General features: G+C 61.4%; 193 protein-coding genes and 1 riboswitch (2 of these 194 only partly in view). Of the genes, 109 read left to right on the forward strand and 84 right to left on the reverse strand.

What is annotated here, in order from left to right:
• A protein-coding gene (locus E8L22_RS09395) for an MFS transporter (RefSeq protein ID WP_136524947.1) crosses the window boundary here: on the forward strand, nucleotides 1-174 show its 3' end. It extends 1,068 nt beyond the left edge of the window; only the last 174 of its 1,242 coding nucleotides appear in the window; its start codon lies beyond the left edge, outside the window; its stop codon occupies nucleotides 172-174.
• A gap of 69 nt (nucleotides 175-243) precedes the next feature.
• Here the strand turns inward: E8L22_RS09395 and E8L22_RS09400 are convergent, their stop codons facing one another.
• Nucleotides 244-2,532 (reverse strand): hypothetical protein, encoded by a 2,289-nt coding sequence (locus E8L22_RS09400; RefSeq protein ID WP_136524948.1) that lies wholly within the window; start codon nucleotides 2,530-2,532, stop codon nucleotides 244-246.
• Between the two features lie 1,155 nt (nucleotides 2,533-3,687).
• On the opposite strand from E8L22_RS09400, the gene E8L22_RS09405 reads away from it, so the two are divergent.
• From E8L22_RS09405 to E8L22_RS09420, 4 genes are all read left to right on the forward strand, one after another.
• Nucleotides 3,688-4,407 (forward strand): hypothetical protein, encoded by a 720-nt coding sequence (locus tag E8L22_RS09405; RefSeq protein ID WP_136524949.1) that lies wholly within the window; start codon nucleotides 3,688-3,690, stop codon nucleotides 4,405-4,407.
• A gap of 144 nt (nucleotides 4,408-4,551) precedes the next feature.
• Nucleotides 4,552-5,325 carry a hypothetical protein gene (locus E8L22_RS09410; protein WP_136524950.1) on the forward strand — a complete coding sequence of 258 codons (774 nt, stop codon included), beginning with the start codon at nucleotides 4,552-4,554 and terminating at the stop codon, nucleotides 5,323-5,325.
• Nucleotides 5,326-5,452: 127 nt separating this feature from the next.
• On the forward strand, nucleotides 5,453-5,935 hold the full coding sequence (locus E8L22_RS09415; RefSeq protein WP_136524951.1) for a hypothetical protein: 483 nt from the start codon (nucleotides 5,453-5,455) through the stop codon (nucleotides 5,933-5,935).
• A gap of 237 nt (nucleotides 5,936-6,172) precedes the next feature.
• Nucleotides 6,173-7,003 (forward strand): HEPN domain-containing protein, encoded by an 831-nt coding sequence (locus tag E8L22_RS09420; protein WP_136524952.1) that lies wholly within the window; start codon nucleotides 6,173-6,175, stop codon nucleotides 7,001-7,003.
• A 258-nt stretch (nucleotides 7,004-7,261) separates the two neighbouring features.
• On the opposite strand, the gene E8L22_RS09425 is transcribed toward E8L22_RS09420, so the two are convergent.
• Together E8L22_RS09425 and E8L22_RS09430 are read right to left on the reverse strand one after the other, a co-directional pair.
• A complete protein-coding gene (locus E8L22_RS09425) occupies nucleotides 7,262-11,707 on the reverse strand; it encodes a translocation/assembly module TamB domain-containing protein (RefSeq protein WP_198420142.1) in 4,446 nt (1,481 codons plus the stop codon).
• Nucleotides 11,704-13,470 carry an autotransporter assembly complex protein TamA gene (locus E8L22_RS09430; protein ID WP_246044601.1) on the reverse strand — a complete coding sequence of 589 codons (1,767 nt, stop codon included), beginning with the start codon at nucleotides 13,468-13,470 and terminating at the stop codon, nucleotides 11,704-11,706. Before E8L22_RS09430 ends, E8L22_RS09425 begins: the two co-directional genes overlap by 4 nt.
• A 425-nt stretch (nucleotides 13,471-13,895) precedes the next feature.
• Here E8L22_RS09430 and E8L22_RS09435 point away from each other — a divergent pair, with 425 nt between their 5' ends.
• Complete coding sequence (locus E8L22_RS09435) at nucleotides 13,896-14,408, forward strand: GNAT family N-acetyltransferase (RefSeq protein WP_136524954.1); 513 nt, start codon at nucleotides 13,896-13,898, stop codon at nucleotides 14,406-14,408.
• Nucleotides 14,405-15,622, forward strand: a complete 1,218-nt coding sequence (locus E8L22_RS09440) for a M20 family metallopeptidase (RefSeq protein WP_136524955.1) — start codon at nucleotides 14,405-14,407, stop codon at nucleotides 15,620-15,622. Before E8L22_RS09435 ends, E8L22_RS09440 begins: the two co-directional genes overlap by 4 nt.
• Here E8L22_RS09440 and E8L22_RS09445 read toward each other — a convergent pair.
• From E8L22_RS09445 to E8L22_RS09455, 3 genes are read right to left on the reverse strand one after another with little or no spacing between them, the layout of a single operon-like run.
• Complete coding sequence (locus tag E8L22_RS09445) at nucleotides 15,616-16,443, reverse strand: c(7)-type cytochrome triheme domain-containing protein (RefSeq protein WP_136524956.1); 828 nt, start codon at nucleotides 16,441-16,443, stop codon at nucleotides 15,616-15,618. The two genes, E8L22_RS09440 and E8L22_RS09445, sit on opposite strands and share 7 nt — an antisense overlap.
• A gap of 22 nt (nucleotides 16,444-16,465) precedes the next feature.
• Complete coding sequence (locus tag E8L22_RS09450; RefSeq protein WP_136524957.1) at nucleotides 16,466-16,762, reverse strand: hypothetical protein; 297 nt, start codon at nucleotides 16,760-16,762, stop codon at nucleotides 16,466-16,468.
• Between the two features lie 3 nt (nucleotides 16,763-16,765).
• Nucleotides 16,766-17,566, reverse strand: a complete 801-nt coding sequence (locus E8L22_RS09455) for a c(7)-type cytochrome triheme domain-containing protein (protein WP_136524958.1) — start codon at nucleotides 17,564-17,566, stop codon at nucleotides 16,766-16,768.
• A gap of 353 nt (nucleotides 17,567-17,919) precedes the next feature.
• Here E8L22_RS09455 and E8L22_RS09460 point away from each other — a divergent pair, with 353 nt between their 5' ends.
• The 3 genes from E8L22_RS09460 to murB all read left to right on the forward strand — a co-directional run bounded on the left by E8L22_RS09460 (nucleotide 17,920) and on the right by murB (nucleotide 22,234).
• Entirely contained in the window at nucleotides 17,920-19,137 is a 1,218-nt protein-coding gene (locus E8L22_RS09460) for an exo-beta-N-acetylmuramidase NamZ family protein (protein WP_246044602.1), read from the forward strand.
• Nucleotides 19,138-19,518: 381 nt separating this feature from the next.
• A complete protein-coding gene (locus tag E8L22_RS09465) occupies nucleotides 19,519-21,213 on the forward strand; it encodes a methyl-accepting chemotaxis protein (RefSeq protein ID WP_136524960.1) in 1,695 nt (564 codons plus the stop codon).
• 55 nt (nucleotides 21,214-21,268) lie between these two features.
• Entirely contained in the window at nucleotides 21,269-22,234 is a 966-nt protein-coding gene (gene murB / locus E8L22_RS09470) for a UDP-N-acetylmuramate dehydrogenase (RefSeq protein WP_136524961.1), read from the forward strand.
• Here murB and E8L22_RS09475 read toward each other — a convergent pair.
• The 11 genes from E8L22_RS09475 to E8L22_RS09520 form a co-directional block, all read right to left on the reverse strand.
• Nucleotides 22,224-24,710, reverse strand: coding sequence for an ATP-binding protein (locus E8L22_RS09475; RefSeq protein WP_136524962.1), 2,487 nt, complete (start codon nucleotides 24,708-24,710; stop codon nucleotides 22,224-22,226). The two genes, murB and E8L22_RS09475, sit on opposite strands and share 11 nt — an antisense overlap.
• Before the next feature lie 277 nt (nucleotides 24,711-24,987).
• Complete coding sequence (locus tag E8L22_RS21885) at nucleotides 24,988-25,116, reverse strand: hypothetical protein (protein WP_281282943.1); 129 nt, start codon at nucleotides 25,114-25,116, stop codon at nucleotides 24,988-24,990.
• Nucleotides 25,117-25,296: 180 nt separating this feature from the next.
• Complete coding sequence (locus E8L22_RS09480) at nucleotides 25,297-25,497, reverse strand: cold-shock protein (RefSeq protein ID WP_129126792.1); 201 nt, start codon at nucleotides 25,495-25,497, stop codon at nucleotides 25,297-25,299.
• Between the two features lie 123 nt (nucleotides 25,498-25,620).
• The gene (locus tag E8L22_RS09485) at nucleotides 25,621-26,385 is read right to left on the reverse strand and encodes a hypothetical protein (protein ID WP_246044603.1); all 765 of its coding nucleotides are present in this window, start codon (nucleotides 26,383-26,385) and stop codon (nucleotides 25,621-25,623) included.
• A 68-nt stretch (nucleotides 26,386-26,453) separates the two neighbouring features.
• Entirely contained in the window at nucleotides 26,454-28,952 is a 2,499-nt protein-coding gene (locus E8L22_RS09490) for a response regulator (RefSeq protein ID WP_136524963.1), read from the reverse strand.
• A 119-nt stretch (nucleotides 28,953-29,071) separates the two neighbouring features.
• On the reverse strand, nucleotides 29,072-29,830 hold the full coding sequence (locus tag E8L22_RS09495) for an NADH-quinone oxidoreductase subunit B family protein (RefSeq protein WP_135870681.1): 759 nt from the start codon (nucleotides 29,828-29,830) through the stop codon (nucleotides 29,072-29,074).
• A gap of 21 nt (nucleotides 29,831-29,851) precedes the next feature.
• Complete coding sequence (locus E8L22_RS09500; RefSeq protein WP_136524964.1) at nucleotides 29,852-31,363, reverse strand: hydrogenase large subunit; 1,512 nt, start codon at nucleotides 31,361-31,363, stop codon at nucleotides 29,852-29,854.
• On the reverse strand, nucleotides 31,360-32,793 hold the full coding sequence (locus E8L22_RS09505) for a proton-conducting transporter transmembrane domain-containing protein (RefSeq protein ID WP_136524965.1): 1,434 nt from the start codon (nucleotides 32,791-32,793) through the stop codon (nucleotides 31,360-31,362). Before E8L22_RS09505 ends, E8L22_RS09500 begins: the two co-directional genes overlap by 4 nt.
• A 4-nt stretch (nucleotides 32,794-32,797) precedes the next feature.
• Entirely contained in the window at nucleotides 32,798-33,439 is a 642-nt protein-coding gene (locus tag E8L22_RS09510; RefSeq protein ID WP_136524966.1) for a hydrogenase, read from the reverse strand.
• 4 nt (nucleotides 33,440-33,443) lie between these two features.
• Nucleotides 33,444-34,352: a respiratory chain complex I subunit 1 family protein gene (locus tag E8L22_RS09515; RefSeq protein ID WP_136524967.1), complete on the reverse strand. Its 909-nt coding sequence runs from the start codon at nucleotides 34,350-34,352 to the stop codon at nucleotides 33,444-33,446.
• A 34-nt stretch (nucleotides 34,353-34,386) separates the two neighbouring features.
• Nucleotides 34,387-36,363, reverse strand: coding sequence for a proton-conducting transporter transmembrane domain-containing protein (locus E8L22_RS09520; RefSeq protein WP_246044604.1), 1,977 nt, complete (start codon nucleotides 36,361-36,363; stop codon nucleotides 34,387-34,389).
• Between the two features lie 688 nt (nucleotides 36,364-37,051).
• Between E8L22_RS09520 and E8L22_RS09525 the strand changes: the two genes are divergently transcribed.
• From E8L22_RS09525 to nrfD, 3 genes are read left to right on the forward strand one after another with little or no spacing between them, the layout of a single operon-like run.
• A complete protein-coding gene (locus E8L22_RS09525; protein WP_136524968.1) occupies nucleotides 37,052-37,528 on the forward strand; it encodes a multiheme c-type cytochrome in 477 nt (158 codons plus the stop codon).
• The gene (locus E8L22_RS09530) at nucleotides 37,525-38,307 is read left to right on the forward strand and encodes a 4Fe-4S dicluster domain-containing protein (RefSeq protein WP_162604815.1); all 783 of its coding nucleotides are present in this window, start codon (nucleotides 37,525-37,527) and stop codon (nucleotides 38,305-38,307) included. Before E8L22_RS09525 ends, E8L22_RS09530 begins: the two co-directional genes overlap by 4 nt.
• A gap of 2 nt (nucleotides 38,308-38,309) precedes the next feature.
• On the forward strand, nucleotides 38,310-39,554 hold the full coding sequence (gene nrfD / locus E8L22_RS09535) for an NrfD/PsrC family molybdoenzyme membrane anchor subunit (protein ID WP_136524969.1): 1,245 nt from the start codon (nucleotides 38,310-38,312) through the stop codon (nucleotides 39,552-39,554).
• Between the two features lie 167 nt (nucleotides 39,555-39,721).
• Here the strand turns inward: nrfD and E8L22_RS09540 are convergent, their stop codons facing one another.
• The 6 genes from E8L22_RS09540 to rnc all read right to left on the reverse strand — a co-directional run bounded on the left by E8L22_RS09540 (nucleotide 39,722) and on the right by rnc (nucleotide 47,180).
• Nucleotides 39,722-41,716, reverse strand: a complete 1,995-nt coding sequence (locus E8L22_RS09540) for a proton-conducting transporter transmembrane domain-containing protein (protein ID WP_136524970.1) — start codon at nucleotides 41,714-41,716, stop codon at nucleotides 39,722-39,724.
• A gap of 2 nt (nucleotides 41,717-41,718) precedes the next feature.
• Nucleotides 41,719-42,396 (reverse strand): PTS sugar transporter subunit IIA, encoded by a 678-nt coding sequence (locus E8L22_RS09545; protein WP_129126781.1) that lies wholly within the window; start codon nucleotides 42,394-42,396, stop codon nucleotides 41,719-41,721.
• A gap of 212 nt (nucleotides 42,397-42,608) precedes the next feature.
• A complete protein-coding gene (locus E8L22_RS09550) occupies nucleotides 42,609-44,132 on the reverse strand; it encodes a NapC/NirT family cytochrome c (protein WP_136524971.1) in 1,524 nt (507 codons plus the stop codon).
• A gap of 267 nt (nucleotides 44,133-44,399) precedes the next feature.
• Nucleotides 44,400-45,296, reverse strand: coding sequence for a GTPase Era (gene era, locus E8L22_RS09555; protein WP_136524972.1), 897 nt, complete (start codon nucleotides 45,294-45,296; stop codon nucleotides 44,400-44,402).
• Nucleotides 45,297-45,432: 136 nt separating this feature from the next.
• Nucleotides 45,433-46,485, reverse strand: a complete 1,053-nt coding sequence (locus tag E8L22_RS09560; RefSeq protein ID WP_136524973.1) for an elongator complex protein 3 — start codon at nucleotides 46,483-46,485, stop codon at nucleotides 45,433-45,435.
• Nucleotides 46,482-47,180, reverse strand: coding sequence for a ribonuclease III (gene rnc / locus E8L22_RS09565; RefSeq protein ID WP_136526075.1), 699 nt, complete (start codon nucleotides 47,178-47,180; stop codon nucleotides 46,482-46,484). Before rnc ends, E8L22_RS09560 begins: the two co-directional genes overlap by 4 nt.
• 246 nt (nucleotides 47,181-47,426) lie before the next feature.
• Between rnc and tmk the strand changes: the two genes are divergently transcribed.
• The 4 genes from tmk (at nucleotide 47,427) to metG (ending at nucleotide 51,593) form a co-directional block, all read left to right on the forward strand.
• Nucleotides 47,427-48,089 carry a dTMP kinase gene (tmk, locus tag E8L22_RS09570; RefSeq protein WP_136524974.1) on the forward strand — a complete coding sequence of 221 codons (663 nt, stop codon included), beginning with the start codon at nucleotides 47,427-47,429 and terminating at the stop codon, nucleotides 48,087-48,089.
• A 3-nt stretch (nucleotides 48,090-48,092) separates the two neighbouring features.
• A complete protein-coding gene (gene holB, locus E8L22_RS09575; RefSeq protein WP_136524975.1) occupies nucleotides 48,093-49,055 on the forward strand; it encodes a DNA polymerase III subunit delta' in 963 nt (320 codons plus the stop codon).
• Between the two features lie 73 nt (nucleotides 49,056-49,128).
• The gene (locus tag E8L22_RS09580; RefSeq protein WP_136524976.1) at nucleotides 49,129-50,067 is read left to right on the forward strand and encodes a PSP1 domain-containing protein; all 939 of its coding nucleotides are present in this window, start codon (nucleotides 49,129-49,131) and stop codon (nucleotides 50,065-50,067) included.
• Nucleotides 50,064-51,593, forward strand: coding sequence for a methionine--tRNA ligase (gene metG, locus E8L22_RS09585; RefSeq protein ID WP_136524977.1), 1,530 nt, complete (start codon nucleotides 50,064-50,066; stop codon nucleotides 51,591-51,593). Before E8L22_RS09580 ends, metG begins: the two co-directional genes overlap by 4 nt.
• A gap of 182 nt (nucleotides 51,594-51,775) precedes the next feature.
• Here metG and E8L22_RS09590 read toward each other — a convergent pair whose 3' ends face one another.
• Entirely contained in the window at nucleotides 51,776-52,366 is a 591-nt protein-coding gene (locus E8L22_RS09590) for a YdcF family protein (protein WP_136524978.1), read from the reverse strand.
• A gap of 104 nt (nucleotides 52,367-52,470) precedes the next feature.
• On the opposite strand from E8L22_RS09590, the gene rpmB reads away from it, so the two are divergent.
• On the forward strand, nucleotides 52,471-52,662 hold the full coding sequence (gene rpmB / locus E8L22_RS09595) for a 50S ribosomal protein L28 (protein ID WP_012531640.1): 192 nt from the start codon (nucleotides 52,471-52,473) through the stop codon (nucleotides 52,660-52,662).
• 71 nt (nucleotides 52,663-52,733) lie between these two features.
• On the opposite strand, the gene E8L22_RS09600 is transcribed toward rpmB, so the two are convergent.
• The 12 genes from E8L22_RS09600 to E8L22_RS09655 all read right to left on the reverse strand — a co-directional run bounded on the left by E8L22_RS09600 (nucleotide 52,734) and on the right by E8L22_RS09655 (nucleotide 66,124).
• Complete coding sequence (locus E8L22_RS09600; protein ID WP_136524979.1) at nucleotides 52,734-53,114, reverse strand: RidA family protein; 381 nt, start codon at nucleotides 53,112-53,114, stop codon at nucleotides 52,734-52,736.
• A 29-nt stretch (nucleotides 53,115-53,143) separates the two neighbouring features.
• Nucleotides 53,144-55,294, reverse strand: coding sequence for a RelA/SpoT family protein (locus E8L22_RS09605; protein WP_136524980.1), 2,151 nt, complete (start codon nucleotides 55,292-55,294; stop codon nucleotides 53,144-53,146).
• 120 nt (nucleotides 55,295-55,414) lie between these two features.
• Nucleotides 55,415-55,621 carry a DNA-directed RNA polymerase subunit omega gene (gene rpoZ / locus E8L22_RS09610; protein WP_085813544.1) on the reverse strand — a complete coding sequence of 69 codons (207 nt, stop codon included), beginning with the start codon at nucleotides 55,619-55,621 and terminating at the stop codon, nucleotides 55,415-55,417.
• A 33-nt stretch (nucleotides 55,622-55,654) separates the two neighbouring features.
• The gene (gmk, locus tag E8L22_RS09615) at nucleotides 55,655-56,263 is read right to left on the reverse strand and encodes a guanylate kinase (protein WP_136524981.1); all 609 of its coding nucleotides are present in this window, start codon (nucleotides 56,261-56,263) and stop codon (nucleotides 55,655-55,657) included.
• A 73-nt stretch (nucleotides 56,264-56,336) separates the two neighbouring features.
• Complete coding sequence (locus E8L22_RS09620) at nucleotides 56,337-57,215, reverse strand: YicC/YloC family endoribonuclease (protein ID WP_136524982.1); 879 nt, start codon at nucleotides 57,213-57,215, stop codon at nucleotides 56,337-56,339.
• Nucleotides 57,216-57,240: 25 nt separating this feature from the next.
• Nucleotides 57,241-58,230, reverse strand: coding sequence for a UDP-glucose 4-epimerase GalE (gene galE, locus E8L22_RS09625; protein ID WP_136524983.1), 990 nt, complete (start codon nucleotides 58,228-58,230; stop codon nucleotides 57,241-57,243).
• Nucleotides 58,231-58,457: 227 nt separating this feature from the next.
• A complete protein-coding gene (gene pyk, locus E8L22_RS09630; protein WP_136524984.1) occupies nucleotides 58,458-59,906 on the reverse strand; it encodes a pyruvate kinase in 1,449 nt (482 codons plus the stop codon).
• Between the two features lie 186 nt (nucleotides 59,907-60,092).
• Nucleotides 60,093-60,680: a DNA-3-methyladenine glycosylase I gene (locus E8L22_RS09635; RefSeq protein WP_136524985.1), complete on the reverse strand. Its 588-nt coding sequence runs from the start codon at nucleotides 60,678-60,680 to the stop codon at nucleotides 60,093-60,095.
• Nucleotides 60,661-61,338: a hypothetical protein gene (locus tag E8L22_RS09640; protein ID WP_136524986.1), complete on the reverse strand. Its 678-nt coding sequence runs from the start codon at nucleotides 61,336-61,338 to the stop codon at nucleotides 60,661-60,663. The genes E8L22_RS09635 and E8L22_RS09640 overlap by 20 nt, the downstream gene beginning before the upstream one ends.
• A gap of 26 nt (nucleotides 61,339-61,364) precedes the next feature.
• Complete coding sequence (locus E8L22_RS09645; RefSeq protein WP_136524987.1) at nucleotides 61,365-63,140, reverse strand: putative bifunctional diguanylate cyclase/phosphodiesterase; 1,776 nt, start codon at nucleotides 63,138-63,140, stop codon at nucleotides 61,365-61,367.
• Between the two features lie 163 nt (nucleotides 63,141-63,303).
• Nucleotides 63,304-63,380, reverse strand: a riboswitch (cyclic di-GMP riboswitch).
• A gap of 180 nt (nucleotides 63,381-63,560) precedes the next feature.
• Nucleotides 63,561-65,567 carry a PAS domain-containing protein gene (locus E8L22_RS09650; protein WP_136524988.1) on the reverse strand — a complete coding sequence of 669 codons (2,007 nt, stop codon included), beginning with the start codon at nucleotides 65,565-65,567 and terminating at the stop codon, nucleotides 63,561-63,563.
• Between the two features lie 44 nt (nucleotides 65,568-65,611).
• On the reverse strand, nucleotides 65,612-66,124 hold the full coding sequence (locus E8L22_RS09655; RefSeq protein WP_136524989.1) for a tetratricopeptide repeat protein: 513 nt from the start codon (nucleotides 66,122-66,124) through the stop codon (nucleotides 65,612-65,614).
• Between the two features lie 672 nt (nucleotides 66,125-66,796).
• Between E8L22_RS09655 and E8L22_RS09660 the strand changes: the two genes are divergently transcribed.
• Complete coding sequence (locus E8L22_RS09660) at nucleotides 66,797-68,326, forward strand: sigma-54-dependent transcriptional regulator (RefSeq protein WP_136524990.1); 1,530 nt, start codon at nucleotides 66,797-66,799, stop codon at nucleotides 68,324-68,326.
• Nucleotides 68,327-68,352: 26 nt separating this feature from the next.
• Here the strand turns inward: E8L22_RS09660 and E8L22_RS09665 are convergent, their stop codons facing one another.
• Nucleotides 68,353-68,646, reverse strand: coding sequence for a hypothetical protein (locus E8L22_RS09665; protein WP_136524991.1), 294 nt, complete (start codon nucleotides 68,644-68,646; stop codon nucleotides 68,353-68,355).
• A 334-nt stretch (nucleotides 68,647-68,980) separates the two neighbouring features.
• The gene (locus E8L22_RS09670) at nucleotides 68,981-69,331 is read right to left on the reverse strand and encodes a hypothetical protein (protein WP_136524992.1); all 351 of its coding nucleotides are present in this window, start codon (nucleotides 69,329-69,331) and stop codon (nucleotides 68,981-68,983) included.
• 177 nt (nucleotides 69,332-69,508) lie between these two features.
• Here E8L22_RS09670 and E8L22_RS21520 point away from each other — a divergent pair, with 177 nt between their 5' ends.
• Together E8L22_RS21520 and E8L22_RS09675 are read left to right on the forward strand one after the other, a co-directional pair.
• A complete protein-coding gene (locus tag E8L22_RS21520) occupies nucleotides 69,509-69,673 on the forward strand; it encodes a hypothetical protein (protein ID WP_198419436.1) in 165 nt (54 codons plus the stop codon).
• Nucleotides 69,674-69,797: 124 nt separating this feature from the next.
• Nucleotides 69,798-70,730 carry a CHAD domain-containing protein gene (locus E8L22_RS09675; RefSeq protein ID WP_136524993.1) on the forward strand — a complete coding sequence of 311 codons (933 nt, stop codon included), beginning with the start codon at nucleotides 69,798-69,800 and terminating at the stop codon, nucleotides 70,728-70,730.
• Here the strand turns inward: E8L22_RS09675 and E8L22_RS09680 are convergent.
• The 11 genes from E8L22_RS09680 to rsmD all read right to left on the reverse strand — a co-directional run bounded on the left by E8L22_RS09680 (nucleotide 70,699) and on the right by rsmD (nucleotide 83,342).
• The gene (locus E8L22_RS09680) at nucleotides 70,699-71,622 is read right to left on the reverse strand and encodes a M28 family peptidase (protein WP_136524994.1); all 924 of its coding nucleotides are present in this window, start codon (nucleotides 71,620-71,622) and stop codon (nucleotides 70,699-70,701) included. The genes E8L22_RS09675 and E8L22_RS09680 overlap by 32 nt on opposite strands.
• Nucleotides 71,619-72,206: a DUF4124 domain-containing protein gene (locus E8L22_RS09685; RefSeq protein WP_136524995.1), complete on the reverse strand. Its 588-nt coding sequence runs from the start codon at nucleotides 72,204-72,206 to the stop codon at nucleotides 71,619-71,621. Before E8L22_RS09685 ends, E8L22_RS09680 begins: the two co-directional genes overlap by 4 nt.
• 217 nt (nucleotides 72,207-72,423) lie before the next feature.
• Nucleotides 72,424-75,996 carry a pyruvate:ferredoxin (flavodoxin) oxidoreductase gene (gene nifJ / locus E8L22_RS09690; protein ID WP_136524996.1) on the reverse strand — a complete coding sequence of 1,191 codons (3,573 nt, stop codon included), beginning with the start codon at nucleotides 75,994-75,996 and terminating at the stop codon, nucleotides 72,424-72,426.
• Between the two features lie 43 nt (nucleotides 75,997-76,039).
• Entirely contained in the window at nucleotides 76,040-76,201 is a 162-nt protein-coding gene (locus E8L22_RS09695) for a DUF6290 family protein (RefSeq protein WP_129126753.1), read from the reverse strand.
• Nucleotides 76,202-76,237: 36 nt separating this feature from the next.
• On the reverse strand, nucleotides 76,238-77,110 hold the full coding sequence (gene sucD / locus E8L22_RS09700; RefSeq protein WP_136524997.1) for a succinate--CoA ligase subunit alpha: 873 nt from the start codon (nucleotides 77,108-77,110) through the stop codon (nucleotides 76,238-76,240).
• A gap of 10 nt (nucleotides 77,111-77,120) precedes the next feature.
• On the reverse strand, nucleotides 77,121-78,290 hold the full coding sequence (gene sucC / locus E8L22_RS09705) for an ADP-forming succinate--CoA ligase subunit beta (protein ID WP_136524998.1): 1,170 nt from the start codon (nucleotides 78,288-78,290) through the stop codon (nucleotides 77,121-77,123).
• A 492-nt stretch (nucleotides 78,291-78,782) separates the two neighbouring features.
• Entirely contained in the window at nucleotides 78,783-81,032 is a 2,250-nt protein-coding gene (locus E8L22_RS09710; RefSeq protein WP_136524999.1) for an NADP-dependent malic enzyme, read from the reverse strand.
• Between the two features lie 70 nt (nucleotides 81,033-81,102).
• Nucleotides 81,103-81,666, reverse strand: a complete 564-nt coding sequence (locus E8L22_RS09715; RefSeq protein WP_129125840.1) for a helix-turn-helix domain-containing protein — start codon at nucleotides 81,664-81,666, stop codon at nucleotides 81,103-81,105.
• 315 nt (nucleotides 81,667-81,981) lie between these two features.
• Nucleotides 81,982-82,173, reverse strand: coding sequence for a DUF1858 domain-containing protein (locus tag E8L22_RS09720; protein WP_136525000.1), 192 nt, complete (start codon nucleotides 82,171-82,173; stop codon nucleotides 81,982-81,984).
• Nucleotides 82,174-82,278: 105 nt separating this feature from the next.
• Nucleotides 82,279-82,770: a pantetheine-phosphate adenylyltransferase gene (gene coaD, locus E8L22_RS09725; RefSeq protein WP_136525001.1), complete on the reverse strand. Its 492-nt coding sequence runs from the start codon at nucleotides 82,768-82,770 to the stop codon at nucleotides 82,279-82,281.
• Nucleotides 82,761-83,342 carry a 16S rRNA (guanine(966)-N(2))-methyltransferase RsmD gene (rsmD, locus tag E8L22_RS09730; RefSeq protein ID WP_136525002.1) on the reverse strand — a complete coding sequence of 194 codons (582 nt, stop codon included), beginning with the start codon at nucleotides 83,340-83,342 and terminating at the stop codon, nucleotides 82,761-82,763. The genes coaD and rsmD overlap by 10 nt, the downstream gene beginning before the upstream one ends.
• Before the next feature lie 218 nt (nucleotides 83,343-83,560).
• On the opposite strand from rsmD, the gene E8L22_RS09735 reads away from it, so the two are divergent.
• From E8L22_RS09735 to E8L22_RS09745, 3 genes are all read left to right on the forward strand, one after another.
• Nucleotides 83,561-84,709: a deoxyguanosinetriphosphate triphosphohydrolase gene (locus E8L22_RS09735; protein ID WP_136525003.1), complete on the forward strand. Its 1,149-nt coding sequence runs from the start codon at nucleotides 83,561-83,563 to the stop codon at nucleotides 84,707-84,709.
• Between the two features lie 217 nt (nucleotides 84,710-84,926).
• On the forward strand, nucleotides 84,927-87,740 hold the full coding sequence (locus E8L22_RS09740) for a PAS domain S-box protein (RefSeq protein ID WP_136525004.1): 2,814 nt from the start codon (nucleotides 84,927-84,929) through the stop codon (nucleotides 87,738-87,740).
• 120 nt (nucleotides 87,741-87,860) lie between these two features.
• Nucleotides 87,861-88,268 carry a bacteriohemerythrin gene (locus E8L22_RS09745; RefSeq protein WP_162604816.1) on the forward strand — a complete coding sequence of 136 codons (408 nt, stop codon included), beginning with the start codon at nucleotides 87,861-87,863 and terminating at the stop codon, nucleotides 88,266-88,268.
• 74 nt (nucleotides 88,269-88,342) lie between these two features.
• On the opposite strand, the gene yhbY is transcribed toward E8L22_RS09745, so the two are convergent.
• Nucleotides 88,343-88,639 (reverse strand): ribosome assembly RNA-binding protein YhbY, encoded by a 297-nt coding sequence (gene yhbY, locus E8L22_RS09750; protein WP_136525006.1) that lies wholly within the window; start codon nucleotides 88,637-88,639, stop codon nucleotides 88,343-88,345.
• A 506-nt stretch (nucleotides 88,640-89,145) separates the two neighbouring features.
• Here yhbY and pyrR point away from each other — a divergent pair.
• The 11 genes from pyrR (at nucleotide 89,146) to E8L22_RS09805 (ending at nucleotide 102,763) form a co-directional block, all read left to right on the forward strand.
• Nucleotides 89,146-89,679 (forward strand): bifunctional pyr operon transcriptional regulator/uracil phosphoribosyltransferase PyrR, encoded by a 534-nt coding sequence (gene pyrR / locus E8L22_RS09755; protein ID WP_136525007.1) that lies wholly within the window; start codon nucleotides 89,146-89,148, stop codon nucleotides 89,677-89,679.
• 104 nt (nucleotides 89,680-89,783) lie between these two features.
• The gene (locus E8L22_RS09760) at nucleotides 89,784-90,716 is read left to right on the forward strand and encodes an aspartate carbamoyltransferase catalytic subunit (RefSeq protein WP_136525008.1); all 933 of its coding nucleotides are present in this window, start codon (nucleotides 89,784-89,786) and stop codon (nucleotides 90,714-90,716) included.
• 170 nt (nucleotides 90,717-90,886) lie between these two features.
• Nucleotides 90,887-92,161, forward strand: coding sequence for a dihydroorotase (locus tag E8L22_RS09765; RefSeq protein ID WP_136525009.1), 1,275 nt, complete (start codon nucleotides 90,887-90,889; stop codon nucleotides 92,159-92,161).
• Nucleotides 92,162-92,362: 201 nt separating this feature from the next.
• Nucleotides 92,363-93,487: a glutamine-hydrolyzing carbamoyl-phosphate synthase small subunit gene (carA, locus tag E8L22_RS09770; RefSeq protein ID WP_136525010.1), complete on the forward strand. Its 1,125-nt coding sequence runs from the start codon at nucleotides 92,363-92,365 to the stop codon at nucleotides 93,485-93,487.
• A gap of 20 nt (nucleotides 93,488-93,507) precedes the next feature.
• The gene (locus E8L22_RS09775; RefSeq protein WP_136525011.1) at nucleotides 93,508-94,419 is read left to right on the forward strand and encodes a radical SAM protein; all 912 of its coding nucleotides are present in this window, start codon (nucleotides 93,508-93,510) and stop codon (nucleotides 94,417-94,419) included.
• 153 nt (nucleotides 94,420-94,572) lie between these two features.
• Nucleotides 94,573-97,821, forward strand: coding sequence for a carbamoyl-phosphate synthase large subunit (carB, locus tag E8L22_RS09780; protein WP_136525012.1), 3,249 nt, complete (start codon nucleotides 94,573-94,575; stop codon nucleotides 97,819-97,821).
• Between the two features lie 102 nt (nucleotides 97,822-97,923).
• On the forward strand, nucleotides 97,924-98,400 hold the full coding sequence (gene greA / locus E8L22_RS09785; RefSeq protein WP_136525013.1) for a transcription elongation factor GreA: 477 nt from the start codon (nucleotides 97,924-97,926) through the stop codon (nucleotides 98,398-98,400).
• A gap of 122 nt (nucleotides 98,401-98,522) precedes the next feature.
• Entirely contained in the window at nucleotides 98,523-98,720 is a 198-nt protein-coding gene (locus E8L22_RS09790) for a DUF1858 domain-containing protein (protein WP_135870286.1), read from the forward strand.
• Between the two features lie 51 nt (nucleotides 98,721-98,771).
• Nucleotides 98,772-101,111 carry an ATP-dependent DNA helicase RecG gene (recG, locus tag E8L22_RS09795; RefSeq protein WP_136526076.1) on the forward strand — a complete coding sequence of 780 codons (2,340 nt, stop codon included), beginning with the start codon at nucleotides 98,772-98,774 and terminating at the stop codon, nucleotides 101,109-101,111.
• A 161-nt stretch (nucleotides 101,112-101,272) separates the two neighbouring features.
• Entirely contained in the window at nucleotides 101,273-101,965 is a 693-nt protein-coding gene (locus E8L22_RS09800) for an ABC transporter ATP-binding protein (protein ID WP_246044605.1), read from the forward strand.
• Nucleotides 101,966-102,763, forward strand: coding sequence for an ABC transporter permease (locus E8L22_RS09805; RefSeq protein ID WP_136525015.1), 798 nt, complete (start codon nucleotides 101,966-101,968; stop codon nucleotides 102,761-102,763).
• Between the two features lie 455 nt (nucleotides 102,764-103,218).
• Here E8L22_RS09805 and E8L22_RS09810 read toward each other — a convergent pair whose 3' ends face one another.
• Nucleotides 103,219-104,274 (reverse strand): threonine aldolase family protein, encoded by a 1,056-nt coding sequence (locus E8L22_RS09810; protein WP_136525016.1) that lies wholly within the window; start codon nucleotides 104,272-104,274, stop codon nucleotides 103,219-103,221.
• Between the two features lie 105 nt (nucleotides 104,275-104,379).
• Entirely contained in the window at nucleotides 104,380-105,318 is a 939-nt protein-coding gene (locus E8L22_RS09815; protein WP_281282944.1) for a DMT family transporter, read from the reverse strand.
• Nucleotides 105,319-105,472: 154 nt separating this feature from the next.
• Here E8L22_RS09815 and E8L22_RS09820 point away from each other — a divergent pair, with 154 nt between their 5' ends.
• From E8L22_RS09820 to E8L22_RS09940, 25 genes are all read left to right on the forward strand, one after another.
• Nucleotides 105,473-106,219 (forward strand): basic amino acid ABC transporter substrate-binding protein, encoded by a 747-nt coding sequence (locus E8L22_RS09820; RefSeq protein ID WP_136525019.1) that lies wholly within the window; start codon nucleotides 105,473-105,475, stop codon nucleotides 106,217-106,219.
• 142 nt (nucleotides 106,220-106,361) lie between these two features.
• The gene (locus E8L22_RS09825) at nucleotides 106,362-107,147 is read left to right on the forward strand and encodes an amino acid ABC transporter permease (RefSeq protein ID WP_136525020.1); all 786 of its coding nucleotides are present in this window, start codon (nucleotides 106,362-106,364) and stop codon (nucleotides 107,145-107,147) included.
• The gene (locus E8L22_RS09830; protein WP_162604817.1) at nucleotides 107,134-107,880 is read left to right on the forward strand and encodes an amino acid ABC transporter ATP-binding protein; all 747 of its coding nucleotides are present in this window, start codon (nucleotides 107,134-107,136) and stop codon (nucleotides 107,878-107,880) included. The genes E8L22_RS09825 and E8L22_RS09830 overlap by 14 nt, the downstream gene beginning before the upstream one ends.
• Before the next feature lie 153 nt (nucleotides 107,881-108,033).
• Nucleotides 108,034-109,329 carry an alginate export family protein gene (locus tag E8L22_RS09835; protein ID WP_136525022.1) on the forward strand — a complete coding sequence of 432 codons (1,296 nt, stop codon included), beginning with the start codon at nucleotides 108,034-108,036 and terminating at the stop codon, nucleotides 109,327-109,329.
• A 144-nt stretch (nucleotides 109,330-109,473) separates the two neighbouring features.
• Nucleotides 109,474-110,661 (forward strand): ABC transporter substrate-binding protein, encoded by a 1,188-nt coding sequence (locus E8L22_RS09840; protein ID WP_136525023.1) that lies wholly within the window; start codon nucleotides 109,474-109,476, stop codon nucleotides 110,659-110,661.
• A gap of 447 nt (nucleotides 110,662-111,108) precedes the next feature.
• Nucleotides 111,109-111,969 carry a zinc metalloprotease HtpX gene (htpX, locus tag E8L22_RS09845; protein ID WP_136525024.1) on the forward strand — a complete coding sequence of 287 codons (861 nt, stop codon included), beginning with the start codon at nucleotides 111,109-111,111 and terminating at the stop codon, nucleotides 111,967-111,969.
• A gap of 135 nt (nucleotides 111,970-112,104) precedes the next feature.
• Entirely contained in the window at nucleotides 112,105-112,857 is a 753-nt protein-coding gene (locus E8L22_RS09850; RefSeq protein ID WP_136525025.1) for a TerC family protein, read from the forward strand.
• 53 nt (nucleotides 112,858-112,910) lie between these two features.
• The gene (locus tag E8L22_RS09855) at nucleotides 112,911-113,195 is read left to right on the forward strand and encodes a TFIIB-type zinc ribbon-containing protein (protein ID WP_136525026.1); all 285 of its coding nucleotides are present in this window, start codon (nucleotides 112,911-112,913) and stop codon (nucleotides 113,193-113,195) included.
• Nucleotides 113,196-113,286: 91 nt separating this feature from the next.
• Nucleotides 113,287-113,640, forward strand: a complete 354-nt coding sequence (locus tag E8L22_RS09860; protein WP_136525027.1) for a hypothetical protein — start codon at nucleotides 113,287-113,289, stop codon at nucleotides 113,638-113,640.
• Nucleotides 113,641-113,753: 113 nt separating this feature from the next.
• Nucleotides 113,754-115,049, forward strand: a complete 1,296-nt coding sequence (locus tag E8L22_RS09865; protein ID WP_136525028.1) for a TolC family protein — start codon at nucleotides 113,754-113,756, stop codon at nucleotides 115,047-115,049.
• Nucleotides 115,046-116,287 (forward strand): efflux RND transporter periplasmic adaptor subunit, encoded by a 1,242-nt coding sequence (locus E8L22_RS09870; RefSeq protein ID WP_136525029.1) that lies wholly within the window; start codon nucleotides 115,046-115,048, stop codon nucleotides 116,285-116,287. The genes E8L22_RS09865 and E8L22_RS09870 overlap by 4 nt, the downstream gene beginning before the upstream one ends.
• A gap of 14 nt (nucleotides 116,288-116,301) precedes the next feature.
• A complete protein-coding gene (locus E8L22_RS09875; protein ID WP_136525030.1) occupies nucleotides 116,302-119,400 on the forward strand; it encodes an efflux RND transporter permease subunit in 3,099 nt (1,032 codons plus the stop codon).
• A gap of 618 nt (nucleotides 119,401-120,018) precedes the next feature.
• Entirely contained in the window at nucleotides 120,019-120,894 is an 876-nt protein-coding gene (locus E8L22_RS09880; protein ID WP_136525031.1) for a branched-chain amino acid ABC transporter permease, read from the forward strand.
• Between the two features lie 5 nt (nucleotides 120,895-120,899).
• Nucleotides 120,900-121,802, forward strand: a complete 903-nt coding sequence (locus E8L22_RS09885) for a branched-chain amino acid ABC transporter permease (RefSeq protein ID WP_136525032.1) — start codon at nucleotides 120,900-120,902, stop codon at nucleotides 121,800-121,802.
• A gap of 39 nt (nucleotides 121,803-121,841) precedes the next feature.
• The gene (locus E8L22_RS09890) at nucleotides 121,842-122,615 is read left to right on the forward strand and encodes an ABC transporter ATP-binding protein (RefSeq protein WP_136525033.1); all 774 of its coding nucleotides are present in this window, start codon (nucleotides 121,842-121,844) and stop codon (nucleotides 122,613-122,615) included.
• Entirely contained in the window at nucleotides 122,608-123,309 is a 702-nt protein-coding gene (locus tag E8L22_RS09895) for an ABC transporter ATP-binding protein (RefSeq protein WP_136525034.1), read from the forward strand. Before E8L22_RS09890 ends, E8L22_RS09895 begins: the two co-directional genes overlap by 8 nt.
• Before the next feature lies 1 nt (nucleotide 123,310).
• Nucleotides 123,311-124,228, forward strand: coding sequence for a DMT family transporter (locus E8L22_RS09900; RefSeq protein WP_136525035.1), 918 nt, complete (start codon nucleotides 123,311-123,313; stop codon nucleotides 124,226-124,228).
• A gap of 178 nt (nucleotides 124,229-124,406) precedes the next feature.
• A complete protein-coding gene (locus tag E8L22_RS09905) occupies nucleotides 124,407-124,889 on the forward strand; it encodes a YbaK/EbsC family protein (protein WP_135870265.1) in 483 nt (160 codons plus the stop codon).
• A 110-nt stretch (nucleotides 124,890-124,999) separates the two neighbouring features.
• Nucleotides 125,000-126,367 (forward strand): sodium-dependent transporter, encoded by a 1,368-nt coding sequence (locus E8L22_RS09910; RefSeq protein WP_136525036.1) that lies wholly within the window; start codon nucleotides 125,000-125,002, stop codon nucleotides 126,365-126,367.
• 113 nt (nucleotides 126,368-126,480) lie between these two features.
• A complete protein-coding gene (gene rarD / locus E8L22_RS09915) occupies nucleotides 126,481-127,392 on the forward strand; it encodes an EamA family transporter RarD (RefSeq protein ID WP_136525037.1) in 912 nt (303 codons plus the stop codon).
• Between the two features lie 83 nt (nucleotides 127,393-127,475).
• On the forward strand, nucleotides 127,476-128,921 hold the full coding sequence (locus E8L22_RS09920) for a sigma-54 interaction domain-containing protein (RefSeq protein WP_136525038.1): 1,446 nt from the start codon (nucleotides 127,476-127,478) through the stop codon (nucleotides 128,919-128,921).
• A 329-nt stretch (nucleotides 128,922-129,250) separates the two neighbouring features.
• Nucleotides 129,251-132,265, forward strand: coding sequence for an L-glutamate gamma-semialdehyde dehydrogenase (pruA, locus tag E8L22_RS09925; RefSeq protein ID WP_136525039.1), 3,015 nt, complete (start codon nucleotides 129,251-129,253; stop codon nucleotides 132,263-132,265).
• 243 nt (nucleotides 132,266-132,508) lie between these two features.
• Nucleotides 132,509-133,486, forward strand: coding sequence for a class 1 fructose-bisphosphatase (locus E8L22_RS09930; RefSeq protein ID WP_136525040.1), 978 nt, complete (start codon nucleotides 132,509-132,511; stop codon nucleotides 133,484-133,486).
• Between the two features lie 100 nt (nucleotides 133,487-133,586).
• Complete coding sequence (locus E8L22_RS09935; protein WP_129125798.1) at nucleotides 133,587-133,832, forward strand: hypothetical protein; 246 nt, start codon at nucleotides 133,587-133,589, stop codon at nucleotides 133,830-133,832.
• Between the two features lie 151 nt (nucleotides 133,833-133,983).
• Complete coding sequence (locus E8L22_RS09940) at nucleotides 133,984-135,438, forward strand: sigma-54-dependent transcriptional regulator (RefSeq protein WP_136525041.1); 1,455 nt, start codon at nucleotides 133,984-133,986, stop codon at nucleotides 135,436-135,438.
• 184 nt (nucleotides 135,439-135,622) lie between these two features.
• Here the strand turns inward: E8L22_RS09940 and E8L22_RS09945 are convergent, their stop codons facing one another.
• Together E8L22_RS09945 and E8L22_RS09950 are read right to left on the reverse strand one after the other, a co-directional pair.
• Entirely contained in the window at nucleotides 135,623-136,666 is a 1,044-nt protein-coding gene (locus E8L22_RS09945; protein ID WP_136525042.1) for a response regulator, read from the reverse strand.
• On the reverse strand, nucleotides 136,663-138,987 hold the full coding sequence (locus E8L22_RS09950) for a PAS domain S-box protein (protein WP_136525043.1): 2,325 nt from the start codon (nucleotides 138,985-138,987) through the stop codon (nucleotides 136,663-136,665). The genes E8L22_RS09945 and E8L22_RS09950 overlap by 4 nt, the downstream gene beginning before the upstream one ends.
• Before the next feature lie 201 nt (nucleotides 138,988-139,188).
• On the opposite strand from E8L22_RS09950, the gene E8L22_RS09955 reads away from it, so the two are divergent.
• The 4 genes from E8L22_RS09955 to E8L22_RS09970 are packed head-to-tail and all read left to right on the forward strand — an operon-like array spanning nucleotide 139,189 to nucleotide 144,644.
• Complete coding sequence (locus tag E8L22_RS09955; protein WP_246044606.1) at nucleotides 139,189-140,307, forward strand: efflux RND transporter periplasmic adaptor subunit; 1,119 nt, start codon at nucleotides 139,189-139,191, stop codon at nucleotides 140,305-140,307.
• Entirely contained in the window at nucleotides 140,304-143,405 is a 3,102-nt protein-coding gene (locus E8L22_RS09960) for an efflux RND transporter permease subunit (RefSeq protein ID WP_136525045.1), read from the forward strand. The genes E8L22_RS09955 and E8L22_RS09960 overlap by 4 nt, the downstream gene beginning before the upstream one ends.
• 17 nt (nucleotides 143,406-143,422) lie before the next feature.
• The gene (fliK, locus tag E8L22_RS09965) at nucleotides 143,423-144,355 is read left to right on the forward strand and encodes a flagellar hook-length control protein FliK (protein ID WP_136525046.1); all 933 of its coding nucleotides are present in this window, start codon (nucleotides 143,423-143,425) and stop codon (nucleotides 144,353-144,355) included.
• Complete coding sequence (locus tag E8L22_RS09970; RefSeq protein WP_136525047.1) at nucleotides 144,348-144,644, forward strand: EscU/YscU/HrcU family type III secretion system export apparatus switch protein; 297 nt, start codon at nucleotides 144,348-144,350, stop codon at nucleotides 144,642-144,644. Before fliK ends, E8L22_RS09970 begins: the two co-directional genes overlap by 8 nt.
• Nucleotides 144,645-144,669: 25 nt before the next feature.
• Here E8L22_RS09970 and E8L22_RS09975 read toward each other — a convergent pair whose 3' ends face one another.
• From E8L22_RS09975 to purM, 3 genes are all read right to left on the reverse strand, one after another.
• The gene (locus tag E8L22_RS09975; RefSeq protein WP_136525048.1) at nucleotides 144,670-145,536 is read right to left on the reverse strand and encodes a ChaN family lipoprotein; all 867 of its coding nucleotides are present in this window, start codon (nucleotides 145,534-145,536) and stop codon (nucleotides 144,670-144,672) included.
• Nucleotides 145,537-145,615: 79 nt separating this feature from the next.
• Entirely contained in the window at nucleotides 145,616-146,230 is a 615-nt protein-coding gene (gene purN / locus E8L22_RS09980) for a phosphoribosylglycinamide formyltransferase (protein WP_136525049.1), read from the reverse strand.
• A gap of 16 nt (nucleotides 146,231-146,246) precedes the next feature.
• Nucleotides 146,247-147,293 (reverse strand): phosphoribosylformylglycinamidine cyclo-ligase, encoded by a 1,047-nt coding sequence (gene purM / locus E8L22_RS09985; protein ID WP_136525050.1) that lies wholly within the window; start codon nucleotides 147,291-147,293, stop codon nucleotides 146,247-146,249.
• A gap of 143 nt (nucleotides 147,294-147,436) precedes the next feature.
• Here purM and rimI point away from each other — a divergent pair, with 143 nt between their 5' ends.
• From rimI to E8L22_RS10015, 7 genes are all read left to right on the forward strand, one after another.
• On the forward strand, nucleotides 147,437-147,883 hold the full coding sequence (gene rimI / locus E8L22_RS09990) for a ribosomal protein S18-alanine N-acetyltransferase (protein ID WP_162604570.1): 447 nt from the start codon (nucleotides 147,437-147,439) through the stop codon (nucleotides 147,881-147,883).
• A complete protein-coding gene (locus tag E8L22_RS09995) occupies nucleotides 147,873-148,682 on the forward strand; it encodes a dihydroorotate dehydrogenase electron transfer subunit (RefSeq protein ID WP_136525051.1) in 810 nt (269 codons plus the stop codon). The genes rimI and E8L22_RS09995 overlap by 11 nt, the downstream gene beginning before the upstream one ends.
• Before the next feature lie 2 nt (nucleotides 148,683-148,684).
• Complete coding sequence (locus tag E8L22_RS10000; protein ID WP_136525052.1) at nucleotides 148,685-149,602, forward strand: dihydroorotate dehydrogenase; 918 nt, start codon at nucleotides 148,685-148,687, stop codon at nucleotides 149,600-149,602.
• A complete protein-coding gene (locus E8L22_RS10005; protein WP_136525053.1) occupies nucleotides 149,602-150,633 on the forward strand; it encodes a KamA family radical SAM protein in 1,032 nt (343 codons plus the stop codon). Before E8L22_RS10000 ends, E8L22_RS10005 begins: the two co-directional genes overlap by 1 nt.
• A 167-nt stretch (nucleotides 150,634-150,800) precedes the next feature.
• The gene (locus E8L22_RS10010) at nucleotides 150,801-151,709 is read left to right on the forward strand and encodes a LysR family transcriptional regulator (protein WP_136525054.1); all 909 of its coding nucleotides are present in this window, start codon (nucleotides 150,801-150,803) and stop codon (nucleotides 151,707-151,709) included.
• Nucleotides 151,710-152,229: 520 nt separating this feature from the next.
• On the forward strand, nucleotides 152,230-152,385 hold the full coding sequence (locus E8L22_RS21525) for a hypothetical protein (RefSeq protein WP_198420143.1): 156 nt from the start codon (nucleotides 152,230-152,232) through the stop codon (nucleotides 152,383-152,385).
• A gap of 62 nt (nucleotides 152,386-152,447) precedes the next feature.
• The gene (locus tag E8L22_RS10015; RefSeq protein WP_136525055.1) at nucleotides 152,448-152,840 is read left to right on the forward strand and encodes a TraR/DksA family transcriptional regulator; all 393 of its coding nucleotides are present in this window, start codon (nucleotides 152,448-152,450) and stop codon (nucleotides 152,838-152,840) included.
• Between the two features lie 71 nt (nucleotides 152,841-152,911).
• On the opposite strand, the gene E8L22_RS10020 is transcribed toward E8L22_RS10015, so the two are convergent.
• The 3 genes from E8L22_RS10020 to E8L22_RS10030 all read right to left on the reverse strand — a co-directional run bounded on the left by E8L22_RS10020 (nucleotide 152,912) and on the right by E8L22_RS10030 (nucleotide 156,708).
• Nucleotides 152,912-154,000 (reverse strand): AAA family ATPase, encoded by a 1,089-nt coding sequence (locus E8L22_RS10020; RefSeq protein ID WP_136525056.1) that lies wholly within the window; start codon nucleotides 153,998-154,000, stop codon nucleotides 152,912-152,914.
• Between the two features lie 82 nt (nucleotides 154,001-154,082).
• Nucleotides 154,083-155,996, reverse strand: coding sequence for a SpoIIE family protein phosphatase (locus E8L22_RS10025; RefSeq protein WP_136525057.1), 1,914 nt, complete (start codon nucleotides 155,994-155,996; stop codon nucleotides 154,083-154,085).
• A 130-nt stretch (nucleotides 155,997-156,126) separates the two neighbouring features.
• Nucleotides 156,127-156,708 (reverse strand): HD domain-containing protein, encoded by a 582-nt coding sequence (locus E8L22_RS10030; RefSeq protein WP_136525058.1) that lies wholly within the window; start codon nucleotides 156,706-156,708, stop codon nucleotides 156,127-156,129.
• Between the two features lie 187 nt (nucleotides 156,709-156,895).
• Here E8L22_RS10030 and E8L22_RS10035 point away from each other — a divergent pair, with 187 nt between their 5' ends.
• A complete protein-coding gene (locus tag E8L22_RS10035; protein ID WP_246044607.1) occupies nucleotides 156,896-158,299 on the forward strand; it encodes a sigma-54-dependent transcriptional regulator in 1,404 nt (467 codons plus the stop codon).
• Here E8L22_RS10035 and gptM read toward each other — a convergent pair.
• Nucleotides 158,268-159,632, reverse strand: coding sequence for a geopeptide radical SAM maturase (gene gptM, locus E8L22_RS10040; RefSeq protein ID WP_136525059.1), 1,365 nt, complete (start codon nucleotides 159,630-159,632; stop codon nucleotides 158,268-158,270). The two genes, E8L22_RS10035 and gptM, sit on opposite strands and share 32 nt — an antisense overlap.
• 346 nt (nucleotides 159,633-159,978) lie before the next feature.
• On the opposite strand from gptM, the gene E8L22_RS10045 reads away from it, so the two are divergent.
• From E8L22_RS10045 to E8L22_RS10055, 3 genes are read left to right on the forward strand one after another with little or no spacing between them, the layout of a single operon-like run.
• On the forward strand, nucleotides 159,979-161,817 hold the full coding sequence (locus E8L22_RS10045) for a TonB-dependent receptor plug domain-containing protein (protein WP_136525060.1): 1,839 nt from the start codon (nucleotides 159,979-159,981) through the stop codon (nucleotides 161,815-161,817).
• Nucleotides 161,805-162,650 carry an ABC transporter substrate-binding protein gene (locus E8L22_RS10050; protein ID WP_136525061.1) on the forward strand — a complete coding sequence of 282 codons (846 nt, stop codon included), beginning with the start codon at nucleotides 161,805-161,807 and terminating at the stop codon, nucleotides 162,648-162,650. Before E8L22_RS10045 ends, E8L22_RS10050 begins: the two co-directional genes overlap by 13 nt.
• Nucleotide 162,651: 1 nt before the next feature.
• On the forward strand, nucleotides 162,652-164,223 hold the full coding sequence (locus tag E8L22_RS10055) for a sensor histidine kinase (RefSeq protein ID WP_136525062.1): 1,572 nt from the start codon (nucleotides 162,652-162,654) through the stop codon (nucleotides 164,221-164,223).
• Here the strand turns inward: E8L22_RS10055 and E8L22_RS10060 are convergent.
• The 7 genes from E8L22_RS10060 to E8L22_RS10090 all read right to left on the reverse strand — a co-directional run bounded on the left by E8L22_RS10060 (nucleotide 164,220) and on the right by E8L22_RS10090 (nucleotide 172,617).
• Complete coding sequence (locus E8L22_RS10060; protein ID WP_136512989.1) at nucleotides 164,220-164,519, reverse strand: hypothetical protein; 300 nt, start codon at nucleotides 164,517-164,519, stop codon at nucleotides 164,220-164,222. The genes E8L22_RS10055 and E8L22_RS10060 overlap by 4 nt on opposite strands.
• Before the next feature lie 283 nt (nucleotides 164,520-164,802).
• Nucleotides 164,803-165,180, reverse strand: coding sequence for a response regulator (locus tag E8L22_RS10065; RefSeq protein WP_136525063.1), 378 nt, complete (start codon nucleotides 165,178-165,180; stop codon nucleotides 164,803-164,805).
• A gap of 15 nt (nucleotides 165,181-165,195) precedes the next feature.
• Nucleotides 165,196-166,266: a chemotaxis-specific protein-glutamate methyltransferase CheB gene (gene cheB, locus E8L22_RS10070; protein ID WP_136525064.1), complete on the reverse strand. Its 1,071-nt coding sequence runs from the start codon at nucleotides 166,264-166,266 to the stop codon at nucleotides 165,196-165,198.
• A gap of 40 nt (nucleotides 166,267-166,306) precedes the next feature.
• Complete coding sequence (locus E8L22_RS10075) at nucleotides 166,307-168,352, reverse strand: hybrid sensor histidine kinase/response regulator (RefSeq protein WP_136525065.1); 2,046 nt, start codon at nucleotides 168,350-168,352, stop codon at nucleotides 166,307-166,309.
• Nucleotides 168,353-170,089 carry a methyl-accepting chemotaxis protein gene (locus tag E8L22_RS10080; protein WP_136525066.1) on the reverse strand — a complete coding sequence of 579 codons (1,737 nt, stop codon included), beginning with the start codon at nucleotides 170,087-170,089 and terminating at the stop codon, nucleotides 168,353-168,355.
• Between the two features lie 52 nt (nucleotides 170,090-170,141).
• On the reverse strand, nucleotides 170,142-170,687 hold the full coding sequence (locus E8L22_RS10085; RefSeq protein ID WP_136525067.1) for a chemotaxis protein CheW: 546 nt from the start codon (nucleotides 170,685-170,687) through the stop codon (nucleotides 170,142-170,144).
• A gap of 31 nt (nucleotides 170,688-170,718) precedes the next feature.
• Nucleotides 170,719-172,617, reverse strand: coding sequence for a CheR family methyltransferase (locus E8L22_RS10090; protein WP_136525068.1), 1,899 nt, complete (start codon nucleotides 172,615-172,617; stop codon nucleotides 170,719-170,721).
• Nucleotides 172,618-173,010: 393 nt separating this feature from the next.
• Here E8L22_RS10090 and E8L22_RS10095 point away from each other — a divergent pair, with 393 nt between their 5' ends.
• The 3 genes from E8L22_RS10095 to E8L22_RS10105 all read left to right on the forward strand — a co-directional run bounded on the left by E8L22_RS10095 (nucleotide 173,011) and on the right by E8L22_RS10105 (nucleotide 175,468).
• Nucleotides 173,011-173,187 carry an FmdB family zinc ribbon protein gene (locus E8L22_RS10095; RefSeq protein ID WP_136525069.1) on the forward strand — a complete coding sequence of 59 codons (177 nt, stop codon included), beginning with the start codon at nucleotides 173,011-173,013 and terminating at the stop codon, nucleotides 173,185-173,187.
• A 273-nt stretch (nucleotides 173,188-173,460) separates the two neighbouring features.
• Complete coding sequence (locus tag E8L22_RS10100; RefSeq protein ID WP_136525070.1) at nucleotides 173,461-173,691, forward strand: RND transporter; 231 nt, start codon at nucleotides 173,461-173,463, stop codon at nucleotides 173,689-173,691.
• A gap of 103 nt (nucleotides 173,692-173,794) precedes the next feature.
• Complete coding sequence (locus E8L22_RS10105; protein ID WP_136525071.1) at nucleotides 173,795-175,468, forward strand: FAD-dependent oxidoreductase; 1,674 nt, start codon at nucleotides 173,795-173,797, stop codon at nucleotides 175,466-175,468.
• Between the two features lie 105 nt (nucleotides 175,469-175,573).
• On the opposite strand, the gene E8L22_RS10110 is transcribed toward E8L22_RS10105, so the two are convergent.
• The 3 genes from E8L22_RS10110 to E8L22_RS10120 all read right to left on the reverse strand — a co-directional run bounded on the left by E8L22_RS10110 (nucleotide 175,574) and on the right by E8L22_RS10120 (nucleotide 176,915).
• A complete protein-coding gene (locus tag E8L22_RS10110) occupies nucleotides 175,574-175,933 on the reverse strand; it encodes a hypothetical protein (protein ID WP_136525072.1) in 360 nt (119 codons plus the stop codon).
• 24 nt (nucleotides 175,934-175,957) lie between these two features.
• Nucleotides 175,958-176,182: a type IV pilin protein gene (locus E8L22_RS10115; protein ID WP_136525073.1), complete on the reverse strand. Its 225-nt coding sequence runs from the start codon at nucleotides 176,180-176,182 to the stop codon at nucleotides 175,958-175,960.
• 211 nt (nucleotides 176,183-176,393) lie between these two features.
• On the reverse strand, nucleotides 176,394-176,915 hold the full coding sequence (locus E8L22_RS10120; RefSeq protein WP_136525074.1) for a nitroreductase family protein: 522 nt from the start codon (nucleotides 176,913-176,915) through the stop codon (nucleotides 176,394-176,396).
• 217 nt (nucleotides 176,916-177,132) lie between these two features.
• Between E8L22_RS10120 and E8L22_RS10125 the strand changes: the two genes are divergently transcribed.
• From E8L22_RS10125 to E8L22_RS10185, 14 genes are all read left to right on the forward strand, one after another.
• Entirely contained in the window at nucleotides 177,133-177,735 is a 603-nt protein-coding gene (locus E8L22_RS10125) for a TetR/AcrR family transcriptional regulator (protein ID WP_136525075.1), read from the forward strand.
• Nucleotides 177,736-177,913: 178 nt separating this feature from the next.
• On the forward strand, nucleotides 177,914-179,185 hold the full coding sequence (locus E8L22_RS10130; RefSeq protein ID WP_136525076.1) for an efflux RND transporter periplasmic adaptor subunit: 1,272 nt from the start codon (nucleotides 177,914-177,916) through the stop codon (nucleotides 179,183-179,185).
• An 86-nt stretch (nucleotides 179,186-179,271) separates the two neighbouring features.
• Nucleotides 179,272-182,430, forward strand: a complete 3,159-nt coding sequence (locus E8L22_RS10135; protein ID WP_136525077.1) for an efflux RND transporter permease subunit — start codon at nucleotides 179,272-179,274, stop codon at nucleotides 182,428-182,430.
• Between the two features lie 2 nt (nucleotides 182,431-182,432).
• Nucleotides 182,433-183,854 (forward strand): AdeC/AdeK/OprM family multidrug efflux complex outer membrane factor, encoded by a 1,422-nt coding sequence (adeC, locus tag E8L22_RS10140; protein ID WP_281282949.1) that lies wholly within the window; start codon nucleotides 182,433-182,435, stop codon nucleotides 183,852-183,854.
• Between the two features lie 96 nt (nucleotides 183,855-183,950).
• Nucleotides 183,951-184,082: a hypothetical protein gene (locus E8L22_RS21890; RefSeq protein WP_281282950.1), complete on the forward strand. Its 132-nt coding sequence runs from the start codon at nucleotides 183,951-183,953 to the stop codon at nucleotides 184,080-184,082.
• Between the two features lie 111 nt (nucleotides 184,083-184,193).
• Nucleotides 184,194-185,753 carry an efflux transporter outer membrane subunit gene (locus E8L22_RS10145; RefSeq protein ID WP_198420144.1) on the forward strand — a complete coding sequence of 520 codons (1,560 nt, stop codon included), beginning with the start codon at nucleotides 184,194-184,196 and terminating at the stop codon, nucleotides 185,751-185,753.
• A complete protein-coding gene (locus E8L22_RS10150; RefSeq protein ID WP_136525078.1) occupies nucleotides 185,750-186,817 on the forward strand; it encodes an HlyD family secretion protein in 1,068 nt (355 codons plus the stop codon). The genes E8L22_RS10145 and E8L22_RS10150 overlap by 4 nt, the downstream gene beginning before the upstream one ends.
• On the forward strand, nucleotides 186,814-189,594 hold the full coding sequence (rbbA, locus tag E8L22_RS10155) for a ribosome-associated ATPase/putative transporter RbbA (RefSeq protein ID WP_136525079.1): 2,781 nt from the start codon (nucleotides 186,814-186,816) through the stop codon (nucleotides 189,592-189,594). The genes E8L22_RS10150 and rbbA overlap by 4 nt, the downstream gene beginning before the upstream one ends.
• A gap of 2 nt (nucleotides 189,595-189,596) precedes the next feature.
• Nucleotides 189,597-190,718 carry an ABC transporter permease gene (locus tag E8L22_RS10160; RefSeq protein WP_136525080.1) on the forward strand — a complete coding sequence of 374 codons (1,122 nt, stop codon included), beginning with the start codon at nucleotides 189,597-189,599 and terminating at the stop codon, nucleotides 190,716-190,718.
• Between the two features lie 72 nt (nucleotides 190,719-190,790).
• Nucleotides 190,791-191,783: a TAXI family TRAP transporter solute-binding subunit gene (locus E8L22_RS10165; RefSeq protein ID WP_136525081.1), complete on the forward strand. Its 993-nt coding sequence runs from the start codon at nucleotides 190,791-190,793 to the stop codon at nucleotides 191,781-191,783.
• A gap of 21 nt (nucleotides 191,784-191,804) precedes the next feature.
• Nucleotides 191,805-193,091 (forward strand): alpha/beta hydrolase, encoded by a 1,287-nt coding sequence (locus E8L22_RS10170; protein WP_136525082.1) that lies wholly within the window; start codon nucleotides 191,805-191,807, stop codon nucleotides 193,089-193,091.
• A gap of 2 nt (nucleotides 193,092-193,093) precedes the next feature.
• Nucleotides 193,094-193,918 (forward strand): MlaA family lipoprotein, encoded by an 825-nt coding sequence (locus E8L22_RS10175; RefSeq protein WP_246044608.1) that lies wholly within the window; start codon nucleotides 193,094-193,096, stop codon nucleotides 193,916-193,918.
• Between the two features lie 20 nt (nucleotides 193,919-193,938).
• Nucleotides 193,939-194,907, forward strand: coding sequence for a hypothetical protein (locus tag E8L22_RS10180; RefSeq protein ID WP_136525083.1), 969 nt, complete (start codon nucleotides 193,939-193,941; stop codon nucleotides 194,905-194,907).
• Nucleotides 194,908-195,079: 172 nt separating this feature from the next.
• The gene (locus E8L22_RS10185) at nucleotides 195,080-195,391 is read left to right on the forward strand and encodes a hypothetical protein (protein ID WP_136525084.1); all 312 of its coding nucleotides are present in this window, start codon (nucleotides 195,080-195,082) and stop codon (nucleotides 195,389-195,391) included.
• A gap of 122 nt (nucleotides 195,392-195,513) precedes the next feature.
• Here the strand turns inward: E8L22_RS10185 and E8L22_RS10190 are convergent, their stop codons facing one another.
• On the reverse strand, nucleotides 195,514-196,437 hold the full coding sequence (locus E8L22_RS10190) for a hypothetical protein (RefSeq protein WP_136525085.1): 924 nt from the start codon (nucleotides 196,435-196,437) through the stop codon (nucleotides 195,514-195,516).
• Between the two features lie 251 nt (nucleotides 196,438-196,688).
• Nucleotides 196,689-198,560 carry a cytochrome c3 family protein gene (locus E8L22_RS10195; protein ID WP_136525086.1) on the reverse strand — a complete coding sequence of 624 codons (1,872 nt, stop codon included), beginning with the start codon at nucleotides 198,558-198,560 and terminating at the stop codon, nucleotides 196,689-196,691.
• A 228-nt stretch (nucleotides 198,561-198,788) separates the two neighbouring features.
• Here E8L22_RS10195 and E8L22_RS10200 point away from each other — a divergent pair, with 228 nt between their 5' ends.
• From E8L22_RS10200 to cysN, 8 genes are all read left to right on the forward strand, one after another.
• Nucleotides 198,789-200,216: an efflux transporter outer membrane subunit gene (locus E8L22_RS10200; RefSeq protein WP_136525087.1), complete on the forward strand. Its 1,428-nt coding sequence runs from the start codon at nucleotides 198,789-198,791 to the stop codon at nucleotides 200,214-200,216.
• A gap of 20 nt (nucleotides 200,217-200,236) precedes the next feature.
• Nucleotides 200,237-201,514, forward strand: coding sequence for an efflux RND transporter periplasmic adaptor subunit (locus tag E8L22_RS10205; RefSeq protein WP_246044609.1), 1,278 nt, complete (start codon nucleotides 200,237-200,239; stop codon nucleotides 201,512-201,514).
• Complete coding sequence (locus E8L22_RS10210; protein WP_136525089.1) at nucleotides 201,511-202,215, forward strand: ABC transporter ATP-binding protein; 705 nt, start codon at nucleotides 201,511-201,513, stop codon at nucleotides 202,213-202,215. Before E8L22_RS10205 ends, E8L22_RS10210 begins: the two co-directional genes overlap by 4 nt.
• Nucleotides 202,215-203,417: an ABC transporter permease gene (locus tag E8L22_RS10215; RefSeq protein ID WP_136525090.1), complete on the forward strand. Its 1,203-nt coding sequence runs from the start codon at nucleotides 202,215-202,217 to the stop codon at nucleotides 203,415-203,417. Before E8L22_RS10210 ends, E8L22_RS10215 begins: the two co-directional genes overlap by 1 nt.
• Before the next feature lie 42 nt (nucleotides 203,418-203,459).
• Complete coding sequence (locus tag E8L22_RS10220) at nucleotides 203,460-204,794, forward strand: MATE family efflux transporter (protein WP_136526082.1); 1,335 nt, start codon at nucleotides 203,460-203,462, stop codon at nucleotides 204,792-204,794.
• 393 nt (nucleotides 204,795-205,187) lie between these two features.
• Entirely contained in the window at nucleotides 205,188-205,898 is a 711-nt protein-coding gene (locus tag E8L22_RS10225; protein WP_281282985.1) for a phosphoadenylyl-sulfate reductase, read from the forward strand.
• Nucleotides 205,899-205,954: 56 nt separating this feature from the next.
• Nucleotides 205,955-206,860: a sulfate adenylyltransferase subunit CysD gene (cysD, locus tag E8L22_RS10230; protein ID WP_136525092.1), complete on the forward strand. Its 906-nt coding sequence runs from the start codon at nucleotides 205,955-205,957 to the stop codon at nucleotides 206,858-206,860.
• Nucleotides 206,860-208,509: a sulfate adenylyltransferase subunit CysN gene (cysN, locus tag E8L22_RS10235; RefSeq protein ID WP_136525093.1), complete on the forward strand. Its 1,650-nt coding sequence runs from the start codon at nucleotides 206,860-206,862 to the stop codon at nucleotides 208,507-208,509. Before cysD ends, cysN begins: the two co-directional genes overlap by 1 nt.
• A 63-nt stretch (nucleotides 208,510-208,572) precedes the next feature.
• Here the strand turns inward: cysN and E8L22_RS10240 are convergent, their stop codons facing one another.
• On the reverse strand, nucleotides 208,573-209,475 hold the full coding sequence (locus E8L22_RS10240; RefSeq protein WP_246044610.1) for a YeiH family protein: 903 nt from the start codon (nucleotides 209,473-209,475) through the stop codon (nucleotides 208,573-208,575).
• Nucleotides 209,476-209,621: 146 nt separating this feature from the next.
• On the opposite strand from E8L22_RS10240, the gene E8L22_RS10245 reads away from it, so the two are divergent.
• The 3 genes from E8L22_RS10245 to E8L22_RS10255 all read left to right on the forward strand — a co-directional run bounded on the left by E8L22_RS10245 (nucleotide 209,622) and on the right by E8L22_RS10255 (nucleotide 213,070).
• Complete coding sequence (locus E8L22_RS10245) at nucleotides 209,622-210,548, forward strand: LysR family transcriptional regulator (RefSeq protein WP_136525095.1); 927 nt, start codon at nucleotides 209,622-209,624, stop codon at nucleotides 210,546-210,548.
• A 1,088-nt stretch (nucleotides 210,549-211,636) separates the two neighbouring features.
• Nucleotides 211,637-211,882 carry a hypothetical protein gene (locus E8L22_RS10250; protein ID WP_162604818.1) on the forward strand — a complete coding sequence of 82 codons (246 nt, stop codon included), beginning with the start codon at nucleotides 211,637-211,639 and terminating at the stop codon, nucleotides 211,880-211,882.
• A gap of 492 nt (nucleotides 211,883-212,374) precedes the next feature.
• Complete coding sequence (locus E8L22_RS10255; protein ID WP_136525097.1) at nucleotides 212,375-213,070, forward strand: response regulator; 696 nt, start codon at nucleotides 212,375-212,377, stop codon at nucleotides 213,068-213,070.
• A gap of 55 nt (nucleotides 213,071-213,125) precedes the next feature.
• Here the strand turns inward: E8L22_RS10255 and E8L22_RS10260 are convergent, their stop codons facing one another.
• A complete protein-coding gene (locus tag E8L22_RS10260; protein ID WP_136525098.1) occupies nucleotides 213,126-213,437 on the reverse strand; it encodes a hypothetical protein in 312 nt (103 codons plus the stop codon).
• A 198-nt stretch (nucleotides 213,438-213,635) separates the two neighbouring features.
• Here E8L22_RS10260 and E8L22_RS10265 point away from each other — a divergent pair, with 198 nt between their 5' ends.
• Nucleotides 213,636-214,208 (forward strand): YcbK family protein, encoded by a 573-nt coding sequence (locus E8L22_RS10265; RefSeq protein WP_136525099.1) that lies wholly within the window; start codon nucleotides 213,636-213,638, stop codon nucleotides 214,206-214,208.
• A 35-nt stretch (nucleotides 214,209-214,243) separates the two neighbouring features.
• Here E8L22_RS10265 and nhaD read toward each other — a convergent pair whose 3' ends face one another.
• From nhaD to E8L22_RS10295, 6 genes are all read right to left on the reverse strand, one after another.
• Complete coding sequence (gene nhaD, locus E8L22_RS10270) at nucleotides 214,244-215,527, reverse strand: sodium:proton antiporter NhaD (protein ID WP_136525100.1); 1,284 nt, start codon at nucleotides 215,525-215,527, stop codon at nucleotides 214,244-214,246.
• A gap of 130 nt (nucleotides 215,528-215,657) precedes the next feature.
• Nucleotides 215,658-217,037, reverse strand: a complete 1,380-nt coding sequence (locus tag E8L22_RS10275) for a TRAP transporter large permease (RefSeq protein WP_136525101.1) — start codon at nucleotides 217,035-217,037, stop codon at nucleotides 215,658-215,660.
• The gene (locus E8L22_RS10280) at nucleotides 217,034-217,705 is read right to left on the reverse strand and encodes a TRAP transporter small permease (protein WP_198420145.1); all 672 of its coding nucleotides are present in this window, start codon (nucleotides 217,703-217,705) and stop codon (nucleotides 217,034-217,036) included. Before E8L22_RS10280 ends, E8L22_RS10275 begins: the two co-directional genes overlap by 4 nt.
• Before the next feature lie 72 nt (nucleotides 217,706-217,777).
• On the reverse strand, nucleotides 217,778-218,782 hold the full coding sequence (locus E8L22_RS10285; RefSeq protein WP_136525102.1) for a TRAP transporter substrate-binding protein: 1,005 nt from the start codon (nucleotides 218,780-218,782) through the stop codon (nucleotides 217,778-217,780).
• A 398-nt stretch (nucleotides 218,783-219,180) separates the two neighbouring features.
• Nucleotides 219,181-220,560 carry a sigma-54-dependent transcriptional regulator gene (locus tag E8L22_RS10290; protein WP_136525103.1) on the reverse strand — a complete coding sequence of 460 codons (1,380 nt, stop codon included), beginning with the start codon at nucleotides 220,558-220,560 and terminating at the stop codon, nucleotides 219,181-219,183.
• Nucleotides 220,561-220,689: 129 nt separating this feature from the next.
• Nucleotides 220,690-223,200: a PAS domain-containing sensor histidine kinase gene (locus E8L22_RS10295; RefSeq protein WP_136525104.1), complete on the reverse strand. Its 2,511-nt coding sequence runs from the start codon at nucleotides 223,198-223,200 to the stop codon at nucleotides 220,690-220,692.
• 267 nt (nucleotides 223,201-223,467) lie between these two features.
• On the opposite strand from E8L22_RS10295, the gene E8L22_RS10300 reads away from it, so the two are divergent.
• The 5 genes from E8L22_RS10300 (at nucleotide 223,468) to lgt (ending at nucleotide 228,014) form a co-directional block, all read left to right on the forward strand.
• Nucleotides 223,468-225,309, forward strand: coding sequence for a UbiD family decarboxylase (locus tag E8L22_RS10300; protein ID WP_136525105.1), 1,842 nt, complete (start codon nucleotides 223,468-223,470; stop codon nucleotides 225,307-225,309).
• A 164-nt stretch (nucleotides 225,310-225,473) separates the two neighbouring features.
• Nucleotides 225,474-226,241, forward strand: a complete 768-nt coding sequence (locus tag E8L22_RS10305) for a TlyA family RNA methyltransferase (RefSeq protein ID WP_136525106.1) — start codon at nucleotides 225,474-225,476, stop codon at nucleotides 226,239-226,241.
• A 27-nt stretch (nucleotides 226,242-226,268) separates the two neighbouring features.
• A complete protein-coding gene (locus E8L22_RS10310; RefSeq protein ID WP_136525107.1) occupies nucleotides 226,269-226,613 on the forward strand; it encodes a histidine triad nucleotide-binding protein in 345 nt (114 codons plus the stop codon).
• Nucleotides 226,614-226,661: 48 nt separating this feature from the next.
• The gene (locus E8L22_RS10315; RefSeq protein ID WP_136525108.1) at nucleotides 226,662-227,159 is read left to right on the forward strand and encodes a DUF4124 domain-containing protein; all 498 of its coding nucleotides are present in this window, start codon (nucleotides 226,662-226,664) and stop codon (nucleotides 227,157-227,159) included.
• 81 nt (nucleotides 227,160-227,240) lie between these two features.
• Nucleotides 227,241-228,014: a prolipoprotein diacylglyceryl transferase gene (gene lgt, locus E8L22_RS10320; RefSeq protein ID WP_136525109.1), complete on the forward strand. Its 774-nt coding sequence runs from the start codon at nucleotides 227,241-227,243 to the stop codon at nucleotides 228,012-228,014.
• A 3-nt stretch (nucleotides 228,015-228,017) separates the two neighbouring features.
• On the opposite strand, the gene E8L22_RS10325 is transcribed toward lgt, so the two are convergent.
• The 3 genes from E8L22_RS10325 to E8L22_RS10335 all read right to left on the reverse strand — a co-directional run.
• Nucleotides 228,018-228,443 carry an ATP-binding protein gene (locus tag E8L22_RS10325; RefSeq protein ID WP_129125725.1) on the reverse strand — a complete coding sequence of 142 codons (426 nt, stop codon included), beginning with the start codon at nucleotides 228,441-228,443 and terminating at the stop codon, nucleotides 228,018-228,020.
• Between the two features lie 32 nt (nucleotides 228,444-228,475).
• Nucleotides 228,476-228,817, reverse strand: a complete 342-nt coding sequence (locus tag E8L22_RS10330) for an STAS domain-containing protein (RefSeq protein WP_129125724.1) — start codon at nucleotides 228,815-228,817, stop codon at nucleotides 228,476-228,478.
• A gap of 93 nt (nucleotides 228,818-228,910) precedes the next feature.
• On the reverse strand, nucleotides 228,911-230,686 hold the 3' portion of the coding sequence (locus E8L22_RS10335) for a SpoIIE family protein phosphatase (protein WP_136525110.1). Its footprint extends 1,458 nt past the window's final position; the window shows 1,776 of its 3,234 coding nt (coding positions 1,459-3,234); its start codon lies beyond the right edge, outside the window; the stop codon is at nucleotides 228,911-228,913.

The following is a 230,686-nucleotide window of genomic DNA, read 5'->3' on the forward strand; positions in this document are numbered from 1 at the left end:
GTCTACCTAGGCATGATGCTCAGTTCTGCAACCATGGGGATAGTGATCAAGAGAACCAGCTTTTCCCTAGGCTTCATGGTGACCGGCGCCGCGACCTTCGTGATGGCGCTCCTCTTCTTCTGCCTGTACCGCACCGTCGTCTCCGCTCCGGAAAAAACGGGGGCGGCCCGATAATCTCCCGGACCGCCCCTTCTTGCCACACCGTTACGTGACGTACTCCCCTTCTCTTTCCGCCACGCAGCTCTATTTCCCGAGCACCGCCTTACCCTGGGCGAGCTTGTCGGCTTCGGCCGCGCTGATCACCTTCGCGCAGAAGATGTCCGCCTCCTTGAAGGAGCCGGCAGCCTTGGCGGGGTAGTCGTCGACCTGGGCCGGGTTGATGCTGAGATAGATCCACATCTCCTTGACGGTAGCGAGCTTGACCAGGTAGGTATCCCACTCCTTCACCCGGACCACCGACTGGATAGAGGGGATCGCCTTAAAAACGGCCTCTCCCTTGCCTGACGAAGCCGATGGCTGCTGCGCATTTGCCAGCGCCGTCACCAGGCCGACCGCTTCGAGCTCCGGGCTCTTTTCCCACGCAAGTCGCAGCGCCTGTTTCTTCCCTTTCCCCGCGCCACTCTCCTTGTCCTGCAACGGTACTGCCGACACGCCTACCACAGCAGGCTTGGCAGGCTGGACCGGTTGGGACTCCGCAGCCGGCTTACCCGTTTGCGGCACGCTCTCCGCCGCGGGCGCCGGCGGGCCGCCGGGCGTCATCGCCCCTTTCTGCAACGCTCCGCCGACTGGGAAGGGAAGCCCGGTTACCACCGGGGTCGCGGCCGACGGCGCCGCCCCGTTCACCTTCATCTTTGCCAGAATGTCCGCCTGGGTCGCCAGGGTGATGCCGCCGCTGATCATGCCGTACCCTCCCAGGAAGGGGTGGGGCTTCGATTGGAGCAGGGAGAGGCACTCGGTCCGACGCCCCAGCTTCTCCTTGTCCAGAAACGGGAGGGAACCCGCGCCCTGAAGCCGCTCGACGTCCCGGCTCCACTGCTCGAAGTCGATGTCCCGGCGCACCGGAAGGTCAAGGAGGAAGTCGAGCTGATGCAGGCCGCTCACCTTGAGCATCAGGATGACGCAGCTCCACTTCTGGATCTGGTTCAGCCTGTGATAAGCGGGCTCGTAGTCGGCAAAGGCGTCGTAATGCCGGTCCCACCACCCGAGGAATTCCTTGCTCTGGTAGTTAGGGGCGGTCTCCTCCTTGCCCGGCGTCAGCATGTTGGAAGAGGCGGCGTAGACCCTGGTCGCCGTCGGCTGGAACAGGGTCTTGTTCCCGTACACCTCGAAGGCGTCCTGCTTGAGGCCGAACCAGAGCCTCGTGTTGGCCGCCCGGCCGTACCCCTGCCAGTACAGTTTCGGAATCAGGATCTCAGTCATGGGGCGGAACCCCTTGATGGCTACCTTCGGCGACCCCCCCTCGTAGTCCATGGCCCACATCTTGGCGAGGAGGTCGGTGTAGAAAAGCATCATGCCCGCCTGCGTCCCCTGCAGGTTCCCGTCGTAGCGCGCCTTCTGGTAGGTGTGGTACTGCTGGATGCTGTAAATGGCCGAGAAGACGCGCATGTCCGCGTCGCTGCCCGATGCCGAAAGGGCGCGCAAGAGCGCCACCAGAGGGGCATCGCTCCTCGTCATCCTGACGCGCTGCGCGACGGTGCCGAGGTCCGAGGCGGAGGCACCGACAAAGCCCGGGTTCCGTATGAGCGGCGAGGTTCGCACGAACTCCTCCAAATCAGAGGCGAACGCGCCGTAGTCCATGTCGAGGTCGAGGGAGAAGCCGATTTTGGCGGGGCTCCCCGGTGCGATGTAGGCCTGGTAGAGCGCAGCGATCTCTTCCACCGTCACCGCGCGGCGCGCGTCGTGCCCGTAGGAGCGCGCGCCTATGAGCAGGGCGCCCGGGCTCCACTGCACCATGACGACGTCATCGGCGTTCTTGAGAAACTTCCTGAGCTCGGGAAGGTTGGAAACGGAGGCGGTGCTGTAACCGTACTCGGCGGTAAAGACGGCGGCGGTATCGAAGCTTTTCTCGAACGAGATGTCAAGGCTCGATGCCCCTTCGGGGAGCGCGTAGGTGAAGACGGAGATCTTCTCGGGGAGGGAGTTGCTCTTCGCGTAGCTCTTGTCGATGAGGGAGCCGATGAGCGGCTTATCGCCGCGCTTCTCCCTGGGTATGAGTACGGCCCACTCCTTGTCGGAGACCGCGAACACCCTTCCCTTCGACACCTCCCCCGGAGCGGTTTCCTTGAGCGACGGGTGGCGGATGGGGATCTCTTCCCCCGTCGATACACCGAGCTCGTTTTTCAGGCCGTACGCGGCCCAGTCGCGCACCTGCTCGTCCTTTTCGTCCGTGCTCAGTGTGCCGAGGAAGGAAACAAGGCTCGATATGTCGACGGAGACGTTTGCCGGGTGGGCGGCAACGGCCTGGGTGTTGAGGTCTGAGACCAACAGGAAGGCGACGAGGGTCATGCAGGTGAGAAAGGCTCTGAGGAGCAACGGACATCCGGTCGTGCGGGGCGGGAAACGGTGCATAGCATCTCCTGACAATAACAATTCATGTGCCGCCGATTTCTATCGCACTATATAGATATCCCCCTTTCATGTCAAAGCCACTTTTCCCGTGCGGCGGTCCATCGGGGCGGCGCGCACTGCCACCCGCGTCTTTTGCAGCTCCCAGAGTTCCTCGCGCAGAATGAACTCAAATTTCCTACCTCCGCACCATTCCATCCCCCAAGCGTGCACGTTTCCAATTTGCACGTAGGCGTTCCTGATTGACCTGTCCGCGTTTAAAACTGACACGGGCAGGGGTCAGGCTTGTACGCGCGCGTTTAAAATCCCCATGTCCGCGTTGTAAGTTAGTACGTCCATGTTGCAAGTTTCCATGAGCATGTTTCAAGTTAGTATGTCCACGTTGAACGTTTCCATGGAATCGTTTTAAGTTGATACATCCGCGCTGCAGTTTTCCACCACCGCATTTCAAGTTGGTACGTTCGCATTGCAAGTTTCCGCAACCGCATTTCAAGTTAGTACGTTCGCATTGCAAGTTTCCACAACCGCGTGGAGACTTGGTTTGTCCGCGTTGCAAACTACAACGGGCGCGTTTCAGGTTAGCACGCGGACGTTGCAATTTTGTACCGACGCGCGTGAGGCGGGGCCCGCCCCCTCACGCCCAACCGCCCTGCTTCCACTACCAACCCACGACGAGTTCACCGCCAGAGAATCGCCGCGCAGGTAGTAGCCCTCCCAGGAGAAGTATCCTCCGGCGTGCCCGGCGCTCATACCTTGTGAGATGGACATCATGGCTTTTGACCTGCAAACGGGATAGGGCCTGACTGGGTCGTGCCTTACCCCCCAGGACCTTTCAGAGGATGTTACAACCACCTAGTCTTTCAACATAAATAATGAAAATTCACATTGATTACGACTAACCGTGCATGTTAATCTGCTGCACGCCATTTGGTGCTCGATGCCGGAGGCACTCAGGACTATAAGGGGCCTGCTGTATTAGAGACGAAGGCGGCCTTCTCCAACATGGAAGTTGCTTATATAGGTAGCCGAGGGATGTTACCTGTATAAGGAACAAGTTACTTATATAGGTAACTAGCACCCTATATAGGCAACCTTTCTAACCGGACGAGTTGGCGAGGAATAATGGAAGTGATGAAGCCCGAAATGGATGCAACAGAAAAAACAGCATTAGACCATCTCCGGTACCGAGGCTTCGAAAATGTGATGTACGAGCCAAATGGTAAGAGTACTGTGCCCGATTTCGTAATCGTGGACAGAATTGCGGTGGAGGTCAGACGATTAAATCAAAACGAAATTGGGTCTTCGATACCCAAAGGGTTAGAGCACGCCGAATTTAGACTAATACAAAAATTCAACAAGATCCTAAAATCCCTCGAACAAAGTTCTGGATGGTGGGTACTTTTAAGGTTTAAGCGCCCAGTACCAAAAGGGAAACAAATAGAGGCAGCAGTACGTTCATTTATTTCATCATTACCAGAGACACCGGAGAAGGAACGACTCCACCTGAGTATTGGGCGCAACCTAAACCTAGAGTTTTGGAAGAAAGGGAATGGCCTGGACAAAACGATTGAGCTTGGATCTGTTTGCGATTTAGATGAGGGCGGGTTTGTGATACCTGAAATGGAGCGTAACCTGAGATTATGCATAGATGAGAAAACTAAAAAAATTTCAAACATTAAATCACAATACGAAAAATATTGGCTCATTCTAGTTGATCACCTTGCATATGGTATGTCCGAGTATAGCCGAAAACTGTTCAGGGAAAATGTGTGTATCGAACATCAATGGGACAAAATAACAATTCTCAACCCTCTTGATCCGACAGATTTTTTTGACCTTTAGATAAGAAAGCCAGAGACAGTAAAGTCGAGTTACCGTAAGTGGGTCCCTCGAAACAGCGCTGCAGACAGACGCCAACCCGCGCCACGACCGGACTATCGCCGGTCAGGTTTGTGGACGTTGTGTGACAAAAGAAAGAAAAAGAAAATGAGATTACCCATCACATTAGTTTTCCTCGCTTTGATCTTCGTCGCCTCTGTCGCTTCGGCAGCGCAGTGGAGAACCGTGGAGAAGTTTAGTTTCGACTGGCGAGGAGACAAAATACCGTATCACTTTGTGCTTAGGGCACCAGTTGATTATGATGCCGGAGGTGACTACACGCAGTTGCAGATAATGCTTAAGGGGAAAGTCGTTCTTGAAGTCAATGATAACGACGGTCTAGCAAAGCTTGCTGATGCCTTAACGCTTGATAGCCAGAAACTCAAGAAAAAGAATATTCTGAAGTCAAAACACATTCTGATGATTACCTCACTAAAAGGAAGATCGAAACATCCTCTTCTTCTGTTGTTTGGTTGGGCCTATGGCAGTTCCCCCGGAAGCTTACACATTATCGCATTAGGTGATGACGAAACACCAAAACAGATTCTGAATCTTGAAAACTTTGAAATTCGGTCATTTGCAGACATTGATAAAGACAAAATCCCAGAGTTGATCGGTTATCCGTGCTTCACCCAGTCATGGGGACCTGAGTATTCTTTCCTGACTTACGATCCCTTTCATGTCTACCGTTTTGGTGCAACCGCCATATCGGAAATGACGATGGACCTCCAATTGACCGAGTCCTACAACAGGAAGAATTACTATGGTTGGGCGGGGCCGGAGTGTTCGGAGGACACTGCGGTGGTCCTTCACCCGCCTGGAGGTGGGAAACCTGTGGTAATGGATGTAGAAAAGGCAAAAGCTGTCTTCGAGAAACACTGACACACAACAAAGCGTGGCAGCGGGCTCCGCTTCGCTTCGCCGCTGCACTCTCCCACGTTGAATAAGAAGCGTTCACCGAAACCTCTCGTTGTGTAAGTACCGCGTGGAGCTTCAAGAGGATACAGACATGGAATGCATGGATGACTATGTTGGTTCTGTTGGTCAAAATGTCCTCGATGAGTTTTTTGATCTTGTTGCTGCGGCAGTACAAGAAGGTCTTGCCCGTATCGAGCCACTCGCGCAGAGCCAGTCGTACATAGGCACTTACTATAACTGGCCAAGCGTTACGTACAAAGATGGTGCAATGCCGAGCATTTACGAGACGTTTGCGTCGGGACCAGTAGATTACACTAGAGCGTTTCGTGGTTCTTTTGGAATAAGTAATGGGCCGCAGATACCTACAGATAATCTGCAATCATTCAAGGACCTAATAGCATTTGTGAAAAGCAATAGTGACATCATAAGCAGGCTACTACCGAGAAGAATGATAGAAGGTTTAGATACTAATCAGCAAACGCCCGAGAGGTATATTGACTTTTTAACTTTTAGTATCACTAGCATTCCAGAAGTTCTGCTATGTAGATACATCCATACCTACAATACTTTCTAATTCAAAAGAGATGACTTTAAAGACATAGCTGAACCATATTTTCGCAGCATATTTAACGACAGGCTATATGTTGATATTTGCATTCCAATTCTATTTATTAATTTTGACTTTGATAAGATTGAACTCTGCCAGAATAATCAAATTGAACGCATAGACCATAAGTTTCATCTAGCCCGAGCATCGGTATCTTCGTATGGCTCTGGTGTCCACAAATCAGTTCTGTCAGCCGCTACACATATGTTAGTACTTAAAAACTGGTACATAACTAATGAAAACCTTTGGCACCTATCAGAACTGGTTGCAGACTCGTCGGCTTACCCAATTGATTATATTAATCGTTTTTTTGCTGCCTTACGAATTAAAACAGGGTGCGCTACGGGATACGCACAGTTACTTATGCGTCCAGTGGATTGGGCTCATTCTTATAAGGCTGACCTGCCAGCTATAGAAGGTACTTCCATCAAATCGTATCCAAATCAATTTGATAACTATTATTGGAACAGAGAGGATCTGCCTAAGATAGATGCCGAAGAAGCAAAAGAAATTGGTTCAATGTTCGCCAAATTAATAGCAGTGACAGAAAATAATATACAAATTGCTGTCAGACGTTTAAACCTTTGCTTCTTAAGAGATGATGATGAAGATTCAATATTGGATGCTACAATAGGCATTGAAGCTTTATTGTCTGACGACGATCATCAAGAAATGACACATAAACTTGCAATGCGAGTCGCAGCTCTCAGCATAGTAGCAAAAAATTTTGAGACACCACCTGCGCAAGTGTTGAAACGTATTAAGGACATATACAGCTTTAGATCAGCTGTCGTTCATGGCAGCACAAAAGCCAGTAAAAAAAGAGAGATCGTACTAAAAGATAACAGCGTCATACCAACAAGTTCCCTAGCACTGCAATACCTCCGGTTAGTTCTTGAAGCGTTAGTGAACAATCCTAAATACAGAAAGCCAGCAAAGATTGATGAGTTCCTGTTGTCGGGCTGCACTGGGTATGAGGACGGTGTTACGTGCCGTGTTAAGCACGCGCAAGATTTCGAAGACCTGGTTAGGTAACCATATAAATTCCACGCCTAGACCGGCCACGCCGGTCAGGCTTGCGTTGGAATAGAGATTGAAAACATGAAAAGTGAGGGACAGAGGGGGGACAGAGGGGACAGTGGTAAGTTGTGTAAGTAGTTTACGATGACGAGTTGCCAACCAAGCGGGTGGACCAGGTCCCCGCAAGGTGATCCTGAAGTTGGAAAAGCGGTATTTTGTCGTCAAAAAAATATAGAAAATATTTCCACACGTCAAGCAGTCGAAATAAACCGGCTAATTGAACTCCATTTTGTAGTAGAGGTCCGCGCCGGACTCGGAGCCGCTCTGGGTCTCGATCTGCAGACGCTTGAAGATGTCGTAGCGCAGCCGGAAGAGGTTTTGGCCGGTGATGAGGGAGCGGCCGTAACTCAGGTAGAGCTTGGGGGTGAGGTACTTGCCGACGGTGAAGAGGGACTCGCCGACGGTGGGCTGCTTCACGCCGCCGGGGGTGGTGGGGAGCTCCTTGTAACCCATGCGCCCGGTGGTCGAGGTGTCGACCCGCTCGAGACCGAGCGTGCTCAGCCCGAGGCGGTCCTTGATCTGCTCCTGCAGCGACTCGGATTTACCCATGGAGAAGAGCGAAGCGGCGGCGGTGGCGAGCATCCCCCCCTGCTCTCCACTCTCGCCCATCGGATGGCCGAGCACCATGTACGCCAGGATGTCCACCTCGGGCATGGTCGGCTCGGAGTAGAGCTTGACCACCGGGGTCTTCAGGCTCCCGCCGACGGTGACGCCGGCCTTGACGTCGCCCACCGTGCGCAAGGCGAGAACGTCGAGGGTCGGACGGGTCACCGGGTCGTTCACGTAGTAGAGCCTGCCGCGCACGATCTGCAGGTCCATGCCGTAGGCGCGGTAACGCCCCTCCACCACCTTGATCTCGCCGGAACTCTGGATGTCGTCGATCCCGTTCAAGACGAGATCCATGCTCCCGCCGAGCCGGGCATCGATCCCGGAGGCCTCCACCCGCACCTTGTCCCCAAGCGTCACCTTCACGCGCCCCTCGAGGTGCAACGGGAAGGCGGCCTGCTTCGCCTGGGGCAGCGCCCCCTCGAAGACGACGTCCTCGCTCGGGGTTACCATCTTCTGCACCGGTGGGCCGCTCACGAGCATCTCCGGAATGCCGATCTCACCGGCCAGGGTGGCACGGGTCCCGGTCCCCTCGAAGGTGAGCTGCGGCGAGGTGTACATGGTGAGTTCCGGAAGGTAGACGGTCTGGAAGCGCTGGCCGCTCAGAGCCCCCTGGAAGTCCCGCACCTCCCATCCGGCAAGCCGCGCCTTGAGGTTGCCGACCAGCTCGCCGCCGCCGGAGACGGCGCGCAGCCGCTCGATGAGGAACAGGTCCTTTTCCAGGCGCGCGGAGAGTTCGACCCCGGTCAGGGTGATCCCGGCACTCGGGAGGTAGGCACCGGCATCGGAGAGGTGCAGGGTCCCCTGCACGGTCGGATCGCCCCAGACTCCCCCCACCTTCAGATCGGCGTCGATGAGGCCGCGGCTCTCCTGCACCAGACCGGGGAAGAGGGCCGTGAGGAAGCCGTGCTCGCGCAGCTTTCCGGCGAAGCTCCCGCTCACCGCTCCGTTTTGATCGGGGGTGACCGGGATTCGGGCGGGCACCGGAAGCCGGAACTCCCCTTTTCCCTGGCCGTATTCGGCAAGCGCGAGGTCGAGGGCGCCGGTCAGGGCGTTGCCGCGCCAGTCGAAGGTGAACCGGGCGGTACGGATGCCGGCGCTCGCCGCACCGTTTGTCCCTTGCCATGTGGCGCTCCCCTGGGTGAACACGGCCTCGCCCGCCGCCTCCAGGCGCCTTCCCGGTAGCAGCTTCCCTTTCGCGTTCCCCTCCAGTTCGCCCTGCAGTTCGAGCGCTCCCGGAAGCCACGGGCGCAAAAGGGCAGGCTTGATGCCGCTCCACTGAACGGTGACGTCGCCGGTCTCCGGGAGCGCGGTGCCGGCGGGGGTCGTCGAGGAGAGCGCCGCGGTGAGACTCCCCCCGGTGTCGAGCCAGAGCTGCGCCTCCCCCTTCGTTCCGCTGTTGTCCGCATCGACGGCGAGGGTGAACTGGCTGCCGATCAGCTTCTCTCCCTGCGAACGGTACTCACCAGTCGCCTCGGCCCGGCCGTGCAGAACGAGCTCACCTCCCCGTTTCCCTGCGGCGGCTGCGTTCAGCCAGCGGAAGGAGAGGCCGGCCCGATCGATCGAGGCGTCGAACTGGTCCCCCTTGTCGCGCCACTTAAAGGCCCCACCGGTGAGCGCGGTGTTTCCCTCGACGTCCACCTTCCCGCCCGGCAGCAGCCGCCCGTGCGCCTCGGCGTTCAGACGGCCGTCAAGGGTAGTTTCCGTCGCCAGGAAGGGACGCAAAAGCGCCAGGTCCAGGTTCGTCAGCAAAAGCGAGACCTCGCCCCGGTCGGGAAGCGCGAGCCGTGCGGGACGGTCGGAATGGAAACCGAGACGAGCGGCGCCGCCCCCCTTTTCCAGCGCGAGATCGACGGCGGCGTCGATGCCACCTCTCCCGCCGTCCAGCGTCGCTTGGAGCCGGTCGAAGGCTACCCTTTTCCCTTCCCTTGCGAAGGAGCCCGCGGCCTCGGCCCTCGCGGTGACGGTGAGTCCCCCCGCCGGAGCAAGGGCGAGCTCCAGGTTCCCGGAGCTCTCCCCGGTCACCTCCCCCCCGGCGAGCCACGCGTTGGCGCGGGCGAGGTTCAGGCGCTCCCATACGCCGACGAGCTTGCTGGAATGGTCCCGGCTCATGCTTCCGGAGAGTTCGACGCGCTCGCCCGGGGCGCCGTTTAGGACAAGCGGCGTGGTGCTGAAGCGCCCGTTCCCGACGACGAGGTGCGCCGGTGCGGCGAGGGAGAAGGGGCCGACACCGTCGTTTCCGGTAAGGCGTGCGAGCTCGCCGCGCCACGTACCTTCGGCGTAGCCGCCGGAGGCCAGGAAATCGACGGTGGCGGCGCGGGAGGCAAGGCGCGCCTCCAGGGTGTGTCGCGCCGCGGTCCCTGCGAGGGCGAAGCTTGCCGTGTCGACGCGCACCCCCCCGGCGGAGAGCGCCGAAGCCGTCCCGGATAGCTTCATCGGATGGTCCTTCCCCTCGCCCAGGGTGGCGGAGAGCTGCACCGCCCCGGCACTGCCCCCCCCTGCGGCGAGGTTATGCCCGGTCCCCTCCGCTGCACCTGAGAGCATCCCGTCGCGCCAGCGCAGCCAGCCGTCGGTCTTGAGCGCCCCGGCGCTTCCCGGCAACAGCGAGGAGAGGTCACTCACGTCGGCGGCAAAATCGAAGCGCCGGTCGACCTCGCCGTGGCCCGAGAACCGGAAGCCCCGGCCGGTGAGGAGGAGGCGTTTGACGGCGAGGCGCGCCCCCTGAAAGCCCCCTTCCAGTTCGCCGGAGAGCTCGCGCCCCTTGAGCCTGCTTTGTAAGAGGTGCGCCTGGAGCGCCCCGGAGACGGGACCGTTGCCCGCCTGACCGATCGAACCGGTTATGTCGAGATTGACCTTACCGTCCCATTCCGCGGCGAGGCGCGAGGGGTCGAGCCCGCGCCCGGAAAGGTTTCCCGCCACCTTCCACCCGCGGCTCCAGTCCACGTCGAGCGCGCCGCGCACGCTCCCCTGCAGCCAGTTGCCGGAAAGAGGTGCAAGACGCACGCTGCTCTTGCCGCCGCGGTAGTGCGCCGCAAGTCCCATGTTCTCCCAGCCGGTCCCCTTGTTGGAGAGCGCGAAGGTGCCGGCATAGGCGGAGGGGGTCCCGGAAAAAGTGACCGTGCCGTTTAAAACGGAGGGACGGTCGAGTTCCTTCGAGAGGTCGAGATGGTCGGCGGCAAGCGCCAGGGCGAAGAGGGGTTCCGAAACGGTGAGGGTCATGCTCCCGTTGCCGGTGAGGGTCCCGGGGCGCCCGGGACGGACGAGGCGCAGCGATCTGAAGTTGAAGCCGGTGCGGGTGACGCCCAGCTCTGCATTCACCTCCAGGCGGCGCGCCCCTCCCCTTTTCCCCTCGAGCGCCACCGGTCCGGCAAGCTGCTCCGGCGCGCGACCGGGAACGAGGCGCGCCTTGACCGAGACGGCGTCGAGGTCGGCGACCGGAGTCGCCGGGGCGAGCTGCAGGTCGAGCCTCAGCGACGGCTGCCACAGCCCCGCCTCGACAAGGCCGGTCGCCTTGCCGTTCTCCAGGGAGAGGCTCCCGCCCGAGAGGGTCAAAAGGCCGTCTTTCAAGGTCATCCCGGCGGCAAGCTCTTTGAGCACGAATGGCTCCCCCTGCAGGTGGCGGTAGTTCACCCCCTTTACCGAGATGCGCTCCACGCTGGCGTCCAGGCGGCGCAAAAGAACGCTCGGCTGCGGCCAAGCGAGATTGGGGGCCTTGGCGGAAAGCGGTGTGTCATCCTGAATGCGCACCGAGGCGACGCCAATCTCGTGCACCAAAAGCTCGCCCCGGAAGAGCCGCTCAGGCTCCCAGGAAAGCTCGATGCGCTCCACCTCGACGACCAGGTTCCGACGGGAAAGGCGCAGCCCTTTGACGAGGAGCCGGTCGCGAAGGCGCCCCTCCACCTGTTGCACGCTCGCCTTTCCCCCCATCCCGGCGAGGGTGACCAGGGCGAAACGCGCCCCGGAACTCGTGTAGACGAGCCAGGCCGCCCCGCCGGCCAAGAGCAGGGAAAGGCCGACCGCAGGGGCCGCTATGTAGAGTACGACGCGTTTCAAAATTCGAACCCCACGGTGAAATGGATGCGGAAGAGACGGGAGTCGTCCAGGGGCTTCGCGAAATAGAGGTTCAGTCCCCCCACCGGCGTGTAGTAGTGCGCCCCTATCCCCGCCCCCTGGTGCAGGTCCATGCGCGCGTAGTCGTTGAAGGCGTTGCCTATGTCATGGAAAAGCGAGACGCCCCAGTTCTTGTAAAGCGCACGCTCCACCTCCATGCTTCCGACCAGTAGGTGCTTCCCCCCCACCACCTTGCCCGATGAGTCCTTGGGGCCGAGGCTCTGGTAGGCGTAGCCGCGCACACTCTGGTCGCCGCCGGCGAAGAAACGGATCGACGGGGGAAGCTCGGCGAAGGGGTCGGTGAGGATGCTGTAGCCTACGTTGCCCCGGGCATGGAAGGTGAGACGCCAGGGGAGCGGGACCAGGACGCTCCCGTTGCCGATGAACTGGGCAAGGCCAACGTCCGAGCCGAAATAGGGGTGCGCCCCGCGCACATCGAAGGAGAGGCGGTAGCCTATGGTCGGGCGGATCATGTCGTTGAAGCGCTCCTTCGAGAAGCGAAAGCCCGGGAGCACCAGGCGGGAGCGCGAGTCCGCCGTGCCGATGGTATAAAACTCCTCCTGGAACTTCACGTAGACCGTTCCGAGTTCGCCGCGCCCGAGGCCGAAGGTGCGGTCGAGTTCCAACGCGGCGAGGCGGCTTTGGTAGGTGGAGACCTCCTCCTGCTGCAGGTTTAGCTGTATGGCACTCGAGCTGCGGTGGTCGGTCTCGTCAGGCATGGTGTAGCGGCCGGCGAAGCCCTGCAGCCTCTCGGCGACGTAGATGCTGAGGTCGAGGTCGTTTCCTTCGTGGGCAAGGTTCAGGTCGCGGTAGCGCACCGAGAAGCGACCGCCGGTATCGGTGCCGTAGCCGACGCCGGGGCGCAGGGTGCGGCGCGGCGCCGCGGTGAGCCGGATGAGTACCGGCACCTTCTGATCCTTCGCCTCCTCGCGCTGTGGCGTCACCACCACCTGGCGGAAACGCTCCGAGTTGGCGAAGTTCAACTGGGTCTCCCCGAGTTTCGAGTAGGAGAAGGGATCTCCTTCCTTGAAGGCGACGAAGCGCTTTAAAAAGACCTGCGGATAGTCGGGGGCTCCCTCGATGCGCACGCCGTCGAAGCGGTAGCGCGCGCCGGTTTCCATGGTGAGCAGGACGCGCGCCGTGGCGAGGTCGGGTGAGATGCGGATCTCGTGGCGGGAAAAGGAGGCGTCGAGGTAACCGAGCGTCTGCGCCTGCGACTGCAGGGCTCCCTTCCCCCGCTCGTAGGAGGGCTGGGACAGCACCTCGCCCCGGCGCACCGGAAAGGAGGTGACCAAATGGGCGAGCTCCTTTTCCTTGCTCCCGCTCCCCTCAAGCCTCACCTCGACCTCGGCCACGCGTACCGGCTCGCCGGGCTCCACCGTCACCGCCAGAACGCTTTTCCCCTTCCTGTCCCCCTGCACCGCTGCGGTCACCCGGGCGCGGTAGTAGCCGTAGGGCTGCAGCGCCACCCGCGCCTTTTCCGGCGCCTGGCGCGCGAAACGCTCGAGCCAGAGCCGGTCCACCTTCCCGTCGCGCACGAGCCCGTGCGGCAGGGCAAGCGCCTGGCGCACGTTTTCCAGCGCATCCCCCTCGACGCCGGAGATCTCCACCTCGACGGGCTCGGCGGCGCGTGCGGGCGCGGCCTGGACGAGGCTCCAGGAGAAAGCGAGGGCAAGCGCGAGGTATGTGGGAAGGGGTCTCGGCATGTGACACCACGTCATAGGTCTGCGCCGGCGGCTACTGGGGCGACGGGGCGCTGACACAGATGGGAGGCGGCTAACCTTAGGATTTTGGACCCATGAAGTTTACCATGTAAATCTGCGCTGTTGTCCTTGAAGACGTTTTTCCGGAGGCGCGGCAGCGGCATGGGGTGAAATGAAGTGACAGCGACGGCAAACGCTGTGACTGCCCACCGGTCTTCCTGACGAGATAAACACCATCACAACAGGACTTAGCCCCAACCACGGCGAAGAGACGATGCTCCGGACTCACGGAGCACGTGGCGCTGAGAGCGTCTCCCGCCGCGCACCCGCCGCGCAGTGAGATCGGCGAAAAAAGCTCTCCCAGTCCGGCGCCGCGTAACTCTGATATAATGTCAGCAGCAGGTATCAGAGCCGTCACGAGGTAGCTCATGCCGCAAGAAGTCCAGCACGAAGAAGACGCCCCCCGTATCCGCGAGATGATCATCGACGACCTCGCCGAGGTGTTCCACATCGGAGAGGAGGTCTTCACCGCCGAGTACTCCCAGAGCCTCTACCGCACCTGGGACGAGTACGAAATCACCACCCTATTCAACTCCGACAACGAGCTCTGTATCGTCGCCGAGCACGAGGAACGCATCGTCGGCTTCGCCCTCGGAACCACGGTGAAAAAGCACAACTCCCCCTGGAAGTACGGCTACCTGGTGTGGCTCGGCGTGCGCCGCGAACTCCAGAAGCTGCGCGTCGGGGAGCGCCTTTTCAAGGAACTGAAGAGGCGCTTCAAGGAGCAGGGGGTGCGCATGATCATCATCGACACCTCCGCCGACAACGAGGCCGCCATCCGCTTCTTCAAAAAGCACGGCTTCGACAACGTGCAGGAGCACGTCTACATGACCCTCAACCTCTCCAAACGTCACAAGAAAAGATCGGTGAAGAAGCAATGAGCGGGCGCTTAGCGGAGGTGATGGCCGCCATCGACCCGGTCCGCCTCAAAGGGACCCTCACCGACATGCTCGACATCTACTCCCCTTCCGGGAAGGAGGAGGACGTGCAGCTCTACCTGGAGGACCTCCTCTCCCGCGCCGGCTTCACCGTAGAGCGCCAGGAGGTCGAGGAGGAGCGCTACAACCTGCGTGTGACCATGGGGGAGGAGGAGCCGGAACTCTACCTGGTGGGACATGTCGACACGGTCCCGGCCTGGGACCTGGAGGAGTTCGGCGCGCGCGAAGAAGGGGACATCGTGCGCGGCCTGGGGAGCGCCGACATGAAGGGTGGGTGTGCGGCGATGCTGGAGACCTGGTTCGCCATGGCACAGGCGCTGAAACCCGCCCGCCGTCCGAGCGTCGGGCTTTTGCTTGTGGTCGGCGAGGAGGAAAACGGCGACGGCAGCGCCGCCTTCCTGAAGCGTTGCCGCCCCTCCTGGGCGGTGATCGGGGAGCCCACGAGCCTCTCCGCTTGCTTCGCCCACTTCGGCTACCTCGAGGCAGGGTTCGTGACCCGTGGGGTCAGGAGCCATTCATCGCTTCCCGAGCTTGGGCACAACGCGGTGGAGAGCATGCTGCGGGTGCTCCTGCACCTCGGCAAGGACCCGCTTTTCAAGCGCGGGGCGTCTGAGATCGTCTACTCGGTCCGCGAGATGCACTCCTCACAGAAGGGGTTCGTGGTGCCGGACCGCTGCGAGACCTGGATCGACCTGCACCTGCCGCCGGAGCGCGATCCTGCCTCGGTGGAACAGGGGATCCGGCGCGCCGTAGCCGGGGCGGGCCAGTTCATCCCCGGACTCGACCTCTCCGTCAGCTTCGACTTCGCCTCGGCCGGGTACAACCTCGGCACCGACAACGCCCCCGCACGCATCCTCGAAGAGATCTACCGCACCCTCGGCCTCACCTTACGCTTCGACGCCTTCCGCTCCCATTCGGACGGGAACCTTTTCCACGCCGCCGGGTGCAGTCCGCTCATCCTGGGACCGGGCGCGCTGGAACTCGCGCACACCCCGGAGGAGCAGGTCCCCTTCCCCGAGGTGCTGGCGGCAGCGCGCATATACGCGGCGCTATGCCTCGGCATGGACAGGTACGCCGCGCTTAGGGTCGAGGATAGGGGAACCATCGTCGGCTTCGACAGGCAGGCCTGCTGGGCCGGGTGCAGAAGGGATCAGTAGGAGTTGCTCATTCCCTTGTGGCAGCGCCGGCAGTCGTTCATGGGGAAAGCGACCAGCATGTGGCAGACGCCGCAGAAGTTGCCGTAGATGTTAGTTTCCATGGTGAAGGCGGTGGTGGATTTCAGCTTGATGTTGAAGACGTCGGGATGGCAGGAGGAGCAGTCGAGCTCGGCGTAGTGGTCCTGGTGCGAGAAGCTCACGTCGCTGCGCGGCGAGGCGGTGCCGAGTTTGAGGGGTTTTTTCAGTTTCTCCGGAAAGGGGAGCGTCACCTGGCCGGCAAGCGAGTTGACCGGGCGGATGTTCCCCTCGTTGTAGGCGGTGGCCCAGTCGATGCCGTTTCCGAAACTTGCCAGCGGCATCCCTTCTGCGAACTCCGCGAAGCGCTTGTTGAGCTCCTTGGTGTTCGCCATGTGGCACCTGTTGCACTGCTGGTTCGGCCCCGCCTGCACGGTGAAGGCGGTGGTACCGTCATGACAGGCGCCGCAGAACTTGCCGCTCGTGTACAGGGCCCTAGTGATACCGCTGTCGCCGCGCCGCATGCCGAAGTTGAGTTCCATATGGCAGACACGGCAGGTGTAGCGCGCCCGGTGCACCCAGTGGGGAAATACCACAGGCGCCATCCCGGCCGCCTTAGCCCTGCTGCGCATGGTGACGTTGCCGTACCGCTCGAAGGGGCCGTTCGGGGGGATGGTCTTCAGGACCTTGGCGAGTTCGGCACGGTCCATGGCCTGGGCACCCGTGCGGAGTGCGAGCGCCAGGGCAAGCGCCACCGCCGCCGTAAGCATCACCCGCGTCACTATCCGCATCCCCCCCGGTTTCATCTTCCCCCCTGTCCGATGCACGCTACTTGGCGTCGCTTTGCTTGTACTCCAGCATGTAGGCGTAAAGGTTGCGGCAAAGTGCGAGCCGCTTCAGGTACACCTTCCTCACCGAATCCTCCTGCACCTCGATCACCTTTTGCAGCGCCTCGCACTTCGCCAATAGGTCGCGCAGCTCCTGGACCGACATGGTCATCGCCTGGTCCGTTTTCGAGCAGGTCGCCTCGAATTCGGCGCGCCAGGATTCGCCCGCCGCTGCCGGCTGCGCCAGGGCAAGGGCGAGGATGAGGGCTGCGGTCGCTTTCTTCCAGTTAGCGGTCATGGCTCACCCCGCAACCGGCTTCGCATGGCAGCGCTTGCAGTCGCTCTGCGGGAAGGCGACCTTGTCGTGGCATACGCCGCAGTACTTGCCGTCGAACAGATCGATCATGGAGTACTTGGTCGCCCCTTTCCTGATGCCGACGAAGATGTCGGGGTGGCAGACCTCGCAGCCGTTCCAGACCGTGTGCTTCGCGTGGGAGAAGATGATGTCGGGCATCCCCTCGACTTTTCCCTTGAGGGTGAAATCCTTCTGTACCTTCATGGTCCCCTTCTTCAGGGAGACCCCTTCCAGAGAGTCCACCAATTTGATCCGGCCCATCTCCTCGGCCTTTTCCCAGTTGATGCCGTTACCGAAGGTCTCGCGCGGCATTCCCTCCTGGAAACGGTAGAACGCCTCCTCCCGGGCCGGGTCCTTCTCCAGGGCATGGCACTTCACGCAGCGCTTGTACTCCTCGCGGTTATAGGTGGTGGCGCAGGAGGCGAAGATCTTGGTCTTGTTGAAGGTTGAGGAGCCGTTGTGGCAGACACCGCAGAAAAACCCTTTGCCGTTGTCGGCGGCGTGGATCTGGGTGGAATTGGCGGTCATGCCGAAGCCGATGTCGACATGGCAGAGGCGGCAGGTGTAGTTCTTGCGGTGCACCCAGTGGTCGAACACCACCGGCGGCATCCCGGCCTGCTGCGAATAGTTGTTGATGGTGACGCTCCCGAAGTCCTGAGGCAGCGGCTTTTTCTTCTTCATCCCCGCGCCCCAAAGAACGCCGGCGCAGCATAAAAGGATCAGACAGGCAAGAAACAGTCTTCGCATGGCACTCCCCCCAGATCATCCCAGACAGCAGGAAGACATCATTATCATCAGCAAATGTGATCAATCTATTCCAAACATTCAAATATGACAAGACTTATTTTAATGTCTTTTTGATGAAAGGCAACACAGGATCAAGCGGATGCTTATGCCTGTCCGCCCCCCGCTCTGTCCCAGGGCCGCCCCCCCATCTCTCTCTCACTCTCTCTTGTCGACCGTAGCCTTGGCGAAGGTCGATGTCAGCCGTAGCCTTGGCGAAGGTTGACGGGCTTGCTCTTTAGGTCCGGTTTACGGTAAGCTCTCGTATCATCAAAACTTCAAGGCGGTAGAACGTGTATCGAGCAGTACCTTCCGTTGTGGCAGTGATCCTAGTACTGATCCTTTCCCTTCCCATACCTTCCCTGGCCGGCACGGTGAAGACCGGAGCCGAGGTACTGAGCGAGCAGAATTTTCTCCCTCTGCATGGGAAGCGTTTCGCCCTGGTCACCAACCAATCGGCGGTGGTAGGCGGCACCCACATCATCGAGTTGATGCGGCAAAAAGGCGTGCATCCGGCACTCATCTTCACCCCCGAACACGGTCTCAAGGGGAACGCCGAGGACGGCGTGAAGCTCGCCGACGACGACAGCGCGACGATCCCGGTGAAAAGCCTGTACGGCGTAACAAAGAAGCCGCGTCCCGAGGACCTGAAGGGGATCGATCTCATCGTCTTCGACATCCAGGACGCGGGGGTGCGCTTTTATACCTACATTTCCACCATGGGGCTCGCCATGGAGGCGGCGGCGCAGGCGGGCATCCCCTTCATGGTGCTCGACCGTCCGAACCCGCTTGGGGGAGAGTACGTGGCGGGCTTCGTGCGCGACAAGATCCCCGGGAGCTTCACCTCGCTCTATCCCATTCCTCTCGCCCACGGCATGACGGTAGGAGAGCTCGCGGGGATGATCAAGGGGGAAGCGATGCTGCCGGGGCTTGCCCGGCTCGAGCTCTCCGTGGTGCGCATGCAGGGGTGGGAGCGCGGCATGCGCTGGCCCGACACCACCCTCACCTGGGTGGCAACGAGCCCCAACCTTGCGGCACTCGACTCGGTGCTGCTCTACCCGGGGACGGGACTCCTGGAGGGGACTGGCGCCTCGGAAGGACGCGGCAGCAGCACGCCTTTCAGGCTCGCGGGGTGGCCCGGCATCGACGCGAGCGCCCTCGCACAGCGCCTGAACGAACAGCAGCTCCCGGGGGTGCGCTTCTCCCCGGTGCTGTTCACGCCGGTCCGGCTCCCGGGTATCTCCAGCGCGCCCAAGTACCGTGACCGCGAGGTGGCCGGGGTGAGCATAAGCATCACGGATTACCGGAAGCTTCTCCCGGTCGAGACGGGTGTCTCCGTCTTGAAGGCACTCCAGGAGGCGCTTCCGGAGAAGGCCCGCACCGCGTTCTTTCGGGGTGGTTTTGACGACATGGCGGGATCTACCGTGCTGCGCAAGGCGCTCGTGGCAGGGCTGTCAGCGCAACAGGTCGAGCTACTGTGGACCCCCGGGGTGGAGGCCTTCCTGGAGCAGCGCCGCCCCTACCTGCTTTACTGAGATAGGTAAAAAAATGGGGGTACCCGCTAGGGTACCCCCGGTGCAACGTGGGTATCGGCCGCACTGCGCACATTCCTTCAGGGAAGTCTGCCGGGCCGCCTTCTGGCGCCTTCTCCCCGGCGCAATGCCGGGCCTGGCGCACTTCTGTGCCCCGGCATCCATATGCGTCAACACCTGTGGCTTATCGCCGATCCCTTCCGCTACTTGAGCACTATTTTCCTTTAGCCTTCCCTACCACTCTCAATCAAAACTTCCCGTTCTGACTCAAGCATCAGTTTTTGCGCACTTTTAACGGTAAAAAACCCTAAATTACCGACGTCAGCTGCCGATATGATTGGTCGAGACTGCGACAACGACGTCCACCAAAATAAGGAAAAACTCATGGAACGGAAATACAGACTGTCATTTCGAATCAAACTGCTTCTGCTGGTGCTGGTTAGTTGCGGCGTCCTCGGGGCCCCCACCGGTCTCACAGTGATGAAGCAGTTTTATGACTCTAACAACCGTTTCAACGCTGCCTACCGCGACGCCCTCTACTCCTCTTCCGACGCGCTCCTGAAGTCCGAGGTGCAGACCGCGGTGAGCCTGCTGCAGGCCGTCAGCGACCGGGTCTCCAAAGGCGAGATCACCCTCGATGATGCGAAGAAGCAGGGGGCCGATCTTTTGCGCGGCCTCAAGTTCGGCAAGGACGGCTACTTCTGGGCCGATACCTCCGACGGCACCAACGTCGTTCTCCTGGGCAAACCCGCAGAAGGGAAGAACAGGATGAACGCGCAGGATGCGAAGGGGAAATACCTGATCCGCGAGATCATCAAGAACGGCATGCAGCCCGAGGGGGGCTTCACCGATTACCATTTCCCCCGGCCGGGCAGCGATACCCCCATCGCCAAACGCGGCTACTCGCTCTACTTCAAGCCTTTCGACTGGGTGATCGGCACCGGCAGCTACGTCGACGACCTGGACGCCCGGGTCGCCAAGGAGGCCCAGACCAACAAGGAAGTGATCCTCAAGGACGTCTACCTCGTGATCGTTCTCACCGTGGTGCTTCTGGCGGGGATCTGCATCGTCGCGATACTCGTGGTGCGCCAGCTCCTAAGCCACATCGGCACCGAACCCGAAGAGCTCGCCTCGATCGCCGAACAGGTGGCCGCGGGAGACCTTACCGTCCGCCTCGAGCCTGGCAAAAGCGGTATCTATGAGGCGATGCGCCGCATGGTGGAGGGGCTTAGGGACGTGATGACCAAGGTGAACCGCAGCGCGCTGGACGTCTCGGCCGCCGCCGGGGAGCTCAACGAAAACGCCCGCCGCACCGCCGACGGCGCGAGCGAGGTGGTGCACCAGGCCGAGACCGTGGCCGTGGCGAGCGAAGAGATGTCCTGCACCAGCAACGAGATCGCCAAGAACTGCCAGCTCGCCGCCGGGAGCTCCGGACGCGCCAGCAGCTCGGCGCAAAGCGGCGCCGCCATCGTGAAGGAGACGGTCCAGGGTATGAACCGGATCGCGGAGCATGTGCGCCAGTCCGCGGGGGTCGTGGAACAGCTCGGCACCCGCAGCGACCAGATCGGCGAGATCGTCGCCACCATAGAGGACATCGCCGACCAGACCAACCTGCTCGCCCTGAACGCGGCCATAGAGGCGGCGCGCGCCGGTGAACAGGGACGCGGGTTCGCGGTGGTCGCCGACGAGGTGCGGGCGCTCGCGGAGCGTACCACCAAGGCGACCCGCGAGATCGGCAACATGATCAAGTCGATCCAGCAGGAAACAAGGCAGGCGGTGCAGGCCATGGAAGAGGGGGTGCAGGAGGTTGAGCGCGGCACCGGCGAGGCGGCCCGTTCCGGCGAGGCGCTCGAGGAGATCCTCTCCCAGATCGAAGAGGTCGCGGGACAGATCAGTCAGATCGTCACCGCGGCGGAAGAGCAGACCGCGACGACGCACGAGATCACGGACAACATCCACCGGATCTCCGAAACCGTTCAGGAGAGCGCCCGCGGCTCCGAGGAGATTTCGGCCGCCTCGAACCAGCTCTCGCGGCTCTCGGTGGAGATGCAGGAGATGGTGCAGCGCTTCAGGATCTAGCACCGTCCACATCCTATGCTTTGGTATCCGGGGCGATTCGTGTATCCTATTGCCTATGCCCAGCCAGAAACCGAACCGCCAAGACGGCGTCATCATCGAGGAGGAGATCCTCCTCGCCCCCTTCACCACCTTCCAAATCGGCGGGCCGGCGCGCTATTTCGCCCGTGCCCGCACCGTTCAACAGGTGCGCCAGGCCCTGCGTTTCGCCCAGGACCAGGCGCTTCCCTTTTGTTTCCTCGGCGGTGGCAGCAACCTCCTCGTGAGCGATGACGGCTTCGAAGGCCTCGTGATACGGCTTGCCATGGATGCGGTTTCGGTCGACGGCGCAACCGTTTCGGTCGAGGCTGGGTACGACCTGAACCGCCTCGTGCTCGATTCGGCGCAGTGGGGGCTCTCGGGACTCGAGTCCCTGGCGGGGATACCAGGCACGGTGGGTGGGGCGGTACGCGGCAACGCCGGTGCCTACGGCGGCGCCATCGGCGACGTGGCGACCTCGGTCTCGGTCCTAGACACGGCGACCCTGGACGTGATCGCCATGCCGCGCGAAGAGTGCTCCTTCTCCTACCGGGACAGCCTTTTCAAGCGCGACCCGTGGCTTGCCGTGATGGGGACGGTCCTCACCCTATCCCCGGCAGACCCGGCAGAGATCAAGGGGAGCATCGAGCAGACCCTCGCCAAGCGGGAGGCGAAACAGCTCTCCTGCGACCGGAGCGCCGGCTCCTTCTTCATGAACCCCGTGGTGCAGGACGCCGAACTGATCAGTAGCTTTGAGGCGGAACAGGGGGTGCGTTGCCGGGAGTGCCGCATACCCGCCGGCTGGCTTATCGACCGGGCCGGGATGCGCAGCCTGCGGGTCGGGGGGGCGGCGGTGAGCCACAGACACGCCAACTACCTGGTCAACACCGGAGGCGCAACCGCGGCCCAGATGGTGGAACTGGCTCAACAGATCAAGGCGGGGGTACGGGAAAGGCTCGGGGTGCTGCTCCAGGAGGAGGTCAGCACCCTCGGGTTCACGCGGTAGCGGCGCAGGCCACGGCCCTGAACTCGGCGAAGGAGGCCTCGAGTTCGGACAGCAGCACGGGAAGGGTCGGCTGCTCTTCGGGCTTTTGGGCCGCATGTTCCATCTGCAGCGCCACGGCGCGCATCACCTCGGCTCCGATGCTCGCTGCAGCCCCCTTGATCGAATGGGCCTGCAGCCGCACCTCCGGGTAGTCCCCACCGTCCACCGCCTCACGCAGCAAAAGGATCAGTTTTTCGCTGGTCGCGCAGTACTTCTCCACGAAGATCTCCACGAATTCAGCCCCACCCATCCTCTGCACCAAACCGTTGCGATCAAAAACGGGCGTGGCTTCCTCCACGCCGGAAGACGCCGAAGCCGCATCTTCCAGGCCGGCACCGGAGCCGCCTGACGATGCCTCGGCGGCCGCACTGGATGCCTCGACGGGAGTCGAAACCGACCCTTCGCCGGAGATCGCCCCACGCTCGGGAATCCAGCGCCGCAAGACGTCGCGCAACTGGCCGCAGTCGTAAGGCTTGCTGAGGTAATCGTCCATCCCGGCGGCAAGGCAGAGTTCCCGGTCTCCGGCCACAGCGTTCGCGGTTAGTGCCACGATGGGGAGGTGCCCGCCGCTCTCCTTCTCCTGGGCGCGGATCGCCCTTGTCGCGGCGAAGCCGTCCATCTGCGGCATTTGACAGTCCATGAACAGCAGGTGATATCTCCCCTGCGCCGCCGCGGTAACGGCAAGCGCCCCGTTCTCCACGATCACCACCCGGCACCCCAGAAGCCCAAGCATGTGGCGCACTACGTCCTGGTTCACCGGGTTGTCCTCCGCGACGAGGATCAAGGCGTCGAAGCGCTCCGACGGCTCACCTGCCGGCAGGCAGAGCTGGTGCGCGAGGCTTTCGGGGACGCCGTCTATGACCTTCATGCTGACGCTGAACCAGAAGGTGGAGCCGACCCCGTACTCGCTGGAAAGCCCGAGCTCCCCTCCCATCAGCTCGGCGAGCTGCCTGGAAATGGCAAGCCCCAGGCCGGTGCCGCCGAAAGTGCGGGTGGTCGAGTAATCGGCCTGGGAGAAGCTCTCGAAGATGTGCGCCTGCGCCTCGGGGCGGATACCGATGCCGGTGTCGGCCACCTCGAAACGCACCTCCCCCTCCCCTTCTCCGGCGACCGGTGCCGCGGACAGACGCACCTCGCCGCGGCTGGTGAACTTGACGGCGTTCCCCACCAGGTTCACGAGGATCTGGCGCAGCCGCACCGCGTCCCCCTCGACGTAACGAGGCAGTTCCGGGTCGATCGTGAGCGAGATCCCCACCCCCTTGCGCTGCGCACCGGCGGCGAAGATCTCCAGCACCCCGCCCAGGAGGTCGTGCAGGTCGAACGGGGCGGGCTCGAGCTCCATGCGCCCGGCCTCTATCTTCGAGAAATCGAGGATGTCGTTGATGATGGAGAGGAGCGATTCGCCGGAATTGCGCACCGCGTCGGCGAAACGGCGCTGCTCGCCGGAGAGCCCGCTTTCCAGAAGGACGCTCACCATGCCGAGCACCCCGTTCATCGGGGTACGGATCTCGTGGCTCATGTTGGCTAGAAACTGCGACTTGGCGAGGCTCGCGGCCTCGGCCGCCTCCTTGGAGACGCGCAGTTCCGCCACCGTCTGGTTCAGCTCCCGGTTCGTCGCCGAGAGCTCGGAGGTCCTGCGCTGCACTTCGGCCTCGAGCTCCTGACGATGCGCCTCTAGTTTCTCGTCTCGCTGCTGGATCTGCACCAGCATCCCGTTGAACCCCTCGATGAGGGTGCCGAGCTCATCGTTTCCCTGCTTTTTCGCGCGCACCGAATAGTTCTTGTCGATCGACACCGCCCTGATGACCTGCGCCAGGTGGGTGATGGGGGCCGAGATGAAACGCTGCAGACGCGAGGCGAGGAAATAGGCGAGCAGGAGCGCGCTCAGCATGACCGCAGCCACGAGGAAGAAGTAGCGTGCCAGGCGGTCGGTGAACTCGCTGGCATCGGACTGCAACACCACGGTGCCGATCTTTTGCTGGTCCAGGACGATGGGGTAGACGCCGTAGATGGCGTCGCTGATGGCAAGGGGGGAACGTGAGTGCTCTAGGGTCTCGCGCAGCCGCTTTTCGTCGATGCGCAACCGGCCGCCGAACCCGGTCATGAACCGGGGTTTGGTGCCTCCCGGCGCCTGGTAACTGGCAAGCACCGTGTTGTCCTGCAGCATGATGAAAGCAAGGCGGATGTAAGGCTTGGCGCGGAGCGCGGCGACGGTCTCTCCAGCGGCGGCCCGATCGCTGAAGGCGACCGCGGCGGAGCTGTTGTTGCCTATGATCTCGGCGAGGGCGGAAAGCTCGGTTTGCATCTCCCTGCGGAAGCGGTTGGCCTCGTTCACCACGAAGGCGACCGAAACGAGCGCGAGTACGACCGCGTTGGTGAGCAGCAGCATGCCGATGAGTTTGCGTCTGATGGAGAGGTCGCGGAACCGGTTGATCATGAACTCTTTTCTCGTGCGGAAGCGCCGTGAGCGTTAGAAACCATAGCAGCCTTGTCGGCAAAGCCCGCGATTTCTTTAGCCCAAAATCCCGCCGGTCCCGGTGCCTCCGGTCATCTGCCGAGCCGGCACGCCTTTCTTCCGAAAGCAGACCCGCAGCCCCCGACCACCGCCGCGCCGGTTGCCCCCTCCCCACGGAGGGGGGAGGCTGCCAGAGGGGACAGGGCCTTAACGGGACAGGCACCTGCGGAACCAGTCCCCTGGCAGCGCTCCCCCCGGTTCACCTGCTCACCGCGGTCTTGTGCTCCGCGATGAGGCCGCGGTCTGCAACTACGGCGTGTCCTACGACGGCGATTCCGGCCATAATGACGGCGATGCAGCAGTACCGCGTCTTCCTGTTGATTTTCATACGGCACCCCCGGAAGATTAAATTAGACCAATAGTGGATAGCACAGGGGGAAGGGTTGTCAACAAAAGTGGACGAGGCGGGGGGGATGCAACCGATGTTGCGGCGCGGAATTCCGGCGGAAGGCAAAAAAAAAGTCCCGGATCGCTCCGGGACTTTTTTGTGCGGCTGATGACTGATTCGCTATACGCGGGTCACGTTAGCTGCCTGCAGACCTTTCGGCCCCTTGGCAACTTCGAAGGTGACGCTATCGCCTTCAGCAAGGGATTTGAACCCGTCGCCGGTGATGGCGGAGAAGTGCACGAATACGTCGTCGCCATTCTCCTGCTCAATGAAACCAAACCCCTTGCTGTCGTTAAACCATTTTACAGTTCCGTTAACCATTTACTTTTACCTTCTCCATGTCTTTCTGCTGATATTCGTCCGGCTCATCCGGACCTTCGACACATTAACAGCTTGGTTCCGACAAAGCAAGCAATTAAATTTTCGCCTTTTTTCCCCGCCTTGCTACTGCGCCAGATTCACCACGACGTCGAGCCCGTCGATGGTGAGCGTCGTCACCGCGCCGGCGCCCACCACGGTGGAGAGGTTGCGCACGAAGATCCGTCTTCCGTTCAGGAACGGGAAGGTCCTGGTATCGTTGAAGAAGTTGCTGGGGATCTCGTCGGTCTCGCTTACGCCGTAGATCGCCTTGCCGGAGTTCAGCGAGTCCTTGATGCTAACCACGTGCGTCCCCAAAACGCCGTCGACGCTGGTGATCACCGCCATCGCCTGCCGGTAGGGGGAGGGCTGCAGCACCGTGAGCGTGAAAGAAGGTTTCTCAATATACCTGGTGGTGCTGATGAACTGGGCGCTTTCACTCCCGATGGAGAGCGTGGTCGTGGTCGTGGTCCCCAGGGTGCTCGCAGCGGTGTGGGTCACGGTGACCTTGTCGCCGTTTTGCACCGCCCCGTCGCTGTTCGTCGGGGTGCCGCCGTTCACCGAGTACTTGCTGTCCCCTCCCACCGAACCGGTGACGCTGATCGGGCTGGAGGAGCCGGTGAGTCCTGAGACGGTGATCGGGGCGGAGGTCACCTGGGCGTCGGGCTCGGTTCCGGGCACGGCGGCGAAGGAGAAGGAGTCGGGGGTGGTCGGGAGCCGCTGGTACTCCGGGAGCCACTCCACCTTGCCGCAGCCGGCGACGGTGAAGATGAGCAGCAACAGGAAGGTCTTGAAAAGGGCGCTGCGGCGCATGCATGGCGCGCGGTCCGGACCTGCGTTCAGGGGTTCCATGGCATATCCTCGTGTGCTGGAAGGTGCAAAAGCAGGATATTACTCAAAGAAGGGGACGTTGACAAGGGCTACTCTTTGCAGAGCCCCTTGAACGCCTCGCGCAGCGCGGAAAGCTTGTACGGTTTCTGGATGAAACCTGCGATCCCTTTGCCCAGGAACTTGTGGGTCACCTCGTGTTCGGTGAAGCCGCTGGAGATGATCACCTTTACCCCTGGATCGATGCGGCGCAGTTCCCGGAAGCACTGCTCCCCGTCCATCTGCGGCATGGTCAGGTCGAGCAGCACGAAGCTGATGTCGTCGCGGCTTTTGAAAAGCTCCACCCCCTGCAACCCGTCCGCCGCGGCCAACACATGGAACCCAAGCTCATGCAACATCTCGCTTGCCAGGGAGCGGATGGTCTCCTCGTCGTCGATGAGGAGCACGGTCCCGCTCCCCTTCCACGGCACGGAGTCACCATCCCGATGGTTGCTGGTGGCGGCCGGTCTGTCTCCGGCAGGAAACATCACCTTGAAGGTGCTCCCCTCCCCCGGCTCGCTGTAGACCCGGATCGCCCCGCTATGCCCGCGCACGATGCCGAGGACCGCGGCCATGCCGAGTCCCCGTCCGGTGAACTTGGTGGTGAAAAAGGGCTCGAAGATCTTGCCGATGGTATCCCGGTCCATGCCGCAGCCGGTGTCGGCGACCTCCAGGTAGACATAGCGCCCGGGCGGAACCGGGTCGGAAAGCCACCCCCCCTTCAGGTATTCCGGGGTCACCTCGATGCAGCCGGTCGACAACGAGATCACCCCGTTTCGATCGCCGATCGCCTCGGAGGAGTTGATCACGAGGTTCATCACCACCTGACGGATCTGGGTCGCATCGACGGTCACCGCGGGAAGCGGGTGTTGCAGGTGGTAGCGCAGCGCCGCCTTCTTCGAGATGGAGACGCTCAACATGTGCCCCATCTCCTCCACCAGCCGGTTCAGGTCGAGTTCCTCGGTGACGAAGCGCCCCTTGCCGGAATAGGCGAGCATCTGGCGCGCCAGATCGGCGGCCCGCGACGCCGCGGTCTCTATGCTGCGCAGATTTTCCACCGCCGGTGACTCGGGGGAGAGACGCATCAGGGCGAGATCGGCATTACCGACGATGGCGGTGAGGATGTTGTTGAAATCGTGGGCGATCCCACCGGCCAGCACCCCCAGGCTCTCCAGCTTCTGGGTGTGCAGCATCTGCTTTTCGAGTTTAAGACGCTCTTCCTCGGAGTTTTTGCGCTCCGTGATGTCGTGCGCGGACCAGACCACCCGCTCCCGTGCCATGGGGGCGACGCTCCCGGCGAACCAGACCTCTTTCCCGTCTATGTTGAGCTGGTATTCGACCAGTACGGTGCGCCCCGTCTCCTGTGCCTCGTGAATCGCAGACAGGAAGAAGTCGGCCTGCTCCTTCGGGAAGACCTCGTGCAGGCGCTTGCCCAGCAGTTCCGCGGGGGGGAGGTAAAGCGTGTTCGTCCCGGTGGGAGCGATCTCGAGGTAGCGTCCTTCTGCGTCCAGGACCAGGATGACATCGGTCAGGGAGGCGAAGATGGAACGAAATTTCTCCTGCGAGGACTTGAGGGCCTCCTCGGCGTGCTTGCGCTCCGCCACCTCGACCTGAAGCAGCGCGTTGGACTCCGAGAGCTCCCGGGTCTTCTCTTCCACCATCTGCTGCAAAAGGATGGGTTGGCGCAGGAACCACCAGGCGAGGAGCGCGCTGAGGGAGCTGAGGAACAGGATCAGGAGCAGCTCGAGGGCGACGAAACCGGCCAGGTGCCACCCCTGCACCGGCTCGACCGAGACGGTCCAGGCGCCGTTGGGGACGACGACCTCCTGGCTTACCGGGTCGCGCAGAGGGCTACCCACCGACCAGAAGACCTCCTTCTTCCCCGTCTCCGGGTTAATGCGTGAGATCTGGTAGTTGTACTCCTTACCCAGCACGGTCAGGTTCGAGCTGTGCAGGAAATCCTGCAGGCGCAGCATGGCGACGGTAAAGCCCCAGAAACGCTCCCCCCCCTCTTCCTTAAGAAAAACGGGAAGCCTGCCTACGACGGCCTTGCCTCCTCCCTGGATCAGGTCGAAGGGGCCTGCGAGGGTGAGCTTCTTGGTGCGCAAGGCAAGAAGCGCCTCCTTGTTACGCCGGTTGTCGGCAAGCAGGTTGTGACCGATGGCTTTTTCGTTGCCGGTGAGGGGGACGACCTGGCTGATGATCCCACGGGGGGCAAGCTGGAGGGCGCTGGTACCTGGATAGAGCTCGAGCATTTCCCGAGCTATTTGGGGGAAATTGGAGATTTCGCCGTCACCCTGCCGGATGAGCGCGGCGAGGGCGTAGGTCGAGGAAAGGGCGCGGTTCAGGTTGTCCCGGATGCCGTGCGCCACCTGGGCGGTGAGGTCGCCGGCCGCCTGGCGCCGACTCTGCACGCGGTTCTCCTCGTAGAGCCAGACGATGGTGCCGCTAACGGCCGCGCCGAACACGAAGGCGGCAATAACGGTTAGCACCAGTCTGGCGCTGCAGGCGCGGCTCTTATGCACTTTTTGCTGCTGAATGTTTTCTTGCATGGGCTCCACTTTTGCCGGTCTGTGCCTGCGCCGACGGCAGCCTCAAAGCCTCATTTCCTCCCACTGAATACATTAAACGGAAAGGATACGCCAGCAAAAAAGTAAAGAACCCGTATACCTCACTCTAACCGGTCCAGAAGGCGCAGCAGGCCGTCCAGAATGGTGAGCGGGTGCGGCGGGCACCCAGGGATGTAGAGGTCCACCGGGATGAGACCGTCCACGCCGTCGTGGACCTCGGAAGAGCCGATGAAGGGGCCGCCGTTGATGGCGCAGGCGCCGCAGGCGATGACGAGCTTCGGGGCCGGGATCGCCTGGTAGGTGAGCAGGAGCGCCTCGCGCATGTTTTCGGTGACCGGCCCGGTGACCCAGAGGGCGTCGGCATGGCGCGGGCTCGCCACGAACTGCAGGCCAAAGCGGCCGAGGTCCCAGCCGATGGTGGAGAGGACGTTACTGTCCGCCTCGCAGGCGCCGCACCCGCCGGCTACGACGGAGCGGAACTTGAGCGATCTGCCGAAGATGGAGAGCATCTTCTTGTCGAGCGCGCGGGCCAGGCGCCGCTCCTCCCCCTCCCGGATGACGAGGTCCTCACGCCGGTTCGCCGCAAGGCTGTGGTCGCCCGAATAGGAGATGGCGCCGTGCGGGCAGGCGGCGGAGCACTCGGCGCAGAAAAGGCACTTGCCGAGGTCGACGCTTAACCCCTTGTCGCATCCTATCGCCCCGACCGGGCAGGCGTCGGCGCAGAGGCGGCAGTCGGCGGGACAGAGCGAGCCCTTGAGCTCCGGGTACCCACGAAAGCGTTCGGGAAGCGGCAGCGGCTTTTTCGGGTACGCCATGGTGCGGTGCCCCTGCTTGATGCGGGCGAGTACGGCCTTGATCATGATACGACTCCTGTCGATCCCCTACAGGTCGACCCCGCAGTAGGAGAGGTTGAAGCTCTTGTTGCAAAGCGGGAAGTCCGAGATCTGCCCGCCTCTCAGCGCCATGGCGAGCCCGCTCCAGTTGTGGAAGGAGGGGTCGGTCACCTTGTAGCGGGAAAATGCCCCGCGCGCGTCGGTCAGCGCCACGTGACACACCTCGCCGCGCCACCCCTCGGTGAGGGCGACGGCGAGACATTCCGCGGAAACCTCCCCCACCGCGCGCCGCGTCGCCCCACCGGGCAGCTGGGCGAGCTGTTCCTCGATGAAATCGAGCGACTTCTCCATCTCCAGCCAGCGCACCATGGTGCGGGCGTAGACGTCGCCGGTCTTGCCGGTCTCCACCGGTATCTGGCTCATGCTGTAGATGCCGAAGGGGTGGTCGCGCCGGATGTCGCGGTTCAACCCGCTCGCGCGGGCCGCGGGCCCCACGAGTCCGAGCTCCAGGGCGGTCTGTTCGCTAACGACACCGGTCCCCTCGAGCCTTGCCAGCACGGACGGGGTATCCCAGAGGAGATCGATGGCGTTGGTCACCTCGTCCCGGGCGGTCCTGATCCGGTCCGCAAGCTGGCTCGCCCCATCGGCGGAGAGATCGAAGGCGACGCCGCCGGGCACCACCAGGTCACGCCCGAAGCGGCTGCCGCAGATGCCTGCGGTCATGTTGAGGAAGTCGCCACGGATCCTGCCGCAAAAAGAGGCGGTGGGGAGATAGCCGACGTCGCCGGAGATTGCGCCCAGGTCCCCGGTGTGGTTCGCCAGGCGCTCCAGTTCAAGGGCGATGCCGCGCACGGCCTGGGCGCGGGCGGGAGGCGCCGTCGAGGTGAGCGCCTCGACGATCATGGCGTAGGCGGTGCCGTGGCCGATGGTGGTGTCCCCGGCCATGGTCTCGGCGAGCTTTCTCATCCGCTCGCCCGGGCGCCCCTGCATCATACGCTCGACGCCGCGGTGCTGGTAGCCTAGCGAGACCTCCAGGTGCATCACCTCCTCGCCGAAGCACTGGAAGCGGAAGTGCCCCGGCTCGATGATGCCGGCATGCACCGGACCGACCGCCACCTCGTGCACCTCGTCCCCCTCGACGCGGTAGAAGTCCATGATGCCGATGGTAGGCGGGCGGTGCGGCGTAACCCCGGGGAGCGAGCCTAGCGCCGGTGCGAAACGGACCGGTTTAGGCCAGGGATGCCCCTCGAGGCTCAGCGAGAACTGCTCCGCTATCTCACGCTCGAAGAGATGGAGCTGCGGCGCCTCGTCGGTCAGGGAGTAGAAAGACTTACCCGTGACCAGTGTGCTCATGACACCTATGGTCGCGTGGCTCTTGAAGGAGAGGAGGCAGTAAAGCCTCACCCCGTCGTCGGCCTGCACCCCGAAGTAGGAGACCACGCGCCAGCCGCCGGAAAGAGCCGAGAACAGCGCCTGGGCGAAACGATCCGGGGCGTGCTGCGGGATCTCGCGCAGGGAAAGGGTGCCGCCGTTTTGCGTGAAGACCATGGAAGGGGTCATGCCTCACCTCCCAAAAGTGCGGCGGCGTCATGCAAGAGCACCCGCAGCGGCTCGGGTATCCATACCCCCAGAACCAGCACGATTCCCATCAGGATAAGCGGCGGGAACACGGTCGGGAATGCGTCGCGATAACGGGTGCGCTCCAGGTCTTTGGGGACCTCGCCAAGGACCACCGGGAGCACGGTCGAGGCCATGCCGATGAAGATGAGGGCCAGGAACAGCAGGAAGAGCCCGCCGGTCACGTGGTTTCCCTGCCCGAAGGCGGAGGAGACGATGAGGAACTCGCTCACGAAGGGGGCGAAGGGTGGTGAGCCGGTGATGGCAAGAAAGGCCGCCATGAAGAGCGCACCGGACCAGGGGGTGCGCCGGATGGCGCCGCGCACGAACTGGGTGCTCTTCGAGTTGTAGGCGCGGTGGATGTTGCCGCAGGAAAGAAAGAGCACCCCCTTGGTGAGGGAGTTGTTGATCATGTGCAAAAGCCCGGCGAAGAGCGCCCCCTTGCCGAGGCCGAGCGCCACGGTGATGATGCCGACGTGCTCCACGCTCGAATAAGCAAGCATCCTCTTGAAGTCGCTCTGGCGCGCCATGAAGACGGCGGCGAAGGCCATGGAGATAAGCCCCATGACGAGGAGCACCTCCTGGAAGAGCGCCCCTTCCGTGGAGGCAACCGCGATCTGGTACACCCGCAAGAGGGCGAGGAGCGCGCAGTTCACGAGCCCCCCCGCGAGGAGAGCCCCCACGAGACCCGGCGCCTCGCCGTAGGCGTCCGGCTTCCAGGTGTGCAAGGGCGCCAGTCCCATCTTTGAGCCGAAGCCGACCAGGAGGAAGATGAAGGCGGCGTGGCGCCACCCAGGGTGGAGCGCGGCGGCGTTGGCGATCAGGGTCGGCAGCAGCAGGGAGACCTCCTGCTTTGCGACGATGGTGGAGTAGGCAAGGAAGAAGAGCCCCAAAAGGGCGATGGCGATCCCCACCGAGCAGATGAGGAGGTATTTCCAGGTCGCCTCGATGGAGCGGGCGTTGTGGTTGAAGTATATGAGGGGGGCCATGGTGAGGGTGGTCGCCTCGAGGGCGATCCAGAGGAGCCCCAGGTGATGCGAAATGGCGACGAGTGACATGGCCGAGAGGCAGACGAGAAGCGAGGCGCACAGGACCCGGTTCGGGCGCTTCAGGCGGTAGGCGAGGTAGCCGACGGCGTAGAGCGAGCAGACCGTGAAGAGGACTGAGTTGCCCGCGAGCACCAGCTTGCCGAGCGCGTCGAGCAGGATCCACCCCCCGGGGGACGCCGCGGGAGCCTCGGCGATGAGCGCCACGGTGATGGCCAGGTGTACTAGCGAAACCACCGGGAGCACCCAGGCGCGCCGGCGGTTGTCCGGGACGAGCCAGGTAAGCGCGGCACCAAAAAGCGGGAGAAGAACCAGGGCCCACAGCATGCAGTTATTCCTCCCTCAGCGCTGATAGTCTCGAGGTGTCGATGCTCGAGAACTCGCGGCTGATGTGATTGATGACGATCCCCATGACGAAGATGCCGACCAGGAGGTCGAGTAGCGCCCCCGCCTCCACCATGACCGGCATGGCGTCGGCGAGGAGCAGGCCGAACAGGAAGATCCCGTTCTCCATGAGGAGGTACCCCAGCACCTGGGAGATCGCCTTGCGCCGTCCCATGAGTACCAGGAAGCCGCTCATGAGGGTCGCCGCGGCGGCGGGTACCACGAGGAGCCCCTCGTGCTCGGGGGCGAGCGGAAGCTTCGCCGCGAAGATGAAGGCGAGCGAGGTGAAGAGCGCTCCCAGGACCAGGGACGGGATGTAGCCGATGAAGGGGGAGAATTCCCGCTCGATCTCCGCCTTCTTGATGGCCCGGATGATGAGGGTCGGGATCAGAGCCCCCTTGACGAGGATGATGCTCACCACGATGAAGGCCAGGTGCCAGGAGAAGGGGTGCACGAGCGCCGGTAGGACGCCGAGAAGCACCCCCTGCACGGCGACGCTTCGCACCGAAAAGGCGAGGCGACTCGTGCCGAGGACGGCGAAGTTGATGAGGAGGCAAAGTACGAGAAGCTGGTCGGCCAGGGAATTCATATCGTCACCTCACTACCAGGACCAGGGAGAACGCGGTCAGGATCAGGGCTGCCACCAGAAGCTGAGGCACGCGGATCAGCCTCAGGCGCGCCATCACCGACTCGACCACGCCGATGGCGACGGCAAGGCCCAGCATGCCGCAGGCGAAGATGCCCCAGTCTAGATAGCCGTTACCCGAGGAAAAGGGGAGCGCGATGTTCACGAAGAGCGCGCCGAGGAGGTAGAGCTTCAGGGCCGCGCCGTAGAGGATGCAGCAGAAATACGGGCCGCTGTGGTCGAGCACCATCACCTCGTGGATCATGGTGAGCTCCAAGTGGGTGTTAGGGTCGTCGAAGGGGATGCGGCAGTTTTCGGCCAGGACCACCACGAAGAGCCCGGCCAAAAGCAGGATGAGTGCGGCGCCGGTGGCGAGCCAGACCGGGAATGTCACGTGCTGCAGCATGGGCGTGAGGCTCATGGTCCCCGAGAGCCGCGTCAGCGTGATGAGGGCGAAGAAGAGGGTCGGCTCGGCGAGGCATGAGAAGGTGACCTCGCGGGCCGCCCCCATCCCCTCGAAGCTTGAGGCGGTGTCGAGCGCGGCGGTCGTGGTGAAGAAGCGCCCCAGGGCGAAGAGATAGGCGAAGAGGATCATGTCCCCCTCGAAGGAGATCGGTGCGGCATGTCGCCCGAGAGGTACCAGAAGCGAGGCGAAGAGGGTCGCGGCCAGCGTCACCACCGGCCCTGCGCGGAAGACCCAGGTCGTGCTATCCGAGAGGACGATCCCCTTTTGCATCAGCCGCCCCATGTCGTAGTAGGGCTGCAGGAAAGGGGCGCCGACCCGGCCCGCGAAGGCCGCCTTGGTCTTGCCGATCACCCCGAGAAGCAGCGGGGGCATGGCGAGCACCAGCGCCATGTGGAAGATTGTGTCGATCATGTCCGACTCCTGTTCGCAATCATGCTCGCATAATTCAATGCACCCACAAAAGAAGCAGCATAAGCGTCGCGAAGATGTAGAGGATGTAGATCTGCACCTCGCCGTGCTGCAACCTTCTCAGGAAGGCGCAGGCGACCCCCGCGATGTTCAGGAACGGGAGCACCACCCGATGCAGCAGGGTCTCCTCCGGCGCGTAACTGAGCCTTGCCGCCGCCGGGGCAAGTCCCCTCACCGGGTCGACGTGGAGTCGGGTCCGGATCAGGGCGCCGGAGAGGGACGAGAAGAAGGCGCCGAAGGAGCTGCCGGTGTACTGGATGCGCGGCGAGGGACGCAAGTAGCCGCATCCCCAGGTGGGACCCGATGCCGAGCGTCCCTGCACCCTCCCCTGCAGGAAGAGGTACAGGACGGCCGCCAGGATGATCACGCTTCCGCCCGCGACGGCAAACCAGACCGGGGGGACCGGGAGCGCCGAGACGAGCCCGGTGTCGGGAGCGAGCGACCTGAGCGCCGGCTGCACCAGCGCCATGAAGACCGGCGGGAAAAGCCCTCCCAGAAGGGCAAGGGCCGCGAGGAGGCCGATCGGGGCGAGCATGGTGACCGGCGCCTCGTGTCCGTGCGCTGCGGCTTCGGTGCGGGGCTCGCCCAGGAAGGCGATGCCATACAGTTTCACGAAGGCGATCACCGCAACGCCCCCCACCATGGCGAGGAGCGGCGCCCCGAGCGCGATAAAGGGGGCGGCGGAGCGGGCCTCCCCGAAGAAGCCGAGGTAAAGGAGCATCTCGGAGGCGAAGCCGTTGAAGGGAGGGAGACCGCAGATGGCGATGGAACCGCACAGGGCGAAGAAAGCGGTGAAGGGGAGAGGGCGCGCGAGTCCCCCCATCCGATCGAGGTCGCGGGTCCCGGCGGCGTGCATGACGCTCCCGGCGCAGAAAAAGAGCAGCGGCTTGAAGATGGCGTGGTTCAGGACATGGAACAGCGCTGCGGCAAGTCCCAGGAAGGCGAGGCGCGGGTTGCCGCTCCCCTCCCCCAAGAGGAAGAGGCCGATGCCGGTGGTGATGATCCCGAGGTTTTCGATGCTGCTGTAGGCTAGCAGACGCTTGATGTCCTTTTGCGCAGAGGCGACGCAGATCCCGGCAAGGGCCGAGGTGAGCCCCACGGCGGTGAGGAGTGCGCCCCACCATAGCGGGCGCTCCGGCACGAAGGACATGACACGCAGTAACCCGTAGATCCCGACCTTGAGCATCACCCCGGAGAGGAGCGCGGAAACGTGGCTCGGCGCATTGGCATGCGCCGACGGGAGCCACAGGTGCAGCGGCATCATCCCCGCCTTGGAGCCGAAACCGGCCAGGGCAAGGAGGAAAAGGGTGCTGGTGACGCCGCCGGCGACGGCCAGGGACTGCGGCGCCGGAAAGGAGAAGCTCCCGGTGATCCAGAAGAGCGATGCGAAAAGGGCCGTCAGCGCCGCCCCCCCCAAGTGGCTCGCCACCAGGTACACGATCCCGGCGGTTCTCACCTCTTTCTCGCCATGCTCGGCCACGAGCAGGAAGTAGCCGGAAAGCGCCATCACCTCCCACGCCATCATGAAGAAAAATCCGTTTCTCGCCACGACCACCAGGGCCATGGCACAGGCGAGGAGACCATAGAAAAAGGTGACGCTTTTTTCGGAATTATGGGAGGTTGCGGGCCAGTAACCGAGGGCGTAAAGAGAGCCTGCTGGGAAGATGAGGAAGATGGGGATCAGAAAGAATAGAGAGAGAGGGTCGAGGGCGACTTCGCAGGGGCCGAAGGGGAAGTTCCAGTTCAGGATGAAGCTTGCTTCTCCACCGCCGATGAGCAGGTAGAGAATGGAAGGCAGCGCGAGAAGTGAGCTTGTCAGGGCCGCTGCCGAGGCCAGCCGCTGTCCCAGTGTTCCGTGTCTCAGAAAGAGACCGGGCAGCCCGGAACAGCCGGCTAAAACTATTGCGCAAAGGACCAGAAATGCCGGGTCCCGCATCATGTCAAAAAACAACATAACCCACCCTTTCGAACCAGGAACGGATCGCGAATCTGACCATCGAGTTTCAACCTCCCGCGGCGTTCACCACGAAGCGGAAGGGGAGCAAAGCTGCCGGTGCCGCCGCGCCCTGTGCGGCGCGGCACCATGTGTCGCTGCTGTTTACAGGGGTGACAGGGACCTCAACATACTCCCTGAATATCGATTTGTCAAAAAAAGATTATTAATCTTTGAGCTGCGCCGATAAAACAACTGCACGGCTCAAGTTCCTTGTTTTCCTGCCGACTGGGGTTATCATTAAGGCCACACGTCCATCCATTCCGAACGATGTTATACAAAATACCAGATTCATAGTTTTTTTCATCCACTGTCGGGACAGATTACGAAGAAAAAGGGGTGCATCGCGGGGTCCTGGAGTGCCGCTTCCGGGGATGGCCGAAAAGTCTGCCCCCGAAGCGCTGCAGGTGAACCCACGTCCTCCCCTTTGCGAAGGGGAGACAGAGGGGATTTGTCTTGTTAGATCACAGAACCACTAGCTGAGGGGGGCTCGGAGAATAACCAAATCCCCCTGCCCCCCTTCGCAAAGGGGGAGCCTGCCCCCCGTAGCCTTGGCGAAGGGGGGAACGTGGTGCCAGCGGTTACTGCTCCCAGGGAACCCACGTGATTCCCCGGAATTTCCTGAACAACCAAGTAAAAGGAGGGTGACGTGAAGAGTCACGTTTGGCGACCGCTTTTCGTCGCGCTGTTGGTGATCGCCCTGGTGCTGGTGGCGCGCAAGCTCCTGGTGCCGGCCGACTTCGGCGTCGGCGCACGGGGGTACATGTACGGCTGGCACCGCGCCGGGAACGAGCAGCAGTGGAAAGAGGTGGCGGTGAAGTACAAGACCGCGCAGCACTGCATGCAGTGCCACCGAGACAAGTACGACGAGATGAAGGAGTCCCCGCACCGCAACATCAACTGCGAGAACTGTCACGGGCCAGCCCTGAACCACCCGGACGATCCCCACACCCTGACCATAGACCGCAGCCGCGAACTCTGCGCGCGCTGTCACACCCGCCTCCCCTACCCCGGCAGCAGCCGCGGCGTCATGAAGGGGATCGATCCGAAGACGCACAACGTCGGGCTTGACTGCGTGACCTGCCACTGGCCGCACGACCCCAGGAAGGAGGGACACAAGAGATGATCACCAGACGATCCTTCTGTAAAAAGTCGCTGCTCATCGCCGGCGGCCTCGCCGTTCCCCTCGCCGCGCTGGAACTCTTCGACCCGCGCAAACTTCTCGCGGAGAAGGACCAGAAGGGGCCCCGCTGGGTCTTCCTGGTGGACACCCGCAAGTGCGTCGGCTGCGGCTTCTGCGTCAAGGGGTGCAAGGTGGAGAACGAGGTCCCTTACGACGCCAACGTGACCCGCACCTGGGTCGAGCGCTACGTGGTCACCAAGGACGGCAAGACCCACATCGACTCCCCGAAGGGAGCGCGCGATGGCTTCCCGGAAAAGGGGATCGACATCGGCCACGGCAAGTTGGAAGAGATCAGGGACGAGGAGATCGAGAAGGCGTTCTTCGTGCCGAAGCTGTGCAACCAGTGCGACAACCCGCCCTGCGTGCAGGTCTGCCCGGTGGGGGCCACCTACCAGACTGCGGACGGCGTGGTGCTCGTCGACCGCAAGTGGTGCATCGGCTGCGGCTACTGCATCATGGGGTGCCCGTACGGGGTGCGCTTTTTCCACCCGGTCTACCACGTGGCCGAGAAGTGCAACTTCTGCTACCACCGCATCACCAAGGGGATGCAGACCGCTTGCGTCGACAGCTGCGCCTTCGGCGCCCGGCGCGTGGGGAACCTGAGGGACCCGGAAGACCCCGTGACCAAGGTGATCATGACCGAGCGGGTGAACGTGCTTAAGGAAGAATACGGAACCAAGCCGCAGGTGTTCTACCTGGGGCTCTCCAAGGAGGTGAAATAGCCATGGTGCACGGAGAAGCCTGGACCATAAAGGAGTTTTTCACCTACCCCAACGAGTACATCTACTGGACCATCCAGATCGTCATGTACCCCTTCATGACCGGCCTCGTGGCGGGCGCCTTCGTGCTCTCCTCGCTGTACCACGTCTTCGGGGTGAAGCAGTTGAAGGACATCGCACGCTTCTCGCTGGTCTTTTCGTTCGCGCTGTTGCCCGTCGCCATGCTGCCGCTTTTGATGCACCTGCAGCAGCCGCTCAGGGGGATCGAGGTGATGATGACGCCGCACTTCACCTCGGCCATCGCCGCCTTCGGCATCGTCTTCAGCACCTACGGCATGATCGTCGCCTCGGAGCTCTGGTTCGTGTACCGCAAGCACTTCGTCGAGACGGCGCTTTCGCTCAAGGCGCTGCCGCAGCCGGACGCGGCGGACAAGCTGCGCTGCCTCCTCTTCTCGGTCCTCACCCTCGGTGCGTGGGACGTCTCGCACGAGGCGCTGGAGGCTGACGAGCGGGCGGTGAAAAAGCTCGCCGCGGCGGGCATCCCGGTCGCCTGCTTCCTGCACGGCTACGCCGGTTTCATCTTCGGCTCGGTGAAGGCCAACGCGCTCTGGATGACGCCGCTCATGCCGGTCATCTTCATATGTTCCGCGGTCGTCTCCGGTATCGCCCTTTGCATCCTCACCTACATCCTCACCATGGAAATCAGGAAGCAGCTCTCGCTCAGGCGCCGCCTCGCCCATCCCGAGATCCCCTCCATGGAGGAGCTGAAGAGCGCCGAGGCGCACGTAGTCGCCATGACCTCGCGCTACCTCCTCATGTTCATGGTGGCGGCGATCACTCTGGAGCTTCTCGACCTGATCTTCAGGGGGTACACGGCGGTCAAATCGTGGGACATCCTGCGGAGCGTCATCTACGAGCGGGACTTCGTGAACATCTTCGTGATCCAGTACGGGCTGGGGAACCTGGTCCCCTTCTTCCTCTTCCTGATTCCGGGGCTCACCATAAGGCGCGCCACGGTCGGCACGGTGCTCGTGCTTTTAGGGGTCTTCATGATGCGCTGGAACGTCGTCATCGGCGGGCAGGCTTTCTCATCGTCCTTCTCCGGGTTCATGCACTACGTCCTGCCGATTTGGCCGACCAGCATGGAGACCCTGAAGGAAGGGCTCTTCGGCGCCCTCATCGTCGCCATCGTCCCCTTCTGCATCTTCTACGTGCTGAACAAGGTTATGCCGGTGTTTAAAAAGGCGTAAGGCAGTGAGGCGTTCTACGTTCCAGGTTCAACAGCCCGTCCGCACTCCTCCCCCTGGAGGGGGGAGGTCGGGAGGGGGGAAGCTTGACGGCAAAAGCCCCCTCCCCTGCCCTCCCCCTCCGGGCCTACGCCCACCGAAGGGCTATCGACCAGGCGGGGGCGGGTTTATCAAGTCAGCGCAAGCAGCAACACCAGCGTGAGGAAGGTATAGAAGATGTAGATGTTCAACCTGCCGTGCTGAAGCCTGCGCACCGGCGCGGCCTTCTCGAAGAGATACTCCAGGAAGGGAAGGTAGATCTTCTCAAGCGTGGTCTCGGGGACGTGGGTCGCTCGACTGGAAGCCCCCGGGAAAAGCCCCTGCACCTCTTCCCGATGCTCCTCTGGACGGAGCATCACGGAAAACCAGCGCACCACCGTGGAGCCGAACGATGAGGCTGTGTATTGTATTCTCGGCGATGGCCTCAGATAACCGCCCCCCCAGGTGGGGCCGACCTGCACCGGCAACTTGGCGGCGCTCCTGGCAAAGAAGACCCAGAGCAGGACGAGCAATAGAATCAGCCCCAGTCCGAGCAAAGAAATCCAGTTGAAGGGGACCAGATTCCAGATCCCCTGCGAGGCGAGCGCACCCCTGTACTCAACGAGCGCCTCATTCAGAAGATGCCCGAAAAGCCCGGGGAAGAGCCCGATCAGCGCGCAGCACAAGGCAAGCACCCACATCGGCGCCAGCATCCCCCCCGCCGCTTCTTCCCCACCGTCATGCGCACTCGAGCGCGGCGCCCCCAAGAAAACCACCCCGAAGACCTTCACGAAGCAGGCAACCGCCAGCCCCCCTACCAGCGCAAGTACCGGCGCGGCGAGCGCCGGAAGCAACCCGGCGACGCTGCCGGCGGTCCCGACGGCGCTGAAGGAGCCTAAATAGACCATCAGCTCGCTCACGAAACCGTTCAGAGGCGGGAGCCCGCAGATCGCCACCGCCCCGACCAGGAAAAAGAGCGCCGTGTAGGGAAGCCGCCGCGAGACGCCACCCAAGAGGTCGATCTCGCGGGTGTGCACGGCATGGATCACCGATCCCGCGGAAAGGAAGAGCAGCGCCTTGAAAAGCGCGTGGTTCATCACGTGCAGGAGCGCCCCGCCCGCTCCGAGCGCCACCAGCGCAGGTCGCCCCTGGCTGTCACCGATAAGGGCGATCCCGAGCCCCATCATGATGATGCCGATATTCTCGATGCTGTGGTAGGCGAGGAGCCGTTTCAGGTCATGCTGTCCGATGGCGTAGACGACCCCGGCAACGGCCGAGACGCAGCCGAGGAGAAGGACCAGCCCCCCCCACCAGACCGGCGGTGCCGCGAAACCTGAGAAGATGCGCATCATCCCGTAGATGCCGGTCTTCAGCACCAGCCCGGAAAGGATCGCGGAGATGTGGCTCGGCGCGTTGGCGTGGGCTGAGGGGAGCCAGATGTGCAGCGGCATGACGCCCGCCTTCATCCCGAAACCGACGAGGGCGGTGAGGAAGATGCCGGTGGCGACGCCCCCCGCGGCGGGGAGTGTCCCTGCGGCCGGGAAAAGGTATGCGCCGGTCGCGGCGTTGATCAGCGAGAAGGTGGCGAAAAGCGCCAGCGCACCGAGATGCGCCGTGATCAGGTAGAGCGTTCCCGCCTCGCGCACCTGCTCCTTCTCGTCTTCGGCGGTGAGGGCGAAGTAGGCCGCGAAGGCCATCACCTCCCAGGCCATGAGAAAGAGCATCATGCTCTTCGCGATGAAAAGCATGGTGAGCGACGCCCCGAGCAGCCCCAAGAAAAAGGCGAGCTTTCCGCCGTGCGCCGGATGGCGGTCGACGGGCCAGTAGGCGGCGCCGTAAACCGCGCTGCAGCCGATCACGGTATAGACGGGAAGCAGGAAGAAGGCGGAAAGGGGATCGACGCCGATCTCAAGGTCGCCGAAGGGAAGTCCTGAGGGGAGCAAAAAGCTGCCGGTAACGGGGTGAACGAGGGCGAAGAGGGCACCGGCAAGGCCTAGCAGGGAAGCGGCCACCATGAAGGCGACGCCGAACTTCTGGGCGGGACGCGACTCCTTCTGCAGAAGAAGCGGCACACCGGAGACGAGCTGGCAGCCACCGGCGAGCAACAACAGTACAAGGGACGTCGCAGGCTCGCCGGAGAGGAACATGGTCAGCTCCTTTTGCCGCGCTCGCAGCGCCTTGCCGCCTCCATGATGGCCGCGGGATCACAGGCAAGGTTCAGGGAGGCCCGGAATTCCTTGTCGTGCAGGGCGTAAGCGAGTCGTGAAAGCAGGTGCAGATGCACCTTAACCGTGGGACTGGTGATAAGGAAGAGGATGCGCACCGGGAGGCCGTCGAGGGCGCCGAAGTCGATGGGCTTTTCCAGGAAACAAAGGGTGACGGCGGGCAGCGGCTTGTTCTGCAGGAGAATAGGGTTGCGGACGTGAGGGATGGCGATGCCGTCGCCGATGGCGGTGGTGCCGAGGGCCTCGCGGGCCAGAAGCACCTGGAGCAGAAACTCCGGGTCCATCTGCGGGGGAAGCGGCAGGAGGTTCACCATGTTGCGCAGCACGGAGAGCTTGTCGTCGCCGGCTACGCCGCAGTGCACCCCACCCGCCTCGAGCGCCTGGCTGAGCGTGGGGAGCTCGACATCGGCCTGCGCCGCCTCGAACAGCTCCGGCGGCACCTTGATACCGTGCTCGGTCGCCCACTCAAGCAGGTCCACCCGGTTGATCTGGTACGTGCCCCGCACCAGGGTGGCCGGCAGTTTATCCCTCTTGATCCACTTCATGACCGTGCTCTCGTCCTGATGCAGCAGCGCGGCCACTTCCGAAGACTTCATCAACATCGGTTGCTCCCCCAAAGGTCCTGAAAACAGGGTAAGGTATAGCACCGTTAAGACAAAGATACAAGATCGTTAATCTTGAAAAACTTGAATCGAACCGCGCACCTCCACTTTTCCTCTCCCTCCGGGCGAGGGGCAGGGTGAGGGCTTCGGCTGTTGGTAAAAAGAAAGCCCCCGGATCACTCCGGGGGCTTTCTGGTGCGGCCTTTTAACTCTTATTTCTTGGCGTGTTGCTCGCCGCCCGGGACGTCCTGCCCGCCTGCGCTGTGGCAGTCGCTGCAGTTCGCCTTGAAGAGCTCGTCGCCGATGTCGACCGGGTGCACGAACTCACTGTGCTTGCTTCCCTCCAGGATATTCTCCTGCTTCTGGCTAAGGACGGTGTGGCACATGTTGCAGTCCTTGGAGATCACCTTGCCGGTTGCCGTCTTGTGCTTGCCATCGTGGCAGCGGAAGCAACCCGGAGTGTAGAAGTGGCCGATGTGGTTCGGGTAGGTGTTCCAGCTGACCTTCATCGCCGGGAAGAAGTTCCTGTTGTAGATGTCCTGCACCACGGTCACCGCGTGGGCGATCTCCTTGGCCTTGGCCTTGGAAACGTTCGGGTAGTTCTTCGCGTAGTATTCCGGCAGTTCCTTGGCGATGGTCGCCTTGGCCTCTTCCTTGTTCTTGTACGGCCTGGTGAGGATCTCGACCGCGGTCTTCTTCAGGTACGGCAGGGCGATGTCGATGCGCTTGGCGGCCAAGGCCTCGTCCATCTCCACACCCGGGGAGCGGTAGATGTGCGCCGGACGGTTGTGGCAATCGAGGCAGTCCATGACACGCTTTTCAGCCTTGGCGACATCCGCCTTGGAGAGCGGCTTATCAATGTCGAAATACTCGGTGATCGAGCCGTCCTTCTCCTTGACAGCGATGTACGGGATGTTCAGGCGCTGACGGTCGGTCGCGATGTAGCGGACCTCCTGACCGATGTGCCAGTGGATCCCCTTGTTGTGCTGGCTCTTCGGTGTCCCGCCGATGTTGATCAGCATGTTGATCTCGCGGGGAGTGTTCTCCTCGTTCGGCGCATAGTGGTAGAACACCTTCTGGCGCCCGGCGTAGAACTTCTCCGGCCAGTGGCAGTGCTCGCAGGTGTCGCGCGCCGGACGGAGGTTGTCGATCGGAGTCTGGATGGTCTCAGGATAAGTGTGGAAGGCGACCGCGTAGAGCTGCCTCATGCCGGAGATCTTCGCCTTGACGTACCAGGCGGCACCGGGGCCGACGTGGCACTCGACGCATTTAACCTTGGCGTGCGGAGAGTTGGCCCAGGCCACGTGCTCCGGCTCCATTACCTTGTGACAGAGCTCGCCGCAGAAGGTGGTCGACTCGGTGAACTCGTACCCCTTCAGCGAAGCGACCGAGACGATGAGGACGAAACCGATGCTGGCGACGACGAAGAAAATGAACAGATGGCGCTTGTGCGCGTCGTTGAAGTCCACCTTCGGGAAGGGTTCGATCTTCTCTTCGGGGTGCCTGCGCCTTTTCTCCCGCACGATGTAGGCGCCGAGCGGGACCAAAAGCAGACCCACGATGAGCATGCCCGGGAAAAGGAAATAGGTCATCAGACCGAGGTAAGGCTTCTCGACGCCCGTGATCCCCTCGTACGAGAGGAAGCCGATGATCAGGCTGGTCGCGGTGACGGCGAGGATCATGCCGACCAGACTGATCAGGTTCCAGGCGTAGCCGGCATACTTTCTAAGTGCCATAGTGTCGTCTCCTTGCGTGTTTTCGTATGGTTAGCGAAAATAGGGCAGAACCTTACTATCCGACATGACTTATGTCAAAAAAAACTATGTTAATGTATACGCGAAATTTTAAAACAGCTATCTACAAAAAAGTCGCAGAAATCATGCGGGAAATACCACCAGCACTGGAGTTGCCTTTACCATTTTCAAAAACGTCGTTATACTATCAGGAGATCTAATGGTATGCAAGCTTTTACTCATGAGGAGCCGAAGCCGACTCCGGCATGCCTACGACTCGTAGCCGAACTCCTTCAACATGCGGCTGTTGTCGCTCCACTCGCCGCTCACCCGCACGAACAGCTCCAGAAAGACCTTGGCATCGAGCAGGCGTTCGATCTCCTGGCGCGACTGGGTGCCGATCTTCTTGAGCATGTCCCCCCTGCGGCCGATGATGATCCCCTTCTGCGAGTCGCGTTCCACGTTGATGGTCGCCTGGATGGCGACGACGCCGTTTTCGCGCTCCTTGAAGCTGTCCACCACGACGGCGACCGAGTACGGCACCTCGTCGTGCGTCAGCCGGAAGATCTTCTCCCTGATGATCTCGGCGACGATGAAGCGCTCCGGCACGTCGGTCAAGATGTCGTCCGGGAAGTAGCAGGGCCCTTCGGGGAGCAGGCCATGCACCAGTTGCACGAGCTGCTCTACGCCGTCGCCGGTGCTCGCCGAAACCGGGATGATCTCCTTGAACGGGTAGGTGTCGCCGTAGATCCCCATGCGCTCCAAAAGCTCACCCTTGGGGACCAGGTCGATCTTGTTCATCACGAGGATCACGGGCGCCTCCACGCCGGAGAGCACCTCCTTGATCATCCCCGCCTCCTTTTCCGGGTCGGCGGCGCCGTCCACGAGGAAGAGGATCAGGTCGACGCCCTGCACCGAGGAGAGCGCCTCATCTACCATGAACTTGTTGAGACGGGTCTTGGCGCGGTGGATGCCGGGGGTATCGAGGAAGACGATCTGACCGCCGGGGATGTTGTGGATTCCCTTGACCTGATTGCGGGTGGTCTGCGGCTTGTCCGAGGTGATCATGAGCTTCTCACCAAGGATGCGGTTTAACAGCGTGGATTTGCCGACGTTCGGGCGCCCCACGATGGAGACGAAACCGGAACGGAACACCTGTTCAGACATGAATAGCCCTCCTGGCTCTTATATGTAATCAGAAAGCGGTACAACATACGGGAAAAGGTTCAGCAAGGAAAGCTCTCTTTGCGTCCCGGCAGGTGTCGGGGGCACCGACACAGTATACACCGAAGCGGCGCAATGCCTAGTGCTGCGGGTGTAGGTCCGGGCGACGGGCGTAACGCACCCCGCCTTCCAACTTAAGAGAGATGAGCTCCGGGGCGAGTGCCGCGTCCTCGTGAACCGAGGCGTCAACACCGTGTTGCTCGCCAAGGCGCGCGAGGTTCCCCCTCTTCTGCCCGACGAGGTCGGAAACCCTGCCGCGCGGCGCACCGAAGGAGACCAGGCTTTCGGCCGGGACACCGTCAAGGAGGGCGCACATGACGTCGAAGCAGATCTCTGAAGCGACGAGTTGCCCGAAGGCGGGATGGTAGGGGCCCGCGAGGAGCGTGCCGGGGCGCTCCAGCTCGGCCGTCGGCTGAAGCCCCATGCGGATCACCGGGATCCCGGCCCGCGCGGCGGTAATGAGCATCTCCTTGCAAAGGGATACCGCGTCCGGGAGTGCGAGCGGAGTGTAGGTCCCGCACCGGTAACGCTCGGCGAGTTCGGTCCCCTCTATGACGAGGGTGGGATAGATGCGCAGGAAGGAGGGGCGAAGGGCGATGGCCGCGCGCAGCGTGGCGAGCGAGCGCTCCGTCGTGTCGCCGGGAAGCCCGGGCATGAGCTGGATCCCGACCGCAATGCCGGCTTCTTTGAGGGCCGCCACGGCAAGTTCCACCTCGGCGACCCCGTGGCCGCGCCCGGAAAGCGCAAGCACCTCGGGGTCCATGGATTGGACGCCGAGTTCGACGGTCGCGACGCCACGTTCACGCAGAAAAAGTGCCGTCCCCGCGTCCACCGCGTCGGGGCGGGTCGAAAGACGGACCGAAGCGAGGAGCCCGCTCTCGAGAAGCGGCTGCAGAGGGGCGAGGAGCGCCTCCTGATCGGGCAGCGGGAGCGCGGTGAAGGTCCCGCCATAAAAGGCGGCCTCGAGGCTGCGCCCGGGGGCGCCGGCGCGGTACTCCTCGATGCGCGAGAGGAGCTCAGCCGGGGTGGGAAGGACGCCCCGCGCACCCGCCACCTTCTCCTGGTCGCAAAAAACGCAGCGGTGCGGGCACCCAAGGTGCGGGATGAAGAAAGGGACGAACAGCGGCCTCAAGGCTTCCCCTTGAGAAGCTGCACCGCGGCGCGGGCCGCATCCTGCTCGGCCTCCTTCTTGGTGCGCCCCACCCCTTCCCCCATGAGCTCGTCGCCGATGTACACCTCGACGCTGAAGCGCCGGTCGTGGTCCGGGCCGCTCGCCTCTTTCAGCTGGTAGCGCGGCAGTTCGCCGCGAAGAAGCCGGGCACGCTCCTGCAGTTCCGTCTTCGTGTCGCGTCCGCTCAGGATCTCCGGGCAGGAGAGGAGCGGCTCGAAGAGCCCGTGCACGATGGCGCGCACCGCGTCGATGCCGCCGTCGAGGTAGACCGCGGCGAGAAGGGCCTCGAAGGCGTCGGCCAGAAGCGAGCGTTTCTCACGCCCGCCCCCCTTCTCCTCCCCTTTACCAAGGCGCAGCGACGCGCCGAGCTCGAGGCTGCCGGCGATGCGGGCGAGACTCACCTCGTCCACGAGCGCCGCGCGCATCTTGGTGAGCTCCCCTTCCCTGCTTTGCGGGAAACGCGCGAGCAAGAGGTCCGAGAGGAGAAAATCAAGTACCGCGTCCCCGAAAAACTCCAGGCGCTGGTTGTCCTTGCCGCCCGCTTCGTTCACGTAGGTGCGGTGGGTGAGCGCCTCTTCCAGAAGTTCGCGCTTGGCGAACCGGTAGTTCAGCCGCTTCTCCACTTTTTGCATCTTATCTTCCTGGATCTCGCTCATGATAAAGCCCACGTTTCTCCTTAATTTGAGGCAACTATAGTCAAAGGTTTTCGGCATGGCAATAAGCTTCTGCGTGAACTCGACCAGCGCAGCAATGAACCTATGCCAGTAACGGCCGCGGCAACTCCGCGCCAGAGGCGGCTGAAACCGGTGCAACCCGGCTCAGGACGGGCATTTAAATCTTGCATAATGATCACCCCTCCCATATAATTCAGTGATTTTATAAGAGATCATGAGACCAGCGACATGGGCTTTTTCATTACATTTGAAGGCGTTGAAGGGTGCGGCAAAACGACCCAGCTGAGGCTCCTGAAGGAGCGTCTCCAGGCTGCGGGACAGAAGGTGGTCGCGACGCGCGAACCGGGCGGCTGCCCGATCGCGGACCAGATGCGCGCCATCCTGCTCGATGCCAAGAACAGCGCCATCACGCCGCTTGCCGAACTCCTTCTTTACGCCGCCGCGCGTGCGCAGCACGTTCAGGAGGTGATCGCCCCGGCGCTCGAGCGCGGCGAGACGGTTCTTTGCGACCGCTTCACCGACGCGACGCTCGCCTACCAGGGGCATGGGCGTGAACTCGACCTCGCCGTGATCGGGCAGTTGAACGGCCTCGCCACCTCCGGCGTGCAGCCGGCGCTCACCGTGCTCATCGACTGCCCGGTGGAGATCGGGCTTGCCCGCGCGCTCTCCCGCATCGAGGCCACCTCCGGCGCGCGCGAGGAGCGTTTCGAGCTGGAATCGGTGCGCTTCCACGAGCGGGTGCGCGCGGGATACCTCGCCTTGGCCAAGGCGCAGCCCGAGCGTTTCGTGATTGTGGATGGCTCCGGCGACGTGGCCGCCACCGAGAAACTGATGCTGGCCGCGCTGGCCAAGCGCCTTCCCGCGGCAGCCCAAGCGGCGCTCGGGGCGTAGCCGATGCCATTTTCCGAAGTCATAGGGCAGGACCGGGCCATCTCGGTGCTGAAACGCTCCATCGCTCTGGAGCGGGTGGCGCACGCCTACCTCTTCTCCGGCATCGAGGGGTGCGGCAAGAAAAAGACGGCCCTTGCCATGGTGCAGGCCGTCTTCTGCGGCAAGGAGGACGCCTGCGGCGTCTGCCCCTCCTGCAGGAAGATCGCGAACGGCCAGCACCCGGACCTCCATATCCTGGAACCGGACGGCGCCTTCATAAAGATCGACCAGATCCGTGAGCTGCAAAAGGAGCTCGCCTACCGCCCCTTCGAGGCACCCAAGAAGGCGTGCATCATCGACGGGGCAGAGAAGCTGAACCTCTCTTCGGGGAACGCCCTTTTGAAGACCCTGGAGGAGCCGCCGGGCAACGCGCTGATGATCCTCATAACCGCCGAGCGCTCCGCGGTCCTGCAGACCATACTCTCCCGCTGCCAGACGCTCGACTTCCAGCCGCTGCCGGCCGAGATGGTCGAAGCGCGGCTTTTGCGCGAGCAGTTCCCGGCGGACGCGGCCCGCGTCGCCGCTTCCCTTTCCGGCGGCAGCCTGAAGCGTGCGGTGGAAGTCGCTACCGACGGCGTGCTCGAGGGACGGGTGAACTTCCTGGAGCGGGTGCTCGCGCTGAACTTGAAAGACGTGAACGCGCTTTTCGCCGCGGCGGAGGAGTTCGCCGCCGACAAGGAGGGGCTCCCCGGCTTTCTCGAGCTGCTCCTCTCCTTTCTGCGCGACGTGCTCATCTACCGCTCCACCCCGGAGGCGCTTGCCAACGCAGACCTTGCGCACCTGGTGGCCCGTGAGGCGGAGCGCAGCCCGCAGCAACGCATCATCGACCTGATCGAGCAGTTGGTCGCCACGCGCCGGATGCTCGTGCGCAACGTGAACGCGAGGCTCGCCCTCGAGGTCTTCTTCATGCGCCTCGCGGAGCGGTAAAACCGCATCGCGTTTCTTTGCAGCACCGACACAAACCACAGGTTCAAGACCTGTTTTCTCTTTGGAGGCATTTTTGGCACAGATCGTAAGGATTCAATTCACCACCGCTGGGAAGCTCTACGACTTCAGCTCCGGCAAGACCAGCGTCAAGCCGGGTGACCGCGTCATCGTGGAGACCGAACGGGGTAAAAGCATAGGCCAGGTCGTCGCCGGCCCCATCGAGGTGGAGGATTCGCTCGTCCCCGAAGGGCTCAAGCCGATACAGCGTCTGGCCGACCTCGCCGACCTCGCAACCCTCGCCGCCAACACGGCGAAGGAGAAGGAGGCGCACAAGTTCTGCCTCTCCCGCATCAAGGAACGCGGCATGGACATGAAGCTGGTCCGCGTCGAGTACCTCTTCGACGGCTCAAAGGCGATCTTCTACTTCACCGCCGACGGCCGCGTCGACTTCCGCGAGCTGGTGAAGGACCTGGCCCACGCCTTCCACACGAGGATCGAGATGCGCCAGATCGGCGTGCGCGATGAGTCGAAGATGGTCGGCGGCATCGGCATCTGCGGCCGCGAGCTCTGCTGCTCCTCGTACCTCAGGGAGTTCGAGCCGGTATCGGTGAAGATGGCGAAGGAGCAGAACCTCGCCCTCAACCCTAGCAAGATCTCGGGTCAGTGCGGCAGGCTCTTGTGCTGCCTCTCCTACGAGTTCGAGACCTACTGCAACCTGAGAAAGGGGCTCCCGAAGTGCGGCAAGCGCGTGCAGTGCGGCTGCGTCGACGGCGAGGTGGTGAAGGTCAACGTATTGGATCAGACGGTAACCCTTAAAACCACGGACGACTCGCTGGTCACCCTCAAGGGGGAGGAGATCGCGCCAGAGAACGTGAGCGACCGCGTGAAGAAACCGCCGCAGCAAAAAGGTGAGCAGCAGGGGGGCGACAAGGGCAAGGCCCAGGGGCCCGGCAAGCAGCGCCGCAATCGGCCCGTCGACGTCAAGGAAAGAAAAAAGGAGAAACCACAATGAAACCGGCTTTTTACGTCACCACCCCCATCTACTACGTAAATGACGTCCCGCACATAGGGCACGCTTACACCACCTTGGCCGCGGACGTGCTGGCGCGCTACAAGCGACTCAAGGGGTTTGACGTCTTCTTTCTGACCGGCACCGACGAGCACGGCCAGAAGGTCGAAAAGGCCGCCAACGCCGCGGGTGAGACTCCGCTCGAGCTTGCCGACCGCGTCATGAAGCGCTTCCAGTCGCTGTGGGAGAAGCTGGAGATCTCCAACACCGACTTCATCCGCACCACCCAGGAGCGGCACAAGAAAGGGGTGTCCGTCCTTTTCGAGCGGGTCATGGAGAAAGGCGACATCTACCTCGGCGAGTACGAGGACTGGTACTGCACCCCGTGCGAAACCTTCTGGACCGAGACCCAGCTCATCGACTACAAGTGCCCGGACTGCAACCGCCCGACCGAGAAGCTGAAGGAGGAGTCCTACTTCTTCAGGATGAGCAAGTACCAGGACCAGCTGCTCGCCCACATCGAGGCGAACCCGGACTTCATCCAGCCCAAGAGCCGCAGAAACGAGATCATCTCCTTCGTCAAAGAAGGCCTGCGCGATCTCTCGGTCTCCCGCACCACCTTCCAGTGGGGCATCCCAGTCCCGGGTAACGACAAGCACGTAGTCTATGTCTGGTTCGACGCGCTCACCAACTACATCACCGCGCTCGGCTACCCCGAGGAAGGGGGCAACTTCGAGAAGTACTGGCCCTGCGACGTGCACCTGATAGGCAAGGACATCCTTAGGTTCCACACCGTCTACTGGCCCACCTTCCTGATGGCCGCCGGTCTCCCGATCCCGAGTAAGGTCTTCGCCCACGGCTGGTGGACCGTCGAAGGTCAGAAGATGAGCAAGAGCCTGCAGAACGTGGTCGAGCCGAACATGCTGATCGACAAGTACGGCGTCGACGCGGTGCGTTACTTCCTGCTGCGCGAGGTTCCCTTCGGTCTCGACGGCGACTTCTCGCATCAGGCGCTCATCCACCGCATCAACTCCGACCTCGCGAACGACCTCGGCAACCTGCTGAACCGCTCCACCGCGATGCTCGGCAAGTACTTCGGCGGTGTGCTGCAGACCCCGGGCGAGGAGAGCGAGCTGGACAAGGCGTACCGCGAGAAGACCGTGGCGATGATCGGGCAGGTGGACGGCTTCATCGACGAGCTCGCCTTCAGCCGCGCCCTGCAGGCGATCTGGGAGGTGATCTCCGCCGGCAACAAGTACATCGACGAGACCGCCCCGTGGACCCTCGCGAAGGACCCGGAAAAGCGCGAGCGTCTCTCCACGGTCATGTACTACATGCTCGAGAGCCAGCGCATCGTGTACACGCTTCTCTCCGCCTTCATGCCGAAGACGGCGCAGAAAGGGCTTTCCTGCCTCGTCGGCTCCGACGAGGCGAGCGCCGAGGGACTTGCCTGGGGCGGGCTGAAACCCGGCACCGCCATCGCCAAGGCAGAGGCGCTCTTCCCGAGGATCGAGGAAAAGGCGGAGTAAACCTGGCTCACGCAAAGACGCAAAGACACAAGAAAACAAGGCACGACGTTTAACAGGGATGAATGGGATAAAGGGGATAAACAAAAACCAGTCTTTGGTTTTATCCCCTGCATCCCCTTCATCCCTGTTTGTTTTTTCCGCTTGGTTTTTCTTTGCGCCTTTGCGGCTTTGCGTGAGTGTCTCTAGGTGTTGCCTAGAATGGGTCGCAGCTCGCCGGGGGCGAACATGAAGAAGAAACGGAGGATGCAGTACTTGTAGAACTCGGAGAAGAGAAGTTTGAAACTCCCGGAATGGCTCCACCACTCTTCCTTTAAGTTGCTGGAGTCTACCGGGTGCGGGTAGATCGCCACGTCTTTGGGGAGCGCGTTCCTGAAAAGGATCGTGGAGCGCTTCATGTGGTAGCGCGAGGTGATCAGCTTAATCGACTTCACCTCGTGCTTCATGATGAGGTCGCGCGCGTAGATGGCGTTCTCCAGGGTATTGCGCGAGGACTGCTCCAGGTAGACGTTCCCGGCCCCTTCCCCCTTGTACAACTCCCGCTTCTTGACCGACGGGTCGACCCCGATCAGAAAGAGCTTCTTCCCCTGCCCCGCCCGGTACAGCCGCACCCCTTCCTCGACACGGCCGCGCCCGCCGGTCAGGACCACGATGGCGTCCGCCTTCACATCGCGCGGCGCAAGAGAGAAGGTCTTGTACACGAAGTCCACGAACAGCACACTCAAAACGATCAGTATCAGCACGAGTAGGGAGACTATCCCCTTCAATAAAGCCATGATTTAGCACCTGAAAAAACGACAAGCCGCCAACTTTTTCCTTGCATCGGCGGCGCGATTCTGTTAATAGTTACGACTTCAGTAATCACCGGAGGGTACAAAGAATGTCCAGAATATGCGAGATTTGCGGTAAAGGCCCTAGCTTCGGGAACAACGTTAGCCACGCCAACAACAAGACCAGCAAAATTTGGCGCCCGAACCTGCAGAAGATCAAGGCCGTGAAAAACGGTACCGTCAGGAGCATCAAGGTCTGCACCCGCTGCATCCGCTCCGGTCACGTCACCAAGGCTCTCTAGAAGATCTTCCGCACAGTCCCTAAAGCCGCGGCGCATCATGCGCCGGCGGCTTTATTTTTGTCCGGGTTCCGCTAGCGGCAAAGGGCGGTGACTTCGATCTCCACGAGGACGCCGCGCGGCAGCCCCTTCACCTCCACGGTGCTGCGGGCCGGCGCCGCTTCCTGGAAATAGCCGCCGTAGATGCCGTTCACCGTGGCGAAATCCGCCATGTTGGCGAGGTAGATGGTGGTCTTCACGACGTCCTGAAAACCGAGCCCTGCGGCCGACAAAAGCGCCCCGATGTTCTTCATCACCTGCTCGGTCTCGGCCACGATGCCCCCCTGCACGACCTCACCGGTCGCCGGGTCGAGCGCGATCGCGCCGGAGAGAAAGAGAAAGCCCCCCGCCTTCACACCCTGGGAGTAAGGCCCGATCGCCTTGGGCGCGTTTTCCGTGCTGATAATTTCCTTCATGCCTTCCTCCTTCACTATTTCTTCTACTGCTAACTCTTAAGCCGCTCCACCTTGATGACCCCTTTCACCTTCATGATGGCGGCGAACACCTTCTTCAGGTGGTCAAGATCGGTCACGTCGACCTCGAAAAGATTTTCCCCACGCTTATCGAGGGTGCTCTGGATCGAGGCGCTCGAGATGTTCGCCTCGCAGTTGGTGATGGCGGTCGCGATGTTGGCGAGGATCCCCTTCTCGTCGTTGCACACCACACGGATCTTCACCGGCAGCGCGCTCTTCTTACCCTTGTTCCAGGCGACCTCGATGCGCCGCTCGGGCTCGAGCGCCATGGCAAAGGGGCAGTCCGCGGTGTGCACGGTGACGCCACGCCCGCGGGTGATGAAGCCGGTGATCTCGTCGCCGGGAAGCGGGTTGCAGCATTTGCCGAAACGCACCAGGACGTCCTCGACGCCGTTGATCTGGATGGCGGAGGAGGATTTTCCCTTCAGCGCACCAATCACCTTGCCGATGCGGGTTTCCTTCTGCTCCTTGGCCGCCTCGAGCTTGTCGGCGGGGAGGAGTTTGCCGAGCAGTTGGTTCGCGGAGAGCTTTCCGTAACCCACCGAGGCCATCAGGTCGTCCTCGGTCTGGAAGCCGAACTCCTGGGCTACCTTCTTCAGCTCGCCACTCTTTTGCAGCTTGCCGAGGTTCAGGGAGTAGCGGCGGAAGTCCTTCTCGCAGATCTCGCGCCCCAAAGTGATGCTTCTGAGGCGCTCCTCGGTCTTCACCCATGCCCTGATCTTGTTGCGCGCCCGCGAACTTTTGACGATCTTCAGCCAGTCCTTGCTCGGGGTGTGGTGCGGAGAGGTGATCACCTCGACGATGTCGCCGGTCTTCAGCTCGTACTTCAAGGGCACGAGCTTTCCGTTCACCTTGGCACCGACGCAGCGATGCCCCACGTCGGTGTGCACCGAGTAGGCGAAGTCGATCGGTGTCGACCCCTTCGGGAATCCCTTCACGTCCCCCTTAGGCGTAAAGATGAAAACGTCCTCCGGGAAGAGTTCGACCTTCACCGTGTCCATGAACTCCTTGGAATCGGCGAGTTCCTGCTGCCACTCCAAGAGCTGCCGGATCCAGGTGAAGTGACGGACCTCCTTCTCGTCGTACCCCTTCCCTTCCTTGTACTTCCAGTGCGCTGCGATGCCGCTCTCGGCGACCCGGTGCATGTCGACGGTGCGGATCTGCACCTCCATCCGCTCGCCGTAGGGGCCGATCACCGTCGTGTGCAGCGACTGGTACATGTTCCCCTTCGGCATCGCGATGTAATCCTTGAAGCGGCCGGGAATAGGCTTCCAGGTGGAATGGATGATGCCGAGCACCTCGTAGCACTCGCGGATGTCATCCACCGAGACACGGATCGCGATCAGGTCGTAGATCTCGTCGATGTCGACGTTCCTGCTCTGCATCTTGCGGTAGATGGAGTAGAGGTGCTTGGAGCGCCCGGAGACGTCCCCCTTGATGCCGTGCTCCTCGAGCTGCTTCTTGATGATCTCCTTCACCGTGGAGACGTAGGACTCGCGCTCCTGCTTCTTCTTGGCGACCTTGGAGGCGAGATCGTAGTAAAGCTGCGGCTCCAGGTATCGGAACGAGAGATCCTCGAGTTCCCCCTTCACCCAGGAGATGCCGAGCCGGTTCGCGATCGGGGCGTAGATGTCCAGCGTCTCCCGCGCGATGGTACGCTGCTTCGGTTCGGGCTGGTACTGCAGGGTGCGCATGTTGTGCAGGCGGTCGGCGAGCTTCACCAGAATGACCCGGATGTCGTTGGCCATGGCAAGGAGCATCTTGCGGAAGTTCTCCGCCTGGCTCTCTTCCTTGGTCTTGAAGTGGATCTTGCCGATCTTCGTCACCCCGTCGACGAGCCGCGCCACCTCCTCGCCGAAGAGCGACTCCAGCTCCTCGTGGGTGGTCAGGGTGTCCTCGACGGTATCGTGCAGAAGGCCGGTCACCACGGCGGCAAGGTCGAGCCTCAGATCGGCCAGGATCCCCGCCACCTCCATCGGGTGGATCAGGTACGGCTCACCGGAGAGGCGCGTCTGCCCCTGGTGCACTTTGGCGCAGAAGACATAGGCCTTGCGCAAAAGGTCCAGGTTCGCGCCCGGGTTGTAGGCGGAAACCTTATCGAGTATGTCGTTCAGTCGTATCATCGCGTCCGTTTTAACTGAAAAAGAAGGGGCTAACAGCCCGGGGCCACAGTCCCCGTGAGCCGATAGCCCCTGCAGGTTCAAAAAAGGGGGGCCGCTTCGCGCGACTCCCCCTCCGATCTACTAACGACCCTTCTTGCCGATCTCACAGCCGATCTTGCCGGCGGCGATTTCCCTCAGGGAGACGACCACGTTCTTGTTGGCGCCCCTGTTGTCGATGAGCGGCTTCGCGCCTTTGAAAAGCTGCTTCACCCTCTTGGAGGCGAGCATGACCAGGAGGAAGCGGTTGTCCACCTTCTCAAGGCAATCTTCTACGGTAACCCTTGCCATAAATGAAATCCCCTTTGTGATTTTACGTAGCTTCTAGATCGAGAAAAGCCTGGAAAGTCCCTGCAGAAGACGGGTGGTGCGGCACTGTTCGGCTACCAGCACGCTTTTAAGCTGTTCCAGGGCCTCGGTGAACTTGTCGTTGACGATGATGTAGTCGTACCAGCGCGCTTCCTTGATCTCACCGGCGGCGTTGTTTATACGGCGCTCAATGACTTCCGGAGAGTCGGAGGAGCGGTTGTCCAGGCGGCGCCTGAGCTCCTCGATGCTGGGCGGGAGTATGAAGATGTAGACCCCGCTTTCGAAACGCGCCTTGAGCTGCCGCGCACCCTGGCAGTCGATGTCGAGGATCAGGTCGATCCCCTCGGAGCGGGATTCCTTGAGGGTGGCGAGCGACGTGCCGTAGAAATTGCCGTGGACCTCGGCCCACTCGGCAAACTCCCCCTCCTGCACCATCCGGTCGAACTCTTCCTTGCCCACAAAAAAATAATCACGCCCGTGCACCTCGCCGTTTCGGGGAGGGCGCGTCGTGTAGCTGACAGAATGCCGCAAGTTGGGGAATATGTCAATTATTTCCTTGCAGAGCGAGGTCTTACCCGCCCCCGAAGGAGCCGAAATCACGTACAGCACGCCTTCACGTTTCATCGTTTCACCCGTTCTCAGTGTCGGGATCCGCTACAAACCGTGACGGCGGACCCAGCGACCTGTAAAGTCTGCCTTACTCTATGTTTTGCACCTGTTCACGGATCTTCTCGAGCTCCGCCTTCAACTCCACCACGCACGCGGCCATCTGGGCGTCGTTCGCCTTCGAGCCGATCGTGTTCACCTCGCGGTTGATCTCCTGGAGCAGGAAGTCGAGCTTTCTACCCACCGGCTCGCTCTGCGCGAGGGTCTCGTCGAACTGGCGCAGGTGGCTCGAAAGGCGCACGAGTTCCTCGGTGACGTCGCACTTGTCGGCCATGACGGCGACCTCCTGCGCGATGCGCTCCTCGGGGAGACTCCCCTCGCCCAAAAGCTGCGCGATCCTCTCCTTCAGGCGCTGTGCGTATTCCGAGACCACGAGCGGCGCGCGCTCCCCCACCTGCCCGATCAGCCGGTCCAATGTCTCACGACGCTTCTTGAAGTCGCCGAAGAGCGACTCCCCCTCGAAAAGGCGCATCTCGTCCACCCGGCGCAGCGCATCGTCCACCGCTGCGACGAGCTCCTGCGGGATCTCCTCGAGGGTCGCCTCGGCCTCGGCGGCGACGGTGACCACGTCACGCTGGGCCGCGATGAGAGATAGGTCAACCTGCCCGGAAAGACCTAGTGCCTCGCCGATGGTCTGGTACGCCTTCAGATACCCCCGCGCAAGCGGCAGGTTCGGGGTGGGAACCCCAAGGGCCACCGCGTTCTCGACCTGGATGAAGACGTCGATCTTGCCGCGCACGAGCCGCTCACCCACCCGTTTCTTGATCTCGTTTTCGAACTGCATCAGCGCCCGGGGAAGCTTCACGGTCACCTCGCCGTAGCGGTGGTTCACGCAGCGCACCTCCACGATGAAGCGCCCCGCCTCGTGGGCTGCCTCCCCTTTGCCGTATCCGGTCATGCTCTTGATCATGCCATCTCCCTTTCTCGCGCCCCTTCTAACGGCGGGACTCGAACAGTTTCTTTTCCCAGCGCCAGGCGTCCGCCACGATGGTGTGCAGGTCGTCGTACTTGGGTGTCCACCCGAGCACGCTGCGGATCTTGTCCGCCACGGCGACCAGGCTGTCCGGGTCGCCCGGGCGGCGCGGCGCCTCGGTGACCTTGAAGTCGACGCCGCTTACCTCCTTGACCACCCTGATCACCTCGCGCACGCTGCTTCCCGCGCCGTACCCCACGTTGATCACGTCCGAGGTACCCCCCTTCTCAAGGTACGAGAGGGCGGCCAGGTGCGCCGAGGCGAGATCCTCGATGTGGATGTAGTCGCGGATGCCGGTGCCGTCGGGGGTCGCGTAGTCGGTGCCGAAGATGGAGACGCCGTCGCGCGCACCGAGCCCCGCCTGGCAGGCCACCTTGATTAGGTGGGTCGCCTCAGGGGTGCGCTGCCCCATGCGCGCCTTCGGATCGGCCCCGGCGACGTTGAAGTAGCGCAGCGCCACGTAGGAGAAGCCGTGCGCGAAGGCCGCATCGCGCAGCATCCATTCGCTCATGAGCTTCGAGGTGCCGTAGGGGTTGATGGGGGCGGTGGCACTCGTCTCCGAGGCGCTCCCCCCCTCGGGCATGCCGTAGACCGCGGCGGTACTGGAGAAGATGAAACGCTCCACCCCCTGCTCGACGCAGGCCTGCAAGAGGTTCAGGGTGTTGCGCGTGTTGTTGGAATAGTACTTGAGCGGCAGATGCACCGACTCGGGGGCGATGATGGCGGCGGCGAAGTGCAGCACCGACTTGCAGCCGGTATCCCTGATCACCTCGCGGATCTTCGCCTGGTCGGCCAGCTCACCGACGATCAGGCGCTCCCCATGGATCAGGGCGTCCGCAGAACCGGTGGAGAGGTTGTCATAGACCACCACCTCGTGCCCGGCCTCGGAGAGCTGACGCACGACGTGGCTTCCTATGTAACCGGCCCCGCCGGTAACGAGAATGACACTCACAGAGTGACCTCCATGACAAAGATAATGAAAGAGGGTCTAGCCATTTGGACTAAACCCTCGATACGCCGCGACGGTAAGACATAAAGCCGGCCATCACAGGCGCAACGCAGATGCTCAAGCGAGCAATCGCGAATATTTATAACACCGACCCCTCACCAGTGCAAGGTTAAATCAAGTAAAGCAGGGGCCTTTGCCGGCACGTCGCCGGGGTGACTTCCCTTCTCCCATCATCGCCCGGAACGTGCGCCTGGCTCATGCAGGCGGTGCACCTTCATCAGATTGGTGGTGCCCGGGCTTGAGAGCGGACTCCCCATGGTTATGACTACGAGTTCCCCTTTCTTGAGCCAGCCGGTATCGAGCACCGCGGCCTCCACCGAGAGGATCTGCGATTCCGTGTCCCCCTCGATGTCGACCCTAAGGGCGTGCACCCCGGCGTACAGGGCGAGCCGGCGGCGCACCTCCTGCGACGGGGTCACCGCGATGATGGGCTGGGCGGGACGGTACTTCGAGACCAGCGCCGCCGTACTCCCGGTCTGGGTGAAGGCGAGGATGGCGGCGGCCTTGACGCTTTCCGCCGCACGGCAGGCGGCCATGCCGATTACCTCGGAGATGTTGGGGAGGCCGTTTTTGCCGTCCGGCCCCTTGCAGCACTGCGCCATGAGCTGCGGGTCGTTCTCGATGTCGCGCGCCACCTGCACCATCATGGAGACCGCCTCCACCGGGTATTTCCCGGACGCGGTCTCGGCCGAGAGCATGATGGCGTCGGTGCCGTCGAGGATCGCGTTGGCGACGTCCGAGGTCTCGGCACGGGTCGGGCGCGGGTTGTTGACCATGCTCTCGAGCATCTGGGTCGCGGTGATGACCGGCTTTCCCGCCTCGTTGCAGCTTCGGATGATGCGCTTCTGGATGAGGGGCACCTTCTCCGGGTTCAACTCGACCCCCAGGTCGCCGCGGGCCACCATGACGCCGTCGGAGGCGCGCAGGATGGCGGCGAAGTTGAGCACCGCCTCGGGCTTCTCGATCTTCGCGATGATGCGCAAAGGGGAGCCCGCAGCGTCGATGATCTCGCGCAGTTGCAAAACGTCCGACTCCTGGCGCACGAAGGAGAGCGCCACGTAGTCCAAGCGCTGTTCCATGCAGAACTGCAGGTCCTCGCGGTCCTTCTCGGTGAGCGCCGGGGCCGAGACCTTGGCGCCAGGGAGGTTGATCCCCTTGCGATCCTTTAAAAGACCGCCGGTGACTACGAGGCAGCGGACGTCATCCCCTTCCACGCCGAGCACCTTGAGCTCCATGAGGCCGTCGTCCAGAAGGATGCGATCGCCGGGCTTCACGTCGTGCGGCAGCCCGCGGTAGATGGTCGGGATCAGGTTCCCCTCGCCGAGCACCTCTCTCGTTGTGACCACGACCTCGCTTCCGGCGGAAAGCGGCATGCCCCCCCCCGCCATGAGACCGGTGCGGATCTTCGGTCCCTGGAGGTCCCCAAGGATGGCGACGGCGTGCTCGTGCTCCTTGGAAAGGGTGCGGATGTTTTCGATGACCTGGACCTTGGTTGCGTAATCGCCGTGGGAGAAGTTCAGGCGGAAAACGTCGACACCTGCGTGGATCAGGGTGTCCAGCATCTCCTTCGAATCGCTGGCGGGGCCGACGGTGGCTACGATCTTGGTGCGACGAAACATGGGTTCTCCTCATGGAGCACGCAGGCGGACGCCGCGGGGCGGGCATCCGGAAGGGCTCGTGACGTAGATGGCGGAAGTGAAAAGCTTGAGGAACGACCCTTCATAATTACCCGAAATCGGGCGAGGGTGCAAATGGTAAGGAAGGTTTTGCAGCAGACTCTACTTGTGGGGGAAAAGTCCTGCCGGTCAGCGTTGACCCAGTTCTTGCCACCGGAAGCAGTCGACGGTGTGATCGTTGACCATCCCTACCGCCTGCATCAAGGCGTAGCAGATGGTACTCCCGACAAAGCGGAAGCCGCGCCTTTTCAGGTCGCGGCTCAACCGGTCCGAGACTTCGCTCGTCGCGGGCACCTCGCTTAGGGTGCGCCAGGCGTTTTGCACGGGAGTGCCGTCCACGAAACGCCAGAGGTACGCGTCGAAACTCCCGAACTCCTCCTGCACGGTGAGATACGCGCGGGCGTTGCCGAGCGTGGAGGAGATCTTCAGCCGGTTGCGCACGATCCCGGCGTCCGCCATGAGGCGCTCCTCGTCGGTCGCGCCGAAACGCGCCACGGCCTCGGGGTCGAAGGCCGCGAACGCGCGCCGGTACGCCTCGCGCTTTCTGAGGATGGTGATCCAGGAAAGCCCGGCCTGGGCCCCCTCGAGGGTGAGGAACTCGAAGAGGAGGCGGTCTTCATGCACCGGCACTCCCCATTCGAGGTCATGGTAGGAACAGTAGAGGGGATCGCTCCCCGCCCACCCGCAGCGGTTCACGCTACCGCCCGTGGTGGTCACGGTCAAATTCCCGGTCCTCTCTGCGCTGCTCCTTATCGAAACGCTTATCCTCCCTGCGCTGCTCTTTTTCGAAGCGCTTATCCTCCTTGCGCTGCTCCTTCTCGAAGCGTTTCGCCTCCTTGCGTTGCTCCTTTGCCTCGTGGCGCACCTCTTTCCAGTACCCCTTGTCGCTGCGGTGCCGACCGCGGTAATGGTCGCGGTCGTGCCTGTACACGTCATACTCGCGGGCACGGTACTCGCGGATGCGCTCGATGCGGTAGCGCCGCAAGGACGGCGGCAGTTCGCGGTACCGCACCGGATACCATCCCCCCCTGTTGTCCGGGGAGCGGTACCAGCGCCCGTCGCGGAACACGAAGTAGACGTTGTTCAGGTAGAAGAGGTCGTACGGTACGCCGACCGCGACGTAGAAGCCAAGCCGCTCCGGGTAGACGAAATCCACGTCCTCCTCGACGTCATCGTAATAGGGAGCAGGAGGCGCCGGAGCGACCATCACCGGGCGGGGTGCCGGGGGAGGGGGCGCCACGATCACGGGACGGGGCTGGTTCCCCAGGTGGATGTCGACGTCGACCCCTACGTTGGATGCGTGGATCTCGGGGACCATAAGCGGCAAGGCAACGAACTGCATGAGCGCAAAAAGCGCTTTTCTCTTAAGCGACACGGATGTACCTCCTCTGGATTGGGGTTTCAGCGGGACGCAGGGGGATGAACGACTTCGCTGCGCCCGCAGAACTCCCTTATGTAGTTTTCAAACTCTTCCGCCGGCATCGGTGTGGCGAAGTAGAACCCCTGCGCCTCGTCGCACTTCCTGCCGGCCAGGAAGTGGAGCTGTTCACTCGTCTCTACCCCTTCGGCCACCACCTTGAGTTTGAGGCTGCGCGCCATCGAGATGATGGCAACCGCTATGGCGGCATCGTCGCTGTCGCTCGTCAGCTCGGCGATGAAGGAACGGTCGATCTTGATGGCGTCGATGGGGAAGTGCTTCAGGTAGCTAAGCGATGAGTAGCCGGTGCCGAAGTCGTCGATGCTAAGGCGCACCCCCATCTTTTTCAGGGCCCGCAGGGTGTCGATGTTTCTCTCGGCGCGCTCCATGATGACGCTCTCGGTCAACTCGAGCTCCAGCGAGTTTGGGGGAACCCCGGTCGCCTCGATGTGGCGCTCCACGGTCTGCAAAAAATCCGGCTGGCGGAACTGCCTCCCGGAGATGTTGACCGCGATCTTCATCTGCGGACAGATACTGCACCAGCGCGCCGCATGGAGGCAGGCGTCATGCAGCACCAGCTCCCCCAGCTCGAAGATGAGGCCGCTGGATTCGGCGATCGGGATGAACTCGTCCGGCCCCACCAGGCCGAATTCGGGACTCTGCCAGCGCAAAAGTGCCTCTGCCCCCGTCAGGCGGAAGCTCTTCAGGTCCCACTGGGGCTGGAAGTGGAGGTAGAACTCCCCCCGCCCGAGCCCCTGGCGCATGCCGTTTTCCAGGGCCGCACGGCGCATGTTGCGCTCGTTCATCTCCTGGGAGAAGAAATGGAACATCCCCTTCCCTTCGCTTTTGGCTTGGTAAAGGGCGGCATCGGCGCAGCGCAGCAGGCTCTCGACGTCGACCGCGTCGTCCGGGTAAAGGGCGATGCCGATGCTCGTGCTGCCGTAGAGCTCCTCGCCGTCGATGACGAAGGGTGCGGTGAAGAGCTCCTGCAGCTTGGCGGCCATCGCCGCGACTCCGACCTCGTCCGGGCCGGAGTTGATCACGATGACGAATTCGTCGCCGCCTAGCCGGGCCAGGGTGTTCGACTCCCCGAGGGAGCCCGCCAGGCGGGCGGCCACCTCCTGGAGGAACCGGTCTCCGTTTTCGTGCCCTTTCGAGCTGTTCAGGTGCTTGAAGTTGTCCAGGTCGAGGAAGAGCAGGGCAAGCTCCCTGTTCTCCCGCTCGGCCAGGGCGAGCGCCTGGTGCAGGCGGTCCATGAGCAGCGACCGGTTGGGGAGCCGGGTGACGGGATCGTAGTAGGCGAGGGTTTCCAACTGCTGCTCGCAAAGCTTCCGGGCGGTAAGGTCCTCGCAGGCGGTGACGACACCCAGGCAGCGCCCGTTTTGGTCCTTGATGGGACGCGAGGTGAGCTGCACCGGGAATTCCGCGCCGTCCTTGCGCACGTTCAGACATTCTCTGGACCAGAGGCAGAAGCTGGCGGGGCTTACACGCGGCACGACGTCGTCGCGTCGCGGCGCGAAAATACGCGCCTCCTTCCCGATCAGTTCTCTCGGCGCGTAGCCGTGCATCTCCGCATCCACGTTGTTCGTGTAGACGATCCTGCCGTCGGTGTCACTGATGGTGATCCCGAGCCCGATCGGGAGCGAGTCGATCGCTTCCTTCAGCATCGTGAGCCGCTCCTGGTCCTGGGGCGAACCGGTACCGTGCTGCTCGCGGGCCGGGGGGAAAGAAGTCATTTCGGCGTTGGCCGCATCATGCATGGGAAAGCTCCTGCCGTGGCAAGCGCCCCGACACGAAAAATGTGATGGATGTAAAGGAGGGAAAAAACGCCTCCGGTCCGCAGGTTCGGCGCCGGGGTGGTTGGGGAGGGATCATTAAAAGCGGGCGAAAAAAAACGGGTTGCCGATATCTTAGCTTAGATATTTCGGCAACCCGGCTGTCTCGGTGAGACCCTATAGGCTTTCCGTCCCATCCTCGCGGATGGTTTAGTATTATCGTTTATCCAGTTTTTCGGCTGTCCGCATAGCGCGCTTGCGATCGGCTCGAACCCGCCCCGGAGATCGCTCCAGGTAGCCGGCTTGCCTTGCCATCGGTCAGACTATTAACCAGATGGAGAGGGAAAAGTCAAATGAAATTAAGCTCACTTTACACGTTGAGCCGGAAAATCCACCGTGCGGGGCTCAGCCGATGATCTGGGACGACCGGTTTTGCTGCCGCATCGGCACGGTCACCGTGACTTCGGTCCCCTTGCCGACCGTCGACTGTACGTCGATGTCCCCCCTGTGGCGCTTGATGATGCCGTAACTCACGGTGAGGCCGAGCCCCGGCCCCTTCCCGGCGGGCTTCGTGGTGAAGAAGGGATCGAAGATCTTCCCCATGTTCTGCGGCGGGATGCCGCAGCCGTTGTCCTTGATCACAACGGCGAGCTGGGGCTGCTCCCCGTACTTGGTCATAAGCCTCGTGCTGATGTCGATCCTGCCGCCGTTGGGGAGCGCGCTCTTCGCGTTTTGCAGCAGGTTGACGTAGACCTCCAGGAGCTTCACGAAGTCTCCCTCGATGGGGGGGACCGCGGGGTCGAGATGCAGCTTCACCTCGATCTTCTGCTCCTTGAAGGGACCGTCCATGATTTCAAGGGTGTCCCTGAGCACCTGGTTGATGTCCATTTCGCTGAAGTTGCAGCGCACCTGCGTGGTGAAGCGGACCAGGTCCTCGACGATCTTTTGGCAGCGAACGGCGGCGCTCTCGATGCTCTCGAGCACGTCGATCCCCTCCATGAGCTCGCTGTCGATCGGGTGGGCGAGTGCGTTGCTGCGCAGCATCTGGATCGCCCCGAGGATTCCGGCCAGCGGGTTGTTGAGCTCGTGCGCGGCACCCGCGATCACCTCGCCCAACGTGGTCATCTTCTCCGACTGGATCAGCTTGGCCTGGGCCTCCTTCAGGTGCCGGGTCTTCTCCTCGACCATCTTCTCCAACCGGGCATTCAGCTCCCTGCGCTGGGCCTCTACCTGCTTTCGTTCGGTGATGTCGCGAAGCATCACCTGGATCGCCTCCTGCCCCTGGAACATGATCCCGGTCGCGGTCGCCTCGACGTCGATAATCGCGCCGTCCTTGCGCACGATCCTCGACTCGCGCAGCGGGGAGGCCTCGCCGGTGACCTTGATCTGCTGGATGCGCTCGAGCACCATGCCGTGGAAGTCAGGGTGAACGAAGGTAAAGATCGACTTGCCGACCAGCTCCTCGGGGCTCTCCAGACCAAAGAGGTGAGACGCCTCCCTGTTGGCGCACAAGTAGCGCCCCTCGCTTTGCACCACGATCGCTTCCGGCGCGTTCTCGAAGAGCTTGCGGTAACGATCCTCGCTCTGCATGAGCTCCGCTTCCATCAGCTTGCGCTCGGTGATGTCACGGAAGATGCCGCGCGTGCTGATCGCCTCTCCCTCGTTCGTGTTGCAGTTGATGCTCCCCTCCAGGATGATGCTGCGGCCGTCCTTGGCGAGGAACTCCACCTCCACGCGGGGTATCTTCTGTCCGGTTTTCAGCTGGTCGAACATGTTTGCGCAGTGGCTCTGGCAGCAGGGCTTGATCACGTCGAAGATGTTCATCGAGGCGAGCTCTTCGTCGCTGTAGCCCAGGGTGCGTTTCCAGGCGCTGTTCACGTAGATGAACTTGCCGGTGGCGTCCACGCTCTGGATGAGGTCGTTGGCGTTGTCCAGGATGTCGCGGTAACGCTCCTCGCTCTCCCTTAACTCCTCCTCGGCCTTTTTACGGTCCGTGATGTCCAGGAAGCTCTCGACCAGGTGGTCCCGCCCGTGCAGTTTCACCCTGGCCACCGTTTTCACGATGGTGATGGTCTCGCCGTTGCCCCTGAGAAGCCGCCGCTCGGCGTTGTCGATGCGCAGCCCCTGGTCGGTGATCGGGCAGGAGCCGACCTTCTCGGGGCAGATGAAGCAGTGGCAGACGGCGCCGACCATGTTTTCCCTGTCGATGCCGATCAGTTCCACCGCTTTGGGATTCGCGTCGACGATGGTGTGGGTCTCCGCGTCGATGATGACGATGCCGACCTGCACCGTTTCAAAGACGGCGCTTAGGCGCCTGCGGCTCTCTTCGAGTTCGCCGGCTATGTGGGAGAAGTCGAAACAGGCCGCGGCCGCGGCGCGCTCGGTGTCTTGTGCTTCGAGAGTACTGGACATCTGCTGCTCCTAGAACAGATTGAGTGAAATGAGACTCTAGCGTCCTACGGTTTTTGCTGCTCTGCGGTCGAAACCGCGGCGAGTTCCTTCAGAACCCTTTTGGCCTCCCGGTGCCCCTGAGTCGACGCCCTCCGGAACCACACCTCGGCCTTCCCCTGGTCCGGGGCCGGCAGGGCGAGCCCCTGCAGGTACATCATGCCAAGGTCGTACTGCGCGTCGGCAAGCCCCGCTTCTGCCGCCTTCTGCATGAGCTCGAGGGCCTTTTTGAAGTCCTGCGGGACTATTTCACCGCGGATATAAACGAAGGCGAGATTCCACTCCCCCTCAGGGTACCCCTGCTCCGCCGATTTCTGGTACCACTTGAGCCCCTCGAGCCGGTCCTGCTCGACGCCCACCCCGGCGGAAAGCATCACCCCGACCTTCATCTGCGCCTCGGCGTCTCCCTTTTCCGCAAGTTTCTTGATACCTTTGAAGTCGGTGCCGTCGAAGCCGTGGCAGTAGGCCGCCCCGAACAAAACCGACAGGAAGAGACAGCAAAATATCCGTATAACTTTCATAAGAACCACCTCGCTCCTTTTCAATACATGCACGACATATGCACATAACTTGCCATCCGCTGCGGCGGTGTCCGCCGTACCGGGGAGCTCGAGGGGGCGGAGACGAGTGCGGCACCGGGCGTCGGGGCGGGGTAAGTCGGCACGTATCGTGCTGTACGATGAGGAAAGAGGTTGCCGGAGCGGGCTGAATGAAGGTCCGCCGCTCCTCCGTAGGCGCGCGGCAGAGCGCTAAAGGCGCCGAAAACGGTCACCTTTTCGCCCGCCGGTAAAAGTGAGGCCTCCGGGTCGGCACGGGCTTTCGCGCGCCGGGCTACTGGAAAACCCGCACAAACTGCGCGAAATAACGCAACCGGCAAGAAATTGTAACACAACGGGGCAAAATTAAAAGTAAAAGCCCCCGACCAGCACCACAGGCGGGGCAGATGACGCACCGGCCGGGGCATTTGCCCCACACAAACATGGCGATATAACCCAGCAGTTGACGCGATAGGTGGCAAGCGCAGTATTTATATCAAAAAACCTATACACAAATTTTAACATGAATGGTAGTATGGGCCGGCTTTTCGCTGCGCAAGAAGCGTCGAGCCCCCGCAGTCTTTTCCCATACTTGGGCCGCTACCAGCGCCGCCGAGCATCACCCACCCGTTGCAGGTTGAGGAAGGAACGTTCAACATGAGCAAAAACAGAATCCTGGTTGTTGACGACGAAAAGCTGATCTCATGGTCGCTCGCGGCGAGCCTGAAAAAAGACGGCTACGAGGTCGACACGGCGGCATCGGGCAGCGAAGCGCTCCAGAAATTCGAGACCTTCAAGCCTGACCTGGTCATGCTGGACATCTGCCTTCCCGACGTGAACGGCCTCGAGCTGCTGAAGCGCTTCAAGTCCGCCAACGAGGATCTCTACGTCATCATGATCACCGCGTACGCCAACGCGGATTCGGCGGTGCAGGCGCTGCAGGACGGCGCCGAGGACTACTTCGGCAAGCCCTTCAACCTGGAAGCGGTGAAGCATGTCGTGGAGCGCGCCTTTGAGAAGCGGCGCCTCAAGAAGGAAGTGGACTACTTCCGAAATGAACTGCGCCGCAAGTCGGACCAGGAGAAGATGGTCGGCAACAGCCCCAAGATGATCGAGGTCTTCAAGATGATCAAGATCTGCGCCGACGCCGATGCCAAGACGGTGCTGATTACCGGGGAAAGCGGCACGGGGAAGGAGCTGGTGGCGAAGGCGATCCACTACCACAGCGCCCGCGCGGACTCCCCCTTCATCGAGGTCAACTGCGCCTCGATTCCCGAAAACCTTCTGGAGAACGAACTCTTCGGACACGAGAAAGGCGCCTACACCGACGCCTCACGGCGCCAGAAAGGGGTCTTCGAGCTCGCCGAGGGGGGGTCGGTGTTCCTGGACGAGATCGGCGACATGCCGTATCCGATGCAGGCCAAGATCCTGAAGGCGACCGAGACCAAACGCTTCAGAAGGCTCGGCGGGCAGGAGGACGTCGAGGCGAACGTAAGGATCATCACCGCAACGCACCAGGACCTCCCGAAGATGGTGAAGGAAGGTAAATTCCGCGGCGACCTCTTCTTCCGACTGAACGTGATGAACATCTGTCTCCCGAAGCTTCGGGAACGCAAAGAGGACATCGAGTCGCTCGTGCAGTACTTCATAGAGACCTTGAACGAGGAATACGGCAGGAGCGTGACCAACGCGTCGCCGGAGACGCTCGAGTATCTCACCAGGTACGACTGGCCGGGCAACGTGCGCGAGCTGCGCAACTGCATCGAAAGGCTCATGATGCTCGAGCAGGGGAAGGTGCTGACGCCCGAGTTCCTGAGCCCGGAGATACGTCAGTGCAGGCTCCCCGCAGGGGAAAGCGAGGCAGGCGGCGTGATCAGCTCCGACTTCGCCGGAGAGCATATCGTGCTCCCCTCCACCGGCATCTCGCTTGAGGAGCTCGAGAAGATGCTGATCCAACTGGCGCTCAAGAAGTCCGGCGGCAACCAGTCAAAGGCGGCCAAGTTCTTGAAGACCAGCAGGGATACCCTGCGCTACCGCATGAAGAAGTTCGGGCTTTCCGACTCAGGCAAGGAAGGTGATGTCGAGGGTATGGAAGCAGGCGCCGAAGGCGGCAACGGCGGTACGGCGGTGGCATCAGGAGGCAACGGCGGCTCGGCGGTCGCCGGAGAAGGTCTCAGGTGGGTCTAAGGCGGGTTAACGGAAAATAGCGCGGGTTAGATGCCGGAGAGGCTCCCGTTTCCATGGCAGTTGACGGAGCCTCCCCCCGCACAGCTTTGAAAGGCGAGCTTGCCGTCGGCACGATCACGTTGGAGGTGCGCCTGCACGCTCTCCCCACCGAGCACCAGACGTTCGATCTCGGGCGAGGTGATCGGGAGCTGCGTCACCACCATCAGCACCGCCAGATTGATCGCCGCCAAAACGCCCACGCAGGTCAAAAGGGCGCCGCTTTTCTCCCGCTCGTACACCTCTGCTTCGCTTCGCCCCACCGTTCCCAGCACCCTTTCCATTGCTCCTCCCTGGCCTGATCCCCTTCTCGCAATGATTACGAGTATTTCCTAGCAATTGTCGCACCAGAAGTCGCATTTTTTGTAATTATCGTGTCCCCTTTCTCTCTCCGGCGATTTACCCCACAGAAATCAAGACGTTAGAGCGCTCCCAAAGGACTGCCGCCAAGGCCTCCGGTTGGACGTCAGGCGCGCAGGGGAACTTTCCGTTACGCTCCGCTCACCCCGGGCGGATTTTGTGGGCGTATTGCCCCCCCCGGCGGGTGATTCCGCCTAGCACGCCCCATTTCAACGAAAGAGGCCGTCCTTTCGGGACGGCCTCTGCGCGGCGCGAGCCTTACTGTCCGGTGGTACCGTCGGTTCCGGTCCCTTGCCCGGTTCCGCCGGTCCCCATGTTCCCGCTCGGCCCGCCCAGGTCCGGTTTGCCGTAGTTGGGCTTATTGTCCATGCCGGTCGTTCTCCGGGTCTGCTTCCTGGACTTCTTCGTCCTCTTCTTTTTCTTCTTCTTGGTCTTCTTCGTCTGGTGCGTACCAGCATTTCCCTGGTCGGTTTGATCACCGGTAGACATGCCGGTTCCCGGTCCAGCATTCCCGTCCATACCCGTCCCTGTGGTGTCCGCAGCCCAAAGCGTTGCCGCGAAGGAAACGGCAACAAGGGCACCGACGATGATGGAAAGAGCTCTTTTCATGGCTAACCTCCTGACGTTTATTGAACAACCGCCCCACTATAGCATATGATTAAAAATTACCAATTCAAAACGGCTGTTTTTGCAAAACACCCCTGTGCACAGGCATCCCCCTTGACACCCGCCGTTCAATTGGTTATAAATATTTAACCTTTATCTCAAGAAGGGAGGAGCGACACCTTGAAAAAGAAAAAGGCCTTCGATCTGGCCTATGAACAGTACCATCTGCTGCTGGCAAGGTTTAAATCGACGGGGGACACCCAGGAAAAGCACAGACTCTTCAGAAGGCTCACCAACCTCCTCGCAGTCATGGATTTTCTCATCTCGATCAACAAGGTCCAGTAGAGCTTCACAACGCTCTTCTTATTATCTTCGCGGAAAGGTTGTCCAACATTTGGGCACGCAGTTACCGGCGCGGTTATCCTGATCAGAGGATGGTGTTATACTACTGCCAGTCCAGGTAATCGCTATGACTGTCAAAAGCACACCCATTTCCGCTCGGCAACTTCGCTTGGCGCGCCTCTGGCTTGCCGGTCTCAAACTGCTTGACGCGCTGCAGGACGAGTTTTTCCGCCTCTTCAAGAAGACCGTACAAGGCTTCGACGCGGAAGACGTGCACGATTTGCGTGTCGCCTCCCGGCGCCTGCGCGAGGGACTCGCCCTGTTCGCGCCCATCCTCCCACGCGGCAGGTTGCGGCGCCTCTCGCACCGGGTGAGAGGGCTGACCCGGCTGCTTGGGGAACTGCGCAACGCCGACGAGGCCGCCCTCTTCTTCACCGAGCTGGAGTCGCAGGCACCGACGGAAGCAGCGCCGGAAGCAAGACGGCTACGGGAGGAGCTGATCGCGGAGGGGGGACGGATCCGGTTGCAGCTCCAAAAGGACCTCAGGCGCTTCGACGCCGCATCGCTGCGCAAGGATTTCAAGTTCGGCCCCGCGAACCCGTTCAAGAGACGGCAGGCGGACCCGTTTCACCCCTTCCCGCCCTTTGCCGCCGCGGCGTTTGCCGAGCGCGGCGCACAGGCTGAAGCCCTCCTGCCGGCAGCGTTGGAGGGAAAGGACGCCGCGGCGCAGCACCGGCTCCGGATCGCGGTCAAGAAATTGCGCTACCGCCTGGAGATCGTGGCACCGCTGTTATCCGACCAAGGGGAGGAAGCCAGGCGGACCCTCAAGCGCTATCAGGACCTTCTGGGAGAGCTGCATGATATGGATGTTTTTGCAGGGCTCGTCCGGGAGCGCGTCGCCCTCGGGGCCGGCAGGGAGGGGTTGCTGGAGACGATAGAAAAACGCCGCATCGACCTCTTCGCGTCGTTTTTGGAGTTGGATGCGAAGCAGCCGCTGGGGACCCTGAAGGCGCAGGTCGGTGCGGGTCTTACCGGCCGGGAGAACCGGCAAGCTCAGTAAGGAGCGCGGCGACCGCCCGACAGACGGCAGCGGCAAACTGCACGTTGAGCGTCTCGAAGGTATCGCCTGCCCCGTGGTAGTGCGGATTGCGGAAATTGGTGGTGTCGGTGAGCATGATGGCGGGAAAGCCCGCGTCCCAGAAGGGGGCGTGGTCGGATCTCCTCGTGTCCGGCAACATCTCGCCGTTGCCGGGCACCACCAGGGGGACCACGGGCAGCCCCCCTTGCCCCGCCCCCTGCACGAAGCGCACGGCAAGGGGGTGTGACCGCTCGTTGGCGATCACGGCGAGGAAATCGCCGACAGCGGGGACCTCGACCGGCACCCCGGCTGGAGCCTCTTGCACCACGGACGCGCCGGCGAATGCCACCGACTCCAGGACCACCACCGCCTCGATATCCCACCCCTCTTCGCGCGCATAACGGGCGAGTGCCTTGCTGCCGCGCAGACCGCTCCCCGACCGTTCCGTCTCCGCGTTTTCCTCGAGGTTCACCCCCACGAACTGCAGGGTCCTTTCCGGGACGAGATCGCCGAGCAGGGCGGCTAATTCCAGCATGACGGCGACACCGCTTGCGTTGTCGTCGGCCCCGGGAGAGCCCGCCACCGTGTCGTAGTGCGCGAGGACGAGGACCCTTTTGCCGGGAAGCGAGCGCCCGGTGCGGGTCGCGATGACATTATGGAAGGTTTTCCCGCCGTCGGTGAAGGGGTGCAGCCCGACGTGGTACTCGAGCGAGCGCAGGTTCTCCTCGATGTAGGCCTGTGCCTTGGCGAGGGCGGCGGGAGCAGCCGCAGGATGCCTCACCCCCTCGAGACTCCGGATGTGGCGCGCGATGCGTGCCTCACTGACCGCCGGCGCTGCGTGCCCCCCTCCCCTGCAACCGGATCGGGGGCTCACTTCAGCGCCTGCAGTTCCTGCTCTAGTTGAGCGACCCGCGCCTCGTCCTTTTGCACCTCTTCGAGCTTGGCCCGGTAGGCAACGCGCGCCGGTATCGTCGAGGAGAGCGGGCTCTTGTTCACGTACGGGTTGTCCGCGTAGGTCGCCTTACCCTTGGCGCGCTTCTTCTCGAACTCCGCGATCTCCTTCGCGGTCGGCGTGCGTCCCTTGGAAACCATCCATTTGTGCTGCAGCCGGGAAAGCTCTTCCATCTTGGGGACGAGGGCCTCCTTCAGCCGTTTCAGCTCGGCCTCCAGCGTCGCGCGAGTGGTCGACGCGACGGGCTGGGCGGCGGGCTTCGCCGCGCTCCCGGAAGCCTCGGATGCGGCGGGTGCCTCCTGCTTTTTTTGCGCCGGGGCCGCCCCCTTTTCGGCAGCGGCCGAATCGGTTTCCGTCACCCGTTTCTGGTACCTCTCCGGGATGCGGTCGGAGTCGTCGGTGAAGTGCAACACCCCTGCGTCGTCGCGCCACTGGTAGGTGGCGGCCGAAGCGAGGCACGGTAAGGCTGCGGCAAGAAAGATGGCCAGCTTGATGAAGGTTCGCATCGCTCCTCCAGGGGGGCTAAAGGTCGGTAATTCCGAAGCTGAAGATAATATGCATGTGGGGGCGTTTGTCAATTTTCTTTTGCCACTTCTCATATTTTGTAGGGGCGAATAATCATTCGCCCAGCCGCCGGCGCCTCGGCATAATAAACGAGAAAAGGCCGGGGTCCCCCCCGGCCTTTTCCGCAAAGCGCCCAAGGCGCCCTTCCCTATTTAATAGTTATTCCTCCGCCCCGAAGCTGAGCGCCGCAAGCTTCTGGTAGTACTCGAAGCGACTCGCCGCCCAGGCGCCGGCCTTCTCCATGAGCTTCCCGGCCGCCTCCGGGTTCACCTTTTTGAGCACCTTGTAGCGATTCTCTCCGCCGGCGAACTCCTCGAAGCTGGTGCTCGGCGCCTTGCTGTCCAGTTGCAGGGGGTTCTTTCCGGCGCCGGTGAGCTCCGGGTTGTACCGGTACAGCGGCCAGTAACCGGACGACACCGCCTTTTTCTGCTCGTCCACGCCGCGGGTCATGTCGATGCCGTGCGCGATGCAGTGCGAGTAGGCGATGATGAGCGACGGTCCGTCGTACGCCTCCGCCTCCATGAACGCCTTCACCACCTGCCCGGGGTTTGCGAGAGACACGCTCGCCACGTAGACGTGGCCGTAGGCCATCGCCATCATGCCGAGGTCCTTCTTGGCCATCCCCTTCCCTCCCGCAGCGAACTGGGCCACCGCGCCGATCGGGGTCGACTTGGAGGCCTGCCCTCCCGTGTTGGAGTAGACCTCGGTGTCGAGCACCAGGATGTTCACGTTCTTGCCGGAGGCGATGACGTGGTCCAGGCCGCCGTAGCCTATGTCGTAGGCCCAGCCGTCCCCCCCAACACACCACACCGACTTCTTAACGAGGTAATCGGCGATCGGCATGAGTTCCGCCGCCTTCTCGTCGCGGCAGGCACCAAGCGCCTCCTTAAGGCGCGCCACCCGCTCCCGCTGCGCCTCGATCTCGGCCTGCCCTTCCTGGGCGCTGGCGAGGATCTCGTGCATGAGCGGCTGCAGGTCGGTACAGCACGGGGAAGCGAGCAGTTGCTCCAGGATTTCCCGCGCCGCCTCGCTGAACTTGTCCACGGCGAGCCTCATGCCGTAGCCGAACTCGGCGTTGTCCTCGAAGAGCGAGTTGGACCAGGCCGGGCCGCGCCCATCGGCGCGCTTCGCCCAGGGCGTGGTCGGGAGGTTCCCGCCGTAGATCGAGGTGCAGCCGGTGGCGTTGGCGATGAGCGCTCGGTCCCCGAAAAGCTGGGAGAGAAGCTTCAGGTACGGGGTCTCGCCGCACCCGGCGCAGGCGCCGGAGTACTCGAAGAGCGGCCGCACCAGCTGGCTGCCGCGCAGCGTGTCGAGTTTCACCCGCGCGGGGTCGAGGTCGGGAAGCGACAGGAAGAAGTGGTAGTTCGCCGCCTCCTTCACGCGCAGGGGGGGCTGGAAGCGCATCTCCAGAGCCTTGCGCGCCGGGTTCTCCTTGTCCTTCGCCGGGCAGTTGTGGGCGCAGGCGCCGCAGCCGGTGCAGTCCTCCGGGGCGACCTGGAAGGTGACCTTCATATCCTTCAGGTCGGGCATCTTGGAGTCCGCCGACTTGAAGCCGTCCGGGGCTCCGGCGAGCGCGGAGGGGTCGTAGGCCTTCACACGAATCGCCGCGTGCGGGCAGACGAAGGAGCAGATGGCGCACTGGATGCAGAGCTTCTCGTCCCACACCGGGATGTCCACCGCGATGTTGCGCTTCTCGTACTGCGAGGTCGCGGTCGGGAAGGTGCCGTCGATCGGCATGGCCGAAACGGGAAGCTCGTCGCCGAACCCGGCGATGATGCGGCCGGTCACCTCCTTCACGAAGTGCGGCGCGCAGGCCCCTACCGGCGCGGGCATCGTGATGCTGCTCGAGGGAGCGGCGGGGACGGCGACCTCGTGGATGTTCAAAAGTGCCTGGTCGACGGCGGCGTTGTTCATCGCCACCACCTTCTCCCCAGCCTTGCCGTAACTCTTCTTGATGGCCCCCTTGATCTCGGCGATCGCCGTCTCGAGCGGGATGATCCCGGAAATCCTGAAGAAGGCGGTCTGCATGATCACGTTGATGCGTGCGCCAAGCCCCAGCTCCTCGGCAAGCTTGATGGCGTTGATGGTATATACACTGAGCTTTTTGTCGATGATCTGCTTTTGCACCTCGACCGGCATCTTGTCCCACACCTCGTCGTGCGAAAACGGCGAGCAGAGGAGGAAGGTGCCGCCCGGCTTCGCCTTGCCGAGCATGTCGTACTTCTCGAGGAAGGTGAAGTTGTGGCACGCGACGAAGTCGGCGTTGTCGATCAGGTACGGCGCGTTGATCGGCTTCCTGCCGAAACGCAGGTGCGAGGTGGTGATGGTCCCCGCCTTCTTCGAGTCGTAGACGAAGTAGGCCTGGGCGTAGTTGTCGGTCGCCTCGCCGATGATCTTGATGGAGTTCTTGTTCGCCCCCACCGTGCCGTCCGAGCCAAGGCCGAAGAACATCGCCTCGTAGGTCCCGTCCATGGCGGTCCTAAAGGAGCTGTCGTAGTCGAGGCTCGCGCCGGTCACGTCGTCCCTGATCCCCACGGTGAAGTTACTGACCGGCTGGGCCGACTTCAGGTTGTCGAAAACCGCCTTGGCCATCGCCGGGGTGAACTCCTTGGAGCCCAGGCCGTAGCGCCCGCCGACCACCACCGGGTAGCCGACGAAACTCGTGAGCCCCGCCGCCATCCCCTCGCCGATCGCGGTCCGGACATCCAGGTAAAGCGGCTCCCCCAAGGCACCAGGCTCCTTGGTGCGGTCGAGCACCGCGATGCGGCGTACCGAGGCGGGAAGCGCCTTCACGAAGGCGTTCAGCGGGAAGGGACGGTACAGGTGTATCTTGACTACCCCCACCTTCTCCCCCTGCGCGTTGAGGGCGGCCACCGTCTCCTGCACCGTGTCGGCCCCGGAGCCCATGATCACGACGACCCGCTCCGCGTCCGGCGCCCCGGCGTACTCCACCGTGGCGTACTTCCGCCCCGTGAGTGCGGCGAAGCGCTCCATCTCCTTCTCCACGATCTCGATGGCGGCCGGATAGAAGCCGTTAACCGTCTCGCGCCCCTGGAAGTACACGTCCGGGTTCTGCGCGCTGCCGCGCAGCACCGGGCGGTCCGGGGTGAGACAGCGGGCGCGGTGCGCGTTGACGAGGTCCCTGTCTATCATGGCGCGCATGTCATCGAAGGTGAGTTCCTCGACCTTCTGGACCTCGTGCGAGGTGCGGAAGCCGTCGAAGAAGTGCAGGAACGGGAGGCGGGAGCGCAGGGTAGCCGCCTGGGCGATCAGCGCGAAGTCCATCACCTCCTGCACGTTATTGGAGCAGAGCATGGCCCAGCCGGTGGAGCGGCAGGACATGACGTCGGAATGGTCACCGAAGATGGAGAGCGCCTGTGTCGCTATGGCGCGCGCCGAGACGTGGAAGACCGTGGAGGTGAGCTCGCCTGCGATCTTGTACATGTTGGGGATCATCAGCAAAAGCCCCTGGCTCGCCGTGAAGGTGGTGGTGAGCGCCCCCGCCTGCAGCGCGCCGTGCACCGCACCCGCCGCCCCACCCTCGGACTGCAGCTCGGAGACGAGCGGTACCGTTCCCCAGATGTTCTTCTCCCCCACCGCGCTCTTCGCGTCGGAGATCTCTCCCATCACCGAGGAAGGGGTGATCGGGTAGATGGCGATGACCTCGTTCGTTGCGTGCGCCACGTGGGCCGCCGCCGTGTTGCCGTCTATGGTTACCATTCTTCTCTTCATACTATGCTCCTCTTGTAAATGCACTGCAGTCTCTTGTCTCGGACTAGGAGGTGCTCTGCCAGGGAACCACGTCCTGCAGCGCCTCCCGCATCAGGTCCGACACCTTCATGTTCACCTCTTTGGAAAATTTCTCGATCGCTTCGCGGTCCTCGCGGCTCACCCGAACCGAGAGGACGTGATAGCGCGGGTTCTCTTTCTTCTTCATGTCGTTCTCCGCCGCCGCACCTTGGTGCGGCCCTTGTCACGGTCTGTAGACCTTCAATAGCGCCTCGGCCATCTCGGCCGGCGTATCCGCCACGCTGATGCCGCACTCCCTCAAAACCGCCACCTTCTCGGTCGCGGTCCCCTTGCCGCCGGAGATGATGGCGCCGGCATGTCCCATCCTCTTCCCCGGAGGGGCGGTGACCCCTGCGATGTACGCCGCCACGGGCTTCGACATATGATCCTTGACGAAGCGGGCCGCCTCCTCCTCAGCACTCCCCCCGATCTCGCCGATCATGATCACCGCCTCGGTGTCCGGGTCCTCCTCGAAAAGGCGCAGGCAGTCGATGTGGCTCGTACCGTTCACGGGGTCGCCCCCGATCCCCACGCAGGTCGACTGGCCAAGGCCGATCGAGGTGAGCTGCCAGACCGCCTCATAGGTGAGCGTGCCGCTTCGGGAAACCACCCCCACCTTGCCCGGCTTGTGAATGTAGCCGGGCATGATGCCGATCTTGCACTCGCCGGGGGTGATGACGCCCGGGCAGTTGGGGCCGACCAGGCGGGTCTTCTTCCCGACCAGGTACTGCTTGACCTTCACCATGTCCAGCACCGGGATCCCCTCGGTGATGCAGCAGACGAGCTCCACTCCGGCATCGATCGCCTCCATGATCGAGTCGGCGGCGAAGGGGGGTGGCACGTAGATGACACTTGCGTTGGCGCCGGTCTCATGCACCGCCTCGGCCACCGTATCGAAGACCGGGAAGCCGTCCACGACGCTCCCCCCCTTGCCCGGGGTGACCCCCCCGACCATCTGTGTGCCGTACTCGCGGGCGCCCTGCGCGTGGAAAAGACCGGTGGCGCCGGTGATCCCCTGTGTGATGACCCTGGTGTCCCTGTTGATCATTATGCTCATGACGCCCCTCCTAAGCCGCGGCCGCTACGGCGGCGACGATCTTTTTGGCCCCGTCGGCCATGCCGTCCGCGGCGACGATGTTCAGGCCGCTCTCCGCGAGAAGGCGCTTGCCCAGTTCCACGTTGGTCCCCTCGAGCCTCACCACGAGCGGCACCTTGAGCTCGACCTGGCGTGCCGCCTCGATGACGCCGGTCGCGATCACGTCGCACTTCATGATGCCGCCGAAGATGTTGACCAGGATCCCCTGTACGTTCTTGTCCGAGAGGATGATCTTGAAGGCCTCGGTGACGCGCTCGATGGTCGCCCCGCCCCCTACGTCCAGGAAGTTCGCCGGGTCGCCGCCGTAGTGCTTGATGATGTCCATGGTGGCCATGGCGAGCCCGGCGCCGTTTACGAGGCAGCCGATGTTGCCGGAAAGCGAGATATAGGAGAGGTCGTGCTGGGAGGCTTCGATCTCGTTCGCGTCCTCCTCGTCGAAGTCGCGCATGTCGCCGATCTGCAGGTGACGAAAGAGCGCGTTGTCGTCGAAGCCGAACTTCGCGTCCAGGGCGACCAGGTCCCCTTCCGCGGTCACCACGAGCGGGTTGATCTCGAGGAGCGAACAGTCGCAGGCGACGAAGGCGGTGTAAAGGTTACCGAAGAGCTTCACCGCCTTGTTGGTCAGCTTCCCCCTGAGGCCCAAGCTGAAGGCGATCTTGCGGCACTGGAACGGGGTGAGCCCGACCAGTGGATCCACCGCCTCGGTGACGATCTTCTCTGGTGTCTTAGCGGCGACCTCCTCGATGTCCATCCCCCCCTCGGTAGAGGCCATCACCGTCACGCGGGAAGTGCCGCGGTCCACGAGGAAGCTCACGTAGAGCTCATTCTCGATGTTGCAGCCGTTCTCCACCAGCACCCGGTGCACCACCTTCCCCTCCGGTCCGGTCTGATGGGTCCTGAGGGTCATCCCCAGCATGTCGCGCGCGATCATCTGCACCTCGCCGGAGGTCCGGGCCAGTTTCACGCCCCCCCCCTTGCCGCGCCCGCCGGCATGGATCTGGGCCTTCACCACCCAGGGCCCCTCCCCCAACCGCTTCGCCCACTCCCGGGCGCTCGCGCCGTTGTAGCAGACGTGGCCGTCGGGAACCGGCACGCCGAACTTCCTGAGAATCGCCTTGGCCTGGTACTCGTGGATGTTCATCTTCCCTCCTCGCCCCCCGTTTCATTCTCCCAGCGAAGGGTGCAACATTAGAGTTTTTTTGTTTTATTTTAACGGAAAAACCGCCGTCGGCTCCGCTCCACACTCATATACTCCTCTGCGAAATGTTTGGCAAACACTTTTATACTATTTTGTAAATAAAATTGGTCTTACCAGACTTGCACAAACAGACACCACACCGACAGAGGCAGGCACCGTCCGTCTTACAAGGTGAGTTGTCACGTTAATACAGGATATTACCTCACACTGTGCGCACAGATCCAAAACTGATCGAACGAGCGTTATGAAAATAAAACGCACCCAGATTCGTTTCCTGGTTACTTTGTAATACAGAGGAATACGGGGGTCACGAAGGAGAGGGAAGGGATGCCAACAAAATAGAACACGACGTAAACGAGGAGGAAGGGTTGGACAAAAAAATCCCCCGTTCCCTTGCATGGGGAACGGGGGATTCCGGCACTGCGAAGCTTAAATTTACAGGTTCTGTGCGTCCGCTACCGCGATGGCTGCCATGTTGACGACATCGCTCTCGTCGTCGCCACGCTGCAGCACGTGCACCGGCTTGTTCATCCCCATGAGGATGGGACCGATCGCCTCGGCGCCACCCAGGCGGCGCAAAAGCTTGTAGCAGATGTTCCCGGAGTTGAGGTCCGGGAAGATGAGGACGTTCGCCGGGGTCTTCAGTTTCGAGAAGGTGAAACCATCGAGGAGTTCGGGGACCACCGCGGTGTCCGCCTGCATCTCCCCTTCGATGACCAGGTGCGGGGCGCGCTCCTTCACGAGTTCGACGGCGCGCTTCACCTTCTGTGCCTGCGGATGCTCCACGGATCCGAAGTTGGAGAAGGAGAGCATGGCGATCCTCGGCTCTATGTCGAGCATGGCGACCTTCTCGGCGGCAAGGATGGCGGTTTCCGCGAGCTCCTCCGCGGTCGGGTCGATGGTCACCGTGGTGTCGGCGAGGAAGTAGACCCCCTTCTTGAACACCATCATGTACAGGCCGTGCACGCTGGAGAGGCCGGCCTGTTTTCCAAGCACCTCCAGGGCGGGACGGATGGTGTCGGGGTAATGGGTGTCGATGCCGCCCAGAAGCGCATCGGCGTCGCCTCGGGCCACCATCATGGTGGCGAAATGGGTCCTCGACTTGCGGCGCATGACGCGCCTGCTCTCGGAGAGGGTAAGCCCCTTTCTCTGGCGCAGTCGGTAGAGCTCGTCGGCGTACCCTTCGGTCAGCTCAGAGTCGGCCGGGTCGACTATCGGCACATCGAGGTCGAGGTTCAGCTCGTCCATCTTCTGCTGGATCTTCTTACGGTCGCCGACGAGGATCGGCTTTGCGATTCCCTCCTCAACGAGGGTCTGGGCCGCACGCAGGATCTTCTCGTTGTCGCCTTCGGGGAAGACGACCCGCTTGGGATCGCTCTTCGCCTTGTTGATGACCATGCGCATGATCTCTTTGGATTTCCCCTGCGAGCACTCCAATTGTTCGAGATAGCGCGCCATGTCCTCGATCGGCTGGCGTGCGACGCCGGTCTCCATGGCAGCCTGGGCGATCGCCGGCGCCACGTGCAAAAGTACGCGCGGGTCGAAGGGCTTCGGGATGATGTAGTTGACCCCGAAGGAGAACTTCTCGTTGCCGTAGGCCTTCGATACCGCGTCGGGCACCTCCTCGCGGGCGAGATTTGCGAGCGCATGCACCGCGGCCAGCTTCATCTCCTCGTTGATCGCAGTGGCGCGCACGTCGAGGGCGCCACGGAAGATGAAGGGGAAGCCGAGCACGTTGTTCACCTGGTTCGGGTAATCGCTTCTGCCGGTCGCCATGATGACGTCGCCGCGCACCGCATGGGCCTCCTCCGGGGTGATCTCCGGGTCAGGGTTCGCCAGGGCGAAGATGATCGGGTTGGGCGCCATGGAACGCACCATCTCCGGGGTGAAGGCCCCCTTCACGGAAAGCCCGAAGAGAACGTCCGCCCCTTTGGCAGCCTCCTCAAGGGTGCGCAGCGGGGTGTCCGCCGCGAAGAGCTCCTTGTACTGGTTCATCCCTTCGGTACGCCCCTTGTAGATAACCCCCTTGGAGTCGCACATGATCATGTTGTTGGGCTTCACGCCGAGCGCCATGGCGAGCTTCGCGCAGGAGTTCGCCGAGGCGCCCGCGCCGTTCACCACGATCCTTATCTCCTCGATCTTCTTGCCGGTCAACTGCAGCGCGTTCAGAAGGGCCGCCGAGGAGATGATGGCGGTGCCGTGCTGGTCGTCGTGGAAGACCGGGATGTTCATGGTCTTTTTGAGCGTCTCCTCGATGTAGAAGCACTCCGGCGCCTTGATGTCCTCGAGGTTTATGCCGCCGAAGGTGGGCTCCAAAAGCTGGCACGCCTTGATGATCTCGTCCGGGTTCTCCGTGTTCAGCTCGATGTCGAAGACGTCGATGTCGGCGAAGCGCTTGAAGAGGACACCTTTCCCCTCCATGACCGGCTTGCCGGCGAGAGCCCCGAGGTTACCAAGCCCAAGCACCGCGGTGCCGTTGGACACGACCGCGACGAGGTTCCCCTTGGCGGTGTACTTGTAGGCGTCGTCCGGATTCTGCTGGATGGCAAGGCAGGGCTCGGCGACCCCCGGAGAGTAGGCGAGCGACAGGTCCGCCGCGGTCTGGCACGGCTTGGTGGCGATGACTTCGATCTTTCCCTTCCTGCCGCTGGAGTGATAGTCCAGTGCCCCTAACTTTTTGCTCATGTACGTTCTCCTTTGACCCATTGGATGAGCGGATGCCCGCCATTGAAACGTTCTGCTTCCGGTTGTCCCTCTACTTGGTGACCACGACCAGCACCTTGACCTCCTTGCCGTCGTGGCTTAGAAGCCGGTGTCCCATGCTCGATTCGAAGTAGAGGGAATCCCCCTCGTGCAGGGTGATCTTGTTGTCGTCCAGGATGAAGTCGGCGTTCCCCCGCATGACGTAGATGAATTCCTCGCCGTCATGGCTGTAGGTGTTGGCCTCGGGCGCCTTTTCAGTCAGGGTGACCATGAAGGCGTCCATCTTCTTGTTCTGTTTGTAAAAGGAGAGCGATTCGTAGAAGTACCCCTGCTTGGTACCCTCCTTGGAAATGACGCGCGGCACGATGTGGCGTTCGCCGGCACGTACGACCTCGAACTTGCGGTCGTCCTCGTCTTCGCTGAACAGCTGCGCCAGCTTGATGTCGAAGAACTTGGCGATCTTGGAGAGCGTGGCGATCGGCGGGGAGACGTTATCGTTCTCGATCTGCGAGATGAGTGCCGGCGAGAACCCCGTCTCCGTGGCCACCGCCTGCAGGGTCAGTTTTCTCGCGAGGCGGAGTTTCTTAAGTCGCGGACCGATGTTGTATTCAGACATTCGCCGTTCCTCTTGCAGAATAATCCAGCGTTTTACTTCGGCTAAAATTATTCAGTTTTGGTAAAAAGTCAATTCAATAATGAACTGGTAAAAAAATTTAATCTTTCGGCTAAGGTTGCGCCGATACTGGAGCGGGCGACATTATGGCATCACAATGTAGGTGGTGTCTAGGGGAGAAGTGGTGTTTACCGGGATTTAAAATGATGTTTATTGGCGGTGAACAGGGGAGGTGCGGAAGCGCCGGATACGGCGAGGCGGAGCTCCTCCGCCTCCTCTGGGGATGGCTGCGGTGCCCGTCGCGAAACGAGGCGGGACTTAGGATATGCAGCGGTTCAATTCGGCGACCAGCGCGTCCGGGTCCACCTTGTGCACCGTCGCACCGTGTTCGAGTTGCTCGAACTCGGCGATCTGGCAGTCGTAGCAGTCCAGGCCGTAGCGTTCGAAGACGGGAAGGGTCTGCGGGTAGCGTCTGAGGATGTCGCTGATGGTCATCTCCTTGCTGATCATGTTTTCCTCCCGATTGATGCTTGGTTTGTTGCAGAGCCTGGTAATAAAAAAGGCGCCGCTCAACGCAAACGCCTCTTTATCAGTGTATCAATCCCGCTCTTCCGATCACCCCGCAGGCCTGAACTTCGCGTCCAGGGCGTTTTTCACCAGCGGCGGCACCAGCTTGTCCACCGGGCCGTTTAGGTGGCTCACCTCTTTCACGATGGAGGAGGAGAGGTAGCTGTAAGGGACCGAGGTCATCATGAAGAGGGTCTCCACCTCGCGGGTGATGTTGCGGTTCATCTGCGCCAGCTGGAACTCGAATTCGAAGTCGGAGACGGCGCGCAGACCGCGGATGACCACGGTGGCGCCTGCCTGGCGCACGTAGTCGACGAGCAGCCCCTCGAAGGTCTCCACCTTGGCCTGGGGGCGGTCCCTGAGGATCTCGGTGAGCATGTCGATCCGCTCCTGCACGGTGAAGAGCGCGTTCTTCTCGGAGTTACGGGCCACGGCGACGATGACGCCGTCGAAGATCTTGAGGGCCCGGTCGATGATGTCCAGGTGCCCGTAGGTCACGGGATCGAAGGAGCCGGGATAGACAGCTACTCTCAGGGGCACGTTTCACCTCTGTCTGTAATGGTCAGGAAGGAGAGGGCGGTGTCGCCGTAGATGCGGCGCTCGCTTTCCTTTAGCCTGCCGAAGCGCGTGGGGACATCCTCTTTCACGGAGAACTCGGCGATGACGGTGGTGCCGCCATCGACGACCGGCGATTGCGCGAGCAGCTCCAAAAGCCTCTGCGTGTGTCCCTCGCCGTATGGGGGATCGAGAAACACGAGGTGGAACGGGGGCTCCCCGCGCGAGAGCCACTTGAGCGCGGCTGCGGCCTCCTGCACTACGACCCTCGCGTGCTCAGCGAGCCTCGTAAGCTCCAGGTTCTTGCGGACCAGCTCCGCCGACTCGCGGTGCGCGTCGACGAAAAGAGCGAACTCCGCGCCGCGGGAGAGCGCCTCGATGCCAAGGTTTCCGGTGCCTGCGAAGAGGTCGAGAACCCGCATGCCGGTAAGGTCGCCGAGTCGGCTTACGAGGATGCTGAAAAGCGCCTCCTTCACCCGGTCCGCGGTCGGCCGCACCCGCATGTTCTTGGGCGCTGTCAGCTGGCGCCCGCGCGCGCTCCCTGCGATCACCCGCATGAGGACCACCACTGGTCTTGATACATCATGGCCGCTCCTTCGGGCGTTTTCGTCGGTGCGGCTTACCTTTGATCCGGACGTTTCTTCCGGTTCTGACAGTATGTCGCACGCAGCTCTATTAGCACGATGCAACCACCACGTCAATCAACTTTGCTGTTGACACTGTCGGCGACCAGTATATAAATTACGTACTTTTAGCTGATTCAGCAGGGGGGCGGATGAAAGACGGCATTGCCATGGAGCGCACCGATCTGGCAGGTTACGCGGCCACGAGCGCCACATCCCGTGGGCGGCGCTACCAGGAGGAGTTCAGGGACAACCGTCCCGCCTTCGAGAGGGACCGCGACCGCATCATTCACTGCGCGGCGTTCCGTCGCTTGGAGTACAAGACCCAGGTCTTCGTGAACCACGAGGGGGACTATTACCGCACCCGGCTCACCCATTCCCTCGAGGTGGCCCAGATAGGGAAGGGGATCGCCAGAAGGCTCGGTCTCAACGAGGAGCTGACCGAGACCCTGGCGCTTGCCCACGACCTCGGGCACACCCCCTTCGGCCATACCGGCGAGGAGGTGCTGAACCGGCTCATGGAAGGGTGCGGCGGCTTCGAGCACAACCTGCAGTCGCTCAGGGTGGTCGACGAACTCGAGGAACGCTACCCCGGCTTCAACGGGCTGAACCTCTCTTGGGAGGTGCGCGAGGGGATCGTGAAACACTCCTCGCAGTACGACACTCCCAGCGCCACCTATGCCGAGTTTCTCCCCGGCGTGGTACCCGCCATCGAGGCGCAGCTCATCAACTTCGCCGACGAAATCGCCTACAACAACCACGACATCGACGACGGCTTGAAGTCCGGTTACATCAACCTGAACCAGCTGAAGAAGGTCGATCTCTGGAACGAGGTGCACGAGCGGATCCTCGAGAAGTACCCCTCCATCGACGTCGAACGCGGTGTCTGCCAGACGGTGAGCGCGCTCATCGGCTTTCTCATCCTGGATCTCGTCGAGACCACTGCACAAAACATCGAAAAGCTCGGTATCAAAACCCAGGAGGACCTGCGCCGCGTGAACCTCCAGGTGGTCTCCTTCAGCCCCGCCATGGCCGAAAGAAACGCGGCGCTCAAGCGCTTTTTGTTCCAGAACCTCTACCGCCACTACAAGGTGGAGCGGATGCGGGTGAAGGCTGAGCGTTACCTCGCCGAGCTGTTCGAGGTCTACCTGAAGCATCCGACGCTCCTCCCCCAGAAGCACCAGGTGAAGATGGAGCGGGAAGGGCGCGAGCGTGTCATCTGCGACTACATAGCCGGCATGACCGATCGCTTCGCCCTTGACGAGTTCAAAAGGCTCTTCGAACCCTACGAGCGAGTCTGACTCTATACCTACGCTTACAGGCAGCGCTCCCCGTGTCAAAGGAAGCGCTGCCGCCTCTCTTGCCTCTCTTTTTACATGCGCGCATCCCTCTGTGACAGCAGAAAAATCACGTTCCTACAAAGACATAGCCTTGCAAACTGCAACGATTGTGTCACATTCTTTTCAAGATCCACACTCTCCTTCACACTGTCCTCCCTTTTGAGCATGGAGGTGGCCGATGGACTACTCTCTTAAGGAGTTGCTTGACGTCCCGAGGTTGCACGAACTGCTCCGTTCCTTCAACGAGATCTACCATATGCCTTCCGCGGTGGCCGACGCTGAAGGCAACATCCTCACCTCTATCGCCTGGCAGGACATCTGCCGCAGGTTTCACCGCATGAACCCCGAGCTGCGCAAGTTCTGTCTCGAGGAACAGCTGCGCAAGAGTGCTCCATGTAAAACGGGTGGGCATTTGATGCACCGCTGTCCGATGGGGCTCGTGGATGTCGCGGCCCCGATCGTCGTGGACGGACGTCACTTGGGTGACGTCTTCGTCGGGCAGCTTTTCACTTCCCCGCCGGACGAGTCCCGCTTCATCCAACAGGCGAGGCACTACGGCTTTGACGAAGCGGACTACCTGGCGGCCATCCGGAAGGTTCCCCTGTTCAGCGAGGCGGACCTGCACAATAACCTGAACTTCATCCACGCCCTGGCGCAGATGCTGGCCGAGCAAGGGGTGCAGAACAAGCGGAGGAAGGAGGTCCAGGACGCGCTGCATCGCAGTGACCTCATGTTCCGCTCCGTAATCGAGTCATCCCCCATTCCGATCGCCATGAACGACGGTAGCGGCAAGATCCTTTATCTGAACCGGTGCTTCAGCGACGTATTCGGCTATACCGTCGAGGACGTTCCGACGCTTGAGAGTTGGTGGCCCCTTGCCTACCCCGACCCGGACTACCGGAGCAAAGTCGCCTGCGCCTGGAAGCAGAAACTGCAAGAAGCGCAGGTCTCCGGCCGTCCCTTCGCTCCTCTTGAGGCGGACATCGTCTGTAAGGACGGTTCTACCCGTACCACGCTTTGCAGCGCTGCCTCGCTTGTGGAAAGCTTCAACGGGACCCATGTTGTCTTTCTCTACGATGTCACCGAGCGCAAAAGAGCGGAGGAAAGGCTGGCCGAGAGCGAGGAAAATTATCGCTGTATTTCCCAGATCACCTCCGACTTCGTCTATAAGTGCTCACGGACCGGCGACAATCCGTACCGTGTGATCTGGGCCGGAGGCGGGCTCAAGTTCATCTCCGGCTACAGTGCCCAGGAGATCTGCGACATAGGGTGCTGGATGGGATCGGTGCATTCGGAAGATCGCGACCGGGTCATGTCGCACATGATGGCGATGCGCCCGGGAGAGCAGGACGTGATCGAGTTCAGGATGATCAGTAAAAATGGGGAGGTGCGCTGGGTCTCCGAGACGAGTAGCTGTACTGTCGGGCAGGCGGAAGGCGAGTTGGTGCGCTACGGCGCGTCGAGGGACGTGACCGAGATGAAGCAGGTCGAGGCGAAGCTCGAGATGATCCGGATCAGCGTCGACGCCGCCTCCGACGCCATCTACTGGATTCGCGGGGACGGCCGTATCATAGACGTGAACCCCGCCGCCTGTCGCAGCGTCGGGTACACACGCGAAGAAATTATGGGGATGCGGGTATGGGATCTCGACATCCAGCACAAGGAGGACGCCTGGCTCAAGCACTTCGAGGAGTTGCGCAGCCGGGGCACCATGGTGTTCGAATCCATACATAAAACCAAGGACGGCGGCACCGTACCCATCGAGGTCGTGGCCAACTACGTTCACTTCGATCACCAGGAACTAAACTGCGCCTTCGTCCGTGACATCGCCGAGCGCAAACAGGCGGAGCAGGAGCGGCAACGGCTTCAGGCACAGAAGCTCGAGAGCCTGGGCACCCTGGCCGGCGGCGTCGCCCATGATTTCAACAACATCCTGACCTCCATCATCGGCAACGCCGACCTCGCTATGATGCAGCTTCCCCCTGAATCTCCCGTACTTGGAAACCTGCAACGCATCGAGAAATCGGCCGCGAAGGCTGCCGATCTGGCCAGGCAGATGCTGGCGTACTCGGGCAAGGGGAAGTTCCTCGTGCAGTCACTGGACCTCTCCAGGCTGATCGAAGAGATGGAGGGAGCCATCAGGGACGCCGTACCGGAGCCGGTGCAACTGCGTTATCAACTGGCTTCGTCGCTCCCCCCAGTCGACGCGGATCCCGGCCAGATCCGCCAGGTCATCGTGAACCTTGTGCGCAACGCCGCCGAAGCGATAGGGGACAGGGATGGGGTGATCGAACTCTCCACCGGGGCTCAGTACTGCGACGGCGGTTTCTTCCAGGATGGCTGGCCCGTGCACCCCGGAGGTCAAGGGCGCTACGTATTCATCGGGGTCTCCGACAACGGCTGCGGCATGGACCAGGAGACTGCGGGACGGATATTCGATCCCTTCTTCAGCACCAAGTTCACCGGCAGGGGGTTGGGGATGGCTGCGGTGATGGGGATCGTCAGGGGGCACCGGGGCGGCATCAAGGTGCACAGCGAGCCGGGGGCGGGAACTACGATACGCGTCTTTCTTCCCGCCGCGCAGGAAGGCCCCAAGGTTGCAGACCCTGCCGGGGGGACCGGGCTTTGGCGGGGGCACGGGAGAGTGCTGCTCGTGGACGACGAGGACGAGGTGCGCAGCGTGGGGGCGGAACTCCTGAAAGCGCTCGGCTTCACCGTCGTCACAGCTGCCGACGGGGAGGAGGCGGTACAGCGTTTCAGCGAGAGCCGTGACTTCAGCTTCGTCTTCCTCGACCTGACCATGCCGCGCATGGATGGGGAGCAGTGTTACCGCGCGTTGCGTTCCATCGAGCCCGAGGTGAAGGTGGTCATCGCCAGCGGTTACAGCGAACGGGAGGTGGCAAGGAAGTTTGCCGGCGAAGCGGTGACCGGGTTCATGCAGAAGCCGTACAGCCTTGCATCGCTGCGCGACGCGGTGCGGAAACTTCAGTGAGACTCAAACCTTGACGGGGCGCACTGTGTAAACGCTATAACGGTGATAGGTGCGCTTGAACCTCGTAGGAAATATGATATTTAATGCCATCTGAAAATCCTACCTACAGAGGTGATGGCAATGGCGTATTTCGAGTGGACCGACTCACTGAGTGTGAAAGTGAAGGAGATCGACGAACAGCACAAAAAACTTGTCGATATGTTGAACTCCCTGCATGACGCGCACATCGCGCGTATGGGGAAGGAGGCGCAGAAGGAGATCATCTCAAGCATGGTCAGCTACGCAAGAACTCACTTCGACGCCGAGGAGGAGTACATGCGCAGGCTGCAGTACCCGGCTCTCGCGGAGCACAAGGAAGAGCACGCCGCATTCGCGGAGAAGGCGCTCGAACTTCAGGAAAGGGTCGACAACGCAGGACTCATCTTTACCGTGGAAATTCTCGAATTCCTCAAGCGCTGGCTGCAGGATCACATCCAGGGAACGGACATGAAGTACACCTCCCATTTCAACGCCTGCGGCGTCTGCTAGCCTTTTTCCTTCCGAACAAAAAAGCCTCCCTGCCGGAGCGGGGAGGCTTTTCTTGCCCTTGGTGGCTGCCTAAGCTACTTCACTTTGGGAAGTTCCAGCTTCGGCTCCTTTGCCGGCTTATAAAGGAGCATGGTGCGCCCGAGCACCTGGGCGAGCTCAGCCTCACAGGCGGTGCACAGCTCCTCCGCGACGCTATGGCGGTCCATGAGGCAGCTCTCCAGCACCTTCACCTTGATGAGCTCGTGAGCCGCCAGCGCCTCGCTCGTCTCGTGGATCAGCGCCTCGCTCACGTCGCTCTTGCCTACTTGTATCACCGGTTTCAGCCCGTGTCCGAGCGCACGGAGAAATCTCTTCTGTTTTCCTGTCAACATCACGTCTTCCTTTGTCCTCGATGCACTATGCCGCTCTCAGCGGTTGCCCGAGTCAATAAATTCCCTTACGGTCCGAGCCTTATAGCATTTTGCCGCGACTATGGCAAGGGCAGGGGAGGGGCACCCAAAAAGCATTGCCACAGAGGACACAGAGGCTCACAGAGTACAGGGAGTAAGTCACAGTCATCGACTTTCTCTTTGGCCACTCTATGACCTCCGCGGCCGTCGCTTTATCTTACCCTGTTTATTGTGAAATCTTAATCTAAATCTTTGTGTTTTACCTCCTCTTTTCCTTGACTCTGCGGACCCTCGATGCTACCTTGTCTCAAATTTATCGTTGCCTTTTAAATTAGCCCCGTGAGGTTAGCAAAGGTGAAGCATAAAGCACTCTTTTACTATTTAAAAGAAGAGCCTTTTCGCCCACCTGCGCGGAAAGGCTTTTTTAATTACGCGCCCCGGCGCAACACTTTCACGACAGGCGCTTACGCCGATGACAGGGGGTTATTATGGCTGAAAACACTGTGATACTGGACGGCACCGGCGTAAAAAGGGCGCTCACCAGGATAGCCCACGAGGTGCTGGAAAAGAACAAGGGGGTCGAAGGGCTCGTGCTGGTCGGCATCAGGACCGGCGGCGTATTTCTCGCCCAGGAACTCGGCGATCGCCTGAACGAAATCGAAGGGGTCGAAGTCCCCGTCGGCGCCGTGGACATCACCATGTACCGCGACGACATAAAAGGGCACCACGAGCACCTGCCGGTCGGCAAGACCGAGCTCCCCTTCTCCGTGGAAGGGAAAAGGGTCGTGCTCGTTGACGACGTCCTCTTCACCGGCCGCACCATAAGGGCCGCCATGGACGCCATCATCGACCAGGGGCGTCCCTCCTGCATCCAGTTGGCCGTGTTGGTGGACCGCGGGCACCGCGATCTCCCGATTCGCGCCGATTTCGTCGGCCGCAACGTGCCGACCAGCCGCAGCGAGAACATCATGGTTGCATTCGACGCCGACAACAAGCCGACCGAAGTCATCCTGCAGAAGTAACTGCTTCCTCACCCGCAAAGGGGGGAGAGCTGTTTGTGATTGTCTGATCGTTTCAACGCGCCTCGCACGGTGCATGGCGTAAAACTTGTTTCTTGGGGGGGACCATGGGTTTTCGGCACAAAGACATCATTGCCCTGAAGGATCTGAACAAAGAGGAGATTCAGCTGCTCCTCGACACGGCGGACAGTCTCAGCGAGATCAACCGTCGGGACATCAAGAAGGTGCCGACCTTGCGCGGCAAGACGGTGATCAACCTCTTCTACGAGGCTTCCACCAGGACCCGCACCTCCTTCGAGATCGCCGCGAAAAGGCTCTCCGCCGACGCCGTGAACATCACCGCGTCGACCAGTTCCGTCACCAAGGGTGAGACCCTTTCCGACACCGCAAACAACCTCCTCGCCATGAAACCCGACATCATCGTGATGCGCCACTCCATCTCCGGCGCGCACGAGTACCTCGCCAAAAGGGTCTCCTGCTCCGTGATCAACGCGGGTGACGGCGCCCACGAGCACCCCTCCCAAGGGCTTTTGGACATGCTCACCATGCGTCAGAAGTTCGGCAAGCTCGAAGGGCTCAAAGTCGCCATCGTCGGCGACATCACCCACAGCCGCGTTGCCCGCTCCGATATCTACGGGCTCACCACCATGGGCGCCCATGTTTTTCTCGCCGGTCCCCCGACCATGATGCCGATCGGCATCGAGCGTCTTGGTAACGTCACCGTCTGCAAGGACATGCGCGAAGCGGTGGACCAGGCCGACGTCGTGATGATGCTGAGGATCCAGCTTGAGCGTCAGGGGAAAACCCTGCTTCCCAGCATGCGGGAATACGCGCGCTATTTCGGTCTGAACCCCGCCGTGCTGGCTCTCGCGAAGAAGGATGCCATCGTCATGCATCCCGGCCCGATCAACCGCGGCGTGGAGCTCTCCTCCTTCGTTGCCGACTGTGACCAGTCGCACATCCTGAAGCAGGTGGAAAACGGCGTGGCGGTCCGTATGGCCATGCTGTATCACGTCTGCGGCGGCGAGCCGGTGGAATAGAACCGAGAGGACGTTCAACGTTCAACGTTCGACGTTAGGCTTTAGTCGAACCGGATGTTGAATCTTAACTTTCCTGGAGTGAAGCAGCCGTTCCTCATTCGATGCCACGGGCAGGTCGGCATCTTGAACGTTGAACGTTGAACCTTGAACGGGTTTAGGAGGGTATAAAGATGAATCTTCTGATAAAAGGCGGGCGGGTGATCGATCCTTCGCAGGGGATCGACGAGACCATGGACATCCTCATCGCGGACGGCGTCATCCTGGAGTTGGGAAAGGGGCTCGGCTCCCCGGAAGGGTTCCAGGTGATCGACGCTTCCGGCCTACTGGTGACCCCGGGACTCATCGACATGCACGTGCACCTGCGCGATCCGGGCCTCGAGTACAAAGAGGACATCGCCACCGGTAGCCGCGCCGCTGCGGCGGGCGGGTTCACCTCGGTCGCCTGCATGCCGAACACCTCTCCGGTGATCGACAACAAGGCGGTTGCAAGCTACGTGGTCAACAAGGCCATGAGTGAGGCACTGGTGAACGTCTTCCCGGTCGGTGCCATCACCAAGGGAAGCAAGGGTGAGAGCCTGGCCGAGATGGGCGACCTGAAAGAGGCCGGCTGCGTCGCGGTTTCCGACGACGGCAAGCCCGTTTGCAGCACCGAACTCATGCGCCGCGCCCTCGAGTACGCGAAAGGGGTCGGCATCACCGTGATCTCCCACTCCGAGGATCTCGCTCTGGTCGGCGAAGGGGTGATGAACGAAGGGTTCGTCTCCACCGAGCTCGGCCTCAAGGGGATCCCCTGGGCTGCCGAAGACATCGCCGTGGCCCGCGAGGTGTACCTGGCTGAGTTCGCCGGCGCACCGGTTCACATCGCCCACATCTCAACCGTAGGCTCCGCGCGCATCATCAGAAATGCCAAGGCGCGCGGCGTGAAGGTCACCTGCGAGACGGCGCCGCACTACTTCACCCTGACCGACGAGGCGGTGCGCGGCTACAATACCAACGCCAAGATGAACCCGCCCTTGAGAAGCGACGCCGACGTCGCCGCGATGAAGGCAGGTCTTGCCGACGGCACCATCGATGCCATCGCCACCGACCACGCTCCGCATCACCTGGACGAGAAGGACGTCGAGTTCAACCTCGCGCTGAACGGCATCGTCGGCCTTGAGACCTCGCTGCCGCTCTCCCTGAAGCTCGTCGAGGAGGGGGTGCTGGACCTTAAAGGGCTCGTCTCGGTAATGTCGTGCAACCCAGCCAAAATCCTCGGTATCGACCGCGGCACCCTGAGGGCTGGCGCGGTGGCCGATGTCACCATCATCGATCCGGCGAAAGAGTGGGACGTCGATGCGGCGAAGCTTGAGAGCAAGTCGAAGAACTCCCCGTTCATCGGCTGGAAGGTGAAAGGGAAGGCGGTGTACACCGTCGTCAAGGGTCAGGTGGTGTACCAGGCGTAATACCTCTCCACACTCCTCCCCTCGGAGGGGGGAGGTCGGGAGGGGGGAAGGGGTGAAGTTGGTTGGAAGGAGATGCTACGCATCCCCCCTCCCTGTCCCTCCCCCTCCGGGGGCGGGAACCAAATTTCACCGGAAGAGACCACAGAGAAGATACGCGCCTCTTGGCGCGGCAGAAATATAAACGGATTCGGGAGAAGATACATGAAAGCAGTACTGGCTCTGGCGGACGGCCGGATTTTCAAAGGGAAGGCCTTCGGCGCAACGGGCGAAACGAGCGGCGAGGTGGTGTTCAACACCGCCATGTCCGGCTATCAGGAAGTGCTCACCGACCCCTCGTACAGGGGGCAGATGGTCACCATGACCTATACCCAGATCGGCAACACCGGGATCAACCCCGAGGACATCGAGAGCAACCAGCTCTACCTCTCCGGCTTCATCGTCCGCGAGTACCTCGACTGCTACTCGAACTACCGCGCCACCATGAGCCTTGATGCCTACCTGAAGGAAAACGGCGTGGTCGGCATCCAGGGGATCGATACCCGCGCGCTCACCCGGCACCTGCGCGACAAGGGCGCCCAGAACGGCATCATCTCCACCGTCGACTTCGACCCGGAGAGCCTGGTAAAAAAGGCGCGCGCCATTCCGTCCATGTCCGGCCTCGATCTCGCCACCGGCGTTACCTGCGATAAGCCCTACCACTGGACCCAGGGACTGTGGGACCTGCAGACAGGATACCCCGAGGTGGACCGCAAGGATCTCCAGTACAAGGTGGTCGCCTATGACTTCGGCATCAAGCTGAACATCCTGCGCTGCCTGGTTTCCGCCGGCTGCGACGTGACCGTCGTTCCTGCCACCTTCCCGGCCGAGTCGGCACTCGCCATGAACCCGGACGGCATCTTCCTCTCCAACGGCCCGGGCGACCCGGAGCCGATGAAGGAAGTAATCGAGATCATCAAGAAGTTCGTGGGCAAGAAGCCGATCTTCGGCATCTGTCTCGGCCACCAGCTGCTCGGCCTGGCCCTTGGCGGGCGCACCATCAAGCTCAAGTTCGGCAACCACGGCTCCAACCTCCCGGTCATGGACATGGCGACCAAAAAGGTGGAGATCACCGCGCAGAACCACGGCTTCTCGGTCGACATCCTCTCGCTGCAGAACGTGGCAGGGCTCGCCCACGAGAACCTGAACGACCAGACCGTCGAAGGAATGGCGCATAAGACGCTCCCGATCTTCTCGGTGCAGCATCACCCCGAGGCGTCTCCCGGACCGCACGACTCCCACTACCTGTTCAACAGGTTCGTGGAGCTCATGGAGAAGCATAAGGCGTAGAAGGACGCGTCCTCAGGTTCATGAAATATCTGGAACTATATGAAAGCGGCGAGCTGACCCGGCGCATAAAGGCCGCCTACGCCCGCCTCGCAGCATGCGACATCTGCCCCCACGCCTGCGGCGTGAACCGCCTGGCGGGAGAAACGGGGCTTTGCGAAAGCGGCAAAGAGGTGCGTATCGCCTCCGCCAACGTGCACCGGGGGGAGGAGCCGCCGATCTCCGGAACCCGGGGCTCCGGCACCATCTTCCTGTCGGGCTGCACCCTGAACTGCAAGTTCTGCCAGAACTTCCCGATCAGCCAGCTTAGAAACGGAACCGATCTGACGGTGGGGCAGTTGGCCGACAAGATGGTGGGGCTGCAGAAAAAGGGCGTGCACAACATAAACTTCGTCACGCCGACCCATTTCACGCCGCAGATCCTGGCCGCCCTCTACCTAGCCATCCGCAAGGGGTTCAGGATTCCCATCGTGTGGAATACGAGCGGTTACGAGAGCCTCGAGACCATTGAGCTTCTGGACGGCGTGGTGGATATCTACCTGCCGGACATGAAGTACTGCTCGAATGAAGTGGCGGTAAGGCTCTCCGGCGCCAAGGGGTACACCGAGGTGAACCGGCGGGCGCTTCCGGAGATGTTGAGGCAGGTTGGGCATCTTCAGTGTGACGATGACGGTATCGCGGTGCGCGGCCTGATCGTGCGTCACCTGGTGCTGCCTAAGGGGCAGGCGGGGAGTCCGGAAACCCTCGCGTGGATCGCGGAGAACTTAGGGACCGAGACCCACATCGCACTGATGAGTCAGTACTTCCCGGCGCACGCCGCCGCGCAGACGCCGGGGATAGAGAGAAGGATCACCCGCGAAGAGTACGCCGAGGCGGTCGACGCCCTGGAAGAACTGGAGCTGGAAAACGGGTGGGTACAGGAAGAACCGGAGTGAGCAGCCGTTCAACGTTCTACGTTCAACGTTGAAGCAAAGTCATTCGATTTCCTGGCAATGGAACCGTACGGCTTCCTTAGCAAGGAAAGCAATTTTAACGCAGAACGTTGAACGCTGAACGTTGAACGTTTTTAGATTAAGAGGGAGATTTAAATGCCTAAACGCACAGACATCAAGAAGATCCTCATCATCGGCGCGGGCCCGATCGTCATCGGCCAGGCGTGCGAGTTCGACTATTCGGGCACCCAGGCCTGCAAGGCGCTCAAGGAGGAAGGGTACCAGGTGGTCCTCCTGAACTCTAACCCGGCGACCATCATGACGGACCCGGACTTCGCCGACGCCACCTATATTGAGCCGGTCACACCGGAGGTCCTCGCGAGGATCATCGAGAAGGAACGCCCGGACGCGGTGCTGCCGACCCTCGGCGGGCAGACCGCCCTCAACACGGCGGTTGCTGTGGCCGAGAACGGCACCCTAGACAAGTTCGGGGTGGAACTGATCGGTGCGAAACTCCCTGCCATCAAGAAGGCCGAGGACCGCACCCTGTTCAAGGAAGCGATGGTGAAGATCGGCCTCGATATCCCGAGGTCGGGGCTCGCGCACAACTACCAGGAGGCCATGGACGTGATCAAATACGTCGGCTTCCCGACCATCATCCGCCCCTCCTTCACCCTGGGCGGCACCGGCGGCGGCATCGCCTACAACATGGAAGAGTACGAGCGCATGTCCATGGCCGGCATCGAGGCTTCCCCGACCGACGAGATCCTGGTCGAAGAGTCCCTGATCGGCTGGAAGGAGTACGAGCTCGAGGTGATGCGCGACACCGCGGACAACGTCGTCATCATCTGCTCCATCGAGAACTTCGACGCCATGGGCGTGCACACCGGCGACTCCATCACCGTGGCGCCGGCGCAGACCCTCACCGACAAGGAGTACCAGATCCTGCGCGACGCCTCGCTCAAGATCATCCGCGAGATCGGCGTCGACACCGGCGGCTCCAACATCCAGTTCGGCATCAACCCGAAAAACGGCCGCCTCATCGTCATCGAGATGAACCCGCGCGTCTCCCGCTCTTCGGCGCTCGCCTCCAAGGCGACCGGCTTCCCTATCGCGAAGATCGCGGCGAAACTCGCCGTCGGCTACACCCTGGACGAGATCACCAACGACATCACCAAGGAGACGCCGGCCTGCTTCGAGCCGACCATCGACTACGTGGTGACCAAGATCCCGCGCTTCACCTTCGAGAAGTTCCCGGCTGCGGACGCGACCCTCACCACCCAGATGAAGTCGGTGGGTGAGGTCATGTCCATCGGCCGTACCTTCAAGGAAAGCTTCCAGAAGGCGCTTCGCTCCCTGGAGATCGGCTCCTGCGGCTTCGAGTCCCGCTTCTTCGGCGTAGGCGGCGACACCCGCCGGGCGCTTTCCGAAAAGGAACGCACCCTGCTGAACGACAAGCTGCGCACCCCCAACTGCGATCGCCTCTGGTATGTCGGCGACGCCTTCCGCTGCGGCATGACCGTGGAAGAGATCTACGCACTCACCGCGATCGATCCCTGGTTCCTGCACAACATCCGCCAGATCATCGAGATGGAAGAGTGCCTGAAGCAGGCCGACATCAAGGACAAGTCCGGCGAAACGCTGCGCGACACCCTCTGGGACGCCAAGCGCTACGGCTTCTCGGACAAGTATCTTGCCCAGCTCTGGAAGATCACGGAAGGGGAGGTGCGTGAACTCCGTCTTTCCCTCGGCGTGAAGCCCGTCTTCAAGCGGGTCGACACCTGCGCCGCAGAGTTCGTCGCCCACACCCCGTACCTTTACTCGACCTACGAGGAGGAGTGCGAGGCCGACGTGACGAACCGCAAGAAGATCATCATCCTGGGCGGCGGACCGAACCGCATCGGCCAGGGGATCGAGTTCGACTACTGCTGCGTGCACGGCGTCTTCGCCCTTGCCGAGGACGGCTACGAGACCATCATGGTCAACTGCAACCCCGAGACCGTCTCCACCGACTACGACACCTCGGACCGTCTCTACTTCGAGCCGCTCACCTACGAAGACGTGCTGAACATCGTCGACGTCGAGAAGCCGACCGGCGTCATCGTGCAGTTCGGCGGCCAGACCCCGCTGAAACTCGCCGTCGCCCTCGAGAAGGCGGGCGTTCCCATCATCGGCACCTCGCCGGACGCCATCGACCGCGCCGAGGACCGTGAGCGCTTCCAGGAGATGCTGCAGAAGCTGAACCTGCGCCAGCCCGAAAACGGCACCGCGCGCTCCTTCGAGGAGGCTGAGGTCGTCGCCGAGCGCATCGGGTACCCGGTCGTGGTGCGTCCCTCCTACGTTCTGGGCGGCCGCGCCATGGAGATCGTCTACGACGTGGAGAACCTGCGCCGTTACATGCACACCGCGGTGCAGGCCTCCCCCGAGCACCCGATCCTCATCGACAAGTTCCTCGACGAGGCGATCGAGATCGACGTCGACGCGCTTTGCGACGGCAACATCGCCGTAATCGGCGGCATCATGGAGCATATCGAGGAAGCCGGCATCCATTCCGGCGATTCCGCCTGCTCGCTCCCCCCTTACTCCATTTCCCAGGAGATCGCCGACGAGATCAGGCGCCAGACCAAGGTGATGGCGCTGGAGCTCAACGTCAAGGGGCTCATGAACGTCCAGTACGCCGTGAAGGACAACGATATCTATATCATCGAGGTCAACCCGCGCGCCTCCCGCACCTCGCCCTTCGTTTCCAAGGCGACCGGCAGGCCGCTCGCGAAGATCGCCGCCCGCGTCATGGCCGGCAAGACCCTCACCGAGCTCGGCGTCACCGAAGAGATCATCCCCGAGCACATCTCGGTGAAAGAGTCGGTCTTCCCCTTCGCCAAGTTCCCCGGGGTCGACACCATCCTCGGACCCGAGATGAAATCGACGGGCGAGGTCATGGGGATCGGCGAGACGTTCGCCAAGGCCTACGCGAAGGCGCAGATGGGGGCCAATGTAAAGCTTCCCACGGCCGGTAAAGTGTTCATATCAGTGAAGGACGCGGACAAAAAACATATTGTCAGCGCAGCCAAAAGACTGTATGATCAGGGCTTCGAATTGGTCGCCACCCGCGGTACCGCGACCTACCTGCAGGACAGGGGTGTCAAGGTGCAGGTGGTGAACAAGGTGCTTGAAGGGCGTCCCCACATAGTGGACATGATCAAGAACAACGAGATCTGCATGGTCATCAACACCACGCACGGTGCCCAGGCAGTCGCCGATTCATATTCGATCCGCAGGAACACCCTGATCAACAACGTAGCCTACTACACGACAGCCTCCGGGGCGCGAGCCGCGGCGGACGGCATCATAGCTATGTCGCAGTCCAAGCTGGAAGTGAAATCGATTCAGGATTATTTGAAGTAACTGACCGGGGAGCGTCGAGTTGACGCTCCCTTTGCAAATCCAGCTAGCAGTGCAACGGGGGGGCCGCCAGGCCCCCCTATAAGTTCACAAGGAGCAGAAGCGATGTCTCAGACCGTTCCATTGACCAAGGAGAGTTACGAGGCCCTCCAGGAGGACCTGAAACGCCTTATTAAGGAAGAACGCCCGAAGGTGATCCAGGATATCGCCGAGGCGAGGGCGCACGGCGACCTTTCCGAGAATGCTGAGTACGATGCGGCCAAGAACCGTCAGGGTTTCATCGAGGGGCGCATCCTGGAACTGCAGGACAAACTGGCGAGGGCATACGTCGTTGACCTCTCCAATCTGAAGCCGGACAAGGTCGTTTTCGGTGCCACGATCACCATGTACGACACCGCCACCGAGGAAGAAGTCACCTACAAGATCGTCGGCGAGGACGAGGCCGACATCAAGCTGGGCAAGATCTCCTGTACCTCCCCGGTAGGAAAGGCGCTCATCGGGCACAAGCTGGACGATACCGTCCGCGTCAGTGTTCCCTCCGGCATGAAGGAATACGAGATCATCGAGATCCGCTACGAGTAGATATACCGATCGTCTCGCGCTGCGCAGCGTGGCGTCGCGCGGCAGACGGCTTGACCAAAAGGGCGGGACGCTCCCGTCGGGTAACGCAAACCAAACGCTTCGCGCGTAACAGGAGGATTTACATGGCTCAGGTAACCAAGGATATGACTTTTGCCGCAGTGATGAGGATGCACCCGGACGTCGTCAAGGTGCTTGCCAAATACAACCTCGGCTGCATCGGCTGCATGGGCGCTCAGAACGAGTCCCTGGAGCAGGGATGCGCGGCCCACGGCATCAACGTGGACGACATCGTCAACGACCTCAACAAGATCTTCGCTTAACAACAACGGCGCCCGGTGGAAGCAACCGCCGGGCGCTTTCCTTTTTCTCCCATGCCGATCATAACACTCGCGCCAGACGGGTCCCTCCAACTTCCGGAAGAGCTCAGGAATGCCCTGCAGCTGCGTCCGGGTGACCGGGTCAGCGTCGAGGTTGTCGACGGCGCCCTGCGCGTCAGCAGGCAGGTTCCAGCAAAAGACGCTGCAAAGCCCAAGGCAAGCGCCACCACTGCGCAGCCTCCCACGCCGTTGAAAGCCACTCCCGCAACCTTGTCACTGCCGGAAGAGTTGAAAACCCCAATGACCGCCATCAAAGGGGTGGGGCCAAAGCTCGCCGATCTCTTTGCAAAGAAAGGGATCGTGACGGTCGAGGACGCCCTCTACCTGCTGCCGCATCGCTACGAGGACCGCCGCCAATTGAAGCGGATCGCGGAACTGCGCCCGGGGAACAGCGAGGCCTTCTTCGCCACCGTGGTATCCGCCGAGGCGCAGGTCACCAAGGGGGGGCGGCGTTACTTCGAGGCTATCGTCAGGGACGAGACCGGCAGCATGCCGCTCAAGTGGTTCAATTTCCAACCAAACTTCCTGAAAAAGCAGTTCACGCCGGGCCGACGCGGCATCTTCATCGGCGACGTGCACCAGTTCGGCTTTCAGCGCGAGATGCATCACCCCGAGGTTGAATGGGCAGGGGAGGGGGAGGGTATCGAGCAGGTTATGGCGCGCGACCCCGAGAATTTCGGCCGCATCCTCCCCGTCTATCCGCTCACCGAGGGGGTGAGCCAGAAGGTGATGCGCCGCATCATGCGAGAGGCGGTGCCGCGCTACAGCCGTTACGTGAAGGAAGCGCTGCCCGAGGCGATGCTGCACCGGCATCACCTTTTGAGTCTTCCGGTGGCGCTGAGGGAGGCGCACCAGCCCGATCCCGCGGCCGCGATAGCCGAGATGAACAGCGGCCGCTCCAAAGCGCACCGATCGCTCGCCTTCGACGAGCTTTTCTTCCTGCAACTTGGGCTCGCCATGAAAAAGCGGGGCATCGCGCTCGAGGACGGCATAAGCTTCCAGGTGACGCACCGTTACACCAAGGAGCTTTTGAAGCTCCTTCCCTTCAGCCTTACCGGCGCACAGAAACGTGTCCTCTCCGAGATCAAGGAGGACATGATGGCGCCGCACCCGATGCACCGCCTTGTGCAGGGGGATGTCGGCTGCGGCAAAACGATCGTGGCCCTCATGGCAGCACTCGTCAGCGTCGAGAACGAGTATCAGGTGGCCATCATGGCCCCGACCGAGCTTCTAGCCGAACAGCACTACCTGAACATCCACCGCTTCTGCGAACAGCTCGGCATCACCGTTGCGCTTTTGACCGCCAGCATCAAGGGTAAGGGTGACACGCTGGACAAAATCGCCTCCGGCGAGACCCGGATCGTAGTCGGCACGCACGCCATGATCCAGGATAAGGTGGAGTTTCACCGGCTGGGACTCGGCATCATCGACGAACAGCACCGCTTCGGCGTGGTGCAGCGCGCTCTCCTGAAGAAGAAGGGAGGGAATCCCGACATCCTCGTCATGACCGCTACCCCAATCCCGCGTACCCTTTCCATGACTGTCTTCGGCGATCTCTCCCTCTCCGTAATCGACGAGCTTCCCCCGGGGCGTACTCCGATCGAGACCCGGATGGTGCGCGAATCGCGTCGGCGGGAGGTTTACTCGTTGGTGCGCGAGGAGGTGCAGAAGGGACGACAGGCCTACGTTATTTATCCCCTCGTCGAGGAATCGGAAAAGATCGACCTGAAGGCTGCCGTTCAGATGGCCGATCACCTGGCGCAGGAGGTTTTCCCGGACCTGCGCGTCGCCGTTCTCCACGGCCGGATGAGTGCCGCCGAGAAAGAGGCGGTGATGAAAGGATTCAAGGCGGGGGAAACCGACATCCTCGTCTCCACTACGGTAATCGAGGTAGGCATCGACGTCCCCAACGCGACGGTGATGGTGATCGAGCACGCCGAGCGTTTCGGCCTGTCGCAACTGCACCAGTTGCGCGGCAGGGTAGGGCGCGGCAGCGAGCGCTCGCGCTGCATCCTGCTCGCCGGGGACAGGCTCTCCGAAGACGGGCAGAAACGGCTCGAGGTGATGGTCAAGAGTTCGGACGGCTTCGTCATCGCCGAGGCGGACCTGCAGATCCGGGGGCCTGGAGATTTCCTTGGTACCCGTCAGGCGGGGCTTCCCGAGTTGCGCGTGGCGGACATCCTGCGCGACGGCGGTGTTCTAGAACAGGCAAGGAAAGAAGCCTTCGCACTGGTGGAGCATGATCCGGAGTTGAGCATGCCGGGGCACGAAAGGCTGCGTGGAGAGTTGATGCTGCGCTGGGGCGGCAGGCTGGAACTCGCTTCTATCGGGTAGTCTTTCCAAGAGGCAACTTTGACGATGATGTTCGAAAAGCACGGTGCGCCGCACTCCGTGCTTTTTCTGTAAGGAAGGAGAAAGCTGTGGACAGTTCCCCCGTCTGTTCGGTTCAACTGGCAAATGTGTCGTATTTCGGGCGGCGGTCCGATGGTGGACGCGTGCGTCTGCTCGATTCGGTTTCCTTTTGCGCGAAGTCCGGCGAAATTACCGCCATCATCGGCCCTTCCGGCGGCGGCAAGAGTACTCTCATCCGCCTGATCAACCGTCTGACCGAGCCGGGCGAAGGTCGCATCGAACTTGACGGAAAGAATATAGCGACGCTTGACCCCCTTGAGCTTAGGCGCCTGGTGGCTCTCGTGCCGCAGAAGCCTTTCATGTTCGACGGGACGGTTCTGGACAACCTGCAGATGCCCTTCAAGTATAGGCAGGCGACTCCTCCCGAGGCGGGCAGCGCCGAGGTTCTGGATGTGTTGTCGTCCGCCAAACTGGACCCGGAACTGCTGGAGCGAGACGCCCGTTCCTTGAGTCTTGGTCAGCAGCAAAGGGTCGGTGTCGCGAGGGCTTTGATCACCAGACCTCAAGTTATTCTTTTGGACGAGCCAACGAGTGCGCTTGATCGCAGGACGTCGGACGAACTGGCTTCTACCCTGCGAGAAATCAGCCACGGGAAGAGTATCACCATGATCATGGTGACGCATGATCTGCGCCTGACCCAAAAGGTAGCCGACTACTGTTTCTACCTTGAGGCGGGGCACATCCTGGAAGAGGGGAGGGCTGCGGAACTCCTGACTCACCCGAAGACGGCGGCATTGAGAGCCTTTCTCTCTGAACCGCTCGAACAGGAGGGGTAAATGGACAATCAGGGATTGGTGAATTTAAGCCTGCTGGACCTGCTCGTGGCTTATGGCTTGGTGCTTGTCGCGGTTGTGCTCGCCCGGTTGAAGAGGGTAGGGCAGGAAGGGCAGATGCTGTGGGCCTCGTTGCGCATGGTGTTCCAGCTTCTTGCCGTCGGGTATCTGCTGCACTTCATCTTCGCGGTGAAGAGTCCGCTGCCGGTGCTCGCCATACTGCTTCTGATGGGAGTCTTCTCCCTGCAGGTCATCGGCGGACGCATCAAGACGAAGGTCCCGCGCTTTTACCGCGTGGTCGGCATCTCGCTTCTCATCGGCTGCGGCAGCGTCACCTTTCTTTTTTGCACCCTCGTGGTGCATTACTCGCCTTGGTACGATCCGCGCTACCTGATTCCGCTTGCCGGGATGATCATCGGCAACTCTATGAACGGGGCGAGCCTCGCTGCGGAGCGGCTCGGGTCCGAGATGCGGGAGCGACGTGAGGAGATCGAGACCGCCCTTTGTCTGGGGGCGAGCGCGCGCCAGGCGTCGAGGCCTGCGCTACGAAACGCGTTCAAAGCGGCTATCATGCCCACGGTCAACACCATGGCAGCCATGGGGATTGTCTCCCTGCCGGGAATGATGACCGGGCAGATCCTCTCCGGGACGGAACCGATGGTAGCGGTGCGTTACCAGGTTGCCATTATGTGTGCCATCACAGGAGCCGTGGCCATAACTGCCTACCTCATCGTCCTCCAAGGCTACCGGCGTTATTTCACGAGAGCGCACCAGTTGGATTTCGACGAAGGGCGCACTTGAGCTGATGGAAGTCCGCGGGAGCGGATTTTTAAGCGGCTGTTTTTGTTGCGAATGCGCGTCGATTGAAAGATTTGGCTTCAAATCTGTCAAATGTTTTCAAAAGTTGAAAGATTTGGAGGCAAATTTGTTAGATTTGGACCTAAACTTGTTAAGTTTTGAGGCGAACTGATCAAGTTTTGAACAAAATCTGTCGGTTTTGGGGTCGAATCTGTGTGATTTCGGGTAAAACTTGTCAGATTCGGGTGCAAATCTGTCATATTTTGACCCAAATCTGACAAGTTTGGACCAAAATCTGACAAGTTTGGATCTGAATCTGACAACTTCCCCCGAAGCAGGGGCAGCATCTCGTAATTCCGGTGCGTTACGAGATGCTGGGGGGGGCGGACGCTGGAGTTGGGAACAGTTCGGAGTTGAAAAGAGAGGGGGCGCCGGAATCACGGCGTCCCCTTTGTTATTCAGGCGACCGAGGCCTTGATGTCGGCGACGAGCCGGGCGACTTCTTCCACCTTGGTGTCCCAGGAGCACATGAACCGTGCGCCTCCGGAGCCGATGAAGGTGTAGAAGTGCCACCCCTTGGCGCGCAAAGCCTCCAGCGCCTCCGGTGCCATTTCGAGGAAGACCGAGTTCGCCTGGCTTTCGAACATGATGCGCACCTGGGGGATTTTCTTGATCTCGTTGGCTAGGAGCCTCGCGCAGCTGTTGGCGTGAGCCGCGTTCCTGAGCCACGCTCCGCTGTCGAGCATGCCGATCCAGGGGGCGGTGAGGAAGCGCATCTTCGAGGCGAGTTGGCCGGCCTGCTTGCAGCGGTAATCAAACTCGTGGGCGAGCTCCTTGTTGAAGAAGACCACCGCTTCACCAACGGCAAAGCCGTTCTTGGTTCCACCGAAGGTAAGGACGTCGACGCCTGCCTGCCAGCTGATCTCCTTGGGGGCGACGTTCATGGAGGCGACCGCGTTCGCGAACCGTGCGCCGTCCATGTGCACTCTCAGGTTGTACTTCCTTGCTAGCTCGGCGATTCCCTGCAGCTCGTCGAGAGAGTAGAGCGTCCCAAGTTCAGTCGCCTGGGTGATGCTCAGGGCACGGGCCTTAGGGTAGTGGATGTCGCTGCGCTTCGTAATGGTATGCTCGACGGCGTCGAGGTTGATCTTGCCGTTTTCACCGGGAACCAGCAGCACCTTGGTACCGTTTGAGAAGAACTCGGTGGCGCCGCACTCGTCGGTTTCTATGTGCGCCATCTCGTGGCAGACGATGGAGTGGTATGACTGGCACAGCGAGGCGAGGGCAAGAGAGTTGGCCGCGGTGCCGTTGAAAACGAAAAAGACCTCGCAGTCCTTCTCGAACACTTCGCGGATCTTTTCGCACGCTTGTGCGGTCCAGCGGTCATCCCCGTAGGAGCTGGCGAGTCCGCTGTTCGCCTCGGCCATCGCCTGCCACGCCTCGCTGCAGATCCCTGCGTAGTTGTCGCTGGCAAAATGATGCTTGAGCTCGCTGTGGTCTCCCGAGTTGATCATAGTTTCCCCTTCTTACGCGGCATGAGCCGCACGTGCGTTTGATGGAGTCTGGCCGGACTGAAAGAATTATTACAACCACGAAACTCTGTCAACAGCCAAGTGAGGTCAACCTTCCACGGCGACCGTGACGGCGTCATCGCTTTGGGTGCCGTCAGGGAGCAGTTCAGAAACGATCATCCCCGCGAGGATGAGGGCCGCTCCGACCAGGCCGAAGACGCCGAGCCGTTCTCCGGCGGCGTAATACGCATAGGCCGCGGCGAAGACCGGTTCGGTACAGAAAATGAGCGCGGTGTGGGCAGGGCTGATGAACTTCTGCATGGTGGTCTGCACCAGGAAGGCGAAGATGGTGGCGATCAGCACGCAGACCACCAAGGTCCAGAGAAGTTCCGGGTGCCAGATGAAGACCTCCTTGCCGCGAAATGACGCGGAGGCCAGACTCAGCAGGCCGACCACGGTAAGCTGCAAGGTGGTGAGGAGGTAGACGTCGTTACCGTCATGCCGGGCGAAGTGGCTCGTGTAAAGAAGGTGCAGCGCAACACAGGCGCCACATATGGCACCAAGGATGTCGCCCCGGTTGAAGCTGAGGCTGCCGTCGCTGCAGAGAAGGAAGAGGCCGGGGGTGGCGAGACCTACACCCCACCTGATGCCGTTGCCGATGGGATGCCTGAAAATCGCTGCGCCGAACAGCGGCACGAGCAACACGCTGAGGCCGGTAAGAAAGCCGGTATTCGAGGCGCTTGTGTACTTCAAAGCAACGGTCTGAAAGGCGTAGGAAGCAAACAGCAGGACTCCGAGGATAGCGCCATGGCTTAAGGTTCTGGAGGTGATCTTATTGACTCGAATCAAGGCTAGAGGGAGCATGATCGCAGTAGCCAGAAGGAAACGCTGAGCCAGAAAAACGAATACGTCTACTTGGCTGATTGCGTCCTTCACCACCGTGAAGGTGACACCCCAAAAGAACGTCGTTATCAAAAGCAGTATACCAGCGCGAATTTTTTTGACAGATCCCAAAGTAATTTTGACCCCATAAAACCTTGAATTCACTAAATTGTGGTATGACAAGTTAACATGAGCTTAAAACTAGCGCAATCCCTAATTAATAAGTGGTTGACAAGAGGGTGGAATACCTTTAAAAGTATGCGGCGATAAAGCTCAATGGTGTACTCCGCCTAATATTAAACCCGATTAAGGAGGAAACATGAAATCACTTCGTATTATGACTGCAGTACTGGCTCTCGGGCTCTGCGTTGTGTCCGCGGCATTCGCCGCTCCGAAGAAGGCGATCACCGTCGCGTCCGACGCGACCTGGCCGCCGATGGAGTTCGTGGATGCCAACAAGAAGGTCGTTGGTTTCGACATCGACTTCATCAACGCCGTAGCCAAAGAGGCTGGTCTTCAGGTTACCGTAAAGAACACTGCTTGGGACGGCATCTTCGCCGGTGTTGAAGCCGGCCAGTACGACGCCATCATTTCCTCGGTTACCATCACCCCGGAGCGTCAGGCGAAGTACGATTTCACCATTCCTTACGTACAGATCGGTCAGATCCTCGTTGTTCCCAAGGCCGAGAAAGGGACCAAGATCGCTGACCTGAAGGGCAAGAAGCTCGGCGCCCAGATCGGCACCACCGGCGCAATGGAGATCAAGAAGGTTGCCGGCGTTGAGCTGAAGACTTATGACGAAGTGGGTCTGGCTTTTGAGGACATGGCTGCCGGCCGCATCGCCGGTGTCGTCTGCGACGAGCCTACCGCCATCACCTACGCGCTGCAGAAGAAAGAGTACAGCAGCAAGTTCAAGATCGTCGGCAAGTCCTTCACCAAGGAAGCCTACGGCATCGTCGTGAAGAAAGGAAACAAGGACCTGGTCGCACAGCTCAACAAGGGCATCGCAGCCGTCCAGAAGAAGAAAATAGACGCACAGCTCAAGAAGAAGTGGCAGCTTAAATAACACCTAAAAAAAGCTCCTGCGGAATGAATGGTCTCATATTGGCCGCTTCTGCAGGAGCTTTCTTCGATTTAGGGCAGCAGGGTCCGAGCAGCAAATACACAAGCCGACAAGAAATGCCGGCGCAGGACGGTCAGAAGAAAGCATGAGTATCGAAGCAAAAAAGCAAATCATTGATGTAGGGGACGGCGCGGCCATCCCCCGTAAGAGCGACCGCGGCCTATTCACCGCGTGGCGCATCGCGTTTTTCGGCGCCATCGGCACCATCTCTTACCTGGCTTACTCCAAACCCGACCCGTACCTCGAGATTCTCAAGTTCGTTCCCGACGGCATCGCAGTTACCTTCAAGGTGACCCTCGGGGCGATCCTTCTGGCCATCGTCATCGGCCTCATCACCGGTTTGGGCCGTATCTCCAAAAATCGCTTATTCAACGGCATCGCTTCACTCTACGTCGAGATCATCCGCGGTATCCCGCTGTTGGTGCAGATCTTCTATATCTACTATGCACTCGGCAATATCGTGAAGGTCCCCGCCATCCTTTCCGCCATCATCGCCATGGCCGTTTGCTATGGCGCATACATGGGTGAGGTGGTCCGTGCGGGGATCGAATCGATCGCCAAGGGGCAGCGCGAGGCGGCTCTCTCTCTCGGGATGAACGGCCGTCAGGCCATGGTCCACGTTATTCTGCCGCAGGCGGTCAAGGTCATCCTGCCGCCGGTAGGCAACGAGTTCATCGCACTTTTGAAGGACTCCTCGCTCGTCTCCATCATCGCCGTCGCTGACCTTCTGCGTCGGGGCCGCGAGTACGCCTCCGAATCCTTCACCTATTTTGAGACCTACACGGTCATCGCGCTGATTTACCTGATCATCACCTTGTTCTTCTCGAAGATCATCGGCGTTATGGAGGAGCGTGTCAGTGTCAACAAATAACCGCAGGAAAATGGTAGAGGCAAAGGAGATCATCAAGGTCTACGGTTCTTTCCGTGCCCTTGATCGGGTCTCTCTGGATGTGTACGACGGCGAAAAGGTGGTCATCATCGGTCCTTCCGGGTCCGGAAAGTCCACGCTGCTTCGTTCCATTAACCGTCTCGAGGAAATCGATCGCGGCACCATCGTCGTCGACGGCATGGACCTTTACGACCCGAAAACGGACATCACCAAGGTGCGCGAAGAGGTGGGGATGGTGTTCCAGTCCTTCAACCTGTTCCCGCACAAGACCGTGCTCGACAACCTGACCCTCGCCCAGATCGTGGTACGCAAGCGTTCCAGGCAGGAGGCTGAGGAGAAGGCTATGGTGCTTCTCGAGCGCGTAGGCCTCGCTTCCAAGGCAAAATCGTACCCGGGCAAGCTCTCCGGCGGGCAGCAGCAGCGTGTTGCCATTGCGCGCTCGCTCGCCATGGAACCGAAACTCATGCTCTTCGACGAGCCGACCTCTGCGCTCGACCCGGAGATGATCGGTGAGGTTCTCGACGTCATGAAGGATCTTGCCAAGGAAGGCATGACCATGGCCGTTGTAACGCACGAGATGGGTTTCGCGCGCGAGGTGGCGGACCGCGTCATATTCATGGACGCTGGTCGCATCGTGGAGGAGGGGACGCCAGAGCACTTCTTCACGCAGCCAACGCACGAGCGCGCCAAGTTGTTCCTGAGCCAGATTTTGTAATTTAGCTGGCCCCTGCGTCAGTAGGGGCCAGTTTTTGTATCCGGTGTAATTTACTTCAGCAACAGGAAAGGGGTGATAGGTCTTTTTCTGACTTACCGTAGTACCGTTTCACAAGCTGGAATTGCAATTCACTAAAACAACGAGGAGGCAGTAATGAAGAACAAGAAGCTTGTAGTTGCAGTAGCAGCAGCTCTCACCGCAGCATCCGCAGTCCCCGCTCTCGCTCTGGAGAACCAGTTCACCGGCTCGTTCACCACCTTCTTCGACACCGGCAACTTCGCAGGCACCGGTGTCGTCACGGACGACGCTCCGACCTCCAACTATTTTGTGCAGCGTCTCCGTCTCGGCTACACCGCCAAGGCTGACGACCATGTCAAACTGGTCACCAAGTTCGAGTTCGACTACAACTTCTGGGGCAACAGCTCCTATGAAAACGCTCGTGGCGGCGGCGGGGCTCTCGGTGCCGATACCGTCAATATGGAAACGAAACACATCTATCTCGACCTGAACTACCCGACCATCAACGCGAAGATCGGTATGCAGCCTGTTTCCGACGCCTTCAAGGGAGTCGTGTTCGATGCCGACATGGCCGGTATCGTGCTTTCTCACGAGTACTCCAACGCGACCGTAACTGCTGGCTACTCCCGCTTCCATGATTCCGCTGATGGCAAAGAAGCCGCTCCCGGCGTCAATGCTCTCGGCAGCAAGACCTACGACATGTACCTCCTCGACGGCAAGTACACCGTCTCGAAGGAATTCACCGTGGGCGCAGCATACTACTACATCAACGACAACCACACCCCCGGAACATACACCCTCTACACCGACTCCAAGGTGCACACCCTCGGTCTTAACGCCGCAGGCGTAATCGGTCCAGTCTCCCTCGACGGCTTCGCAGTGAAGCAGTTCGGCGATCTGACCACCGGCGTAGATGCCAAAGGTTATGCCCTCAACGTTGGAGCCAAGATGGCCCTTGCCGGCGGCACCGCTCGTACCGAGTTCCTATACGTTTCCGGCGGCAAGAACGCCTTCTACGTTCCCTCTTCCGATCAAGGCTTCACCGAAGGCGGTCAGTTCTACAACTCCGAAATGACCATGCTCGGCCGCGACAAGTGGGCTACCACCATCGACAACGCCATCATCTACGACGTGAACAACAACGGCGAAGGCGTAATTATGGGTACCGTTGGTTACGACTACAACTTCACCGACAAGATCTCCGGTGCTGCTAACCTTGGCTTTGCTGCTGTTGCCAAAGATGCTGGTGTTGCTAGGCATGCAGGCGACAGCGACTATCTTGGTACCGAAATCAACGCCGAGTGCTACTACAAGCTTTCCCCGAACGTTACTCTTGGCGCACGCGGTGGCTACGTAGTTGTGGGTGATTACTTCGCTAAAGACGCAGACAACCTCTGGGACATGAAAGCCCTCGTAAACTACAGCTTCTAATTCATGATCTCTCCCCGGTACATTCTGGACCGGGGAGAGAATCTTCAGTGTCACTGTCTTGACAAAGGTATAGTGACCACTAGACTCTGTTGACGTACTGTAACTTGGCGACAATGTAATCAATCAAACTAAGGAGGTACCTGCATGAGCTTTAAGAAGATGAGCGCATTGCTTCTCGTGGCAATGCTCGCAGTCGGCGCGTTCGGCTGCAAGAAGAAAGAAGAGGCCGCTGCACCCGAGGCCGCCAAATCGGCCGGCAACACCGTGAAGATCGGCTTCCTCGGCGCCCTCACCGGCGACGTCGCCATGTTCGGCAAGCCGACCCTCGAAGGCATGAAGATGGCTGCCGACGAGGTCAACGCTGCCGGCGGCGTGCTCGGCAAGAAGATCGAGATCGTCGAGGCTGATAACCGCGGCGACAAGCAGGAAGGCGCTTCGGTTACCCAGAAGTTCATCTCCCGCGACAACGTCACCGCCATCGTCGGCGACCCGACCACCGGCATCACCAAGGTTGCCGCTCCGATCGCACAGAAGGCAGGCGTAGTCCTCCTCTCCGCCGGCGCCACCGGCCCGGGCGTAGTTGAGGTAGGCGACTACATCTTCCGCGACACCCTGCTCGACTCCATCGCCATCCCGGCCTGCATCGAGTACTTCGCGAAAGACCTCGGCTTCAAGAAGGTTGCCATCGTAACCTCCGACAACAACGACTACTCCGTTGGTCTCTCCCAGACCTTCCGCGACGCGGCCGCCAAGGTTTCGTCCATCAAGATCGTAGCCGACGAGAAAGTGAAGGACGGCGACAAGGACTTCTCCGCCCAGATCACCAACATCAAGGCTAAGAAACCGGACGTCATCCTGTTCTCCGGCTACTACACCGAAGGCGCCCTCATCATGAAGGAAGCGCGCAAGCAGGGCCTCAAGGCTCCGATGTTCGGCGGCGACGGCCTGTTCTCCCCGAAATTCATCGAGTTGGGCGGCCCGGCCGTCGAGGGCTCCATGTCCGCTCTTGGCTTCTCCACCGAGCAGGCATCCCCGGCTACCGCCAAGTTCATCGAGGCGTTCAAGGCCAAGCACAACGGCGAGCTCCCGGGCCTCTTCGACGCCCAGGGCTACGACGCTGTGATGCTCCTCGTCGACTCCATGAAGCGTGCTAACAGCGTTGACGCGAAAACCTTCAAGACCGCTCTGGCACAGACCAAGAAGTTCGAAGGCGTTTCCGGCACCATCAGCATGCAGGCAAACCGCGAGCCGATCAAGAGCCCGCTCAGCCTTCTGTACGTCAAGGACGGCAAGTTCGTCCTCAAGGCAAAAGTCCCCGTCAAGATGGACTAATGCCTGACATTGCAGTACTAAGCGGCCCCGTTTCGGCGGGGCCGCTTTTTTTGTGCAAACCGTATAGGCTTCAACGCAAAGACGCAAAGCCGCGGAGGCGCAAAGGTAAACCTTCAAGCAAACCGTTTAACAGCTTGCCTTCTCTTTGCGGCTCCGCGTCTTTGCGTTGTGGTTTTAGTGTCTTTGCCTTAGTCTTTGCCGTTACCGATTACCCTTGACAACTGGCATAGGAAAAATTATATTTCGTACCATTAAAGGGGAGTAGTTATCGGCCGGAGACATGGCCGACCCGAGTTTCGTCAATACGGTCGCAAGACCCGGAACCGGGGCAGACATCCTGTCAACAAGACCTTTATCCTGGTAATTATGCCGAGGGTAAAGGTCTTTTTATTTGCCCTCAGCCGAAACAAGTCCTTCGGGACATCTTCAATCGTAGAGGTAAATACTATGCAAAGACTCAAAACGACATTTCTGCTGGCTCTTCTCACCGTTCTCATGGTGACCATGGGTAACGCCATGGGCGGGCGGTCCGGCATGGTCACCGCCTTCGTCATCGCCCTTGGCATGAACTTCTTCTCCTACTGGTTCTCGGACAAGATCGTGCTGCGCATGTACGGCGCCCAGGAGATCGGCGAGCACGACCACCCGACCTTCTACAACCTAGTGCGTAACCTCGCCATGCGCGCAGGGCTCCCCATGCCGAAGGTGTACATCATACCTTCCGACAGTCCCAACGCCTTCGCGACCGGCCGTAACCCGCAGAACGCTGCCGTTGCCGCTACGGAAGGGATCCTGCGCATCCTTTCACCGGAGGAACTTGAAGGGGTAATGGCGCACGAACTCGCCCACGTGCAAAACCGGGACATCCTGGTCGGCACCATCGCCGCCACCTTCGCAGGCGCCATTTCCATGATCGGCAACATGTTGCAGTGGGGCGCCATGTTCGGAGCAGGCCGCGGCGATGAAGAGGACGGCGGCGGTATCGCCGGACTGGTCGGGTCGCTCGCGATGGCGATCATCGCCCCGATCGCCGCGATGCTCATTCAGATGGCCGTCTCGAGGTCGCGCGAGTATCTTGCCGACGCCACCGGCGCCGAGATCTGCGGCCGTCCTCTTGTGCTCGCCTCGGCCTTGAGGAAACTGCATATGGCTTCGCACCAGCTCCCGATGCAGGAGGCGAGTCCCGCGACGGCGCACATGTTCATAGTGAACCCGCTTACCGGCGGCGGCTTGATGGAACTCTTCTCCACGCATCCTCCGATGGAGGAGCGCATCGCGCGCCTCGAGCAGATGGCGGTAAGGCGTTAAAGGCTCCTCCCCCCGGAGGGGGGAGGTCGGGTGGGGGGAAGAGCCTGAACGAGACGCTGTGCGCCCCCTCCCTGTCCCTCCCCCTCCGGGGGGGGTGACCCCCTTGAATAAGATTTCACATAAGGAGAACTCTTAATGGATTGGTTCACCGACCCGCAGGTCTGGTTGGCTCTCATTACGCTGACCGCGCTGGAGATCGTGCTCGGCATCGACAACATCATCTTCATCTCCATCCAGGCCAGCAAGCTCCCTGCGGCACAGCAGGAGAAGGCGAGGCTGACCGGCCTCGGCCTCGCCATGTTCATTCGCGTGGCACTTCTCTTCTCGCTTACCTGGCTCATGGGGCTTACTACGCCGCTTTTCAGTCTCTTCGGAAACGAGATCTCCGGCCGTGATCTGATCCTCCTAAGCGGCGGTCTCTTCCTCATCTGGAAGAGCACGATGGAAATTCACGAGAAGCTCGAAGGCGAAGAGGTCGTGCACGCCTCCAGGGTGGGTGCAACTTTTGGCGCCGTCATCGTGCAGATCCTGCTGCTAGACATCGTTTTCTCGCTCGATTCCATCATCACCGCCATCGGCATGGCGAGCCAGCTCTTCATAATGGTGGCTGCTGTAGTCATCGCAGTCGGATTCATGATGCTATTTTCCGGCAAGATCAGCGCCTTCGTGGAAAGGCACCCGACCATCAAGATGCTCGCCCTTAGCTTCCTTCTTTTGATCGGCGTTTCGCTCATAGGCGAGGGCTTCGGGATGCACATCCCCAAGGGGTACATCTATTTCGCGATGGCTTTCTCGGTCATGGTCGAGATGCTCAACCTGCGGGTGCGGCGGGGTAAACCTGTTAAACTGCATGAGCCGCATCTTGATACGGACAGGGCAGGGGAGTAGCCTGCCGCCAACCCTCTCGCACCTGGCGGGAGGCAAAGACAAAGGAGGATGCTATGAAGTGCCCCGTATGCAACGACGCAAACCTTGTCATGTCTGAACGTCAGGGGATTGAAATCGACTACTGTCCACAGTGCCGCGGCATTTGGCTTGATCGCGGGGAGCTCGACAAGATCATAGAGCGCTCTGCAATCCAGCCGCAGCAGCCCCAGCCCCAGCCCCAGCAGCAACAGCAACAGCAACAGCAACAGTACGCGCCACAACCCGATTATCACCATGCGCAGCACCACGGGCATAAGCCGTACCGTAAGAAATCATTTTTCGAAGAGCTCTTCGACTAATCGATGCCGGCAGGGGGAAGCTTTCCTCCTGCCAGCTTTTTCCTTGACACCTTTGCCTTTCCTTAGCTATCTTTCCGGCGTGATGCGATACTTGCCACTTAAATCGATCTCTACCCTGCTGCTCGTGGTGCTGTTTTGCTTCATCCTGGGTGGCACGTGTGAAAGCGCCCATGCCAAGCAACTTGGCGTAAGCGCTGCGAGCTGCGACCAAACCGTCTCCCACGAGGGCGCCGAGTGCGATCTCCCCGGTTGTCCGGCGGACGGGGAGAGCGGACATACCGACTGCGATTTCTGCTGCGATTGCGCTTGCCATCTCTCCTTGAGCCTCGGTTCTTTCTCTTTCAACTACCTTCCCCTTCTTTCAGACATCAAAAGCTTCGATCGTTTCACCTTCCTGCCGGAAGTTTTTCTCTCCAAGTTCGTTCCCCCTCAGTTGCGCGCCTAAATTCCCCTTTACGGCTGTAGTGCGTCTAACGCATAGGCTTGCCCTCTCGGGACAGTCATGCCGTGTTACGTCCATTTTCGTATTTTTCATCATCTGATCAGGAGGTTTTCCCATTGGGAACAACTGCATTCAGGGGAGCGCGGCTTCTTCTGCCCGTGGCCCTTTGCCTTTTGGCAGCTTCACCCGTAACGGCTGAAACGCAGGCCCTTTCTCTGCGCCAGGCCGTTGAAACTGCGCTCAGTAACAACCCCGATATCGACTCTTTGCGCAAGGAGGCGGGCATTTTCGACGCCGCATCCTTGCGCGCCGGACTGCTTCCCAATCCGACCCTCGAGGTGGAGGGCGCAACTGGAGCCTTAACCGGCAGCAGTGCCGACAACACCCTCTCCCTCGGTATTTCCCAGGAACTTCTGCTTGGAGACAAGCGGAACAAGCGCAGTCTCGTCGCCGAGCGTGACATGGCCGCGTACCGCTGGCAGGTGCTCGACCGCGAGCGCACCCTAAAGGAGCAGGTGCAGGGTGCCTACTACGACGCGCTTCTCGCCCGACAGAGGCTCGCTCTGGCGTACCGTTCCATCGATCTGAACAAACAGTTGCTCCAGGTGGCGGAGGACCGTCTCAACGCAGGGGATATCCCGGAGCTTGAGATGTACCTGGTCCAGGTGGAACTTGCCCGCAGTGAGGGCGCCCGCATCGATATCGACCGTGCTTACCTCGAGTTCAGTTCAAGACTCTTCTCCCTGCTCGCTCTCCCTCACGGCGAAGCGCCTTTGCTGAACGGGAGCCTCGATGCCGGGACTTTCAAGATCGCGAACCTGACCGACCTGAAGCGCCTGGCCCTCAACCGTCGTCCTGACCTTAAGGCGGTCGATGCCGCAGCTAGTAAAGGTGATGCGGAGGTGGCACTCGCTGAAGCCGAGGCGATTCCCAACCTGACCGCAGGGGTCGCACTGTCTCGCGAGGCGAGTTCCATGGAAATTGGCGGCGTTGAGGGGAGAGAGACTGCCTACACGGTGGGCCTTAAGTTTTCCATGCCGATCCCGTTGTTCGACCGAAATCGCGCCGGGGTGCAGGAGGCGCGGGCGAAGCGCAGCAGTGCGGAGATCCGCGCGAAGGCCGCAGCCGTCACTGTCGAGCGTGAGGTGGAGAGCGCCTGGGCGAGCCTCGCCAACGCGGAAAAGGTCGTTTCGCTCTACAAGTCAAGCATCCTGCGTCAGCTTGAAGAGAACCTGAAGCTCACCCAGGAGGCCTACCGGCTGGGCGAGGTCGGCATCCTCGCGGTGATCGAGGAACAAAAGAAGTTTTTCGAGGTAAGCGACAGTTACCTGACCGCCCTGCATGCACGGCAGATGGCCATGGCGAAATTAGAATCGGCGGTAGCCGCTGACATGAACGGAGGTGAGCAGTGAACAAGAAGGGAATCATCATAGGACTCATTCTGGCTGTCGCTCTTGGCGGCGGCGTTGCATACCGGCTGGCCAACTCCTCCACGGCAGCAGAGCACGCGGAACATGCGGAGGCAGGGCACGGCGAGGAAAAAGGCGAGCACGCCGAAGGGAAAGAGGAAAAGGGGCACGAAGGCCACGACGAGCACGGAGCAAAGCTCGTCAAGATGAGCGCAGAGGTGCAAAAGCAAAGCGGCGTGGTCGTCGCAGCCGCGAAAAAACAGCAGATGGCCGGCATGATCAGCGCGACCGGCAAGGTGGAGGCTAACGCCGACCGCATCGCCCACGTCTCTCCGCGCATCTCCGGAAAGGTCGTCGCGGTTCGCGCGTCCTTGGGAGACAGCGTGGGAGCTGGGCAGGTGCTTGCCACGCTCGACAGCGTCGAGCTCGGGGAGGCTTTAAGCCGCTACCACCAGTCGAAGACGCGGCTTTCACTGGCCCAGTCCAACATGGACCGGGTGAAGGTGCTGGTGGACAAGAAGATCGCGGCGCGCAAGGAGATCCTGCAGGCCGAGACCGACTACAAGACGGCACAGACGGAACTGCACACCGACCAGGAACGCCTGGAGCTGTACGGCGTCTCCGCGGGTGATCTCAAGGCAGGCAGAAAGCCGCTTCTACCGGTCCGTTCGCCGATTTCCGGCGTGATCACGGAAAAGCACGCCATCGTCGGCGAACTCGCCGATCCAGCCAAGAGTCTCTACACGGTCGCCGACCTCTCCTCGGTTTGGGTGATGGTGGATATCCACGAAAAAGATCTCGCCAAGGTGCGGCGCGGCCAGACGGCGACAGTGATGGTGAACGCCTTCCCCGATGCCAAGTTCCGGGGGCGTGTCACTTACCTCGCCGACGTCGTCGACGAAGCGACCCGAACCATAAAGGCCCGGGTGGAGGTGGCGAACCCGGGGCGCAAACTCAAGCCGGAGATGTTCGCCACCGTCGAGCTCGCCATAGCGGCTGACGCGGCAGCGGTGCTTGCGGTTCCCGAGGAGGCGGTCCAGGAACTGGAAGGTAAGAAGCTCGTTTTCGTCGCCGAGGGGGAAGGGGCGTTCGAGTCGCGCCGGGTTGAGCTTGGCCGCGCTTCCGGCGGCATGGTAGAGGTGCTCTACGGTCTCAAGGAAGGGGAACGCCTGGCGGTGAAGGGGGGCTTTGTCCTCAAGTCGGAATTGCAGAAAGGTGAAATCGAGGGACACGATCACTAAGGAGACCAGCACCCATGCTTGAAAGAACAGTCGCATTCATGCTGAAGCAAAAGGGTATGGTCATCTTCCTCGCGTTGGTGATCGTCGTCTTCGGCTTCTATTCCTATCTGAAACTACCCGTAGATGCCTTCCCGGATGTCACCAACATCCAGGTGGAAGTGGTGAGCCACGCCGACGGGCTTTCGGCGGAGGAGATCGAGAGAAACGTAACCTATCCCATCGAGACGGCGATGCGGGGGCTTCCCGACATAGAACAGCTCCGCTCGGTAACCAAGTTCGGACTTTCCATCGTCACCGTCGTCTTCAAAGACAACGTCGACATCTATTTCGCCAGACAGCTGGTTTTTGAGCGGCTGGCCGAGGCCCGCGAAAAGGTACCCAAGGGAGTCGAGGTTTCCATGGGGCCGATCGGCACCGCGATGGGGGAGATCTACCAGTACACCCTCGAAGGTAAGATGCCCAAGGACCCCGAGGGGCAGCGCGCTTACCTTACCAACCTGCGCACCATCCAGGAATGGGTCCTCGCCCCGCAGCTAAAGGGGGTTCCCGGCGTCAACGAGATCAACTCGTTCGGCGGGTACTTCAAGCAGTACCAGGTGGAGGTCTCGCCCGAGAAGCTTTTGAAGTTCGGCGTGACGGTGGACGACGTCTACGGCGCGATCGGCAGCAACAACAGTAACGTGGGAGGCAACGTCCTCGAGCGCGGCACCGACCAGTACATCGTGCGCGGCGTCGGCCTCATCCAGACCACTGCAGACATCGAGAACATCGTCCTCAAATCTCAGGGGGGAACCCCGGTCTACCTGCGCGACGTGGCCCAGGTGAAAATCGGCGAGGCGGTCCGCATGGGTGCCGCGATAAAGGACGCACAGGGCGAGGCGGTCGGGGGCATCGTGATGATGCTCAGGGGCGAGAACAGCCGCGACGTCGTGGCGCGGGTCGCGGCCAAGGTAAAGGAGATCAACGAAAGCAACATGCTTCCCGACGGCATCAAGATAGTGCCGTACTACGACAGAAGCGACATCGTGAAGTCGAGCGTCGGCACCGTGAACAAGGCCCTCGTCGAGGGAGCGCTCCTCGTCCTCGTCGTGTTGTACCTCCTTTTGAACAGCATCCGGGGCAGCATCGTCGTGCTGCTCGCGCTGCCGCTGTCGCTTCTGGTCACCTTCATCGTGATGAAGCTTACCGGCATCACGGCGAACCTCATGTCACTGGGCGGCCTTGCCATCTCCATCGGCATGATCATCGACACCACCATCATCCAGGTTGAGAACGTGCAGCGCCACCTGAGCGAGGAGGGGGAGCGTCAGCCGAAACTCGTTACCGTTCTGAAGGCGGTCATGGAGGTGCGCAAGCCGAGCATCTTCGGGGAGCTCATCATCGCGCTCACCTTCATCCCGATTCTCACCCTGGAGGGGATCGAGGGGAAGATGTTCGGCCCCCTGGCCATCACCGTCGCCATCGCGCTCTTGTCCTCGCTGCTTTTGTCGATCTTTATCATCCCGGTGCTTTGCAGCCTGTTCCTCAAGCCGCAGCTCGAGAAGGAAAGCCGCATCATGGTGTACGCCAAGGAGCAGTATCTCCCGCTTCTGGAGTACGCGCTCAACCGCAGGAAGGTTGTGCTAGGCATCGCGGGGGGACTTCTCGTCTTCTCCCTCTTCCTCGTGACACGGCTTGGCACCGAGTTCATGCCGATCATGGACGAGGGCTCCTTCGACATGGACATCGCCATGCTGCCGGGCGTCTCCCTTGCTAAGGCGCTCGACGTGAATCAGCAGGCGACGCAGAAACTCAAGAAGTTCGAGGAGCTCGATGTGGTGGTCGGTCGCATCGGGCAGACCGGCGTGGCGCTCGATACCCGTGGCCCCGATAAGACCGGATACGTCGGGGTTTTCAAGCCGAAGGAGCTGTGGAAGCGCGACATTTCGAAGGAGGAGCTGACCAACGAGATGCGTGAAGAGCTGGAAAAGATCCCCGGGATCAGCTTCGGGTTCAGCCAGCCGATCCAGTGCCGCATAGATGAACTGGTTGCGGGAACGCGCGCGCAGCTCATCGTGAAGCTCTTCGGCGACGATCTGAACGTCTTACGCGACAAGTCTGCCGAGATCGCCAGGGTGCTCGCCAAGGTGCGCGGCGGCACCGACCTCAACACCGAAAAAGTCTCGGGACAGCCGTACCTGACCGCGACCATCGACCGGGCGAAGATCGCGCGCTACGGTCTCAACATAAGCGACGTGCAGAACGTGATCGAGATCGCGGTGGCAGGCAAGGCTGCCTCCACCTTCTACGAGGCGAACCGCAGCTTCGATATCACCGTGCGTCTCCCGGAGGAAAAGCGGAACTCGCTCGAAGCGATCCGGAACCTCCTCGTCACCACCAAGTCCGGGTTGAACGTGCCGCTGGAGCAACTCGCTGAAGTGAAGATGGTGGAAGGACCGGTGCAGATAAGCCGCCAGGACGGTGTCCGGCGCATCGGTATCGAGATGAACGTAAGCGGAAGAGATATCGGAAGTTTCGTTGCCGAAGCCAAAGAGAAGATCCGGTCGCAGGTAAAGCTGCCGCCGGGGTACTACCTCACCTGGGGCGGTCAGTTCGAGAACCAGCAACGGGCGATGAACCGGCTCATGATCATCGGACCGGTCGCGGTGGCGCTCATACTGCTTCTGCTCTACGTGACCTTTAGATCCATTCGTCTCGCCTTCCTCGTGATCGCTAACCTGCCGTTCGCCCTGATAGGCGGAATCTTCTCGCTGTTCCTCTCGGGGCAGTATCTATCAGTCCCGGCATCGGTCGGTTTCATCGTCCTTTTCGGCGTGGCGGTGCTGAACGGCCTAGTACTGGTCTCCCGGATCGTACAGTTGCGGGAGGAGGGGCTTTCGGTCGACGAGGCGGTGCGCAAGGGTGCCCTCGATCGTCTGCGGCCGGTGCTGATGACGGCTTCGATCGCTATTTTCAGTCTGGTGCCGATGCTCCTTGCCGGTGGAACCGGCTCAGAGATCCAGAAGCCGCTGGCAACGGTCGTCGTGGGCGGACTGATTACTTCGACGCTGCTCACTTTGTTGATAATCCCTGCTGTGTACGGGTGGTTTGAAAGGAAAACGCAGGCCGAATAGTAAAACGAGCAAACTCTTACGTTTTCAATGCAATTAGCGCCGTGGCAACTCCTCGTGTCACGGCGTTTTTTTATGTGGTGGGTATCAAAGGCAAATCCCCCCTGGCCCCCTTCGCAAAGGGGGGGACGTTGGGGCAAATGCGGTGCTTCGTGGACAGCCTGTTGTACTCTATTCTCCCCGTCTTCCTGACTGTAACCATCCTTTGGGTGCAGTTGGCACAGAGTGGGCAGAAAACGGGTGCAAACAGGGATGTCAAGATACAGATGCAAACAATTTTCGATTCAATCAAAAGTTTGCCTTTACTAAACAGGGGGAGCTGTTGTACAGTGTCGCGCTGTCGAGCCGCGATGCTCATTAAAGCTAGCGGTTGCGCTCGCCGCGGCATGTTGCCTGACCAGTAGAAGTGCGGGGCGTCTTGTTTTATTTTAAGCAGACGCTCATCAACTGTACCGGATCTAAGATCAGCAATGCCTTGCACAATTCAAGAACTTTGTGGTATACGTTCTTGGCATTCCGCTGTTCTATTTTTGTGAATCGCCGGTGATGAACGCGGATTTTCCCGCTTTGGTCATACCGCAGAAAAGCTCTCCAAACAATCCCAGTCGGAAGGAAGTCGACATGTTCCTACAACAGTTAGTAAACGGCGTGGCCTTAGGTAGCGTGTACGCGCTCATCGCTTTGGGCTACACCATGGTCTACGGCATCATCACTCTGATCAACTTCGCCCACGGCGAGATCTTCATGGTGGGCGCCTTCGTCGGCCTGCTCCTCGTCGCCGCATTCAAGGTGAACGTATTCGTTGCCATCATCGGCGCCATGATCTTCTGCATGGTGATGGGGGTGGTCATCGAACTGATCGCCTACCGTCCGCTCAGAAAGTCCTCCCGCCTCTCGGCGCTGATCTCGGCGATCGGTGTCTCCATCTTCCTCAGTTCGCTCGCCTTGATGGTGTTTGGCGCCGACGCGAAAGGGTTCCCTGACGGCGCCTTCCCGGTCCGGCAGATCAAGGTCGGCTCCGCTGACATCTCGACGCTGCAGCTCCTCATCATCGGGGTTTCCGCAGCGCTCATGATGGGGCTCGAGTTCATCGTCCAGAAGACCAAGATCGGCAAGGCGATGCGCGCCACCTCCGAGGATTACAACACCTCCGCGCTCATGGGGATCAACGTGAACCGCGTCATCTCCTTCACCTTCGCCCTCGGTTCCGCGCTGGCTGCGGCGGGCGGGGTGCTGGTCGGGGTGCTCTTTAACGCGGTTTCCTTCAACATGGGCCTCATGGCCGGTCTCAAGGCCTTCGCCGCCGCGGTCCTTGGCGGGATCGGCTCCATCCCCGGCGCAATGTTGGGCGGCCTGCTGCTCGGCGTCTCCGAGGTCTTCGGCGTAGCCATCGGCTACTCTTCCTACCGTGACGCGATCGCCTTCACCATCCTGGTGCTGGTCCTCCTTGTCAAGCCGACCGGCCTGCTCGGACAAAAAATTACAAAGAAGGTATAGATTCGATGGCAGACTTCCTGAACAGCCTGGTCGGCTCAATCGACCCGTACATGTTGCAGATCCTCGTCAACGTCGGCATCGCTATCGTGCTGGCGCTGGGGCTCAACGTCATCACCGGCCTTACCGGGCAGCTGTCCCTGGGGCACGCCGCCTTCATGAGCATTGGTGCCTTCACGAGCGCCATGGTCACCATCAAGACCGGCCTTCCCTTCTTCGCCAACCTGGCCGTCACCGGTGTGGTGACCGCGATCGTCGCCGCCATTATCGGCTTCCCGATCCTGAGGCTTACCGGCGATTACCTTGCCATCTGCACCTTGGGCTTCGCCGAGATCGTCAAGGTTTTCTTCCTGAACTTCGAGCCGACCAACAAGGCGCTCGGTCTCACCGTTCCTCCCGCCAAGACCGCCATCCCGATGCCGATCTACGTCTGGGTCGTCGCGATTCTCGCCATCGTCCTGGTGACCTTCGTGCAGAGTTCTCGCTTCGGACGCGCGCTGAAGGCTATCCGCGAGGACGAGATCGCCGCCGACGCCATGGGCATCAATACGGCACGTTACAAGATCCAGGCTTTCGCCCTCGGCTCCTTCATGGCCGGTATCGGCGGCGGCCTTTACGCCCACTTCCTGAGCTACATCAACCCCTCGGACTTCGGCTTCCTCAAGTCCGTCGACATCCTGTCCATGGTCGTTCTGGGCGGGCTCGGGTCGGTCCCCGGCTCGGTGATCGGTGCCTCGGTTCTCGCCTCGGCGCCTGAATTCCTCCGCTTCATGTCGCAGTACCGCATGCTGGTCTACGGCGCGCTTCTCGTGTTCCTCATGGTTTTCCGTCCCAACGGGCTTCTGGGCGGCGTGAACCTGACCGACCTTTTACTGCGCGCCATCGGAAAGAAGCCGGCCAGCAAGGGCTAGCAGAAACAAGACAAATAACTCACGAAACGAGAGTAAAGCATGTCCATTCTTAAACTCGATAACGTCACCATCCGCTTCGGCGGCCTGGTCGCCGTAGACAAGGTAAACCTCGAGGTCGAGAAGGGGAGCATCATGGCCCTGATCGGACCGAACGGTGCCGGCAAGAGCACCATGTTCAACCTGATCACCGGCATCTACACCCCGACCGAAGGGCAGATCTCCTTCATGGGCGAGAGCATCTCGGGAAAGCCACCTTTCAAGATCGCCGGTTCCGGCATCGGCAGGACCTTCCAGAACATCAGGCTCTTCACCCAGCTCACCGTGCTGGAGAACGTCCTGATCGGCGCCCACACCCAGGGTACCTTCGACCTGACCGGCGCCACGCTTAAGTTCCTGCCTTGGGTCCGCCGCCAGGAGGCTGAGCTGAAGGAACTAGCGATGGCCTGCCTGAAGCAGGTGGATCTGACCCACAAGGCGTACGAACTGGCCGGCAACCTGCCGTACGGCGAGCAGCGCCGTCTCGAGATCGCCCGCGCACTCGCCATCAAGCCGCAGATCATCCTCCTGGACGAGCCGGCCGCCGGCATGAACCCGCAGGAGAAACTGGTCCTTGCCGAGATGGTGAAGGCCATCAGCAAGACCGGCGTCACCGTCTTCCTGGTCGAGCACGACATGAAGTTCGTCATGGGGATCTCGGACCGCATCGCCGTCCTTGACTACGGGGTTAAGATCGCCGAGGGGACTCCGGAGGAAATCCGGAAGAATCCGAAGGTCATCGAGGCGTATCTCGGCAAAGGAGCAGCGGATGCTTAAGGTAGAGAACATCAGCGTGAATTACGGCGCCATCAAGGCGCTGCAAAATGTTTCCTTCCAGATCAACCAGGGCGAGATCGTCGCGCTTATCGGTGCCAACGGCGCGGGCAAGACGACCATCCTGAACACCATCTCCAACATCGTTCCGTCGGTGGCTGGGAAGATCACCTATCTCGATAAGGAGATCACCAAGCTTCCGCCGCACGAGATTGTGAAACTCGGCATCTCGCAGGTACCTGAGGGACGCCGCGTCTTCGCCAAGATGAGCGTGCTCGAGAACCTCGAGATGGGCGCTTACACGAGAAGCGACAACGAGGTCGCCTCTGACATGGAGAAGATCTTCCAGCGTTTCCCGCGTTTGAACGAGCGTAAGAAGCAGCCGGCTAAGACGCTTTCCGGCGGCGAGCAGCAGATGCTGGCCATGGGCAGGGCGCTCATGTCCCGCCCGAAACTGCTCCTTCTCGACGAGCCCTCCATGGGTCTCGCGCCGATGCTCGTCGAGCAGATCTTCCAGATCATCCAGGAGATCAACGCGAGCGGCACTACCATCCTCCTGGTCGAGCAGAACGCCAATATGGCACTCTCCATCGCCCACCGCGCTTACGTCCTCGAGACCGGCGAGGTGGTGCTGCAGGGTGACGCCAAGGAACTCGCGTCCAACCCCGAAGTGAGAAAGGCTTACCTGGGAGAGTAGGGTGTCACCATCCGCCACAACCAAGCCTTGGATCAACCCCTACCTGGCCATCCTGGTAGGGGTTTTTGCTGTCTCCTTCTCCTCCATCCTGGTGAGGGTCTGCACGGCTCCCCCCCTGGTGATAGCGGCCTACCGGCTCATCTTCACCTTCTGCTTCCTTGCGCCCTTCACCCTGTGGGGCGGCGCGCCGGCCCTGCGCGGCATGTCCGCGCGCCAGATCAGTCTTTCGGCCGGGAGCGGCGTTTTTCTCGCACTGCACTTCGTCACCTGGTTCATCTCGCTCAAGTACACCTCCATCGCCAGTTCCGTGGTGCTAGTGACCACGCAGCCGCTCTTCGTCGTGTTCGGCTCCTGGATCTTCTTCCGGGAGAGCGTGCCTCGCAAGGCGCTTTACGGCTGCTTTCTCGCTTTCGTGGGGAGCGTGGTCATCGGCGCCACCGATTTCCAGATCGGGCGGCAGGCGTTCATCGGAGATCTGCTCGCGCTGTTCGCTGCGGTCATGGTGTCCGGTTACCTGTTGATCGGTCGCAGGCTGCGTCACGGCGTACCGCTTACCGGATACACCTTCGTGACCTACGGCGCGAGCGCGCTCACCCTGAGCGGTGCGGCGGTTGTCGGCGGTGTCGCTTTCTATCCTTATCCCGCGCAAGACTGGCTCATCTTCGTGGCGCTGGCGCTGGTCTGCACCATCCTCGGGCACACCGTTTTCAACTGGGTGCTTCGCTATGTGCAGGCCTCGGTGGTCTCGGTGAGCATCCTTGGGGAGCCGTTAGGAGCGATCCTTTGGGCCGCCGTATTCCTGGGTGAGAACCCGACGCCGCGCCAGGCCGTGGGCGGATCGATCATCTTTGCCGGGCTGTACCTTTTCACCAGGGTGACGGCAGGTCACTCATCCCCTCGCCCTTTGGGAGAGGGGTAGGGGTGAGGGCGTAGCCACGAAGAGAGATGATGCCGGTTGCGCCGCCCTCACCCTATCCCTCTCCCGGAAGGAGAGGGGGCATGGACCTTCAGTGTTCCACACGGTCTCTTACGGGAGAGGGTGTGTGAACCATATAGGCACAGACGTTCAATACACTGACAGCACAGGAGGAACGAGTATGGATACCAATCTGAGTGCGAGCGCGAAGAGGGTGCAGGATGCGCTCAACAGCTTCGGCGTGGACTGCCGTGTCAAGGAACTGGGCGAGAGCACCCGCACCGCGGTTGATGCGGCAAACGCCGTCGGCTGCGAGGTGGGGCAGATCGTGAAGTCGCTTGTTTTCCGCGGCAAGGAAAGCGGCAAGGCCGTCTTCGTGGTGGCCAGCGGCGCCAACATGGTGAACGAGAAGGCGCTCGCGGTACTGATCGGGGAAAAGATCGAACGGGCTACGCCGGACTTCGTGCGCGAGCAGACCGGTTACGCCATCGGCGGCGTCTCGCCGGTTGGTCATCCGACGCCGCTTACCACCTTCATCGACGAAGATCTGCTCGGTTATCAGGAGCTTTGGGCTGCAGCCGGGACTCCTAATGCGGTCTTTGCACTGACTCCGGAGCAACTCTGCCACATCACCTCCGGCCAGGTTGCCCACGTGAAAAAATAGGGGCGATAATCATTCGTCCGCCGGTCCTTGCTAATACAGCAGTTCAACACAACGCGGCAATGCTGCCGCTATTTTAAAGGGAGCAGCCCTAAGTATTCGGGCACGAACTCATGCAAAACGTAACAGTAACGAAGGCACGGGACAGTTTTACCACCGGTTTGGGTGTAATCGCCGCAACGCTCGGCTCCGCGGTGGGGTTGGGGAACATCTGGAAGTTCCCTGCGCTGACCGGCCTTAACGGCGGGGCTGCGTTCATCATCGTCTATCTTCTCTCGACCCTCATGGCGGGCCTCGTGGTCATGGTAGCCGAGCTCATGCTGGGGCGCCGTTCCAAGTCTGACGCGCTCACCACCTTCAAGGTGCTGCATCCCAAGAACGAATCGTGGGCGCTCATCGGCGCTGCGGGTGTCCTCTCCGCCTTCCTGATCCTTGCCTTCTACACCGAGGTGGCGGGGTGGGTTTTCGCCTATATATTCAAGGCGGCCTCCGGGGCTGTGCTCTCGTCCGATCCCAAGGTGACCTCTGCCGGGTTTGAGAAACTGATCACCGACCCGGTGCAGTCGGTCTTCTGGCAGTGCCTGGTGCTGGTCTTCGTCGGCGCCATCATCGTTGCCGGAGTTTCCAAGGGGATCGAGAAGACCACGAAGCGCCTCATGCCGGTGCTCTTCCTCATCCTGGTGATGATTGGTGTCAGAAGCCTCATGCTCCCTGGTGCCGCCGCCGGCCTCGAGTTCCTGTTCCGCCCCGATTTCTCCAAGGTAACCGGCGGCGTCGTCTTGACCGCGATGGGCCTTGCCTTCTTCAAGCTCTCCGTCGGCATGGGGACCATGATTACCTACGGCAGCTATTTCCGTGACGACCAGAACATTCCGATGACCGCGCTACGCGTCATGCTTGCCGACCTGACCGTTTCCATCCTGGCGGGCATCGCGATCTTCCCGGCCGTCTTCACCTACGGCTTCAAGCCGGAGGCTGGTCCGTCGCTGCTCTTCATCACCATCCCGGCGGTCTTCTCGCAGATGCCCTTCGGTAACGTCTTCGTGGTGCTCTTCTTCGTCCTGGGCGCCATCGCCGCCACCGGCGCCATGCTCTCGATCCTCGAGGTACCGGTTGCGTACCTGCACCAGCGTTTCGGCGTGTCCCGCTTCAACTCGACGGCAATCACCGTCATCCTGCTGGCTCTGATCGGTTCCACCGCAGCGCTTTCCAACAGCACCATGGCGAACTTCAAGTTCTTCGGCATGACCATGTTCGACTTCTACGACTTCCTCACTTCGAACGTCCTTATGCCGGTCGGCGGTCTCTTCATCTGCATCTTTGTCGGCTGGGTCTGGGGTGAGGAGAAGGTGAGGGCGGCGCTTTCCAACGACGGGCAACTGCATAACGGGCCGATCATCAGCATCTTCCTGTTCCTTGTGAAATACGTGGCGCCGATTACCATTACCGTCATTCTGCTGCGCGGCTTGAAGATCATCTAAGCAATTCCCTCACCCGGAGGGGGAGGGCCAGGGAGGGGGAAGGGGACTTTCTTTGCCCAGGCTTCCCCCCTCCCAGCCTCCCCCCTCCGGGGGGAGGAGCATGGACCAATTACATGAGCGATAAAACCGAACATACCGAGCTCACTGCTGCACAAAAAAGCCGCCAGGGCGTTATCTACGGCCTGGCGGCTTATCTTTGCTGGGGCTTCTTCCCGGTCTACTTCAAATCAGTCAAGGTCGTCCCCCCCCTGGAGATGGTCTCGCACCGGATCGTCTGGTCGCTCGCCTTTTTGCTGCTGCTCATCACCTGGAAGGGCGCCTGGCCCGGCACCATAGCGGTGCTCAAGCGCCCCAAGTCGCTGGTCGTCCTTACCATCACCACGATCCTCATCGCCACCAACTGGCTGGTCTTCATCTACGCCATCAGCATCGGCGAGGTGCTGCAGTCGAGCCTCGGCTATTTCATCAACCCGCTGGTGAACGTACTGCTCGGTTTTCTGTTCCTGCACGAGCGGCTTGAGCGCCCGCAATGGATCAGCCTCGGCCTTGCCACCACCGGTGTCTTGTACCTGGCCATCCAGCACGGGGCCATTCCCTGGCTCTCCCTGCTGCTTGCGCTCTCCTTCGGTCTCTACGGGCTGATCCGGAAAATGCTGCACGTCGAGCCGCTGGTCGGGCTCACCGTGGAGACGCTGCTTCTCATGCCGGTTGCGCTCTTCTACCTGGTGCATTTGAACCAGAAGGGAACCGGCATCTTCCTAACCCATGGATCCACTCTGGACATCCTGATCCCGATGTCCGGTGTGGTAACCGCCATCCCCTTGCTGCTTTTTGCCGCGGCCGGAAAGAAGCTGCGTCTGGCAACGATCGGTTTCCTGCAGTACATCACACCCACGATGCACTTCCTGCTCGCCATAACCCTCTTCGGCGAGACGTTCACCCACACCCACCTGATCAGCTTCATGTTCATCTGGGCAGGCCTTGTGCTCTACTCGGTGCATGCGTACCGTACTGTCAGGGGCTGATGTAGTCCTGAAGTATTCCCTGTTGCATATTGGAATGCATTTTAGCATAATGCCTGTCGGCGTTACTTTTGCCGGAGGTTTTTATGACTGAAGCAGTAACTGGATCTGTCACGGCACTCGATCTGGAAGAGATGGCGCGACAGATGCTCGCGTTCCAGGATCTCACTCGGGAACTGGACGCGATCATCGACTCCTCCTCGGACGGACTATGGATTTGCGACGCGGATGCCGTGGTAATCCGCATCAACCCGGCGTCCGAGCGCATCAACAATATCCAGGCTTCGGAGGTCGTCGGAAAGAACATGCGCGACCTGCTGGATCAGGGCTTTATTGACCGTTCGGCGGCGCTGGAGGCACTGACTACCGGCAAGGTGGTGAGCCAGCTGCAAAACCGCCAGGGGCGCAAGCTCATCTCGACCGGCACCCCGGTCTTGGACGGCAATGGCCGGGTCATACGGGTCGTGGTAAGTGAGCGTGACGTCACTGAGATTGACAACCTGCAGCGTGAACTCGAGGAGCAGGAGGCGCTGCGCGACCAGTTCCGCAGCCACATGCTCGAGATGCAGCAGGCGGATCTCGCCTCACGGAGCGTCATCGCGCGCAGCCCGCTCATGGTGAACGCGCTGAAGCAGGCGCTCAAGGTGAGTGCGGTCAATTCCACCGTTCTCATCCTCGGTGAGTCGGGCGTAGGCAAGGGGCTCATCGCCGAACTGATACACAAGAATTCCAGCCGCGCGGACAAGCCGCTCATCGAGATCAACTGCGGCGCAATCCCGGAATCCCTCATAGAATCGGAACTGTTCGGCTACGAGAAGGGGGCTTTCACCGGCGCTCAGACCGCCGGGAAGCCGGGGTATCTTGAGCTTGCCGATGGGGGGATACTCTTCCTCGACGAGATCGCCGAACTGCCGCAGGCGGCACAGGTGAAGCTTCTTCGCTTCCTGGAGAACGGCCGCGTGGTGAGGCTTGGCGGCACCAAGGCGAGGACGCTGGACGTCAGGATCCTCGCGGCAACGCACCGCAACCTCGATCAGATGGTCAAGGACGGCACCTTCCGCCTCGACCTTTACTACCGTTTGAACGTGATCCCGATCCACGTGCCCGCTCTTCGGGAGAGGCGGGACTGCATACTTCCGCTCGTTCGGCATTACATAGATCTTTTCGGCGCCCGCGATTCGATCCGCAAGCGTCTTACCCGCGCCGCCTCCGACGCGCTTCTTGCCTATGATTACCCCGGCAACGTTCGGCAGTTGATGAACATCTGCGAGCGTCTCGTCGTCATGACGGAAACGGATCTCATCGACGTGAAGGATCTGCCTGCCGAAATCGCCGTAGGAGGCAACCAACCGACGATGGGAGGGGGCGTCTGGCACGACGAGGTGACACTGCAGGAAACGCTGGACAAGGTGGAGAAGGCGGTTCTCGTAAAGGCGCTGGAGACGCACGGTAACCAAGTACGCATGGCCGAGGCACTCGGGGTGAACCAGTCGACCATCGCCAGGAAGTTGAAAAAGCACGGGATCGCATAGCGCTCCTCCCCCTTCAGGGGGGGGATGTGTTATGCGATATTGCATATTACTCCTCTCTTCTTCTGGTCCAATCTTCCCTCTATCAGCGCCTCTCACTTACTCTGCTCTATTTAATCATCCATCCAACATTACCTTTCTCAATATCGCTGCTATAATACTTCCGGCACTTTAACCGAGCGAAGCGCCGTTTTGACGCTTGTTGTGTTCCTGACAAATACTTCCGTGTCTCCACCTGGAGCGAAATCGTATACCGGATGGCACAGCTTGTGCTCTAGCTTTACACGTTTATGATTTCCTCTTGGAACAACCTGTAATAAAGGAGCCTTTGGATGAACAACACCGAACTGAACAACAAAGTCATTGCACGGGGCAAGGAGTTCTTCTCCACCATCTCCGGCGAAAAGCCGTCCCTCTTCAACAAGGGTGCCTGGATGGGCAAGGTGATGGACTGGTCCATGCAGAACGAAACCTTCAAGATCCAGATGTTCCGCTTTGTCGACGTCTTCCCGTCTCTCACCACCGGCAAGCTCCTTACCGATCACATCCGTGAGTACTTCGGCGAGGAGAAGGACATGCCGCCGGTCCTCTCCACCGGCGCCAAGGTCGCAGGCATGCTCGGCTCCTTCGGCGGGGCGATGCTCAACAAGTTCCTCACCACCAACATCCAGGAGATGGCGCGCCAGTTCATCGTCGGCGAGAACACCAAAGAAGCCATCAAGAACATGGAGCGCCTGAGAAAGGATGGCTTCGCGTTCGTCGTGGACGTGCTCGGCGAGGCAACCCTTTCTGAGAAGGAAGCCGACATCTACATGAACACCTACCTTGAGCTCCTCGATTCGCTCAAGAAGGAATACAAGGACTGGAAGCCGCTGCCGGGCAAGGGTGGTAACCCGAACCTCGATTGGGGGCATGCCCCGAAGGTCAACGTCGCCGTCAAGCCGACCGCGCTCTTCTGCCTCGCCAACCCGCAGGACTTCGAAGGCTCGGTGGTCGCCATCCTCGACCGCGTCAGAAAGATCGCCAAGAAGGTCATGGAACTGGAAGGCTTCCTCTGCATCGACATGGAGTCCTACCGTCACAAAGACATCATCATCGAGGTGTACAAGCGGCTGAAGCTCGAGTTCCCGACCTACGACCAGTTCGGTATCGTGCTCCAGGCCTACCTGGTCGACACGGACAAGGACCTCCCGGCGCTCCTTAGCTGGGCGCGCCAGAACAAGGTGAACATCTCGATCCGCCTCGTTAAGGGCGCCTACTGGGATATGGAAACCGTCAAGGCCAAGCAGAACGACTGGGCGATTCCGGTCTGGACCATCAAGGCCGAGTCGGACGCCGCTTACGAGCGCCAGGCAAGGATGATCCTGGAGAGCTCCGACATCTGCCACTTCGCCTGCGCTTCCCACAACATCAGGACCATTTCGGCCGTGATGGAAATGGCCAAAGAGCTGAACGTTCCCGACGAGCGCTACGAGTTCCAGGTGCTTTACGGTATGGCCGAACCGGTCAGAAGGGGCATCCTGAAGGTTGCCGGCCGCATCCGTCTTTACTGCCCGTACGGCGACATGGTGCCGGGGATGGGCTACCTGGTGCGCCGTCTGCTGGAGAATACCGCGAACGAGTCCTTCCTGCGTCAGAGCTTCGCCGAGGACGCGCAGATCGAGCGCCTGCTCGAAGATCCGGAGGTCACGGCGCAACGCGAGCGTGCGGCACGCGCCGCCAACAAGAAGGCGGAAGCGAAGGGCCCTGGCGGCCTGAAGCCGTTCTACAACGAGGCGATGGTCGACTTCACCCGTGCCGACCACCGCGCCGCGTTCCCGAAGGAAATTGCCGAGGTAAGAAAGCAGCTCGGCAAGACCTACCCGCTCTTCATCAACGGCAAGGAAGTGAAGACCGCCGACACCATCCCGTCGGTGAACCCGAACAAGCCGTCGGAAACCATCGGCGTGATCTGCCAGGCGGGGACCGCGGAAGTGGGCGACGCCATCGCTGCCGCCAAGAAGGCCTTCCCGGCGTGGCGCGACACCGACCCGAAGGATCGTGCCCAGTACCTGATCAAGGCCGCCGCCGTGGCGCGCCGCCGCATCTTCGAGCTCTCCGCATGGCAGGTGCTCGAAGTCGGCAAGCAGTGGGACCAGGCTTACGCCGACGTCTGCGAGGCGATCGACTTCCTCGAATACTACGCCCGCGAGATGATCACCCTCGGCACGCCGAAGCGCGTCGGCAACGCACCGGGCGAGCTGAACCACTACTTCTACGAACCGAAAGGCGTCGCCGCGGTGATCGCGCCGTGGAACTTCCCGCTCGCCATCAGCCTCGGCATGACCTCCGCCGCCATCGTGGCCGGTAACTGCGTCGTGTTCAAGCCCTCCGGCCTCACCTCGGTGATCGGCTACCACATCGTGGAACTGTTCCGCGAGGCAGGGCTCCCCGAAGGGGTCTTCAACTACACGCCGGGCCGCGGCTCCGTCATGGGCGACTACCTTGTCGACAGCCCGGACGTCTCCCTCATCGCCTTCACCGGCTCCATGGAGGTAGGCCTGAGGATCATCGAGCGCGCCGCCAAGGTCCACCCGGGACAGGAGAACGTCAAGAAGATCGTCTGCGAGATGGGTGGCAAGAACGCCATCATCATCGACGACGACGCCGACCTCGACGAGGCGGTACCGCATGTCCTCTACTCGGCCTTCGGCTTCCAGGGGCAGAAGTGCTCGGCTTGCTCCCGCGTAATCGTGCTCGACGCGGTCTATGACAAGTTCGTCGAGCGTCTGGTCTCCATGGCGCAGGCGACCCTGGTCGGTCCCTCCGAGGACCCGGCCAACTACATGGGCGCCGTTGCCGACGACAAGGCGATGAAGACCATCAAGGAGTACGCCGAGATCGGCAAGAAGGAAGGGCACGTGCTCTACGAGAGCAAGGTCCCGAGCGACGGCGGCTACTACGTCCCGATGACCATCATCGGCGGCATCAAGCCCGAGCACAGGATCGCCCAGGAGGAGATCTTCGGACCGGTTCTCGCCGTCATGCGCGCGAAGGACTTCGACCAGGCGATCGCTTGGGCAAACTCCACCAAGTTCGCCTTGACCGGCGGCGTCTTCTCCAGAAGCCCGGAGCACCTGGCACAGGCGCGCCGCGAATTCAGGGTCGGCAACCTGTACCTGAACCGCAACAACACCGGCGCCCTGGTCGGCCGTCAGCCTTTCGGCGGCTCCAAGATGTCCGGCGTCGGCACCAAGGCGGGGGGGCACGACTACCTGCTGCACTTCATGGATCCGAGGGTGGTCACCGAGAACACCATGCGCCGCGGGTTCGCACCGGTCGAGGAGGACGACGACTGGGTCGCGTAAGGGTATGGGGAATGATCCATCGCCCCCAAAGGTAATATGAGAGAGCGCCTGCACTTGTCACGAGTGTAGGCGCTTTTTTTATGGAGATCTCATAACCTATTGCTCTCACTATGTGGTCAATTTCGTTTACCAACTTCCTCTTCAGGTTTACCGATTCAGCGCCCTTTTTTGCTTGATTTGTGGCTCTTTTTGACTTACTCTACCGGGTCGTAAAATAATTTTAATTTAATCTTGGAGGGAGCTATGCCAGCTGCACCGGGAACTTCGAAATTCCAGATAGATCTGCGCCGCCACCTGCGCGGGCAGAACATCAGTGACAACCTGGTTCACCTGATTTGTGAGATCGCCGAGGCGAGCAAGTACGTCATCAACGCCGTGCGCACCGGCGACCTCGGCGTCGCAGGTACCTCTAACCTCTACGGCGAAGAGCAACTCGCCCTCGACGTCCTCTCCGACCGCATCATGAGGAAACGTCTGATCCACTCCGGCGTGGTGTGCAACATCGCCTCCGAAGAGATGGACGAGATCTACCAGGCGCAGGCCTCGGCCGACGGGCTCTACTCGGTTGCCTACGATCCCCTCGACGGCTCTTCGCTCGTCGACGTGAACCTTGCCGTCGGCACCATCGTCGGCATCTACGCCGGCTGCGACCTGCTGCAGCCCGGCCGCAACCAGGTTGCCGCGATGTACATCCTGTACGGACCGCGCGTCTCTCTGGTCTACACCGTGGGGGACGGGGTGCACGAGTTCACCATGAACAACCTGATGGAGTTCACGCTCACCCGCGAGAACGTCACCATGCAGGAAGAGGGGAACATCTACGCACCGGGCGGCCTCAGGAACAAGTACAACGACGGCGACGAGAAGTTCATCCGTCACCTTGAGGCGAAAGGGTGCAAGCTGCGCTACTCCGGCGGCTTCGTTCCCGATATCAACCAGGTGCTGATGAAAGGGAAGGGGCTCTTCATGTACCCCGCCCTCAAGGGCTCGCCCAACGGCAAACTGCGCGTGCTGTTCGAACTGAACCCGATGGCCTTCATCATCGAGCACGCCGGCGGCGCCGCCAGCAACGGCCATATCCCGATCCTCGACATCGTCCCCGAGTCCCTGGATCAGAGGGCGCCGATCTACATCGGCTGCAAGAAGGACGTCAAGGTCGCCACCGACTTCCTCGAAGAGGGGAAAGTGGCGTCCGGCGCCGCTACATTTGTCAACGCCTAGCAATTTGTTGTACTATTGCCCGTCCGGCGGTGATTTTCTCTAAAGTTGCCGGGGCCGTATGGCGATAACTGTATTAACGAGTAATTTTCAGAGGTAAGGAATGGATACTGGTACCAAACGGTTGTGCAGCGAAATTCAGCTTTTCGATCTGTGCGACCTCGACACCTGCACCTGCAAGGACGGGCGTTTCTGCACCAACCCCGCAATACTGGCGCGCTTCGAGGCGATCAAAGAGGAAGACGACCGCCCGCAGTACCTGGCCGATGAGTATGACGAGGAAGGCGAGGAGGATGCCGACGATCTTGATGCATTCGGTGACGATGATTACGAAGACGACGAGCAGTAACAGCTTCGATCTTTAGATGCAACCAAGAGAACCGCTTCTCCAAAAAAGGGCGGTTCTTTTACTATCAACCGGCGCAACATCCGACTTGTTCCTGCTACGCCCGCCCCGGCCCCGGGGCCCGGCGATTTTAATAGCCATCGGGGGACTGGCCATGACCGCAAAACTGCTTATCCTGGATGACGATCACGACATCCTGCTCATGCTTAAGACCATCTTCGCCGGCGAGGAGTACGAACTCCTGCTGGAAAGCGACAGCGAAGGGGCCTTGAAGCGCATCATAGCCGATCGTCCCAACGTTGCCATCATGGACATAAGCCTCCCGCAGAAATCGGGCATCGAGGTGCTCAAGGAGGCGAAGAAGATCGATCCCGGCCTCGCGGTGATCATGGCCACCGGCTACAAGACCACCCAGAACGCCATCGAGGCGATGAAGCACGGCGCTTTCGACTACGTCACCAAACCTTTCGACATGAACAAGCTGAAGGGGGCGGTGAAAAAGGCCCTGGAGTGCAACCTCTTGAGCCGCAAGGTGCGCTATACGAAGGAGCGCGCCCAGGTGGAGGAGGACCTCACCGAGGACCTGATGATCGGCTCGTCGCCTGAGATGATCGAGATCTGGAAGATGGTCGGAACGGTGGCCGATTCGGATGCCACCGTCCTCATCCAGGGTGAATCCGGCACCGGCAAGGAGCTCCTCGCCCGCGCCATCTACAACAACTCCCGTCGCAAGAACCGCCCCTTCCTGGCGGTGAACTGCGCGGCGCTCCCCGAGGCGCTGCTTGAGTCCGAACTTTTCGGCCACGAGAAAGGTGCCTTCACCGACGCCCACTCCCGCCGCATCGGCAAGTTCGAACAGTGCAACGGCGGCACCATCTTCCTCGACGAGATCGGCGAGATGAGCCTCGCGAACCAGGGGAAATTCCTCCGCGTCCTAGAGAACCAGGAGTTCGAGAGGGTGGGTGGCAACGAGACCATCAAGGTCGACGTCCGCGTCATCGCCGCCACCAACCGCAGCCTCTTGAATTGCGTGAAGGAGAAGTCCTTCAGGATGGACCTTTTCTACCGTTTGCGCGTTGTTAACTTTTTCCTGCCGCCCCTGAAGGATCGGGCCGAAGACATACCGCTGCTGGTCGACCTCTTCGTCAAAAAGTTCTCCAAGAAGTACGGCAAGAACGTGAAAGGGGTGGCGCCGGAGACCATGGCGCTTCTTACCAACCACCAGTTCGATGGGAACATCAGGGAGCTGAAGAACGTCATCAACTCGGCGGTGGTATTCTGCCGCGGCGACATCCTCGTCCCGGGGGACTTCGAATCCTTCCTCACCGCCAAGGCGGGCTTCAAGGAGGTCGATCTCGAGGCGGCGGGCGACGACTACTACGAGGTGTTCTGGAGCATGCTGGAGCCGGTGTTCGACGGCATCTGCCAGAAGAACAAGGGTGCCATCTACGAGAGCGTCAACATGGGGCTCGAGAAGGCGCTCATCCACATGGCGATGGAGAAGAGCAACAACAATCAGGTGTTCGCCGCCAAGCTTTTGGGGATCAGCCGCAACACGCTGCGCGACCGCCTGGAAAAGTACCGGATCGGGATGGTTGCGGAGGCGTAAGGCCGCTGCAGGCATTAACGGTAACGATAAAGAGCCGGGGACCCATGGTCCACCGGCTCTTTTCTTTGTTTCAAAGGAGTTCTTAAACGTCCCCTCCCCTGGAGGAGGGACAGGGAGGGGGCGCGTTGCGCCTAGCTCAAGCTTTTCCCCCCACCCGACCTCCCCCCTCCGGGAGGAGTGGACCCTACAGTTTCTTGCCTGCCGCCTTTTCCCAATCCTCCTTGGGGATGGAGAGGAAGACATCGACCAGCTTGGGATCGAACTGCTGACCCGAGCAGCGGATCACTTCGTCGAGCACCGCCTGGAAGGAGAGCGCTTTGCGGTACGGACGGTCCGAGGTCATGGCGTCCAGGGTGTCCACGAGGGCGAAGATACGGGCGCTGATCGGTATCTGGTCTCCGGCGCTGCGGTGCGGATACCCTGCGCCGTCGTAGCGCTCATGATGGTACAAAACGAGCTCCGCCGCGCCGGTGAAGTACTTGATCCCGGCCAGGATGTCGTAGCCGATCTTCGGGTGCTGGCGCATCACCTTCCACTCCTCGTCGTCCAGCTTCGCCGGTTTCAGAAGGATGTTGTCGGAAACGCCGATCTTGCCTATGTCGTGCAGAAGCGCCCCCTTGCTCATGATGATCCGTTCTTCTTCCGAGATCCCCGCCTTCTCGGCCAAAAGGCAGGTGTAGGCCATCACCCTTTCCGAGTGGGAACCCACCTCCTTCTCACGTGCGTCCAGCGCCCGGATCAGCGCCGCTAGGGTGTGTTCGTAGGCGAGGTTGATTTCGCCCATCACGGTCCTGATCACCTCGGTCTGCTCACGCACCTTCAACTCGAGGTGTGCCTGGTACTCCTTGTTCTCCATGATCAGGCGGCGCTTCTCCAGCGTGTTCTTGACGGTGAGGAGCACCCGGTCCAGGTTGAAGGGTTTGGTGATGTAGTCCTCGGCCCCGTTGTGGATGCAGGAGAGGGCGGTATCCATGTCGTTCATGGCGGTGATCATGAGGACCGTGGTGTCGGGGGTGACCTGCTTTATGTCCTTCAGAAGGTCGATCCCGGAACGACCGGGCATCATGATGTCGAGCAGGGCGAGGTCGAGTTGCTGGTTATTGATTATCTCCATACCTTCTTCCGCGCTTGCCGCCTGGAAGCAGGTGAATCCTTCCTTCGACAGAGTGATGTTGATCAGTTCTCTGATCATATCCTCGTCATCGGCTATCAGTATGTTCCCTTTCAATTGCTACCTCCTAGAATCGCCCTTGACGCTTCTTGCGTCGCGGTTCCCTGCAGCGTATCCCGCACCTTTCTGATGAGGGCATCGCCTGCAAAGGGCTTGGGCAGGAACTGCATTCCTTTTTCCAGTGTTTTCTCAAAGCCGGCCCGGTTCTCCATGTGTCCAGACATAAAGAGTACCTTGAGGTCGTGCTTTTTGCCTAGAAGTATATCAGCGAGCGTGGGGCCGCTCATAAACGGCATCACCACGTCGGTCAAAAGCATGTCTATATCACCTTCGTGTTTGTCGAACAAGGCGATTCCCTGTTCCGGATCGGTGCTCTCCAGCACCTTGAAGCCACGCATCCTGAGCGTGTGCACCACCAAATTCAGTACCCCGGGCTCGTCTTCGACCACGAGGATGGTGTAATTGGTGTCGATAGCCTCGTCAAGCTGCTGCCTTGACTGCGCCTCGGAGCTCTCAAGGGTACGAGGCAGGTAGATGTCGAAGCGCGCCCCCTCTCCAGGCTCGCTGGTCACCTGGATGTACCCGCCGCACTGCTTGACGATACCGTACACGGTGGCAAGTCCCAAGCCGGTGCCCCGGCCCATCTCCTTGGTGGTGAAAAACGGCTCGAAGAGCCGCTGCTTGACCTCCTCGGTCATCCCCTGGCCGCGGTCGGTAACGCTCAGTCGCACGTAGCTTCCGGCCTGCGATCCCGGATGCGTGCCGGTGAAGGCATCGTCCAGTTCGCAGTTGGCCGTCTCCACCGTGATTACCCCGCCGGTGTCCGAGGCGTCCCGCGCGTTCACGATGAGGTTCATCACGATCTGCTCGAGCTGCCCGGGGTCCATCTTGATGAGACCCGCGTCGGGGGCGAGGTTCGTGGCGAGACGTATGTTCTCGCCGATCAGCCGCTCCAGCATCTTCTGCACCGACTTCACCTGTTTGTTGACGTCCAGTACCCGCGGCTCCATGATCTGGCGCCGGCTGAAGCCGAGCAGCTGTCTGGTGAGGTCAGCGGCGCGCTCACCGGCCCTGAGGATCTGTTCCGCCTCCTTGCGCATGGGGGAGTTCTCCTCCATGGCCCGGATTAGCAGGGTGCTGTAGCCGTTGATGACGGTGAGCAGGTTGTTGAAGTCGTGGGCGATGCCACCGGCCAACTGGCCGACCGCCTCCATCTTCTGCACTTGGCGCAGCTGTTCGATGGCGAATTTGCGTTCGGTTACGTCCTCTTTGAGGGCGACGAAATGGGTGATCGCCCCCTCGGGGTTCTTGACGGCCGAGATGGAGCAGCTCTCCCAGTAGAGTTCGCCGTTCTTCTTACGGTTCTGCAGCTCCCCGTGCCATTCCCTGCCGGCGCAGATCGTGTCCCAGAGATCGCGGTAGAAGGAGTCCTCCATGTTGCCCGACTTGACGATGCTCGGGCGCTCGCCGATCAGCTCCGCCTCGGAGTAGCCGCTCACCTCGATGAACTTCGGGTTGACGTACTCGATCAAACCGCGCAGGTCGGTGATCACCACCGATACCGGGCTCTGCTCCACGGCCTGCCACAGCTTGCTGAGCTCGGCTTCGGTACGCCTGCGCTCCGTGATGTCCAGCAGGGTGCCGATCACCGCGTCCGCACCGTTTATCACGGTCCTCGTGCCGTTCACTTCGAGATCGATGGTGACGCCGCTGCGGTGTTTGCCGCGGAAGAAGACGTGCAGCGGTTCGCTCCCTTCCGTCAAAGGGCAGAGAAAGCGCGTCATCACCCCGATCTGGTCGTCGGCGTGCACAAGTTCGAGCAGGTTTTTCTTCTCGATCAGCTCCTCGGGACGGTAGCCGAAGACGTCGCCGAACTTCGGGTTCACGTAGATGATGATGTCGTCCTGAAGCATGAAGATGCCGACCAGCGACTGCTCCACGAGGCTTTGGAAACGCGCCTCGGTGGCGGATAGCGCCTCCTCGGCCATGCGCCTTTCGCGCCGCTCCACCGTTTCGCGCAACTCGCGCTTGATGGCGGGGATGAGCCGTGAAAGCCGGTCCTTGAGCAGGTAGTCGTGCGCCCCTGCGCGCATCGCTTCGACGGCGGCGTCCTCACCCATTTGGCCGGAAACCATGATGAAGGGGAGATCGATGCTGCGGTCGTGCATGAGCTTTAAGGCGGCGAGTCCCGAGAACCTGGGCATGACGTAGTCGGAGATGACGACGTCCCAGCCGCCAAGCCCCAGTGCCGCTTCCATCTCTTCGGGAGTCTCCACCCGCTCGTAGTACGGAACGAACTCCCTCTGCAACTCGCGCACGATGAGCAGTGCGTCTTCGGCAGAATCGTCTACGATCAGGATGCGCAGTGGATGTTTCATCCGGCCGGGACCTCGCGTCATGCATCTAGTCTCTGATGTTCCTTCACCTCCTTATCGGCCGCCCCTCCCGATATATTTAGCAGCACCGCGTATTTTTATGAAAAAAGGAAAGAATATGGAACCCGGTTTCTTGGCTACTATTTGAGGGCTGATTGTGCTATGAATCGTGCAGCCACAGCGGCTGAAAAGGAGAGCATCAGAGTGTTTACCACGTCCTTTATCCATCGTTTCTCGGCTTTCTTCTTCTCTTTGCTTGTCATGGGCCTGTTAAACGCGGGGTGTGCCAAGGAAAAGGAAAAAACAAAGCAGAATAACCCTGCGCCGGTCACCGTGGCCCGGGCCGCGGTCAGGGACGTTCCCGTGGAACTGCGCGCCATCGGCAACGTTGAGGCTTACTCCACCGTAGCGCTTAAGTCCCGAGTTGCCGGCATCATCACCGCGGTCCATTTCAAGGAGGGGGACGACGTGCCGAAAGGGGCGCTCCTCTTCACCATTGATCCGCGCCCCTTCCAGGCGTCGCTCACCCAGGCGAAGGCGAACCTCGCGCGCGACCGGGCCAATGCCGAGAACGCGAAGGAGCAGGCACGCCGCTATGCGAGCCTCTGGCAGGAGGGGATCGTCACCCGCGAACAGTACGACCAGTTGCAGGCAAACGCCGATTCCCTCGCCGCTTCGGTCGCCTCTCTTTCCGCCGCGGTGGAGAGCGCGAAGCTCCAGCTCGATTACTGCTACATCCGCTCGCCCCTTTCAGGGCGCACCGGCGGACTCACCACCCATGCCGGGAACCTGGTGAAAGAAAACGACACCGCGCTCGTAACGATCAACCAGATCACCCCGCTCTACGTCACCTTCTCGCTGCCGGAAAAGGATCTCGCCGTTATCAAGGGGAGGGTGGGGGGCAAACTCCCGGTGACGGCGTCCGTTCCCGGGAGCCCGATCGCCGAACAGGGGACGGTGAGTTTTCTCGACAACGGCGTCGACCCCGCCACCGGCACCATCAAGGTGAAGGGGACCTTTGCCAACCGGGAGCGCAAACTCTGGCCCGGTCAGTTCGTGAACGTGGCGCTCCGCCTCGACGTGAGGAAGGGGGCGGTCGTCGTGCCGACCCGCGCGCTGCAGACCGGGCAGCAGGGCGATTTCGTCTTTCTGGTGAAACCCGATGCGACCGTCGAGGTGCGTCCGGTCACCGTCGGGCCGGCGCAGGACGGCGTTACCGTGATCGAGAAGGGACTCGCCCCGGGCGACACGGTGGTGACCGATGGACAGTTGAAACTCGTTCCGGGGGGTAAGGTGGCCGTCAAGGGGGGACGCCCCGCATGAACCTTGCGGAACTCTTCATCAGACGACCGGTGATGACCAGCCTGGTCATGCTCGCCATCGTGCTTGCGGGCGTGATGGGATACCGGCTCCTGCCGGTGAACGACCTGCCCTCCGTCGATTATCCGACCATCCAGATCACCGCGAACCTTCCCGGCGCGAGCCCGGAAACCATGGCGAGTGCCGTGGCGACGCCGCTTGAGCGCCAGCTCTCCACCATCGCCGGGATCGACAGCATGAACTCCACGAGCGGCCAGGGGGTCACCAGGATCACCCTCCGTTTCGCCCTGGAGCGCGACATCGACGCCGCGGCGCAGGACGTCCAGTCGGCCATCACCAAGGCGGCGCGGCAGCTCCCGCAGGACATGCCCGCCCCGCCGTCCTTCCAGAAGGTGAACCCGGCGGACCAGCCGGTGCTCTACCTGGTGCTCTCCTCGAAAACCCTGCCGCTCTCCCAGGTGCACGAGTACGCCGACACCATGATCGGCCAGCGCATCTCCATGGTCTCGGGCGTAGCGCAGGTGCAGGTGTACGGCGCGCAGAAGTACGCGGTGCGCGCGCGGGTGAACCCGACGGCGCTCGCCGCCAAAAAGATCGGCATCGACGAGGTTTCCAACGCACTCGCCAAGGGTAACGTGAACCTCCCCACCGGGACGCTGCAGGACGCCGACCGCTCCTTCGCCATCCAGTCCCAGGGGGAACTCCTGGACGCCGCCGCTTACCGCCCCCTGATCGTCGCCTACCGTGGCGGCGCCCCGGTGCGTCTCTCCGATGTCGGCACCGTGGTCGACTCGGTGGAAAACGACAAAATCGCGGGGTGGTTCAACGGGAGCGAGCGGGCCATCATCTTAGCCGTGCAGCGCCAGCCCGGCACCAACACCATCGAGGTGGTGGACGCCATCAAGAAGCTTATCCCGGGCTTTCGCGCGCAGCTTCCCGGTTCGGTCACCCTCTACGAGCTCTACGACCGTTCCCAGGCGATCCGGCACTCGGTGGCGGACGTTAAATTCACCCTGGTGCTCACCATCGCCCTGGTGATCATGGTGATCTTCCTTTTCCTGAGAAACCTCTCCGCCACGGTGATCCCGAGCCTCGCACTCCCGATTTCACTCGTCGGGACCTTCGCCGCCATGTACCTCCTGGGTTTCTCGGTGAACAACATCACCCTGATGGCGCTGACCCTCTCGGTCGGCTTCGTGGTGGACGACGCCATCGTCATGCTGGAGAACATCGTGCGCCACATGGAGCTTGGCGAGCGCCCGATGGAAGCGGCCTTCAAGGGGTCGAGGGAGATAGGCTTCACCATCGTCTCCATGACCATCTCCCTTGTTGCCGTCTTCATCCCGGTGCTCTTCATGGGGGGGATGTTAGGGCGGCTCCTGCACGAGTTCGCCGTCACCATCACCTGCGCCATCCTGATCTCCGGCGTGGTCTCGCTCACCCTGACCCCCATGCTCTGCAGCCGTTTCCTGCGCCCTCCCGCCGAGGAGCGCCACGGCCGCATGTACCTTTTCCTCGAGCGCTGCTTCGATGCCATGCTCGCCGCCTACAGCAAAAGCCTCACGAAGGTGCTGGGGCTGCGCCGCACCACCCTGGCCCTCACCGTGATCATGATGTTTCTCACCGGCTACCTCTTCTGGAAGATGCCCATGGGGCTTCTCCCCAGCGAAGACCTGGACTCCTTCTACGTAACCACGGAGGGGGCGCAGGGGGCCTCCTTCGAGGAGATGGTCACGCACCAGCAGGAACTCGCCAAAAGGATCGCGGCGAACCCGAACATCAAGGGGTTCATGTCGACGGTCGGCGCTTCCGGTTCACGGGTCGGCTCCAATTCCGGCTTTATGTTTGTCACGCTGAAGCCGAGAAGTGAGAGGAAGGACCCGGTGGACAAGGTGATCCAGCAGTTGCGCCCGAAACTGGCCGAGGTGCCGGGGATTCTCGCCTTCATGCAGAACCCGCCCCCGATCCGGCTGGAGGCGCAGCTCTCCAAGAGCCAGTACCAGTTCATCCTGCAGAGTCCGGACACACAGGTTCTCTACGAGAATGCGGCGGCCTTCGAGCAGAAGCTCAAGCAGGTGCCGCAGCTAATCGACGTGACGAGCGATCTGCAGCTGAAAAACCCGCAGGTCGACGTGAAGATAGACCGGGACAAGGCGACCGCGCTCGGGGTCACCCAACAGCAGGTCGAGGACGCCCTCTACTACGCTTACGGCTCGCGGCAGGTGTCCACCATCTACGCGCCGACGAACCAGTACCAGGTGATCCTGGAACTGGAGCCGCAGTACCGTCTCGATCCGTCGGCCCTGGGGCTCCTGTACGTGAGGTCCTCGACCGGGGCGCTGGTGCCGCTCTCCACGATGGCCTCGCTCTCGAAGTCGCTCGGGCCGCTGTCGGTGAACCACCTGGGGCAGATCACGAGCGTCACGGTCTCCTTCAACGTGAAGCCCGGCGTCCCGTTGAGCGATGCGGTGGCGGCGGTAGAGAAGACGGCGCGCGAGTCGCTCCCTCCGGCGATCAACACCGGGTTCCAGGGGGCGGCGCAGGCGTTCCAGTCCTCGACGAGCGGGCTCACCTGGCTCCTTGTCGCGGCGGTGGTGGTGATCTACCTGGTGCTCGGCATCCTCTACGAGAGCTACATCCACCCGGTGACCATCCTCTCCGGGCTTCCGGCGGCAGGGCTCGGCGCGCTCCTGACCCTCATGCTCTTCCACAAGGAGCTCGACCTGTACGCCTTCGTCGGGATCATCATGCTGGTCGGCATCGTGAAGAAAAACGCCATCATGATGATCGACTTCGCGCTCGAGGCGCAACGCAAAGAGGGTAAGAGCCCGCTGGAGGCGATCCACCAGGGGTGCCTGATCCGTTTCCGCCCCATCATGATGACGACCATGGCGGCGCTCATGGGGACGCTTCCCATAGCACTCGCCATCGGCGCCAGTTCGGAGGGGAGAAGACCCCTGGGGTTAGCCGTAGTCGGGGGGCTTTTGGTGTCTCAGCTTCTGACGCTCTACATCACGCCAGTGGTGTACTACTACATGGACCGGGCCAAGGAGAGGGCCGCGCATCTCTTTGCGAAGAAGGCGCCGGTGCCGCAGCAGTGATCCTTTAGGGACGCACCATGCTGATCAACGACGAAGTACAAAAACAGGTTCTGACCATCCTGGCGAAGACGGCGGTCACCCCGACCGCCGACGTGCAGCAGCGCGCGAGCGCGCTCCTGCAGTTAAACCCGGGGCAGCAGGTGAAGGCGGAGATCATCGCGAACCTCCCCAACAACCTCTACATGGCCCGCGTGGCGGGGGAGCTTTACAAGCTTGAGATCCCGCTCAACGTGCAGCCGGGCGAGACCCTGGAGATGACCTTCGTCGCCGCCGATCCCCGCATCACCTTTCAGATGCAGCGTCCGAGTTCCGAGACGGTGCAACTGAGCTCGTTTGGCAAATGGCTCTCTGATGTGGTGAGAGACGCACCGGCGCTTCCACCCCCGCAGGAGCCTCTCGTCGAACACCCGGAACACGCGGCGACCGAGCTTGCCGGCAAACTGAAGGCGGGTCTTACGCAAAACGGTCTCTTCTACGAGTCGCACCTCGCCCAGTGGGCCGTGGGCGGGCTCTCGGTGAAGGAGCTTTTGAAGGAACCGCAGGGGAAGCTTTCCCCGATGCTTTCGGAAGGGGATGACACGGGAGAAGGGGAGGGGGCCATAGCGGACAGCAGGACCCTGCCGCTCATCAAGGAACAACTGCACCTCCTGAACACCGGCATCCTTGCATGGCAGGGTGAGGCGTGGCCCGGCCAGCAGATGAAACTGACCATTGGTGAGGGGAACCCCGAGCAGTGGGAGCAGGGGATCGAGGCGAATCTGTCGCTCGAGTTGCCGCGCCTGGGAGGTGTGGAGGCGAGGCTTCGCTTCACCCCGGACGGGGTCGCGGTGGAGCTCACCTGCGCGAACGCGGGGATGGCCGACATGCTGAGGGAGAATAGCGGCGAGCTCCGCTCCTCTTTTGCGGCGAAGGGGCTACACCTGTACAAACTGGCGGCTAAAGATGGCTAGGAAACCTTCCGACATGAAGCGCGCCGTCGCCATGGTGTACAACCCTGACGAGTCAGGCGCGCCCAGGGTCATCGCCAAGGGGGCCGGCATCAGCGCCGAGGCGATGATCTCGCTCGCGCGCGAGCACGGGGTCTACGTGCACCAGTCCCCGGAGCTCGTCTCCATGCTGATGCAGGTGGACCTTGACGCCGAGATCCCGCCCGAGCTCTACCAGGCCGTGGCCGAGCTCCTCGCCTGGCTCTACCAGGTGGACGAGCGGCTGGCCGGGATGCGGGCGGACCACCTTTGAAGTTTCCCCCCCTTAATTCGAGTGGTCAGAACGGCTCGATCAAAAGGTAGTCCGCGTCCTCCCTGGTGACGTTCCCCTGGTTCAAAGGGGGCATGGGAGGGAGGATGATCCGGTACGAAAGCCCGCCGCGCAGCTCCGAAGGAATCCCGCCGACACCCCTCACATGCGCTCCCCCTGCGATCACCACCATCACCCGGTCCGGATTGGCGGCAAGGTAGCTCTCGATGCGCCGCGCCATCACCACGTTTCTTAGCATCTGCGCCTCGGCTATGTTGCGGAACCCTTCGGCATCCTTTCCGTGCGAGGGGGAATAGCCGCGCATGAAGCGGAGGTAGTTCTCGCTCACCGTGGCATTGGTCCCCGGGGGGAGTTGTGCCAGCTCTTCCTTCGACAGGTCTCCGAAACCGCGCCGCGCCACCGCCTGCACCAATTCGCGCGGCGCGTTCAGCCCGACGATCGGGATTCGGTTATCCTTGGCGAAGTGAAAGATGTCGGCGTACATCTCCCAGGGGATGTAGCGCCAGCTGAGCGCGTACACCTTCTTAAAGGCGGCCTCGGGGACCTTTCCGGCTGTGTAGGCGTCGAGTGCGGGCTGGCTCGTCTGCTCGAACATCTCCATGCCGATGGCGAGATGCTTTCCCTGCGCCTTGAGCGCCTCTAGGACCCGCAGTTGCAGCTCGTGGTGCGCCCCGGCATCGTGGGCCTCGCCGACGAAGATGATGCGCGCGCGGGAAACGTCGCTGATCATGGCGGGGACCTCCACCACGCTCCGGTCCTCCACCTTGAGCGCCTTGTTGATGGAACAGCCGGTGAGGAGGATGAAAAGCAAGGGAAGGAGCGCCTTCGCGGCGAAGGGAAGCGGCATCGACTGCATGTGACGGAAAACGGTCATGGCGGCAGCCTTTCATGGGGTGGTAAAACGAAAAGACCCCGCCGGAGTCCGGCGGGGTCTTGATGATGGTTGTCTTTGGCTAGGCTCCGACCGTTACCACGCGGCCGTCCACCTTGAGGGCGCCTTCGCTGAAGAGCCTGATCGCCTCGGGGTAGATGCGGTGCTCTTCTTTCTGGATGCGGGCCGAGAGGGTATCCTCGGTGTCCCCTTCAATGACGGGAACGGCGGCCTGCATGATGATGGGGCCGGTGTCGCAGCCGCAGTCGACGAAGTGCACGGTGCAGCCGGCGACCTTGGCGCCGTAGTCGAGCGCCTGGCGCTGGGCGTGCAGCCCTGGGAAAGCGGGGAGGAGCGCCGGGTGGATGTTCATCACCCGCATCGGGAAGGCGTCCAAGAGCACCTGCGTGATGATGCGCATGAAGCCGGCGAGCACGACGAGCTCTACTCCAAACTCGCGCAGGCTTGCCACCAGCGCCTCGTCGTACGCTTCACGTCCCGCGTAGGCACGGTGGTCCAAGTGCAGCGCCGGGATGCCCGCCTTCTTGGCGCGCTCGAGCCCGAAGGCGTCCGCCTTGTTGCTGATCACGCAGACGACGCGTCCCGCGATCTTGCCGCTGGCACAGGCGTCGAGGATGGACTGCAGGTTGCTGCCGCTGCCGGAGATCAGCACTCCTATTTTAAGCTCTTTTCCCATACGGCTATCGCGCGGCCTAAACCAGCTCCACGCACTCCTTGCCCGGCTCGCACTTGACCACTTCGCCGATCATGTACGCGGTTTCGTTCAGACCGGTGAGCCTGATCATGATGTCGTCTGCTTCCCGCTCCGGGACCACGAGCACCATGCCGATGCCGCAGTTGAAGGTGCGGTACATCTCGTTTTCCTCGATGTTGCCACCCTTGCGGATGGTCTGGAAGATGGCCGGGACTTCCCAGCTATCCTTCTTGATCACCGCTTTGCAGCCGTTGGGGAGCACGCGCGGCACGTTTTCGAGGAGACCGCCGCCGGTGATGTGGGCGAGGCCGGAGATGTTGAAGTCGCGCAAAAGGTTCAGTACCGAGCGGACGTAGATGCGGGTCGGGGTGAGGAGTTCTTCGGCGACCGTCTTGTCGAGCCCCGGAAGGGTATCGTTGATGCCGAGCCCCATGTGCTCGAGGATCACCTTGCGTGCCAGCGAGTAGCCGTTGGAGTGCAGACCGGAGGAGGCGAGGCCGATAAGCTTGTTCCCCACGGTGATGGAAGAGCCGTCGATGATCTTCTCGCGCTCGACCACGCCCACGGCGAAACCGGCCATGTCGTACTCGTCACCGGTGTAGAAACCGGGCATCTCGGCGGTCTCGCCGCCGATCAGGGCGCAGCCTGCCTGTACGCATCCCTCGGATACCCCTTTGATGATGGAGGCGCCTTTCTCGGGGTGGAGCTTTGCGGTCGCGAGGTAGTCGAGGAAGAAGAGCGGCTCGGCCCCCTGCACGATGATATCGTTCACGCACATCGCGACAAGGTCGATGCCGATCGTGTCATGGCGATCGGCAAGGAAGGCGATTTTCAGCTTGGTGCCGACGCCGTCGGTGCCCGAGACAAGCACAGGGTGCTTATACTTGCCGGTATTGAGTGAGAACAGCCCGCCAAATCCGCCGATGTCGGCAAGCACTTCCGGACGGGAAGTGGCTTTGACCAACGGTTTGATCATCTTTACAAAGGTGTTCCCAGCATCTATGTCTACACCGGCATCTTTATATGTGATTTTCGTCTCTTCCAAGGTGAAACCTCCAATAAAATAAAGGAGAAATCTATCTCATATCCCTCTAAAAGTCAAAGTGAAAAAAATGTTTACTTCGCCTTATGCATTGCTTATCATGCCGGGCTGTGCCTGCCCCCGGGGAGAAAATAACGCTGCGTCGCATGCGTAGCGATGACCTTGATAGTGTCCTTCAAATCGAGACAGCTTCCTTCCCCCGCCCCTGGTCAAGAAAGCACTTTGAGGACGAAATTTCCGCCTCCGGCAGCCATCCCGTGGTGGCCGAAACGGACGACCTGCCGGTCGCGGGTTACCTCTGTCTGAAGCAGGTCCTGGACGAGGCGGAGATCCTCGATGTCGCCGTCGACTCAAGGGCCAGGGGGAGGGGAATCGGGCGCGCCTTGGTTCTCTGGGCCGCCTCCTTCTGCCGCGAGCACGCGGTGTGCGTCTTAGCCCTGGAGGTGCGGGTCGGGAACGTCGAGGCGATCTCCCTATATGAGGGGATGGGGTTTCGCGAGGTCGGACGGCGGCGGAAATACTACGAAAATGGCGACGACGCCATTTTGATGGATCTGAATATCGGTGAAACAGAGGAGTGCGATGCAGTTTAAAGCTATGGTTCTTTCGAACGTGGAGCTGTCGCCCGGTTACTTCCGGATGAAGATGACCGCTCCGCAGGAGTTGGCGTCCTCCGCGCCGGGGCAGTTTCTCATGCTCAAGGTGAACGACGCCATCGACCCGCTTTTGAGGCGTCCTTTCGGTCTCTTCGACGTCGGCAGCTTCCTTCCGGAGTACGCCGGATGCGGCGCACAGATTTACTGCGAGATCCTCTACAAGGTGGTGGGGAAGGGGACGAAGCTCCTCTCCGCGCTGCACCACGGCGATTTGGTGGACCTTCTCGCCCCGCTCGGCAGGGGGTTCGACTTGGGCCCCGCCGGCGAGGAAAAGGTGCTGGTCGGCGGCGGCGTGGGACTCGCGCCGCTTTACTACCTCGCCAAGGAGCTGAAAAACCGCGGCGAGAAGGTGCGCCTCTTCGCAGGGGGGCGTAACCGCGACGACATCCTCTGCATCACGGAATTCGAGCGGCTTGGCGTCGAGACCTATGTGGCGACCGACGACGGGACTCTCGGCGAGCGCGGCTTCGTGACCCAGGTCCTCGAACCTCACCTAGCCCCCGGGACGCGCATCTTCGCCTGCGGCCCGACCCCCATGCTGAACGCGGTGGCGAAGATGGCGCAGAAAAGCGGCGTCCCCTGCCAGGTTTCCATGGAGGCGTACATGGCCTGCGGCGTTGGTGCATGCCTTGGCTGCGTCATGAAGGGGGCGAACCACACCGAGGAGACCCCTGACTACCGCTGCGTCTGCAAGGACGGTCCCGTTTTCGACAGCTTCGAACTGCAATGGAGTTAACAATGCAACGACCTGATATGTCCGTGGCCATAGCCGGGATCGAGATGCGCAACCCCGTGATGACCGCTTCCGGCACCTTCGGCTACGGGGCCGAGTTTGCCGATTACCTGAATCTCGAGAGCATCGGCGCGATGATCACCAAGGGGCTCTCCCTGAAACCGAAGGCGGGCAACCCGACGCCGCGCATCGTGGAGACCTCCGGCGGGATGCTGAACGCGATCGGCCTGCAAAACGTCGGCATCGACGCCTTCATCGATCAGAAGCTCCCGTACCTTAAAAACGTGAACACCCCGGTGATCGCGAACCTTTACGGCAACACCCTCGAGGAGTACGGCGAGGTGGCGAGCCGCCTGGACGGGCTTGCCGGTGTCGCCGGCATCGAGGTGAACATCTCCTGCCCCAACGTGAAGCAGGGTGGCATCGTCTTCGGGACCGATCCCCGCGCCGCGCAGGAGGTGGTTTCCCTGGTGAAGAAGAACACCTCGAAGCCGCTCATCGTGAAGCTCTCCCCCAACGTGACCGACGTGGTGGTGATGGCCAAGGCCTGCGCCGACGCCGGAGCCGACGCGCTCTCGCTCATCAACACCCTGACCGGCATGGCGATCGACCTGGAGCGGCGCCGCCCCGTGCTCGCCAACGTGACTGGCGGCCTTTCCGGCCCGGCCATCAAGCCGGTTGCGCTCAGGATGGTCTGGCAGGTGGCGAAGGCGGTTTCCCTTCCCATCATCGGCATCGGCGGCATCATGACCGGCCGGGACGCCCTCGAGTTCATGTTGGCCGGCGCCACCGCGGTCCAGGTCGGCACCGCGAGCTTCCTCGACCCTTCGGCGGCGCAGAGGATCGCCCGCGAGATGGAGGAGTACCTGGTCGAGCACGGCATCGCCTCGGTCCGTTCCCTGATCGGAGCCCTAGAGGTCTGATGGAAGCCTGGGAGAAGAGCCTTAGAAACTGCATCACCAGCCCGGAGGAGCTTGCCGGGCTTTTTCATGTGCAGGGTGATGAGCTCGGCGAGGTGGTGCGCCGCTACCCGATGCGGATCACCCCTTACTACCTGGGGCTCATCAGCGAGCCGGGGGACCCGATCTGGCGCCAGTGCGTCCCCGACCCGGAGGAGATGCACGATCTTGTCCAGTCCCCCGATCCGCTTGACGAGGAGCGCCTCTCTCCGGTTCCGGGCCTGATCCACCGCTACCCGGACCGGGTGGTGTTCCTGGTCTCCACCGCCTGCGCCGTCTACTGCCGTTTCTGCATGAGAAAGCGCGGCGTCGGGTGCCAGGGTGTGAGCCCGGCCCCGGTGGACGAGGCGGTGGCCTACATAGCTGCGCACCCCGAGATCCGCGACGTGATCCTCTCCGGGGGTGACCCCCTGCTTCTTTCCGACGAGCGCCTGGAGGCGATCCTCGCCGCGCTGCACCGCATCCCCCACGTGGAGATCATCCGGGTCGGGACCCGTGCGCCGGTTACCCTGCCCGAGCGCATCACCGCGAAGCTTGCGCGCATGCTGAAGCGCTACCAGCCGCTCTACGTGAATACCCACTTCAACCATCCGCGCGAGGTGACCGAAGCCTCGGCGAAGGCATGCGCCCGCCTGGCCGACGCCGGCATCCAGCTCGGCAACCAGACCGTCCTCCTGAAGGGGGTGAACGACGACCCCCTCGTCATGCGCGAGCTGATGCAACGCCTTCTCGCCATCCGCGTGCGCCCCTATTACATCCACCAGATGGACCTCGTGCAGGGGACCGCCCACTTCAGGACGCGCGTGGCCGACGGCACAAAGGTCGTGGCCGCGCTGCGCGGACACACCTCGGGACTCGCCGTGCCGCACTACGTCATCGATCTGCCGGGGGGGAAGGGTAAGGTCGAGGTATCCTCCGCCCGTTTCAGCGGGGACGGCAGGCGCCTGACGGTGACCAACTACCTGGGCGAGGAGATAGAGTACCGGGAAGTCTGAGCGGCGGTCCCAGTCAATGGGTGACCAAGAGCCGGATCAACCGTGATCCGGCTCTTTTTGCGTCCGCGGTGTTTCGATTCTTGTGGGCAGGAGACCCCTTGCCTTGTGTCTGACAATCGTGCTATAAGAATTGCTAAATTCTGATTCTCATATATAAGGTGTTTTGAATGCAAACCGAGTATCTGAAGACGTTGGTGGTGTTGGGGCAGGTGGGGAGCTTTTCGAAGACGGCGACGGATCTTTCCATCACCCAGTCAGCGGTGTCGCAAAGGATAAAGTTTCTCGAGGACTACTACGGGCGGCAACTGGTGGACCGCGGCGGAAAGGTGCTGCTGCTCACCGATGCCGGGAAGCTTGTGGTGAACCGCGCTGAACAGATCCTGCTCCTTGAGGCTCAGCTGGCGAACGATCTGAAGCAGCAGGGGGAAAAACTGCGCCTTTCCATCTGCTGTACCCCGACCTTCGGCGTCGCCTTTCTTCCTCAGGTCATGGAGCGTTTTATGCTGCGCGAGGCGGACAGCGTCGACCTTCGCTTCATGTTCCATTCCCTGGATCAGACCATCAAGGAGCTGCAGGAAAACGAGTTCGACCTTGCCGTCATCGAGCACTGCGATGAAATCGATGTTTGTGGTTTCCATACCGTGGAGCTGCCTCGGGACGAGCTGGTCTTCGTGAGCTCCCCGTCGCTTGGGTTGAAGGAGAGCGAGGTCGAACTGGAGCGACTTTTCCAGCACTGCCTTATCGCACGCAAGCCCGACTGCACCTCGCGCAAACTGCTCGACGTGAACCTCTCCCGGCACGGCCACAAGGTTGAGGATTTTAAAAGGGTCGTGATAGTGGACGATCTGCGTTTGGCGCTCGAGACGGTGTTGAGTGGCGGCGGGGTCTCCTTCGTTTCACGCAGCCTTGCGACCAGGGAGCTGGAAAGCGGCCAACTTGTCGAGCACTCGGTCTCTGGCTTTGAGCATTTGCGCAGGCGCAGTGTGATCATAAATGCCGAGCGCAAAGATGATCAGGAAGTGGTGAGTTTTCTCGAGTGCATCAGCGCGTCCTTCCCGGTGGGGTGCGTCTGCTGAGGTTCAGGCAAAAAAATGGCCCCGGAAGCTGCCGGCATCCGGGGCGTAATAGCAGTGCTGCAGGGAATTCCTTGGATCTTTTCCTGTGTCTGGTTGAGCAAGTGTCACATTGCGGCTTTCGCTGTCGCAGTGACTGGAGCTCGGTACGACTGAGTCGTCCGGGCTTTACTTATGTGTAATTTTATAAATTTGGGCTAACTATTTATCTATAGCAGCCATTCATGTTTTCTGTCAAATAATTTCGCTGCTCTCACATCCTGCTATGCCCTCAGAATAAACTCTCTTTTTCCCGTCAAGTCTCATGCCTGATTCACTTCCTCCCTTTCATTGCTATAGTTGATTGCTGCTTCGACTTACCACCTCCAGCCTCAATAAGGTTCTTATTTTGTTATTAGCGTTTTTTATCTCTTCTTTCTTGTAAAGGCGGGGCCGTGCTGCAGGGGACGCCCACCCCCAACCAGTTTGTCTTTTTGGGGTATACTGGTGCTGGTTTGAAAACGGCTCTTGCCAAGGAGGCCATATGAGAAGAGTGAGCACGGAAGAGGACATGGAGAAGGACCGCTCCGTTATCAAAGAGGGGACCGAGGTCTGTGCACTGTGCGGCTCGCAACTGGAGAGGGACAAGGAGAGCGGCGAGCTCTTTTGCCCCTTGTGCGATGTCGAGAACCTTCCCTGAGGCGGCGTTTGTGCATGCACGTGCATCGCGCCCACGTGGACGCAGGTGCAAAGGAGGACGAGATGCCGGAAAAGCTAGCAGGCGACGAGCTGGAATTGAGAAACCTCTTGGCCGAGCACAAGCGCAGGCTGTGGGCCGAGTTGAGGGAGGAGATCTTCGCCCAGACCGGCGAGGATCTCGCCACGCAGTACGACATACCGCAGGACCCCGGCGAGAAGAGCATCCTCGACAGCCTCTCCGACGCCGGGCTTGCCATAGCCGACATCAGGCGGCAGCAACTGACCCAGATGGAAGAGGCGCAAAGGCGCATCGAATCTGGAACTTACGGCAAGTGCGAGGGATGCGGAGAGCGGATCGGCCTGGACCGGCTGAAGCTCATGCCTTTTACGGCGTACTGCATCGACTGTCAAAGGGATCGGGAAGTGCCGACGAAACCGCCGGGGACGAAGCTTTGATGGGGAAGTAAGAGGTGTAAGGGGAAGGCGGGCGGGGACTGGTATCGATTACCTGTCCCCGCCTCTTTTTTTTATAACAGGGCGTCAATCGCGGAGAAGTCCACGTCCTTCTCGGCGTTGGCCATGATCCAGTTGAGCTTTTCCTGGTCCTCGTAGGTGATCTTCGCCACGTCGTCGGAAAGGGCGGTGAAGACGTCCGCAGTGGTCTCCTCCACCCTGATGAAGGGGATCCCAGAGTCAAGGAGGATCTGCTGGGTGACCTCGGAAACAGGAGCATGGCCGGATAGCACAACACCGGCGATCTTTTCCTTGTACGCCGGGATGTGGTAAAGCGAGGAGAGCGTCACGATGAGCTCGTCCCTCGAGCTCGTCACGATCATCAGCGTGGAGTCCAAAAGCCCGTCCACCACCCGCTGCGAGGAGGCGGCGCCCAGCTGGATGTTGTGTATGATCCGGCTTTTCTGCTGGTGATCCCCCTGAAGCGGCAGATCGAACAGTTTGGAGATGTGACTGAGGGTAGGGTTGGCGAGGATCGGCGAGTAGTTGAAGCCGTCGATCACCTTGATCTTCGGTTCGAAGGCGCGTTTCAGGTACTTGCAGGTCACTTCCTTCTTGCTCGGCATCATCTTGTTGACGATGATCCCCCTGACGTCCGCACCTTCGCGCTCATACAGGGCGAGGTTCAGGTGCACCGCGTCGATCACCTTGCCGATGCCGCTTTCACTCACGATCACCACCGGCGCGTCGATCAGCTTCGCCACCTTCGCGTTGGAAAGCCCGATCACCGCACCCACGCCGCCATGTCCGGCCCCTTCGATGATCAGAAAGTCGTACTTCTTCTCGAGCTCCTTAACCGCCTCGAGGATGCAGTCGGAAAGCGAAAGATCGTCGAGCTTTCCCGCCAGGTAGTCCTTGGTGAAGTCGCGGTGCAGGGCGACCGGCGACATGAGGGCGATGTCCTCTTCCATCCCGAAAGCCTTCGCCATCAAGAGGGCGTCCATGTCCACCATGAAATCGTCGTAGAGGAGCACCTTCGGACCGAAAGGTTTGACGAAACCGACCCGCTTGTACTTCTTCCTCGCCTGGTGCATGAGCGAAATGCTGATGGTCGTCTTGCCACAGTTTTGTCCGGTCGCCGCAACGAAGATCTTTTTCGCCATATGCACACCCCTGAATCTTTTGAATGGCGTATGTTTACACCATCGCGGCGTGCATCGTCAAGAAAAGTAATCGGGCGAGTGGTCAGGGGAGGAACTTGAGGGCGAGCATGGAGATGTCGTCGTTGAAGGTGGTGCTGCCGGTGAAGGCGCGCAGGGTGTCGAGGATCGCCTCGATGATGCCTGCGGCGGGCCTTTTGTGCTCGCGGGCCAGCACCCCTTTCAGCCTCTCTTTGCCGAAGAACTCGCCGTCGCCGTTTTCCGTCTCGGTGATGCCGTCGGTGTACAAAAGCAGCAGGTCCCCCTTTTCCACCTGCATCGACATTTCATGGAAGGCAACGCGGCGCTGCACCCCGAGGATGAGCCCCTCGGCGTCTAGCTCGAAGAAGCGCTCCTCCGCCGGCCGGTACAGAAGGGGAGGGGGGTGCCCGGCGTTACTGTAGCGCAGTTTGCCGGTGGCGCGCTGATAGCTCAGGTAGGACATGGTGATGAAGAGTTCCGCGCGGCTTAGGTCGTCGAGGAGGATCTCGTTCAACGCAGCAACCACCTGGGCCGGGCCGTCCAAGGCCGGCATCTGGGCGTGCAGTACGCTTCTCGTCTCGACCATGATGAGCGCGGCTCCCACGCTGTGCCCCGACACGTCGGCGATGACCAGGTCGAGCCGTTCGCCGTGGGGCAGGATGTCGAAGTAGTCGCCGCCGATGTGGCTTGCCGGGACGCAGCGTCCAGCGCAGTCGATGCCGCTTAAAAGGGGAGGGGAGGCGGGAAGCAGCGAGAGCTGGATCTGCCGTGCTATCTCCATCTCCTTGTGGAGGCTCGTGTTTTGCAACAGCGCCTGCTCGGCGAGCTTGCGCTCGGTGATGTCCTGTTTGATGCAGATGAAGTGTTTGATCCGCCCGGTCTCGTCGGTCACCGGCGTGATGGTCTGCTCCTCCGGGTAAAGCTGGCCGTTTTTACGCCGGTTCACCATTTCGCCGCGCCAGGTCCTGCCGGACATGATGGTGTTCCAGAGGTCTTCGTAGAAGTCGGGGGCGTGACGGTCCGATTTGAGGAAGCTGAGATCCCGTCCCGCCGCCTCGGCTTGGGTATAGCCGGTCATCCTGGTGAAGGCGGCGTTCACCGAGAGCACCATGCCGCGGCTGTCGGTGATGACGATGGCGTTCGCCGCCGCCTCGAGCGCGGCACTTTGCACCTGCAGCGATTCCTCGGCGCGCTTTCGTTCGGAGATGTCCGAGATGAGCCCGTCGTAGGCGATCAGTTCCCCGCGCTCGCTGTAACGCGGCACTATGGTGTTGATGACCCAGCGCAGCGAGCCGTCCTTGTGGCGGATCCGGTGTTCCAGCGAGGGGACCTCCCTGCCGGCCTTCACCTCCTCGGTCAGTCCGGTCACCGCGGCACGGTCATCCTCGTGGATCATCTGGTACCAGAGGAATGGGTTGTCGACGTACTCCTCGTTGCTGTACCCGGTCACCGAGAGGCATCCGGGGCCGTGCGTTGTTTTCACCACCTCACCGTCGTTCAGGCTAACCGTGTAGATGTAGTCGGTGACCGCGGCGACGAGCCTCTTGTAGCGCCGCTCGCTTCGGACCAGGGCGGCTTCCGCCTCGCGTTTTTTGCGCCGCACCTCCGCCTCGTGCATCTCGCGCTCGATGGCCGGGATCAGGCGGGAGGTGTGCCCCTTGATCAGGTAGTCGTTGGCCCCCTCCTTCATGGCCCCCACCGCCGTGTCCTCGCCTATCTTGCCGGAAACGATGATGAACGGGATGTCGAGGCCAGACTCGCGCAGCACCTGCAAGGCTTCCAGCCCGGTGAAGCCGGGGAGGACGTAGTCCGAGATCACCACGTCCCACTCCTCCTCTTCCAGCGCCCGGCGCATCGCCTCCGCGGTCTCGACCCGTCTGGCGATGGGGGTGTAGTTGCCGCGGCGCAACTCGAAGGTGAGGAGCAGGGTGTCGTCCTCGGAGTCTTCCACAATCAGCACGCGGAGCGATTTTCCCATGAAAACACCTGTAGAGAGGGACACATGATCGGTGCAGGCCCGGCTTGAGGGTGGGGCGCAAAAATGCCCTGTGACGCTGCACCCTTAGCAGTATAGCATATTCCTTGGTCCGGTGCGGACGGGAGGCTAATTAGGATGAGGCAAGGTGGAGGGCTTCCGTCGGAGAGCCGAGGCCGAAATCGGCGAGCCAGTTCTCGAAGATGCGGACCTTTTCCTGGCTGAAGCGCGCGAGGTCGTTACGCACCTGCTCGGGGCTCTTTTCCCGTTCCAGTTCGCCCCCTTTTTTTGAGTAGAAGAGGTCGGCCAGGGCCACGATGCGCTCGCAGTCGGTCACCGGGGACATCTCGCGCTCGGGAAGGGCGAGCTTTTGCTCGACGATGTCCCGCGCGGTGAGCCCCACGCCGATGTGGCGTTCGCAGACCATGGCGTGGTGCGGCAGCCCCTCGGCATCGAGTATCTTGCGCCCGATGATGCCGTGGCTTATGTAGGGCGCCTTGCCGAAGCAGTTGAGCCTGGGCGCGTAGACGCGGGAGACCCCGATATCGTGCAAAAGCGCCGCCTCCTCGATGAAGCGCAGGTCGAACTGCTTTCCTTTGACGCCTTCGGCTATGGAGAGCGCCTTGTCGGCTACCATACGGCTGTGCCGGTACACTATCTCGAGCCCCTGGGGGTTGTCGGTGAAGTATTTTTCCAGGAGCGCTCTGGGATTCATATTTGCCTCCGTAGTTTATGGTCCTGCTCAAGGCTAGATTAAGCCGATTACGCCTGTCATTGCAACATGATTGACGTGGCGAGTCTGAGGAAAATATCCGCCGGTAACGAGAAGAAGGTTGAATAACTGAGCTTAACAATATATGATGTGAGTCCTTTAAGTATACTATTCCGATCCGGGTGGTGTGATGAGAGCGAAAACAGTTGCCCAGCAACAGATGCTTGTCGTGGACGACGAACCGGGGATCCTTAACGAGGTATCGCTGCTCCTTGCGTCCAGTGACATCCCCGAGGTCACGACCATCTCCGACAGTCGCCAGGTGCTCCCTTACCTGCGGGAGCGTCGTGTGAGCGCTGTGGTCCTCGACTGGGTGATGCCCAACGTCTCGGGGGCGGAGATCCTTCAGGGCCTCACCGTGGAGCACCCGGAAGTCCCGGTGATCGTGATGACCGCGATGGGTGACGTTGAGACCGCGGTCGCCTGCATGCGGCAGGGCGCCTTCGACTTTCTGACCAAGCCGGTAGACCCCAACCGTCTGGTTGCGAGCGTTAAAAAGGCGATGCAGGTGAGCGAACTCGGGCTGCAGAACCGGATGCTCAAGGACTACCTATTGGCCGACACCCTGGGGAATCCGGACGCCTTCGCCGGCATCGTCACCGAATCCAAGAAGATGCGCGGCATCTTCCAGTACATCGAGGCGATCGCCTCCTCGCGACTGCCGGTGCTCATCACCGGAGAGACAGGGGTGGGGAAGGAGCTCCTTGCCCGCGCCGTCCACGAGGTCTCCGGGGTGTCGGGGCCCTTCATTTCGCTGAACGCGGCCGGGCTCGATGATTTCATGTTTTCCGACACCCTCTTCGGGCACAAGAAGGGGGCCTTCACCGGTGCGGACAGCAAGCGCGACGGCCTGATCGCGGCTGCGGCGGGCGGGACCCTTTTCCTGGACGAGATCGGCGACCTGAACCACGCCTCGCAGATCAAACTCTTGAGGCTTTTGCAGGAGCGTGAGTACTACCGGCTGGGGTCGGACCTCCTTCTTAAAAGCGATGCCCGCATCGTTGCCGCCTCCAACATGGATTTCGCCGCCCTCAGGGCCGCAGGGACCTTCAGAAACGACCTCTATTTCCGCCTTTGCGCCCACGAATTCCGCGTTCCCCCATTGCGGGAGCGGCTCGAGGACCTGGAGGTGCTCGTCGACTACTTTGTGCGCCAGGTCGCGGCCGAGCAGGAAAAGCCCGTGCCCAGGGTGCCGCCTGCCGTGATCGCGGCGTTGCAGCAATGCAGCTTCCCCGGCAACGTCCGCGAACTCTACAACATGGTGCACCACGCCGTCACCTGTAACGACGGGACTCCGCTGTCGGTGGCCGATTTCCCCGGGGTGGCACCCGCCCCGGCGCGGGCCCCGCAGCCCGTGGACTGCGGCAACCCGCTTTTTGCGCTCTTCGGTAAGTTTCCAACGGTTATGCAGGTGGAGGAGTATCTGATTGCCGAGGCGATGAAGCTCACCAGCGGCAATCAGACCCAGGCGGCGGAACTTTTGGGGGTGACCCGCCCGACCCTCAACAAAAGGCTGAAGCAGGAGCGCCACTAGGGGCGGGGGAGGGGATGGCGCGCTGAGACAGCGCGGTCCTTGCCGTTCCCGGATTACCCGCCCGGGACAAGTCCTGTTCCACGATCACTTGCAGGGCGGCGTCGAAGTAGTCGCGCCGGCAGTCGACCTCGCCCACGGTCTTGTCCTGCAGGAGGTTCATGAAGCGACAGCCGCCGAAGCAAAGCGGAAGATAGGCGCACTCGAGGCAGCTGTCGACCCGCCAGTTGCCGACGGCGTGTGATTCCCGGTAGTCCTTGATTCCATCGGTGAGGTTGCCGATGGAGAACCCGTCCCAACCCATCAGTGCAGGGCATTTGTAGAACTCCCCCTCGCAGCTCACCAAGAGGTTGTTTTCCAGTTCTACGATACAGGCGGAGACCTTCGGCTTCGAGGTCGCGAAGCCCCTCTTCAGTATCTCCTCGCGCAGGTAAAGCTGGGCGTCGACGAGCCATGGGGCGCTTGGATTTGCGCACCCTGAGCTGCGTTCGGAACACCCCGCCTTCGGGGTCACCGGTGTGAAGAGGACGCTTTGGATCATGCCTCCGGTGATGCCGCGCTCGATCAACTGGTCGAGCAGACGCGGAAAGTGCAGGTAATTCTCCCTGCGAAAGTTCCCGCCGAGCTGGATCGGGACGAGGTCCCATATGGCTGCGATGTTGTCGACGATGGCATCGAAGCTCCCAGCGCCGGAGGCGTAGGGACGCTCGATGTTGTGGATGTGTTTTGGCCCGTCCAGGGTGAATTTCGCCCCCTTAAGGCCAAGGTCCGCGAGCTCCTCGGCGCAGCGCCGGTTCAAAAGCGTGCCGTTGGTGACCACGGAGAAACGGTAATCGACCCCGTGGCGCTCCGCCTGCTCCTTGAGCGGCAGGGAGATGCGGCGTATCAGGTCGAGCGACATGAGGGGCTCGCCGCCGTAGAAGCTAAGCTCGACATCGAAGCCCCGGGTGATCTGCTCGCGCAAGAGGTACTCGACCAGGAGGTCGGCGGTGGCATCGCTCATATACCGCCCGTCGCGGAACTCCGCTTCGTAGCAGTACCCACAGTTCAGGTTGCAGTCGAGGTTCAGCACCACCATCGCGGTGAAGCGGCGGCTTTTTGCATTCACCCGGTCCAGCATGCCGCGCATTTGCTCCCGCTCGATGTCGGGATCCGGCACCAGCATGCCGAGGTGCGCCAGCTTGTCGCGCAAGGCGTCCGGAAGGGTGCCGTTTCTGGCATGATCGAGGGCGGCGCCGGATAGGATGACGGCGGAAAGGCGCAGGGTCGAGTAGAGAAGGAAGTGATCGGGACGGTTTTTAGCCGGGTAGATCTTCAGGTAGCGTGACAGGTACATGTTTGGTTCCATTCTGCGAGGTTGTCATAGCAACTTCTGCGCTGGCATTGGGAGCGGATGCGGCATGCGCCCCGCACACGGGGCGCCGCCGCAACAGGATGTTCTTTACAGCGTGTTGTAGAAGTAAATAAACATTGTCCAGCAGCAGCTTACGCCTTCAGTTTGGACCTCTGCGTCGATGCCAGTTTCGAGGACTTCCAATGCCAGATTCTCTTTCGCCATTGCCATACCCTCCTTTTGTCTATGAGATTTCTTTTGCATTACGTGTTAGCGCGTGCTAAGGTTAGCATCGCTTAAGCTGGATTGCAAACAAATTTTAAAAAAAATTTATTTTAAGGAGGGACGCTTGAGCAATCGTAATGACTTGCACAAGCGGCGCTGTGCCACTATGAAGGCGCTGTTGCTGTTTGCGCAGCTACTGCTGTTATTGTTTGCGGGCACCGCAAGTGCAGCAAGTGCCGGCGACGATCTCAGCTCTCTTGAGCTTTTCAATGGCCCCGATGCCGACGTCGTCACCGGCAGCAGATCTCCGCGTCCCGCGTCGCAGACGGCGGAAAACATCACTGTCGTGACTTCAAAAGAGATCGAGGACCTGAACGCGCACAACCTGACCGACGTACTTTACGTCGTGACCGGAGTGCCGATTGAGACCAACCGGACGCCGGGTACGGCGACTAACGCGCGCGTGCAGGGTGCAAACTTCAACCATGTCCTGGTCCTCGTCGACGGCATTCCCATCAATAACCTCGCCGACAATTTCGCGGACATCAGCTCCATACCGGCGCAGATGATCGAGCGGGTCGAGGTCGTGAAGGGGGCCGCCTCCTCTTCTTGGGGAAGCGCCTTGGGTGGCGTTATCAACGTCATAACGAAGAACCCTCACGATGACAGACGCTTTGGCGGGCTCGTTTCCGGCTCTACCGGCACCCGCGATACCATGGACGGCAGGGTTGAGGCCAGCGGGACGGTGCAGCGCTTTGGTTACTATCTCACCGGAGGAAAACTCCGCTCTGACGGGCTGCTTCCCAACAACGACGTCAGCCTTGGAAGCTTGTACGGCAAATTGCGCTACGAACTCCCAACGGACGGCGAAATAACCCTTGGGTCCGGATTCACCGAAAACTACGGTGGGCAGGTCGGCACCGACACGGTGCACGTCGACCAGAATGCCCGGCAACTGATATCCGTGCTGGCTCTGCGACAGCCGCTGGCGCGCCGGCTGATTCTGGACGTATCGCTTCAAGGGCGGAGATACTCTTCGCGGTACTCCGCCCTCGATGCGACGGAAACGCTGCTTTACCAAGGCAGGTCCGATAAGGAGAGCAGCCGGGGAGGCGGGGTGAAGCTCTCCTGGCTTGGGGACACCCACCTATTGGTCGGGGGGATCGATTACGACCACGTGAAGGCAAAACTGAACTTTGGAGGAGAGCCGGAGGAATGGCGCGCGGACCGTTTGGGGGCTTACGCCATCGACACCATCACCCTCGGGTCCTTCGCCATTACTCCCAGTGCCCGCTTCGACAGGACGGGGTCAGGAGGGGACCATTTCAGCCCCAGTCTCGGCCTCACCTATGCCCTGACCGAAAACAGCGTGCTGCGTGCCTACACCGCCAAGGGGTACAGCCTCACCTCCCTCAACCGGTCCGATTCGACTGAGAAGGTCTGGACGTGGCAGGCTGGCTTCGAGACCGGCGATCTTCCCTACCTATGGCTCAAGGGAACCTTCTTCCGTAACGACACCAGTAACGTCCAGGCCGATGGGCCACTAGGGGAAAAACAGCGGCAACTAAGGGAGGGGGTGGAGGTGGAGGTCAAAACGCTCCCCGTACTGAACACCTCTCTTTCTGCAGGCTACACCTACGTTAGTGCCACCGACAAGGCCACCGATGCTGTCATCCATGGTGTCCCGATGCACACTGTGAAGATCGGCGTCAAATACGACGTACCGGAGCAACTGCATGCTGAATTGATCGGCAACCTCGTCGACTGGAATGACCCGAATCACTCGAGGACTGGGGGAGTCATCTGGGACGTGCACCTGAAAAAGTGGATCGCCACTACGGATACCTTCAGCCTCGAGGTCTTCCTCTCACTGCGCAACATATTCGACGGACGGCAATACATGGACAGCATCTTTCGCAACGCGGGACGTTGGGGCGAAGCGGGGGTGAGATGCAAGTTCTAAGATCCATGCTTTTTCTGTTGTTGCTGCTCGCTCCTTTGCCCGCTTTTGCCTACGATGTGCTTATCCTGCAGTCCATGCATGAAAAGGGGTACGAGGAGGCGGTCCGAGGCTTCAGGAAGGAGTGCCGCGCCTCAAGCCGCATGATCGTCCTGTCCGACTACGCCGACCTCGATCTCATTCGTATCGTGAGGGAAGAGCATCCCAAGGTGATCGTTGCCGTCGGGGACCGCGCCCTTGAACTGGCCCAGAAACAGGGGGAGACCCCCGTTTTGTGCATGATGGCGCTCAACGTGAAGCCGCGCCGCTCGGTGCGCGGTATCAGCATGCTCTTCGATCCGGCCCGGTACCTCTCCCTCTTCCAATCGCTCGGCACCGAGCGGGTAGGGGTGCTCTACGACCCCGGGCGCAGCGGCGTCTACGTGAAAAAAGCTCTGGCCGCCTCCAAGGGGCACCTCCGTCTCGTTCTGCGCGAGGTCCACGCCCCAAAGGAGACTCCGGCCATGCTCCAGTCGCTCAGGGGAAAGGTGGACGCGCTCTGGATGATTCCGGACGTCACCGCGGTATCCGCCGCCTCGACCGAGGCCTACTTCCTTTTCTCGCAGTCCGAGAGGGTCCCGGTCGTCAGCTTCGCCGACGTCTACCTCACCATGGGGGCGGCGGTGGCGCTCACCATCGACCGGTACGACATAGGTAGGCAGTTGGGAGAGATGGCCCAGGACCTGCTGGAGGGGAGAGAACCGGAAGAGGGGATGGTAACGCCGCGCAGGGTGCTGAGCAGGAGCAACGATGGGGTGGTGCGCCAATTAAAGCTAAGCGGTCTGGGGGGACATTGAGATGAGGAGGAGAAAACTCCGGCTTCCCCCCTATGCGAAGAGCTTCCGTTTCCGTCTCTATCTGATCTTCACCGGGACCATTGCGCTTCTTACCGCCGCCTTCGTGTCCTTCTATGTTGTCACCGAGGCGGGCGCGTACCGCAGTAACCTCGAGCGCGAGGGGAAACTCCTTGCCACTATCCTCGCGCACAACGCGCGGCTGCCGCTTTTCGCCGAGAACGTGAAGGCGCTCGAGTCGCTTGCCGAGAGCACGGCGCGCTACCCCTCGGTGCTCTCCGTCTCGATCAGCGACCGCGAAGGGAGGGTGTACGCCAGGCAGTTGAAGTCGGAGCGCATCCCGAACGACGCCGTCACCATGGCGGTGCCCATTACCCTGCCGAGCGGCCTTTCTCCCGAGTCCGCGCTTCTTGGTCACCGTGAGGGCAACGAGGATCGGGTCATCGGAGAGGTGCGCCTGAGGCTCGATACCACCGGTGAGCGCGAGCGCGTGCTCACGCTGGTCTTCGCCTCCCTCGGCATAGGCACCCTTTTCTGGGTCGCGGTCTCGCTGCTAAGCTACCACGTCCTGAAGCGGATGACCGGCTCCTTCAACCTCCTCCTGGGGGGGATTGAGGAGATCGGCTCCGGCAAGCTCTCGGCACGCGTCGACCTCGACGGCGACGACGAGCTCGGTCGCGCCGCAAACGCCATAAACGCCATGGCAGCCTCGCTGGAGCTGCGCGAACTGGAGAACCTCGCGCTGCAGGAGGAGCTCCTCAAAGCGATGAAACTCGAGGTGCAGGAGGAGAAGAAGCGGGTTATGGCGCGTCTTATCCAGACCAACAAGATGACCTCGCTCGGGCTTTTGCTCTCCTCGATGGCGCACGAGATAAACAACCCGAACGCGTCGATCCGCTTCTCCGGGCACATGATCGGCAAGATGCTGGCTGATGCGCTGCCGCTTCTGGACGGGGTATGGCAGGAAGAGGGGGACTTCTACCTCGGTGGGGTGCCTTATAACAAGGCTAGGCTCGTCCTGGTTGAAAACGCGGGAAAGATCGTGGAAAACTCGGAGCGGATCGCCCTGGTGGTGCAGGGGCTAAGGGACTACGGGGTCGGCGGCACCGTGCGGCAGCACCAGAAGCTGGACGTGAACGCGGCGGTCGGCGCGGCGCTGTCGGTGCTTGCCTGCCAGACCAACAAGGACATCCAGCTCCACACCTCCCTTGGCACCGGGCTGCCTGTCGTCGCCGGTAGCCAGCAGCAGATCGAGCAGGTGCTCCTCAACCTCATTCTGAACGCCATGCAGTCCTTCTCCGGCGGGCAGGGTGAGATCCGTCTTACCACCCGCTGCGAGGCGGGGGGGGATGAGGTGTTGGTCGAGGTGCGTGACAACGGCAGCGGCATAGCGCCGGAAACGATGGAGCGGCTCTTCGAGCCCTTCTATTCGACGAAGCTTGAGCGCGGCGGCAGCGGCCTCGGGCTCTACATATCCCAGTACATCGTCGCCGAGCATGGCGGCCGGCTGGAGCTTACTTCGCGCCAGGGCGAGGGGACCCTCGCCACCGTGACGCTCCTTGCCGCCTCCTGCTAGTGGTGGACGTGTTCCCCGCCAAGGACGGTCAGCATTCCCCCGATCCGTTCCATCAGGTCGGTGAGCGCATCGCCGTGGTACCCTTCACCGCAGATCCTGCGCATCTGGCTTAACAGCCCCTCGAAAACGTCCTCGCCACAGGAACCCCGGACTACCTCGTTAGTCAGGGCGTCGTTCAGCAATAGCCTCTTCATCTGGATGAGTTGGATCTCCACCCGCAGCTTCTTTATGGTAGGCATGTCACTTTGCTTGAGCAGTTGGAGGCACTGATTGATGATGCTGTACTGTTGGTCCATGATCTTCTCCCGGTAGCGATGGCATCGACAACAGGGACCTTATTCCAATATGTATGCCAAGACGGCAATTGAGAAAAGCCACGTGAAAACGGTATGTTATGCGGGCATTCCCATGGGGCGCCGCGCGCGGGGAGTGTGAAAAAATTTACACCTTCAGCCTGTTCATTCTGCTAAACCACGCACTTTCGCACCTTTGCGGCCGCCGGGTAAAAAATGCACTGTTCGTTTTTTTACAACCTGCGCCGCTTGAGCCCTCGCGCGCAGCAAAAAGGGGAGGAGGGCATCAGCAGGCCCTGGTAAGGCAACTGCGCACCGTTTCGGTGATCTGCGCCGCGGTGAAGGGCTTCAGGATGTAACCGTTCGCGCCGGCCTCGGCCATCAGGGTGCGCATCTCCGCTTCGCTCTTCGAGGAGAGGAGCAGGATCGGGATGTCGCGGCTCACCTCGTTTTCCTTGAGCAGCTTCGCCTTCTTGTTCCCGTCAAGCATCGGCATCATGATGTCCATGATGATCAGGTCCGGCCTCTCTTTGGAGAAGATGAACCGATTTGCCTCGATGCCGTTCGTTGCGGTAAGCACCAGGTATCCTGCCTGCTCCAGTGCGTCTTTCGCCATGGCGAGCACAAGCTCGCTGTCGTCTATGATGAGGATCTTCTCGTTCATGGTGGCTCCTTTAGGTCAGGTGACGGACGCAGGGGCGCCCGCTGAGGTGTCGGGGCGTATTGCTCCGAACAGTCGTTCCAGGACGGCGGGGATCAGGTCCAGCGGGACCACCCGATCCACGGCGTCGAGGGTGATGGCCGCCTTGGGCATGCCGAATACGGCGCAGGATGGCTCGTCCTGCACGATGGTGGTTCCACCGGCCTCCCGGATGCGCAGCATCCCCTGCGCGCCGTCTCTCCCCATGCCGGTGAGCAGCACCGCCACGACCTGATCGCAACGCTGCCGGGCGAGCGATGAGAAGAAGACGTCGATGGAGGGGCGGCAGCAGTTCACCGCAGGGGTGTCGACCAGGCGGATCGTGCCGTTGTCGAGGGTGAGGTGGCTGCCGTCGGGCGCGACCAGTACCTCACCTGAACTGCACGTGGCACCGTCCCGGGCGGTGGTGACCGGCAGGGCGCACTCCCTGTCCAGCCACTTGGCGTAGCCCCGGGCGAACCCTGGCGCTATGTGCTGCACCACGAAGACGGTCCCCGGAAAACTTGCGGGAAGCGACTTCAAAAGCCGCATCACCGCCTTCGGTCCTCCGGTTGACGCTCCGATGGCTAGGATGGTGTGGCCGGCGCCGTCGTGCGGGGGGGGGATCGCCTCGGGGAGCCGCAACCTGCGCCTTGGGTGCCGGATCACCCGAATCCTCGAGAGGAAAAGGATCTTCTCCCTCAGCGTCCGGGCGAAGAGTGCCAGCGACGCCTCGTCCTCCAAAAGCGGTTTCTCCATGACGTCGAGGGCGCCCCGCTTGATGGCGGCGAAGGCGCGGTCCACCTCGTTTGCCTCCACGTTGCCGGAGAGGACGAGGACCGGGGTGGGGGATTGGGACATGATCTCCTCGATGGCGTCCAGCCCGTCCAAAACCGGCATGAGCAGGTCCATGACGACGAGGTCCGGGGCGAGCGACTGGGTCAGCTCGACCGCCTGTACGCCGTCGGCCGCCTCGGCCACCACCTCGATGCCGTCCACGCCGTGCAGCATGTCTTTCAAAAGTCGGCGCGCGAGGAGGGAATCGTCCGCCAGCACAATCCTCGTGGTCATGTCGCTCCTTTTCCTCGGGCGCTCAGGCGCCCCTTCCCGGTCACCCTATGAGCATCTGCACCGTTTCCAGCAAAAGACCCTGGTCGAAGGCACCCTTCACGATATAGGCCTGCGCCCCAGACTGAAGCGCCTGCCGCTTGTCCTCGTCACGCGACAAGGACGACACGATGATGATCGGGGTGTCCTGGTACGTTTCCGAGGCGCGCAGGAGCCGGGTGAGCTCGAAGCCGTTCATCCCCGGCATTTCCACGTCCGAGATGATGAGGTCGAAACGATCAGATGCGCTTTTCTCCATGGCGTCCTCGCCCGAGACCGCGGTCACCACGTGGTACCCCTGGCCCGCGAGGATGCTCTGCTCCATGGTGCGGGTGGTGATCGAGTCGTCCACGACCAGGACCTTCGGACGGCGCTTCACCGCCGCTTCTTCCTCGGGAGAGAGGGTGGTGCGCGGCGCACCCCCTCCCGGCTGGAAGAGGTCCGGTACGTTGAGGATGAGGGCGGGGTTGCCGTCCCCCATGATGGTGGCGCCGAAGAGGTAGCGGACGTTTCCGAACTGTTTGCCGAGCCCCTTGACCACCACCTCGGAGTATCCGACGTGGCTTTCGACGATGCAGGCGATCCTCTGGTCGCAGTGCTTGAGCACCAGAACCGGCAGAGGGGCGTCCCCCGCGTCACGCCGCGCCGGGAGTCCCAGCATCCCCGCCAAGCTGTAAAGCGGCGTGGTGGCCCCGCGCACCTTGATAACCTCGTCCGTTCCCATGGTGGTGATTTCCGATGGACGCACCTTCAGGATTTCCTGCAGATAGGTGGCGGGGACGGCGAAGGTCTCGTCGCCGCAGGTGATGATGAGAGCGTCGAGGACCGAGAGGGTGAGCGGCAGTTGCAGGGTCACCTGGGTGAACCGCCCGGTCTCGCTCGACAGCGTCACGTTACCCTTGACGCGCTCGATGTTCTTCTTGACCACGTCCATGCCGACCCCGCGCCCGGAGATGTCGGTGACGATCTCGGCGGTAGAAAAGCCGGGGCGGAAGGTGAGGTAAAGGGCCTCCTCGTCGGTGAGCCCCTCGGCCTCGCGCGCTTCGATAACGCCGCGTGATACCGCGGCGGCCTTGATGGCGGCAGGGTCCATGCCGCGCCCGTCGTCCCGCACCTCGACTAGCACCGAATTCCCCTCGTGACGCGCGCTCAAAAGGACGCTTCCCCGGCGCGGCTTGCCGCACGCTTCGCGTGCCTCGGGGGGCTCGATGCCGTGGCTTAGGGCGTTGGTTAAAAGGTGGATGAGGATAGGCTTCAGCCCGTCGAGGAGCACCCGGTCCATCTCGATTCCCTGCCCCTCGATCTCGAACTGCACCTCACGGGAAAGCTGCAGGGAGAGGTCGCGCACGAGCCGTTCGAGACCGTCCGAGATGGTCTTCAGCGGCAGCATCCTGAGCCCCATCGCCTTTTCGTGCAGGTCCTGGATCAAAAAGCCGAGGTAAAGGATGTCCTCCTCCAGTTCGCCGCGAAAGGCGGTGAAGGGGGCCGCCTTCTCGGGGGGGAGCTCGTAGCAGAGCTCCTTCAGCCCGTCAAGCTTCGCCTCAAGGCGCTTTCTGTTGATGATCATCTCGCCGACCAGGTTCACCAGGTTGTCGAGGGTCTTCACGTCGGCGCGCACCGTATCCGCTACCGCTCCCTCCGCCTTCGCCTCGAGCGGCTCGACCGGCAAAAGGCGTCCCGATTCGCCCCGCTCGTACTCGGCGACGAAGCGCTCCACGTCAAGCTCCGGGGGAACGCCCCGCATGAGAGCCGACGTGATGAGCGCCACCGCGTCGGCACCCTTCAGTAAAAGGTCGATCGTCTCAGCGTCCACGCGGCGAAGGCCCTGCTCCATCCCCTTCAGGAGCTCCTCCATGGTGTGGGTGATGGCGCTTATGTCCGCAAGCCCCACCATGCGCGCCGACCCCTTCAGGGTGTGCGCGTTTCTCAAGAGCTCGTGCAAAAGTTCGGTCCGCGCCGGGTTCTTTTCCAGCACCAAAAGGCCGCTTTGCAGCGAGGCGAGATGTTCCTCCGCCTCCCGGCAGAAGATCTCGAGGTACCGGTTTCCCATCTAGGCCTCTTCCTCGGTGATCTCCTTGAGCCTCTGGGCGAGCTCCAGGATCTCGGCGATGGCGCGCTCGGTTTCGTGCGCGGAGAGTGCTACCTGCTGCGCCACGTCACGCACCTCGCTCATGGTCTCCGCCATCTGCTCGCAGGCGGAGGTCTGCTGCTGGGTGGAGAGGGTTATCTCTTTGGCGGTGCGCACCGTCTCCTGGGCGGTCGCCTGGATCGTGGCGAAGGAGTACTGCACCTTGTCCACCAGGTGCGAAGCGGCGTCGACCGCCTTGGTCCCCTCCTCGGTCACCATGATGGTGTTGTTGGTGGCGCGCTGGATCTCGCTGATGAGCCCCTTGATCTGGCGCGTCGCCTCGACGGTGCGGTCGGCGAGCCGCTTCACCTCTTGGGCCACGATGGCGAAGCGCTTGCCCGCCTCTCCGGCGCCGGCCGCCTCGATGGCGGCGTTCAGGGCGAGGAGGTTCGTCTGGTCGCTGATCTCGTCGATGATCTCCACGATGCCGCCGATCTTCTGGCTGTTCTCGCCAAGCTCCAGCATGCTCTTCGCGATGCTCTGCACCTGGCTTCTTACCTGTCCCATCCCGTCGATGGCGTTCACTACGTCCTCGCGGCCGCCGTTGCAGTTCTTCGTGGTATCCTCGGCTACCGCCTCCACGCTCTTCGAGTTTGCCGTGATCATCTTGGCGGTGATCGCGATCTCCTCGCTAGTGGTGGTTACCTCCTGGACCGCGCTTGCCTGCTGGGTCGAGCCGGAGGCCTGCTGGGCGCTGATCGCCATCATTTCGTTTGCCGCGCTGGAGAGCTGGATCACCGCCTCCTTGACCGAGGCGATCAGGCGGCCGCTTCGGCCGATCTCGTCTTTGAGGTCGCGCACTATGACCGTGGTCATCACGTTGAAGGCCTCGGCCAGCTCTCCTATCTCGTCGTTACTCTCCACCGGGATGGTCTCTTCGAGGTCGCCGCCTGTTATCTTGTGCGCCTTCTCGGTGAGCTGCAAAAGCGGTCTGACCGCCCGGCTCACCACGAGGAGGATGGTTACGCTCGCCACCAGGAGCATGATCGCCATGCTTCCGACGATCTGGTTTCTGAGCTCGGCCCCTTTCTGCTCTGTCTTAACCATGGAAAAGCCGATTCGGAAGGAGCCCCAGTGCTTGCCCCTTACGAACACCGGGGAGGAGAGGTCCCACATGGTTTCGCCTGTGTCACGCTGGTACACCTGCTTAAGGTAAGGCTCCCGGTTCTTGGATGCTGCAATCCCCACAGAATCGCTGAAGATACGCTTGGTGCGGTTGTTGATCTTGTCCTTTTCCCGGTCGCCGGTAAGAGGCGCCGAGTACTTGGCGTTGTGGGTAGGGATGTAGCCGTTTCGGTCGGTGAGGACGGCGAAGACGATCTGGTCGTCGTGCAGGAATTCGTCTTCCAGGGGCTGCACCGCCTGGTCCATGAAGTGGTCGAACTGGGTGTGGAATTTCTGCGGTTCCGTGTTCGGTATCGGTACGTAGTGCTCGTCGAAGAGCTGCTCCATGGTGAGGTTGCCGTTTGCCACCGCCTCCTCGAGAATCCGCTCCATGGAGCGCGCACCGGTCTGCGCGAGGATGCGTCCCTTGGAGAGGAGTTCCTGCTCCATGTTGGCGCGGCGCGAGCGGACGAAGTAGATCGAGAAGGCGGTCATGATGACCACCATGACCATGATGAGCACGCTGACGATTTTTACCGATAGCTTGTTGGACATGTCGAACCCCGGTCTCGTATTTTTATAGGCCCCCCAAAGGGAGCCAGTGCGGTTATGCCTCGCCCACCAAAAGCTCGGGCGCGGCAAGAAGGGCCTCCATGTCGAGGAGCAGAACCGCCCCTTCCTCGAGGTTGAAGTGTCCCCGGATGAACTGTTTCCTCTCAGCGGAGAGCCCCGCCACCGCAGTCTCGAACTGTTCCAGATCGAGTGGCTGCACCCCGTGCGCCGCCTCCACCAGGATGCCGGTCGAGAAGAGGTCGCCGCGCACGACGAGGATCCTACCGGCGGGGCCTAACTCCGGCTGCGCCAGCCCGAGCATCGGGCGGATGTCGATCGCCGCGGTGATGTCGCCGCGCAGGTTGAAAATCCCGGTGACGAGGCTTTGCACCGCGGGGACCCGGATGAGCTTCGGTATGCGGATCACCTCACAGGCGAAGTGGGTCTCGAAGGCGTAGCGCTCTCCACCCAGGGTGAAGACGAGGCATTCGAGCATCTGCTTCGCTTCGCTCTCCTCCTCGGAAAGCGCTTCCCAGTACTCCTCGCGCATCTGGTTCAATATGCTGCGGATGTCGTATCCGTTGTCGTTGCCGGTTGCCATGGTCTACCTCGCGGGGCCTTGCGGCCGTTTGTCACGCAACCCGTGCCAGCTCGTTTTGCAGCTGTAGCATGCAGACCGCCCGGGTCAGCCCCCCTGAGAAGGGGATGGTCTGGTCGTCGCTCAACCGGGAGAGTATCCTGATGCTGTTTCTGAGTTCGCGGGCCGCATCGTTCACGCGTCCCTGGCGCAGGTGCAGCCGCCCCATGTGGTAGCGCGGCATGATGAAGTCATGGTCCAGAAGAAGCGCCTTTCGGTACTCGGCGGCCGCCTCGGTAAGACGGTCCTCGGCGTCCAGGAGCACCCCCTTGAGAAAGTACGCCTCCGCCAGCAGGTCGTTGCACTTCAGGGCGCGCTCGCAGCTCTCCATGGCACTGGGAAGCTCTCCCTTGCCGGCAAGGATGAACCCGGTGAGTACAAGCGCCTCGGCGTTATCCGGGGTCTCTTGAAGCAGCTGTTCAAGTAGCGCCAGGGCGGCGTCATACTCCTCCCGGTCGAAAAGCTCGCGCGCCTGGCGGAATAGCTCGGTGGCGCCTTGGGGCACAGGCCCGGGGAGGGGTAGGGGGGCGTCTTCGGCCGGTGGTGGCGCCTCGACTGCCGCAGCCGGGGCGGACGGCGCCAAAACGGTCGGCGCCTGCGCGGCAAGCCAAGCAGCGGCAAGCCTCATCTGCTCCGGTGTCAGCTCCCACTCCGGCTGGGGTGTGCCCGGGTCACGGCGTTCCTTTTGTGCCTGCCCCCCCTTTACGTAATAGAAGCTCCGCTCCTGGCGCCTGAGGCTTAAGGGGAGCCCTTCATGCTGCAGGAGCGTTTCGGAGTGCCCGAGGAAGAGAAGCCCTCCAGGGGCAAGAGCGTCGGTAAACCGCTCCAGCATCTGCTCCGCGCTTTGCGTGGTGAAGTAGATGAGGACGTTGCGACAGAAGATGGCATCGAGTCCCTGCAGCTCTTCGCAAAGCGGTTCGTGGCAAGGGACGGAGAGGTTCAGGTGCGCGAACCGGACAAGCTGTTTCACCTCGTCCCGGATCAGGAAGCTTTCGCCGACCCGCCTGAAGTAGCGCTGTACCTGGTCCGGTCTGGTGATCCTCATCGACCACGGGGAGTACACCCCCTCGCGGGCGCGCTTCAGCGAACGGTTGTTGATGTCGGTGGCGATGATCCGTATGTCACGCTCCCTCCAGTCGGGCAGCGCCTCCATCACGGTCATGGCGATGGAGTAGGGTTCCTCGCCGGTGGAGCACCCGGCCGACCAGATACGCACCGGAGCCGGGTCGTCCTTTAAAAAGGCGAGACGCTCTCTCAGGACGTCGAAATGGGCCGGGTAACGGAAGAAGTAGGTCTCGCCCACGGTCAGAAACTGCAGGAGCCGCTGGAGCTCGTGGCGGTCCTCGCCGTGCAACTCCAGGTACTGCAGGTATTCTTCGAAGCTCCACATGCGCAGCGCCGCCATCCGCTTGCGCAGCCCGCGCGCCAGGGCCGCCTGGTTGCGCGCCTCGAAGTGCAGCCCGGTATGCTTCAGTATGTGCCTTGAGAAGGCGCAGGCCAGGCCGGAGGATAGTTCCTCTTCATGTTGGGGCCCGGACTTCCTGAGCGCGACAAGGGCCAGGTCGTCGAACAGGCGCTTCTCGTCCACCGGGGTCGGTATGAAGTCGAATACCTGGAGCAGTTCCGCTTCGAGCCTCAGGCAGTCGGAAATGACGATGACCGGCACTGAGCATGGCCCGTGCGGGGTCTGGACCCTGTGTTCCACCGCTAGGGAGGGGACGCTTGAGTCCTCCACCGCAAGGATGATCAGATCAGGCTTCCGCCTTCTGACCGCCGGAAACGCTTCTTTGGCAGGACAGACGGGGAGTGGGGTGTGACCCGCACTCTGAAGCAGGCCGCAGAGATAAGCAGCGAACGGATCGTTATCGCTTATGACGAGGATTTGCAAAGACAAGTGGCTGGTCCTCTTTCTGCTGCTTAGGTTGTGGCGCTAGCTGAATCTTCCGGTTATGCGTGACTGTATTACATTGAAATAAAACGTTCTATCGTGCCATGATTCCTTGCAATAACGGCCATGCTAGCATTTTTAATGATTGGGTCAACTAAAATTAATCTCATAGCTAAAATAATGTTTTGTACTAGCCTTTGCTCCCGGCACGCCTGCGCTACTACGAAGGAGAAACATCTGGCGCTATCGACCGCGCCAAGGGGCGTCAAGGTCATCCCGGAAGCGCAGCACCGGGAGAGCATGTCGGCGCCAAACCTCGTAAAATCACCCTTGACACCTGCTTACCTCGGATATAATATATTCGAAAGTTTGAATGTATACAGAAGGAGCGTGAACCAAATGCCTATCTTTGAGTATGTCTGCAACGCGTGCGGCCAGAAGTTCGAGAAACTGGAAAAAGGGAGCGCCGTCGAGGAAAAAAACTGCCCCGCCTGCGGGTCCGTTGACGTGAAGAAGGCGCTGTCCATCTTCGCCGCATCCGGGAGTTCGGACAGCAAGTGTTTCAGCGGCGGCTGAAGGTTCTGAACCACCGCGCCGGTCGGCGCGACGATCTGCAAGGAAAAGGGAGGCTTCGGTCTCCCTTTTTCGCGTATCCGGCTGCATACCTACTGGGGGCTACGAAACGCTGGAGCGTATACGGCGCACGCTCGAGGGGGGCAGCCGTAAATATCTGTTGACATGAGGAAAACCGAATGTATATTGTGCAACTTCGACTAGGAGAGTTGGCAAAGCAACGGGTAAAATGGATGGCGCCGCGGAAGGTGCTCCTATTTTGCCGGAGGATTTTCGGTGCGTAAGCTGCGTCTTCCCGGGTATGGAACCCTTATTCCCGTCGCGTTGCTGCTCGGGTTTGCCCCCTTTTATCCGGAGCCGCACCTGGTAGGCAAGGTGAGGATGCTGTTTGCAGGCACCTTATCGAAACCGTTGGATATTTTCGACCTGTTCTGGCATACGTGGCCGTTTGCGTTGCTGCTCGTGCGCATCGTCATCGACCTGCAGGGGAAAAGGGGCGAATCTTAGCGCTGCGCCAACCTAAAAGGTAAAGCGTCAGAGTGTCGTCATGTAGTGTTTTGTCCGGTTCCACCGCCGGGCATGGAATTGTCGTAAAAGCAAGGAGAAGTGGATGAAGAGGAGAATCGTCGTGGTCGGCGCCAACGCAGCCGGCGCCAAGGCCGCTGCAAAGGCCAGAAGGATCAACCCCAGGGCGGAGATCACCGTGATCGACCGCGGCAGCTTCATATCCTATGGCGCCTGCGGCATCCCCTATTACGTATCCGATACGGTTCCCGACGTGAAGGAACTCATGAGCACCCCCGTCGGTGTCGTGCGTGACGCCAACTTCTTCAAGAAGGTGAAGGGGGTGTCGGTCAAGACCAATACCGAGGTGACCGGCATAGACCGCGAAGCGAAGATGATACGGCTGCGTGAGGGCGCCGGAGCCGAGACCTCGCTTCCCTACGACAAGCTGATCCTCGCCACCGGCAGTTCCCCTTTCGTCCCTAAAATTGAAAATGTCGGGCTGAAGAACATCCTCACCGTGAAGTCCATCGAGGATGCCGAGCTTCTGAAAGAAAGCGCCCTTTCCTGCAGTGCTGCCTGCATCGTCGGTGGGGGGCTCATCGGCCTTGAGACCGCCGAGGCGCTGCGGCAAAAGGGAATGCAGGTTACCCTCGTAGAGATGCGTGACCAACTCCTCCCGGGTGTCCTCGATCCCGAGGTCGCCGCGGCGGTGGAAAAACACGTGAAGCAGCAGGGGGTGACCGTAATCACCGGGTGCGCCGTGACCGGGTTCGCAGGCGAAGGTGCCGTCGCCAAGGTCATGGTGGGGGAGCGGGAAATCGAGGCCGATTTGGTCGTGCTCGCTCCCGGCGCCACTCCGAACGTTCAGTTGGCCCGCGAGGCGGGGCTTGCCATCGGCGCCACCGGGGCGGTCGCCGTCGACCAGATGCTGCGCACCAGCGATCCCGACATCTACGCCTGCGGCGACTGCTGCGAGACGACTCACCTGGTGACCGGCAAGAAAGTCTTCGTTCCCCTCGGGAGCACCGCCAACAAGCAGGGGCGCGTCGCCGGCATCAACGCAGCCGGAGGCGAGGCGACCTTCGCCGGCATCATAGGTACCAGCATCCTCAAGGTCTTTAGTTTCAACGCGGGAAAAACAGGGCTTACCGAGACCGAAGCGCGCGCAAACGGTTTCGACGTGGAAACGGTACTCTCACCGGCGCCGGACCGGGCCCACTTCTTCCCCGGGGCGAAGCCGATCATGCTGAAGCTCGTTGCCGACCGCGGCACCGGCCGCATCCTCGGCCTGCAGGCGGCGGGCGAAGGGGCGGTGGACAAGCGTCTCGACGCGGCGGCTGCCGCGATCACCTTCAAGGCGACCGCCGAGCAACTCTCCCAGCTTGACCTGGCCTACGCGCCGCCGTACGGCGCGGCCATGGACAACCTGATCGTCGCCGCCGACATCATGAAGAACAAGCTCTCCGGGCACGCGCGCGGCATCTCCGCCCGCGAGGTGAAGCGCAAGCTCGATGAAGAGGAGGATTTCATCCTGCTTGACGTCCGCTCGCCAGCCGAACACGGCGAGATCGGCATCGAAGGGGCGAAGCTGATCCCGCTCGGCGTGCTGCGCGATAAGTTGGAGGAGCTTCCCAAGGACAAGGAGATCGTCACCTTCTGCAAGATAAGCCTCAGGGGGTACGAGGCGCAGAAGATCCTAGACGCCGCCGGGTTCACCAACGTGAAGTTCATGGACGGCGGCATCATGGCGTGGCCCTACAAGTTCAGGGATCGCTGATTCCTTCGGCTTCCGGAATTGAAAAGGGGGAGCGCCACTGGCGCTCCCCCTTTCTAGTCTGTACCCGCACGGCGTGTCGCGGTCCGGTCCGGTGATGCAGTGGGGCTAATTGCCGCTGTGCGGCGACCAGTCAGAGGCGGCGAAAGAGGATCCGTCGGCCGTAACAGGATCTCTTTCAGGGACCCCTTTGACCACTTTCTTAGTGTAGATCGTCTGGCTGCCCGATGATGTCCCAAAGGCCTTGGAACCATTTCGGTGCTGCATGAGAGCCGCATACCCTGCGGCGGTAGTGTTGATGCCGATCTTGACTCCGGTTGAGTTCTTAAAAAGGGGGACCCCCGCACCAGATCCAGGACTGCCGCCGTACAGGGTTTGTCCGGTTTTACTGAAGTCGCTCTGCCCCAGAGTTCTGCAGTGCGCGGAAATGGGAAAGAAAATGAGCAATCCCAAGATCGTTCCTTTCATCTCGCAACTCCTTCTCTTGGCAACCTAGCGGTATGCCACATCTATCGGATACTCCTGGTTCTCTGAAAAGTAACTCTCCATTGCAGTCTTTAGTACTCTGAGGTCGCTTACGGAGGCGCTGTTGGCCGCCTTCTCCCGGTAAGATGTGAATTCCGGGATGGCGATGGTCGCCAAAATGCCAATGATAAGCATCACGGAGATGAGCTCGAAAAGCGTCAGACCTTTCTCGTCGCGCAAGGGGGTGGGCATCGACCATCTCCTCCCTTCAGGGCAGCGCGGTGACCGCGCCCGTCCCGCAATGCCTTTGAAATTACAGCTGTACGGTATATTGGCAAAACGTTGGCAGTAGGTCTGCCCGCATGCATCGGATTATCTTGTAGGCGATTTTCTTAATTCGGATGGGGAAGGGAGTCGGAGGTAGGGGGCGCGCAGATCGGCGCCCCCCTTTGCATGGGAGTTGTCAGGCCCAGCGGTTGCGTCTGATTTTGTCGTGCTGCAGCTTTTCGGCCGGCAGCGGCCTTGGACGCTCCGCCGCGTGGCCTATGCCTAGGACGCACTCGACCTTGATGTTTTCGGGGAGGCCGAGAAGCTCCTGGATGTATGCCTCGGCGCTTTGCTGCGCGTCGTGCTTTCTGTTGCGGATCTGGGCCCAGCAGCTTCCGAGCCCGAGCGAGACTGCGGTGCACTGGATGAGGATGGCGGCGATGGAGCAGTCTTCCACCCAAACATCGGATTTCGTTTCGTCGGCGCAGACCACAATGGCAAGCGGAGCCCGTGCCAGAAATTCCGAGCCGTGCTGCTTGGAGAGGGAAAGCTTCTGAAGCAGTTCCGGGTCGTCCACGACGATGAACTCCCAGGGGTTGATGCTGCGCGAGGCGGGCGCTCTCAGTGCGGCTTCTATGAGTGTCTCGATGGCCTCGACGGAAACCTTCTCGCTGGTAAACTTCCGTATGCTGCGGCGTTTGCGTAACAGTTGTATCATGGCTCTTCCTTTCAGGCGGCGTTGCGCGTGGCGCTATAACAAAGGCGCAAATCTACTCCAAAAGTCATGCGTAGTCAAACCGCCGCCTTTGAGCGTCACGGGCGCCAAGTGTCAGATCTTTGCAGCTTTTAATCGTATTTTTCCTTTTGCCTTATTGACAGGTACGTCGGCGCGGGTCTATAAGGAATGAAGATTCATTCCGCGGGAGAACGATACGATGGATAAGACCGACAAATGTGAGAAGGCAGAGAAGTGTTGCGACAAGCGTGAGCTCATCATCCAGGCGGCGCTAGAGCTCGTCGCGGAGCAGGGGTTCCATGGCGCCCCCATGGCTATGATCGCCGAGAAGGCGGGGGTCGGCGCGGGGACCATCTACCGCTACTTCGAGAATAAGGACGACCTGATCCGCTGGATCTACAAGAACGTCGAGGAGCGCTTTGTAGAGGTCATGATGCAGGGGTACCCGGAAAACGGGCCGGTGCGCGAGCGCCTGTTGCACATAGGGACCGAGCTTGTGCGCCACCTGATCAGGGAGCCTTTGCAACTGCGCTTCGTCGAGCAGTTCCACAACTCCCCGTACGGCATAGACCACCGCAGGGAGAAGATCTTCGGTGAGGGTAGAAAGGACGTCATCAGTGAGCTTTTCCAGGAGGCGCTTCAGCAACAGATCTTCAAGCCGCTGGAACTCGCCATCCTCTTCTCGCTCTTCTTCGGGCCGCTGGTCGACATCTGCCGCGATCACATCCTGGGCTTCATAAAGCTGGACGACGCCCTCATCGAACAGGTGGTCGGGGCATGCTGGGACGCCCTGCGGCGCTAGCCCAGAATGATCGTTCATTCTACTCAGAGGTGTTGACGTCATGTTGATGAAACTTTGCTTGATCCTGTTCGCCCTGACCTGGGGCGGCATCGTCCTGATCGTCTCATTTAGACGCAAGTAAGGTGGCGAAGCCACCATAGACCTTTTATCGAGGCCGTAAAAAACAAACGAGGTGTATATGCAGATCACGTACAGGGCACAGTTGTTATCCGTAGTTCTCATGTTGGGCGGCTCCCTGGTCCTTGCCGGGTGCGGCAAGAAGCAGCAGCCCGCCGGGCCGCCGCAGGGCCCCCCCGAAGTCGGGGTGATCGAGATCCAGCCGCAGCACGTAGCCTTGACCACCGAACTTCCGGGGCGTACCTCCCCGTACCTGATCGCCGAGGTCCGTCCCCAAGTGACCGGCATCATTCAGAAGCGAGTCTTCACCGAGGGGAGCGACGTGAAGGCAGGGCAGGTGCTGTACCAGATCGACCCGGCCACCTACCAGGCTGCCTACGCGAGCGCCAAGGCGGCCGAGGCGCGGGCCGAGGCGAACGTACTTCCCGCGAAGCTGAAGGAGGAGCGTTTCCGCGAGCTCGTGAAGATCAACGCGGTCAGCAAGCAGGACTACGACTCCGCCTACGCGGCTCTCAAGCAGGCCGAAGCCGACGTCGCCTCCGCCAAGGCGCAGGTGGAAAGTGCGCGCATCAACTTGGCCTACACGAGGGTGACCGCCCCCATCTCCGGGCGCATCGGTCGTTCCAGCGTAACCGACGGGGCCCTGGTCACCGCGAACCAGGCGGCGCCGCTCGCCACCATCCAGCAGCTCTCCACCATGTACGTGGACGTGACCCAGTCGAGCTCGGACATGCTGAAGCTGAAGCAGAGTCTGGCCCAGGGGCTTATGAAGCGCGACAAGGCGGGTGAGGCGCGGGTGAAGCTCCTCCTCGAGGACGGCACCCAGTACCCGGTAACCGGTACCCTCAAGTTCTCCGATGTGACCGTGGACCAGAGCACAGGCTCGATCACGGTGCGCGCCGTCTTCCCGAACCCGAAGCAGACCCTGCTCCCCGGCATGTTCGTACGTGCCGTACTCGAGGAGGGGGTGAACGAGGCAGCCATCCTGGTGCCGCAGCGCGGTGTGACGAGAAACGCGGCCGGACAGGCGATCGTCATGGTCGTTGCCGCCGAGAACAAGGTAGAACCGCGTCCGGTGCAGGTGGCCCGCACCGTGGGTGACAACTGGCTCGTGAGCGGCGGGTTGAAGGCCGGCGACAAGGTGATTCTCGAGGGGATCCAGAAAGCGCGCCCCGGTACCCAGGTGAAGATGGTGCCGTTCCAGTCGCCCGAAGGGCATGGCGGCCCCGGTGGCGCTCCGGGTGCTGCAGCACCGGGCGCTCAGGGTGCCCCCGGCGCGAAGCCTGCCGCCCCGGCAGCACCGGCGGCCCCGGCCCAGTCCCAGAAGAAGTAGCTGCGACGACCACAACAGGCACATCCGTTGACGTGAAGTTGAATGTTGAACGCCGAACGTTGAACGGAGTTTAAGGAGTTTTATCCATGTCCAGGTTTTTCATAAACAGACCCATCTTCGCCTGGGTCATCGCCATAGCCGTCATGCTGGGCGGCCTTCTGGCCATGAAGTCGCTGCCGGTCTCGCAGTACCCGCCCATCGCGCCGCCGCAGATTTCGATCAACGCCATGTACCCGGGCGCCTCGGCGCAGACGGTTCAGGACACCGTGACCCAGGTGATCGAGCAGAAGATGAACGGTATCGACAACCTGCTCTACATGTCCTCCACCAGCGACTCGGCAGGTGCCGTCTCCATCAACCTCACCTTCCGCGCCGGGACCGACCCGAACATCGCCCAGGTGCAGGTGCAGAACAAGCTGCAGCTCGCCACGCCGCTTCTGCCGCAGGTGGTGCAGAAGCAGGGGGTTCAGGTGGTGAAGTCTACCCGTAACTTCCTGATGGTCGTGGGGATCGTCTCAGAGGACAACAGCCTCAACCGCTACCAGCTCACCGACTATCTGGTGTCCAACGTCCAAGACCTGGTAAGCCGCGTCGAGGGGGTCGGGGAGGTGACCGTCTTCGGTTCCCAGAACGCCATGCGCGTTTGGATGAACCCCGACAAGCTGAACAACTTCAAGCTGACACCCAATGACGTATCCCTCGCGCTGCAGGCCCAGAATGCCCAGGTTTCGGCCGGCCAGTTCGGCGGCATGCCCGCGTCTCACGGGCAGCAGCTGAACGCGACCATCACGGCCAGGACGCTTCTGCAGAACCAGGAGCAGTTCGAGGAGATCGTGCTGCGCACCAACCCGGACGGCTCCACCGTCAAGCTAAGGGACGTGGCGAAGATAGACGTCGGCACCGAGAACTACGACATCCTGGCGCGCTACAAGGGAAAACCGGTCGCCGCCATGGCCCTGAGGCTCGCCGCGGGCGCGAACGCGCTCGACACCGCGGACCGCGTCAAGGCGAAAATGGCCGAGTTGGAGAAGTTCTTCCCGGCAGGCGCCAAGGTCGTCTACCCCTACGACACCACCCCGTTCGTGAAGATTTCCATGGAGGAGGTAGTAAAGACCCTGATGGAGGCGGTGTTCCTCGTCTTCGTCATCATTTTCCTCTTCCTGCAGAACATCCGCGCCACCCTGATTCCGACCATCGCGGTGCCGGTCGTTCTGCTTGGTACCCTCGGCGTCCTATTCGCTGCCGGGTTCTCCATCAACACCCTGACCATGTTCGCCCTGGTCATCGTCATCGGCCTTCTGGTCGACGACGCCATCGTCGTCGTCGAGAACGTGGAGAGGATCATGACCGAGGAGGGTCTCTCGCCACATGATGCCACGGTCAAGTCCATGGGGCAGATCACCTCGGCACTTTGGGGGATCGCGACGGTGCTCTCGGCGGTCTTCCTTCCGATGGCGTTCTTCGGCGGCTCCACCGGGGTCATCTACCGGCAGTTCTCCGTCACCATCGTCTCCGCGATGATCCTGTCCGTTTTGACGGCGCAGATCCTCACCCCGGCGCTTTGCTCGACGCTCCTCAAACCGGTACCGAAAGGGCACGAGGCGTGCGAGTTGGGGTGGTACTGCGGCTTTTTCCGCTGGTTCAACAGGATGTTCGACAAGGGGCGCCACAAGTACGAGTCCATCGTCCACAACTCCTTCAGAAAACCGCTGCGCTACCTCGTCTTCTACGGCTGCCTCGTGGCCGCCATGGCGATCTTCTTCCTGCGTCTTCCCACCGCGTTTCTGCCGGACGAGGACCAGGGTTTCATCATCTGCCAGATCCAGCTTCCGGCAGGGGCCACCCAGGAACGTACCGTCAAGATGCTCGAGAAGGTGGAGAAGCACTTCCTCGAGAACGAGAAGAAGTCCGTCGACTCGCTCATTACCGTTGCGGGGTTCAGCTTCGCCGGGCGTGGCCAGAACATGGGCCTCGCCTTCGTGAAGCTAAAGGACTGGAAGCTGCGTCAAACACCTGACCTTAAGGCCCCCGCCGTGGCGGGTCGCGCCATGGGCGCCTTCTCGCAGTTCCGAGACGGCATGGCCTTCGCCTTCTCCCCTCCTGCCGTCGTCGAGCTGGGGCAGGCAAACGGCTTCGACTTCCAGCTTCAGGACCGGGCCGGGCTCGGGCACCAGGCGCTCATGGACGCACGTAATCAGCTCCTCGGCATGGCCATGCAGAACAAGAAGCTCATGGCAGTCCGCCCGAACGGCCAGGACGACACCCCGCAGTTCAAGCTGAACATCGACGACGTGCGCGCGGGAGCCCTCGGCGTCTCGCTTGCCGACATCAACAACACGCTCGCCACCGCGTGGGGTTCCTCCTACGTGAACGACTTCCTGCAAAACGGCAGGGTCAAGAAGGTGTACCTGCAGGCCGACGCGGCGTACCGCATGGTCCCCGAGGACATCAACAAGTGGTACGTGCGTAACGACAAGGGTGAGATGGTTCCCTTCTCCGCCTTCGCCACCGCGAAATGGGAGCACTCCTCGCCGCGCCTCGAGCGTTACAACGGCATCCCGAGCGTGGAGATCATGGGCAACGCAGCCAAGGGGGTCTCGACCGGTGAGGCGATGGCCGAGATGGAGGCGATGGCCGCGAAGCTCCCGCAGGGGATCAGCTACGAGTGGACCGGCCTCTCCTATGAGGAGAAGGCGGCGGGCAAGCAGGCTCCCGCCCTTTACGCCATCTCGCTTCTCGTCGTCTTCCTGGCCGTCGCCGCACTCTACGAGAGCTGGAGCATCCCGTTCGTCAACCTGCTCATGCTTCCGCTGGGCCTGGTCGGCGCGGTCACCGCGGTGACGCTTAGGGTGCTGCCGAACGACATCTACCTGCAGATCGGCCTTCTGACCACGGTCGGCCTCTCCACTAAGAACGCGATCCTGATCATCCAGTTCATCAAGGACCAGATGCACCAGGGGCACGAACTGGTCGAGGCGACGCTCACCGCGGTGAAGATCAGGCTGAGGCCGGTCATCATGACCTCGCTCGCCTTCTTCTTCGGCACCCTGCCGCTTGCACTCACCAAGGGCGCCGGCGCAGGGGCCCAGAACGCCATCGGCACCGCGGTCACCGGCGGCCTTTTGTCGGCGACCTTCATCGACCTTATCTTCATCCCGTTTTTCTTCGTCATGGTGACGAAGACGTTCTCCAAAAAGCACGCAACGGCCAAGGCCGCTGCCGCACCCGTCTCGGAGGTGCAATAGACATGACACGCATGACCGTTAAACCCCTGGCCGCCACCCTGTTCCTGTTCCTGGCAGGGTGCGCCTCCATGGCTCCCAAATACAGCCAGCCTTCCGCACCTGTTCCGGCCGCATGGCCTGCAGGCCCCTCTTACCAGGCGACGCAGCCCGCCGCGCAGCAAAAACCGCTCGCCGAGATCCCCTGGCAGGAGTTCTTCGTAGAGCCGCAACTGCAGAAGCTGATTGCGCTGTCGCTCGACAACAACCGCGACCTGAGGGTGGCGGTCCTCAACATGGACCGCTTCCGCGCCCTCTACCAGATCCAGCGCGCCGACCTCTTCCCGAGCGTCACCGGGGACGGCGGGCTCGCGGTGAAACGCACCGCCGACGACCTCTCCCAAGGCGGCAGGGGAGGGGTCAGCCACTCCTACGATGTCGGCGTCGGCATCAGCGCCTACGAGCTCGACCTCTTCGGCCGGGTGAGAAGCCTCAAGGACCAGGCGCTGGACCAGTATCTCGCCACCGAACAGGCCCGGCGCAGCGTCCAGATCACCCTGGTCTCCCAGGTGGCCACCGCCTACCTGACCCTCGGCTCGGACCTCGAGAGGCTGCAGCTCGCCAAGGATACCCTGGCGAACCAGCAGGAATCCTACCGGCTCTCCAAGAGCCGTTTCGAGGCGGGTGTCGCCTCGGCCCTTGACCTGCAGCAGGCCCAGACGAGCGTCGATTCGGCCCGCGTCGACATCGCCCGTTACACGACCCAGGTTGCGCAGGACCTGAACGCGCTCACCCTGGTGGTAGGCTCCGACGTGCCGCAGGATCTTTTGCCGAAGTCGCTCACCGAGAACTTAACCGCCGTCAAGGACGCGGCGCCGGGACTTCCCTCCGACGTGCTCCTTTCCCGTCCCGACATCCTGCAGGCGGAGTACAACCTGAAAGGGGCGAACGCCAACATCGGAGCGGCGCGCGCCGCCTTCTTCCCGCGCATCACCCTCACTACGAGCGTGGGCTTCGGCAGCGACCAGTTAACCGGCCTCTTCAAGGGAGGGAACCTCGCCTGGAACTTCGCTCCGCGCATCTCGGTGCCGATCTTCGAGGGTGGGCGCAACAAGGCCAACCTAGATGTGGCAACGGTCGACCGCGACATAGCGGTCGCCCAGTACGAGAAGGCCATCCAGTCCGCCTTCCGCGAGGTGGCCGACTCCCTCGCCCAGCGCGGCACCATAGACGAGCAGGTGGCGGCCCAGCAGTCCCTGACCGGCGCCACCTCCGAGACCTACCGTCTGTCCCAGGCCCGCTACCAGACCGGGGTGGACAGCTATCTGAACGTGCTGGACGCGCAGCGCTCACTCTACGCGGCACAGCAGGGGCTCATCACCACCCGCTTGGCAAGGCTCAATAACATGGTCACCATCTACAAGGTACTTGGTGGAGGGAGCAAGTAAGGCAGCATCGTTTCCCCGGGTCTTCACGGCCCGGGGAAACGGTAACGCGCGGGGGGGCGAACGGTGTCGAATCCCCCGTGGCGGAAAGGAGCACAGTTGTCCAGATTACGCATCACCATTTACTGCATCATCGCCGTCGCGGCCCTGTTCGTTGGTTACTTGATTCTGGCACCGGAGCCTCATCCCGACTGGCCGATCAATCTGGTGCATTTTCTTTTCAAACACTAGATTGGGTTTATAGTTTTAACTAAGCGCCCTCTTGCGGCTATGAGAGATTTTCCCGCTCCATGGTGCTTGCTGTAGCTTGTGAAGAATTCCTTGTGACAGAGGGGCACATTCATGGCACAGAAAGAAGAGGGCGATCCACGGGAGCCTGAACCTACGCTCCGGGCGCTGCAACCGCTCGTCCGGAGCCTCCCCCGCGCGGTGCATGCTTTCATGCACCCTCGCCGTCTCTTCTTCACCCTGGCCGCTATCGTCACGGCTGCCGCCCTTGTCGGCTGTTCCCTCAAACCCGCCTATCAGCGCCCCGCGCTTCCCGTCCCGCAGCAGTACCCCGGCGTCTCGGATCGTGTTGCGGCCGCCGGCGCTCCTGCTTCATGGAGCGTCTTCTTCACCGATCCCGAGCTGAAACACCTTCTTTTCCTCGCCCACGGCAACAACCGGGACCTCCGCGTAGCGCGCGCCAAGGTCGAGGAGGCGCGCGCCCTCTACGGCATCCGCCGCGCGGACCTGTTACCCGCGATCAGCGCGGGCGCCGGGCTCGAGCGTTCGCGCACCCCCGCCGATCTCTCGGTAACGGGGGGGGCGATGATCACCGACGTCTTCAGTGCCGGTCTCTTCCTCGCCGCCTGGGAGCTCGACTTCTGGGGACGCCTCAGGGACCTCAAGGAGGGCGCCCTCGAGACTTACCTCGCAACGGAAGAGGCCCGTCGCGCCGTGCAGGTGAGCCTTACCGCCCAGGTTGCCCAGAGCTACCTGCAGGAGCGCGAGCTGGCGGAAAGGGTCTCCCTCGCCGAGGCCACCATCGCGAGCCGTGAGGAATCGTGGCGCATCGCTCGGCGCCGCTATGAGGTCGGCTCCGCCTCGAAGCTCGACGCGGTGCAGGCCGAGACCCTCCTGAACCAGGCGCGGGCGGAACTGAGCGCACTGAAGCGCCTGCGCGCCCTCAACCTGAACGCGCTGGGGCTGCTGGTCGGAGGGGAGGTACACCTCGATCCGCTTCCCCTTTCCACCGTGGAGGAGGGGTTCCTCGCCGAAATCCCCTCCGGACTCCCCTCCGAGCTCCTCCTTTACCGCCCCGACGTCATCGCCGCCGAGCACGAGCTCAAATCGGCCAACGCGGCCATAGGCGCGGCGCGCGCCGCCTTCTTCCCTGCCATCGCTCTTACCGGCAACTTCGGCACCGCGAGCAGCGCGTTAAGCGGACTCTTCACCTCGGGAAGCGGCGCCTGGAGCTTTGCCCCCGCCATCTCGGTCCCTATTTTTCAGGGTGGGCGCAACGTGGCTAACCTGGAGTTCGCCCGGGCGCGCGAGAAGGAAGCGGTCGCCCAATACGAGCGCGTGGTGCAGCGCGCTTTCCGGGAGGTGGCCGACGCGCTGGCGCAGCGGCGCTGGCTGGCCGAGCAGGTACAGGCGCAGCGGACGACCCTTGCGGCCCAGACGGAGCGGACGAGGCTTGCGCGCCTTCGCTATGACACCGGCGCCGCACCCTACCTGGAGGTGCTCGACGCGGAAAGAGACCGCTTTGCGGCCCAGCAGGCCCTGGTGCAGACGCGGCGCGCCATCCTTGCCGCAGGGGTGGATCTCTACGCCGCCCTGGGGGGAGGTGGTGGGGAAGGTGCCGGGGGAGAATCCGTTGCGGCGAGTGCTACGGGTGGGAAGGAGGCCATGCCATGAGGGGGGGGGGTAAGTGGAGGATCTTCGTCGCGTCGGGCGTTCTACTTGTGCTGCTTGCCCTGGTTCTGTGGCAGCGCTTCGGCCGCAGCAACGGGGATGAGGGGATCGTGAGCGGCAACGGGCGCATCGAGGCGGTGGAGATCGACGTCGGACCAAAGAGCCCCGGCCGGGTGCGGGAGATCACGGTACGCGAGGGGGATTTCGTCCGCTCAGGCCAGACCCTCGCCCTCATGGATACCGAGGTGCTTGAAGCCCAGCACCGGGAGGCCGGTGCGCAGTTGGTGAAGGCGCAAAACGCGGTGCTCACCGCGAAAAGCGAGATGATGCAGCGCGCAAGCGAGAAGGCGGCGGCACAGGCGATGGTGGCGCAACGGGAGGCGGAGCTCGCCCTCGCCGGGAAAAGGGTCTCCCGCTCCTCGACTCTCGCCGCCGAGGGGGCCACCTCAAAGCAGGAGGCGGATGACGACTTGGCCCGTCTGGAGAGCGCTAAGGCATCGACCGCCGCGGCGCGCGCCCAGGTGGCGGCGGCCGAGGCCGCAGTGGCAACGGCGCGGCAGAAAATGCTGGGCGAAAGTTCCAACGTGGCGGCGGCCCTTGCGACGTTACAGCGCATCGAGGCGGACCTGAAGGACGCGGCACTCAAGTCGCCGCGTGACGGTAGGGTGCAGTACCGGGTGGCCCAGCCGGGTGAAGTGGTGGCCGCGGGAGGGCGCGTGCTCAGCCTCGTGGACTTAAGCGACGTCTACATGACCTTCTTTCTCCCGACCGCTGCGGCCGGGAGGGTGGCGCTCGGTACCGAGGTGCGCCTCGTGCTCGACGCGGCACCGCAGTACGTGATCCCGGCCCGGGTCTCCTTCATTGCCGATGTGGCCCAGTTCACCCCAAAGACGGTGGAGACCGCAAGCGAGCGGGAGAAGCTCATGTTCAGGGTGAGAGCCCAGCTTCCGGTCGACCTGCTCAAAAGGCACATCACCCAGGTCAAGACCGGCCTCCCGGGAGTCGCCTACGTAAGGCTCGACGAAAAGCGCCCCTGGCCTGAGCGCCTCGGCAAGGTGGTCAGATGAACCGGCCGGCGCCTCCAAAAGAACCGGTCGGGGCGGACGCCGTCATCGTCGAGGACGTCACCTTGCGCTACGGACATACCCTTGCGCTCGACTCGGTAACCCTCGCCATCCCGGCCGGGCGCATGGTGGGGACCATCGGCCCGGACGGGGTCGGCAAATCGACCCTCTTCTCGCTCATCGCCGGCTCCCGCAAGCTGCAGACGGGGAGGGTGGAGGTGCTCGGGGGGAGCATGGCGGATGCCGCGCACCGAAGGCGGGTCTGTCCGCGCATCGCGTACATGCCGCAGGGGCTCGGCCGCAACCTCTACCCGACCCTTTCCGTCTTCGAGAACGTCGACTTCTTTGCGAGGCTCTTCGGCCACGGCCGCACCGAGCGCGAGCGCCGCATCGGCGAGCTTTTGAGCGCCACCGGGCTGGAACCCTTCGCGGGACGTCCCGCCGGGAAGCTCTCCGGGGGGATGAAGCAGAAACTGGGGCTTTGCTGCGCGCTGATTCACGACCCCGACCTGCTCATCCTGGACGAGCCGACCACCGGGGTCGATCCGTTATCGCGGCGCCAGTTCTGGGAACTGATCGAAAGGATCCGCGAGCGCCGGCGCGGCATGAGCGTCCTGGTCGCCACCGCCTACATGGAGGAGGCGGCCCGCTTCGACTGGCTGGTGGCGTTGAACGCAGGTCGCGTCCTCGCCACCGGGACGCCGGCGGAACTGCTCGCCGGGACCGGGAGCCGATCGCTCGAGGAGGCCTTCATCGCGCTTCTCCCCCCTTCGCAGCGCACGGGTTACCGTCCGGTGCAGATCCCCAAAAGGGAAGGGGAGTCCGCCGCGGAAATCGCCATCGAGGCCTCGGGGCTCACCATGCGTTTCGGGGACTTCACCGCGGTGGACCGGGTCAGCTTCAAGATCGGCAAGGGGGAGATCTTCGGCTTCCTCGGCTCCAACGGCTGCGGCAAGACCACCACGATGAAGATGCTCACCGGGCTGCTTCCCGCGACCGAAGGGGAGGCGAGCCTCTTCGGCCGTCCCGTCGATCCCGGAGATCTCGACGTCAGGCGCCGCGTCGGGTACATGACCCAGTCCTTCTCGCTCTACACTGAACTCTCCGTGCGCCAGAACCTCTTGCTCCATGCGCGGCTTTTCCGCCTGCCCGAAAAGGCGATCCCTCTACGTGTCGCCGAGATGGCGCGGCGCTTCGGGCTGGATGAGGTGATGGAAGCCCTTCCCGAGTCGCTTCCGCTCGGGGTGCGCCAGCGCCTCTCCCTGGCGGTCGCCATGATCCACGGCCCCGAACTCCTGATCCTGGACGAGCCCACCTCCGGCGTGGACCCCGTGGCACGGGATGCCTTCTGGCAGATCATGGTCGATCTGGCCCGTCGGGAACAGGTCACCATCTTCATTTCGACGCACTTCATGAACGAAGCGGAGCGCTGCGACAGGATCTCCCTGATGCACGCCGGGCGGGTTCTCGTGAGCGACGCCCCGGCGCACCTGGTGGAAAAAAAGGGAGCCGCCAACCTGGAGGATGCCTTCATCGCCTACCTGGAAGAGGCTTCCGTTGAGCCAGCGGCAGTGGACGGCGCCTTCGCACCCGGTGCTGCGAGCGGCCCGGGTGCCGGGGTGGAAGGGGACAGCGGCGCCGTCCCCGCCAGGAACTTCAGCCTGCGCCGCCTGCTAAGCTACGCGCACCGCGAGTCCCTTGAGCTCTTCCGCGACCCGGTCCGCCTCTGCCTTGCGCTTCTTGGCAGCGTAATCCTCATGTTCGTCATGGGGTACGGCATCACCATGGACGTGGAAGACTTGACCTTCGCGGTCCTAGACCGGGACCAGAGTGTCTTAAGCCGCGACTACGCGCTGAACCTGTCTGGTTCGCGCTACTTCAGCGAGCGCCCCCCGCTGCACGATTACCAGGAACTCGACCGCCGCATGCGCGCAAGCGACATCTCCCTCGCCGTCGAGATTCCCCCCGGGTTCGCCCGCGACCTGCAGCACGGCAGGCCGGTCAGCGTCGGCGCCTGGATCGACGGCGCCATGCCCTCCCGCGCCGAAACGGTGCGCGGCTACGTCCAGGGGATGCACGCCCACTGGCTCGCCTCACAGGCGCGGCAACGTCTCACCTCGCCACCCGCGGCCTCCCTGGTCCGCATAGAGACCCGTTACCGTTATAACCCGGACGTGAAGAGCCTTCCGGCCATGGTCCCCGCCGTCATCCCGCTTCTTTTGATGATGATCCCGGCCATCGTCACCGCCCTTTCCGTGGTGCGCGAAAAGGAGCTCGGCTCCATCGTGAACCTCTACGTGACGCCGGTGACCAGGCTCGAATTCCTGCTCGGCAAACAGATACCGTACCTGCTCCTCTCCATGGCGAGCTTTCTGCTCCTTACCCTCCAGGCGGTCTTCATCTTCCGCGTTCCCATGAAAGGTAGCTTCGCCGCCTTCTGCCTCGGGGGGCTCCTTTACGTCGGCACCGCCACCGGGCTAGGACTGGTCATCTCCACTTTCATGAAAAGCCAGATCGCAGCACTCTTCGGCACCGCGCTGCTCACCATCCTCCCTGCCGTCGAGTTCTGCGGCATGCTCGAGCCGGTCCGCTCCCTGGAGGGGGTGGGGGCGCTGATCGGCAGGATCTATCCCACCACGTACTTCCTCCTGATCTCGCGCGGCACCTTCGGCAAGGGACTCGGTTTCGACGAGCTGAAGCTGTTCTTCATCCCCCTGGCGCTCGCCGTTCCGCTCCTTATCCTGTTGGGGACGGCCCTGCTTAAAAAACAGGAGTCATAACCATGCGTGTGGCGAACGTCTTCAACCTCGGCGTGAAGGAACTCTTCAGCCTGCTGCGCGATCCGGTCATGCTGGTGCTCATCGGCTACGCCTTCTCGCTCGCCATCTACGCCGCCGCCACCGCGATGCCGGAAACGCTCCACAAGGCACCCATCGCCGTGGTAGACGAGGACCGCTCCCAACTCTCCACCCGCATCATCGACGCCTTTTACCCGCCGCAGTTCTCCGCGCCATCCCTGATAACCCGTGAGGAGATGGACGAGCGGATGGACGCGGGGCTCGACACCTTCGCCCTCGCCATTCCCCCCGATTTCCAGCGCGATCTTCTCGCCGGACGCCAGGCCGAGATCCAGCTGAACATCGATGCCACCAGGATGAGCCAGGCCTTTACCGGCAACAGCCACATCCAGACCATCGTCTCCAACGAGATCGCCACCTTCCTGAAGCGCTACCGCCCCGACTCCGGGCAGCAGGTGGATCTCGCGCTCAGAGCGCGCTTCAACCCGGAGCTGAACAAGTCCTGGTTCGGCGCGGTCATGAAGATCATCGACAACATAACCCTTTTATCGATCATCCTGACCGGCGCCGCGCTGATCCGCGAGCGCGAGCACGGCACCGTCGAGCACCTCCTGGTCATGCCGGTTACCCCCTTCGAGATCATGACGGCGAAGGTCTGGGCCATGGCCCTCGTGGTCCTTGCTGCCACCACCGCGTCCCTCTACCTCGTCGTGGAGGGGGCGCTCGGTGTGCCGATAGAGGGATCGGTGCCACTCTTTCTCGCGGGGACGGCGCTGCACCTCTTCGCCACCACCTCACTCGGCATTTTCCTCGGGACCGTCGCGCGCAGCATGCCGCAGTTCGGCCTGCTGACCATGCTGGTGCTGCTGCCGCTGCAGATCCTTTCGGGAGGCACCACGCCGCGCGAGAGCATGCCTGCACCGGTGCGCGGCGTCATGCTCGCCGCCCCGAACACCCACTTCGTCATGCTCGCCCAGGCGATCCTCTACCGTGGCGCCGGTTTCGACGTGGTGTGGCCCCAGTTCGCCGCTCTCTTTCTCATCGGGTGCGTGCTCTTTGCCATATCGCTGTCCCGTTTCCGCAAAACGATCGGAACCATGGCGTGATCGCCGTGTGTCCGCGTGAAAAGATGGTATAACTATGCCTTGTTGCCGATTTCCGGCTCAAAGGAGGAACCCATGGATTTTCGCCGGCCGCCTGCGCCCATTCTGGCGCTCCTCGCAGTTGCCGCAATGTTTTTCTTGCTCTCACCTGCACGGCTTCTCGCCGCACCGCTTCAGTCCCTGACCATCTCCTCAGGTACCACCACCAGTTCCTACTACGCTGCCGCTAGCGCCGTCGCAAAGGTGTTCAACCGGAAAGCGAGGGTTTACGGCTTCAGACTTGCCAACAACGCTTCGGCCGGTTCCGTCGCCAACATCGATGCCGTCGCCGAGGGGAAGGCCGACTTCGGCATTGCGGAGACCGAACTCTTGAAGCGTGCAGCAGCCGGGGTGCGCCCATGGGAAGGTAGATCAAGAGGGAACCTGCGTGCCGTGCTGGGACTCTATCCTGCCACAGTCACCATAGTCGCCGCGGTTGACAGCGGTATAAGAAGCGTTGCCGACCTGAAGGGGAAACGGCTCGGCATAGGCGCACCAGGCTCAATCGACAACACCTTCGCCAGGGCGTTTCTGCAGATGTCTGGGCTCAACCCGGGTGAGGTGATCATCACCGAGAAGTCCACGGCGCTCGCCCCTGAGCGCTTGCAAAAAGGGGAGATCGATGCCTATCTCTGCATCGTCGGCCATCCCAACCTGACCGTGCTCGAGGCAAGCGCGGGAACAAGGAAGGTCCGCCTGATCCCCTTGAGCGACGAACTGATCGGGCAGGTTACGGGGAGCAATCCCCTCATTGCACCGGTGGTCATCCCGACGCGGTACTACCCGGCGGTGGAGTTGGGCGGAGAAGTGCGCAGCATCGGTATCCGCACCGTCTTCTTCACGCGCGGCGATCTGCCGGATGAAAAGGTGTACGCCGTGGTACACGAGATCATGGGGAATTTCGAACAGTTCCGGCGCCAGCACCCGATCCTGCAGCAGCTCACCCCCGAGCAGGCCGCCAGGGTGGCGGTGATCCCACTGCATCCCGGCGCCGCGCGTTACTTCAGAGAGTCCGGCCTCATCCCTTAAGGCCGCTAGCGGAGGTTCATCATGAAAAGTCTCCTGGTCCTGGCGTTCCTCATGATTGTGCCCGCTGCCGCTTTCGCGGCGGCTCCCGTCCCGCCGACCTATTTCTATCCCTTCGTGAACCCGTACGAGGCGACGGTGATGGAACTTCCCCGCGAGTTCGAGGTTCGGCTTCCAAGCGAGATCCCGGTGCGCGAATTCGTGGTGCACCCCTTCCCGAAAAGGCATATCCCTGAGGTGTTCTGGTACGAAAACGGCCTCACCTGCTCCCTCGCCTACCAAGACCGGGAAGCCCCCCTTGTCTTCCTGATCGCGGGATCGGGCTCGCGCTTCGACGTGCCGCGCATGCTCAAGATGCAGAAAGTCCTCTACAAGGCTGGGTTCCACGTCATCTCGATTACGTCCCCAACCCACATGGATTTCGTGGTCAACGCGGCCAGCGGGCTTCCGGGCATCGCGAGTGACGATGCGAAGGACCTTTATCGGGTCATGGAGCTCGCCTGGCAGAAGGTGCATGGGGATGTGCGGGTGTCTTCCTTCATGCTCGCCGGTTACAGTCTTGGCGGCTTCGATGCCGCCTTCATCGCCAGAATTGACGAGCGGGAGCACCGCTTCAATTTCAAGCGCGTGCTGCTCATCAACCCGCCGGTCTGCCTTTACGACTCGGTGACCGCCCTGGACCAGCTCCTGGTCGACAACGTGCCCGGTGGCATGGACAACTTCGATGCCTGGTTCCGGGGGGTATTCAGCCAGACCATGCAGTTGGCCGAATCCTGGGGACCGGGAGGGCTTAGCGGTGAATCCATGTACCGTACCTACAAGCGGATGCAGCCAAGCGAGAGCAACCTTGCCGCGTTGATCGGCCTCACCGCACGCATGAACGCGGCGGACATGATCTTCGCCGCTGACGTCATGAACGGCGGCGGCTACATCGTCCCCAAAAACGTGCGCCTTACCTCGACTACCTCGCTCACCCGTTACGCCATCGTCGCCTACAAGACCAGTTTTGCCGATTACTTCAACGAATGGCTCTTACCGCACTACCAGATGAAAGAACCAGGGCTGACCCGCCAGGCGCTCCTGCAGCGCGAGAACCTACGGGCGCTGGAACCGTTCCTGAAGGGAAACGCGAAGTTCGGCCTGGTGCACAACGAGGACGATATCATCCTTGTCCCGGGGGACATCGAGTACCTGGAACGGGTGTTCGGCGACCGGGCATGGATCTTCCCGAGTGGCGGCCACATGGGTAACATGTTCCAGCCCGACGTGGTCTCGGCGATAACCGGCTTTCTAAAGGGTAAGGAGGAGTGACCATGAAAAGACACGCCCCCTGCAAAGTTTCCTATAACATGCGCGGCCGGCGGGGCGGGGGACGCACTCGTCTTCTCGTCGTTGCGGCAGGCGCCATCCTGGCGGCAGGCTGCAGCACCCTTCCCGTGACGACCGGGCCCATGGAGCCGCCGCTGCGCCGCTACGAGGATTTCGTGAAGCCGGGACAGCCCAACATGCTTGAAGTGAAGGACTCCGTCGAGGGGTTCAACCGGGGGAGCTACCGCTTCAACTACTACTTCGACGAGTACCTGTACCGCCCGGTGGTGCGCGGCTACGAGATCATCATGCCCGATTACCTGGAGGACCGCGTTTCGGACGCCATCGACAACCTCAACGAAATAACCAACTTGACTAACAACCTGTTCCAGTTCAAATTGAAGGCCGCCGGGGTCACGGTGAGTCGCTTCGTGATCAACTCGACGGTGGGCGTCGCCGGGCTTTGGGACCCTGCCACCCGCTTCGGCCTGAAGCGCCAGACCGATGACTTCGGGCTCACGCTCGGGCACTACGGAACCGGCGACGGTTCCTACCTCATGCTCCCGGTGTTCGGCGCGTCCAACGTCCGGGATACCACCGGGCTTGTGGCCGACCTTGCCACCTTCAATTACATCGGCCCAATCGCCTGGGTGAACGACAGCACCGCCACCTGGGTCTATTCCGGCGTCTACGCAGTCGACCGCAGGCACCGCACCCCGTTCAGGTACCGCCAGACCGGCTCACCGTTCGAGTACGAGCTGATCAGGACCCTCTACACGATGAAGCGCGACTTTGACATCGAGCAGACCAAAACAAAGGACGTAAAGTGATCTAGAAGCAGGAGGAAGCGTTGCTCAGGTTTTTCCAGTCCATCTTCCGCCGCCCCCGGAAAGAAGGGGGCGGCATCCCCGATTCCCTCGTCATAAAAGCCATCGAGCGGGCCGTGGACGGCACCGATCCCTGGATTCGGGCCGTCTCCGGTTATCGCAAAAAGCTCCGCCCAGCGGTGCTGCATGCCATCGAGCACGTCGTCTCCCTCGTGGACGGTACCGCTTCCCCGCTTTCGCTGGATGTGGCCTCCTACGACCGCGATCCCTACCTGCACACCTATTTCATCTCGACAAGCGAGCTGCGGAAATTCCTGGAGCAGGAGCCGAGCCTGGCCGAACTGCGCGAAAGGCACGGCATGCGCCACGGCGCAACCGGGCTTCTGCTCATGCAAAAGAGGGAGCGGGTTGGACTTGGCGCGGAGATTTCCGGCGACCTCATCTTGAAGGATGTGCCGCAGGTGTCGGTCAGCTTCGAGGCGCACCGCCTCATGGACGTGAGCGGGAAGGAGGAGGAGACTCGGTACCAGTTGAAGCGCCGCGCCTACGATCACCTGTTGCGCATTGCCCTTGGCAGGATCGCCGAGGTCAAGACCAGGCGCGGCGCGCTGGAAAAGCACCGCGCCCTGCTGAACTCGAAGCTGTCACTTTTGCAGCGCGAGGGGTGGGGCTTCGATCCCACTACCGGTGAGAAGCCGAATGTAGCCGAGGTGGAGAAAAACCTCGCCGAAATCGAGGCGAGGCTTCTGGAAATAGGTAAGGACGACAAGATGCTCGAGGTCTATCTCGGGGTGGTGGCCGACGTGCTTGGCCATGCCGAGGAGCACCTCTGGGTCGACAGGGAGACCTTGGTGGTCGACCGCATGGGAATCAAGCGCAAGGAGGTCTCCGTGGATGCGCGGGAGGTCCAGTTGGATGTACTGGGGGATGCGGAAGGGAGGAGGCTCGTGGTCGCGCTGGTCACCATCGCTGGTACGGCCGGCGGCGCCTAGATTCCTGAGGAATATGCTGCGAGTGTTGTCGGATATTCTCTAGTCTTTTTGGGTACAATCTTTTTGATGACGTGAAATCAGCCTGTTACGGGTTGGCATGCCTGATGCTCATATCAAGGCAGGTAGCGCGGATGTCGCTACATAAAACCAACTCAGAACAGGAGGATTTACTATGAAACGCAAACTGGCAGTGTTGATGGCGGTATCCCTTTTCTCGGCAGCGGTTCCGGTGTGGGCGGAAAACACGACCACCCACGACATGATGCATCAGCATCAGGCAGGCGACGCCAACTGCGAGCGGGACTGCGCTCTTCTTATCAAGGACTGCAACAACCAAGTAGACAGCATCCAGGACAGGATCAGAAAACTTCAGACGGCCATCAACGAGAAGGGTGCCAACACTTACACCCGCGATGAGCTGAGGATCCTGAACCAGAAGCTCCAGGAGGCCAACGAGACGCTGCGTCAGCTCACGAAGCACTAGAGGGGCGATAGCCGCCTCCAAAGTGATCGATGAGATCAGGATAAGAAAGGGCCCGCTTCGATAGAGGCGGGCCCTTCTGTTTTCATGCCGTCGCGACGTGGTGCCGCGGCGCTAAGTAAAGCTTACTGCACCACAACGAAACCGGTGCCGGAGTCGGCTTCCACGATGTTTCCGTTTCCGGTGAAGGTGATGCGCGCCCGGGTTCCGTTGCTCCCGGAGCAAAGGAGAACCCCTGCATCCGGCTCGTAAGAGAGGTAAGAGGTGGTTATGGGTGTTATCGTGCTGATGACGACATAGCCATTGACTGAATCGTAGTAAGTGCCGCTCAAGGTGAGCGAAGTGCCGTTGGTGGTCTCGGTAACCACCATCTGATAGTTGGACAGGCCGTAGGTTCTCTGGGCGATGTTGTCGGTCAACAGCATGTTTAGGGTCGTGGTGCTGGTATAACCAGAGACAGACACAACGACGGTTCCCGACATGGCCACGTTTTCACCGACCGCGCTGGCAGTGAGCCCAGTGAATGTCATACGGAATCTGGAAAACGCCCCGGTGGACTGGTTGTAGGTGGCGGAAAAACTCACCGTTCCGTCGACCACGGCGGAATCGATGTCACTCTTGTAGGCGTTGTAGACGATGGTACCGCTGGCTGCACCACTGTCGCTTGCCGTGAAGGCATAGCTGAACGAGCCGCTGTAGCCGTAGACGGTGTCCTGGACGGAGGCGGAGGCCGATGCGACTTTGGCCGTCTGCTTTTGTGCAGGGGGCAGGGAAGCCATGCTGTCTTGAAGGGTCTGCACCACTTCATGGAGCATCGGCTGGTTTGGCGCTGATGCTGTATTCGTCGTTTTCAGCATCCCGAACGAGGTGGCAAGCTCCCCCCCCGAGTAGGCTCCCACGGCAATCGCCTTCGCGTTGGCCGGTGTGATCTCGGCCTGGGCTGTGTTGCCGGTGTAGCCGGTAGGAGCAGTGGGGCCGTTATCGCTGCTTCCGCCACCACAACCCGCCATCAAAGACAACAACGCTGCCACCAAAAATCTTCTGATCATGCTTGCCTCCTGGATGAATTTTAGGAATCATTCAAATATATTAATAGTGTTGGGTTGTCAACCCTTAATGTCGCATAATAAGCGTGCATGCAGGCAAAATGGGTTGGCATTGGCTGTCTCCCGCACGTGGTTTCGGCGCCGAACACCCCTGCGGCAGAGCCGGCACGCACAAAGAAAGGGCTCCGCCAGATTAAAACGGAGCCCTTTTTTTCCTGTTCGCCTGATGCGACCGCTTCAGCGGCCACCCCGCGCTATCGCTGCTTCAGTAACGACTTAGCGAGATCAAGGTTGTGGTAGGCGACGGCCCGCAGCCGGGCTCCCTCAGCATCCTTGCGGTTGGCGATCTGCGCCAGGAAAGCGTCGAGTTCCTTACGCGCGGCGTCGGTCTGCTTTTTGTCGTAGGGAAGCGAGAAGTCGATCCCCTTCACGTCCCAGGCATTCATGGGGAGCAGGGTGAAGGGGGCGAAATCTTCCAGCTTCCGGTTCCCCGCCGGTTCCGGTTTTTCCCAGGTCTGATCGGTGAACCTCAGCCCATCCTTGTCGGCAAGCACCGTATAGCTTCCCTTGAAAGCCTTCTTAACGTCGGTCTTCTCGAAGTAGTTCCAGGCCGATTTACCCACCTGCACCGCGGAGTCATGACACGTCCCGCAACCGCGCGCTTTGCCCAGGGCATGGCTCATCTTGTCCATCTGTACCCAAAGTATCGCCTTGTTGCCTGACGGGAGACCGCCGCGCGTTCCGACACCGATGTAGGCATCGTTCACATCGCGCGCGCCGCGCACCGCCTCGAAAGAGGATGGCTCGCCGATGGCCGTATTCCCGGGTATCTGCCGTTTCGGGATCTCGCGGAACAAAAGCCCCGTCGGCGCGAGTTCCATGGTCTGGTTCATAACCGCCATGGGGTAAGGTTTGACGCCGATCCAGCGCCCGTCGGCGTTCTTGATGATGGTGGGGAGGTCACGGGTGCCGTAATACTCCTTGTGCTTGCCGTACGGGGTTTCGGTTCCGAAGGTGACGCCTGGTCCCCAGAAGGTGTACTGGTAGGCGCCGACCACGGTGACATGACAGGCGGCACAGTCCACCTTCCCGTGAGGGGACGCTTCAACGGCCTTGACGATTTCAGCATGGCACGTTTTGCAGGAACTCCGTACCTGTTCGGAACCCAAGTGGCCGAATTTGTGATTCGTGGGCTTGTGGCAGTCGGTGCAGGTGACGCCGGCCTTGAAGTGCGCCTCCTGCGGAAGGTTCGGCGGGAAGGAATAATCGCCGCGGAAATACCCGGCGCCGCGCCTGCGGTCCATGGGACCCGCGTGACAGATGGTGCCGCGACCGCCGCCGTAGCAACTGGTCGTGTCGGGACGGCCGAAGCGGTGGCTGCCGGTGCCTGCGTGCGGCTTGTAGTGGCAGTCGTTGCACCCTGCGTGGCACATGTTGCAGGCGCGGTTCGATGCGTCGTTTTGAGCCTCGGAGTAGGGGACCGCGGTCTGCTTTTTCAGGTTGTCGTAGTTCTGTCCGAACCACATGCCGCAGTTCTGCGGGCCGGGGAGTTTCTCGGACCAACTGCGGAACGCTCTCTGGTGCTTGTTCAACCCCATCTCTGAATTTGCATAATCCTTCACCTCCTGCTCATGGCACCTGCCGCAGGTCTTGCGCGCGACGTCCGGGGAAAAGGCGAAGGTCTTTGGATCACGGTCCTGCCAGTGAAGCCCCGTAGCCGCTTTGGCCCCCGCAGCCGCAAGTTTCGCCGGGTCCCCTTCCGGGATCAACGCTTCCATGTCAGACGAGCGCGGCAGAAGGGCCTTCGTCGCCCCTGCCGTCTGCCGGGACAGCGCCTCACCCTTGACCTTGGGGCCCACCCCAACCACGAAGGGGCGCAGCATGCCGCGATGCGCCGCTTCCTTGTCCTTTTCCTTTCCCTCGCCCAAATGGCAGTCCACGCAGGTAGCCCCCGGCATGTTCACCTCGAGATCAACCTGTGCCGGGTCAAGGTACATCGACTCGGCGCCCAGCGCCTTCAACCTGGCCTTGTCACTGTGACACACCACGCACTGGGAGTCCGCATCGTAACCCCACACCTGGGCCGACACGATCAGAGACAGTACGACGAACGCTGCGACTTTCATACAATCCTCCTTGATACAGACATAGATTTCCTCTGTGCCTGGGGGGAGATGTTACAGCGAATTCCCCAGTTGGCAATACGGAAACTGTTCCAGTGAAGACCTGCTGCGACGCAGAGTAAAGTTTTGTAAAAAACGGTAACCGTTGACATTTCAATTCTTTACAACGCCGTAATGCCATTGTCGCTATACTGGGCTGGCTTTTAAACGAACGATTACCTAGAGGATGAGATGAAGACTTCAACGCTGGATCGCGCTGTTATTGCGTGCGCCGCCATGGGCCTCGTGGGGTGCGCCACCGTCGGCCCGAATTACGTCACCCCTGCGGTGAAGACGCCCGCCACCTGGCAGCAGCTTGATGCCAAGGGAAGCACGCGCACCACCGGGGGGGAGAACTACGACCTGAGCCGATGGTGGCTCTCGCTGGATGACCCGCTTCTTTCAGAGCTGATCGAGAAGGCGCTTTCGGCAAGCCCGGACCTGCGCAGCGCGCAGGCGAAACTGCGCGAGTCACGCGCTCGGCGCTCGGTGGCTGCCGCGGACCGGTATCCCGGCGTCACCGCATCGGGAAGCGCCACGCGCAGCCGCTCCAGCGAAAAGTCCGGTAGCGGCGCCACGGCAAATCTGTTCAGCGCCGGGTTCGACGCGAGCTGGGAGCTCGACATCTTCGGAGGGGTGCGCCGCGGCGTCGAGGCGGCAAGCGCGGACCTCGAGGCGAGCACCGCCTCGCTTGAGGACGTACAGGTGACCCTGGCGGCCGAGGTGGCCCAGAGCTACCTGGAGCTGCGCACCCTGCAGAAGAGGCTTGGCATCGCCCGTGACAACCTGGCGAGCCAGTCTGAGACGCTGCAGCTTACCGAGTGGCGTTCCCAGGCGGGGCTGGTAAGCGTACAGGACGTGGAGCAGGCGCACAGCAACCGGGAGCAGACGAAGGCCCAGATCCCGGCGCTCGAGACGAGTCTTGCCGAGGCGGAGCATCGCCTTGAGCTCCTTCTGGGGGAAACGCCGGGAACCCTTCGGGAAAGGCTCGCCGCGGTACGGGAACTCCCCGCCCTTCCAGCCGAGGTCGCGGTGGGCATCCCGGCGGAGACGCTGCGCCAGCGTCCCGACGTAAGGGGCGCGGAGCGGAAACTCGCGGCAGAGACAGCTCGGGTGGGTGTCGCCGAGGCGGCCCGCTACCCGTCCCTCAAGCTTTCCGGCTCCATCGGAGTCGAGGCGCTAACCGCAGGCGGGCTCTTCGGCGCGTCGGCGGCCAAATCATCGATCCTCGGCGGGATCACCGCTCCGGTCTTCGATGCCGGCAAGCTGCGCGCTCAGGTGGAAATCCAGGACGCGGTGCGTGAACAGGCGTTGGTCGCCTACCAGCAGTCGGTGCTGACCGCATTGCAGGAAGTGGAGAACGCGCTGGTATTGCTGTCGCGAAACCAGGAACGTGAGATGGCCCTTTCGACTGCGGTGACGGCGGCGCGCAGTGCGGCGGAAATGGCGCGGCAGCGCTACGGAGCGGGCCTCATCGACTTCCAGTCCGTGGTCGACACCGAACGAAACGTGTTGAGTGTAGAGGACACCCTTGCCGCGACCCGCGGCGACAGGCTCCAGTCCCTGGTCGCGCTGTACAAGGCACTCGGTGGCGGCTGGCGCCACGAAGGAGAACAATAAAACCGATGAAGGATACGCACATGCAGCAGACAGATGGGGCATCACTCCAAAATATACTGGAAGTCCGTACCGGCGCCTGGACCTGGAAACGCCGGCTCTTGATCGCGTTCGTTGCGGTTATCGTCGTAGCAGCCATCGCTTATGCGCTGCGCCCTGCCGCCAAGGAGACGGTGCCAGCCTTCGCCACCGAAGCGGTCCAGCAGGACACCCTGGTGGTGAAGGTCTCTGCGACCGGGAATCTGCAGCCGACGAACCAGGTCGACGTGGGGAGTGAGCTTTCCGGGATGGTGGACCGGGTGCTCGTGGACGACAACGACCGGGTGAAGAAGGGGCAGGTGCTGGCGCTCCTCGATCTCTCCAAGCTGAAAGACGCCGTGGTGAAGTCCGATGCGACGCTCGCCGCCGCCCAGGCCCAGGTACTGCAGATGCAGGCGACCACGGCGGAGGCGAAGGCGGCACTTGCCCGCTACCGCCAGGTCTCCCAGCTTTCCGGCGGCAAGGTCCCCTCGAAAGCGGAGATGGACAGCGCGGAGGCGAACCTCAAGCGCGCCAAGGCGAACGAGGCAAACGCGCGCGCCACGGTGACCCAGGCCCGGGCGAACCTGCAATCGGACCGGACCAACCTTGAGAAGGCGAGCATCCGTTCCCCGATCAACGGCGTTGTGCTCAAGCGGAGCATCGAGCCGGGGCAGACTGTGGCGGCCTCCTTCACCGCTCCGACCCTCTTCACCCTCGCCGAGGACCTCGCCAAGATGGAGCTCCAGGTGGACGTGGACGAGGCGGACGTAGGGCAGGTGAAGGTGGGGCAGCAGGCGACCTTCACCGTGGACGCCTATCCCGGCCGAAAGTTCCAGGCGGTGATCACCAGGGTGAGCTACGGCTCGCAGACCAAGAACAACGTGGTCTCCTACCTCACCGTGCTGCAGGTGGATAACAGCGATCTCAGCCTGCGCCCCGGGATGACCGGGACCGCCGAGATAACCACGGTGACGCGTGACAAGGCGCTCCTTGTCCCCAACGGGGCTCTGCGCTTCACCCCGCCCGCGGCCGAAACTGCCTCGAAGAAATCGGGCGGCGTGATCGGTGCCCTCATGCCGCGCCCTCCCCAGGCCGCCCCGAAGCAGGCCGCCGTGACGACGAAGGATGGTATGCATCAGGTCTGGGTGCTCAAGGGGGGAAGACCGACCGCGGTGGAGGTGAAGACCGGCGCCAGCAACGGCAAGATGACCGAGATCGTCTCCGGCGCTTTGCAGCCCGGCATGCAGGTGATCACGGAAACCCTGGAGACGGCGAAATGAGTGCGTCTCCGCTGATCAGCCTCTCCGGCATCACCAAGACCTACGGCCGCGGCCACGCCGCCTTTCAGGCGCTGAAGGGGATCGACCTGGAGATTGACTCCGGCGACTTCCTCGCCATCATGGGGCCGAGCGGTTCGGGCAAGTCCACCACCATGAACATCCTCGGGTGCCTCGACACCCCGACGAGCGGGAGCTATCGCCTGAAGGACGTGCAGGTGGAGCGGCTCGAACGGAGCCAGCGCGCTCTTCTGCGCCGGCACTGCCTCGGCTTCGTGTTTCAAGGGTTCAACCTGCTGCCGCGCACCACCGCGCTGGAAAACGTGGAATTGCCGCTCATCTACCGGGGCGAGCCAGCCTCGTCCCGCCACGAGGCTGCCCGGGCCGCCCTGGCGCAGGTGGGGCTAAAGGGGTGGGAGTCGCACACCCCGGCAGAGCTCTCGGGAGGACAACAGCAGCGCGTCGCCATCGCCCGCGCCATCGTGACCCGTCCTGAGGTGCTTCTCGCCGACGAGCCGACCGGGAACCTCGACACCCGCACCAGCCGGGAGATCATGGAGCTGATCGTCAGCCTGAACGAGAAGCTCGGCATCACCGTGCTCATGGTAACCCACGAGCCGGATATCGCCGCCTACGCGCGGCGCGTTGTCCATTTCGTGGATGGCTTTCTCGACAGTGACGAGCGCAAAAGGGAGATTCTCTGATGTTCTGGAATACGCTTCTACTCTCCCTGCGCGCCATTCGCCGCAACCTGATGCGCTCCTTTCTCACCGTGCTTGGGATCGTCATCGGCGTCGCCGCCGTGGTGGTCATGGTAACGCTTGGTAACGGCGCCACGAAGTCTGTCTCTGACCAGATCTCCAGCATGGGTAGTAACCTCCTGATGGTGATGCCCGGTCAGCGGTTCGGGCCGGGCTCGGACGCGGCGCCCAGCTTCAAGAGTGCCGACATCGACGCCATAAAGAGCCAGATCTCCAGCGCCGAGTGGGTCGCCCCGATAACCGGCAAATCGGCCACGACGGTCTACCAGTCCAAGAACTGGCCGACGGTGGTAAGCGGCACCACCAACGACTATTTCCACGCCGGCAACTGGGAGCTTTCCGCTGGCCGGATGTTCACCGACGCGGAGGAGAGGGGAGGGAAGGCCGTCTGCGTCATCGGCGAAACGGTGCGTCAGAAGCTTTTCGGGCGCCAGAACCCGGTGGGGAGCGAGATCAGGGTCAAGGAGTTCTCCTGCGAGGTGGTGGGGGTGCTTAAATCGAAGGGACAGTCCGGGATGGGCTCGGACCAGGACGACTCCATCATCATGCCGCTAAGGACCGTGCAACGCCGCCTGACCGGAACCCAGGACGTGAGCCGCTTCACCGTCTCGGTGCGCAAGGGGGCGTCCATCGACGCCGCCACGAAACAGCTCACCCTCCTTTTACGCGAGCGGCGCAAGATCGGCGAGAACGAGGAGGACGACTTCCGGGTCATGGACACCCGGCAGATCACCCAGACGCTCACGAGTACGACAAAGATTCTCACCATGCTGCTGAGTGCCGTGGCCGCGGTGAGCCTTCTGGTCGGCGGCATCGGCATCATGAACATCATGCTGGTCTCGGTGACGGAAAGGACGCGGGAGATCGGCATCCGTCTCGCCATCGGCGCGCTGGAGCGGGAGGTGCTCCTGCAGTTCCTGGTCGAGGCGGTGGTGCTCTCAAGCATGGGCGGCATCGTGGGGATCGTCCTTGCCACGCTCTCCTCCATGGCGCTCGCCCACGCCATGAACATACCGTACATGTTTGACGTCAAGATCAACCTGTTATCCTTCTTGTTTTCTGCGGCCATTGGGGTTATCTTCGGCTATTTCCCGGCGCGCCGGGCAGCCGGTCTCAACCCCATCGACGCCCTGCGTCACGAGTGAGGCCGCCAAGCGAAGAACAAGGAAGGGAACGCTTTGCCGGCAATGAACCACGTACCGCGCCTGCTGAAACTGGCAGGCCCGATGATACTTTCCACCTCCGCAATAACCCTGATGCAGATCGTCGACGCCATCGTCCTTTCTCGGTACTCCAGCGAGGCGGTGGCGGCGATCGGTCCGTCGGGGCTCGCCGTCATCCTGTTTCAGGGCTTTCTCTTCGGCACAGCCGGGTACGCCGGGACCTTCGTCGCCCACAACCACGGCCGCGGCGATCTCGCGGGCGTGCGCAGGTCCGCCTGGCTCGGCATCCTTACCTCGCTCATCTCCGGCGTCGCGGCACTGGCGTTTGCCTGGCCGCTTGCGCAGCTCTTCCTTTTAGCCGGGCACGCCCCGCAGGTCGCGCGCGACGAGACCGCCTACTTCGGGATCTGCATGGCGGGCTCGCTCTTCCCCGTGCTCGGTTCCGCACTTGCCGGTTGGCTCTCGGGGATCGGCAGGCCCGCCCTGGTCACCGCGGTCACCTTCTTATCTTTCGTAGTCAACGCACTGCTCGCCTGGGGGCTGGTCCTCGGGGAATGGGGGCTACCGCGCCTGGGAATCGCAGGTGCCGCACTCGCCACCGTTTCCGCCCAGGCGGTCGCCGCTTTTCTTTACAGCGGCATCTTCATGGTCGCAGGAGGGTGGTCCGACCGTATCGCGCGGCGACTGGCCTGGCCGGACTTTTCACGCTTCTTGAAACTGGCCATGCCGATGGGGCTTCGCATCAGCGGCGAGCTCTGTGCCTGGACCCTTTTCCTCGTCGCCCTTGGCAGGCTCGGTACCGTGGAACTCGCCGCTTCCAGCATCGCTTTCCGCATCAACGGCATGGCCTTTTTCCCGGCTCTCGGACTCGGGCAGGCGGCAGGGGTCCTGGTGGGGCACGCACGCGGGGCAGGGGAGGACGATCAGGTTCCCGACATCGCGTCGCAGTCGCTTATCGTCTGCGAGATCTGGATGTTCGCCATGGCGGTTCTCTTCGCCACCTGCCCGGGGCCGCTCATGTCGCTTTTCGCCGGGACCGGGCCGGAAAGCGCCCGCATCATCGAGACCGGTTCGGTGATCATGAAGTTCGTCGCCTTTTACTGCCTCTTCGACGCCGCCAACGTGATGACCGGATGCGTCCTCTCTTCTGCCGGTGACACCGGTTGGGTCGCCCGTACCTTCCTCTACTGCTCGGCAGGTTTTCTCCTTTTGCTGTGGCTCATCTCCTGGCTGATCCCGAGCCTCGTCGCGGAATGGACCCTCGCCACATGTTTCGTCTTCTTCACGGCCGTGGTCTGGTCGCTGCGTTTCCGTTCCGGTGCCTGGAGATCGATACAGGTGCTGCATCAGCATCACTAGCCTGAGCTTCGCTTCCCCGTTTCCCCCGACTGATACGACACTCCTGCTATAACCCCAGATCCTCCGCTCCGGGCGAGCCGCGTCCCGGTTGCGCGGTCTTATCCGTTTCTATTTTCCTACTGTATGTGTCAGCAATGGCTCTTGCATTGCTCTGCGTGTACCAAAAAATCCCCTGCCGTTTGACATTTGACAGAGCCGATGTGACATCAAATAGTCATGTTTAAACAGCTACTTGAATTTGTATGCTTAGCGTCGCTAAAGAGGGGGTGACGTGTGTCTGGACAAAACCTACTTATATTGTCTGCAATTGTTGATATTTTTGTTGACTGCATTGGTGTGATAGGGTAAAAGGTGACTCAAGTTTTTTTGAGAGGGAATACCCGTTTCGAATCTATCCAAGAGGAAGCCAACATGACATCTGTTCCCGAAGTCGCCCCCAACGCAACCGCCCAGGAGATTCTCCGTCTCGGTGTGACCGCAGCGCAAGGCACTGTGAAGCTCGCCTGCTCGTTCTCCCTCGAGGACGTGGCCATCATCGAGCTCGCCCGGGAGGCCGGTCTGGAGGTCGGCGTCTTCGCGCTCGACACCGGCAGGCTGAATGAGGAGACCTACGAGGTGGCCGACGCCATCACGGAGCGCTACCGCATCAAGATCGACTGGTATTTTCCCCGGCACGAAGCGGTGGAAAAGCTGGAGCGCGAGAAGGGGCTCTTTTCCTTCCGCGAGTCGCTGGAGAACCGCCACGAGTGCTGCCACATCCGCAAGGTGGAGCCGCTCGGGCGTGCGCTGAAGGAGCTTTCCGGGTGGGTCACCGGCATGCGCCGTGAGCACAGCGTGACCAGGACGGACCTTAAGGCGATCGAACTGGATGCGCTGAACGGCGGCATCATCAAGATCAACCCGCTACTCGACTGGAACGAGGCCCAATTGCTGGATTTCGTACAGGAGCGCCGCCTGCCGCAGAACCGCCTTCTGAAGCAGGGGTACCGTTCCATCGGTTGCGCCCCCTGCACCAGGGCGGTTCAGCCGGGAGAGGATGCCCGCGCGGGGAGGTGGTGGTGGGAGAACCCCGAGCACAAGGAATGCGGCCTGCACCGGAGATAGACGGCGCGAGCCCGGCGCGACCGGCGCCGGTACAAAGATTCGATACGGGAAACGATATGAAGAAAAATCTGACGCACCTGCAGCAACTGGAAGCCGAGAGCATTCACATCATCCGCGAAGTGGTGGCCGAGTTCGAGAACCCGGTGATGCTTTATTCGATCGGCAAGGACTCCGCAGTCATGCTGCACCTGGCCCGCAAGGCATTCTATCCGGCGCCGCCGCCTTTTCCGCTGTTGCACGTGGACACCACCTGGAAGTTCCGCGACATGATCGAATTCCGCGGTCGGATGGCGAAGGAGTCCGGTATGGAGCTTCTCGTGCACGTGAACGAGGAAGGGGTGAAAAAAGGAGTCTCCCCCTTCACCCACGGCTCCGCCCTCTACACGGACGTCATGAAGACCGAGGGGCTAAAGCAGGCGCTCGACAAGTACAAGTTCGACGCCGCCTTCGGCGGGGCCCGCCGCGACGAGGAGAAATCCCGTGCGAAGGAGCGCATCTTCTCCTTTCGGAGCGCGAACCACCGCTGGGACCCGAAGAACCAGCGCCCTGAACTCTGGAGCCTCTACAACACCCGCGTCAAGCCGGGAGAGAGCATCCGGGTGTTCCCGCTCTCCAACTGGACCGAGCTGGACATCTGGCAGTACATCCACCTGGAAGAGATCCCCATCGTGCCGCTCTACTACTCGGCGGTGCGCCCGGTTGTCGAGCGGGACGGCATGCTCATCATGGTGGATGATGACCGGCTGGAGTTGAAGCCCGGCGAGAAGATCGAGTACAAGTCGGTGCGCTTCCGCACCCTGGGCTGCTACCCCCTGACCGGGGCGGTCGAGTCCGAGGCGGACACGCTGCCGGACATCATCCAGGAAATGCTGCTCACCCGCACCTCCGAGCGTCAGGGACGCCTGATCGACCACGACCAGGCCGGCTCCATGGAGAAGAAGAAACAGGAAGGGTACTTCTAATGGCACATCAATCGGAACTGATCGAGCAAGATATCCTAGCCTACCTGAAGAGCCAGGAAGAGAAGTCGCTTCTGCGCTTCATCACCTGCGGCAGCGTCGACGACGGCAAGAGCACCCTCATCGGCCGCCTTCTGTGGGACTCCAAGATGGTCTTCGAGGACCAGTTGGCGGCTCTCGAGGCCGACAGCAAGAAGGTGGGGACGCAAGGTGGCGCCATCGACTACGCCCTTCTTCTTGACGGGCTGCAGGCCGAGCGCGAGCAGGGGATCACCATCGACGTCGCCTACCGTTTCTTCTCCACGGACCGGCGCAAGTTCATCGTTGCCGACACCCCCGGCCACGAGCAGTACACCCGGAACATGGTAACCGGCGCCTCGACCGCCAAGGTCGCCGTCATCCTGGTCGATGCACGTAAGGGGCTGCTGACCCAGACCCGCAGGCACAGCTTCCTCGTGTCGCTCGTCGGGATCCGGCACATCGTGCTGGCGATCAACAAGATGGACCTGATCGGGTACGACGAGGAGAAGTTTAAGGCCATCGAGGAGGACTACCGCGCGTTCGCGGCGCCGCTCGGCTTCGAGACCATTACCGCGCTCCCCATCTCGGCTTTGAACGGCGACAACATCATCGAGAAGAGTGCCGAGACCCCGTGGTACAAGGGCCCCACCCTGATGCACTTCCTGGAGACGGTGCAGGTCGAGGACGATAGGGACGAGCGCCCCTTCCGGCTTCCGGTGCAGTGGGTGAACCGTCCGAACCTCGATTTTCGCGGTTTCTGCGGCACCATCGCTTCCGGCACCATCCGTCCCGGCGACGATGTCCGCGTAGCATCATCCGGCCAGACGAGCCGGGTGGCGAGGATCGTGACCTTCAACGGGGATCTGGAAGAGGCAGTGGCGGGGCAGGCTGTCACGCTGACCCTCGAGGACGAGATCGACATCAGCCGCGGCGACATGCTGACGCGTCTGGACGCGCCCCCTCTTTACACGAGGCATCCCGAGGCGCACGTCGTCTGGATGCACGATGAGCCGTTGCAGCCGGGGCAGCTTTACCTGGTGAAGACGGCGACCGGGGTGACCCCGGGGCGGGTAACCGCGGTGCAGTATGCGGTGGACGTGAACACCCTGGAGCAGAAGCAGGTTGCCACCCTTGGGCTGAACGAGATAGGCCTTGCCAGGCTCGAGCTGGATCGCCCTGTCTCCTTCGACCCGTACGGGAGCAATCGCGACACGGGAAGCTTCATTCTCATCGACCGGTTCACCAATGCGACCGTTGCCGCCGGCATGGTTCTGGACGGGCCGGATGAAGCGCAGAAGGCGCACCTTTCGCAGGAAGATAGCCCGTGGGCGCCGCGCCGCATCGTGCTCGATGCCGTCGCCGCGACCAACCTGAACGTGGTCGATCTGACCGAGGAGAAGGGGCTTTTCCTGCTCGATCTTGCGAGGAGCATCGAGGAGTACTTGGAAAAGGGTAACCGCATCCTGTTCCGGCTGCGCGACCTGGCCCAGCTGGAGCCGGTGGCGCAGCTGGCCTACGACAAGAACCTCGCCTTCGAGTTCGATCGCAACGGTGACGGCGTCAGTCTGCTTCTGTTCAAGCGCGGCACAGCCCCCGCCAAGGGGTATGGCGACGACGGCATCGGTATCTAGTAAAGGACCAACCGGGCCAGTCTGGCCAGTCGGAGCAGTCCGACTGGCAGACTGGATGCTGAGCTAGCCTGCCGTACTCACCAGTAGTGCTGCCAGTGTTACGCCGCTAACCACGAACCACAGCGTCACACCCTGCAGCATGGGGCGTACACCGACCTTGCCCAAAACCTCTCTGCTGAGCCCAAGCCCGACGAAAAACAGGGACACTCCCAGGCCGTGCCTGGCTAAAGCCGCAACCTGATTCCACTGCACCTCAAAAGCCGGCAATAGGCTCCGCACGGCTGCTGCTGCGATGAAGCCAATGATAAAGAGCGGTACGTGTGCTCTCTTGTCGGACTTCTTCAGCAGGGCTGCCCCGAAAACGACCGGCATGATCCACATGGCGCGGGTGAGCTTCACGGTGGTACCGACTTTCAAGGCCTCTTCCCCAAAGGCGGATGCCGCACCGACGACGCTGCTCGTGTCGTGAATGGCAAGGCCCGCCCAAGTGCCGAAGACATCCTGGCGCAGATCCAGCAAATGCCCTATCAGCGGGAACAGCAACAGAGCAACGGAGTTGAGGGTGAAGACGGTGCCAAGGGCCACCGCCGTCTCGTCATCCTTGGCGTCCAGCACCGGCGCTAGCGCCGCAATCGCACTGCCGCCGCAAATTGCCGTTCCCGCAGATATCAGCGCAGATGTGTTGCTTTGAGTGCCAAACAGCCTCCCCAACAGGTATCCGACGCCGAGGGTGAAGCCAATCCCCACTATGGTGTACCCTAGACTTTCCCTTCCTGTCTGCACCACTTCTCCAAGTTTTAGTCCGAAACCAAGCCCGACTACGGAGAGCTGCAGCGACACCCTGCTCAAGCTCGCCGTCCTCTGCAGCCACGGGTTGCCCAAGGTCAGGGCGTAGCCCGTCCCGAGGGCGAGGGCCAAGGCGGGGCCACCCCATGGAGAGATGGCCAGCGCCAGACATAGAATCATAACAATGCTTCGGACCTCCATGTGTCTCATTTTCCCCTCCTCAATGTGGAAATCTATTGCGGATAATATGTCTTTTGAGATATAAATAAAAATTAGTAATTTAGATAAATAGCATCAATTGGATTTATGTTTATCCGGGAGAGGCTATGACGATAACGATCAGGCAGCTTGAGATATTCGAGAAGGTCGCAGCATGCGGCGGGGTGACCCAGGCTAGTGGCCAATTGCTGTTGACCCAGTCGGCGGTCAGCATGGCGCTTGCTGAGCTGGAACGGCTGGCGGGAGCGCCCCTCTTCGAGCGTTCCGGCAGGCGGCTGTTTTTGAATGACCGCGGGCGGGAGATGCTTCCTCAAGCGCGGGAGGTGCTTTCGCGCGTACGGATGATCGAGCTTTTCCTGGACGAGTCCGTTGGAGCGCCTAAAGGGACTCTGGTTATCGGGGCGAGCACGACCATCGGTAATTACCTGTTGCCTGCGATAGTCGGCGAGTTCTCGAGGCGTTATTACGACGCCAAAGCCCTGCTGCAGGTCGGCAATGCACTTCAGATAGAGCACGGGGTCGAGTCGGGTGAACTGGACCTTGGGCTCGTCGAAGGTCTGCCGCATCTTTCGTCGCTCGCTACCACCCCTTGGAGGCGGGATGAACTCGTGATGGTTGTCGGGCAGCAGCATCCTTGGGCAGCGGCCCGAACGGCCACTCCGGAGATGTTGCGGGAAGCCCCATGGATCGTGCGCGAGAAGGGCTCCGGAACAAGGGAGGTCTTCGAAGCGGCAATGGAGAGGGCAGGGGTGACTTACTCCATTGCCCTCGAACTCGGTCATACCGAGGCGATCAAGAAGGCGGTGGAGGCGGGGTTGGGGGTCGGGTGCGTTTCCAGAATGGCGGTCCAGCGGGAACTGGATCACGGCTGGCTTTTAGAAGTTTCCAGCCCGGTGGATCTGCAGCGAACGCTGCTCCTTGTTACCAGAAAAAACGACTACCGCACTGCCTTGATGCGTGCGTTCCTCACGATGCTTGAAGAGAGCAGGGATGTCGATGAAGTGAGGGGTGAGAAGGCGTCGGAATCAGTTTGATGTTAAGAAGACCAAAATGATCTTTTTTATGTTGACTTGATGGCGCTGCCAGTGTAGAAATAAATAACCTCAATTATGGGAAAGGAGATCAGGCAATGTGGACCTCTAAGTTTGCTATTCGTCCTGTATCGCACTGCAAAGAAGGTTGCAGTATTTAGCCCGTCTCGGAAGAGATGGGCGGCCCACAACCAAAAAGCCCCTGTAGAAATACAGGGGCTTTTTGCGTTTGTACTTTGAGGCGGCGCTCATACCGCTTCTATGACTGCTGGTGATGGAGTGGCTGCCATAAGAGAGCTGCCCCTACGGTGCAACCAGCTTCCAGTTTACGCACGAAGCAGCGCGGAGATCTTTTTTCTCCTTTATGGAAGGCGTAGCGACTGTCCCGTCATGACAGGACATGCACAACCTCCCCTTGCCAAGTCGTGGATCGAAATCCTCCGGAACGGTGACATTGGCTGGAATGTTGAGGGCGTATGCTTTGCCGGACTTGGTCTGCTCCGTCGTGCTGTTCCACAACATGCCACCCTCGGTAGTATCCTGATGCGGTACATGACAAAACTGGCATACCTTACCCGCCCCTGGAACAGCGACGGGCGTGTTAGCCGCATGGTCCGCTCCCTCGGAACTCGCACAAGGGGGCGCGCCAGCTTCTGCGATGGCGGCAACACATAACACAGTAACAAAACTAATAACAAATCTGCACATCGAGAGCTTGTTCATGGCGATCTCTCTAGCCGGACCCGCTTTAAAGGGGCGTTCGGCCGATGGATTTTGACGGTCACCTGTAGGTCAGGCTACCCCCCCCCAGAGTTGGCGGCATTCTACACATACATGACTCGATAAGCAAATGAAATATATATGTAGGAATAAATGAATATATCCTTCGGTATAGATTCCTACATTTCAGCTGGACCGACACGAATAGGTGCCTGGCTGCCTCACTGCGACCGCGGCTTTTGCTGTAGTCGTTGCCAATGAGGAGCGGTTCCTGCCTAATGGCTAATGCTTTCAAGCTTGAAGACTTGGAGGCAATACAGTAAGGTGCCCGGCTGCACGCGAAGTTATCTTTTAGGAGGATGAAGGAGTTTATGAGAAGCGGTAAGAGGGGCGGTTTTGTGATGATTCTGTTTTGCCTGCCATTCCTGCTGGAGTGGTGGTTCCTCAGCTCCATGCGTTCCGGTCTGGCCGTCGCGGTTGTCCTTTTGCTACTCGGGCTGCTTTTTCTCTGCTACTGTGCCATTGCCATGTTGCTCCCGGAGCCGCCCGCCCCGCAGCGGATAGGGAACTTCTCGTTCTCCTCGCCGGATAGTCTGCAGCGCAAATATCTTTCCTAGTTTTTCCCACTTGTCCCGGCTCATGCTGACAGCCTCCGTCGAAAGGAGCCTGTCGTGAAGGCATGTTAAGCCCGTTAGCTTTCGCTGACCGTTCGCTGAGACAACCTTCCTCCGTAACAGCCAGTCCCCGTGTATACGCCGGGGGACTACCCAAATACTTGTCATATTTTTGCCTACACATGAATAAAATTTACTGCTGTTCGGGATTCCGCAGCGCTTAGTATGCAAGCAGAATACTACAGCGTAAACATCGCCGGGGTACGCTCGCCAGCCTTTTGTGGTAGGTTTTTGCGCGTTAAATCAGATGCTTAATGAGTATTGTGAGTAAGTGAGGTCCATGCCGATGTCGCCGCGCATTTGATGGTTCGCAAAGGCGCTCGCTGATTGCACAGTGCTGTCGTAGGAGATATTTTTTTTGTTGTGGGGGTAATTGTCTACAGTAATTTAAGTGAATATTTGCTATAAAAGCTTCCCATGTCTGGAGGAGCATTAATGACCATTGAAGAAGCATTCGGCATAGTCGTAAGACGACTGAGAAGGGAACGCAACCTATCTCAGGACAGGCTGTCTATGTTAAGCTGCCTGGACCGCAAATTCATATCCAACATCGAAGGCGGTAAACAGCAGCCGAGTCTCTTGTCCATATTTGCCCTTGCCTCCGCCCTCAACGCATCCGCCTCCAGTATCATCTTTGAGACAGAATTCATCCTTAAAATTAACACGCCGGAAAGGATGAGGCCCGACGGGAGCAAGATCGACTGGATCAGTAGCATGGAGATCATGATGAGTAAGATTAACAACTGCTACCAGGGGACAGAGACCATTCTGATCGTCGACGACGAGAAACAGTTGCGCGAGATGCTCTCTGACTTCCTCGTAAGCTACGGTTACCGGGTGATCACTGCTGAAGACGGCCAGGATGCACTGGACAAATACAAACAGAACGGGCCGATACATCTGGTGGTCATGGACGTGGTTATGCCCCGCAAGGACGGCATCAGCTGTTTCAGGGAGATCAAAAAGGTGAACCCGGCCGCGAAGGCTGTGTTCATGAGCGGCTACCGCCCGGACCACCTGCAGGCGAAGCCCGATTTCCAACTCATCCAGAAGCCATTTTCGCCGGTCGAGATGATCAAGGCAATAAGGAGCGCGCTGGAGAGTGAACAGGACACGGCCTGCGACTGCTGACCAGCTCACAAAATGATGGATCCATGAAGGGACGTTCCGACGAACGTCCCTTTTTTTATCCCAGCTGATACCAAAGGCTGAGCATCCAGGCGGTAGCGAGGGTCGAGGAGAACCAGATGATCGCCCGCGGCGTGATGTCCTTGGGAATGTCCAGGTACGGCCGCTCGCCACGCAGCGATTGAATCCTGTACTCGATGGTTTGCTTGCCGTGGACGAACACCGCGATGGAGACGGGGAACCACAGGGCCCCCGATAGGGTGAGAAGGGCGCTCAGCGGGCCTTTGAGGTGCTCTCCCATGGAGAGCAGAAGCGCCAGCGTGATCCCTGAAACGAGCGCTGTCGTCTTGGTGGCATAGGGTATTTTCATGGCAGACCCCGTGCTGTCCGGAGGTGGGTGCCGACCCACACAGCAAAGCATACAAAGCCACATTAGCAAGTTAAAGACAGCGGAAGATGAGGGGGAAGGTGAGGGGAAAGGTGAGGGGAAAGGTTGACAGCTTGTGAGACTTTGTGGTAGCAAGGGGGTGGCGATAACTCGCTAATTACCTGATTTATAGAGGTTTATGTGAAAGATGCAATGTTGTGCCGCAGGATGTTTCTCAAGTCCTCCGCGTTTTTTGCTGCGACCCTTCTCGGTGCCAAATCCGCCATGGCGAGGCTCGTCGATGGTGCCGGTACCGGCGGCCTTACCGAGGGCAAACTCTCTCTATACAACGTTAACTGCAATGAACGGTTGACCGTAACCTACCGCAACAGCCTCGGCGAATACTGCGATGAAGCACTGCATGCCCTGAACTGGATCTTTCGCTGCCACCACACCAACCAGACCACGGAAATGGACCTGCGCGTCGTCGAATACCTGAACCGGCTGGACAACACCTTGGGGGGCGACAACGAGATTCACATCATCTCCGGTTACCGCTCTCCGGAATACAACGCCGACCTGCGCCGCCGCTCAAAGGGTGTTGCGAAGGACAGCTTCCACATGAAGGGGATGGCTATCGACCTCGCAATACCGAAGTTCGGGCTCGACCGGATAAGGAAAAGCGCCCTGACTCTTGCCGCGGGGGGCGTCGGTTACTACCCTCAGTCCGGTTTCGTTCACATCGACTCCGGGCACTTCAGAACCTGGGGTTAGCCGGGAATACCACAGGGCAGCGGCATCACCAGCCGTCACCCAAAAAACCTCGCCTGCAGCAAGTAAACTCCGATACCTCCGAAATAGCCCAAAAGGGCAAGCCCGCTGATCTTCCTCACATACCAGAAGAAGTGCACCTTTTCGAGTCCCATGGCGGCCACCCCGGCGGCCGAGCCGATGACGAGAATGGAACCGCCGGTACCGGCGCAGTACGCCATGAATTCCCAGAGGAAGCTGTCGGCCGGATGCGCTGCCAAGTCGTACATCCCCATGGAGGCGGCAACGAGCGGCACGTTGTCGACGATGGCGCTCACAAGCCCGATCAGGGTGACGATCAGGTCGAGGCGTCCCACGGTACGGTCGAGCCAGCCGGCGATTGCTGACAGGATGTGCGTGTGTTCCAGCGTCGCCACCGCGAGCAGGATACCGATGAAGAAGACGATGGAGCTCATGTCGATCTTCTCCAGGGCGTGGGCCAGGGTGAAGTGCCGCTTGTCCATCTCCTCCTTGTTCCGGTGCACGAGGTCACCGGCGAGCCAAAGGATGCCGAGCCCGAGCAGTATCCCCATGAAGGGGGGGAGGTGGGTCACCGTCTTGAACACCGGGACGCTCACCAGGATGCCGATGCCGAGGAGGAACATGAGGTTGCGCTCGAAGAGGGTGCTCTGCGGGATGTCGCCGTTTTCCTCGCGGACCGGAGCCACCACCTCGCGGCCTCTCAACTGGAACGCAACTACGGCAAGCGGCAGCAAAAGGTTCACCAGTGCAGGGGCGAGCACCCCCTTCATGATCGCCAGGGTGGTGATCTGCCCCCCGATCCAGAGCATGGTAGTGGTGACATCACCAATGGGGGTCCAGGCCCCGCCTGCGTTGGCGGCGATGACGATTAGACCGGCGAAGAAGAGGCGGTCCTCTTGGTTGTCGAGGAGCTTCTTCATCAGCGAGATCATGACGATGGTGGTGGTCAGGTTGTCGAGCACCGCGCTCAGAAAGAAGGTGACGATACCCACGAGCCACATGAGAGAAGAGAGCTTCCTGGTACTTATGTGGGAGGTGATCACCTCTAAGCCGTTGTGGGCGTCGATCACCTCCACGATGGTCATCGCACCGATCAGGAAAAAAACGATCTGCGCCGTGGACGCCAGCGACTCGTTCAACTGGTGTACTACCAGGTGGGAGTCAGGGCTGGCGAGCGCGTACACGGACCAGAGCAGGCCCGCGCCGAGAAGTGCGGAGGATGACTTGTTGATCCCGATGGGGTGTTCAAGGGCGATGGCCGCATAGGCGATGACGAAGATGGCGACGAGCAAGGTTACCATGGGGGTGAGGTTCCTTAGGAGTGGCGCTTGGGGACTCGGGCATTGATAGCGCAACTTGGTCAGCTGGTAAAGGTAAAAAGGGCCTGTCGTGTGGACAGGCCCTTTTCCGTTCAACGGTTAGGCGGTGCCGCTAGTAACCGAGTGCGCGCGGCAGCCACAGCGAAATGATCGGCACGTAGGTGATGAGGATCATGAAGCAGAGCATGGCGAGCAACCATGGCCAGACCGCCACGGTCAGCTCCGATATCCCCATTTTCGTGATGCCGCTGGCAACATAGAGGTTGAGGCCGACCGGCGGGTGGCACATGCCGACCTCCATGTTCACCGTGATGAGCACGCCGAAGTGGACCGGGTCTATGCCGAGCTGCATGGCGACCGGGAACAGGATCGGGGCGAGGATCAGGATGATCGAGGAGGGCTCCATGACGTTTCCGGCCAGAAGCAGCAGAACGTTGGTCACCAGCAGGAAGGAGACCACGCCCAGGTTGTGGCCGAGGATCCAGTCCGCCATGAGCTGCGGGATGTTCTCGTGCGTCATCAGGAAGCTGAAGAGCACCGCGTTGGTGATGATGTACAAAAGCATCGCCGACATGCTCGCCGAGTCCAGGAGCACCTTCGGGACCTTCTTGAAGGGGACGTCGCGGTAGACGAAGACGGCGATGATGAAGGCATACACCGCGCTCATGGCGGCGGCCTCGGTCGGGGTGAACATGCCTGAGTAGATGCCTCCGAGGACGATGACGATCAGGAACAGGCCCCAGACGCTGTCGCGGAACGCCTTGGCGCGCTCGCCCCAGGTCGCCTTCTTCATGCGAGGAAGGTTGCCGTTTTTCGCTCGCCACCAAGCAACCAAACCGAGCAGCGTCGCGAGCATGAGGCCAGGGATGACGCCCCCCATGAAGAGGGCGCCCACCGAGGAGTTGGTGGCTACGCAGTAGACCACCATCGGGATGGACGGCGGGATCAGGATGCCCAGCGAACCCGAGGTGGTGATGACGCCGGCGCCGAAGCGCTTCGGGTATCCGGCGCGCACCATGGCAGGCATCATGATGGAGCCGATCGCGACGACGGTCGCGGGACTCGAACCGGAGACGGCGGCGAAGAGGGCGCAGGCCATGACGCCGGCGAGCGCCAGGCCGCCGTGCCAGTGCCCTACCATGGAGGTGGCGAAGTTGATCATCCTCTTGGCGACGCCGCCGTGGGTCAGGAAGTTACCGGCGAGGATGAAAAACGGGATCGCCATAATCTCGAACTTCTCGATGCCGGTGAAGAGCTTCATGGCGACCGCCTCGGTCGGCACCTCCGAGAAGAAGAAGAGGAAGGTGAGAACGGTGAGGCCGAGTGCGATGGAGATGGGCATGCCCGTCAGCATCAGGGCCAAGAGAAGCGCGAAGACGATGCCGGTGCTGCCGAGGGTGGCTATCGCTCCAAGTATCACGGCGATGGCGAGAAGCCAGGTCGCCGCCTTTTTCTTGGAAAACTGTTCCCAGCCGGCTACTGCAGTACTCATTTCACACCCCCAGCTTCCTTATGATTGAACTTGTGCTGCTCGTATTCCTCCAGCGCATCGGTGGAGTCGAGCGTGCCGATCTCGTCGATGCCGTCGACATGGGCGTGGTCATGGTGCGGCAGCTCCCCGGTGCGCAGGAAGGCGTATCCAACCTGCAGGAAGCGGAAGCACATGAGGTACGAGCCCAGCGGCACGGCGCAATAGACGATCCAGGTCGGCCACTCGAGGTCTGGGGTGGTGGGGCCTTCGATCAGGTCGGCGACGTTCATGCCGAGCTTGTTGAAGACGGCGTAGTGCATGCCGTTTTCCCATACGAACTTGGCCCCCAGCGAGCCGATCAGGCCGGTGAAGACGACACCGCCCAGGATGGCGATGATCACGGTGGTCTTGCGCCAGGAATCGGGGAGGCGGGTGACCAGAACGTCCACCCCCACGTGGATGCCGCTTCTGACGCCGTAAGCAGCGCCGAATTTGGCCATCCAGACGAACATGTAGATGCAGAGCTCCTGCGCCCAGCTCATGTTAATGGTCAGCAGCCAGTCCTGCAGCCCCGGGATCGGGAGGCCGGACAGGTAGCGATGGGCGACGGCGACGGCGATGATTACCGTGGCGGCGCCGATGAGGAAGGTGATGATGATTTCCTCAAGATGGTCAAGATACTTCATCATGATGGGCTTCTCCTGGAACTCTCGGCGACGGCCGCCTGGATGTGGCGGCCGTCGCGTTAAGGTTCGGGGTGATTATTTCGCGTTGTAGCCGGTAGCCGCGTAGACTTCCTTCACGATGTCGGCACCGATGCGGCCCATGTTATCCTTGTGGGCTTTGTCCATCGCCTTCTTCCACGCTGCACGCTCCTGCGGGGTGAGGGTGATCAGCTGGCTGCGGCCGGACTTTTTCACAGCGGCGAGGGCCTCGTCGTTGTCCTTCTTGGCCACGTCGTTGGCATACTTCGTCGCGTCCTTCATGCACCCTTCGAGGATGGTGCGGATGTCGGCCGGGAGCCCCTGCCAGAACTTCTTGTTCACGATGACCGCATAGCCCAGGTAGCCGTGGTCGGAGAGGGTGACGTACTTCTGTACCTCGTGCATCTTCTGGGTGTAGAGGTTGGAGGGGGGATTCTCGGTGCCGTCGACGACGCCGGTCTGCAGCGCCTGGTACACCTCGGAGAATGCGAGCACCTGCGGGATGGCACCTACCGAGCGCATCTCGGAGTCGAGCACCTTGGAAGACTGGATGCGCATCTTCTGGCCCTTGAAGTCGGCCACGTTCTTGAGCGGCTTGTTGGCGCTCATCACCTTGAAGCCGTTGTCCCAGTAAGCGAGGCCGAGGATCCCTTTCGGCTCGAGCTTCTTGAGGAGCTTGGCGCCCACCTGGCCCTGGGTGACCTTGTGCAGTTCCTGATAGTTGTCGAAGATGAAGGGGAGGTCGAACACCTCGAACTCCTTCACGCCGAGCGGTGCGAACTTGGCAAGGGAGGGGGCGAGCATCTGGACCGCGCCGAGCTGCAGGGCTTCCATCTCCTCCTTGTCCTTGTAAAGCTGGCTGTTCGGGTACACCTCGACTTTCACGCGCCCCTTGGTGCGCTCTTCGGCCAATTTCTTGAAGTAATCGGCGGCCTGTCCTTTAGGGGTGTGCTGCGCGACTACGTGGCTGAACTTGATCACGATGGGGGCTGCGAAGGCGTTTATCGGCAGGGCGAGTGCCGCCGCCATGGCCAACGTTTTAAAACAGGCTTTCAGGTTCATAGGGTATTCCTCCTTGGTTGGTGTCCTGCTGTTATGTGAAAATATTTATTAGTTTGGTGGCGGCACCTTATTTGAGGACTGTTGGGTGTTTGTATACGATACATTGTTTTGTTGCAACTGCGGTGCCACATGATTGGAGTCGTAACGTATTGATTAATGACTGTTGGAAGGGCCAGAATGATGGTTGAAACGTGAAGTGGTGGCGGAAAACGGCCACATGGGTGGCGGATATCTGCCAAAAGCCGGCTTGGCGGCCGGATTAAAAACTTTGTGCGCGTGCGCTGGGGGAGTGTAGTTGTGGTTGGTGGGAGTTAATGCTGGCGGTGTGCCGAAAATAGAACAAGGCGGGCCAGCGGCCACGCCTCGTCATCTTTTCACAGCAGCAGATCTTACAAAAGCTAGAGGCCGTATTTGTCCATCTTGTAGCGCAGGGTTCCTCGCGGGATCCTTAATGTCGTGGCGGTCTGCAGTACGTTGCCGCCCGTTTTCTGCAACGCCTGTCGAATGAGCGTCTTCTCGATGCTGTTGATCGCCTCCTCCAGCCCGACATCCTGCGGAACTTCTATCGCCGTTGCGCTGGTGTCAACCGTCGTATGATCGCCGTCCTGGCTGTTCCTGATTTCCAGCGGCAGGTGCTCCGGCAAGAGGGTCGGCCCAGTGCGCATGATGCAGATGCGCTCGATGACGTTTCTGACTTCGCGCACGTTTCCGGGCCAAGCGTACTGCGCCATGAGCTGTTCCGCCTCAGGCGAGATGTCGCGGAATTGGCGCCCGAAGGAGCGGCTGAACCCATCTAGGAAGTAGGCGGCGAGGGCGGCTATGTCGGCGGTGCGCTCGCGCAGGGGGGGGATGTGGATCGGGAAGACGTTCAGGCGGTAGAATAGGTCCTCCCGGAAGCTCTTCTCGGCGATGCGCTGCAAAAGGTCGCGGTTCGTCGCCGCGATCACCCGCACGTCGATGGTAACATCCTTCACCGCGCCGACCCTCCGTATGGATCTCTCCTGCAGCACCCTCAGGAGCTTTGCCTGCATTGCCATGTCCATCTCTCCGATCTCGTCGAGAAAAATGGTGCCGTGGTGCGCCTCCTCGAAGAGACCCTTCTTGCGGCCGCTCGCACCGGTGAAGGACCCTTTCTCGTGGCCGAAGAGCTCGCTTTCAAGGAGCGCCGCCGGTATCGAGGCGCAGTTGATGGCGATGAAAGGGGCGTCCTTGCGGTCGGATAGGTCGTGGATGGCGCGGGCCACCAGTTCCTTTCCGGTCCCGGATTCGCCGGTGATCAGGACCGTCGAGGGGATGCGTGCTATCTCGCGTACCTGGGCCACCACCTCGTTGAAGGCCTCGCTTTTTCCGATAATGGGGGAGGAGCCAAGGAGCGAGGCGTTTCCCTGACGCAGCTTGCGCACCTCGCGCTTAAGGGTCTGGGTCTTCAGTGCGAGCTTTACGATGAGGCGCAAGGCGTCCGCCTTGAACGGCTTTTTCATGTAATGGAAGGCGCCTAGCTGCAGCGATTCCACTGCGCTCTCGACCGAGCCGTACCCGGTGATGATGATCACCAGCAGCTCAGGGTCTAGTTCTTTCAGGGCCTTCAGGACGTCGATGCCGTTCTCGGTCCCGAGGTTCAGGTCCAAAAGGGCGAGGTCGATCTGCTCCGAGGCGACGATGTCGCGGGCTTCCTGGCCGGTCTGGGCGGCGCAGACCTGGAACCCTTCCCCGGATAGGATGCGCTGTACGTTTTCGCATATGAAGGCTTCGTCGTCTATGATCAGTATCTTTTCCATGCGTTCCTTTTCCTGTTCCAGCTGAGCTGCATAGCTTTCACGCGAGTGGTTGGCGGTTCTGCACCTTCCGACGGAGGGGGAGGCCGGGCAGGGGGATGACGAGCATCTCCCTGCCTTTACCTCCCGGACTCAGTCTGCTTCCTGTTGATCGCCTAGCGGCAGCTCGACGGTAAACCGGGTTCCCCGGCCCGGCGCGCTCTCCACCTGCACCCGCCCCTGGTGTTCCTCGACGATGCGCTGGGTGATCGACAGCCCGAGACCGGTGCCGGCTCCCTTTCTTGTGAAGAACGGTTCGAAGATGAGGGGCTGGTCTTCGCTGGCGATGCCGGGGCCGTCGTCGCCGATGGTGATCACTGCATACCCATCGGAAACGGCAGTGGATACCTCGATGCGTCCGCCGCCTGGAAGGGCCTGCTGCGCGTTCTTGATGATGTTGAGCACCGCCTGTTTGATCTTCTCCGGGTCGAATCGGAACGGGGGGACCTCACCCTCGTTCATGACCAGTTGCACCTGCTGTTTCTCGCACGGCCGCCGCATCAGGAGCACGGTGTCGTTCACGAGCCGGTTGAGGTCGCACTCCCTGAACTCTGCGCGCACCGGAGAGGAGTAATTCAAAAGGGCGTTGATCAGCTTCTCCACCCGCTCGATCTCAAGGAGGGCCTTCTTGATGAGCTCCTTGTCTGCGGGGTCCGAGGTCGCCTGGTCGTGCAGGTCGTCCAGTAGCAGCGAGATCCCGGTCAGCGGGTTGCGCACCTCGTGGGCGATCCCCGCCGAGAGCTTCCCAAGGGAGGCGAGGCGGTCTAGTCTCATCATCTCCTCGTGCAGGTTCTCGCGCTCGGTCTCGTTGCGCAGGGTCACGGTAAGTCCCTGGTCGGAATCGACGCCGATGGGGAAGAAGCCGACGTCGAAATGGGTCTTGCCCGGCTCATGGTCGAAACGGAAGGTTTCACGCCCGTATCCGGCACCGGTAGCGAAGACGTCGGCGATCCTGTCGCCCAGTATTCCCCAGCCGTTGAAAACCTCGCGGTAGTGCATCCCCGTCGTGATCCCTTCGCCCAGGAAGAGGCGGCCGGTGCTGTTGATGGAGGTGAGGAAGCCCTCCGGGGAGAAGGTCACGATGCCGCTCGAGATACTCTGCAGCACGCTCTCCTTGAAATTGCGTTCGTCAAGGATCTCCAGCCGTGACTTCTTTAGCTCTTCCAGGGTGGCGAGGAGGCTATGTTTGCGGCGGTCGAGCTCGTCGGCCATGTAGTTGAAGGTCTGGGCGAGGACGCCGATCTCGTCGGCGGAGTTCACCGCGACCCGGACCGCACTGTCGCCGGCGGCGAGCTTTTTTGCACTCACGGTGAGCTGTCTGAGCGGAACGCTGATGCCGCGTGACAAAAGCCAGGCTGAAAGCGCTGAGAAGACGGCGGTGATCAGGATGATGGCCCCGCTTGCCTTGCGGTGCTCGCCGAGCTGGCGGCTGATGAGCCTGCTTCCTTTGCGGGATGCCTCGTGGAAGCGGTCCACCTGGAAACCTATGGTGACGCCGCCGAAGATGCCGTGCTTCGCGTAGTCGCCGGTGTCGTAGAAGATGGGTGCATAGGCCATGATCTTCTTGGCTCCTCCTACGTTGGTGATGTCCACGTGCCCCTCCCGCTTGGCGCGCACCGCCTCGGCCACCTGCGGGTATCCGGGGTGAATGAAACCGGCGAAGTCGAGGTTGAAGGGGATGCGGCCGCTTTCCACGTCCGCCTTGCTCGACTTGCTGCTGTAGGGGGGGACCAGCTTGCCGCTTGGGTCCACACCGCGGATGTCCCAGTACTTGGGGTGCGTGATGATCCATCCCTCGTCGTCGAACAGGAAGGCGTAGTTGCCGCTTTGGTAGGAGGGAAAGAGGGCTGCCGCGTTCTTGCCCGGGTCGATGTGCTGGGTGAACTCCATCAGGTGGCGGTGGTCCAGGGAGAGGAGCACCATGCCGGCGAATTTCCCTTTGCGGTCGAAAAGCGGCGCTCCGAAGCGGATCACCCCCTGGTATATCTTGCCGTCATAGGCGCTTTCCGGGTCCGCGGCGCCCGCCAACTGCTCCTGCTTGCTGACGTGAAAGCCGGTCAGGTGCGATACGTAGATCTCGCCTGGCTTCAAGGCGCGCACGCGGCGGAAGTAGTTCTCGCTTTTGAACTCCGTGTTCGCGGGGTCGGAGACGTCGGCAAGTTCCCGTTCCGGGGCGAAGGTGCCGTTGCGGATCGCCAGGCGCTCCCGCCCCTTTGCGTCAATGATGGCGATGGAGCGGTAGATGGGGCGGAACTCGTGGGTCCCCTGGGCCTCGGTCGCGCCGCCGCCGCGCTGCCAGACCTCTGAGAGCCGGGTCTGGTAGAAGTCGAGCAGGGTCTCTCGGTCCAGCCGCGACCGGGAGACGAAGAGGAGATCGCTCTCGCACTGGTGCAGGAAATCCTTGATGTTTTCCGCGAGGTCCCGCGCCCTCATCTGCAGCGACTCAATGGCCTGTCGGTCGTCGGACTCCGTTATCTCCATCGAGAGGTTGGTGCTGGTCGCCTGCAGGTTGGCTAAGAGAATGACGGACGAGACGAAGAGCGGCAGCAGGGAGAGCAGCAGCGTGATGACGAGGATCTTTTTGAAGATGGTGAAACGTGGCACGTGGCTCTCCCATGTGGTTAATCAGTTCGGCAGGTTAGCATAAATCCTCTTTTCAGAATAGTGTTTCGACACCGTCCGGGAGAGCTAGGAGGCGAGGGGAGGGGGCGCGCCCGGGGGCTCCGGTGTCGAAGGCCTTCTTCGACTGTGCCGGTAACCGCGGCTGAGCCCTCTCTGCGCGCGGGCTCGGGGGTCTTTTGTGTTGACTTGGCTGCGGGGCTGCATTAATAGTAGTCCGTTGTTCAGGCTGGAATCGTCCGGAGGAATCGGTTGGGATATAAAGACCTTGCATCCTGCGTCGCTGACCTGGAGCGCACCGGCGCGCTGGTCAGGATTGACTGCGAACTTTCCGCGGAACTCGAGATCGGGTCGATCCAGCGCCGCGTCTATCAGGCGGGCGGCCCGGCGCTTCTCTTCACCAGGGTGAAGGGGAGCTCCTTTCCCATGCTCGGGAACCTCTTCGGGACCCTCGACCGCACGAGATACATCTTCAGGGACACCCTTAAAGCGGTGGAGCGCCTGGTCAAGCTCAAGGTGGACCCGCGCACCGCGCTGAAGGAACCGACCACCTTGCTCGGCGCGGTTCCCGCTGCCTGGCACCTCCTCCCGAAAACGGTGGGGGACGGCCCCGTCCTTGCCAACCGCACCGCGATCGCCGGTCTCCCGCAGTTGAAATCCTGGCCCGACGACGGCGGCGCCTTCATCACCCTTCCCCAGGTCTATTCCGAAAGTGCGGCTCAACCCGGGTTGCGCCATTCGAACCTCGGCATGTACCGGGTGCAGCTCTCCGGCGGCGCCTACCGGGAGAACGAGGAGATCGGGCTGCACTACCAGATCCACCGCGGCATCGGCTTTCACCACGCCGAGGCCATCGAGCGGGGCGAACCGTTCCGGGTCAACATCTTCGTCGGCGGTCCCCCGTCCATGACCGTCGCCGCGGTCATGCCGCTTCCCGAGGGGATGCCGGAACTCTCCTTCGCCGGACTTCTGGCCGGGCACCGCATCGAAATGGTGCAGCGCGAGGGGAAGCTTCCCATCCCGGCGCAGGCGGATTTCTGCATCACCGGCATCGTCGACCCCAAAAGAACACTCCCCGAAGGCCCCTTTGGCGACCACTTCGGCTATTACAGCCTCGCACACGACTTCCCGGTGCTGAAGGTGGAGGAGGTCTTCCATCGCGACGGCGCCATCTGGCCCTTCACCACGGTGGGGCGTCCCCCGCAGGAGGACACCTCGTTCGGCGCCTTCATACACGAGCTCACCGGCCCGCTCATCCCGACCGTCATTCCCGGGGTGAAGGCGGTGCACGCGGTGGACGCGGCGGGGGTGCACCCGCTTCTCTTTGCCGTCGGCAGCGAGCGCTACGTCCCGTACGGCGAGCGGCGCACGCCGCAGGAGCTTTTGACCATCGCGAACGCGGTGCTCGGGCAGGGGCAGCTCTCCCTGGCGAAGTACCTGATGATCGCCGCCCACGAGGACGCGCCGCGCCTGGACATCCACGACATCCCGGCGTTTTTGGCCCACGTTCTCGAGCGGTTCGATCCGCGCCGCGACCTGCACTTCCAGACCGCCACCACCATGGACACCCTTGACTACTCCGGCTCGGGACTGAACAGCGGCTCCAAGGTGGTCATCGCCGCGATCGGGGAGAAGCGTCGCACCCTCGCCACCGAGCTTCCCAGCGGGCTCAGGCTTCCCGCCGGCTTCGACGACCCCAGGCTCTGCCTCCCGGGCGTCATCGCTTTGCGCGGACCCGCCTGCCGGACGAGGAAAGGGGAACCGGACGAGCGGATGGATGAGCTTTGCGAAACGCTTGCCGGCGGTGAAGGGCTGGAGGGCTTCCCGCTCATCGTGGTCTGCGACGACAGTCGTTTTACCGCGGCGGAACTGAACAACTTCCTGTGGGTGACCTTCACGCGCAGCGATCCCGCCGCCGACATCTACGGCGTGGGTGCCTCCATGGCCTGCAAGCAGTGGGGGTGCACCGGACCCGTCGTGATCGATGCACGCGTGAAGCCGCACCATGCCCCGCCCCTGGTCGAGGATCCAGCGGTGGAGCGCAAGGTGGACGAACTGGCAGCGCCCGGCGGCCCGCTGCACGGGCTTTATTAAAAGGCAAAAGGCCTCAACGCAAAGACGCCAAGCCGCGAAGACGCAAAGACGAAAAACAGGAAGCACGACTGAGGCTTTTAATCGGGATTGTTCCCTTCGCGCCTTTGCGGCTCCGCGTCTCTGCGTTGAGTCTTTCTGTCCTTGTTTGTGACTTTGGAGTAACTGTGGCGAAGGAAAGACTGGACAAGCTGGTGTTCGAACGGGGGCTCGCCCCCTCGCGGGAGAGGGCCAAGGCGCTCATCATGGCCGGGCAGGTGGTGGTAAACGACCATCTGGCCGACAAGGCGGGGCTCATGGTCGCCCCCGAGGCGGAGATCCGTCTCAAGGGGGAGCCGCTGCCGTACGTGAGCCGCGGCGGACTCAAGTTGGCCGAGGGGCTCACCCGCTTCGGCATCGACGTCGCCGGGCTTTGCGCCGTCGACGTCGGCGCATCCACCGGAGGCTTCACCGATTGCCTGCTGCAGCGCGGCGCCCGGCGCGTCTTCGCCGTCGACGTGGGGTACGGCCAGCTTGCATGGAAGCTGCGCGAGGACCCGCGGGTGGTGAACCTCGAGAAGACCAACATCCGCTACCTCGAGTCGCTCCCGGAAACTCCGGACCTGGCCGTCATCGACGCCTCGTTCATCTCTCTGGACAAGGTACTTCCGCCGACGCTGCGCCTCATCAAGGAGGACGGCATCGTCGTCGCCCTCATCAAGCCGCAGTTCGAGGTGGGGCGCGGACAAGTAGGGAAGGGGGGCGTGGTGCGGGACGCGAAAAAGCACCAGGAGGTGGTCGACGGCATCACCGATCTCGCCCGCGGCCTGGGCCTTACCGTCCTCGGCGTCTGCGACTCCCCGATCCTCGGCCCTAAGGGGAACAAGGAGTTCCTGATCCATCTGAAAAAGGGCGACGCGGTTCCCGAACCCGGGGACGCGGACGCTTCGGAGTAGATTTCCATCCCGCAGGAGGTGTTTCACATGAATGACTGTCTTTTCTGCAAGATGGCGGACGGGCGCATCCCGGTCAAGAAGGTCTACGAGGACGACCTCCTCTTCGCCATCGAGGACATCAACCCAGTTGCGCCGGTGCACATGCTCCTCATCCCGAAGAAGCACTTGGCGAACGCGCTTGACCTCGCCCCCGAGGACGACCTGCTGATCGGTGCGGTGCACCGTGTTGCCGCCTCCCTCACCCGCGAACGCGGCTTCGACGAGGAGGGGTTCCGCCTGGTGAACAACACCAACGCCGGCGCCGGCCAGTCCGTATTTCACATTCATTTCCACCTGTTGGCCGGGCGCAAGCTCGGGTGGCCTCCGGGGTAGCATCGGGGGGGACCGAACCTGAAACGGTACAGCCTAAGGAGAGAAAAGATGAAAAAACTGCTCGTGCTGTTGCTACTGCTCTACCCGCTCACGGCCATCGCGGAGACCTACCAGTGGACCGACGGGAGGGGAACGGTGAACTTCGCCGAAGACCTCGGCAAGGTTCCGAAGAAGTACCGGAAAAAGGCCAAAAGGCTCGGCGGCGATGAGGAACCGGTGAAGATCATCAACGAGTCCCCGGCGGAACCGGCCAAGGCGAAGAAGGACGAGCCGGAAGCGGGTAAAAAGCTCTACGGCGGGAAGGACGAGGCAGCCTGGCGCAGGGAGTTTGGGCAGGCCGAGTTCAACCTTAAAAACGCGGAGTCGGACCTCGCAACGCTCAAGGGGAGGCTGCGCGACACCTCGACGATGAGCCGCTCCGAGTACCTCTCCATCCAGAACAGCATCAGGTACGCCGAGGACCGGGTCCAGGCGCAACGCAAGAGACTCGAACAGCTTCAGGAGAGCGCCGACCGCCTGGGCGTTCCCGCCGAATACCGTAAATAACAAGATACCTCGCCAAACCCGGACCGGGCGCCGCCTTGTGCGGTTACCCGGTCCGGCCGGCATCACCGCCTGGAGTAAAGCATGGTTTTTCCCAACATCGACCCGGTTTTCCTGCGCCTTGGGCCGCTGGAATTCCGCTGGTACGGTCTCATGTACATCTGCGGCTTCGTCAGCGCCTACTTCATAATCCTCTCCGGCGTGAAGCGCAAAGGGCTGCCGCTCAACAAGGACCAGGTCGCCGACATCATCTTCACCGTCGCCCTCGGGGTTATCTTGGGCGGCCGGATCGGCTACATACTCTTTTACAACCTCTCTTATTACCTGAGCCACCCGTTGAAACTGTTCGCGGTTTGGGAAGGGGGGATGTCCTTCCACGGCGGCCTGATCGGTGCCACCCTGGCGAGCCTCTACTACATCCGCAAGCACAAGCTCGCCTTCTATCCCCTGGCGGACATAGGCTTTTTGGCAGGCCCGGTGGGGCTTGGTTTCGGCAGGATCGGCAACTTCATCAACGGCGAACTCTACGGCCGGGTTACCGACGTCCCCTGGGGGGTCGTCTTCCCGAGCGGGGGGCCGCTGCCGCGCCATCCTTCCCAGCTCTACGAGGCGTTTCTCGAGGGGCCGGTCATGTTCACGGTTCTTTACCTGGTTTCGCGCAACGTGAAAAAGGACGGGGTCGTCGTGTGGTCCTTCATCGCGCTGTACGGACTGTTCCGTTTCCTGGTGGAGTTCGTCAGGGAACCCGACGAGCAGATAGGTTTTCTCTTCGGAGGGCTGTCTATGGGGCAGATGCTAAGCTTCCCTATGTTCCTTCTGGGCGCGGCGATGGTGATCCGGCGCTACCGCCGCGGATAGCGGTCAGGCGAGTTTCTTTTTCATCTCCAGCATGTTTTCCTTGCAGCTCTTTCTGTAGGCGACCGAGTCCATAAGGGTACGGATCAGGAAGATGCCGCGTCCCCGGTCCTCCAACTCCTCGAAGTTGGGGGCGGGGATGGCGTTGATGTCGAATCCCTGACCGTCGTCGTACACCCTGATGGTGAGATCGTCCCGGTGCAGGCTTATAACGATGCGAACGAGCTTTTCCGGCTCCTTGGGGCCGGCATGCTTTATCGCGTTCACCATCGCTTCGGTGAGGACCAGATTCAGGTGATAGGCGAGCACCTCCTTGTCGCCGCTGAAACGCTCAAGCTCCCGGGCTATGTCCTCCCCGATCTTCCCGATAAGACTCAGGTACCTGGTCTTGTTGGGGACCTTTATGTCGACCTCGATCGTGTTCCCTTGCATCTAGAGCCTCGCTTCAGGACCATGGGCCCCGCCTAGGACTGAAAGTTCTCCACCGCCTCCACCGTGGATGGGAATATCTCGAAGACCCGGTGCAATCGGGTCAGTTCGAACATCGACTTTACCTGAGACTGCAGCGAGGAGAGCTTCAGGTTCCCCTGATGCGAAATGGCGTTCTTAAAACCGGACACCAGCGCGCCAAGACCAGAGCTGTCGATAAAGCGGACGTCCTTCAGGTCCACCAGCACGTTCTTCTTGCCGTCCTCGAAAAGCTTCTGCACCGCGCTTTTCAGCTCGGTAGAGTTGTGCGCGTCCAGCCTTTCCTCCTTGACGTATATAATTACAACGTCGTTCCTCGTCTCGCTTGCTAGGTTCATGGCCTTCTCCTTGTTGTGAGGTCCGATCCGGTATACATCCTGCTTTATTGTGCAATAACTGCCGACATTTAGCAAGAGGCGCCCCCCCTGCGGTCACGCCACCTTCATGACTACCATGGAAATGTCGTCCTGTAAAGGTTGGGGCCAGGCGTGGTTTCCCACCTCGGTCAGCACCCTTTCGATCACCACCTCAGGCTCCGCGTCAAGCAGCCCGGAGAGGAGCCGGCAAAGCCGATCCACCCCGAAGAAATCCCCCGCGTCGTTCTCCGCCTCGATGATGCCGTCGGTGTAAATGAAGAGGAGGTCCCCAGGTTCCAGCGGGGTATGGCGCTCCTCGAAAACGACATTTTTTTCGACACCCAGGATGAGTCCCTCCGCGTCCAACTCCTGCCAGGTCCCGCCGCGGAACAGGATGGGGCGGGTGTGACCCGCGTTGGCAAAGGTGAGGGCGCGTTGCGCGCCGTCGTACCTTGCGCAGAACATGGTGATGAAGAGTTCGGCGCCGGTCAGGTCTTCGTACAAAAGCTCGTTCAAAAGCTTCAAAAGGTCCTTCGGGGACCTCGACTCCTGCATCTGGGCCCGCAGCACGCTCCTCGTCTCGACCATGATGAGGGCGGCACCGACGCTGTGGCCGGAGACGTCCGCCATGACCACGTCCATCACGCCGGTGCTGCGATGGAAGAAGTCGTAGTAGTCGCCACCGACGTGTGCGGCGGGCACGCAGCGGCTGGCGATGCGCAGCCCGGGGAGTGACGGTGGGCTTTCCGGCAGGAGCGAGAGCTGGATCTGCTTGGCGAGCTCGAGGTCGCGGGTGACCCGCGCGTTCTCCAGAAGTGCAGCCTCCTTCTGGCGCCGCTCGCGCTCCTTCGCCTCGCGCTCCTCGACGATGCGCACCGCCTGGGCGAGCTGTCCCGCGAGGCTTTCAAGAAGCTCGACGAACTGCTCGGTGAAAAGGCCGATGATGGAGCGGGAGAATACCGAAAGCACCCCAACCGGAGGGGCCCCCTCGCTCGCGATCGGGATATGCGCGAAGGACTTGATCCCTTCCTTCTGGAAGATCTCCTTGGCGATCGGCTTCGTTATGAAGGCGGTGTCATTGAAAAATTCGGTACGGCGCCCGAGAAACGCCTCTCCTACGTGGGTGTCTATCTCGAGGATGCGGTCTTCCGCGGTGATCCTCTCCCCGCCGACGCCCCGGTAGGAGCGGACCTTCAGTACCGACTCCTCGTTAAGAAGCCGTATCACGGCGAGGTCGAGCTTGAACTCGCGCAAAAGAAGCTCGAGAAGATCCCCCATGATGATGTCGAGCTCGAGCGAGCGGCTCATGATCTCCGAGGCGCGCAGCCTGACGAAGAGAGCCTCGCGGCTTTGGTCGCGCGAGGTGCGCACCGTGGAAAATATGTCGAACACCGGCTCCATCCTCGACCCGATGTCGCTGAGAAAACTCTCCACCACCGCGCCGGCGGCGGCCCCCCCAAGCGACCCGGCGAGGGTCTTCTCCACGAAACGCTTCAGGTTCGGGAGCTCGAACTCGGAGACCCCTCCCTTGCCGTCGATCTCGCGTTCGCCCAGGTAGTCCGCGATCGCGGCGTGGGCCTGCTGTTCGCCGATGAACTTGGACATGAGGGTGACGAACTGCACGATGGTCACCGGCTTCGAGAGACGCTTGGTCTCCCACTGCGGCGTCCCCTCAGACGAGAAGACCCGCACGAAGCGGTTCATCTGCTCGCTCTCCTTTTCCCCCTGGCCAAGCAGGATGGAGAGGGATAGGTAGGCCGCGATGTTCATGAACATGCTCCAGAAGAGCGTGTGGGTGAACTCGTCCAGTCCGGTCAGCCCGAAGAGCGCCTGGGGGCGCAACAGCTCGAT

Source organism: Geomonas ferrireducens (assembly GCF_004917065.1).
In the GTDB taxonomy this organism is placed as follows: domain Bacteria; phylum Desulfobacterota; class Desulfuromonadia; order Geobacterales; family Geobacteraceae; genus Geomonas; species Geomonas ferrireducens.

Excerpts from the sequence above, each read along its gene's own strand:
- E8L22_RS09405 (WP_136524949.1), top strand. The coding sequence starts at position 3,688 with ATGGAAGTGATGAAGCCCGAAATGGATGCAACAGAAAAAACAGCATTA.
- E8L22_RS09410 (WP_136524950.1), top strand. The coding sequence starts at position 4,552 with ATGAGATTACCCATCACATTAGTTTTCCTCGCTTTGATCTTCGTCGCC.
- E8L22_RS09415 (WP_136524951.1), top strand. The coding sequence starts at position 5,453 with ATGGAATGCATGGATGACTATGTTGGTTCTGTTGGTCAAAATGTCCTC.
- E8L22_RS09420 (WP_136524952.1), top strand. The coding sequence starts at position 6,173 with ATGTTAGTACTTAAAAACTGGTACATAACTAATGAAAACCTTTGGCAC.
- E8L22_RS09430 (WP_246044601.1), bottom strand. The coding sequence starts at position 13,470 with ATGCCGAGACCCCTTCCCACATACCTCGCGCTTGCCCTCGCTTTCTCC.
- E8L22_RS09435 (WP_136524954.1), top strand. The coding sequence starts at position 13,896 with ATGCCGCAAGAAGTCCAGCACGAAGAAGACGCCCCCCGTATCCGCGAG.
- E8L22_RS09440 (WP_136524955.1), top strand. The coding sequence starts at position 14,405 with ATGAGCGGGCGCTTAGCGGAGGTGATGGCCGCCATCGACCCGGTCCGC.
- E8L22_RS09445 (WP_136524956.1), bottom strand. The coding sequence starts at position 16,443 with ATGAAACCGGGGGGGATGCGGATAGTGACGCGGGTGATGCTTACGGCG.
- E8L22_RS09450 (WP_136524957.1), bottom strand. The coding sequence starts at position 16,762 with ATGACCGCTAACTGGAAGAAAGCGACCGCAGCCCTCATCCTCGCCCTT.
- E8L22_RS09455 (WP_136524958.1), bottom strand. The coding sequence starts at position 17,566 with ATGCGAAGACTGTTTCTTGCCTGTCTGATCCTTTTATGCTGCGCCGGC.
- E8L22_RS09465 (WP_136524960.1), top strand. The coding sequence starts at position 19,519 with ATGGAACGGAAATACAGACTGTCATTTCGAATCAAACTGCTTCTGCTG.
- murB (WP_136524961.1), top strand. The coding sequence starts at position 21,269 with ATGCCCAGCCAGAAACCGAACCGCCAAGACGGCGTCATCATCGAGGAG.
- E8L22_RS09475 (WP_136524962.1), bottom strand. The coding sequence starts at position 24,710 with ATGATCAACCGGTTCCGCGACCTCTCCATCAGACGCAAACTCATCGGC.
- E8L22_RS21885 (WP_281282943.1), bottom strand. The coding sequence starts at position 25,116 with ATGAAAATCAACAGGAAGACGCGGTACTGCTGCATCGCCGTCATTATG.
- E8L22_RS09480 (WP_129126792.1), bottom strand. The coding sequence starts at position 25,497 with ATGGTTAACGGAACTGTAAAATGGTTTAACGACAGCAAGGGGTTTGGT.
- E8L22_RS09485 (WP_246044603.1), bottom strand. The coding sequence starts at position 26,385 with ATGGAACCCCTGAACGCAGGTCCGGACCGCGCGCCATGCATGCGCCGC.
- E8L22_RS09490 (WP_136524963.1), bottom strand. The coding sequence starts at position 28,952 with ATGCAAGAAAACATTCAGCAGCAAAAAGTGCATAAGAGCCGCGCCTGC.
- E8L22_RS09495 (WP_135870681.1), bottom strand. The coding sequence starts at position 29,830 with ATGATCAAGGCCGTACTCGCCCGCATCAAGCAGGGGCACCGCACCATG.
- E8L22_RS09500 (WP_136524964.1), bottom strand. The coding sequence starts at position 31,363 with ATGACCCCTTCCATGGTCTTCACGCAAAACGGCGGCACCCTTTCCCTG.
- E8L22_RS09505 (WP_136524965.1), bottom strand. The coding sequence starts at position 32,793 with ATGCTGTGGGCCCTGGTTCTTCTCCCGCTTTTTGGTGCCGCGCTTACC.
- E8L22_RS09510 (WP_136524966.1), bottom strand. The coding sequence starts at position 33,439 with ATGAATTCCCTGGCCGACCAGCTTCTCGTACTTTGCCTCCTCATCAAC.
- E8L22_RS09515 (WP_136524967.1), bottom strand. The coding sequence starts at position 34,352 with ATGATCGACACAATCTTCCACATGGCGCTGGTGCTCGCCATGCCCCCG.
- E8L22_RS09520 (WP_246044604.1), bottom strand. The coding sequence starts at position 36,363 with ATGTTGTTTTTTGACATGATGCGGGACCCGGCATTTCTGGTCCTTTGC.
- E8L22_RS09530 (WP_162604815.1), top strand. The coding sequence starts at position 37,525 with ATGATCACCAGACGATCCTTCTGTAAAAAGTCGCTGCTCATCGCCGGC.
- nrfD (WP_136524969.1), top strand. The coding sequence starts at position 38,310 with ATGGTGCACGGAGAAGCCTGGACCATAAAGGAGTTTTTCACCTACCCC.
- E8L22_RS09540 (WP_136524970.1), bottom strand. The coding sequence starts at position 41,716 with ATGTTCCTCTCCGGCGAGCCTGCGACGTCCCTTGTACTGTTGTTGCTC.
- E8L22_RS09545 (WP_129126781.1), bottom strand. The coding sequence starts at position 42,396 with ATGTTGATGAAGTCTTCGGAAGTGGCCGCGCTGCTGCATCAGGACGAG.
- E8L22_RS09550 (WP_136524971.1), bottom strand. The coding sequence starts at position 44,132 with ATGGCACTTAGAAAGTATGCCGGCTACGCCTGGAACCTGATCAGTCTG.
- era (WP_136524972.1), bottom strand. The coding sequence starts at position 45,296 with ATGTCTGAACAGGTGTTCCGTTCCGGTTTCGTCTCCATCGTGGGGCGC.
- rnc (WP_136526075.1), bottom strand. The coding sequence starts at position 47,180 with ATGAGCGAGATCCAGGAAGATAAGATGCAAAAAGTGGAGAAGCGGCTG.
- tmk (WP_136524974.1), top strand. The coding sequence starts at position 47,427 with ATGGGCTTTTTCATTACATTTGAAGGCGTTGAAGGGTGCGGCAAAACG.
- holB (WP_136524975.1), top strand. The coding sequence starts at position 48,093 with ATGCCATTTTCCGAAGTCATAGGGCAGGACCGGGCCATCTCGGTGCTG.
- metG (WP_136524977.1), top strand. The coding sequence starts at position 50,064 with ATGAAACCGGCTTTTTACGTCACCACCCCCATCTACTACGTAAATGAC.
- E8L22_RS09590 (WP_136524978.1), bottom strand. The coding sequence starts at position 52,366 with ATGGCTTTATTGAAGGGGATAGTCTCCCTACTCGTGCTGATACTGATC.
- rpmB (WP_012531640.1), top strand. The coding sequence starts at position 52,471 with ATGTCCAGAATATGCGAGATTTGCGGTAAAGGCCCTAGCTTCGGGAAC.
- E8L22_RS09600 (WP_136524979.1), bottom strand. The coding sequence starts at position 53,114 with ATGAAGGAAATTATCAGCACGGAAAACGCGCCCAAGGCGATCGGGCCT.
- E8L22_RS09605 (WP_136524980.1), bottom strand. The coding sequence starts at position 55,294 with ATGATACGACTGAACGACATACTCGATAAGGTTTCCGCCTACAACCCG.
- rpoZ (WP_085813544.1), bottom strand. The coding sequence starts at position 55,621 with ATGGCAAGGGTTACCGTAGAAGATTGCCTTGAGAAGGTGGACAACCGC.
- gmk (WP_136524981.1), bottom strand. The coding sequence starts at position 56,263 with ATGAAACGTGAAGGCGTGCTGTACGTGATTTCGGCTCCTTCGGGGGCG.
- E8L22_RS09620 (WP_136524982.1), bottom strand. The coding sequence starts at position 57,215 with ATGATCAAGAGCATGACCGGATACGGCAAAGGGGAGGCAGCCCACGAG.
- pyk (WP_136524984.1), bottom strand. The coding sequence starts at position 59,906 with ATGTTTCGTCGCACCAAGATCGTAGCCACCGTCGGCCCCGCCAGCGAT.
- E8L22_RS09645 (WP_136524987.1), bottom strand. The coding sequence starts at position 63,140 with ATGCATGATGCGGCCAACGCCGAAATGACTTCTTTCCCCCCGGCCCGC.
- E8L22_RS09650 (WP_136524988.1), bottom strand. The coding sequence starts at position 65,567 with ATGTCCAGTACTCTCGAAGCACAAGACACCGAGCGCGCCGCGGCCGCG.
- E8L22_RS09655 (WP_136524989.1), bottom strand. The coding sequence starts at position 66,124 with ATGAAAGTTATACGGATATTTTGCTGTCTCTTCCTGTCGGTTTTGTTC.
- E8L22_RS09660 (WP_136524990.1), top strand. The coding sequence starts at position 66,797 with ATGAGCAAAAACAGAATCCTGGTTGTTGACGACGAAAAGCTGATCTCA.
- E8L22_RS09665 (WP_136524991.1), bottom strand. The coding sequence starts at position 68,646 with ATGGAAAGGGTGCTGGGAACGGTGGGGCGAAGCGAAGCAGAGGTGTAC.
- E8L22_RS09670 (WP_136524992.1), bottom strand. The coding sequence starts at position 69,331 with ATGAAAAGAGCTCTTTCCATCATCGTCGGTGCCCTTGTTGCCGTTTCC.
- E8L22_RS09675 (WP_136524993.1), top strand. The coding sequence starts at position 69,798 with ATGACTGTCAAAAGCACACCCATTTCCGCTCGGCAACTTCGCTTGGCG.
- E8L22_RS09685 (WP_136524995.1), bottom strand. The coding sequence starts at position 72,206 with ATGCGAACCTTCATCAAGCTGGCCATCTTTCTTGCCGCAGCCTTACCG.
- nifJ (WP_136524996.1), bottom strand. The coding sequence starts at position 75,996 with ATGAAGAGAAGAATGGTAACCATAGACGGCAACACGGCGGCGGCCCAC.
- E8L22_RS09695 (WP_129126753.1), bottom strand. The coding sequence starts at position 76,201 with ATGAAGAAGAAAGAGAACCCGCGCTATCACGTCCTCTCGGTTCGGGTG.
- sucD (WP_136524997.1), bottom strand. The coding sequence starts at position 77,110 with ATGAGCATAATGATCAACAGGGACACCAGGGTCATCACACAGGGGATC.
- sucC (WP_136524998.1), bottom strand. The coding sequence starts at position 78,290 with ATGAACATCCACGAGTACCAGGCCAAGGCGATTCTCAGGAAGTTCGGC.
- E8L22_RS09710 (WP_136524999.1), bottom strand. The coding sequence starts at position 81,032 with ATGAGCAAAAAGTTAGGGGCACTGGACTATCACTCCAGCGGCAGGAAG.
- E8L22_RS09715 (WP_129125840.1), bottom strand. The coding sequence starts at position 81,666 with ATGTCTGAATACAACATCGGTCCGCGACTTAAGAAACTCCGCCTCGCG.
- E8L22_RS09720 (WP_136525000.1), bottom strand. The coding sequence starts at position 82,173 with ATGATCAGCAAGGAGATGACCATCAGCGACATCCTCAGACGCTACCCG.
- rsmD (WP_136525002.1), bottom strand. The coding sequence starts at position 83,342 with ATGCGGGTGATCGCAGGGAGCGCGCGCGGGCGCCAGCTGACAGCGCCC.
- E8L22_RS09735 (WP_136525003.1), top strand. The coding sequence starts at position 83,561 with ATGAAAGACGGCATTGCCATGGAGCGCACCGATCTGGCAGGTTACGCG.
- E8L22_RS09740 (WP_136525004.1), top strand. The coding sequence starts at position 84,927 with ATGGACTACTCTCTTAAGGAGTTGCTTGACGTCCCGAGGTTGCACGAA.
- E8L22_RS09745 (WP_162604816.1), top strand. The coding sequence starts at position 87,861 with ATGGCGTATTTCGAGTGGACCGACTCACTGAGTGTGAAAGTGAAGGAG.
- yhbY (WP_136525006.1), bottom strand. The coding sequence starts at position 88,639 with ATGTTGACAGGAAAACAGAAGAGATTTCTCCGTGCGCTCGGACACGGG.
- pyrR (WP_136525007.1), top strand. The coding sequence starts at position 89,146 with ATGGCTGAAAACACTGTGATACTGGACGGCACCGGCGTAAAAAGGGCG.
- E8L22_RS09760 (WP_136525008.1), top strand. The coding sequence starts at position 89,784 with ATGGGTTTTCGGCACAAAGACATCATTGCCCTGAAGGATCTGAACAAA.
- E8L22_RS09765 (WP_136525009.1), top strand. The coding sequence starts at position 90,887 with ATGAATCTTCTGATAAAAGGCGGGCGGGTGATCGATCCTTCGCAGGGG.
- carA (WP_136525010.1), top strand. The coding sequence starts at position 92,363 with ATGAAAGCAGTACTGGCTCTGGCGGACGGCCGGATTTTCAAAGGGAAG.
- E8L22_RS09775 (WP_136525011.1), top strand. The coding sequence starts at position 93,508 with ATGAAATATCTGGAACTATATGAAAGCGGCGAGCTGACCCGGCGCATA.
- carB (WP_136525012.1), top strand. The coding sequence starts at position 94,573 with ATGCCTAAACGCACAGACATCAAGAAGATCCTCATCATCGGCGCGGGC.
- greA (WP_136525013.1), top strand. The coding sequence starts at position 97,924 with ATGTCTCAGACCGTTCCATTGACCAAGGAGAGTTACGAGGCCCTCCAG.
- E8L22_RS09790 (WP_135870286.1), top strand. The coding sequence starts at position 98,523 with ATGGCTCAGGTAACCAAGGATATGACTTTTGCCGCAGTGATGAGGATG.
- recG (WP_136526076.1), top strand. The coding sequence starts at position 98,772 with ATGCCGATCATAACACTCGCGCCAGACGGGTCCCTCCAACTTCCGGAA.
- E8L22_RS09805 (WP_136525015.1), top strand. The coding sequence starts at position 101,966 with ATGGACAATCAGGGATTGGTGAATTTAAGCCTGCTGGACCTGCTCGTG.
- E8L22_RS09810 (WP_136525016.1), bottom strand. The coding sequence starts at position 104,274 with ATGATCAACTCGGGAGACCACAGCGAGCTCAAGCATCATTTTGCCAGC.
- E8L22_RS09820 (WP_136525019.1), top strand. The coding sequence starts at position 105,473 with ATGAAATCACTTCGTATTATGACTGCAGTACTGGCTCTCGGGCTCTGC.
- E8L22_RS09825 (WP_136525020.1), top strand. The coding sequence starts at position 106,362 with ATGAGTATCGAAGCAAAAAAGCAAATCATTGATGTAGGGGACGGCGCG.
- E8L22_RS09835 (WP_136525022.1), top strand. The coding sequence starts at position 108,034 with ATGAAGAACAAGAAGCTTGTAGTTGCAGTAGCAGCAGCTCTCACCGCA.
- E8L22_RS09840 (WP_136525023.1), top strand. The coding sequence starts at position 109,474 with ATGAGCTTTAAGAAGATGAGCGCATTGCTTCTCGTGGCAATGCTCGCA.
- htpX (WP_136525024.1), top strand. The coding sequence starts at position 111,109 with ATGCAAAGACTCAAAACGACATTTCTGCTGGCTCTTCTCACCGTTCTC.
- E8L22_RS09850 (WP_136525025.1), top strand. The coding sequence starts at position 112,105 with ATGGATTGGTTCACCGACCCGCAGGTCTGGTTGGCTCTCATTACGCTG.
- E8L22_RS09855 (WP_136525026.1), top strand. The coding sequence starts at position 112,911 with ATGAAGTGCCCCGTATGCAACGACGCAAACCTTGTCATGTCTGAACGT.
- E8L22_RS09875 (WP_136525030.1), top strand. The coding sequence starts at position 116,302 with ATGCTTGAAAGAACAGTCGCATTCATGCTGAAGCAAAAGGGTATGGTC.
- E8L22_RS09880 (WP_136525031.1), top strand. The coding sequence starts at position 120,019 with ATGTTCCTACAACAGTTAGTAAACGGCGTGGCCTTAGGTAGCGTGTAC.
- E8L22_RS09885 (WP_136525032.1), top strand. The coding sequence starts at position 120,900 with ATGGCAGACTTCCTGAACAGCCTGGTCGGCTCAATCGACCCGTACATG.
- E8L22_RS09890 (WP_136525033.1), top strand. The coding sequence starts at position 121,842 with ATGTCCATTCTTAAACTCGATAACGTCACCATCCGCTTCGGCGGCCTG.
- E8L22_RS09895 (WP_136525034.1), top strand. The coding sequence starts at position 122,608 with ATGCTTAAGGTAGAGAACATCAGCGTGAATTACGGCGCCATCAAGGCG.
- E8L22_RS09905 (WP_135870265.1), top strand. The coding sequence starts at position 124,407 with ATGGATACCAATCTGAGTGCGAGCGCGAAGAGGGTGCAGGATGCGCTC.
- E8L22_RS09910 (WP_136525036.1), top strand. The coding sequence starts at position 125,000 with ATGCAAAACGTAACAGTAACGAAGGCACGGGACAGTTTTACCACCGGT.
- rarD (WP_136525037.1), top strand. The coding sequence starts at position 126,481 with ATGAGCGATAAAACCGAACATACCGAGCTCACTGCTGCACAAAAAAGC.
- E8L22_RS09920 (WP_136525038.1), top strand. The coding sequence starts at position 127,476 with ATGACTGAAGCAGTAACTGGATCTGTCACGGCACTCGATCTGGAAGAG.
- pruA (WP_136525039.1), top strand. The coding sequence starts at position 129,251 with ATGAACAACACCGAACTGAACAACAAAGTCATTGCACGGGGCAAGGAG.
- E8L22_RS09930 (WP_136525040.1), top strand. The coding sequence starts at position 132,509 with ATGCCAGCTGCACCGGGAACTTCGAAATTCCAGATAGATCTGCGCCGC.
- E8L22_RS09935 (WP_129125798.1), top strand. The coding sequence starts at position 133,587 with ATGGATACTGGTACCAAACGGTTGTGCAGCGAAATTCAGCTTTTCGAT.
- E8L22_RS09940 (WP_136525041.1), top strand. The coding sequence starts at position 133,984 with ATGACCGCAAAACTGCTTATCCTGGATGACGATCACGACATCCTGCTC.
- E8L22_RS09950 (WP_136525043.1), bottom strand. The coding sequence starts at position 138,987 with ATGAAACATCCACTGCGCATCCTGATCGTAGACGATTCTGCCGAAGAC.
- E8L22_RS09960 (WP_136525045.1), top strand. The coding sequence starts at position 140,304 with ATGAACCTTGCGGAACTCTTCATCAGACGACCGGTGATGACCAGCCTG.
- fliK (WP_136525046.1), top strand. The coding sequence starts at position 143,423 with ATGCTGATCAACGACGAAGTACAAAAACAGGTTCTGACCATCCTGGCG.
- E8L22_RS09970 (WP_136525047.1), top strand. The coding sequence starts at position 144,348 with ATGGCTAGGAAACCTTCCGACATGAAGCGCGCCGTCGCCATGGTGTAC.
- E8L22_RS09975 (WP_136525048.1), bottom strand. The coding sequence starts at position 145,536 with ATGACCGTTTTCCGTCACATGCAGTCGATGCCGCTTCCCTTCGCCGCG.
- purN (WP_136525049.1), bottom strand. The coding sequence starts at position 146,230 with ATGGGAAAAGAGCTTAAAATAGGAGTGCTGATCTCCGGCAGCGGCAGC.
- rimI (WP_162604570.1), top strand. The coding sequence starts at position 147,437 with ATGCGTAGCGATGACCTTGATAGTGTCCTTCAAATCGAGACAGCTTCC.
- E8L22_RS09995 (WP_136525051.1), top strand. The coding sequence starts at position 147,873 with ATGCAGTTTAAAGCTATGGTTCTTTCGAACGTGGAGCTGTCGCCCGGT.
- E8L22_RS10000 (WP_136525052.1), top strand. The coding sequence starts at position 148,685 with ATGCAACGACCTGATATGTCCGTGGCCATAGCCGGGATCGAGATGCGC.
- E8L22_RS10005 (WP_136525053.1), top strand. The coding sequence starts at position 149,602 with ATGGAAGCCTGGGAGAAGAGCCTTAGAAACTGCATCACCAGCCCGGAG.
- E8L22_RS10010 (WP_136525054.1), top strand. The coding sequence starts at position 150,801 with ATGCAAACCGAGTATCTGAAGACGTTGGTGGTGTTGGGGCAGGTGGGG.
- E8L22_RS21525 (WP_198420143.1), top strand. The coding sequence starts at position 152,230 with ATGAGAAGAGTGAGCACGGAAGAGGACATGGAGAAGGACCGCTCCGTT.
- E8L22_RS10015 (WP_136525055.1), top strand. The coding sequence starts at position 152,448 with ATGCCGGAAAAGCTAGCAGGCGACGAGCTGGAATTGAGAAACCTCTTG.
- E8L22_RS10020 (WP_136525056.1), bottom strand. The coding sequence starts at position 154,000 with ATGGCGAAAAAGATCTTCGTTGCGGCGACCGGACAAAACTGTGGCAAG.
- E8L22_RS10025 (WP_136525057.1), bottom strand. The coding sequence starts at position 155,996 with ATGGGAAAATCGCTCCGCGTGCTGATTGTGGAAGACTCCGAGGACGAC.
- E8L22_RS10030 (WP_136525058.1), bottom strand. The coding sequence starts at position 156,708 with ATGAATCCCAGAGCGCTCCTGGAAAAATACTTCACCGACAACCCCCAG.
- E8L22_RS10035 (WP_246044607.1), top strand. The coding sequence starts at position 156,896 with ATGAGAGCGAAAACAGTTGCCCAGCAACAGATGCTTGTCGTGGACGAC.
- gptM (WP_136525059.1), bottom strand. The coding sequence starts at position 159,632 with ATGTACCTGTCACGCTACCTGAAGATCTACCCGGCTAAAAACCGTCCC.
- E8L22_RS10050 (WP_136525061.1), top strand. The coding sequence starts at position 161,805 with ATGCAAGTTCTAAGATCCATGCTTTTTCTGTTGTTGCTGCTCGCTCCT.
- E8L22_RS10055 (WP_136525062.1), top strand. The coding sequence starts at position 162,652 with ATGAGGAGGAGAAAACTCCGGCTTCCCCCCTATGCGAAGAGCTTCCGT.
- E8L22_RS10060 (WP_136512989.1), bottom strand. The coding sequence starts at position 164,519 with ATGGACCAACAGTACAGCATCATCAATCAGTGCCTCCAACTGCTCAAG.
- E8L22_RS10065 (WP_136525063.1), bottom strand. The coding sequence starts at position 165,180 with ATGAACGAGAAGATCCTCATCATAGACGACAGCGAGCTTGTGCTCGCC.
- cheB (WP_136525064.1), bottom strand. The coding sequence starts at position 166,266 with ATGACCACGAGGATTGTGCTGGCGGACGATTCCCTCCTCGCGCGCCGA.
- E8L22_RS10075 (WP_136525065.1), bottom strand. The coding sequence starts at position 168,352 with ATGGGAAACCGGTACCTCGAGATCTTCTGCCGGGAGGCGGAGGAACAT.
- E8L22_RS10080 (WP_136525066.1), bottom strand. The coding sequence starts at position 170,089 with ATGTCCAACAAGCTATCGGTAAAAATCGTCAGCGTGCTCATCATGGTC.
- E8L22_RS10085 (WP_136525067.1), bottom strand. The coding sequence starts at position 170,687 with ATGGCAACCGGCAACGACAACGGATACGACATCCGCAGCATATTGAAC.
- E8L22_RS10095 (WP_136525069.1), top strand. The coding sequence starts at position 173,011 with ATGCCTATCTTTGAGTATGTCTGCAACGCGTGCGGCCAGAAGTTCGAG.
- E8L22_RS10105 (WP_136525071.1), top strand. The coding sequence starts at position 173,795 with ATGAAGAGGAGAATCGTCGTGGTCGGCGCCAACGCAGCCGGCGCCAAG.
- E8L22_RS10110 (WP_136525072.1), bottom strand. The coding sequence starts at position 175,933 with ATGAAAGGAACGATCTTGGGATTGCTCATTTTCTTTCCCATTTCCGCG.
- E8L22_RS10115 (WP_136525073.1), bottom strand. The coding sequence starts at position 176,182 with ATGCCCACCCCCTTGCGCGACGAGAAAGGTCTGACGCTTTTCGAGCTC.
- E8L22_RS10120 (WP_136525074.1), bottom strand. The coding sequence starts at position 176,915 with ATGATACAACTGTTACGCAAACGCCGCAGCATACGGAAGTTTACCAGC.
- E8L22_RS10125 (WP_136525075.1), top strand. The coding sequence starts at position 177,133 with ATGGATAAGACCGACAAATGTGAGAAGGCAGAGAAGTGTTGCGACAAG.
- E8L22_RS10130 (WP_136525076.1), top strand. The coding sequence starts at position 177,914 with ATGCAGATCACGTACAGGGCACAGTTGTTATCCGTAGTTCTCATGTTG.
- E8L22_RS10135 (WP_136525077.1), top strand. The coding sequence starts at position 179,272 with ATGTCCAGGTTTTTCATAAACAGACCCATCTTCGCCTGGGTCATCGCC.
- adeC (WP_281282949.1), top strand. The coding sequence starts at position 182,433 with ATGACACGCATGACCGTTAAACCCCTGGCCGCCACCCTGTTCCTGTTC.
- E8L22_RS10145 (WP_198420144.1), top strand. The coding sequence starts at position 184,194 with ATGGCACAGAAAGAAGAGGGCGATCCACGGGAGCCTGAACCTACGCTC.
- E8L22_RS10150 (WP_136525078.1), top strand. The coding sequence starts at position 185,750 with ATGAGGGGGGGGGGTAAGTGGAGGATCTTCGTCGCGTCGGGCGTTCTA.
- rbbA (WP_136525079.1), top strand. The coding sequence starts at position 186,814 with ATGAACCGGCCGGCGCCTCCAAAAGAACCGGTCGGGGCGGACGCCGTC.
- E8L22_RS10160 (WP_136525080.1), top strand. The coding sequence starts at position 189,597 with ATGCGTGTGGCGAACGTCTTCAACCTCGGCGTGAAGGAACTCTTCAGC.
- E8L22_RS10165 (WP_136525081.1), top strand. The coding sequence starts at position 190,791 with ATGGATTTTCGCCGGCCGCCTGCGCCCATTCTGGCGCTCCTCGCAGTT.
- E8L22_RS10170 (WP_136525082.1), top strand. The coding sequence starts at position 191,805 with ATGAAAAGTCTCCTGGTCCTGGCGTTCCTCATGATTGTGCCCGCTGCC.
- E8L22_RS10175 (WP_246044608.1), top strand. The coding sequence starts at position 193,094 with ATGAAAAGACACGCCCCCTGCAAAGTTTCCTATAACATGCGCGGCCGG.
- E8L22_RS10185 (WP_136525084.1), top strand. The coding sequence starts at position 195,080 with ATGAAACGCAAACTGGCAGTGTTGATGGCGGTATCCCTTTTCTCGGCA.
- E8L22_RS10190 (WP_136525085.1), bottom strand. The coding sequence starts at position 196,437 with ATGATCAGAAGATTTTTGGTGGCAGCGTTGTTGTCTTTGATGGCGGGT.
- E8L22_RS10195 (WP_136525086.1), bottom strand. The coding sequence starts at position 198,560 with ATGAAAGTCGCAGCGTTCGTCGTACTGTCTCTGATCGTGTCGGCCCAG.
- E8L22_RS10200 (WP_136525087.1), top strand. The coding sequence starts at position 198,789 with ATGAAGACTTCAACGCTGGATCGCGCTGTTATTGCGTGCGCCGCCATG.
- E8L22_RS10205 (WP_246044609.1), top strand. The coding sequence starts at position 200,237 with ATGCAGCAGACAGATGGGGCATCACTCCAAAATATACTGGAAGTCCGT.
- E8L22_RS10210 (WP_136525089.1), top strand. The coding sequence starts at position 201,511 with ATGAGTGCGTCTCCGCTGATCAGCCTCTCCGGCATCACCAAGACCTAC.
- E8L22_RS10215 (WP_136525090.1), top strand. The coding sequence starts at position 202,215 with ATGTTCTGGAATACGCTTCTACTCTCCCTGCGCGCCATTCGCCGCAAC.
- E8L22_RS10220 (WP_136526082.1), top strand. The coding sequence starts at position 203,460 with ATGAACCACGTACCGCGCCTGCTGAAACTGGCAGGCCCGATGATACTT.
- cysD (WP_136525092.1), top strand. The coding sequence starts at position 205,955 with ATGAAGAAAAATCTGACGCACCTGCAGCAACTGGAAGCCGAGAGCATT.
- cysN (WP_136525093.1), top strand. The coding sequence starts at position 206,860 with ATGGCACATCAATCGGAACTGATCGAGCAAGATATCCTAGCCTACCTG.
- E8L22_RS10240 (WP_246044610.1), bottom strand. The coding sequence starts at position 209,475 with ATGATTCTATGTCTGGCGCTGGCCATCTCTCCATGGGGTGGCCCCGCC.
- E8L22_RS10245 (WP_136525095.1), top strand. The coding sequence starts at position 209,622 with ATGACGATAACGATCAGGCAGCTTGAGATATTCGAGAAGGTCGCAGCA.
- E8L22_RS10250 (WP_162604818.1), top strand. The coding sequence starts at position 211,637 with ATGAGAAGCGGTAAGAGGGGCGGTTTTGTGATGATTCTGTTTTGCCTG.
- E8L22_RS10255 (WP_136525097.1), top strand. The coding sequence starts at position 212,375 with ATGACCATTGAAGAAGCATTCGGCATAGTCGTAAGACGACTGAGAAGG.
- E8L22_RS10260 (WP_136525098.1), bottom strand. The coding sequence starts at position 213,437 with ATGAAAATACCCTATGCCACCAAGACGACAGCGCTCGTTTCAGGGATC.
- nhaD (WP_136525100.1), bottom strand. The coding sequence starts at position 215,527 with ATGGTAACCTTGCTCGTCGCCATCTTCGTCATCGCCTATGCGGCCATC.
- E8L22_RS10275 (WP_136525101.1), bottom strand. The coding sequence starts at position 217,037 with ATGAGTACTGCAGTAGCCGGCTGGGAACAGTTTTCCAAGAAAAAGGCG.
- E8L22_RS10280 (WP_198420145.1), bottom strand. The coding sequence starts at position 217,705 with ATGATGAAGTATCTTGACCATCTTGAGGAAATCATCATCACCTTCCTC.
- E8L22_RS10285 (WP_136525102.1), bottom strand. The coding sequence starts at position 218,782 with ATGAACCTGAAAGCCTGTTTTAAAACGTTGGCCATGGCGGCGGCACTC.
- E8L22_RS10290 (WP_136525103.1), bottom strand. The coding sequence starts at position 220,560 with ATGGAAAAGATACTGATCATAGACGACGAAGCCTTCATATGCGAAAAC.
- E8L22_RS10310 (WP_136525107.1), top strand. The coding sequence starts at position 226,269 with ATGAATGACTGTCTTTTCTGCAAGATGGCGGACGGGCGCATCCCGGTC.
- E8L22_RS10315 (WP_136525108.1), top strand. The coding sequence starts at position 226,662 with ATGAAAAAACTGCTCGTGCTGTTGCTACTGCTCTACCCGCTCACGGCC.
- lgt (WP_136525109.1), top strand. The coding sequence starts at position 227,241 with ATGGTTTTTCCCAACATCGACCCGGTTTTCCTGCGCCTTGGGCCGCTG.
- E8L22_RS10325 (WP_129125725.1), bottom strand. The coding sequence starts at position 228,443 with ATGCAAGGGAACACGATCGAGGTCGACATAAAGGTCCCCAACAAGACC.
- E8L22_RS10330 (WP_129125724.1), bottom strand. The coding sequence starts at position 228,817 with ATGAACCTAGCAAGCGAGACGAGGAACGACGTTGTAATTATATACGTC.